At 68.9% G+C, this 224385-nt stretch carries 239 protein-coding genes, 4 tRNA genes and 4 pseudogenes (2 of these 247 running past the window's edge); 151 read left to right on the top strand and 96 right to left on the bottom strand.

Annotated elements, in window-relative coordinates:
* On the bottom strand, positions 1-85 hold the 5' end (the start) of the coding sequence (locus NV348_RS13080; RefSeq protein WP_447147172.1) for an AMIN-like domain-containing (lipo)protein. It extends 446 nt beyond the left edge of the window; the window shows 85 of its 531 coding nt (coding positions 1-85); its start codon is at positions 83-85; the stop codon falls past the left edge of the window.
* A gap of 135 nt (positions 86-220) precedes the next feature.
* On the opposite strand from NV348_RS13080, the gene NV348_RS13075 reads away from it, so the two are divergent.
* Complete coding sequence (locus NV348_RS13075; protein ID WP_447151020.1) at positions 221-1195, top strand: dipeptidase; 975 nt, start codon at positions 221-223, stop codon at positions 1193-1195.
* 2 nt (positions 1196-1197) lie between these two features.
* On the opposite strand, the gene NV348_RS13070 is transcribed toward NV348_RS13075, so the two are convergent.
* Together NV348_RS13070 and NV348_RS13065 are read right to left on the bottom strand one after the other, a co-directional pair.
* On the bottom strand, positions 1198-1326 hold the full coding sequence (locus tag NV348_RS13070) for a hypothetical protein (RefSeq protein ID WP_447147171.1): 129 nt from the start codon (positions 1324-1326) through the stop codon (positions 1198-1200).
* Between the two features lie 26 nt (positions 1327-1352).
* Positions 1353-1682 carry a rhodanese-like domain-containing protein gene (locus tag NV348_RS13065; RefSeq protein WP_447147170.1) on the bottom strand — a complete coding sequence of 110 codons (330 nt, stop codon included), beginning with the start codon at positions 1680-1682 and terminating at the stop codon, positions 1353-1355.
* An 88-nt stretch (positions 1683-1770) separates the two neighbouring features.
* Between NV348_RS13065 and NV348_RS13060 the strand changes: the two genes are divergently transcribed.
* The 4 genes from NV348_RS13060 to NV348_RS13045 all read left to right on the top strand — a co-directional run bounded on the left by NV348_RS13060 (position 1771) and on the right by NV348_RS13045 (position 5328).
* The gene (locus NV348_RS13060) at positions 1771-2244 is read left to right on the top strand and encodes a MarR family winged helix-turn-helix transcriptional regulator (RefSeq protein ID WP_447147169.1); all 474 of its coding nucleotides are present in this window, start codon (positions 1771-1773) and stop codon (positions 2242-2244) included.
* A gap of 92 nt (positions 2245-2336) precedes the next feature.
* The gene (gene lpdA, locus NV348_RS13055) at positions 2337-3740 is read left to right on the top strand and encodes a dihydrolipoyl dehydrogenase (protein WP_447147168.1); all 1404 of its coding nucleotides are present in this window, start codon (positions 2337-2339) and stop codon (positions 3738-3740) included.
* 251 nt (positions 3741-3991) lie between these two features.
* A complete protein-coding gene (locus NV348_RS13050; RefSeq protein WP_447147167.1) occupies positions 3992-4486 on the top strand; it encodes a L,D-transpeptidase in 495 nt (164 codons plus the stop codon).
* A 137-nt stretch (positions 4487-4623) separates the two neighbouring features.
* Positions 4624-5328, top strand: a complete 705-nt coding sequence (locus tag NV348_RS13045) for a polysaccharide deacetylase family protein (protein ID WP_447147166.1) — start codon at positions 4624-4626, stop codon at positions 5326-5328.
* Between the two features lie 70 nt (positions 5329-5398).
* Here the strand turns inward: NV348_RS13045 and NV348_RS13040 are convergent, their stop codons facing one another.
* Entirely contained in the window at positions 5399-5806 is a 408-nt protein-coding gene (locus NV348_RS13040; RefSeq protein ID WP_447147165.1) for a winged helix-turn-helix transcriptional regulator, read from the bottom strand.
* 99 nt (positions 5807-5905) lie between these two features.
* Here NV348_RS13040 and NV348_RS13035 point away from each other — a divergent pair, with 99 nt between their 5' ends.
* Together NV348_RS13035 and NV348_RS13030 are read left to right on the top strand one after the other, a co-directional pair.
* Positions 5906-6754, top strand: coding sequence for an SDR family oxidoreductase (locus tag NV348_RS13035; protein WP_447147164.1), 849 nt, complete (start codon positions 5906-5908; stop codon positions 6752-6754).
* Positions 6755-6800: 46 nt separating this feature from the next.
* Positions 6801-7184: a DoxX family protein gene (locus tag NV348_RS13030; protein ID WP_495885069.1), complete on the top strand. Its 384-nt coding sequence runs from the start codon at positions 6801-6803 to the stop codon at positions 7182-7184.
* Here the strand turns inward: NV348_RS13030 and NV348_RS13025 are convergent, their stop codons facing one another.
* Both NV348_RS13025 and NV348_RS13020 read right to left on the bottom strand, forming a co-directional pair.
* On the bottom strand, positions 7185-7562 hold the full coding sequence (locus NV348_RS13025; RefSeq protein ID WP_447147163.1) for a VOC family protein: 378 nt from the start codon (positions 7560-7562) through the stop codon (positions 7185-7187). It abuts the gene before it with no gap.
* 91 nt (positions 7563-7653) lie between these two features.
* Positions 7654-8199, bottom strand: coding sequence for a carboxymuconolactone decarboxylase family protein (locus tag NV348_RS13020; protein ID WP_447147162.1), 546 nt, complete (start codon positions 8197-8199; stop codon positions 7654-7656).
* A 201-nt stretch (positions 8200-8400) separates the two neighbouring features.
* Between NV348_RS13020 and NV348_RS13015 the strand changes: the two genes are divergently transcribed.
* A complete protein-coding gene (locus tag NV348_RS13015) occupies positions 8401-9297 on the top strand; it encodes a nuclease-related domain-containing protein (RefSeq protein WP_447147161.1) in 897 nt (298 codons plus the stop codon).
* Between the two features lie 4 nt (positions 9298-9301).
* Here NV348_RS13015 and NV348_RS13010 read toward each other — a convergent pair whose 3' ends face one another.
* The 6 genes from NV348_RS13010 to urtA all read right to left on the bottom strand — a co-directional run bounded on the left by NV348_RS13010 (position 9302) and on the right by urtA (position 14920).
* Positions 9302-10015 carry a GntR family transcriptional regulator gene (locus tag NV348_RS13010; RefSeq protein ID WP_447147160.1) on the bottom strand — a complete coding sequence of 238 codons (714 nt, stop codon included), beginning with the start codon at positions 10013-10015 and terminating at the stop codon, positions 9302-9304.
* A 9-nt stretch (positions 10016-10024) separates the two neighbouring features.
* Positions 10025-10717, bottom strand: coding sequence for an urea ABC transporter ATP-binding subunit UrtE (urtE, locus tag NV348_RS13005; protein WP_447147159.1), 693 nt, complete (start codon positions 10715-10717; stop codon positions 10025-10027).
* Positions 10710-11522 (bottom strand): urea ABC transporter ATP-binding protein UrtD, encoded by an 813-nt coding sequence (urtD, locus tag NV348_RS13000; RefSeq protein WP_447147158.1) that lies wholly within the window; start codon positions 11520-11522, stop codon positions 10710-10712. Before urtD ends, urtE begins: the two co-directional genes overlap by 8 nt.
* Positions 11519-12628 (bottom strand): urea ABC transporter permease subunit UrtC, encoded by a 1110-nt coding sequence (urtC, locus tag NV348_RS12995; protein ID WP_447147157.1) that lies wholly within the window; start codon positions 12626-12628, stop codon positions 11519-11521. The genes urtD and urtC overlap by 4 nt, the downstream gene beginning before the upstream one ends.
* The gene (urtB, locus tag NV348_RS12990; RefSeq protein WP_357342424.1) at positions 12625-13509 is read right to left on the bottom strand and encodes an urea ABC transporter permease subunit UrtB; all 885 of its coding nucleotides are present in this window, start codon (positions 13507-13509) and stop codon (positions 12625-12627) included. The genes urtC and urtB overlap by 4 nt, the downstream gene beginning before the upstream one ends.
* Before the next feature lie 160 nt (positions 13510-13669).
* The gene (gene urtA, locus NV348_RS12985) at positions 13670-14920 is read right to left on the bottom strand and encodes an urea ABC transporter substrate-binding protein (RefSeq protein WP_447147156.1); all 1251 of its coding nucleotides are present in this window, start codon (positions 14918-14920) and stop codon (positions 13670-13672) included.
* 341 nt (positions 14921-15261) lie between these two features.
* On the opposite strand from urtA, the gene NV348_RS12980 reads away from it, so the two are divergent.
* Positions 15262-17091 (top strand): acyl-CoA dehydrogenase, encoded by a 1830-nt coding sequence (locus tag NV348_RS12980; protein WP_447147155.1) that lies wholly within the window; start codon positions 15262-15264, stop codon positions 17089-17091.
* Between the two features lie 9 nt (positions 17092-17100).
* On the opposite strand, the pseudogene ramB reads toward NV348_RS12980, so the two are convergent.
* Positions 17101-18505: pseudogene (gene ramB / locus NV348_RS12975) on the bottom strand (acetate metabolism transcriptional regulator RamB).
* Positions 18506-18599: 94 nt separating this feature from the next.
* Here ramB and NV348_RS12970 point away from each other — a divergent pair.
* The 5 genes from NV348_RS12970 to NV348_RS12950 all read left to right on the top strand — a co-directional run bounded on the left by NV348_RS12970 (position 18600) and on the right by NV348_RS12950 (position 22801).
* Positions 18600-20120: an ATP-dependent DNA ligase gene (locus NV348_RS12970; RefSeq protein ID WP_447147154.1), complete on the top strand. Its 1521-nt coding sequence runs from the start codon at positions 18600-18602 to the stop codon at positions 20118-20120.
* Between the two features lie 63 nt (positions 20121-20183).
* Positions 20184-21368, top strand: a complete 1185-nt coding sequence (locus NV348_RS12965; protein WP_447147153.1) for an inorganic phosphate transporter — start codon at positions 20184-20186, stop codon at positions 21366-21368.
* 12 nt (positions 21369-21380) lie between these two features.
* Positions 21381-21662 (top strand): hypothetical protein, encoded by a 282-nt coding sequence (locus NV348_RS12960; protein WP_447147152.1) that lies wholly within the window; start codon positions 21381-21383, stop codon positions 21660-21662.
* An 11-nt stretch (positions 21663-21673) separates the two neighbouring features.
* Positions 21674-22030: a DUF3349 domain-containing protein gene (locus NV348_RS12955; RefSeq protein WP_447147151.1), complete on the top strand. Its 357-nt coding sequence runs from the start codon at positions 21674-21676 to the stop codon at positions 22028-22030.
* Positions 22031-22141: 111 nt separating this feature from the next.
* Complete coding sequence (locus tag NV348_RS12950; RefSeq protein ID WP_447147150.1) at positions 22142-22801, top strand: TetR/AcrR family transcriptional regulator; 660 nt, start codon at positions 22142-22144, stop codon at positions 22799-22801.
* Positions 22802-22872: 71 nt separating this feature from the next.
* On the opposite strand, the gene NV348_RS12945 is transcribed toward NV348_RS12950, so the two are convergent.
* Positions 22873-23886 (bottom strand): alpha/beta hydrolase, encoded by a 1014-nt coding sequence (locus NV348_RS12945; protein ID WP_447147149.1) that lies wholly within the window; start codon positions 23884-23886, stop codon positions 22873-22875.
* Between the two features lie 245 nt (positions 23887-24131).
* Between NV348_RS12945 and NV348_RS12940 the strand changes: the two genes are divergently transcribed.
* The 4 genes from NV348_RS12940 (at position 24132) to NV348_RS12925 (ending at position 27685) form a co-directional block, all read left to right on the top strand.
* On the top strand, positions 24132-24926 hold the full coding sequence (locus tag NV348_RS12940) for an ABC transporter ATP-binding protein (protein ID WP_447147148.1): 795 nt from the start codon (positions 24132-24134) through the stop codon (positions 24924-24926).
* Entirely contained in the window at positions 24923-25753 is an 831-nt protein-coding gene (locus NV348_RS12935) for an ABC transporter permease (RefSeq protein WP_447147147.1), read from the top strand. The genes NV348_RS12940 and NV348_RS12935 overlap by 4 nt, the downstream gene beginning before the upstream one ends.
* Entirely contained in the window at positions 25750-26553 is an 804-nt protein-coding gene (locus NV348_RS12930) for an ABC transporter permease (protein WP_447147146.1), read from the top strand. Before NV348_RS12935 ends, NV348_RS12930 begins: the two co-directional genes overlap by 4 nt.
* 67 nt (positions 26554-26620) lie before the next feature.
* Positions 26621-27685: an ABC transporter substrate-binding protein gene (locus tag NV348_RS12925; RefSeq protein WP_447147145.1), complete on the top strand. Its 1065-nt coding sequence runs from the start codon at positions 26621-26623 to the stop codon at positions 27683-27685.
* Positions 27686-27687: 2 nt separating this feature from the next.
* Here the strand turns inward: NV348_RS12925 and NV348_RS12920 are convergent, their stop codons facing one another.
* Together NV348_RS12920 and NV348_RS12915 are read right to left on the bottom strand one after the other, a co-directional pair.
* On the bottom strand, positions 27688-28704 hold the full coding sequence (locus tag NV348_RS12920) for an XdhC family protein (RefSeq protein ID WP_447147144.1): 1017 nt from the start codon (positions 28702-28704) through the stop codon (positions 27688-27690).
* A 15-nt stretch (positions 28705-28719) separates the two neighbouring features.
* The gene (locus NV348_RS12915) at positions 28720-29316 is read right to left on the bottom strand and encodes a nucleotidyltransferase family protein (RefSeq protein ID WP_447147143.1); all 597 of its coding nucleotides are present in this window, start codon (positions 29314-29316) and stop codon (positions 28720-28722) included.
* A 126-nt stretch (positions 29317-29442) separates the two neighbouring features.
* Between NV348_RS12915 and uraD the strand changes: the two genes are divergently transcribed.
* The 5 genes from uraD to NV348_RS12890 all read left to right on the top strand — a co-directional run bounded on the left by uraD (position 29443) and on the right by NV348_RS12890 (position 33516).
* Positions 29443-29937, top strand: coding sequence for a 2-oxo-4-hydroxy-4-carboxy-5-ureidoimidazoline decarboxylase (uraD, locus tag NV348_RS12910; protein WP_447147142.1), 495 nt, complete (start codon positions 29443-29445; stop codon positions 29935-29937).
* Positions 29934-30251, top strand: coding sequence for a hydroxyisourate hydrolase (uraH, locus tag NV348_RS12905; protein WP_447147141.1), 318 nt, complete (start codon positions 29934-29936; stop codon positions 30249-30251). The genes uraD and uraH overlap by 4 nt, the downstream gene beginning before the upstream one ends.
* A gap of 8 nt (positions 30252-30259) precedes the next feature.
* The gene (gene pucL, locus NV348_RS12900) at positions 30260-31165 is read left to right on the top strand and encodes a factor-independent urate hydroxylase (protein WP_447147140.1); all 906 of its coding nucleotides are present in this window, start codon (positions 30260-30262) and stop codon (positions 31163-31165) included.
* Positions 31153-32523 carry an 8-oxoguanine deaminase gene (locus tag NV348_RS12895; RefSeq protein ID WP_447147139.1) on the top strand — a complete coding sequence of 457 codons (1371 nt, stop codon included), beginning with the start codon at positions 31153-31155 and terminating at the stop codon, positions 32521-32523. Before pucL ends, NV348_RS12895 begins: the two co-directional genes overlap by 13 nt.
* 141 nt (positions 32524-32664) lie before the next feature.
* A complete protein-coding gene (locus tag NV348_RS12890) occupies positions 32665-33516 on the top strand; it encodes an FAD binding domain-containing protein (RefSeq protein WP_447147138.1) in 852 nt (283 codons plus the stop codon).
* Between the two features lie 2 nt (positions 33517-33518).
* On the opposite strand, the gene NV348_RS12885 is transcribed toward NV348_RS12890, so the two are convergent.
* Positions 33519-33917, bottom strand: coding sequence for a winged helix-turn-helix transcriptional regulator (locus NV348_RS12885; RefSeq protein WP_447147137.1), 399 nt, complete (start codon positions 33915-33917; stop codon positions 33519-33521).
* Between the two features lie 103 nt (positions 33918-34020).
* On the opposite strand from NV348_RS12885, the gene NV348_RS12880 reads away from it, so the two are divergent.
* The 5 genes from NV348_RS12880 (at position 34021) to puuE (ending at position 41525) form a co-directional block, all read left to right on the top strand.
* Positions 34021-34968 (top strand): NADP-dependent oxidoreductase, encoded by a 948-nt coding sequence (locus NV348_RS12880; protein WP_447147136.1) that lies wholly within the window; start codon positions 34021-34023, stop codon positions 34966-34968.
* Entirely contained in the window at positions 34965-38195 is a 3231-nt protein-coding gene (locus NV348_RS12875; RefSeq protein WP_447147135.1) for a molybdopterin-dependent oxidoreductase, read from the top strand. Before NV348_RS12880 ends, NV348_RS12875 begins: the two co-directional genes overlap by 4 nt.
* Complete coding sequence (locus NV348_RS12870) at positions 38192-39424, top strand: DUF6986 family protein (RefSeq protein WP_447147134.1); 1233 nt, start codon at positions 38192-38194, stop codon at positions 39422-39424. The genes NV348_RS12875 and NV348_RS12870 overlap by 4 nt, the downstream gene beginning before the upstream one ends.
* 170 nt (positions 39425-39594) lie before the next feature.
* Positions 39595-40569, top strand: coding sequence for an allantoicase (gene alc / locus NV348_RS12865; protein ID WP_447147133.1), 975 nt, complete (start codon positions 39595-39597; stop codon positions 40567-40569).
* On the top strand, positions 40566-41525 hold the full coding sequence (puuE, locus tag NV348_RS12860) for an allantoinase PuuE (protein WP_447147132.1): 960 nt from the start codon (positions 40566-40568) through the stop codon (positions 41523-41525). The genes alc and puuE overlap by 4 nt, the downstream gene beginning before the upstream one ends.
* 118 nt (positions 41526-41643) lie before the next feature.
* Here puuE and NV348_RS12855 read toward each other — a convergent pair whose 3' ends face one another.
* A complete protein-coding gene (locus NV348_RS12855; protein ID WP_447147131.1) occupies positions 41644-42804 on the bottom strand; it encodes an alpha/beta hydrolase in 1161 nt (386 codons plus the stop codon).
* A 516-nt stretch (positions 42805-43320) separates the two neighbouring features.
* Here NV348_RS12855 and aceA point away from each other — a divergent pair.
* The 5 genes from aceA (at position 43321) to NV348_RS12830 (ending at position 49214) form a co-directional block, all read left to right on the top strand.
* Positions 43321-44610: an isocitrate lyase gene (aceA, locus tag NV348_RS12850; protein ID WP_447147130.1), complete on the top strand. Its 1290-nt coding sequence runs from the start codon at positions 43321-43323 to the stop codon at positions 44608-44610.
* 324 nt (positions 44611-44934) lie between these two features.
* Positions 44935-45804, top strand: a complete 870-nt coding sequence (locus NV348_RS12845; protein WP_218722035.1) for a 3-hydroxybutyryl-CoA dehydrogenase — start codon at positions 44935-44937, stop codon at positions 45802-45804.
* Positions 45805-46029: 225 nt separating this feature from the next.
* A complete protein-coding gene (metE, locus tag NV348_RS12840; RefSeq protein ID WP_447147129.1) occupies positions 46030-48360 on the top strand; it encodes a 5-methyltetrahydropteroyltriglutamate--homocysteine S-methyltransferase in 2331 nt (776 codons plus the stop codon).
* 45 nt (positions 48361-48405) lie between these two features.
* Complete coding sequence (locus NV348_RS12835; RefSeq protein WP_447147128.1) at positions 48406-48642, top strand: hypothetical protein; 237 nt, start codon at positions 48406-48408, stop codon at positions 48640-48642.
* Positions 48642-49214 carry a TetR/AcrR family transcriptional regulator gene (locus tag NV348_RS12830; RefSeq protein ID WP_447147127.1) on the top strand — a complete coding sequence of 191 codons (573 nt, stop codon included), beginning with the start codon at positions 48642-48644 and terminating at the stop codon, positions 49212-49214. The genes NV348_RS12835 and NV348_RS12830 overlap by 1 nt, the downstream gene beginning before the upstream one ends.
* 23 nt (positions 49215-49237) lie before the next feature.
* Here the strand turns inward: NV348_RS12830 and NV348_RS12825 are convergent, their stop codons facing one another.
* From NV348_RS12825 to NV348_RS12810, 4 genes are all read right to left on the bottom strand, one after another.
* Positions 49238-50572, bottom strand: a complete 1335-nt coding sequence (locus NV348_RS12825; protein ID WP_447147126.1) for a DUF1254 domain-containing protein — start codon at positions 50570-50572, stop codon at positions 49238-49240.
* Positions 50573-50674: 102 nt separating this feature from the next.
* Positions 50675-51406, bottom strand: a complete 732-nt coding sequence (locus NV348_RS12820) for a ZIP family metal transporter (protein ID WP_447147125.1) — start codon at positions 51404-51406, stop codon at positions 50675-50677.
* A gap of 5 nt (positions 51407-51411) precedes the next feature.
* A complete protein-coding gene (locus NV348_RS12815; protein WP_447147124.1) occupies positions 51412-52617 on the bottom strand; it encodes an AI-2E family transporter in 1206 nt (401 codons plus the stop codon).
* 51 nt (positions 52618-52668) lie between these two features.
* Positions 52669-53721, bottom strand: coding sequence for an NAD(P)-dependent alcohol dehydrogenase (locus NV348_RS12810; RefSeq protein ID WP_447147123.1), 1053 nt, complete (start codon positions 53719-53721; stop codon positions 52669-52671).
* 116 nt (positions 53722-53837) lie between these two features.
* On the opposite strand from NV348_RS12810, the gene NV348_RS12805 reads away from it, so the two are divergent.
* A complete protein-coding gene (locus tag NV348_RS12805) occupies positions 53838-54923 on the top strand; it encodes a S1C family serine protease (protein ID WP_447147122.1) in 1086 nt (361 codons plus the stop codon).
* Here the strand turns inward: NV348_RS12805 and NV348_RS12800 are convergent.
* The 7 genes from NV348_RS12800 to NV348_RS12770 all read right to left on the bottom strand — a co-directional run bounded on the left by NV348_RS12800 (position 54920) and on the right by NV348_RS12770 (position 61895).
* Positions 54920-55486, bottom strand: coding sequence for a vitamin K epoxide reductase family protein (locus tag NV348_RS12800; protein WP_447147121.1), 567 nt, complete (start codon positions 55484-55486; stop codon positions 54920-54922). The two genes, NV348_RS12805 and NV348_RS12800, sit on opposite strands and share 4 nt — an antisense overlap.
* Positions 55483-56241, bottom strand: coding sequence for a DsbA family protein (locus tag NV348_RS12795; protein WP_447147120.1), 759 nt, complete (start codon positions 56239-56241; stop codon positions 55483-55485). The genes NV348_RS12800 and NV348_RS12795 overlap by 4 nt, the downstream gene beginning before the upstream one ends.
* A gap of 73 nt (positions 56242-56314) precedes the next feature.
* Complete coding sequence (locus NV348_RS12790) at positions 56315-57160, bottom strand: polyphosphate kinase 2 family protein (protein ID WP_447147119.1); 846 nt, start codon at positions 57158-57160, stop codon at positions 56315-56317.
* Positions 57161-57175: 15 nt separating this feature from the next.
* Positions 57176-58633: an alanine/glycine:cation symporter family protein gene (locus NV348_RS12785; protein WP_447147118.1), complete on the bottom strand. Its 1458-nt coding sequence runs from the start codon at positions 58631-58633 to the stop codon at positions 57176-57178.
* Between the two features lie 105 nt (positions 58634-58738).
* The gene (locus tag NV348_RS12780) at positions 58739-59371 is read right to left on the bottom strand and encodes a class I SAM-dependent methyltransferase (protein ID WP_447147117.1); all 633 of its coding nucleotides are present in this window, start codon (positions 59369-59371) and stop codon (positions 58739-58741) included.
* Positions 59368-60627: a saccharopine dehydrogenase family protein gene (locus NV348_RS12775; protein WP_447147116.1), complete on the bottom strand. Its 1260-nt coding sequence runs from the start codon at positions 60625-60627 to the stop codon at positions 59368-59370. Before NV348_RS12775 ends, NV348_RS12780 begins: the two co-directional genes overlap by 4 nt.
* Positions 60624-61895: an AarF/UbiB family protein gene (locus NV348_RS12770; RefSeq protein WP_447147115.1), complete on the bottom strand. Its 1272-nt coding sequence runs from the start codon at positions 61893-61895 to the stop codon at positions 60624-60626. The genes NV348_RS12775 and NV348_RS12770 overlap by 4 nt, the downstream gene beginning before the upstream one ends.
* Between NV348_RS12770 and NV348_RS12765 the strand changes: the two genes are divergently transcribed.
* Complete coding sequence (locus tag NV348_RS12765; protein WP_447147114.1) at positions 61867-62115, top strand: hypothetical protein; 249 nt, start codon at positions 61867-61869, stop codon at positions 62113-62115. The genes NV348_RS12770 and NV348_RS12765 overlap by 29 nt on opposite strands.
* A gap of 87 nt (positions 62116-62202) precedes the next feature.
* On the opposite strand, the gene NV348_RS12760 is transcribed toward NV348_RS12765, so the two are convergent.
* Positions 62203-62943 (bottom strand): TetR/AcrR family transcriptional regulator, encoded by a 741-nt coding sequence (locus tag NV348_RS12760; protein ID WP_447151018.1) that lies wholly within the window; start codon positions 62941-62943, stop codon positions 62203-62205.
* Between the two features lie 290 nt (positions 62944-63233).
* Here NV348_RS12760 and NV348_RS12755 point away from each other — a divergent pair, with 290 nt between their 5' ends.
* From NV348_RS12755 to purU, 6 genes are all read left to right on the top strand, one after another.
* On the top strand, positions 63234-64487 hold the full coding sequence (locus tag NV348_RS12755; RefSeq protein ID WP_447151017.1) for a DUF445 domain-containing protein: 1254 nt from the start codon (positions 63234-63236) through the stop codon (positions 64485-64487).
* 94 nt (positions 64488-64581) lie between these two features.
* Positions 64582-65028, top strand: coding sequence for a helix-turn-helix domain-containing protein (locus NV348_RS12750; RefSeq protein WP_071932013.1), 447 nt, complete (start codon positions 64582-64584; stop codon positions 65026-65028).
* Positions 65028-65681: a heparin-binding hemagglutinin gene (locus tag NV348_RS12745; protein WP_447147113.1), complete on the top strand. Its 654-nt coding sequence runs from the start codon at positions 65028-65030 to the stop codon at positions 65679-65681. The genes NV348_RS12750 and NV348_RS12745 overlap by 1 nt, the downstream gene beginning before the upstream one ends.
* A gap of 73 nt (positions 65682-65754) precedes the next feature.
* Complete coding sequence (locus NV348_RS12740) at positions 65755-66048, top strand: DUF2516 family protein (RefSeq protein ID WP_447151016.1); 294 nt, start codon at positions 65755-65757, stop codon at positions 66046-66048.
* Between the two features lie 90 nt (positions 66049-66138).
* A complete protein-coding gene (locus NV348_RS12735) occupies positions 66139-67191 on the top strand; it encodes an alpha/beta fold hydrolase (RefSeq protein WP_447147112.1) in 1053 nt (350 codons plus the stop codon).
* 20 nt (positions 67192-67211) lie between these two features.
* Entirely contained in the window at positions 67212-68102 is an 891-nt protein-coding gene (gene purU / locus NV348_RS12730) for a formyltetrahydrofolate deformylase (protein ID WP_447147111.1), read from the top strand.
* A 3-nt stretch (positions 68103-68105) separates the two neighbouring features.
* Here purU and NV348_RS12725 read toward each other — a convergent pair whose 3' ends face one another.
* Complete coding sequence (locus tag NV348_RS12725; protein ID WP_447147110.1) at positions 68106-68633, bottom strand: GNAT family N-acetyltransferase; 528 nt, start codon at positions 68631-68633, stop codon at positions 68106-68108.
* Positions 68634-68776: 143 nt separating this feature from the next.
* Between NV348_RS12725 and deoC the strand changes: the two genes are divergently transcribed.
* A complete protein-coding gene (gene deoC, locus NV348_RS12720) occupies positions 68777-69448 on the top strand; it encodes a deoxyribose-phosphate aldolase (protein ID WP_447147109.1) in 672 nt (223 codons plus the stop codon).
* A gap of 5 nt (positions 69449-69453) precedes the next feature.
* Here the strand turns inward: deoC and NV348_RS12715 are convergent, their stop codons facing one another.
* Positions 69454-70188 carry an LmeA family phospholipid-binding protein gene (locus NV348_RS12715; RefSeq protein ID WP_447147108.1) on the bottom strand — a complete coding sequence of 245 codons (735 nt, stop codon included), beginning with the start codon at positions 70186-70188 and terminating at the stop codon, positions 69454-69456.
* A gap of 105 nt (positions 70189-70293) precedes the next feature.
* On the opposite strand from NV348_RS12715, the gene NV348_RS12710 reads away from it, so the two are divergent.
* Positions 70294-70902: a type IV toxin-antitoxin system AbiEi family antitoxin gene (locus tag NV348_RS12710; RefSeq protein ID WP_447147107.1), complete on the top strand. Its 609-nt coding sequence runs from the start codon at positions 70294-70296 to the stop codon at positions 70900-70902.
* On the opposite strand, the gene NV348_RS12705 is transcribed toward NV348_RS12710, so the two are convergent.
* The 3 genes from NV348_RS12705 to NV348_RS12695 all read right to left on the bottom strand — a co-directional run bounded on the left by NV348_RS12705 (position 70888) and on the right by NV348_RS12695 (position 72975).
* A complete protein-coding gene (locus tag NV348_RS12705; protein ID WP_447147106.1) occupies positions 70888-71688 on the bottom strand; it encodes a class I SAM-dependent methyltransferase in 801 nt (266 codons plus the stop codon). The two genes, NV348_RS12710 and NV348_RS12705, sit on opposite strands and share 15 nt — an antisense overlap.
* 25 nt (positions 71689-71713) lie before the next feature.
* Positions 71714-72241 carry a DUF2505 domain-containing protein gene (locus NV348_RS12700; protein WP_447147105.1) on the bottom strand — a complete coding sequence of 176 codons (528 nt, stop codon included), beginning with the start codon at positions 72239-72241 and terminating at the stop codon, positions 71714-71716.
* Positions 72242-72489: 248 nt separating this feature from the next.
* Entirely contained in the window at positions 72490-72975 is a 486-nt protein-coding gene (locus tag NV348_RS12695) for a DUF2505 domain-containing protein (protein WP_447147104.1), read from the bottom strand.
* On the opposite strand from NV348_RS12695, the gene NV348_RS12690 reads away from it, so the two are divergent.
* Both NV348_RS12690 and NV348_RS12685 read left to right on the top strand, forming a co-directional pair.
* Positions 72974-74107: a UDP-N-acetylmuramate dehydrogenase gene (locus NV348_RS12690; RefSeq protein ID WP_447147103.1), complete on the top strand. Its 1134-nt coding sequence runs from the start codon at positions 72974-72976 to the stop codon at positions 74105-74107. The genes NV348_RS12695 and NV348_RS12690 overlap by 2 nt on opposite strands.
* Before the next feature lie 160 nt (positions 74108-74267).
* On the top strand, positions 74268-75437 hold the full coding sequence (locus tag NV348_RS12685; protein WP_447147102.1) for a L,D-transpeptidase: 1170 nt from the start codon (positions 74268-74270) through the stop codon (positions 75435-75437).
* A 58-nt stretch (positions 75438-75495) separates the two neighbouring features.
* On the opposite strand, the gene NV348_RS12680 is transcribed toward NV348_RS12685, so the two are convergent.
* The gene (locus NV348_RS12680; protein WP_447147101.1) at positions 75496-76854 is read right to left on the bottom strand and encodes an MFS transporter; all 1359 of its coding nucleotides are present in this window, start codon (positions 76852-76854) and stop codon (positions 75496-75498) included.
* A 179-nt stretch (positions 76855-77033) separates the two neighbouring features.
* Between NV348_RS12680 and NV348_RS12675 the strand changes: the two genes are divergently transcribed.
* The gene (locus tag NV348_RS12675; protein WP_447147100.1) at positions 77034-77636 is read left to right on the top strand and encodes an NADPH-dependent FMN reductase; all 603 of its coding nucleotides are present in this window, start codon (positions 77034-77036) and stop codon (positions 77634-77636) included.
* A gap of 5 nt (positions 77637-77641) precedes the next feature.
* Positions 77642-79090 carry a DHA2 family efflux MFS transporter permease subunit gene (locus tag NV348_RS12670; protein WP_447147099.1) on the top strand — a complete coding sequence of 483 codons (1449 nt, stop codon included), beginning with the start codon at positions 77642-77644 and terminating at the stop codon, positions 79088-79090.
* A gap of 9 nt (positions 79091-79099) precedes the next feature.
* On the opposite strand, the gene NV348_RS12665 is transcribed toward NV348_RS12670, so the two are convergent.
* The 3 genes from NV348_RS12665 to NV348_RS12655 all read right to left on the bottom strand — a co-directional run bounded on the left by NV348_RS12665 (position 79100) and on the right by NV348_RS12655 (position 80677).
* Positions 79100-79282 (bottom strand): DUF1737 domain-containing protein, encoded by a 183-nt coding sequence (locus NV348_RS12665; RefSeq protein ID WP_447147098.1) that lies wholly within the window; start codon positions 79280-79282, stop codon positions 79100-79102.
* Between the two features lie 15 nt (positions 79283-79297).
* Positions 79298-79753: a large conductance mechanosensitive channel protein MscL gene (gene mscL / locus NV348_RS12660; RefSeq protein ID WP_255588734.1), complete on the bottom strand. Its 456-nt coding sequence runs from the start codon at positions 79751-79753 to the stop codon at positions 79298-79300.
* Positions 79754-79942: 189 nt separating this feature from the next.
* Positions 79943-80677, bottom strand: a complete 735-nt coding sequence (locus NV348_RS12655; RefSeq protein WP_447147097.1) for an SDR family NAD(P)-dependent oxidoreductase — start codon at positions 80675-80677, stop codon at positions 79943-79945.
* Between the two features lie 81 nt (positions 80678-80758).
* Between NV348_RS12655 and NV348_RS12650 the strand changes: the two genes are divergently transcribed.
* The 5 genes from NV348_RS12650 to NV348_RS12630 all read left to right on the top strand — a co-directional run bounded on the left by NV348_RS12650 (position 80759) and on the right by NV348_RS12630 (position 86085).
* On the top strand, positions 80759-81583 hold the full coding sequence (locus NV348_RS12650; protein ID WP_447147096.1) for an alpha/beta fold hydrolase: 825 nt from the start codon (positions 80759-80761) through the stop codon (positions 81581-81583).
* 128 nt (positions 81584-81711) lie between these two features.
* A complete protein-coding gene (locus tag NV348_RS12645; RefSeq protein WP_447147095.1) occupies positions 81712-82734 on the top strand; it encodes an alpha/beta hydrolase in 1023 nt (340 codons plus the stop codon).
* Between the two features lie 362 nt (positions 82735-83096).
* Complete coding sequence (locus NV348_RS12640) at positions 83097-84080, top strand: alpha/beta hydrolase (RefSeq protein ID WP_447147094.1); 984 nt, start codon at positions 83097-83099, stop codon at positions 84078-84080.
* Between the two features lie 155 nt (positions 84081-84235).
* On the top strand, positions 84236-85594 hold the full coding sequence (gene mshA, locus NV348_RS12635) for a D-inositol-3-phosphate glycosyltransferase (protein WP_447151015.1): 1359 nt from the start codon (positions 84236-84238) through the stop codon (positions 85592-85594).
* A complete protein-coding gene (locus tag NV348_RS12630) occupies positions 85591-86085 on the top strand; it encodes a type III secretion system chaperone family protein (protein ID WP_447147093.1) in 495 nt (164 codons plus the stop codon). Before mshA ends, NV348_RS12630 begins: the two co-directional genes overlap by 4 nt.
* Before the next feature lie 70 nt (positions 86086-86155).
* Here the strand turns inward: NV348_RS12630 and NV348_RS12625 are convergent, their stop codons facing one another.
* The gene (locus NV348_RS12625; RefSeq protein WP_447147092.1) at positions 86156-87331 is read right to left on the bottom strand and encodes a lipase family protein; all 1176 of its coding nucleotides are present in this window, start codon (positions 87329-87331) and stop codon (positions 86156-86158) included.
* Positions 87332-87532: 201 nt separating this feature from the next.
* Between NV348_RS12625 and NV348_RS12620 the strand changes: the two genes are divergently transcribed.
* The 4 genes from NV348_RS12620 to NV348_RS12605 all read left to right on the top strand — a co-directional run bounded on the left by NV348_RS12620 (position 87533) and on the right by NV348_RS12605 (position 90324).
* Positions 87533-88426 (top strand): ROK family protein, encoded by an 894-nt coding sequence (locus NV348_RS12620; protein ID WP_447147091.1) that lies wholly within the window; start codon positions 87533-87535, stop codon positions 88424-88426.
* An 89-nt stretch (positions 88427-88515) separates the two neighbouring features.
* On the top strand, positions 88516-89253 hold the full coding sequence (locus NV348_RS12615; RefSeq protein ID WP_447147090.1) for a phosphoglyceromutase: 738 nt from the start codon (positions 88516-88518) through the stop codon (positions 89251-89253).
* Between the two features lie 91 nt (positions 89254-89344).
* Entirely contained in the window at positions 89345-89710 is a 366-nt protein-coding gene (locus tag NV348_RS12610; protein WP_447147089.1) for an Rpn family recombination-promoting nuclease/putative transposase, read from the top strand.
* Between the two features lie 50 nt (positions 89711-89760).
* Positions 89761-90324 (top strand): hypothetical protein, encoded by a 564-nt coding sequence (locus tag NV348_RS12605; protein WP_447147088.1) that lies wholly within the window; start codon positions 89761-89763, stop codon positions 90322-90324.
* Positions 90325-90358: 34 nt separating this feature from the next.
* Here the strand turns inward: NV348_RS12605 and NV348_RS12600 are convergent.
* Both NV348_RS12600 and NV348_RS12595 read right to left on the bottom strand, forming a co-directional pair.
* A pseudogene (locus tag NV348_RS12600) lies at positions 90359-90718 on the bottom strand (serine hydrolase); the annotation flags it as partial.
* Positions 90604-91089 (bottom strand): serine hydrolase domain-containing protein, encoded by a 486-nt coding sequence (locus NV348_RS12595; protein ID WP_447151014.1) that lies wholly within the window; start codon positions 91087-91089, stop codon positions 90604-90606. The gene NV348_RS12595 and the pseudogene NV348_RS12600, both read right to left, overlap by 115 nt.
* Before the next feature lie 353 nt (positions 91090-91442).
* On the opposite strand from NV348_RS12595, the gene NV348_RS12590 reads away from it, so the two are divergent.
* Positions 91443-91790, top strand: coding sequence for a DoxX family protein (locus NV348_RS12590; protein ID WP_447147087.1), 348 nt, complete (start codon positions 91443-91445; stop codon positions 91788-91790).
* Positions 91791-91866: 76 nt separating this feature from the next.
* Here the strand turns inward: NV348_RS12590 and NV348_RS12585 are convergent, their stop codons facing one another.
* The 7 genes from NV348_RS12585 to NV348_RS12555 form a co-directional block, all read right to left on the bottom strand.
* Positions 91867-92397, bottom strand: a complete 531-nt coding sequence (locus NV348_RS12585) for an LpqN/LpqT family lipoprotein (protein ID WP_447147086.1) — start codon at positions 92395-92397, stop codon at positions 91867-91869.
* Between the two features lie 18 nt (positions 92398-92415).
* Complete coding sequence (locus NV348_RS12580; RefSeq protein WP_447147085.1) at positions 92416-93240, bottom strand: hypothetical protein; 825 nt, start codon at positions 93238-93240, stop codon at positions 92416-92418.
* On the bottom strand, positions 93237-93758 hold the full coding sequence (locus tag NV348_RS12575) for a hypothetical protein (protein ID WP_447147084.1): 522 nt from the start codon (positions 93756-93758) through the stop codon (positions 93237-93239). Before NV348_RS12575 ends, NV348_RS12580 begins: the two co-directional genes overlap by 4 nt.
* 63 nt (positions 93759-93821) lie before the next feature.
* Positions 93822-94697 (bottom strand): hypothetical protein, encoded by an 876-nt coding sequence (locus tag NV348_RS12570; RefSeq protein ID WP_447147083.1) that lies wholly within the window; start codon positions 94695-94697, stop codon positions 93822-93824.
* A 1-nt stretch (position 94698) separates the two neighbouring features.
* Complete coding sequence (locus NV348_RS12565) at positions 94699-95229, bottom strand: LpqN/LpqT family lipoprotein (protein WP_447147082.1); 531 nt, start codon at positions 95227-95229, stop codon at positions 94699-94701.
* 54 nt (positions 95230-95283) lie between these two features.
* Positions 95284-96339, bottom strand: coding sequence for a hypothetical protein (locus NV348_RS12560; protein WP_447147081.1), 1056 nt, complete (start codon positions 96337-96339; stop codon positions 95284-95286).
* The gene (locus NV348_RS12555; RefSeq protein WP_447147080.1) at positions 96336-96656 is read right to left on the bottom strand and encodes a hypothetical protein; all 321 of its coding nucleotides are present in this window, start codon (positions 96654-96656) and stop codon (positions 96336-96338) included. Before NV348_RS12555 ends, NV348_RS12560 begins: the two co-directional genes overlap by 4 nt.
* Before the next feature lie 232 nt (positions 96657-96888).
* Between NV348_RS12555 and NV348_RS12550 the strand changes: the two genes are divergently transcribed.
* The 4 genes from NV348_RS12550 to NV348_RS12535 are packed head-to-tail and all read left to right on the top strand — an operon-like array spanning position 96889 to position 99926.
* Positions 96889-97251, top strand: a complete 363-nt coding sequence (locus NV348_RS12550) for a hypothetical protein (protein ID WP_447147079.1) — start codon at positions 96889-96891, stop codon at positions 97249-97251.
* 3 nt (positions 97252-97254) lie between these two features.
* The gene (locus NV348_RS12545; protein WP_447147078.1) at positions 97255-97881 is read left to right on the top strand and encodes a DUF3558 domain-containing protein; all 627 of its coding nucleotides are present in this window, start codon (positions 97255-97257) and stop codon (positions 97879-97881) included.
* A 3-nt stretch (positions 97882-97884) separates the two neighbouring features.
* Entirely contained in the window at positions 97885-99225 is a 1341-nt protein-coding gene (locus NV348_RS12540) for a hypothetical protein (RefSeq protein ID WP_447147077.1), read from the top strand.
* On the top strand, positions 99222-99926 hold the full coding sequence (locus NV348_RS12535) for a hypothetical protein (RefSeq protein WP_447147076.1): 705 nt from the start codon (positions 99222-99224) through the stop codon (positions 99924-99926). The genes NV348_RS12540 and NV348_RS12535 overlap by 4 nt, the downstream gene beginning before the upstream one ends.
* Before the next feature lie 124 nt (positions 99927-100050).
* On the opposite strand, the gene NV348_RS12530 is transcribed toward NV348_RS12535, so the two are convergent.
* Positions 100051-100791, bottom strand: a complete 741-nt coding sequence (locus tag NV348_RS12530; protein ID WP_447147075.1) for an NADPH-dependent F420 reductase — start codon at positions 100789-100791, stop codon at positions 100051-100053.
* Between the two features lie 110 nt (positions 100792-100901).
* On the opposite strand from NV348_RS12530, the gene NV348_RS12525 reads away from it, so the two are divergent.
* From NV348_RS12525 to NV348_RS12515, 3 genes are all read left to right on the top strand, one after another.
* Entirely contained in the window at positions 100902-101288 is a 387-nt protein-coding gene (locus NV348_RS12525) for a winged helix-turn-helix transcriptional regulator (protein ID WP_447147074.1), read from the top strand.
* 129 nt (positions 101289-101417) lie between these two features.
* Complete coding sequence (locus tag NV348_RS12520) at positions 101418-102656, top strand: sensor histidine kinase (protein WP_447147073.1); 1239 nt, start codon at positions 101418-101420, stop codon at positions 102654-102656.
* On the top strand, positions 102653-103342 hold the full coding sequence (locus tag NV348_RS12515) for a response regulator (protein ID WP_019049472.1): 690 nt from the start codon (positions 102653-102655) through the stop codon (positions 103340-103342). The genes NV348_RS12520 and NV348_RS12515 overlap by 4 nt, the downstream gene beginning before the upstream one ends.
* A 58-nt stretch (positions 103343-103400) precedes the next feature.
* Here the strand turns inward: NV348_RS12515 and NV348_RS12510 are convergent, their stop codons facing one another.
* Both NV348_RS12510 and NV348_RS12505 read right to left on the bottom strand, forming a co-directional pair.
* Entirely contained in the window at positions 103401-103730 is a 330-nt protein-coding gene (locus NV348_RS12510; protein ID WP_447147072.1) for a hypothetical protein, read from the bottom strand.
* A 70-nt stretch (positions 103731-103800) separates the two neighbouring features.
* Complete coding sequence (locus NV348_RS12505; protein ID WP_447151013.1) at positions 103801-104625, bottom strand: DUF3109 family protein; 825 nt, start codon at positions 104623-104625, stop codon at positions 103801-103803.
* A gap of 119 nt (positions 104626-104744) precedes the next feature.
* Between NV348_RS12505 and NV348_RS12500 the strand changes: the two genes are divergently transcribed.
* The 9 genes from NV348_RS12500 to NV348_RS12460 all read left to right on the top strand — a co-directional run bounded on the left by NV348_RS12500 (position 104745) and on the right by NV348_RS12460 (position 113209).
* The gene (locus tag NV348_RS12500) at positions 104745-105728 is read left to right on the top strand and encodes a Ppx/GppA family phosphatase (RefSeq protein ID WP_447147071.1); all 984 of its coding nucleotides are present in this window, start codon (positions 104745-104747) and stop codon (positions 105726-105728) included.
* On the top strand, positions 105725-107521 hold the full coding sequence (locus NV348_RS12495) for an Rv0497 family membrane protein (protein WP_447147070.1): 1797 nt from the start codon (positions 105725-105727) through the stop codon (positions 107519-107521). Before NV348_RS12500 ends, NV348_RS12495 begins: the two co-directional genes overlap by 4 nt.
* A gap of 15 nt (positions 107522-107536) precedes the next feature.
* Positions 107537-108403, top strand: a complete 867-nt coding sequence (locus tag NV348_RS12490) for a sugar phosphate isomerase/epimerase family protein (protein WP_374104825.1) — start codon at positions 107537-107539, stop codon at positions 108401-108403.
* 90 nt (positions 108404-108493) lie between these two features.
* Positions 108494-109360 carry a thioesterase family protein gene (locus NV348_RS12485; RefSeq protein WP_447147069.1) on the top strand — a complete coding sequence of 289 codons (867 nt, stop codon included), beginning with the start codon at positions 108494-108496 and terminating at the stop codon, positions 109358-109360.
* A gap of 28 nt (positions 109361-109388) precedes the next feature.
* A complete protein-coding gene (gene proC, locus NV348_RS12480) occupies positions 109389-110207 on the top strand; it encodes a pyrroline-5-carboxylate reductase (protein ID WP_447147068.1) in 819 nt (272 codons plus the stop codon).
* Between the two features lie 162 nt (positions 110208-110369).
* The gene (locus NV348_RS12475; protein ID WP_355273993.1) at positions 110370-110639 is read left to right on the top strand and encodes a helix-turn-helix domain-containing protein; all 270 of its coding nucleotides are present in this window, start codon (positions 110370-110372) and stop codon (positions 110637-110639) included.
* 184 nt (positions 110640-110823) lie between these two features.
* Positions 110824-110925 (top strand): 30S ribosomal protein bS22, encoded by a 102-nt coding sequence (locus tag NV348_RS12470; RefSeq protein WP_003402602.1) that lies wholly within the window; start codon positions 110824-110826, stop codon positions 110923-110925.
* Between the two features lie 236 nt (positions 110926-111161).
* Positions 111162-112196, top strand: a complete 1035-nt coding sequence (locus NV348_RS12465; protein ID WP_447147067.1) for an NAD-dependent epimerase/dehydratase family protein — start codon at positions 111162-111164, stop codon at positions 112194-112196.
* The gene (locus NV348_RS12460) at positions 112193-113209 is read left to right on the top strand and encodes a lysophospholipid acyltransferase family protein (protein WP_447147066.1); all 1017 of its coding nucleotides are present in this window, start codon (positions 112193-112195) and stop codon (positions 113207-113209) included. The genes NV348_RS12465 and NV348_RS12460 overlap by 4 nt, the downstream gene beginning before the upstream one ends.
* A 7-nt stretch (positions 113210-113216) precedes the next feature.
* Here the strand turns inward: NV348_RS12460 and NV348_RS12455 are convergent, their stop codons facing one another.
* Entirely contained in the window at positions 113217-114158 is a 942-nt protein-coding gene (locus NV348_RS12455; RefSeq protein WP_447151012.1) for an HAD family hydrolase, read from the bottom strand.
* 172 nt (positions 114159-114330) lie between these two features.
* On the opposite strand from NV348_RS12455, the gene NV348_RS12450 reads away from it, so the two are divergent.
* The 5 genes from NV348_RS12450 (at position 114331) to NV348_RS12430 (ending at position 119890) form a co-directional block, all read left to right on the top strand.
* A complete protein-coding gene (locus NV348_RS12450; RefSeq protein WP_447147065.1) occupies positions 114331-114612 on the top strand; it encodes a glutaredoxin family protein in 282 nt (93 codons plus the stop codon).
* A gap of 206 nt (positions 114613-114818) precedes the next feature.
* A complete protein-coding gene (locus tag NV348_RS12445) occupies positions 114819-115703 on the top strand; it encodes a redox-sensing transcriptional repressor Rex (protein ID WP_447147064.1) in 885 nt (294 codons plus the stop codon).
* Between the two features lie 76 nt (positions 115704-115779).
* On the top strand, positions 115780-117255 hold the full coding sequence (locus NV348_RS12440) for a glutamyl-tRNA reductase (protein WP_447147063.1): 1476 nt from the start codon (positions 115780-115782) through the stop codon (positions 117253-117255).
* Positions 117252-118322, top strand: coding sequence for a hydroxymethylbilane synthase (hemC, locus tag NV348_RS12435; protein ID WP_447147062.1), 1071 nt, complete (start codon positions 117252-117254; stop codon positions 118320-118322). Before NV348_RS12440 ends, hemC begins: the two co-directional genes overlap by 4 nt.
* Positions 118319-119890: a bifunctional uroporphyrinogen-III C-methyltransferase/uroporphyrinogen-III synthase gene (locus NV348_RS12430; RefSeq protein WP_447147061.1), complete on the top strand. Its 1572-nt coding sequence runs from the start codon at positions 118319-118321 to the stop codon at positions 119888-119890. The genes hemC and NV348_RS12430 overlap by 4 nt, the downstream gene beginning before the upstream one ends.
* A gap of 56 nt (positions 119891-119946) precedes the next feature.
* Here the strand turns inward: NV348_RS12430 and NV348_RS12425 are convergent, their stop codons facing one another.
* Positions 119947-120231: a hypothetical protein gene (locus NV348_RS12425; protein ID WP_447147060.1), complete on the bottom strand. Its 285-nt coding sequence runs from the start codon at positions 120229-120231 to the stop codon at positions 119947-119949.
* Positions 120232-120453: 222 nt separating this feature from the next.
* Between NV348_RS12425 and NV348_RS12420 the strand changes: the two genes are divergently transcribed.
* The 6 genes from NV348_RS12420 (at position 120454) to NV348_RS12395 (ending at position 124449) form a co-directional block, all read left to right on the top strand.
* The gene (locus NV348_RS12420; RefSeq protein WP_447147059.1) at positions 120454-121632 is read left to right on the top strand and encodes a serine hydrolase domain-containing protein; all 1179 of its coding nucleotides are present in this window, start codon (positions 120454-120456) and stop codon (positions 121630-121632) included.
* A 42-nt stretch (positions 121633-121674) separates the two neighbouring features.
* Positions 121675-122652 (top strand): porphobilinogen synthase, encoded by a 978-nt coding sequence (gene hemB / locus NV348_RS12415; RefSeq protein WP_447147058.1) that lies wholly within the window; start codon positions 121675-121677, stop codon positions 122650-122652.
* Positions 122649-123161, top strand: a complete 513-nt coding sequence (locus tag NV348_RS12410; RefSeq protein WP_447147057.1) for a hypothetical protein — start codon at positions 122649-122651, stop codon at positions 123159-123161. Before hemB ends, NV348_RS12410 begins: the two co-directional genes overlap by 4 nt.
* 277 nt (positions 123162-123438) lie before the next feature.
* Entirely contained in the window at positions 123439-123879 is a 441-nt protein-coding gene (gene mce1N / locus NV348_RS12405; protein WP_447147056.1) for a transport-regulating membrane protein Mce1N, read from the top strand.
* Positions 123876-124145, top strand: coding sequence for a hypothetical protein (locus NV348_RS12400; RefSeq protein ID WP_447147055.1), 270 nt, complete (start codon positions 123876-123878; stop codon positions 124143-124145). The genes mce1N and NV348_RS12400 overlap by 4 nt, the downstream gene beginning before the upstream one ends.
* 82 nt (positions 124146-124227) lie before the next feature.
* On the top strand, positions 124228-124449 hold the full coding sequence (locus NV348_RS12395; RefSeq protein ID WP_447147054.1) for a hypothetical protein: 222 nt from the start codon (positions 124228-124230) through the stop codon (positions 124447-124449).
* On the opposite strand, the gene NV348_RS12390 is transcribed toward NV348_RS12395, so the two are convergent.
* The gene (locus NV348_RS12390) at positions 124446-124853 is read right to left on the bottom strand and encodes a hypothetical protein (RefSeq protein ID WP_447147053.1); all 408 of its coding nucleotides are present in this window, start codon (positions 124851-124853) and stop codon (positions 124446-124448) included. The genes NV348_RS12395 and NV348_RS12390 overlap by 4 nt on opposite strands.
* 253 nt (positions 124854-125106) lie before the next feature.
* Here NV348_RS12390 and hemL point away from each other — a divergent pair, with 253 nt between their 5' ends.
* From hemL to ccsB, 7 genes are all read left to right on the top strand, one after another.
* On the top strand, positions 125107-126405 hold the full coding sequence (hemL, locus tag NV348_RS12385; protein ID WP_447151011.1) for a glutamate-1-semialdehyde 2,1-aminomutase: 1299 nt from the start codon (positions 125107-125109) through the stop codon (positions 126403-126405).
* 107 nt (positions 126406-126512) lie between these two features.
* Positions 126513-127139: a histidine phosphatase family protein gene (locus tag NV348_RS12380; protein ID WP_447151010.1), complete on the top strand. Its 627-nt coding sequence runs from the start codon at positions 126513-126515 to the stop codon at positions 127137-127139.
* Positions 127136-127777 (top strand): TlpA disulfide reductase family protein, encoded by a 642-nt coding sequence (locus NV348_RS12375; RefSeq protein WP_447147052.1) that lies wholly within the window; start codon positions 127136-127138, stop codon positions 127775-127777. Before NV348_RS12380 ends, NV348_RS12375 begins: the two co-directional genes overlap by 4 nt.
* The gene (locus NV348_RS12370) at positions 127774-128007 is read left to right on the top strand and encodes a hypothetical protein (RefSeq protein ID WP_447147051.1); all 234 of its coding nucleotides are present in this window, start codon (positions 127774-127776) and stop codon (positions 128005-128007) included. The genes NV348_RS12375 and NV348_RS12370 overlap by 4 nt, the downstream gene beginning before the upstream one ends.
* A 2-nt stretch (positions 128008-128009) precedes the next feature.
* Positions 128010-128819: a cytochrome c biogenesis CcdA family protein gene (locus NV348_RS12365; RefSeq protein ID WP_447147050.1), complete on the top strand. Its 810-nt coding sequence runs from the start codon at positions 128010-128012 to the stop codon at positions 128817-128819.
* On the top strand, positions 128819-130453 hold the full coding sequence (gene resB, locus NV348_RS12360) for a cytochrome c biogenesis protein ResB (protein ID WP_447147049.1): 1635 nt from the start codon (positions 128819-128821) through the stop codon (positions 130451-130453). The genes NV348_RS12365 and resB overlap by 1 nt, the downstream gene beginning before the upstream one ends.
* Positions 130453-131418, top strand: a complete 966-nt coding sequence (ccsB, locus tag NV348_RS12355) for a c-type cytochrome biogenesis protein CcsB (protein ID WP_447147048.1) — start codon at positions 130453-130455, stop codon at positions 131416-131418. The genes resB and ccsB overlap by 1 nt, the downstream gene beginning before the upstream one ends.
* 213 nt (positions 131419-131631) lie before the next feature.
* On the opposite strand, the gene NV348_RS12350 is transcribed toward ccsB, so the two are convergent.
* From NV348_RS12350 to NV348_RS12335, 4 genes are all read right to left on the bottom strand, one after another.
* A complete protein-coding gene (locus NV348_RS12350; protein WP_447147047.1) occupies positions 131632-131772 on the bottom strand; it encodes a hypothetical protein in 141 nt (46 codons plus the stop codon).
* A gap of 84 nt (positions 131773-131856) precedes the next feature.
* Positions 131857-132513 (bottom strand): hypothetical protein, encoded by a 657-nt coding sequence (locus NV348_RS12345; RefSeq protein ID WP_447147046.1) that lies wholly within the window; start codon positions 132511-132513, stop codon positions 131857-131859.
* 71 nt (positions 132514-132584) lie between these two features.
* A complete protein-coding gene (locus tag NV348_RS12340; RefSeq protein ID WP_447147045.1) occupies positions 132585-132788 on the bottom strand; it encodes a hypothetical protein in 204 nt (67 codons plus the stop codon).
* Between the two features lie 106 nt (positions 132789-132894).
* Complete coding sequence (locus NV348_RS12335; protein WP_019049435.1) at positions 132895-133104, bottom strand: BldC family transcriptional regulator; 210 nt, start codon at positions 133102-133104, stop codon at positions 132895-132897.
* Positions 133105-133323: 219 nt separating this feature from the next.
* Here NV348_RS12335 and NV348_RS12330 point away from each other — a divergent pair, with 219 nt between their 5' ends.
* The 6 genes from NV348_RS12330 to NV348_RS12305 all read left to right on the top strand — a co-directional run bounded on the left by NV348_RS12330 (position 133324) and on the right by NV348_RS12305 (position 136626).
* Positions 133324-133650: a DUF4229 domain-containing protein gene (locus tag NV348_RS12330; protein WP_447147044.1), complete on the top strand. Its 327-nt coding sequence runs from the start codon at positions 133324-133326 to the stop codon at positions 133648-133650.
* Positions 133647-134732 (top strand): L-cysteine desulfhydrase Cds1, encoded by a 1086-nt coding sequence (gene cds1, locus NV348_RS12325; RefSeq protein ID WP_447147043.1) that lies wholly within the window; start codon positions 133647-133649, stop codon positions 134730-134732. Before NV348_RS12330 ends, cds1 begins: the two co-directional genes overlap by 4 nt.
* A 50-nt stretch (positions 134733-134782) precedes the next feature.
* Complete coding sequence (locus tag NV348_RS12320; RefSeq protein WP_447147042.1) at positions 134783-135325, top strand: dihydrofolate reductase family protein; 543 nt, start codon at positions 134783-134785, stop codon at positions 135323-135325.
* Between the two features lie 55 nt (positions 135326-135380).
* Positions 135381-135602 carry a helix-turn-helix domain-containing protein gene (locus NV348_RS12315; RefSeq protein ID WP_447147041.1) on the top strand — a complete coding sequence of 74 codons (222 nt, stop codon included), beginning with the start codon at positions 135381-135383 and terminating at the stop codon, positions 135600-135602.
* A complete protein-coding gene (locus tag NV348_RS12310) occupies positions 135602-136177 on the top strand; it encodes a Clp protease N-terminal domain-containing protein (protein WP_447147040.1) in 576 nt (191 codons plus the stop codon). Before NV348_RS12315 ends, NV348_RS12310 begins: the two co-directional genes overlap by 1 nt.
* A 62-nt stretch (positions 136178-136239) precedes the next feature.
* Positions 136240-136626: a phage holin family protein gene (locus NV348_RS12305; protein ID WP_447147039.1), complete on the top strand. Its 387-nt coding sequence runs from the start codon at positions 136240-136242 to the stop codon at positions 136624-136626.
* Between the two features lie 43 nt (positions 136627-136669).
* Here the strand turns inward: NV348_RS12305 and NV348_RS12300 are convergent, their stop codons facing one another.
* From NV348_RS12300 to NV348_RS12280, 5 genes are all read right to left on the bottom strand, one after another.
* A complete protein-coding gene (locus NV348_RS12300; protein ID WP_447147038.1) occupies positions 136670-137539 on the bottom strand; it encodes a 1,4-dihydroxy-2-naphthoate polyprenyltransferase in 870 nt (289 codons plus the stop codon).
* Between the two features lie 28 nt (positions 137540-137567).
* Positions 137568-138026 (bottom strand): SRPBCC family protein, encoded by a 459-nt coding sequence (locus NV348_RS12295; protein ID WP_447151009.1) that lies wholly within the window; start codon positions 138024-138026, stop codon positions 137568-137570.
* A gap of 208 nt (positions 138027-138234) precedes the next feature.
* Entirely contained in the window at positions 138235-139368 is a 1134-nt protein-coding gene (gene menE / locus NV348_RS12290) for an o-succinylbenzoate--CoA ligase (RefSeq protein ID WP_447151008.1), read from the bottom strand.
* 333 nt (positions 139369-139701) lie between these two features.
* The gene (locus NV348_RS12285; RefSeq protein WP_447147037.1) at positions 139702-140094 is read right to left on the bottom strand and encodes a VOC family protein; all 393 of its coding nucleotides are present in this window, start codon (positions 140092-140094) and stop codon (positions 139702-139704) included.
* A 14-nt stretch (positions 140095-140108) separates the two neighbouring features.
* Positions 140109-141002 (bottom strand): 1,4-dihydroxy-2-naphthoyl-CoA synthase, encoded by an 894-nt coding sequence (locus tag NV348_RS12280; RefSeq protein ID WP_316576188.1) that lies wholly within the window; start codon positions 141000-141002, stop codon positions 140109-140111.
* 140 nt (positions 141003-141142) lie between these two features.
* On the opposite strand from NV348_RS12280, the gene NV348_RS12275 reads away from it, so the two are divergent.
* From NV348_RS12275 to menD, 3 genes and pseudogenes are all read left to right on the top strand, one after another.
* Complete coding sequence (locus NV348_RS12275; protein WP_218719592.1) at positions 141143-141589, top strand: DUF6918 family protein; 447 nt, start codon at positions 141143-141145, stop codon at positions 141587-141589.
* Between the two features lie 377 nt (positions 141590-141966).
* Positions 141967-142278 (top strand): hypothetical protein, encoded by a 312-nt coding sequence (locus NV348_RS12270; RefSeq protein WP_447147036.1) that lies wholly within the window; start codon positions 141967-141969, stop codon positions 142276-142278.
* Positions 142279-142543: 265 nt separating this feature from the next.
* Positions 142544-144176 (top strand): annotated as a pseudogene (gene menD, locus NV348_RS12265) (2-succinyl-5-enolpyruvyl-6-hydroxy-3-cyclohexene-1-carboxylic-acid synthase).
* A 31-nt stretch (positions 144177-144207) separates the two neighbouring features.
* Here the strand turns inward: menD and NV348_RS12260 are convergent.
* Positions 144208-144444 (bottom strand): Rv3202a family protein, encoded by a 237-nt coding sequence (locus NV348_RS12260; RefSeq protein ID WP_447147035.1) that lies wholly within the window; start codon positions 144442-144444, stop codon positions 144208-144210.
* A 156-nt stretch (positions 144445-144600) separates the two neighbouring features.
* Here NV348_RS12260 and NV348_RS12255 point away from each other — a divergent pair, with 156 nt between their 5' ends.
* The gene (locus NV348_RS12255) at positions 144601-145200 is read left to right on the top strand and encodes a TIGR03086 family metal-binding protein (protein ID WP_447147034.1); all 600 of its coding nucleotides are present in this window, start codon (positions 144601-144603) and stop codon (positions 145198-145200) included.
* 82 nt (positions 145201-145282) lie between these two features.
* On the opposite strand, the gene NV348_RS12250 is transcribed toward NV348_RS12255, so the two are convergent.
* Complete coding sequence (locus NV348_RS12250) at positions 145283-145894, bottom strand: TetR/AcrR family transcriptional regulator (RefSeq protein ID WP_447147033.1); 612 nt, start codon at positions 145892-145894, stop codon at positions 145283-145285.
* 82 nt (positions 145895-145976) lie between these two features.
* On the opposite strand from NV348_RS12250, the gene NV348_RS12245 reads away from it, so the two are divergent.
* A complete protein-coding gene (locus NV348_RS12245; RefSeq protein WP_447147032.1) occupies positions 145977-147020 on the top strand; it encodes an aldo/keto reductase in 1044 nt (347 codons plus the stop codon).
* Here the strand turns inward: NV348_RS12245 and NV348_RS12240 are convergent, their stop codons facing one another.
* The 4 genes from NV348_RS12240 to NV348_RS12225 form a co-directional block, all read right to left on the bottom strand.
* On the bottom strand, positions 147021-151256 hold the full coding sequence (locus NV348_RS12240) for a bifunctional nitrate reductase/sulfite reductase flavoprotein subunit alpha (protein ID WP_447147031.1): 4236 nt from the start codon (positions 151254-151256) through the stop codon (positions 147021-147023).
* A 185-nt stretch (positions 151257-151441) separates the two neighbouring features.
* Entirely contained in the window at positions 151442-152155 is a 714-nt protein-coding gene (locus NV348_RS12235) for a demethylmenaquinone methyltransferase (protein WP_355273866.1), read from the bottom strand.
* 33 nt (positions 152156-152188) lie between these two features.
* The gene (locus tag NV348_RS12230) at positions 152189-153331 is read right to left on the bottom strand and encodes a glycosyltransferase family 4 protein (RefSeq protein WP_447147030.1); all 1143 of its coding nucleotides are present in this window, start codon (positions 153329-153331) and stop codon (positions 152189-152191) included.
* A gap of 72 nt (positions 153332-153403) precedes the next feature.
* Positions 153404-153751: a DUF3592 domain-containing protein gene (locus tag NV348_RS12225; RefSeq protein ID WP_378825598.1), complete on the bottom strand. Its 348-nt coding sequence runs from the start codon at positions 153749-153751 to the stop codon at positions 153404-153406.
* Between the two features lie 117 nt (positions 153752-153868).
* Here NV348_RS12225 and NV348_RS12220 point away from each other — a divergent pair, with 117 nt between their 5' ends.
* The gene (locus NV348_RS12220; RefSeq protein ID WP_447147029.1) at positions 153869-154366 is read left to right on the top strand and encodes a DUF2505 domain-containing protein; all 498 of its coding nucleotides are present in this window, start codon (positions 153869-153871) and stop codon (positions 154364-154366) included.
* A gap of 146 nt (positions 154367-154512) precedes the next feature.
* On the opposite strand, the gene NV348_RS12215 is transcribed toward NV348_RS12220, so the two are convergent.
* The 3 genes from NV348_RS12215 to NV348_RS12205 are packed head-to-tail and all read right to left on the bottom strand — an operon-like array spanning position 154513 to position 156670.
* On the bottom strand, positions 154513-154929 hold the full coding sequence (locus tag NV348_RS12215; RefSeq protein ID WP_447147028.1) for a VOC family protein: 417 nt from the start codon (positions 154927-154929) through the stop codon (positions 154513-154515).
* Positions 154930-154938: 9 nt separating this feature from the next.
* Positions 154939-155400 carry a helix-turn-helix domain-containing protein gene (locus NV348_RS12210; protein ID WP_447147027.1) on the bottom strand — a complete coding sequence of 154 codons (462 nt, stop codon included), beginning with the start codon at positions 155398-155400 and terminating at the stop codon, positions 154939-154941.
* 4 nt (positions 155401-155404) lie between these two features.
* On the bottom strand, positions 155405-156670 hold the full coding sequence (locus NV348_RS12205) for a geranylgeranyl reductase family protein (protein WP_447147026.1): 1266 nt from the start codon (positions 156668-156670) through the stop codon (positions 155405-155407).
* Between the two features lie 145 nt (positions 156671-156815).
* Between NV348_RS12205 and NV348_RS12200 the strand changes: the two genes are divergently transcribed.
* Positions 156816-157838 carry a polyprenyl synthetase family protein gene (locus NV348_RS12200; protein WP_447147025.1) on the top strand — a complete coding sequence of 341 codons (1023 nt, stop codon included), beginning with the start codon at positions 156816-156818 and terminating at the stop codon, positions 157836-157838.
* A gap of 37 nt (positions 157839-157875) precedes the next feature.
* Positions 157876-158739, top strand: a complete 864-nt coding sequence (htpX, locus tag NV348_RS12195; RefSeq protein ID WP_447147024.1) for a zinc metalloprotease HtpX — start codon at positions 157876-157878, stop codon at positions 158737-158739.
* 188 nt (positions 158740-158927) lie between these two features.
* Here the strand turns inward: htpX and NV348_RS12190 are convergent, their stop codons facing one another.
* Complete coding sequence (locus tag NV348_RS12190) at positions 158928-159419, bottom strand: YajQ family cyclic di-GMP-binding protein (RefSeq protein ID WP_316576178.1); 492 nt, start codon at positions 159417-159419, stop codon at positions 158928-158930.
* Between the two features lie 177 nt (positions 159420-159596).
* On the opposite strand from NV348_RS12190, the gene NV348_RS12185 reads away from it, so the two are divergent.
* From NV348_RS12185 to rplA, 10 genes are all read left to right on the top strand, one after another.
* Positions 159597-159679: transfer RNA gene (locus NV348_RS12185), tRNA-Tyr, on the top strand.
* A 312-nt stretch (positions 159680-159991) separates the two neighbouring features.
* Positions 159992-160064: transfer RNA gene (locus NV348_RS12180), tRNA-Thr, on the top strand.
* Positions 160065-160122: 58 nt separating this feature from the next.
* Positions 160123-160198, top strand: a tRNA-Met gene (locus tag NV348_RS12175).
* A 36-nt stretch (positions 160199-160234) separates the two neighbouring features.
* Entirely contained in the window at positions 160235-160405 is a 171-nt protein-coding gene (gene rpmG / locus NV348_RS12170; protein ID WP_019049401.1) for a 50S ribosomal protein L33, read from the top strand.
* Between the two features lie 144 nt (positions 160406-160549).
* Positions 160550-161614: a fused (3R)-hydroxyacyl-ACP dehydratase subunits HadA/HadB gene (locus tag NV348_RS12165; protein ID WP_447147023.1), complete on the top strand. Its 1065-nt coding sequence runs from the start codon at positions 160550-160552 to the stop codon at positions 161612-161614.
* A 196-nt stretch (positions 161615-161810) separates the two neighbouring features.
* Positions 161811-161883: transfer RNA gene (locus NV348_RS12160), tRNA-Trp, on the top strand.
* Positions 161884-161991: 108 nt separating this feature from the next.
* A complete protein-coding gene (gene secE, locus NV348_RS12155) occupies positions 161992-162360 on the top strand; it encodes a preprotein translocase subunit SecE (protein WP_447147022.1) in 369 nt (122 codons plus the stop codon).
* 114 nt (positions 162361-162474) lie between these two features.
* Complete coding sequence (gene nusG / locus NV348_RS12150; protein WP_447151007.1) at positions 162475-163266, top strand: transcription termination/antitermination protein NusG; 792 nt, start codon at positions 162475-162477, stop codon at positions 163264-163266.
* 239 nt (positions 163267-163505) lie between these two features.
* A complete protein-coding gene (rplK, locus tag NV348_RS12145; RefSeq protein ID WP_019049397.1) occupies positions 163506-163940 on the top strand; it encodes a 50S ribosomal protein L11 in 435 nt (144 codons plus the stop codon).
* 78 nt (positions 163941-164018) lie between these two features.
* Positions 164019-164732 carry a 50S ribosomal protein L1 gene (rplA, locus tag NV348_RS12140; protein ID WP_336084266.1) on the top strand — a complete coding sequence of 238 codons (714 nt, stop codon included), beginning with the start codon at positions 164019-164021 and terminating at the stop codon, positions 164730-164732.
* Positions 164733-164810: 78 nt separating this feature from the next.
* Here rplA and NV348_RS12135 read toward each other — a convergent pair whose 3' ends face one another.
* Complete coding sequence (locus tag NV348_RS12135) at positions 164811-166409, bottom strand: MFS transporter (protein WP_447147021.1); 1599 nt, start codon at positions 166407-166409, stop codon at positions 164811-164813.
* Between the two features lie 403 nt (positions 166410-166812).
* On the opposite strand from NV348_RS12135, the gene rplJ reads away from it, so the two are divergent.
* The 5 genes from rplJ (at position 166813) to NV348_RS12110 (ending at position 177193) form a co-directional block, all read left to right on the top strand.
* Entirely contained in the window at positions 166813-167343 is a 531-nt protein-coding gene (gene rplJ, locus NV348_RS12130; protein ID WP_189025604.1) for a 50S ribosomal protein L10, read from the top strand.
* 60 nt (positions 167344-167403) lie between these two features.
* Entirely contained in the window at positions 167404-167790 is a 387-nt protein-coding gene (gene rplL, locus NV348_RS12125; protein WP_447147020.1) for a 50S ribosomal protein L7/L12, read from the top strand.
* A gap of 230 nt (positions 167791-168020) precedes the next feature.
* Positions 168021-169103, top strand: a complete 1083-nt coding sequence (locus tag NV348_RS12120) for an ABC transporter ATP-binding protein (protein ID WP_447147019.1) — start codon at positions 168021-168023, stop codon at positions 169101-169103.
* 532 nt (positions 169104-169635) lie between these two features.
* Positions 169636-173136 (top strand): DNA-directed RNA polymerase subunit beta, encoded by a 3501-nt coding sequence (gene rpoB, locus NV348_RS12115; RefSeq protein ID WP_447147018.1) that lies wholly within the window; start codon positions 169636-169638, stop codon positions 173134-173136.
* A 103-nt stretch (positions 173137-173239) separates the two neighbouring features.
* A complete protein-coding gene (locus tag NV348_RS12110) occupies positions 173240-177193 on the top strand; it encodes a DNA-directed RNA polymerase subunit beta' (RefSeq protein WP_447147017.1) in 3954 nt (1317 codons plus the stop codon).
* 84 nt (positions 177194-177277) lie between these two features.
* Here NV348_RS12110 and NV348_RS12105 read toward each other — a convergent pair whose 3' ends face one another.
* Both NV348_RS12105 and NV348_RS12100 read right to left on the bottom strand, forming a co-directional pair.
* Positions 177278-178474 (bottom strand): Fic family protein, encoded by a 1197-nt coding sequence (locus NV348_RS12105; RefSeq protein ID WP_447147016.1) that lies wholly within the window; start codon positions 178472-178474, stop codon positions 177278-177280.
* A 65-nt stretch (positions 178475-178539) separates the two neighbouring features.
* On the bottom strand, positions 178540-179355 hold the full coding sequence (locus NV348_RS12100) for a formate/nitrite transporter family protein (RefSeq protein WP_447147015.1): 816 nt from the start codon (positions 179353-179355) through the stop codon (positions 178540-178542).
* A gap of 155 nt (positions 179356-179510) precedes the next feature.
* Here NV348_RS12100 and cynS point away from each other — a divergent pair, with 155 nt between their 5' ends.
* On the top strand, positions 179511-179960 hold the full coding sequence (gene cynS / locus NV348_RS12095) for a cyanase (RefSeq protein ID WP_447147014.1): 450 nt from the start codon (positions 179511-179513) through the stop codon (positions 179958-179960).
* A gap of 1 nt (position 179961) precedes the next feature.
* Here cynS and NV348_RS12090 read toward each other — a convergent pair whose 3' ends face one another.
* On the bottom strand, positions 179962-180954 hold the full coding sequence (locus NV348_RS12090; protein WP_447147013.1) for an EamA family transporter: 993 nt from the start codon (positions 180952-180954) through the stop codon (positions 179962-179964).
* A gap of 38 nt (positions 180955-180992) precedes the next feature.
* On the opposite strand from NV348_RS12090, the gene NV348_RS12085 reads away from it, so the two are divergent.
* A complete protein-coding gene (locus NV348_RS12085) occupies positions 180993-181523 on the top strand; it encodes a CGNR zinc finger domain-containing protein (RefSeq protein WP_447147012.1) in 531 nt (176 codons plus the stop codon).
* On the opposite strand, the gene NV348_RS12080 is transcribed toward NV348_RS12085, so the two are convergent.
* Together NV348_RS12080 and NV348_RS12075 are read right to left on the bottom strand one after the other, a co-directional pair.
* Positions 181520-182206 carry a hypothetical protein gene (locus NV348_RS12080; protein ID WP_447147011.1) on the bottom strand — a complete coding sequence of 229 codons (687 nt, stop codon included), beginning with the start codon at positions 182204-182206 and terminating at the stop codon, positions 181520-181522. The genes NV348_RS12085 and NV348_RS12080 overlap by 4 nt on opposite strands.
* A gap of 61 nt (positions 182207-182267) precedes the next feature.
* Positions 182268-183278, bottom strand: a complete 1011-nt coding sequence (locus NV348_RS12075; RefSeq protein WP_447147010.1) for an aldo/keto reductase — start codon at positions 183276-183278, stop codon at positions 182268-182270.
* Here NV348_RS12075 and NV348_RS12070 point away from each other — a divergent pair.
* Positions 183277-184020 (top strand): MmyB family transcriptional regulator, encoded by a 744-nt coding sequence (locus tag NV348_RS12070; protein ID WP_447147009.1) that lies wholly within the window; start codon positions 183277-183279, stop codon positions 184018-184020. The genes NV348_RS12075 and NV348_RS12070 overlap by 2 nt on opposite strands.
* Positions 184021-184023: 3 nt before the next feature.
* Here NV348_RS12070 and NV348_RS12065 read toward each other — a convergent pair whose 3' ends face one another.
* Both NV348_RS12065 and NV348_RS12060 read right to left on the bottom strand, forming a co-directional pair.
* Positions 184024-184713: a DUF8020 domain-containing protein gene (locus tag NV348_RS12065; RefSeq protein WP_447147008.1), complete on the bottom strand. Its 690-nt coding sequence runs from the start codon at positions 184711-184713 to the stop codon at positions 184024-184026.
* A 59-nt stretch (positions 184714-184772) separates the two neighbouring features.
* Entirely contained in the window at positions 184773-186035 is a 1263-nt protein-coding gene (locus tag NV348_RS12060; protein WP_447147007.1) for an FAD-dependent oxidoreductase, read from the bottom strand.
* Between the two features lie 123 nt (positions 186036-186158).
* Between NV348_RS12060 and NV348_RS12055 the strand changes: the two genes are divergently transcribed.
* Together NV348_RS12055 and NV348_RS12050 are read left to right on the top strand one after the other, a co-directional pair.
* Positions 186159-186491 carry an ArsR/SmtB family transcription factor gene (locus NV348_RS12055; RefSeq protein WP_447147006.1) on the top strand — a complete coding sequence of 111 codons (333 nt, stop codon included), beginning with the start codon at positions 186159-186161 and terminating at the stop codon, positions 186489-186491.
* Positions 186488-186967 carry an SRPBCC family protein gene (locus NV348_RS12050; RefSeq protein ID WP_447147005.1) on the top strand — a complete coding sequence of 160 codons (480 nt, stop codon included), beginning with the start codon at positions 186488-186490 and terminating at the stop codon, positions 186965-186967. The genes NV348_RS12055 and NV348_RS12050 overlap by 4 nt, the downstream gene beginning before the upstream one ends.
* 39 nt (positions 186968-187006) lie before the next feature.
* Here NV348_RS12050 and NV348_RS12045 read toward each other — a convergent pair whose 3' ends face one another.
* The 5 genes from NV348_RS12045 to NV348_RS12025 all read right to left on the bottom strand — a co-directional run bounded on the left by NV348_RS12045 (position 187007) and on the right by NV348_RS12025 (position 190799).
* Complete coding sequence (locus tag NV348_RS12045; protein ID WP_447151006.1) at positions 187007-187987, bottom strand: pirin family protein; 981 nt, start codon at positions 187985-187987, stop codon at positions 187007-187009.
* Positions 187988-187992: 5 nt separating this feature from the next.
* Positions 187993-188808 carry an N-acetyltransferase gene (locus NV348_RS12040; protein WP_447147004.1) on the bottom strand — a complete coding sequence of 272 codons (816 nt, stop codon included), beginning with the start codon at positions 188806-188808 and terminating at the stop codon, positions 187993-187995.
* Between the two features lie 55 nt (positions 188809-188863).
* Positions 188864-189880: an aldo/keto reductase gene (locus NV348_RS12035; protein WP_447147003.1), complete on the bottom strand. Its 1017-nt coding sequence runs from the start codon at positions 189878-189880 to the stop codon at positions 188864-188866.
* Positions 189877-190341, bottom strand: coding sequence for a MerR family transcriptional regulator (locus tag NV348_RS12030; RefSeq protein ID WP_447147002.1), 465 nt, complete (start codon positions 190339-190341; stop codon positions 189877-189879). Before NV348_RS12030 ends, NV348_RS12035 begins: the two co-directional genes overlap by 4 nt.
* Positions 190342-190430: 89 nt before the next feature.
* Positions 190431-190799 (bottom strand): VOC family protein, encoded by a 369-nt coding sequence (locus NV348_RS12025; protein WP_447147001.1) that lies wholly within the window; start codon positions 190797-190799, stop codon positions 190431-190433.
* Positions 190800-190847: 48 nt separating this feature from the next.
* Here NV348_RS12025 and NV348_RS12020 point away from each other — a divergent pair, with 48 nt between their 5' ends.
* Complete coding sequence (locus NV348_RS12020; protein ID WP_447147000.1) at positions 190848-191051, top strand: hypothetical protein; 204 nt, start codon at positions 190848-190850, stop codon at positions 191049-191051.
* Between the two features lie 12 nt (positions 191052-191063).
* Here NV348_RS12020 and NV348_RS12015 read toward each other — a convergent pair whose 3' ends face one another.
* A complete protein-coding gene (locus NV348_RS12015; protein ID WP_447146999.1) occupies positions 191064-191555 on the bottom strand; it encodes a SixA phosphatase family protein in 492 nt (163 codons plus the stop codon).
* A 158-nt stretch (positions 191556-191713) separates the two neighbouring features.
* Here NV348_RS12015 and NV348_RS12010 point away from each other — a divergent pair, with 158 nt between their 5' ends.
* Positions 191714-193381, top strand: coding sequence for an FAD-dependent oxidoreductase (locus NV348_RS12010; RefSeq protein ID WP_447146998.1), 1668 nt, complete (start codon positions 191714-191716; stop codon positions 193379-193381).
* A 33-nt stretch (positions 193382-193414) separates the two neighbouring features.
* Here the strand turns inward: NV348_RS12010 and NV348_RS12005 are convergent, their stop codons facing one another.
* On the bottom strand, positions 193415-194188 hold the full coding sequence (locus NV348_RS12005) for an acyl-[acyl-carrier-protein] thioesterase (RefSeq protein WP_447146997.1): 774 nt from the start codon (positions 194186-194188) through the stop codon (positions 193415-193417).
* A 142-nt stretch (positions 194189-194330) separates the two neighbouring features.
* Here NV348_RS12005 and NV348_RS12000 point away from each other — a divergent pair, with 142 nt between their 5' ends.
* The 9 genes from NV348_RS12000 to NV348_RS11960 all read left to right on the top strand — a co-directional run bounded on the left by NV348_RS12000 (position 194331) and on the right by NV348_RS11960 (position 204249).
* On the top strand, positions 194331-195983 hold the full coding sequence (locus NV348_RS12000) for a serine/threonine-protein kinase (protein ID WP_447146996.1): 1653 nt from the start codon (positions 194331-194333) through the stop codon (positions 195981-195983).
* A gap of 55 nt (positions 195984-196038) precedes the next feature.
* Positions 196039-197013: an NADPH:quinone oxidoreductase family protein gene (locus NV348_RS11995; RefSeq protein WP_447146995.1), complete on the top strand. Its 975-nt coding sequence runs from the start codon at positions 196039-196041 to the stop codon at positions 197011-197013.
* A 59-nt stretch (positions 197014-197072) separates the two neighbouring features.
* Positions 197073-198185 (top strand): winged helix DNA-binding domain-containing protein, encoded by a 1113-nt coding sequence (locus NV348_RS11990; RefSeq protein ID WP_447146994.1) that lies wholly within the window; start codon positions 197073-197075, stop codon positions 198183-198185.
* 128 nt (positions 198186-198313) lie between these two features.
* On the top strand, positions 198314-199627 hold the full coding sequence (locus tag NV348_RS11985) for an amidohydrolase family protein (protein ID WP_447146993.1): 1314 nt from the start codon (positions 198314-198316) through the stop codon (positions 199625-199627).
* 112 nt (positions 199628-199739) lie between these two features.
* On the top strand, positions 199740-200525 hold the full coding sequence (locus tag NV348_RS11980) for an ABC transporter ATP-binding protein (RefSeq protein WP_447146992.1): 786 nt from the start codon (positions 199740-199742) through the stop codon (positions 200523-200525).
* Entirely contained in the window at positions 200525-201373 is an 849-nt protein-coding gene (locus tag NV348_RS11975; RefSeq protein ID WP_447146991.1) for an ABC transporter permease, read from the top strand. The genes NV348_RS11980 and NV348_RS11975 overlap by 1 nt, the downstream gene beginning before the upstream one ends.
* Positions 201374-201400: 27 nt before the next feature.
* A complete protein-coding gene (locus NV348_RS11970; protein WP_447146990.1) occupies positions 201401-202570 on the top strand; it encodes a nitrate ABC transporter substrate-binding protein in 1170 nt (389 codons plus the stop codon).
* A gap of 11 nt (positions 202571-202581) precedes the next feature.
* Positions 202582-203574 (top strand): isopenicillin N synthase family dioxygenase, encoded by a 993-nt coding sequence (locus NV348_RS11965; RefSeq protein WP_447146989.1) that lies wholly within the window; start codon positions 202582-202584, stop codon positions 203572-203574.
* Positions 203575-203604: 30 nt separating this feature from the next.
* Positions 203605-204249, top strand: coding sequence for a GntR family transcriptional regulator (locus NV348_RS11960; RefSeq protein WP_447146988.1), 645 nt, complete (start codon positions 203605-203607; stop codon positions 204247-204249).
* A gap of 4 nt (positions 204250-204253) precedes the next feature.
* Here the strand turns inward: NV348_RS11960 and NV348_RS11955 are convergent, their stop codons facing one another.
* Positions 204254-204769, bottom strand: coding sequence for an Lrp/AsnC family transcriptional regulator (locus NV348_RS11955; RefSeq protein ID WP_447146987.1), 516 nt, complete (start codon positions 204767-204769; stop codon positions 204254-204256).
* Between the two features lie 141 nt (positions 204770-204910).
* On the opposite strand from NV348_RS11955, the gene hppD reads away from it, so the two are divergent.
* From hppD to NV348_RS11910, 9 genes are all read left to right on the top strand, one after another.
* Complete coding sequence (hppD, locus tag NV348_RS11950; protein ID WP_447146986.1) at positions 204911-206056, top strand: 4-hydroxyphenylpyruvate dioxygenase; 1146 nt, start codon at positions 204911-204913, stop codon at positions 206054-206056.
* A 31-nt stretch (positions 206057-206087) separates the two neighbouring features.
* Complete coding sequence (locus NV348_RS11945; RefSeq protein WP_447146985.1) at positions 206088-206615, top strand: DUF3558 domain-containing protein; 528 nt, start codon at positions 206088-206090, stop codon at positions 206613-206615.
* Positions 206612-207166 carry a DUF3558 domain-containing protein gene (locus tag NV348_RS11940; RefSeq protein ID WP_447146984.1) on the top strand — a complete coding sequence of 185 codons (555 nt, stop codon included), beginning with the start codon at positions 206612-206614 and terminating at the stop codon, positions 207164-207166. Before NV348_RS11945 ends, NV348_RS11940 begins: the two co-directional genes overlap by 4 nt.
* Positions 207167-207439: 273 nt before the next feature.
* Complete coding sequence (gene rpsL / locus NV348_RS11935) at positions 207440-207814, top strand: 30S ribosomal protein S12 (protein ID WP_019049359.1); 375 nt, start codon at positions 207440-207442, stop codon at positions 207812-207814.
* A 1-nt stretch (position 207815) separates the two neighbouring features.
* Complete coding sequence (rpsG, locus tag NV348_RS11930) at positions 207816-208286, top strand: 30S ribosomal protein S7 (protein WP_019049358.1); 471 nt, start codon at positions 207816-207818, stop codon at positions 208284-208286.
* Positions 208287-208436: 150 nt separating this feature from the next.
* A complete protein-coding gene (gene fusA, locus NV348_RS11925) occupies positions 208437-210539 on the top strand; it encodes an elongation factor G (protein ID WP_447146983.1) in 2103 nt (700 codons plus the stop codon).
* A gap of 114 nt (positions 210540-210653) precedes the next feature.
* Entirely contained in the window at positions 210654-211844 is a 1191-nt protein-coding gene (gene tuf, locus NV348_RS11920) for an elongation factor Tu (RefSeq protein ID WP_447146982.1), read from the top strand.
* A 232-nt stretch (positions 211845-212076) separates the two neighbouring features.
* Positions 212077-212586, top strand: coding sequence for a hypothetical protein (locus tag NV348_RS11915; RefSeq protein ID WP_447146981.1), 510 nt, complete (start codon positions 212077-212079; stop codon positions 212584-212586).
* A gap of 93 nt (positions 212587-212679) precedes the next feature.
* Positions 212680-213495 carry an alpha/beta fold hydrolase gene (locus tag NV348_RS11910; RefSeq protein WP_447146980.1) on the top strand — a complete coding sequence of 272 codons (816 nt, stop codon included), beginning with the start codon at positions 212680-212682 and terminating at the stop codon, positions 213493-213495.
* A 9-nt stretch (positions 213496-213504) separates the two neighbouring features.
* Here the strand turns inward: NV348_RS11910 and NV348_RS11905 are convergent, their stop codons facing one another.
* Complete coding sequence (locus NV348_RS11905; protein WP_447146979.1) at positions 213505-213861, bottom strand: nitroreductase/quinone reductase family protein; 357 nt, start codon at positions 213859-213861, stop codon at positions 213505-213507.
* Positions 213862-213964: 103 nt separating this feature from the next.
* Positions 213965-214393 (bottom strand): PPOX class F420-dependent oxidoreductase, encoded by a 429-nt coding sequence (locus tag NV348_RS11900; RefSeq protein WP_447146978.1) that lies wholly within the window; start codon positions 214391-214393, stop codon positions 213965-213967.
* A 331-nt stretch (positions 214394-214724) separates the two neighbouring features.
* Here NV348_RS11900 and fusA (NV348_RS11895) point away from each other — a divergent pair, with 331 nt between their 5' ends.
* A complete protein-coding gene (gene fusA, locus NV348_RS11895) occupies positions 214725-216809 on the top strand; it encodes an elongation factor G (protein WP_447146977.1) in 2085 nt (694 codons plus the stop codon).
* Between the two features lie 127 nt (positions 216810-216936).
* Here fusA (NV348_RS11895) and NV348_RS11890 read toward each other — a convergent pair whose 3' ends face one another.
* Positions 216937-217872: a helix-turn-helix domain-containing protein gene (locus NV348_RS11890; RefSeq protein ID WP_447146976.1), complete on the bottom strand. Its 936-nt coding sequence runs from the start codon at positions 217870-217872 to the stop codon at positions 216937-216939.
* 102 nt (positions 217873-217974) lie between these two features.
* On the opposite strand from NV348_RS11890, the gene NV348_RS11885 reads away from it, so the two are divergent.
* Entirely contained in the window at positions 217975-219519 is a 1545-nt protein-coding gene (locus tag NV348_RS11885) for an MFS transporter (RefSeq protein ID WP_447146975.1), read from the top strand.
* On the opposite strand, the gene NV348_RS11880 is transcribed toward NV348_RS11885, so the two are convergent.
* Positions 219427-220044 carry a TetR/AcrR family transcriptional regulator gene (locus NV348_RS11880; protein ID WP_447146974.1) on the bottom strand — a complete coding sequence of 206 codons (618 nt, stop codon included), beginning with the start codon at positions 220042-220044 and terminating at the stop codon, positions 219427-219429. The genes NV348_RS11885 and NV348_RS11880 overlap by 93 nt on opposite strands.
* Positions 220044-220400 carry an SPW repeat domain-containing protein gene (locus NV348_RS11875; RefSeq protein ID WP_447146973.1) on the bottom strand — a complete coding sequence of 119 codons (357 nt, stop codon included), beginning with the start codon at positions 220398-220400 and terminating at the stop codon, positions 220044-220046. The genes NV348_RS11880 and NV348_RS11875 overlap by 1 nt, the downstream gene beginning before the upstream one ends.
* 249 nt (positions 220401-220649) lie before the next feature.
* Here NV348_RS11875 and NV348_RS11870 point away from each other — a divergent pair, with 249 nt between their 5' ends.
* The 4 genes from NV348_RS11870 (at position 220650) to NV348_RS11855 (ending at position 223846) form a co-directional block, all read left to right on the top strand.
* Positions 220650-221849: an NAD(P)/FAD-dependent oxidoreductase gene (locus tag NV348_RS11870; RefSeq protein WP_447146972.1), complete on the top strand. Its 1200-nt coding sequence runs from the start codon at positions 220650-220652 to the stop codon at positions 221847-221849.
* A 98-nt stretch (positions 221850-221947) separates the two neighbouring features.
* Entirely contained in the window at positions 221948-222157 is a 210-nt protein-coding gene (locus NV348_RS11865) for a hypothetical protein (RefSeq protein WP_447146971.1), read from the top strand.
* Positions 222158-222214: 57 nt separating this feature from the next.
* Positions 222215-222979, top strand: a complete 765-nt coding sequence (locus tag NV348_RS11860) for a glutamate racemase (RefSeq protein ID WP_447146970.1) — start codon at positions 222215-222217, stop codon at positions 222977-222979.
* Positions 222980-223105: 126 nt separating this feature from the next.
* Positions 223106-223846: a DNA alkylation repair protein gene (locus NV348_RS11855; protein ID WP_447146969.1), complete on the top strand. Its 741-nt coding sequence runs from the start codon at positions 223106-223108 to the stop codon at positions 223844-223846.
* Positions 223847-223862: 16 nt separating this feature from the next.
* Here the strand turns inward: NV348_RS11855 and NV348_RS11850 are convergent.
* Positions 223863-224385, bottom strand: a pseudogene (locus NV348_RS11850) (2Fe-2S iron-sulfur cluster-binding protein) (it continues 534 nt past the right edge of the window).

Raw genomic sequence — 224385 nt, 5'->3', positions numbered from 1 at the left:
AGTAGGACGCAGTGGCGGCAGCGGGCAGGGTCCACAGGCTCGCGCAGGCCGCGAGTGTGGTGAGCAGGACGAGGAAGCGACGCACGTCGCACCGCCTTCAGGGCAGTGGGGGAAGGTACTGATTAATCGGACTAATCAGACAGCACGTTAGCGTCGCTGAGGTTCCGGGCGTGTTGCGAAACGTAGGATCGCAGGTCACGGACAACGACCGGAGGTGACCATGGCGCCCTTCCTGTGGGAGCAGCACTGTTGTCTGCCGTTGCATCACACGGCGCGCATCGGCGAGCTCGCCCGGTATCCGCTGGGGTCGTATCTCTCGGTCAATGTCGGATATTCGGCGCAGACCACCACGGATTCGCTGGCGCTGCTGCACCAGTTCCGCGACCAGGCGTCGGCCGATCCACGCTTCCGGCTGGTCGAGCGCCGGGCCGATATCGGCGCCGACGACGCGATCGCGCTGGCCTTCGACCTGGAGGACGCGGGCCCGCTCGGCGGCGATCTCGACAATGTGGAGATGTTCTACCGGCTCGGCGTGCGCTCGCTGCTGCCGACCTACAACCACGCCAACGCGGCCGGCTGCGGCTGCCTCGACACCGCGGACACCGGCCTCACCGGCTACGGAAAAGACCTGGTGCGCAAGCTGAACGAGGTCGGCATGTTCGCCGACGGGTCGCATTGTTCCCGGCGCACCGGCCTCGATATCGCCACGCACACCGCCGTCCCGATGATCTACAGCCACTCCAATTTCGCTGCCCTGTGGGAGCATCCGCGCAACATCACCGACGATCAGGCCCTGGCCTGCGCCGAGACCGGCGGCGTGATCGGCATCAACGGCGTGGGAATCTTCCTCGGCCACAACGCTCCCGGCGACCACGCCGCACGCCTGGCCGCCATGGCCGACCACATCCGCTATGGCGTCGACCTGGTCGGGCTCGACCACATCGGCGTCGGCTCGGACTACTCCTTCGACGGCCAGGAGTTCAACGACGAGATCCGGGACAACCCCGGCGCGTTCTCCGAGTCGTACACCAAATGGGGCCCACTCCACTGGGTTCCGCCGGAAGACCTGCTCGGCGAATCCGGCGCCCCCGGCCTGGACGAGCTCCTGGCCGACCGGGGGTTCCAGACCGCCGAGCGGGCCGCCATCTTCGGCGGCAACTTCGCCAGGGTCGCGGGCCAGGTCTGGCGCGACTGACCTCAGCCGAGGCGGACCAGCATCTTGCCGGTGTTGGCGCCGGTGAGGACGCCGAGGAAGGCGGGGCCTGGTCGGGGTGAGATCGTGCCGTCGAGGCGGCTGCGGATCCCGTCCGTCGCGGCACCACTCACCTCGCCGACCACGGTGCGTCGTGCGGTCAGGCCGACGTTTCGATCGTCAGGCCCGCGTCGGACCAGTCCTGGATGCCCTCGCGGTACTTGCGGACGTTGGTGTAGCCGAGGGCTTCCAACTTGCTCGCGACCGCTTGGCTGTTGCCGCACGCCGGGTTCGAGCAGTAGGTGACGATCGCCGCGTCGCGGTCGGGGAGGAGCTCGGGGGCGCGGGCGGCGACCTCGTCCTCGACCAGGTTGAGGGCGCCCGGCAGGTGTGCCTTGGCGTAGTAGTCCGCGGGGAGCGCGTCGAGCACGGTCACGGTGTTCGCCGCGATCTCCGCGGCCAGTTCGTCGCGGGTGATGAGTGCGGTCATGGGGTCCACCTCGAATTGTTGGAAAATTTATGTGCGTGCACACGCTACTAGTTGTGTGCGCACGCACGCAAGTGGTTAAGCTGGTCCGGTGCCGAACGATCAGCCATCCCGTCGTCCCGCGGTCGCCGCGTGGGCCGCGTTGCTGCAGGTGCACGCCACCCTCGTCCCCGAACTCGACGCCGAACTCCGCAAAGCCGCCGGACTGCCGCTCACCTGGTACGACGTTCTCCTCGAACTCGACGCCGCCGGACCGATGCGGATGAGCGACCTGGGCGAGCGCGTCGTCCTCAGCCGGACCAGGGTGAGCCGCCTCGTCGCGGAGCTGGAAGCGAACGGGCTGCTGACGCGGGAGTCCAACCCCGACGACGGCAGGTCCGCGCTCGTAGCCATCTCCGACCTGGGCCGGCGACGGTTCCGCGAGGCCGCCCCGCACTATCTCGACGGCATCGAGCGCGCGCTCGGCGCGCACCTCGACCCGGCCGAACTCACGGCCTTGGCGGGTAGTTTGCGCAAGGTGCTCGGCGCCACCCGGCTTCCCCCGCCGCAGCCGCCGCGACGATGATCGACGCCCCCGTCGCCACCGGTCGCGGGCGGTGCTCACCTAAGTGGGGGACGGGTGGGTGAACTCCCCGAAACAGAGTTAGGCTCGGGGTCGTGACTTCCCACTACGATGTCGTCGTTCTCGGCGCTGGTCCCGGCGGATACGTCGCCGCGATCCGTGCCGCTCAACTCGGCCTGCGAACAGCGATTGTCGAGCAGAAATACTGGGGTGGCGTGTGCCTGAACGTGGGCTGCATCCCGTCCAAGGCACTGCTGCGCAACGCCGAACTGGCCCATATCTTCCACAAGGAAGCCAAGACCTTCGGCATCTCCGGTGAGGTCAGCTTCGACTTCGGCGTCGCCTTCGATCGCAGCCGCAAGGTGGCCGACGGGCGCGTCAAGGGCGTGCACTTCCTGATGAAGAAGAACAAGATCGACGAGTTCGACGGTCGCGGTGCTTTCACCGGCCCGAACTCGATCGATGTCGCCCTCACCAAGGGTGGCGTCGAGTCGATCACGTTCGACAACGTCATCATCGCCACCGGCACCACCACCAAGCTGCTGCCGGGCACCCAGCTCTCGGCCAACGTGGTGACCTACGAGGAGCAGATCCTCACCCGCGACCTGCCCGGCTCGATCCTGATCGTCGGCGCTGGCGCGATCGGCATGGAGTTCGGCTACGTCCTCAAGAACTACGGCGTCGACGTGCGGATCGTGGAGTTCCTCGACCGCGCGCTGCCCAACGAGGACATCGACGTCTCCAAGGAGATCACCAAGCAGTACAAGAAGCTCGGCATCACCATCACCACCGGTGCCGCCGTGCAGGCGATCGACGACGACGGCTCCAAGGTCACCGTCCAGATCAAGGACAACAAGTCCGGCGCGGTCGAGACCGTCACCGTCGACAAGGTGCTGCAGGCCGTCGGCTTCGCGCCCCGCATCGATGGCTACGGCCTGGAGACCACCGGTGTCGCCCTCACCGACCGTGGCGCCATCGCGATCGACGACAACATGCGCACCAACGTGCCGCACATCTACGCGGTCGGTGACGTCACCGCCAAGCTGCAGCTCGCGCACGTCGCCGAGGCGCAGGGTGTGGTCGCCGCCGAGACCATCGCCGGTGCCGAGACGCTGACCTTCGGCGACTACCGGATGATGCCGCGCGCCACCTTCTGCCAGCCGCAGGTCGCCAGCTTCGGTCTCACCGAACAGCAGGCCCGCGACGAGGGCTACGACGTCCAGGTCGCCACCTTCCCGTTCACCGCCAACGGCAAGGCGCACGGCCTGGCCGACCCGACCGGTTTCGTGAAGCTGATCGCCGACAAGACCCACGGCGAACTCCTCGGCGGCCACCTCATCGGCCCCGATGTCTCGGAGCTGCTGCCCGAGCTGACCCTGGCCCAGAAGTGGGACCTCACGGTCAACGAACTCGCGCGCAACGTGCACACCCACCCGACGCTCAGCGAAGCGCTGCAGGAAGCGATCCACGGCCTCGCCGGCCACATGATCAACTTCTGATCCCGTCGAAGACACGAGGGGCGGTCGCCGGGCGACCGCCCCTCGGTCGTGTCCGCGACACGTATTGCGTGTATTTCTTTTCGGCCAAAATTACGGGCGTTGATTTGGCGAATCGCGTTCTGTGGCCGATGATGCGATAGCACCTCCGGTGGTAGTTCCTAGCTCGTGTTCGACATGTTTATGTTCCATGAGATGGTCCCCTCGCCCGGCGGCTCGCGGGTGGCGGGCACGGTTGAGAGGCAACTAACTCGATGAGCAAGCGCATTCTCGGTTGGGTAGCTCGTACGGCGGCATTGGTGGCGGTGGCCGGATTCGGAACCATGGCACCCGCGATGGCCGAACCTCTTTTCCCCGGTGGCCCCGATGTTCCCGGCGTTCCCGCCATCGTGCCGACAGCGTCGCCGTGCCCGGTGGTCGAGGCCAGGGCGTGCATGCGGTTGTCGACGAACGAGGCGTGGCTGGTCGACAACGGCCGGGTGATCTTCGGCCCGACGCCGATTTCGCACGGTATGGCCGGATACGAAACTCCGCCCGCGGTGACCCGGATTTCCTTCAAGCGGGAATTCCACTGGAGCACGATGCACAACGCGCCGATGCGCTGGGCCACCTTCTTCAACGGTGACATGGCATTCCATGTCGGCCCGGTCAATTCGAAGTCGCACGGTTGTGTGCGCATGACCGAGGACGGCGCCCACCGCTTCTTCGACTACCTGAACCCGGGCGACATCACCCAGGTCATCGACTAGCCGCCCCGCGATTCAGGCCGGGCTCTTCGCTCGCGGCCGACGGTACTCACCGGGGCGGGTCAGCCCGTGCCCGGTGAGTTACCCCTGTTCTCGTGTTCGCCGGTCGGCTGGTTCCGCTCGTGCGGTATACAGCTCGTGTGCGTAAGTGGTTGATCGGTGGGGCTGCGGCTGTCGCACTGCTGCTCGTCGTTGTGGCCGGGCTGTATGTGCTGATGAATTCGCGGACCTACCAGCTGACGGGTCGATTGGTCGATCGCGTCGACACCGACGAGAAGCTGGTCGCGCTGACATTCGACGACGGGCCGACCGAGCGCACGCCCGAGATCCTGCGCATGCTCGCCGAATCGCGAGTCCCGGCGACCTTCTACCTGGTCGGCGATGATCTGGCCGCGCATCCCGAATATGGTGCGGCGATCGCGGCGGCCGGCCACGAGATCGGCAACCACTCGTATTCGCACCGCCGCATGGTCCTTGTCTCCGGTGACACCGTGCGTGACGAAATCGAGCGCACCGACGCCGAGATCCGCCGCACCGGCTACCAGGGCCCGATCACCTTCCGTCCGCCCTACGGCAAGAAACTCTGGGCGTTGCCGAGTTATCTCGCCGACCACGATCGCACCACCGTGACCTGGGATGTCGAGCCGGACTCCGCGGGAGGCGCGAGCCGCGAGGCCATCGTCGCCGACACCCTGGCGCAGACCGGGCCCGGCTCGATCGTGCTGCTGCACGTCATGCACGGCGGCGAATCCGCCGCAGCGATACCCGAGATCGTCACCGGCCTGCGCTCGCGAGGCTACGAATTCACGACTGTCTCCGACTTGCTTCGGCGCGAACAGAAGTAACTCGCCGAGGGACCCGACCTGGCGCGAACCGCCGGCCGCCGACGCGAAACGCTCCGAGACCGAGGCCGGCCTATATCCGCGGAGTGGCGGAACGGTGGTAGCTCGCCTGGGCTTTCCGGACGGTGTCCATGTTGGTCTCCAAGACCACGATCAGCGACTCCAGCCGGTCCGCCACCTGCGCGCCGAGCTCGGTCAGCGTGTACTCCACGCGCGGGGGAATGGCCTCGAGCACCTCGCGATGCACCATGCCGTCGCGTTCGAGGGTTTGCAGGGTCTGCGACAGCATCCGTTCGCTCACGCCGTCGACGCGCCTGCGCAGCGCGCTGAACCGGTACGGGCCTTCCCGTAGCGCCACCAGGGCCAGCACGCCCCACCGGCTGGCGACATTCTGGAGCACCGGTCGCGACTCGCAATCGCGCGCGAAGACGTCGGCTTCCAGCGCCTGATCGTCGTCGGTCGACGGGGGCTGCGTGCTCATGGTGCCGATCGTACCGCTCTTGACCAGAGCGCCTGCGGAATGCATAGTGCTTACGAATAGTTAGTACTACAAAATCGGTACCAACCCTGGAGGAAGATCATGACTGTTGCGGTGACCGGAGCGAGTGGACAGCTGGGCAGGCTCGTCGTGGCGGCGCTGCTGGCGGCGGGTGAACAGCCGGTGGCGATCGTGCGCGATCCCGCCAAGGTCGCCGACCTGGCCGAACGCGGTGTGCGGGTCCGGCAGGCGAGCTACGACGACCCCACCGCGCTCGATGCCGCACTGGCGGGTGTCGACCGGGTGCTGCTGGTCTCGGGCAACGAATTCGGTGCGAGGGTCGCCCAGCACACCAATGTCATCCGGGCCGCCGAGCGCGCGGGTGTCCGGCTGCTCGCCTACACCAGCATTCCCGTCGCGCCCGACAACCGGATGATCCTCGCGCAGGAGCATCGCGGTACCGAAGAGGTGCTGGCGACCGCGCAGGTGCCGACGGTCCTGCTGCGCAACAGCTGGTACTGGGAGAACTATGCCGCAGGCGCCGCGCACGCCATCCAAACCGGCGTGCTGGCCGGCGCCTCGGGCGAGGGCAAGGTCTCCGGGGCCCCGCGCGCCGACTACGCCCAGGCGGCGGCCGTGGTGCTCACCACCGACGGCCACGAGGGGCGCGTCTACGAACTCGGCGGTGACGACGCCCTGACCGGTGCCGACATCGCCGCCGTGCTCACCGAGGTGACCGGCTCGCCGGTGCGCTACGAGAACCTGGCCGAAGCCGAGTACGCGGCGGTCCTGGGGCAGGCCGGCGTGCCCGAGCCGGTGGCCGCGGCGCTGGCCGACGCCGACGCGGGCATCGCCGATGGCCTGCTCGAGGTCCGCACGGGTGACCTGGCCAAGCTTCTCGGCCGTCCGGTGACCTCGCCCGCCGAGGCTTTCCGCGCCGTCCTCGGCTGATTTTCGGGGGGTGGGCCGACGGGGAGTGGTGTGGCAGAGTTCGGGTGTGGCTACCGAAACTCCCCGTCGACGCGCGCACTCCTACCTGAGTGGGCTGCTGTTCGTGATGGGTGTCCTGCACTTCGTCGCGCCGAAGCCGTTCGACGGCATCGTGCCGCCGAAGCTGCCCGGCAACCCGCGCACCTACACCTACGCGTCGGGGGTCGCCGAGCTCGGCGTGGCGACGGCACTCGCGGTGCCGCGCACCCGCCGCTTCGGTGGTTGGCTCGCCGCGGCGCTGTTCGTCGGTGTCTTCCCGGCGAACATCCAGATGGCTGTCGACGTGGTCGGCAACCCGAAGGCGAACGGCCTGTTCAAGGCCGGTGTGCTGGCGCGGCTGCCGTTGCAGATCCCGATGATCGTGGCCGCGCTGCGCGTCGCGCGCCGCTGATCACACCCACTGCACCAGCTGGATGACGATCCCGTTCGGGTCGGTCATCTGGAAGTAGCGCTCGCCCCACTCCTCGGTCTCGATGGGCGTCTCGATCGGGACGCCCGCGGTGCGCAGGCGCTCGTACTCGGCGTCGATGTCGTCGACGATGAACACCACGAGCGTGCCGTCGCCCGCGCTGCCCGCGATGCGCGCCGGCTTGAAGGTGCTCAGGCCGGTGCGCAGGTAGATGACGTTCATCCCGGCATCGGGCCGCTGCAGGGAGACGAATCCGTCGGCGGCCATCTGCTCGGTGAAGCCGAGGTGGTCGATCAGGAACTGTGCCGAGGCCTGCGGGTCGGCGACATTGAGCGAGATGGCGGAGCCGGTGATCTGCATGCGTTCTCCTCGGTGTTGAACTCCGTACGTTGTACGTCTTTAACGATCGCGAGGAGCCGCCCGGTTCCGCTCTATGACCTGCGTCACACGCCTAGAAATTGTCGCGGTCGATGCGCAGCGTGGTGATGGTGGCGGCCAGGCCCTCGTACTGGTTGATCAGCAGCACGATCTCGATGAGCCGGCGCTCGTCGTAGTGCGTGGCCAGCTCGGCCCACGCGGCATCGTCGACATCGCGGCCGGTCACCAGCTGGTCGACGACGGTGAGCAGCGCCCGCTGCCGCGGCGTCCAGCCCTCGGCCTCGGGCCCGGCGGCGACCCGGTCGATCTCCACGGCGGACAGCCCGGCCTTGCGGCCGAGACGGCGATGATGATCGGTCTCGTAGTCGCAGGCGCGAAGGTGCGCGACCCGCAGGATGACCAGTTCGGCCTCGGCGCGCGGCAGCCGTCCGCCCGGCATGAGCTTGCCGGAGAAATGCAGCCAGCCGCGGAACAGCCCGCCGGTGCGCCCGAGGGTGCTGAACAGATGCGCGTCGTCGGTACCCGACGCGCGGGAAAGCACTTGCCAGACAACCCAGTTGATCGGTCCGAGCTCGGCGAACCGTCCCGGGGAAACCCGTGGTAGGGGCGCTGGATCCATCACATTTCCACCTGTCTGCTCGTGCTCGCCCGGCCGGTTCGCAGCGTACTCGCCGGTATGGGATCGTGAAGGCGACTACCGGAGTCGTGCCGGTTTTCTTTGGTTTCCAGTGGTTTTCGCAACAGTTGCGCGTCATGATCGGTGGGTACCGCAGCGCGCAGCGGCGGTGTGAGGTCGCAGCACTGGTAGGGGAACATCGGAATGCTGGTTCGGATCAGGCCGGATGCGGAGCTCACCGGCGCCGAGCGGGAGTTCGTGGATTGCCTGCGCGCCTCTCCGAGCACGGGACTTGCGCTGGTGGATTGCCGGGTGGGCGATCGCAGGCTGGGCGCGGTGATCGTGACGCCGCGGGGGATCACGGTCATCGAGGTCAAGGGCTTCCGGCGACGGCAGAGCGGCCTGCTCGCCGTCTCGGGCGCGGGTGCGTGGACGATCAGCGACAGCCCGCTCGACCTGGACGCCGACCCGTCGTCCGGGCTCACCGACCGGCTCGAGCACGGGATCCACGCCGTGCGGGTCGCGCTCGAGCAGGCACTACAGGACAGCGGACACGTCAGCGGCGCGGTGGTGATGGTGCCGTACCGGGGCGTGGTGGTGCGGCCCGCGCGCACCGTGCTGCGACCGGGGCTGGATGTGCTGGTCGCCAATACCGTCGACGCGCACGAGCTGCAGGTCTATCTCGAGGGCTTCGCCGCGGGCCCCCGCCGATGGACCATCGACCGGGTGCTCACCACCTGCACCGCGCTGGGCGTCGGCGACCTGACGCCACCGCGCGCCGACCTGGCCGCCGACGGCTTCGACGGCAACCGTCCCGCTCCCACGCCGCTCCCGCCGCAGCCGCGCAGGTTCACCGAACCGATCCAGGCGCCGCCGCCCGCCGAGCCGACCGAGCGCGGGAAGCTGGTCGGGCTGATCCTGTTCGCCGCGGCCGTGCTCGGCGTGTTCGTGGTGTTCCTGGTGGTCGGACAGGCACTGCTGCAGGACTCACCGCACCCGCGCCCCAGCTCGGATACCTCGCAGAGCACGACCAGGGCGCCGTCCCCGACGCCCGCGAGTCAGCGACCCGTCGAGTGCTGGCCGTTCCAGAACGGCTGCTGAGCACTCAATCCCGCACGGCACGACCGAGTTTGGTGAACGCGATCGCCTGCTCGGCGCGCACCCGGACATGCGCGCGGGAGGAATCGATGTGCGCGGTGAGGGTGTGCAGCGCCTGTTCGCCCGCGCCCGCCAGCACCTGCTCGGCGATGGTGATGTGATCGGCCGTCATCGCCGCGACCCGCTCGGCGGTCGGCACGTCCATGGTGCGGACCGGGCGCACCCGCACGTAGACCGCGGTGAGCGCGTCGGCGAGGGCCGAATTGCCCGCTGCCCGGAGCAGTTCGGTGTGGAACCGCTCGTCGGCGGCGACCAGCTCCGGCCCGGGTTCCGGTGGTGTGTCCCGGTATTCGCGCCAGCGTTCCAGTTCCGCGCGCACGGCGGGCAGATCGTGCGCGGCGGGGCTGTGCGGCTGGACCGAGTCCGCGGCGTCGATCCGCTGGAAACCGCGGGCTTCCAGCACTATTCGTAGTTCGTAGAGCTCGTCGAGCTCCGCCAGGCGCGGGCGATAAAGGTAGAGCCCGTCGTGGTGGCGCTGGATCAGTCCGTCGGCCTGGAGCCGGGCCAGCGCCTCGCGCACCGGAGTGCGCGAGACGCCGTACCGCTGGGCCAGCCGTTCGGCGCGCAGTCGTTCGGTCGGCGGGAGGGTCCCGGTGGCCAGGTCGTCCCGCAGCGCCAGATAGACGCGCTCGGCCAGGGACACCCGCCCCCTGCGGTTCATGGCCCGCGGTCAGATCGCCATCGCCGCGCGGACCGCGGATTCCGCCCCGGCACCGCCCTCACCCGACGAGCCGAGATGCCCCGAATGCAGCACGTAGTAGTGCTGCGCGGCTTGCAGCGCGAAGCCGATGTGCTGCTCCACCAGCAGCACACTGAGTCCGCCGCGCTGGGTGAGATCGATGATGGTGCGCTCGATCTCGGCCACCACCGAGGGCTGGATACCCTCGGTCGGCTCGTCGAGGATGAGCAGCTTGGGCTCGGTGATCAGGGCGCGCGCGATGGCCAGCTGCTGACGCTGACCGCCGGAGAGCAGACCGGCCTTGCGGGTCAGCAGCTCACGCAGCGCGGGGAACAGTTCCAGCGATTCCTCGATCAGCGCCTTGCCGCGCTTGCGCCCGTCCGCGACGACCTGCAGGTTCTCGGCTGTGGACAGCTGGGGAAAACTCTGCTGCCCCTGCGGCACGTAGGCGATGCCGCGCTTGACCCGCTGCGACGGGGAGAGCTTGGTGATCTTGTCGCCGTCGAAGGTGATCGTGCCCGACTTGGTCGGCAGCAGGCCGACCGCGGTGCGCAGCAGCGTCGTCTTGCCCGCGCCGTTGTGGCCCATGATGGCGACCACGCTGTCGTCGGGGACGGTCAGGCTGACGCCGTGGATCACCTCGGTGCGTCCGTAACCCGAGTGGATGTCGTGTAGTTCAAGCATCGGCCGACTCCTCTTTCGTCGCGTCCCCGGCCAGTGTCGCGGTGCCGAGGTAGACCTCCTGCACCTTCGGATCGGCCTGCACCTCTTCGACGCTGCCCTCGCTGAGCACCTTGCCGCCCGCGAGGACGGTGACCGAGGTGGCGAAGGAGCGCATGAAGTCCATGTCGTGCTCGACGACGACGACCACGCGGTCGCCGCCGATGCGGCGCAACAGGTTTCCGGTCTCCTCGCGTTCCTCGGCGCTCATGCCCGCGACCGGCTCGTCGAGCAGCAGCACCGAGGCGTTCTGCACCAGCAGCATGCCGATCTCGAGCCACTGCTTCTGCCCGTGCGCCAGCACCCCGGCGGGCTTGTCCCGCAGCGCGGTGAGACCCGTTGTCTCCAAGGCTTCTTCGATGCTCGGCAGCACCGACTTGCGGGCCCGCAGCAGCGACAGCGCCGAACGGCCCGCACCCGCCGCGATGTCCAGGTTCTGCAGCACGCTGAGCTGCTCGAACACGCTCGCGGTCTGGAAGGTGCGGCCGATGCCGAGGCGGGCGATCTGGTGCACCTTCTTGCCGAGCAGTTCGGTGCCCGACTTCTGGGCCGAGCCGGTGGCGGGCACCAGGCCGGTGATGGCGTCGATGAGCGTGGTCTTGCCCGCGCCGTTGGGGCCGATCAGGAACCGCAGATCGCCCTGGAGCACCGTCAGGTCGACCTCGGTGACCGCCTTGAAACCGTCGAAACTCACCGAGAGACCGCGTATTTCGAGGTAGTCGCTGTCCATGCCCGCGTTGCCGCCCGCTTTGGGCTCGTGTGTGGTCATCGCGCTTGCACCTTCTCCTCGGTGACGACGGCGGGTGCGGGTTCGGCGGGCACCGGTGCCGGTTCGGGTGTACGGCTCTGCCACCAGCCCTTGAACAGCGGCCACAGGCCGGCCAGTCCGGCGGGGATGAAGCCGACCACCACGATGAACAGCACGCCCTGCAGGTAGGTCCAGCCCGACGGGAACGACTCCGACAGCGAGGTCTGCGCCCAGGCGACGCCGATCGCGCCGAGAACCGGGCCGAGCAGCGTGGTGCGGCCACCGATCGCGACCCCGATGAGGAACGCGATGGACGGGACGACACCGATGTCGGCGGGGGAGATGATGCCGACGATCGGGGTGAACAGCGCACCGGCGATGCCGGCCAGGAACGCCGCCACCACATAGGCGACGATCTTGATGTTGGCCGGGTCGTAGCCGAGGAAGCGCACCCGCTCCTCCGCGTCGCGCACCGCGACCAGCAGTTCGCCGTAGCGGCTGCGATTGAGCTGGCGGATCAGCGCGACGACCAGCAGCAGCGTGCCAGCGGCGATGAAGAACAGCATCTGGCGGTTGACCGGATCGGAGAGCCGGAACCCGAAGAAGGACCGGAAGTCCGACAGGCCGGTGAAGCCGCCGATGGCCTGCTGACCGGTGAGCAGGATGGCCAGCGCCGCGGCCAGCGCCTGGCTCAGGATGGCGAAGTACGCGCCCCGGACCCGGCGCTTGAACACGCCGTAGCCGAGCACGGCGGCCACCAGGGCGGGCAGTACCAGGATGGCGAGGATGGCCATCGGCGCCGAGGCGAACGGCTGCCAGAATCCGGGCAGTTCGCTGATGCCGGAGATCTCCATGAACTCCGGGACGTCGTTGCCGAGGCGGGCGGCGTCGGCGAGCTGCATGTGCATGGCCATGATGTAGGCGCCGATGCCGAAGAACACGCCCTGGCCCAGGGTGAGCATGCCGCCACGGCCCCATGCCAATCCGATGCCCGCCGCCACGATGGCGAAGCAGAGGAACTTGGCGAGCAGGTTCAGGCGGAAGTCGCTCAATACCGCCGGTGCCACCGCGAACAGGATGAACGCGGCGATGGCGAAGCCCGCCAGGGGAGTCAGCTTCTCTCTCATGCCAGGCTCCTCGTCCGCACGGTGAACAGACCCTGCGGGCGGACCTGCAGGAAGATGACGATCAGCACGAACACGATGACCTTCGCGATGGACGCGGTGGTCGAGTATTCGATGAAGGAGTTGAGCAGGCCGAGCGCGAACGCCGCGATCACCGTGCCCTTGATCTGGCCGAGGCCACCGATCACGACGACCAGGAACGCGTCGATCAGATAGCTCTGGCCGATGGTCGGGCTGGTCGAACCGATCAGAGTCAGCGCGACACCGGCGACGCCGGCCAGGCCGGACCCGATAAAGAACGTGCTGATATCGGTGAATCGCGAAGAGATGCCGGAGGTTTCGGCCAGGCCGCGGTTCTGCACGACGGCGCGGATGCGACGGCCCATCGGAGTGGTCTTGAGGACGGCGGCCAGCGCGGTCACCGCGACGATCGCCAGCACCAGGATGAAGATGCGGGTCTTGGGCACCACCGCGCCCGCGATGGTGATTCCGCCACTGAGCCATTCGGGCACCAGCACGTTCTTGGCCGGCGCGCCGAAGATGTCGCGCGCGGCCTGCTGCAGCACGAGGCCGACACCGAAGGTGACCAGCAGCGTGTCCAGCGGGCGGTCGTACATGTAGCGGATCAGGCCCATCTCCAGGGCGGCGCCGAGCAGGCCGCCGATCAGGAAGCCCATGAACAACGAGACGACCAGCGACACGCCCGCCGACGAGAAGACCTGCTGCACAACGTAGGTGGTGTAGCAGCCGGCCATGATGAATTCGCCGTGCGCCATGTTGATGACGCCCATCTGGCCGAAGGTCAGCGACAGGCCGAGGGCGGCGAGCAGAAGAATTGAACCGAGGCTCAACCCGGTGAAGAGTTGGCCGATGAGTACATCCATGTGAGTTCCCTGCGATCGGTGACCACGAGCGGTGCGACCTCGAGGAGGCCCGTTCGCGGCCGGCTCGCCGCCGACCGGCCGAGACGATGCGCCCTGGCGCGGGTATCGGCCGGTCGGCGGTGAGCTTGGGGGCCGCGAACACGTCGCGGCCACGCGACAGCTACTTCAAGCCCTTGGCCCAGTCGTAGGACTTCAGGTACGGGTCCGGGGTGATCGCCTTGCCGGAGTCCCACACCGTGTAGATCAGGCCGTCCGCGCGGATCTCGCCGATGCGGGCGGTCTTGGTGATGTGGTGGTTGGAGCCGTCGATGGTGACGGTGCCCTCGGGGGCTTCGAAGCTGACGCCGTCAGCGGCGGCCTGCACGTCGGCCACGGCGAAGGACTTGGCCTTCTCGACGGTGTTCTTCCACAGGAAGACCGAGGCGTAGGCGGCTTCCATCGGGTCGGAGGTGGGCTTGTCGGCGCCGAAGGCGGCCTTGTAGTCGGCGACGAACTTCTTGTTCACCGGGGTGTCGACGGTCTGGTAGTAGTTCCAGGCGGTCAGCTGGCCCGCGATGTTCTGCGCGCCGATACCGGCGACCTCCTCCTCGGCGATCGACACCGAAACCACCGGCATCTCGGCGGCTTTCAGGCCGGCGTTGGTGTACTCGCGGAAGAACGCGACGTTGGAGTCGCCGTTGAGGGTGTTGAAGACCGCGCCCGCCCTGGCGTTGCGCACCTTGTTGACGATGGTGGAGAAGTCGGTCGAGCCGAGCGGGGTGTAGTCCTCGCCCTTGATCTCGATGCCGTTGGCCGCGGCGTAGGCCTTGATCTCCCGGTTGGCGGTCTGCGGGAAGACGTAGTCCGAGCCGACCAGGTAGAGGGACGTGATGCCCTTCTGCTTGAGGTAGTCCAGCGCGGGGATGATCTGCTGGTTGGTGGTGGCGCCGGTGTAGAAGATGTTCTTGCTGTCCTCCAGGCCCTCGTATTGCACGGGGTAGTAGAGCAGCGAGTTCAGGCTCTCGAACTTGGGCTTCATGGCCTTGCGGCTCGACGAGGTCCAGCCGCCGAACACCGCGGCGACACAGTCGGAGCTGATCAGCTTCTCCGCCTTCTCGGCGAAGGTCTTCGGGTCCGACGCGCCGTCTTCGAGGACGATCTCGACCTTCTTGCCGAGCACGCCGCCCGCGGCGTTGATCTGGTCGATCGCCAGCTTGGTCGAATTGGCCACGGTGACTTCGGAAATGGCCATGGTGCCCGACAGCGAGTGCAGCGAGCCCACCTTGATGGTGTCTTTGGTGGTGTCGACGCAGGACGCGGCGGTCGTGCCGGGCGACGCGTCGTCGCGCGCACCGCAACCGGTGAGCAACAGGCCTGCGATGGCCACCGCGGCAGGCACCGTGAGTGCCTTGACCAAACGGGATTCAGACATGGGGCGGTTCTCCTCATCAGGTGTTACGGCGGCGCCAAGCGCGCCACAACGAACACCGCCGCGGTCTGCCCCGGTGACTGGATGTACACCGAGTTGTATACAGCGGCTGTATTCGTGAGCGGAACAGTAGAGGGAACTTGTTGCACCGGAATATCTCTCGGTCACGTGTCCGTTTCGTCTGTTTCATCCGTGTGAACAAATGCTCGACGCGAGGTACGGGGGTCTGCGCGCCTACGGTTGCGTAGGGACGCCATGGTGCGGCACGCTTCGAATTCGTACGACGTCGAACAGCCGGAAGACGCGGCGCTCGGGCCGTGTGTGGTCAGTCGAGGAGGAGCCCAATGGGGCACTACAAGGCGAACGTGCGGGACATCGAGTTCAATCTGTTCGAGGTGCTGAACCTCGACAAACTCCTGGATACCGGCGCCTACGGCGACCTGGACTCCGAGACGGTGCGGCAGATCCTCGACGAGGTCAAGCGCCTGGCCGAGGGCCCGATCGCGGACTCGTTCGCCGCGGCCGACCGGCACCCCGTGGTCTTCCGTCCCGACACCTTCGACATCTCCGTGCCCGAACCGCTGCGCAAAACGGTGGCCGCGGTCCAGGAGGCGGGCTGGTTCCGCCTCGGCATGCCGGAGGGTATGGACGGCACCGCCGCCCCGAACGTGCTGATGTGGGCGATCAACGAGCTGGTCATCTGCGCCAACCCGGCGGCCAGCTTCTTCAACATGGGTCCGCTGATGGGCTCGGTGCTCTACGAGGTCGGCACCGACGAGCAGAAGCGCTGGGCACGTGGCGGATTCGAGCGCGGCTGGCAGGGCACCATGGTGCTCACCGAGCCCGACGCCGGCTCCGATGTCGGCGCGGGCCGCACCAAGGCCGTGCCGCAGCCCGACGGGTCGTGGCACATCGAGGGCGTGAAGCGGTTCATCTCCGGTGGTGACGTGGGTGAGGTGGCGGAGAACGTCTTCCACCTGGTGCTGGCCCGGCCGGAGGGCGCCGGTCCCGGCACCAAGGGGCTGTCGCTGTTCTACGTGCCGAAGTTCCTGTTCGATCCCGAGACGCTGGAGCTGGGCGACCGCAACGGTGTGTATGTGACCGGGGTCGAGCACAAGATGGGGATCAAGTCCTCGCCGACCTGCGAGGTCACCTTCGGCGGCACGGCGGTGCCCGCCAAGGGCTGGCTGGTCGGCGACGTGCACAACGGCATCGCGCAGATGTTCAAGGTGATCGAGAACGCGCGGATGACGGTGGGTGTGAAGTCGTCCGGGACGCTGTCGACGGGGTATCTGAACGCGCTGGAGTACGCCAAGACCCGGGTGCAGGGCGCGGATCTGACGCAGATGTCGGACAAGGCGGCGCCGCGCGTCACCATCACCCATCACCCCGATGTGCGCCGGTCGCTGGCCATGCAGAAGGCCTACGCGGAGGGGCTGCGCGCGGTGTATCTGTATACCGCCGCGCATCAGAACGAGGATGTGGCGCAGCTCGTCTCCGGCGCCGACGCGGAGCTGGCGCACCGGGTGGACGACCTGCTGCTGCCGATCGTCAAGGGTGTCGGTTCGGAGCGGGCCTACCAGTTGCTCACCGAGTCGCTGCAGACCTTCGGCGGTTCCGGCTATCTGCAGGACTATCCGATCGAGCAGTACATCCGCGACGCCAAGATCGACTCGCTCTACGAGGGCACCACCGCGATCCAGGCGCAGGACTTCTTCTTCCGCAAGATCATTCGCGATCGCGGCGCCGCGCTGGCGCACGTCAACGCCCAGATCACCGCCTACCTGGACAGCGACACCGGCCGCTTCGCCACCGAACGCGCCCTGCTGCGCACCGCCCAGGCCGACATCGGCGCCATGGCCGCCACCCTCACCGGCTACGCCATGGCTGGCCAGACCGACCCCACCGAGCTCTACAAGGTCGGCCTCGGCTCGGTCCGCTTCCTGATGTCGGTCGGCGACCTCCTCATCGCCTGGCGCCTCATGGTCCAAGCCGACATCGCCGCCGCGGCCCTGGCCACCGACGCCGCCCCCAAGGACCGCCCCTTCTACCAGGGAAAAGTGGCCGTGGCCAGCTTCTTCGCCAAGAACGTCCTGCCCGAACTCACCGCCACCAAGAACATCCTCGCCACCATCGACAACGACATCATGTCCATCCCGGAGGAGGCCTTCTGAAGGCTCGCCCTACTTGATCAGGTAGGGCGAGACCGAGCTGCGGTGTTCGCTGATGTCGAGTGCCTTGCCCAACGGGGGGGAAGGCGCGTTGGGGGCAGTTGGAGCGGACGCAGACCCGGCAGGCGCCGATGGGGGTGGCGGTGGCTTCGCCGAGGTCGATGCCGTCGGCGTAGACGACGCGGCTCGCGTGGCGGAGTTCGCAGCCGAGGCCGATGGCGAAGGTCTTGCTGGGCTGGCCGTAGCGGGTGGCGCGGCGTTCGACGGTGCGGGCGACCCAGAGGTATTTGCGGCCGTCGGGCATCTGGGCGATCTGGGTCATGATCTTGCCGGGGTAGGCGAAGGTCTCGTAGACGTTCCACAGCGGGCAGGTGCCGCCACTGGCGGAGAAGTGGAAACCGGTGGCGGACTGGCGTTTCGACATGTTGCCCGCGCGATCGACGCGGACGAAGGAGAACGGCACGCCACGCAGGCTCGGCCGCTGCAGGGTCGAGAGCCGGTGGCAGATGGTCTCGTAACTCTGCGAGAAGAACGCCGACAGGCGCTCGATGTCGTAGCGGAAGTCCTCGGCCACCTCGTGGAAGTGGGTGTAGGGCAACACCGTCGCCGCGGCGAAGTAGTTGGCCAGGCCGAGCATGGCCAGCTTGTGTGCGGCCTCGGAGGCGAAATTGCCCTCCTCGACCAGCTTGTCGAGCAGCGGCCCGCATTCGAGATAGGCCAGTTCGGCGGCCAGCTTGAAGGTGCGCTGCCCGCCGGACAGGTGCGGGGAGATCTCGAGCTGATTGGTCTCGGGATCGAAGTGGTGCAGCACGCCCTCGCCGAGGTCGATCCGCTCGACGATCCGCACGCCGTGCGCGCGCAGCAGCCGGACGATCTCGGTGCTCACCTCGCCGCCGTGGAACCGGATGCGCGCGGTGAGGTCCTCGGCCGCGGTGTCGAGCTCGTCGATGTAGTTCTGGCGCTGATAGAAGTAGTCGCGCACTTCCTCGTGCGGCTTGCTGATCGCGGCGCTGCCGGAACCGTCGGAGAAGCGGTCCTCGGTGGCGGCGGCCAGCTGGGCGCTGGTGTTGCGGTACCGGTTGTGCATGGCGACCAGGGCCCGCGCCATGCTCGGATGCGCCGAGACCATGTCGGCGATCTCCTGGGTGTCGGCCTCGATGCCGAGCTCGGCGTCCATCACGACTTCCTGCAGCTCGGCGATGAGCCGGGTGTCGTCGTGGGCGGAGAAGAAGGCCGGGTCGACGCCGAAGACCTCGTTGATCCGCTTGAGCACGGGCACCGTCAGCGGCCGCACGTCGTGCTCGATCTGGTTGAGATAGCTGGCCGAGATCTCCAGTTTCTGGGCCAGTGAGACCTGGCTCAGCCCACGCTCGGTGCGCAGCTGGCGCAGCCGCGCACCGACATAGGTCTTGGCCATATGTCCAGTTTATGGCCGGTTTCGCACCCTTGCCAATGGATTCTTAACAGCGTGGTCTGAGCGATGTGTCACACCGCCGCGCTACGGTCGTCGAGTGCTGTTCAGCGATGTCGTCGCGGCCTCGGCGGCCGTGCGAGCGACCCGGTCGCGCAAGGCGAAGATCGCCGCGCTGGCCGGGCTCTTCGCCGCCGCGAGCCCGGCGGAGATCGGGATCGTGGTCGCGTGGCTGTCCGGTGATCTGGTGCAGGGCCGGATCGGCGCGGGGTGGCGCACCGTGGCCGGGCTGGAGACGCCACCGAGCGCGCAGCCGCGCCTGACGGTCGACGAGGTCGACGGTGTCTTCACCGAACTCACCGGGCTCAGCGGCACCGGCTCGACGCTGCGCAGACGCGAACTGCTGACGGCGTTGTTCACCGCCGCGACCGAGGACGAACAGTCCTTCCTGGTCCGGCTGCTCACCGGGGAACTGCGGCAGGGTGCGCTCACCGCGGTCGTCGTCGAGGCGCTGGCGCAGGCCACCGGCGTCCCGGTCGAGGTGGTCCGGCGCGCGCACATGCTGTCCGGGCAGCTGCCCGCGACCGCCGTCGCCGCGGTCACCGGCGGCGCGGCGGCGCTGACCGCGTTCCGGCTCGAGGTCGGCAGGCCGGTCGCGCCGATGCTCGCGTCACCTGGCGGCTCGCTGGACGAGGCGCTGGCCGAACTCGGTCCGCAGGTGAGCGTCGAACACAAACTCGACGGCGCCCGGATCCAGGTGCACCGCGACGGCGAGCGCGTGTGGGTCTTCACGCGCACGCTGCGCGACATCACCGCGAGCGTCCCCGAGCTGGTCGCGCTGGTCGCCGGCCTCGACTGCGTCAGCGTGGTGCTGGACGGGGAGACCCTCGCACTGACCGACGCGGGCAGACCACGCCCGTTCCAGGAGACGATGAGCCGGTTCGCCACCGTCGGCGAGGACGCCAGGGACCTGCTGCTGCACCCCTACTTCTTCGACTGCCTGCACCTCGACGGCGTCGACCTGATCGACGAACCGCTGCGGGCCCGCCGCACCGCGTTGGCCCGGGTGGCGGGCGAGCATGTCATCCCGGCGCTGGTCGCCCCCGTCGCCGCGGCCGCCGCCGAGTACTACGACGACGCGCTGGCCGTCGGCAACGAGGGCGTGATGATCAAGGCCCTGGACGCGCCGTACGCGGCGGGCAGGCGCGGCAAGGCGTGGCAGAAGATCAAACCGGCGCACACCCTCGACCTGCTGGTGATCGGCGCGGAGTGGGGTTACGGCAGGCGCACCGGGTTCCTGTCGAACCTGCACCTGGCCGCGCGCGACTCGGAGACGGGCGAGCCGGTGATGGTCGGCAAGACGTTCAAGGGCCTCACCGACGAGCTGCTGCGCTGGCAGACCGCGGAGTTCCCGCGCCACCAGACCCACACCGACGGGCACGCCGTGTTCCTGCGGCCGCGGCTCGTCGTCGAGATCGCGCTCGACGGTATCCAGGCCAGCACCAGGTATCCCGGCGGCGTCGCCCTGCGCTTCGCCAGGGTCCTGCGCTACCGGCCGGACAAGGAGCCGGCGCAGGCCGACACGATCGACGCGGTGCGCGCGCTGGGGGTCGCGGGCTGACCTGTTCGGGACTTACCTGCAACAGTTTGGCAATCCGGTATCGGCATACGACACACTGTTCGGGTGAGCGCCGAACTAATGGTCCTGTTGATCGTCATCGTCACAGCTCTCGCATTCGACTTCACCAACGGATTCCACGACACGGCCAATGCCATGGCGACCTCGATCGCCACCGGCGCGCTGAAGCCGCGCGTGGCGGTGGCGCTGTCCGGCGTGCTGAATCTGATCGGCGCCTTTCTGTCGGTATCGGTGGCGGCGACTGTGGCCAAGGGCATCGTGCAATTGAACGACGTGAGCGGACAGGACCTCCTCGTCATCGTCTTCGCCGGTCTGGTCGGCGGCATCCTGTGGAACCTGCTGACCTGGCTGCTCGGCCTGCCGTCGAGTTCCTCGCACGCGCTGTTCGGCGGCCTGATCGGCTCGACGATCGCCGCGCTCGGCTGGAACGGCGTGATCTGGGCGTCGGGCTCGGAGGGCGTGCTGATCAAGATCGTCCTGCCCGCGATCCTGGCGCCGGTGATCGCCGCGCTGGTCGCGGCCATCGCCACCGTCCTGGTCTACCGGATCACCCACGGCGTCGACGAGGACAAGGCGAACGAGGGCTTCCGCTGGGGCCAGATCGGGTCGGCGTCGCTGGTCTCGCTGGCCCACGGCACCAACGACGCGCAGAAGACGATGGGCATCATCTTCCTGGCGCTGGTGGCCTACGGCACGCTCGACAAGGACGACCACATGCCGCTGTGGGTGATGGCGGCCTGTGCCGTGGCGATCGCCCTCGGCACCTATCTCGGCGGCTGGCGGATCATCCGGACCCTGGGCAAAGGTCTGGTCGAGATCGAGTCGCCGCAGGGCCTGGCCGCCGAGTCCACCTCGGCGGCGATCATCCTCACCTCCGCGCACTTCGGCCTGCCGCTGTCGACCACGCAGACCGCGACCGGCGCGATTCTGGGCACCGGCATCGGCAAGGGTGTCGAGGTGCGGTGGCGGGTGATGGGCCGGATGGCGGTCGCCTGGCTGCTGACACTGCCGATGGCGGGCATCGTCGGCGCGATCTGCTGGGCCATCGCGCACCTCATCGGTGGCCTGCCCGGCGTCCTGGTGGTGTTCGCGATCTTGATCGCCGGTGCGCTCGGCATCTATCTGCGGTCGCGGCGGGACCCGGTCGGCACCCACAATGTGAACGAGTGGCCCGAGGGTGTGCCGCCCGCGGCGACGCCGTCGTCGGTCGAACAGAACCACGCCGGGTAGAAGGGAGCGATCGTGCATACCGTGATCACGAATCTGAGTTCACTGTGGGAAGTGGTGCTGGCCGCGCTGGTCTTCGGCGCCGGGGTGCCCGCGGTCTTCGCCTTCGCGGTGCGCTGGTGGGCCCAGGCGGAGACGGTCGACGCCGAAGGTCGCGTCCGCCGGAACTACCCGGCGCTGGCCGGGGCGCTGATCTGTGTGGTCCTCATCGTCATGGTGGTGATCACCGGAATCCTGTTCACCGCCAAGGCGTTCCTCGCCCATCAGTTCGGCATCCATCTGTTCGGTCAAGCATGAGCGAGGACGCGATGACAGATCCGACCCCCACTCCCGCCGTCCGCGGCAACCTGCTCTCGCGGGTGCTGGGCTGGCTGCGCGCCGGATATCCGCAGGGCATCCCGCAATCGGACTATGTCGCGCTGTTCGCGGTACTGCACCGGCATCTCACCGACTACGAGGTGGTGGTCATCGGGGAGAAACTGATCGAGGCCAACCCGAACCGGGAATCGATCAGCGAGGCCGAGATCGCGGCGGCCATCGCCGATTTCGCCAAGGAGCAGCCCGCGCCCGACGATGTCTCGCGCGTGGCTTCGCAGCTGGCCGCCGGTGGCTGGCCGTTGGCCGAACCGCTCGACGACGGCGAACCGGCGCCCGACCAGGACTGAAGTTACCGGCGCGATAATTCCGCTGGGCCAGTGGAATTCGTGGCAGAACCAATTTCCGATTCGCCCGGCTGCCCGGCGGGTGCGCGCTAGCATGCCAGGGTGGTTCGGCGTGTGGATGAAACCGATAGTGGTCGTAGTTACGGTGGATTGTCGCGCCAGCAGCGAGTAGCCATGCGGCGCAACCGGTTGACCGATGCCGCACTGGAACTATTCGGTACCCAGGGTTATTCGTCGACGTCGATCGAACGCCTGTGCGCGACGGCGAATGTGTCGACCCGCAGTTTCTACGAGGACATCGGCAGTCGCGAGGCGCTGCTGATCGCCCTCGTCGACCGGCTCAACACGGCCGCGCTGCACCGGGTCGACGAGGCGCTGGCACGCGCCAGCGAGCAGCCGCTGGTGGTGCGCGTGGTGGAGAGCTTCCGTGCCTTTCTCGCCGTGACCTGCCGGGATCGCCGGGCGGCCAGGGTGTTCTACGTCGAGGTGGTCGGTGTGAGCCCGGTGGTGGAGGAGTGGCGCCGCGCGCAACGGCGATCGGTCTCCGGCTTGCTCACCAGGGAGGCCCAGCGCGCCGCCGCGCGTGGTGAAGCGGAATCGCGCAGTGTGCATCTGTTCACGCTCGCGTTGATCGGCGCGGTGAATTCCCTGGCGCAGGAGATGGTGCACGCCACCGTTCCCGGCGACGCGATCTCGGTCGACGAGATCTGCGACGAGATCGCCTATTTCATCCGGTCCGGGCTCTCGGTCCGGCCTTCGGCACTGCCGACCTGAGCGCACGAAACCCGAACACACGAAAAGGGAGGCGTCCGATCGGACGCCTCCCTTTTCAGGTGTGGGGAGAATCAGATACCCATGCCCTGGGCGAGCATCGGCCACGACTCGTGCAGCGCCTGCTCCCAGTACGGCCAGTAGTGGGTGCCGACCGGGTTGAACATGTAGGTCGCCGGGATGCCCAGCGAGTCCAGCTTGGTCTTCAGGTTCTGCGTGCACGCGTTGGTCGCGGCTTCGATCGCGACGCCGAGGCCGAGGTTGACCACGCCCATCGGGCCGTTGCCCTCGGTGTAGTACCGCACGTCCTCCATCACCGGCAGGCCGCTACCGCTGGAGATGTAGAGGTTGGTGCCGCGCAACTTCTCGGCGTTGAGGACCGGGTCGTTGGCGACCCAAGCCGGGTCGTTGTCACCGCCGTACATGTTCTCGGTGTCACCGCCCGCCCAGGTCTCCACGGAGAACTTGACGAACTGCCTGCCCATGGGGTCGGCGATCTGCGCGCAGCCGGAGTAGGCGGCCACGGACTTGAACAGGCCCGGCTTGGCCTCGGCCAGTTGCAGCACCGAGGTGCCGGAGGTGGACAGGCCGGCCAGCGAGTTGAGGCCGGTCGAGTTGAGGGTGCTGTCGAGCAGCGGGGGCAGCTCCTGGGTGAAGAAGGTGTTCCACTTGTTCAGGCCGAGGCGCGCGTCTTCCTTCTGCCAGTCGGCGTAGTAGCTGCCGCGGCCGCCGATCGGCTGGATGACATTGACCTGCTTGTCGGCCAGGAAGCCGAGCGCGTTGGTCTGCGCGGCCCAGCTGGCGGTGCCCTCACCGGCGTCGAGGCCGTTGAGCAGGTAGAGGTTGGGGGCGGGCTTGGACTCGTCGACCGGGCGCTGCACGTCGACGGTGATGTCCTTCTTCATGGCCGCCGAGTACACCTTCAGGTGCCAGGTGCGCCCGTCCTTGACGATCGACGACACGGCCGAGGGCTTCTCGGGTTCGGCCGATGCGGCACCGCCTGCGATCACGGCCACCGACAGCGCGGCGGTCAGAGCCACGGCGGTGGTGCGCAGTGCGGCCACGGTACGTACAGCTGAGAGCTTCATCGAACAGTCGGTTCCAGTCCACGGGCCGTGTCGGCTCCGTCATCGCAGTGCTTCCCCCCTTGGCCGAACGATGCGCGCTCGACGGCTGCGGGGCTGTCAGATCCTCCGACACTCTATGTCCTCCGGCGGGACAGAATCGTTACTGGTTCACAAATAGCAGTGACCTCGAGCACGGTTAACGACCGCGCAATACTGCCCGCGAATCGGAAATACCGCCGCAACCAGCCGCTCTTATGGTGACGGCCATGGGTAAGGAAATCTCCGGTGGCGCGTCGGCCGGGATCGAGATCAGCGGTTTGAGCAAGACGTTCCGGGTGGGTCGCGACACCGTGCGCGCGCTCGACTCGGTCGATCTGCGGACCTCGAACGGCGCATTCCTCTCCTTGCTCGGCCCGTCGGGATGTGGCAAATCGACCGTTTTGCGAATTCTGGCCGGTCTCGACGAACCGACCGCAGGCACCGCCACCATCAACGGGCTGACGCCGGAGCGGCTGCGCGGCGGCCATCAGCTCGGCATCGCCTTCCAGGATTCGGCGCTGCTGCCCTGGCGCAGCGTCGAATCGAACATCCGGCTGCCGTTGCAGGTGGCCGGGCTGCCCGCCGAACCGGAGCGGATCGCCGAACTGATCGCGCTGGTCGGGCTGGAGGGCTTCGAGAAAGCCAAGCCGGCGCAGTTGTCCGGCGGTATGCGCCAACGGGTTTCGATCGCGCGGGCGCTGGTGGTGCAGCCGTCGGTGCTGCTGCTCGACGAACCCTTCGGCGCGCTCGACGACATGACCAGGCAGCGGCTGAATCTGGAACTGCTGCGGATCTGGACCGAGCAGCCCGCGACGACGCTGATGGTCACCCACGGCATCGGCGAGGCGGTGTTCCTCTCCGATGTGGTGGCGGTGATGAGTCCGCGACCGGGCCGGGTCCTGGAGCTGGTCGAGATCGATCTGCCGCGCCCGCGCACGCCCGAGATGATGCGGACCCCGGAATTCCACAAGCTCTGCGATTACCTGTCCGAGCTGCTGTTCGGGCGCGGTGGTGTGGCATGAGTGAGGCACTCGCGGTGTCCGGGCCTGCGGCGGTGACGCCGCCGGGTCGCGTCCGGCTACGGAAGGGAATCGGCGGCCCCCGGGTGGCGGGCGTGCTGGGGGTGGCGGCGCTGATCGCGCTGTGGTGGGTGCTGGCGGCGGCCGGGGTGGCAGGCGGCACGATCCCCACGCCCTGGCGGGTGCTGTCGACCATGTGGTCGGACGGTTGGGGTCTGTACGGGCCGAACTTCCGGGTGACGGCGGCGGGGGCGCTGCAGGGCTTCCTGTGGGGCAACGCGCTCGCGATCGGGATCGCGGCGCTGATCATGCTGATCCCGCGGATCGAGCCGCTGGCCACCCAGCTGGCCATCCTGAGTTACTGCACGCCACTGGTGGCGCTGGGCCCGATCATCCTGGTGGTCTTCGGCGGCCGCACCCCGACGGTGTTCCTGGCCGCCATGTACTGCTTCTTCACCACCATGGTCGGCGCGGTCACCGGCCTGCGCTCGGCCGATCCGGCGAGCCTGGACCTGGTGCGCGCCTACGGCGGCGGCCGCTGGCAGCAGCTGTACCGGGTGCGGGCGATCGCGGCACTGCCGAACACGTTCGCCGCCTTGAAGATCGCCGCGCCGTCGGCGGTGCTCGGCGCGATCATCGGCGAGTACCTGGGTGGTGTCGACAGCGGGATCGGCGTCGCGCTGACGGCCGCGCAGACCGCCTACAACGTGCCGCGCACCTGGGGCATGGCACTGGCCGCTGCGGCGCTGGCCGGGTTGGGCTATCTGCTGGTCGCGGTGGCCGCGCGACTGATCACGCCGTGGACGGCGACCACGGAGGAGGGCCGATGACCACCACCGCGCTGCGCCGGATCGGCCGGTTCCTGCTGCCGCTGGCCACCTCGCTGATCCTGCTGCTGGTCATCTGGTCACTGTTCCTGCGGGCGTTCCCGCAGATCGGGCCGAGGGTCGGCAAGACGCCCTCGGATATCTGGCGCTATCTGGTGACCGCGCCGGGTGCCGCGACCGCCCGGCAGGCGATTGTCGACGACCTCGCGATCACCCTGCGCGACGCCGCGATCGGCTTCACCGTCGGCATGCTCGGCGCGCTGGGGGTGGCCGCGCTGTTCGTGTTGTATTCGGCTGTGCAGCAGACGTTCATGCCGGTGGCGATGCTGCTGCGCTCGGTCCCGCTGGTGGCGTTGAGCCCGATCGTGGTGCTGGTCTTCGGCCGTGGCACGGCAGGGGTGGCCGTGCTGACCGCGATCGTGGTGTTCTTCCCGGCGCTGGTGATGATCATGACCGGTTTGCGCGAAGCGCCTAGGCAGGCCATGGAATTGGTGACGGCCTACGGCGGCTCGCGCTGGACCGGGCTGCGGCTGGTCGCGGTTCCCGCCGCGCTGCCCTCGGTGTTCGCGGCGGCGCGAGTGTCGGTGCCGGGCGCGCTGATCGGCGCGCTGCTCGGTGAATGGCTCGGCAGCGGAACGGGTTTGGGCGCAAGTTTGGTGCGCGCCATTCCGATGTTCCAGTACAACCGGCTGTGGGCGTCGATCGTGGTGGTGACCGTGGTGTCGGTGCTGCTCTACGCGATCGTGGGCGTGATCGAGAATCTGGTGCTCGCGCGGTTCGGGCCGAGCGCGGGTAAGGCCTGATCGGGAGGGAATGGCGGCGGAACGCGGACGCAAAGAGAACGAAACGCGTCGAAACTACATTCGGCGCATGAACAGTATCGACCGTCGTTCCTTTCTCCGCTATTCCGCGCTGACCGGCGCCGCGCTCGGTGGGGCGGGTCTGCTCGCCGCGTGCGGCGGCGGTTCGGGCGGTTCTTCCAACGGTTCGACCGACGACGGTTCGAAATACGGCAAGGTCGCGGTGCAGTTGTCGTGGCTGAAGAACATCGAATTCGCGGGTGAGTATTTCGCCGATTCGAAGGGATATTTCAAGGATGCGGGATTCGGTGCGGTAGACCTCATCGCGGGTGGCGCGGCGAGTACCTCGGTGGAGGCCGGACTCGATACCGGGAAGGTGTGGATCGGGCTGTCCGCGCCGCAGACCACCGCGCCCGCGATCCTGGAAGGGCTGCCCGCGAAAATCGTGGGCGCGACCTATCAGAAGAATCCGTTCGCGATCGTCAGTGCGGCGGGGAAGCCGATCAAGTCACCGGCCGATATGAAGGGCCGCAAGATCGGCGTCCAGGACACCAACCAGCTGATCTTCAGCGCCCTGCTGGCGGCCAACGGGATCGCACCGGGCGAGGTGACCGTGGTGCCCGCGCAGTTCGACCCGACCCCGCTGGCCAACGGCGAGGTCGACGGCTGGGTCAGCTACGTGACCAACGAGCCGATCACCCTGGCCGCCAAGGGCTTCGCCAACGATCACTTCCTGTTCGCCGATTTCGGCCTGCCGCTGGTCGCCGAGACGCTGACGGTCACCCAGGACACGATCGACAACGAGCGCGACAAGCTCGAGGCGTTCCTGATCGCCGAGATCAAGGGCTGGAAGGACGCCGTCGCCGATCCGGCCGAGTCGGCCCGGCTGGCCGTCGAGGTCTACGGCAAGGACCAGAAGCTCGAGCTCGGCGAGCAGACCAAGGAGGCCATCGCGCAGAACGACCTGGTCGTCTCGGCCTCGACCAAGACCGACGGTCTGCTGTCGATGACCGACGCGCTGATCGAGCAGAACATCGCCGCGCTGCGCACCGCGAAGATCGACATCAAGGCCGAGCAGCTGTTCGACCTGTCGATCCTGCGCGAGATCTACGCCGCGAACCCCGGGTTGAAGTAGGCCTAGATCGCCAGGCCGACCGCCGCCGACCCGTAGTCGCGGCGGGCGGTCAGGCGCAGGCCCGCGCGCGAGGCGAGGAAGTCGGCGGTGACGAAGACAGCGGTCTCGGCCGGGGTGCGCGGGCCCGATTCGAGGCCGGCGGGCACATGCAGCCGGGCCAGGGTGGGCTCGTCGAAGCCGCCCGCGCGCAGGTCGTCGAGGCGACGGGCCTGGTCGGCGGGGGAGCCGAGCGCGGCCAGGTAGCCCAGCTCGGGTAGTCGTAGCGCGACGGTGAGCAGCGGGATCTCGAAGCGCGGCTCGTTGGCCAGCACCACGATGCCGGTGCTGCTGTCGATCTCGCCCGCGGCCGAGAGGGTGTTCAGGTAGCGGTGCGGCCAGTCCACGACGACCTCGGCGCCGGGGAACGAAGCCGGGTCGGCGAACTCGGGACGCGAATCGCAGATGCTGACCCGATAGCCGATCATCCGCGCCTGGGCGGCCAGGGTGGCGGCATAGGCGTTGGCGCCGAAGATGATCAGGCGCGGCGGCGGGCAGTAGGAGGCGACGAACAGATCCGACTCGGGCAGCGCGACGAGCTCGGTGGCGTGCTTGCGATCGGTGACCAGATGCTGGCCGATGACATCGGGATCCTGGTTCCACACCACGGTGAACACGGTGACCCGGCGATGGGCCTGGATATCGGCGGCGATAGCGGGGAATTCCGGGAAATCGCGGCAGGAGAACGGCTCGATGAAGATATCGACGAGTTCGCCGTCGTCGGATCCCGATTCCATTCCGGTGATCAGGCTGTAGCGACGGAGTTGCCGGATCCCGGTCTGCGCGGCTTCCAGTGCCGCCGCGTAGACCGTCTCCTCCAGTCGCCCGGAAGCAATGGATCCGAAGACTCCGCCATTGGGGGTGACGAGCATTCCCGACCCGATCGGCAGCGCGTTCGTGCCGATGGTACGGACCACGGTGGCGAGGCCGCCGGTACGGCCCGAATGCCACACTCGCAGAAGGTCATCGACGATATCGCGCATATCTCAAAACTCCGATCACCGTGCGCCGACTACCGGGAAATCGCGATCGTTCCCAGTCGCCAAGTCGTCGCACGTGACGCACACCATATCCTGACTGGCGCCCAAATAGGAACCAGCTCCCACATCGCCTACGGCTACCGCCGAAATGGCGTCCCAGTGCTTGTTCTCGATCACAGCGGGGTGGCCAGGTGTGTCGGAGAACACAGCGCGGGCCAGCCCGCTCTCGCTCGCGCGGGCCGCGGCGAGCACTCGGGCGACCACATCGGCCCCGACATCGGGGGTATCGACGGGCAGGAAGGCCACATATCGGGTGTCCGCTTCGGCGGCCGCGCGCAAGCCCGCGCGAACCGTCGCGGCGAGGCCGGTGGCCCAGTCCGCGACCCACCGCCACTCGGTGCCGGGCGGCAGCTCGAGGGCGGCCGGATCGGGGCCGGTGGCGCCGAGCGCGACGATCACCGGAGCGCAGCCGCCGTCGCGCAGGGCGGTGATCGCCGCGCGCAGCCAGGCGCCGTTCTCGGCGAGTGCCTTGGGTTTGCCGTAACGGGTACCCGCGCCCGCCGCGAGGACGACGCCCGTGCACGCCGACGGCACGGGCGGGTCGATCGGGGGCATGTCGGTGAAGGTAGTTGCGCAATGTTGCCGCCCGATTACGCCAGGGGAGCGCTAGGGCGACGACACGCCGACGTGACCGACCGCACATCGGTGGCCCGCGGCCGGGGATGGGGAGATGCTGGATCGATGACGAGCGAAGCGATCGGCCTCGCGGGATTCAACGAGCTCCCCGCCGGGGCCGCCGAAGCGGCATTGCTTGCCTGTTGCTCCGCCCCGGGCTGGGCGCGGGCGGTCGCCGCCGCGCGGCCCTACGCCAGTACGGACGCCCTGCTCGCGGCGGCCGACGCGGCCTCGGCCGCGCTCGACGACGCCGAGATCGATGCGGCGCTGGCCGGTCACCCGCGGATCGGGGATCGCCCGACCTCGGCGGCCTCGGCACGCGAGCAGTCCGGCGTCGCCGGTGCCGATATCAAGGCCGCGCTGGCCGCGGGCAACCGCGACTACGAGGCCAAGTTCGGCCATATCTATCTGGTCTGCGCGGCGGGACGCGGTGGCGAGGAGTTGCTCGCCGTGCTGCGGGCGCGGCTGGACAACGATCCGTCGACCGAGAGGCAGGTCATGCGCACCGAACTGGGGAAGATCAACCGGCTTCGCCTCGCCCGACTGGTGGCGTCGTCGTGACCGGGCTGAGCACGCACGTGCTCGACGCCGTGCGCGGGGTGCCCGCGGTGGGTGTCGCCGTGTGGCTGACGCGCGGCGACCAGCGTCTCACCGAGGCGCTGACCGATGCCGACGGCCGGGTGAAAGAGCTTGCCGCCGGGTTGAATCCGGGTGACTATCGCCTGTTCTTCGATACCGGTAGCTATTTCGCGGCGCAGGGAGTCGAGACCTTCTATCCCGAGGTCTGCGTCGCGTTCACGGTGGGTGAGCAGCCGCATCTGCATGTGCCGCTGCTGTTGTCGCCGTTCGCCTATTCCACCTACCGAGGGAGCTGAGCAAGCAGATGGCATTGAGTGGTCCGATCGAGCTGACCGACAACCGCTACGGCAAGGCCGAGAACCGGGTCGTGCGCTTCTACAAGCAGAACGCGCGCCACGAGATCCGCGATGTGAACGTCTCGACCACGCTCCGTGGCGATTTCACGGCGGCCTATACCGAGGGTGACCAGCGTCACGTCCTACCCACCGACACCCAGAAGAACATGGCCTTCGTCTACGCGAAGAAGCCGGGGCTCGACACCGTCGAGGCGTACGCGATCGCACTGGCGAAGCACTTCGTCGACCGTGTGGAGCCGGTGTCGAGCGCGCGCATCGATGTGGAGTCCTATGGCTGGCAGCGGGTTTCGATCGACGGCACCGAACACGAGCACACCTGGGTGCGGCAGGGGCCGGAGGTGCGCACCGCCGCGGTGACCGTCGCGGGCACCGGCGCGGACCAGCGCACCTGGGTGATCGGCGGGATCAAGGACCTGGTGGTCCTCAAGTCCACCGGCTCGGAATTCGCCGGCTTCCTCACCGACGAGTACACGACGCTGGCGCCCACCCACGATCGGGTGCTGGCGACCTCGCTGATCGTGCAGTGGCGCTTCGCCGAGACCAGCGGATTCGACTGGGACGAGGTGTACGACGGCATCAGGGCCACCCTGCTCGAGCTGTTCGCGACGACCTACTCCAAGGCGCTCCAGCAGACCCTGCACGCGATGGGCACCGCCGCGCTCGAACGCTTCCCGGTGCTCGCCGAGATCCGATTGTCGGCGCCGAACAAGCACCACTTCGACTATGACCTCGCCCGATTCGGGGTCGAGAACTCCGGCGAGGTCTTCTGGGCCGCCGACCGCCCCTACGGCTCCATCCACGCGACCTTGCAGCGCGCGGACGCACCCGAGGCGGGGATCGCATGGCAGCCGTGACCGCGCCCGACCTGCTGATCGCCGGGTGCGCGGTGGTGACCGTCGACGCGGCCGGCACCGAATACCGCGACGGCTGGGTCACGGTGCGGGGCAACCGGATCGACGCCGTCGGCGCGGGCAGGCCGCCGGAATTCGGGCCGGCGGTGGCGCGGATCGACGGGCGCGGCTGCGTGCTCACGCCGGGGCTGGTCAACACTCACCATCACCTGTACCAGTGGATCACCCGTGGGCTGGCCGCCGACAACACCCTGTTCGAGTGGCTGACCACGCTGTATCCGGTGTGGGCACGGATCGACGAGAAGTCGGTGCGGGTGGCGGCGACCGGCGCGCTGGTCTCGCTGGCGCGCAGCGGCTGCACCACGTCCTCGGACCATCACTATGTCTTCCCGCGCGGTGGCGGCGATCTGCTGGCCGCCGAGATCGGCGCGGCTTCGGCGGTCGGGCTGCGGTTCCATCCGGCGCGCGGGTCGATGGATCTGGGGCAGAGCAAGGGCGGGCTGCCGCCCGACGATGTGGTCGAGTCGATCGACGACATCCTCGCCGCGAGCAGCGCGGCGATCGAGCAGTGGCACGACCCGTCCTTCGACGCGATGGTGCGGGTCGCGCTCGCGCCGTGCTCGCCGTTCTCGGTGACCGCCGACCTGATGCGGGAGTCCGCCACGCTGGCCAGGTCGGCGGGGGTGCGGCTGCACACCCATCTCGCCGAGACCATCGACGAGCAGGACTTCTGCCGGTCGACCTTCGGCTGTACCCCGGCGCAGTACATGGAACAGCTGGGCTGGCTCGGTGACGATATCTGGTTCGCCCACGCCGTGCACCTCGACGACCCGGCGATCGCCGCGATGGCGCGCACCGGGACCGGCGTCGCGCACTGCCCGACCTCCAACGGCAGGCTCGGCGCCGGCATCGCGCGGACGGCGGATCTGGTGGCCGCCGGCGTTCCGGTCGGTCTGGGCGTCGACGGTGCGGCCAGCAACGAGTCCAGCTCGATGATCGAGGAACCGCGCAACGCGTTGCTGTACGCGCGGGCCGTCGGCGGGCCACGGGCGATGACCGTGCGCGCCGCGCTGGAACTGGCGACCATGGGCGGGGCGCGGGTGCTGGGCCGGGCCGCCGAGATCGGGTCGATCGAGCCGGGCAAGCTGGCCGATCTGGCGCTGTGGCGGCTGGACACCCCCGCGCACGCGGGGATCGAGGATCCGGTCGTCGCGCTGGTCCTCGGGTCGGCGCCGCCACTGGCCGCGCTGCTCGTCGACGGGCGCGAAGTGGTGCGCGACGGGGTCGTCACGACCGTGGACGAGGCGGCGGCCGGTGCCGACGTCGCCAAGGCCCAGGCCACCCTGCTGGCCGGGGCGTGAGCGCGTCCAGTGTGCGCTGAGCTGCCCTTTCGGCGCACACTGGAGGGCGTACACCGGGTTAACCGCCGCGCAATCTGCGGCGGTCGTCGCGCAACATCGTGGCAACTCCCGGCCCCTACTGTGGCCGGTGAGGTAAGCGAGGTGAACGTGGATCTGGACACTGTTCGAGAGGTGGTTCTCGCCCGTGATCGCGCCGACCTGGCACAGGTCGGCGCCGGAAGCGCGGTCCTGGCGGGCGGCACGTTCCTGTTCTCCGAACCGCACGATCAGCTCGACCGGCTCGTCGATATCACCACCCTCGGCTGGACGCCGATGCTCGAGCGCTGCGACGGGCTCGAGATCGCCGCGACCTGCACACTGGCCGAATTCGCCGGGGCGCATCCCGGCCGGGAGCTGGGGTCGGCGGTCCTGCGGCCCGAGTGGCCGGGGACGGCGCTGTTCGCGCGGTCCTGCCGGGCGCTGCTCGCCTCACACAAGATCTGGCGCACCGCGACCGTCGGCGGGAACGTCTGCCTCTCGCTGCCCGCCGGCGCGGTTCTCGGCGCGCTGGTGGCGCTGGACGCGACCGCCGTCATCTGGCCGCGCGGCGGTGGCGAACGGCTGATTCCGTTGCGCGACTTCGTCACCGGTCCGGGCGAGAACATCCTGGCCACCGGTGCCGTCGTCCGTTCGTTCCTGGTGCCGACCGCGAGCCTGCTGGCGCGCACCAGCTTTCGCAAGATCGCGCTGGCGCCGCTCGGGCGTTCCGGTGCGGTGGTGATGGGCAGGCGCGAGCCCGACGGGCGATGCGCGATCACCGTGACCGCGTCGACCGTGCGGCCCGTGGTGCTCGACTTCGACACGGTGCCCGCCGAATTCGATCTCGCGGTCGCGCTGGCCGAGCTGGAACCGGAGATGTGGTTCGACGATCCGCACGGTGCGCCGGACTGGCGCGCGCACGTCACCGGACTGCTGGCCGCCGAGGTGGCCGCCGAACTCAGGGGGACGTCGTGACCTCAGGACCGTGCGTCGTAGGCCGCGCGAGCCACCAGCACCTGATCCATGTGCTGCTCGGCCCAGCTCTTGACGGTCCGCAGGACCGGCTGCAGTTCCTCGCCGAGTGGGGTCAGCCGGTACTCCACCCGGACCGGCACCTCGGGCAGCACGGTGCGGGCGAGCAGGCCGTCGCGTTCGAGATTGCGCAGGGTCTGGGTGAGCATCTTCTGGCTCACCCCGGCCAGTCGCTGGTTGATCTCGCTGTAGCGCAGCGGGCCCTCGGCCAGCGCGTTGATCGCCAGGCTGACCCATTTGTCGCCGATCCGGTCCAGCAGCTGCCGGGCCGGGCACGCGGCCACGTAGGCGTTGTAGGCCGCGCTCGCCTCGGCGCGGCGTTCGGCGGCGGTGCGTGTGGTCATCGCTCTCCCTCGCGTGCGGTACGCACTTCGCGGTGCGTACTTCCCGATAGAGAGTAGCTCTCTCTAGGTTCGGTGAGTGCCTACGGAAGAGAGAGAAATCATCATGCGCGCAGTGGTCGTCCACAGCTTCGGCGGACCGGAAGCACTCGAACTCGTCGACGTTCCCGTTCCCGTGCCCGGGCCGGGACAGGTCCGGATCCGGGTGTCGGCGGCGGCGGTGAATCCCGTCGACGCGGTGACCAGGGCGGGCGTCTTGGTCGAGGCCGGGTTGATGGCGCCGCGCGCGGTCACCGGGATCGGCTGGGACGTGGCGGGGGAGATCGACGAGGTCGGCGCCGGGGTGACCGGGTTCGTCGCCGGTCAGCCGGTGATCGGGCTGCGGGATCTGCTCGACCGGTCGCTGGGCAGCTATGCCGACTATCTGGTGCTCGACGCGTCGGCGGTGGCGCCCGCGCCCGCCGGACGGTCCGCGATCGAGGCGGCCACCCTGCCGTTGAACGGGCTCACCGCGGTCCAGGCACTGGATCTGCTCGACCTCGCCGAGGGCGACACCCTGCTGGTGACCGGCGCGGCCGGCGCGGTCGGCGGGTTCGCGGTCGAGATCGCCGCGCGGTGGCGGGGGGTGCGGGTGATCGCGCAGGTGGGCGACGCCGACGCCGATCAGGCGCGGGAACTGGGTGCCGAGTGGGTGGTGTCGCGCGAGGTCACCGATCTGGCCGAAGCCGTGCGCGCGCTGGTGCCCGGCGGGGTCGACGCCGTACTCGACACCGCGGGCCTGAGCACCAGGGCGCTGGCCGCCGTGCGCAACCGTGGCTCCTTCGTCACCGTTGTCGCCGGCGCCGACCCGATCCCATTGCGCGGCATCCGCGTTCACCACGCCTGGATCAGCGCCGACGGAGCCGCCCTGGCCACCCTCGCCGCCTACGACCTCACCCTGCGCGTGGCCGACACGCTGCCGCTGGAGCACGCGGCGCGCGCCCACACCCGGCTCGCCGAGGGTGGCCTGCGCGGCCGGCTCGTGCTGACCACGGCACCAGGAGGTGGTTCATGAGACTGGACATCGACGGACGCGCGGTCGAGGTGACCGCGCGTCCCGGGCAATGCCTGCGCACCGTGCTGCGCGAACAGGGCGAACTCGCGGTGAAGAAGGGCTGCGACTCCGGCGATTGCGGCGCCTGCTCGGTCCTGCTCGATGGCGCACCGGTCCACTCCTGCCTGATCCCCGCCCACCGCGCCGACGGGCACAGCGTCACCACCGCCGCCGGGTTGGCCGACGCCGATGGCCCGAACCCGGTGCAGCGCGGCTTCGTCGAGCACGCGGGATTCCAATGTGGTTTCTGCACTGCGGGAATGGTGGTCACGGCGACCGGTCTGGCCGCCGGTCGGGCGGACTCCACCGCCCCGGCCGCCGTCGTCGCGCAGGCTGACCGGTCCGCGGTCACCGATGCCGAGCGAGCCGAGCTGCTCAAGGGGAACCTGTGCCGCTGCACGGGTTATCGCGCCATCGCCGACGCCCTCTCGGCATCCTGTGCAGCACTGTGCACAACTACGTCCACGTCCGCACCCGGCGCGGGCGATCATGTCGGCGAATCCCGGAACACGGCGGCCCACCACTACGTCGAGGCGGCCGCCGATGATCGCGAGGATCGACCGGGCGGTGCCGTGGCAGTAGCGGGGTCGTCGTCCAGTGCCGGCGTCGAGGAGGTGCGGTCGGCCGATCGCAGGGCGGGATCGCCGGCCGACAAGGCGGATGATTCGCAGGTCGACGCCCGGACCGGCGTCGACCAAGTGGTCGGCTCGGGTGAGGGCCGGGTGGTCGGCTCGGACGAGCCGCTGATCGCGAGGGGCCCGGCCGTGGATTCCTATGTCGCCGGGCAGTCGGGGGCGGGGGAGGACGAGGTCACCATTGTGTCGGCGGTGGCGGGGCCCGAGGCGGGCGGTGCCGCGGTGGGGGCGGTCGAGGCCCGGGTCGATGCGGCGATGCGGCGCAAGCACGGTCCCGGCCAGATGGGAGACGGAGTGCGGGCGCCGGCGAGCACGCGGATCGTGCGCGGCGCGGAACCGTTCACCCTCGATCTGGTGCCCGGGGCGGGCGAGCGGATGCCGCCTGTCGCGCCGTGGCATCTGGCCGTGCTCGCCAGTCCGCATCCGCACGCGCGCATCGTGTCCATCGATACCGCTGCGGCGGAGGCGGTTCCGGGGGTTCGGGTCGTGCTGACCCACGCGGACTCGCCCACTACGGCGTTCTCGACGGCGCGGCACGAACTGCGGGAGGACGATCCCGACGACACCGTCGTCCTCGATCACACGGTGCGGTTCGTGGGCCAGCGGGTGGCCGCGGTGGTGGGAGAGACGCTGGACGCGGCGCGGGCCGGGGTGCGGGCGCTGCGGGTCGAATACGAGCTGCTGCCCGCTGTTTTCGAGCCAGCGGAAGCGCTGGCCGAGGACGCGCCGAAGCTGCACGGCGACAAGCCGGAGTCGGCCCGGATCGCCGACCGCGAGCGCAATCTCGTGGCCGAGATCCACGGCGGAGTCGGCGATTTCGCGGCGGGAATCGAGATCGCCGCGAAAGTGGTGCGCGGGGAGTGGCATTCGCCTCGGGTGCAGCACGTTCATCTGGAGACGCACGGTGGGGTCGGCTGGCTGGACGAGACCGGCAGGCTGGTCGTCCGGTCGAGCACCCAGGTGCCGTTCCTGGTGCGCGACGAGCTGTGCCATGTGTTCGGGCTCGAGCGCGACCGGGTGCGGGTGTTCGCGGCCAGGGTCGGCGGTGGGTTCGGGGCCAAGCAGGAGATGCTCGCCGAGGATCTGATCGCGCTGGCGGTGCTGCGGACCGGGTATCCCGTGCAGTACGAGTTCACCCGGACCGACGAATTCACCTCGGCCACCTGCCGTCACCCGATGCGGGTCGCGGTCACCGCCGCCGCCGACGCGGCGGGCCTGCTGACCGCGCTCTCGGTCGACGTGCGCACCGACGCGGGCGCCTACGGCAATCACAGCGCGGGCGTGATGTTCCACTCCGTCGGCGAATCGGTGGCGGTGTACCGCTGCCCGAACAAGCGGGTCGACGCACAAGCGGTGTACACCAACAACATTCCCTCCGGCGCGTTCCGCGGCTACGGACTCGGCCAGGTGATCTTCGGCGTCGAATCGGCCATCGACGAACTCGCCCGCGAACTCGGTATCGACCCGTTCGAATTCCGCCGCCGCAATGTCGTCGTGCCCGGCGACCGGTTCACCGGCGCCGAAGTCGACGAGGGCGACCTCACTTTCGGCAGCTACGGGCTCGATCAATGCCTCGACACCGCCCAGCGGGCCTTGCGCCGGGGCAACGGCGGCACCGCGCCCGCACCGGACTGGCGGATCGGCGAGGGGATGGCCGTGGCGATGATCGCCACCGTGCCACCGCGCGGTCACCACGCCGACGCCACCGCGCGCCTGCTCGCCGACGGGACCTACGAGATCGGTGTCGGCACCGCCGAATTCGGCAACGGCACCACCACGGTGCACGCGCAGCTGGCCGCGACCGCACTGGCCACCACGGCCGACCGGATCCGGATCCGGCAGTCCGACACCGATGTCGTCGGGCACGACACCGGCGCGTTCGGTTCCACCGGGACCATGGTCGCGGGCAAGGCCGCCTACGCGGCGGCACTGGAACTGCACGCGATGCTGCTGGCCAGGGCCGCGAAGGTCAGCGGGCATCCGGAACGCGACTGCGTGCTCGGGGCCGACGGCGTGCTGTGCGGTGCCGAGCTCATGACCGCCGAGCTGCTGCTCACCGATGGAGAGCTGGTCGCGCACGGCACGCACGCGGGGACCCCGCGCTCGGTGAGTTTCAATGTGCACGCTTTCCGGGTGGCGGTCCGGCCGAGCACCGGGGAGGTGCGCGTCCTGCAATCGATCCAGGTGGCCGACGCGGGCACGGTGGTCAATCCGGTGCAGTTGCGCGGTCAGGTGGAGGGCGGGGTGGCGCAGGCGCTGGGCACCGCGCTCTACGAGGACATGCGCACCGAGCAGGGCGTGGTGACCACCCGGACGCTGCGGCACTATCACCTCCCGCAGTTCGCCGATCTGCCCCGCACAGAGGTGTATTTCGCCGAAACCAGTGACGAGTTGGGCCCGCTGGGTGCCAAATCGATGAGTGAGTCCCCGTACAACCCGGTGGCGCCCGCCCTGGCGAACGCGATCCGCGACGCCGTCGGCGCCCGACCGGACCGATTACCGATGACCGCCGACCGGGTGTGGCGGCTCATCAAGGAAGGAGCCGCCGGGTGAACTCCCAGCTACCCGAGCATATTCGCGCCCGCATCGACGCCACCCTCGACGCCGTCGACGCCGGCCTGCGGACGCGCTACCCGGGCGCGGGTGACCGGATCCAGCCGGTGCACACCGCCTATGTGGGCGCCGACCGCGCCTGCGCCGACACCCCGGCCGACTGGGGCGCGGCCGCGCTGGAGCTGCTGCATCGGCACGCCGACTTCCTCGTCGGCCTCGATGTCACCGACGCGCTGTCGGCCGTGCGGCGCAGGCTGACCGAGCAGCCGGTGCAGGATCTGCGGATCGACTTCGAGGACGGCTACGGCTTCCGCGCCGACGACGAGGAGGACGCGGCCGCGACCGCGGCGGGCAAGGCGCTGGCGAGCTGGGCCGCAATGCCCGGCGCCCCCACCTCGTTCGGCGTCCGCACCAAGGGCCTGGCCGCCGCCGAGCGCAGGCGAGCGCTGCGGACCCTCGAACGCGTGCTCGACGCGGCGGGTGGGGTAGCGCCCGGCTTCGTGTTCACCGTCCCGAAGATCAGGGCGGCCGCGCAGGTCTCGGCGATCGTCGACCTGTGCGCGGGGATCGAGGCGGTGCACGGGCTGCCCGAGCAGACCCTGCGTTTCGAACTGCAGATCGAGAGCCCGCAGGCGATCATCGCCCCCGACGGCACCGCACCGATCGCCAAGATGATCGCTCTCGCCGACGGTCGATGCAGCGCACTGCATTTCGGCACCTACGACTACACCGCCGCCTGCGGCATCGCCGCCACCGATCAGGCCCTCGACCACCCGGCGGCCGACCACGCCAAGGCCGTGATGCAGGTCGCGGCCGCCCAGACCGGGGTATGGATCTGCGACGGCTCCACCCAGATCGTGCCGGACGCCGATCCCGAAGGCGCCTTCCGCAATCACCATCGCCTGGTCGAGCGGGCCCTGCGCCGCGGCTACTACCAGGGCTGGGATATGCATCCCGGGCACCTGATCACCCGCTGGCTGGCCACCTACGATTTCTTCCGCACCGCCACCGACGTGGCGGTTCCGCGCCTGCGGGCCTACCTGGACCGGCGCTCCGGCGGTGTGGTCGACGAGCCGGCCACCGCGGAAGCGCTCGCCACCACCGTGCTGCGCGGCCTGCGCTGCGGTGCCGTCACCGCCGACGAACTCGCGACGCGTGCGACCGAACTCACCGTCCCGGTGCTCGAGGCGCTGGCCGCGCGCACGTACACGCCGCCGGACGCGCGATGACACATCGGGGAGTGCCAGGGCATCGGCAAGCCAATGCCATGCGGCTCGGGCGATGTCGCGATCGGACGACCGCGGCGCGACGCTGATCCGAGCCGGGCGCGCGGCGATACGCAGAGGCATAACCCCATGGCGGGCGAGAGCCCGCAGCACCTGAGGCATAGGAGGTAACGGTGACCACACACCTCGGCGGCGACGATTTCACGCTGCTCCCCGATCTGGCGGTTCGATCGCTCGGTGGTTCGGTGATCTGGGCGAACGACGAGTTCTTCGCGGAGAAGGAGAACCTGGTCAACCCGGATCCGTCGGAGTATCGACCGGCCACCTTCGGGCACAAGGGGCAGGTCTACGACGGCTGGGAGACCCGGCGGCACCGCGGCAAGCCTGGCGACGACAGCGCCGTCGTGCGGCTCGGTGTACCGGGTGTGATCCGCGGCGTCGTGGTGGACACCGCCTGGTTCAAGGGCAATTACCCGCCCGAGGTGTCACTGTCGGCGCTGGTGGTCGAGGGTTATCCGCCGGCCGAGGAGATCGCCGCCCGCACCGACTGGGTGACCCTGCTCGACCGGGTGAAGGTGGATGGCGACAGCCGCAACCCCTTTACCGTCGACAGCGAAAGCCGCTGGACCCATGTGAAACTCACCATGCACCCGGACGGCGGCGTCGCCCGCCTGCGCGTGCACGGCGAGGGCAGGCCTGACCCGGCGCTGCTCGGCCTCGGCCCGCTCGACCTGGCCGCGCTGGAGAACGGCGCGCTGGTCCTCGACTGCTCCAACCGCTTCTACAGCTCGCCCAACCAGCTGCTCTACCCCGGCCTGGCCAGGGTCATGGGCGACGGCTGGGAAACCGCGCGCCGCCGCGACGACGGAAACGACTGGGTGCGGATCAAATTGGCCGGTCCGGGCGCGATCCGGCTCGCCGAGATCGATACCTCCTGCTTCCTCGGCAACAGCCCCGGTTCGGCCTCGCTCACCGGCTTCACCAACGACGGCACCCAGGTCGAACTGCTGCCGCGCACCGAGCTGCTCCCCGATACCAGGCACCGGTTCGCGCTCGCCCCCGCCGCCGCCTCGGTGGAGGAGGTGCGCCTCGACATCTATCCCGACGGCGGCCTCGCGCGGCTCCGGCTCTACGGGGAGCTGGGATGAGCTCGGTATCGCGCAGCGATTCCGGGGGGATCGGCGGTCGGGCGACGGGTGGGCACGACATCCGTGATTTCGTCGGCTACGGGCCGAATCCGCCGGACCCGCAGTGGCCCGACGGCGCGCGGGTCGCCGTGCAGTTCGTGCTGAATTACGAAGAGGGCGGTGAGAACAACGTCCTCGACGGGTCGCCGCACTCGGAGACCTTCCTCTCCGAGATGACCCCGGCCGAGGCGTTCCCGAACCGGCACATGAGCATGGAATCGCTCTACGAGTACGGTTCCCGCGCCGGGCTGTGGCGGGTGCTGCGCGCCTTCGAGCGACGCGAACTGCCGCTGACCATCTTCGCGGTGGCGCGGGCCATGCAGCGCAATCCCGAAGCGGTGGCGGCCTTTCGGGAGCTCGGCCACGAGATCGCCTGTCACGGGCTGCAATGGAAGTCCTACCAGCTCATCGATCGCGACATCGAGCGCGCCGACATGGCCGAGGCGGTACGCATCCTCACCGAGCTGACCGGCGCGGCCCCGCTGGGCTGGTACACCGGCCGCGATTCACCGAACACCAGGGAACTGGTCGTCGAGCACGGCGGATTCGTCTACGACTCCGACTCCTACGCCGACGATCTCCCGTACTGGACCGAGGTGCGGGGCCAACACCACCTGGTCGTCCCCTACACGCTCGACACCAACGACATGCGCTTCGCCTCCCCGGCCGGCTTCGCCAACGGCGACGAGTTCTTCGCGCACCTGCGCGACGCGTTCGACGTGCTGTATCGCGAAGGCGCCGAGGGCAAGCCGAAGATGCTGTCGATCGGATTGCACTGCCGTCTCGCGGGCCGCCCCGCCCGGACCGCCGCGCTGGAACGGTTCCTCGATCACGTGCAGGCCCACGACGGGGTCTGGGTCGCCCGGCGGATCGATATCGCCGAACACTGGCGCAAGGTGCATCCGCCGATGGCGTGACCCCGGCCACGACTTCACCGCAGTCCGGGCCGACCGGACCTCACCCGCCCCGCCGCCGTGCGTGCGGTCCTGGCATAGCTCCGGCCCCACTCGTGAGGAGCGGGGCCGGGTCTCGTGCTCAGGCGAAGAGGCTGCGGACGAACGGCAGGGAGTCGACGAGGGAGGCGTTGACCGTGCCGTCGTGGTCGGTGGGGTAGGTGCGGACGGTGACCGGCTGGCGGTTCGCCGTGAGCACCGCGGCGAAGCGCAGGGTCTCGGGGGTGACGACATCGGTGTCGCGCAGGCCCTGGCCCAGGAACAGGGGGCGGTCGTAGCCGGATTCCGGCAGGCCCATGTAGCGCGCGAGCAGGCCGTGCACGTCGGGGATCGATGACAGCGGGCGGGCGAACATGCTGCCCGGGCTGGGCTTCGCGGCGGCGAGTTCGTCACCGAGCGGGCCGATGCAGCCGGTCTCGGCGCGCGCGACCCAGTCGCGGCCGGACTCGGTGAGCAGGCCGTCGATGTCGAGCTCGGGGAAGGTGGTGCGCAGGCCGTTGAGGATGTAGAGCACGTAGGCCGACAGGTGCGCGCTCAGCGCGATCGGCGGCATGCCCGGGCCGAGCAGCCCGATCACGTCCTCGATGTAGGCGGGCACGCCGGTGCCGACCGCACCGCGATAGTCGAGGGCCGGACCGCCGAACTCGGTGGCGTAGCGGGCGGTGAACACCGCGGCGCCACCACCCTGGGACTGGCCGACCACGGCCCACTTGTTCGACAGGGCCGGATACTGCGTGGTGGCCGCGTGCACCGCGTCGACGACGTTGTGCGCCTCCACCACGCCGTTCAGATACGGATGCTCGCCCGGACCGCCCAGGCCCGCGTAATCGGCCGCCACGACCGCGTACCCCTGGCTCAGCCAGGTGCTCAGGTAAGCCCAGTCGCGCTCGACCGCGGCGGGCCCGGCCACGCTGTACGCGCAGTCGTCGCCGAGGCCGACGGTGCCGTGCGCCCACGCGATCACCGGCCATCCGCCGGCGGGCGCCTCGCCCGCCGGGAAGTACACGGCCGCGCTGGTCGTGGTCGGCTGGTCGCCCGCGGTCGTCGATCGGTAGATCAGCCGCTCGGCCCGTGCCGACCCGGGCAGCGTCGCCGCGGCGGACAGCGCCTCGACGCGGACGACACTCCCGGCCCGTTGTCCCGGCTGCGCGCCCGCCGCCGTCGGCACCAGACTCACCGCGGCCGTCGCCGCGACCACCGCCAGCGCGATCTTCGACGTCGCCGCGATCCTCGTAATCCTCATGGGGCCACCCTCTCGTCTTCGCGGACGAGTGTCCAGGACGGCTGGCGCCGCTCCCACTTCCGGGGTGTGCGGCGATGTCGAGTGGCCGATCGCCGAGTGCAGTGACGACACGCACACCATTCCCGCCCGGCGTGGTGTGTGAAACAGGTCACAGGGTGCGAGAGTGGGGCGTATCGGGCGGCGCCCGGACGGGAAGCGCTAACAGTACGGGCGTTATGCTAAAACTCCTGGTCAGCGCTACCGGTCGGTAGGGTGGGTGCTTGCAATTAGCCCGCAAATTTCGCAAAGTTAGCAAACGCGGCGGCAAACCTAGCTGAGATTCACATAAGCAACAGGTAGACGGCTATTTCCTGGTGTGCCATCGTGTGGAAGTACACCCCTCAGGCCCTAGCTAGTCCTAGCAAGCCTGCAAATTGCTTCAGCAGTACGAGTCGCGCAACCGAAAGCGTTAAGCCGCCGGTTGTTTCACGGCTGGACCGTAGGAGCACCGACCACATCGAGGAAGTGGAGTCAGAGATGTCGACTGTCGGCACCCCGAAGACCGCTGCGGAGATCCAGCAGGATTGGGACACCAACCCGCGCTGGAAGGGCATCACCCGCAACTACACCGCCGAGCAGGTCGTCGCCCTGCAGGGCAACGTTGTCGAGGAGCACACCCTCGCCCGCCGCGGTGCGGAGATCCTGTGGGACCTCGTGAACAACGAGGACTACATCAACTCCCTCGGCGCCCTCACCGGCAACCAGGCCGTGCAGCAGGTTCGCGCCGGCCTGAAGGCCATCTACCTGTCGGGCTGGCAGGTCGCCGGTGACGCGAACCTGTCCGGCCACACCTACCCCGACCAGTCGCTGTACCCGGCGAACTCGGTCCCGTCGGTGGTCCGTCGCATCAACAACGCGCTGCTGCGCGCCGACGAGATCTCCAAGGTCGAGGGTGACACCTCGGTCGCCAACTGGCTGGCCCCGATCGTGGCCGACGCCGAGGCCGGCTTCGGTGGCGCGCTGAACGCCTACGAGCTGCAGAAGGCGATGATCGCCGCCGGTGCCGCCGGTGTCCACTGGGAGGACCAGCTGGCGTCGGAGAAGAAGTGCGGCCACCTCGGTGGCAAGGTGCTGATCCCCACCCAGCAGCACATCCGCACCCTGACCTCCGCGCGTCTGGCCGCTGACGTCGCCGGCGTGCCGTCGGTGATCATCGCCCGCACCGACGCCGAGGCCGCCACCCTGCTCACCACCGATGTGGACGAGCGTGACCGTGAGTTCCTGGACGGCACCCGTACCGCCGAGGGCTTCTTCGGTGTGAAGAACGGCATCGAGCCCTGCATCGCGCGTGCCAAGGCCTACGCCCCGTACTCCGACCTCATCTGGATGGAGACCGGCGTGCCGGACCTCGAGGTCGCGCGCAAGTTCGCCGAGTCCGTCCGCAGCGAGTTCCCGGACCAGCTGCTGGCCTACAACTGCTCGCCTTCGTTCAACTGGAAGGCGCACCTGGACGACGCGACCATCGCGAAGTTCCAGCGTGAGCTCGGCGCGATGGGCTTCAAGTTCCAGTTCATCACCCTGGCCGGCTTCCACTCGCTGAACTACGGCATGTTCGACCTGGCGTACGGCTACGCCCGCGACGGCATGACCTCGTTCGTCGACCTGCAGGAGCGCGAGTTCAAGGCTGCCGCCGAGCGTGGCTTCACCGCCGTGAAGCACCAGCGTGAGGTCGGTGCCGGCTACTTCGACACCATCGCCACCACCGTGGACCCGAACACCTCGACGGCTGCCCTGAAGGGCTCCACCGAAGAGGGCCAGTTCCACTGAGACATGGTCGCGGCGCCGCCGCGACGTGTTCGCCGCCCGGCGGCGAACGGGCTCCTCGAGGTCGCCCTACCGGGCAGCTTTGAGTAGCAACGCATTTCCTCTACTCCGGTAGGGGTGTACGCCCTCTCCTGTCGATCAGCCCCGACAGGGGAGGGCATCCCTATACTTTGGGTACTTCGGGTCGCAGACCCCAATGGTTTTCGGCCCGTCCCCGGCTCTGGACTGACCGGAGGGCGCGACGAAGGAGTGCCCGTAGGGAGGGAAGAGCCGGGGCTTAGGGCCGAAAACCCGCGGCGCCAGCCGCCAAAATTACAGGAGCGGGACGTGAGCAGCGAGAAGATTCAGCGCGTCGGCATCATCGGCGCCGGACAGATGGGCGCGGGCATCGCGGAAGTGTGCGCACGCGCGCACGTCGACGTTCTCGTCTACGAGACCAGTCGCGAACTCGCTGCTGCGGGCCGCGCTCGGATCCTGCGCTCGCTGGACCGTGGCGTGAGCAGCGGCAAGATCACCGAGCGGGAGCGGGAGCAGGCGGCCTGGCGGCTGCGCTTCACCTCCGATCTCGGCGACTTCGCCGACCGTCAGCTGGTCGTGGAGGCCGTTGTCGAGAACGAAGAGGTCAAGACGGCCATCTTCAGCGAGCTGGACAAGGTCGTCACCGACCCCGACGCCGTGCTCGCCTCCAACACCTCCTCCATCCCGATCATGAAGATCGCCGTCGCCACCGCGAACCCCGAGCGCGTGGTCGGCCTGCACTTCTTCAACCCGGTGCCGGTGCTGCCGCTGGTCGAGCTGGTCACCACCCTCAAGACCAGCGAGCCGGTCGCCAAGCGCGCCGAGCAGTTCGCCGCCGACATCCTGGGCAAGCAGGTCGTCCGCTCGGCCGACCGCTCCGGCTTCGTCGTCAACGCGCTGCTGGTGCCGTACCTGCTCTCGGCCATCCGGATGGTCGAGTCGGGCTTCGCCACCAAGGAAGACGTCGACAAGGCGATGGTGCTCGGCTGTGCCCACCCGATGGGCCCGCTGGCGCTGACCGACCTGGTCGGCCTTGACACCGTGAAGTCGATCGCGGACTCGATGTACGCCGAGTTCAAGGAGCCGCTGTACTCGGCTCCGCCGCTGCTGATGCGGATGGTCGAGGCGGGCCTGCTGGGCAAGAAGACCGGCGCCGGCTTCTACCAGTACGGCAAGTAGGGGTTTGCTACCCGGAGGCCACCGTCATCACCGACTACGCGATGACGGTGGCCTTCGGCCATTTCGGGGGTGTTTGCAGGGGGAACAGCGAAGGGCCGCGCGCGCGGCCTAAGCTGCTGTAGCCGGGCGCGCCAGCGCGGCCCGGTGATATGTCGAGCGCAGCAATGCGCGGGTCCGGCGTCGTCCGGGTACCGGCGCAGGTGATCGAAAGGGAGTATCCCGGTCATGGTCAACGTCACCGATGGATTCGGGTCGAGCGTTCTCGGATACCCGAGGATCGGTCCGCACCGCGAGCTCAAGCGTGCGCTCGAAGCGTACTGGCGCGGATCGCTGGAGCGCGAGGAATTGCTCGCGGTAGGCCGGGACATCCAGGAGCGCCAGTTCAACGAGCTGGCCGCGACCGGGCTGACCCAGGTCCCCGGTAACACCTTCTCCTTCTACGACCACATCCTGGACAACGCGCTGCTCTTCGGCGCCGTGCCGTCTCGGTTCAAGGAGCACCAGGAGGGCATGCACCCGCTGGACTTCTACTTCCTGATGGCACGCGGCAACCCCGACCTGCCGCCGCTGGAGCTGGTGCGTTTCTTCGGCACCAACTACCACTACCGCCAGCCCGAACTCGACGCCGACTCCACGTTCTCGCTGCACCCCGAAGCCCTGCTCGACGAGTGGGACCGGGCGATCGCGCGCGGGATCGAACTGCGTCCGGTCGTGCTCGGCCCGGTGTCGCTGCTGCTGCTGTCGAAGGCCGGGCACGTGCCGGGCGAGGCCGAGTTCGACACGCTGAGCCTGCTCGACAAGCTGCTGCCGTTCTACGAGGAGCTGTTCGAGATCCTCGCCAAGCGCGGCTCGACCTGTGTGCAGCTCGACGAGCCCTGCTTCACCGGCGAGCGTTCGGCCGCCGAGCTGGCCGCCTTCGACAAGGCCTACCAGCGGCTGGCCAAGGCGCCGCTGCGCCCGCGCATCCTGGTCACCGGCCAGTACGGCGATTTCGGTGAGGCGCTGCGCATCCTGGCCGCGAGCAATGTCGAGGCGATCGGCCTGGACCTGTCGTCCTACCGGATGACGCCGGAGGAGCTGGCCGCGATCCCGGGGATCAAGCGCAAGCGGCTCTACGCCGGTGTCATCAGTGGCACCAATGTCTGGCGTGCCGATCGTTTCGTCACGTTGAGCTACCTGAACTCGATCGCCGAGGTCTGCCCCGACCTGGTCGTGTCCACCGGCACCACGCTGCTGCACGTGCCCTACGACGTGCTCGCCGAGTACGACATCGACGGCAATGTCGCCGACCGGCTCGCCTTCGCCAAGCAGAAGGTGGGCGAGGTGGTCTCGCTGGCCAAGGCGCTCACCGAAGGCCCGTCGGACCACTGGCGCAAGCGCCCGACCGAGGTGCACTTCAAGCAGAAGCACGCCGTGCGTCAGCGGGTGTACGCGGTGACCCCGGAGATGCGCGAGCGCGAACCGTACATCGAGCGCCGCGCCGCCCAGCAGGAACGGCTGAACCTGCCGGTGGTGCCGGCGACCACGCTCGGCTCGTTCCCGCAGAGCGTCAAGCTGCGCCAGGCCCGCCACGAGGTGGCCCAGGGCAGGCTGTCCGAGCAGGACTACCGCAAGCAGGTCGAGGCCGAGATCGAGGCGACGATCCGGTTGCAGGAGGACATCGGCCTCGATGTGTTCGTGCACGGTGAGCACGAGCGCAACGACATGATCCAGTTCTTCGCCGAGCAGCTCGACGGCATGGCCACCACCCGCTTCGGCTGGGTGCAGGTGTACGGCTCGCGCTGCGTGCGCCCGCCGATCATCTACGGCGACGTCTCGCGGCCCGCGCCGATGTCGGTCGACTGGACCACCTACGCCCAGTCGCTGACCGACAAGCCGGTCAAGGGCATGGTCACCGGCCCGGTGACGATGCTGGCCCGCTCGTTCGTGCGCCAGGACCAGCCGCTCTACGAGACCGCCGACCAGGTGGCCCTGGCCATCCGCGACGAGGTGGTGGACCTGGAGAAGGCGGGCATCGCGATCATCCAGGTCGACGAGCCCGCCATCCGCGAGCTGCTGCCGCCGCGCCCACAGGGCCGCGAGGAGTACCTGCGCTGGGCGGTCGGCGCCTTCAAGCTGGCCACGTCCGGCGTGCGGGCCGACACCCAGATCCACACCCACATCGGTTACTCCGGCCGCACCGAGGTGGTCGACGCGATCGAGCAGCTCGACGCCGACGTCACCGCGATCGTGGCCACCCGCTCGATCGAATGGGTGATGCAGGCCCTGACCGAGGACGTCGCCACCGGCCACGGCCTCAGCCACGGCGTCGGCCCCGGCGTGTACGAGAGCCGCTCGGCCCGCATCCCCGATATCGACGAGCTCGACGAACTGCTCACCCAGGCCGCCGAAGCGGTGACCCCGCAACGACTCTGGGCCAACCCGGACGGCGGCCTCAAGACCCGCCACTACTGGCAGCTCGAGCCCTCGCTGCGCAATATGGTCGCCGCCGCGCGCCGCGTGCGCCGCCGGGCACTGGCCGCCGAGGCGGCCGAAGCCGCAGTCGCCGCCGAATAGCGCGAAGGTCGAACGGGCGCACCGGAATCCGGTGCGCCCGTTGTCATGTCCGGGGGATCCACCCATGTCGACGGCAGCCCCGGCACCGCGCCGAGCGCCGAGAATCTGCTGGTGCTCTACTTCGACGGCGAGGCCGCGATGTTCGACGCGGTGCGGCGGCTCGGTGAGTTCGGCGCGGAGCCGGTTCCCGCCGAGAACCCGTACTGGGCGGCCAACGGCGGCATGGCCTTTCCCGATCCGGACGGGTGGATCGTCATGCTCGTGCCCCGGCCGGTGTTCTGATGCCGGGACGCGCGCGCGAGGACCGGATCGACGCCGCGGTGCTCGCCGCGACCAGAGAGGTGCTCGACGACAACGGTTATGCCGAACTGTCCATCGGCGAGGTGGCGACCAGGTCGGGCATCCATCGGCCCGCGATCTACCGGCGCTGGCCGTCCAAGCGGCACCTGGTCGTCGCGGTGGTCGCCGAGGCGCTGGGCGTGCGGCCGACGCCCGACACCGGCGACCTGCGCGCGGATCTCACCGTGGCACTGCGTGATCTGGTCGCGGCGCTGCGCGACACCTCGCTCGATCGGGTGCTGCCGGCACTGGTCGCCGACCTCGCCAACGATCCCGACCTGCGCGCGCACTTCCTGGCGACGGTCTTCGAACCGCGCCGGGCGAGCACCGCGACCGCGCTGCGCGCGGGGATGGCGCGCGGCGAGGTCGACCCGGGCATCGACCTGGACTTCGTCCTCGACGCCGTGGCCGCGCCGATCTACTTCCGCGCGCTGTTCGGGCACCTGCCGCTCGATACCGCGCTGGTCGAGTCCTCGGTGGAAGCTGTTGTGCGCCTGGTGCGCCCGGCTCGGTGACCGATCGCGGCGACGGCCGCAGGTCAGACCCTGGTGATCGGCGGGACGACGTAGGTCTGGTCGAGTACCGCCGGCGCGGGCTCATACATCCGCAGGGCCGGACGGAAATCGCCCTCCGGCGCGGGGAGCCAGTTCGCGCGGGCGGCCGGATCGACCGGTTCCTTGTGGCTGATCGTGATGGTGACGGCGCCGTCGCTCTCGGTGACGAGGCCGGGAGTGCGGTCGCCGATCGAGTAGCGGTCGACGGGGTTGTCGACCAGGAAGAAGTCCGGCGCCGAGTACATGGTGATCGACCAGAAGGCGCCGACCGGCGGGGTGGGGTCAAGGCGCAGGGTGTAGGTGTTCGCGCCGGTGAGCTGGGTGCCCTGATCGTCGACATAGGTCAGGAAGTAGGCCGCTTCGTAGGCATGGTTGCCCCAGAGGCCGCTCTTCGCCGCGACAGCTCGGGTCATGATCCGCTGCTCCGGGTCGGCGATCTTGAAATGGTCGTCGTCGATCGTCCCGACTTCGAAGAAATCGAGGTTGTAGTCGAAGCTGTGCAGCATCAGCTGCCAGCCGTTGGCCTCCACGCTCGGGCCATGCGTCAGCGCGTCGGCCAGCCGCTGCTCGCCGGTGGTCAACCCGGTGCGCAGGGCGGCCGTGGTCTCGGTGTCGGGTGCGGCGTAGGGGGAATCGCCGGTCCGCGTGAGGCCGATCGGCGCGAAGGATTCCTGCACGGCGCGATCGCGATCGGCCGGGGGATAGGTCTGTGACCAGAGGCGGAGCCGCTCGAGGAACAGCCAGGCGGTGTCGACCGCCGGGTCCGGTGTCGGCAGGCCCATCGGCTGCGCCGCCGGTTCGAGCTGGGTCAGTGTCGTCGCGTCCTGCAGGGCATGGACGGCGGGCAGGTCGGCCGCACCCGCGCAGGCCCAGCGGCCGACGATCGTGGCCACGGTGGTGGGGAAGCGGATGACCGTCACGTCGGCGGGTGCGGTGCCGCGCCATCTTGGCGGTACGAGCAGATAGTCGCCCGCGCGGGTTCCGGTGGCGCGATGCCCGACGTAGGCGAAGTTGTCGGTCCAGGCGTCGACGAACTGCATGACGTAGTACCGGCCGTCGGTGTCGGGGACATGCAGGCGCACCGGGCCGACGGACAGGTCCACCGGGGCGATCGAATACACGGTGTCGTTGTTGACGGTGACGAAGGTCGCGTCCGGCCCGGCCAGGGTGCGGGCATGGGAGAACGAATTGAACGGGGTCGGCGGGTTCCCGCCGATGCCGGCGTGTACGAATCGATCGACCTGTTCGAGATTGAATACGAGGGGAAATCCGTACAGGTAGGCCCGTGCCGTCAGCTCGGACATCGTCTGGTTCGTCATGCGCGCTCCTCGCCCTCGGTTCGCGCCCACCACCGGGACGCGCGACCCCACCTTCGGCGATATCCGATCGGTCGGCATCGCCCGGACAGGATGAAATTCAGATCAGTGGCTCAGCGCGGCGACGCCGAACATCGCGGCCACACCGGTGACGGTGCTCAGCAGGGTCAGCCGGGACGGGTGTTCGGCATGGGCCTCGGGGAGGATGTCGGAGGTGGCCAGGTAGAGCAGGAAACCGGCGAAGTAGCCGAGGTACAGGCCGATCCACTGCTCAGGGACCTTGATCAGGGTGCCGAGAATCGCGCCGACGACGGGGGCGATGGCATCGAGCCCGAGCAGGGTGAGGGCCCGTTTGCGGGCGTTGCCGTAGAGGGTGGGGATGGTGAAAGTGTTGAAGCCGTCGGCGAAGTCGTGACAGATCACCGCGATCGCGACCGACATGCCGACGGTCGCGCCCGCCTGGTAACCGAGGCCGATGCCGAAACCGTCCAGGGTGCTGTGGAAGATCAAGCCCGCGGCGGCGAGCAGCCCGACCGACTCGAATCCGTGGTGGTGCGAACCGAATTCGCCCTCGTGGCCGGTATGGATCGCGACCGCGCGCTCCAGGATGTGGATGCTGAGGAATCCGACCACCGCCGCGATCAGCACCACCGGCACGCCGTACACCTCGCCCGAGGACTGCTCGAGCGCCTCGGGGATCAGATCGAAGGCGACCAGCCCGAGCATGACGCCCGCGGCCAGCCCGAGCACCAGGTGCTTGCGGTCGCCGATCCGCATGGCGACGAAGCCACCGAACAGCGTCGACAGCATCGACACCAGGGACAGCAGGATCGCCATTCGGCCTACTCCTCGGCCTGGTCGGCGGGCTCCGGCTGCTTGGACTTGCGCTTCTTCTTCGGCGGCGGTGGGGTGTCGGCGTGCTCGGTGACCTCGTAGCGCCGGACATAGGCGCCCGCGAAACCCTGCAGCGTCGCGGTCACCGGGATGGCCAGCAGTGCGCCCGTCGGCCCGAGCAGTGCCGCGCCGGCGACCACCGCGCCGAAAGCCACCGCCGGATGCATGTCCAGGGTGGTCGCGGTGATCCGCGGCTGCAGCACGTAGTTCTCGAACTGCTGGTAGGCGACGATGAACAGCAGGATCCACAGCGCGGTGATCGGATCGTGCACCAGCGCGACCAGCACCGGCAACGCGCCGGCCAGGTAGGTACCGACGGTCGGGATGAACTGGGAGACCACGCCGACCCACAGCGCCAGCGCGAACGCCGACGGCACATCGAGCACCCGCAGCGCGACAAAGTGGGCGACCGCCGAGCACAGCGCCAGCAGCGCGCGCGAATAGATGTAGCCGCCGGTCTTCTCGACCGCGATGTCCCACGCCCGCAGCACGTGCTTCTGCTGCTTGGGCGGCAGCAGCGAGCACACCCAGCTGCGGAAGCGCGGACCGTCGGCGGCGAAGTAGAAGGTGAACAGCAACACGCCGAGCAGCTGGAAGATCGCGCCGATCGCGACGGTGCCGATGCCCCAGACGTTTCCGGCCAGATCGACCAGATAGCCCTCGATCGTGGAGCTCCACTCCGAGGCGTACTTGGTCAGGTCGTCGCCGGAAAGATCCTGGTCGAACGTCGAATTGAACCAGTCGACCAGGTCCTGGACATAGCCGGGCGCGTCGCCGGCCAGCATCGTCACCTGACTGATCAGCAGCGCGCCCAGCGTCCACACGAACGCGACGAGCACCAGCAGCAGCACACCGAACACCGCACCGGTGCCCGCGCCGCGCCGAACACCGCGGGCGGCAAGCCAATTCACCGCGGGTTCGATCGCGAACGCCAGGAACAGCGAGACCAGCAGTACGGTCAGCAGGCCCTGCAGTTTGCCGAGGATCCAGAACGCCGCGATCAGCCCGGCGACGGCCAGCACGGCGTACAGCAGTGACCGCGGCAGCCAGCGCGGCGGCGTGCGGACCGTCCAGAACGCGGGCAGCGCGGGGCCGGTCGCCGGTGCCTGCGCCACATCGGCGGGGCCAGAGGTCGATTCGTCGTCGGCAGCCACCTCGTCACGGTACCGAGGCGGCCGGGGTTCGCGCCCGCTGGCGCGCTGAGGTCAGATCGTGGCGGTATCGATCACGAAGCGGTACTGCACGTCGCTGGCCATCACCCGGTCGTAGGCGGAATCGATCTCGTCGGCCGAGATCAGCTCGATCTCGGCGCCGATGCCGTGCGCCGCGCAGAAGTTCAGCATCTCCTGGGTCTGGGCGATGCCGCCGATCATCGAACCGGCCAGCGAGCGCCGGTAGCCGGCGAGGTTGCGCCCGGTGACGCTCATCGGCTGATCGGGCAGGCCGAGGATGACCAGGGTGCCGTCGAGGGCGAGCAGCCGCAGGTAGTTGTCGATCGGCAGGTTCGCCGAGACGGTGTTGATGATCAGGTCGAACTGCCCGCGCAGCTGGCGGAACGTGTCCTTCTCGCTGGTGGCGTAGTAGTGCGTGGCGCCCATTCGCAGACCGTCGTCGCGCTTGCGCAGCGACTGGCTCAGCACGGTGACCTCGGCGCCGAGCGCGGCGGCGATCTTCACCCCGACGTGGCCGAGCCCGCCCATGCCGATGATCGCGACCTTCTTGCCCGGCCCGGCGTTCCAGTGCCGCAGCGGCGAGTACAGCGTGATGCCCGCGCACAGCAGCGGCGCGGCGACATCGAGGCCGATGCCCTCGGGAATGGCGACGACAAAGCTCTCGGTCACCACGATCTGGGTGGAGTAGCCGCCCAGGGTGTAGCCGCCGGGCTGGGCCTGTTCAGGAACCGGTGTGTTGTACGTCCAGGTGGCGCCGTTGGCGCAGTACTGCTCCTCGCCGGCCAGGCACGGTACACATTTGCCGCAGGAGTTCACCAGGCAGCCCACGCCGACCCGGTCGCCCACCTGGTACTTGCGCACCGCGGAGCCGGTGGCCGCGACGATGCCCGCGATTTCGTGGCCGGGCACGCACGGGTACTTGCTGCCGCCCCACTCGTCGCGGGCGGTGTGGATGTCGGAGTGGCAGATACCCGCGTACTTGATGTCGATCAGGACGTCGTCGGGGCCGAGTTCACGGCGCTCGATCGTGACCTTCTCGAAGAACCCGTCGGGGGCGGGGATGGCGTAGGCGGCTGCGGTGCTCATGAAGACATGCCTACCGCCGCATGCGTCGTTTGCCAACCGGCGCGGCCGGATCGATACCGGACAACCGCGCATCCGGGTCACAATGGACGTGTCGGCTCGCGAGAGAGGACAGGCGCGTGCACGCTGTCGGACGAGTGTTGGCGACGCTGGTCGTCGCGCTGATCGGCGTGTGCGCCTTCCTGGGATACCGCGGTGACCTGGTACTTCCCTGGAAACCACACGCGGAGGAATACGTCGCGGTCGTGCAGGCGCCGCAACAGGTGCCGCTCGATCCGGTGCTGGTCGCGGCCCAGGTGCAGCCCGTGCTGGTCAATATCTCCGTCGATGCCGCCCTGTTCGGGACCAGCGCCGCCGGCTCGGGGATCGTGCTCACGCCCGACGGGCAGATCCTGACCAGCCATCACGTGATCAAAGGGGCCGAGGAGGTCTCGGTCACCGATATCGGGAACGGGCTGGTCTACGAGGCCACCGTGCTCGGCTACGACTCGACCGCCGATATCGCGCTGTTGTCGCTGGCCGGGGCGTCCGGGCTGCCGACGGCCCGGCTCGGGTCCTCGGCCGAGCTGCGGGTCCGCCAGGACGTGCTGGCCATCGGTGACGCGGGGGGTGACGGCGGCGAACCGACCTCGGTCGCCGGGCCGATCACCGATCTGGACGCGAGCATCGTCGCGATGAACTCCGCCGACCTGACCCGCAAGTCGCTGCGCGGAATGGTGCAGATCGCCGCGCCCGTCGTGGGCGGGCAGTCCGGTGGCGCGCTGGCCGACAGCTCGGGCGCGGTCGTCGGCGTGATCACCGCGGCCTCCGGTGAGCGCCCGGGCGCCGAGCAGCCGAGGCAGGCCAACGGCTACGCGGTGCCGATCGACACCGCCATGCGGGTCGTCGCCCAGATCCGCTCCGGCACCCCGACCGAGACCGTCCACATCGGCCCGACCGCCACCCTCGGCGTCCAGGTCGTCGACGCGAAACCCGCGGGCGCCCAGGTCAACTGGGCCTTCTACGGCCAGCCCGCCCGCGCCGCGGGCATCACCACCGGCGACATCATCACCGCCGTCGACGGCGACCCGATCACCACCGCCCGAGCCCTCAGCGCGGCAATCAACACCCGCAAACCCACCGACCGAATCCGCCTCGACCTCACCGCCCCCGACGGCACCAACCGCACCATCGACGTAGTCCTCGCCGAAGGCACCCCGAACTAGACCAGGCTCAGCCAGTAGTCCTGGAACTTCAGGAAGACGAGGAGCAGGACTACGGCGTAGAAGACGACGACGAGGGTCCAGCGCCATTCGGCGAGGATGGCCATGATGCCGCGGGAGCGGCCCCAGGTTTCCTGGGTGGTGACCGCGAACAGGAGGGGGGTGACGGCCCAGACGACCATGCAGTACGGGCACAGGGCGTTGATGCGGTAGAGGCTCTGGAAGACGAGCCAGCAGATGGCGGCGACGCCGAGGACGGTGCCGAGCCAGAGGCCGCCCCAGATCCAGCGCGGGAAGCCGATGCCGACGACGGCGAGGACGCCGAGGGTCACCACCACCGAGAAACCGACAATGCCGAAGAGCGGGTTCGGGAAACCGAAGACCGCGGCCTGGTCGGTCTGCATGATCGACCCGCACGAGAGCACCGAGTTGATGCTGCACGAGGTGACGTAATCCGGGTCGACGAACAGCTTGAATCGCTCGACGGTCAGCGTGAACGACGCCAGCCACCCCGCCAGCCCGGCGATCAGCAGCAGCCACGCCGAGCGGGCGGGGGCGGTGATCACTTGGCCGCGTCGGCGATCACGGGCGCCAGGCCGTTCTCGGTGAAGATCGCGTCGGTCTGGTTGAGCTCACCGTTGATGAACACCGACGGCGTCGACTTCACGCCACTGCTCAGGGTCTGCTGGGTGACCTGGGTGATGTAGTCGTTGTACGGCTTGTCGGTGATGCAGGTGGCCACCGCAGGATCGGTGTAGCCCGCCTCGGTCGCGATCTGGATCAGCTGCTCGTTGCTCAGCCCGGCGGTGCCCTCGGCGGGCTGCTCGGCGAACATGGTCTGCAGCCAGCCCTGGTACTTGCTCGGGTCCGCCTTCGCCACACAGAACGAGGCGTTGGCCGCGCGCGAGGAGTATTGGGTCGAGGACGCGCGGTCGAGGAAGGAGATGATCTGGTACTCGATCACGGCGGTGCCGTCGGCCGCGGCCTTGGCCAGCGCCTCACCGTTGGCGGCCTCGAACTGCGCGCACGCCGGGCACTGGAGGTCGGCGACGACGCGGACCTTCGCCTTGGCGTCCGGATTGCCGATGCGTACCGCGCCGGACTCCGTCACCGAACCGCCGGTCGCGGGCAGCTGGGCCGCGGACGTGCCGGTGTTCTCGGTATCGGAGCCGGACTTCTTGACGGCGATACCGATGCCGATCGCCGCCACCAGTGCCACCAGGACGGCGGCGACTCCGACCTGGATCGCGATCTTGCGCTTCCTGTCGGCTGCTTCGGCCGCCGCCAGCGGATTCTGCTTGCCCGTGCTCACCGTTGTCACACGCCTTTCGTTCGTGGTCTCCCCACCAGGGACATCATGCGGGCCGAACCTGAGAGTTTCTTCAACGATCCGATCAGGACTCGTCGAGCCTGCGCAGCTGTTCGGCGACATCGAAATCGGCGGGCGGCCAGTCCAGCTGCAGCCCTGCCAGCGCGTCGATCAGCAATTCGGTCACCGCGAGGCGCGAGTACCACTTGTGGTCGGCAGGCAGCACGTACCACGGCGCGTAGTCGGTGTTGGTGAGTTCCAGAACGGCCTGGTAGGCCTTCTGGTAGTCGGGCCAGTAGCCGCGCTCGGTGATGTCGGCCGGGTTGAACTTCCAGTACTTGTCGGGGCGTTCGAGGCGCTCACGCAGCCTGCGCTTCTGCTCGTCGAGGGAGACGAACATGGCCACCTTGACGATGGTGGTGCCGGTGTCGGCCACTTCCCGTTCGAAGGCGTTGATCAGGCTGTAGCGCTGTTCCCATTCCGACTGCGGCACCAGCTCGTGCACCCGCACGACCAGCACGTCCTCGTAGTGCGAGCGGTCGAACACACCGATCTGGCCGTGCGCGGGCAGGCGCTTGTTGATGCGCCAGAGGAAATCGTGCTGCTTTTCCTCCTCGGTCGGCACCCCGAAGGACGCGTGGTCGACGCCCTGCGGGTCGACCGAGCCGATCACGTGCCGCACGATGCCGCCCTTGCCCGCGGTGTCCATGCCCTGCAACACCAGCAGCACACTGTGCTTGCCGCCGGTGCGGCCGTGCGCGAACAGCTTCTCCTGCAGGTCCGAGAGCACGATGCCGCGCTCGGTCAGCAGCTCTTTGCCGCGCTGCTTGTCACCGGTGAACCCCGGCGTCGCCGAGGTGTCGAGATCGGTGATCCGCTGACTGTCGGCGCGCAGCGCGGTGGTGACGGGTTCGGCCCAGTCTTTCGCCATTTCCCATGCCTACCACTACTGCGAGCGATCGACCGGCAAGCTCGACGCAATCGTTGCCTGCCAGCAGGCGACTCCGGCCGGGTCGGCGATCTCGGGCCGGTGCACATACACCGGATCGGCGCCGGCGGCCTGCTGCGCGCGGTAGTCGGCCAGCAGCCGGAACGCGACGACGCCGAGCGGGAGGATCGCGGCCAGGTTGACCAGTGCCATCACGCCCATGAACACGTCGGCCAGGTTCCAGATCAGGCTCACCGAGCCGAGCGCGCCGGCGAAGACGGCCAGCAGCACCGCCACCCGGAAGGCGGTGAGCACCTCCGGCCGGTCGGTGATGAACTCGATATTGGCCCGGCCGTAGTAGAAATTGCCGATCATCGAACTGAACGCGAGCATGAACACCACCGCGGTCAGTACGTGTCCGGCCCAGGTGCCGAGGCTGTGCTGCAGCGCGCTCTGGGTGAGATCGGCACTGCGCCGCTCCGACAGGTCGGGATCGCTGGTCAAGATGATGAACGCGGTGATCGAGCAGATCAGCAGGGTGTCGAAGTAGACGCCGAGCGACTGCACCAGCCCCTGCTTCACCGGATGCGAGACATCGGCGGCGGCGGCCGCGTTCGGCGAGGAGCCGAGGCCCGCCTCGTTGGAGAACATGCCGCGCCGGATGCCCTGCGCGATGGCGACGCCGACACCGCCGCCGACCACCTCGCGCAGGCCGAACGCGCCGCCGACGATATCGGCGATCACCCGCGGCAGATCGTCGATGTTCAACACCACCACCGCGATGCCGAGCAGCAGGTACACGATCGCCATGACCGGCACGAGCACCTCGGTGATGTGGCTGATCCGGCGCACCCCGCCGAAGATCACCACGCCGAGCAGGACGATCAGCACGAGCCCGACGGCCAGCGGGAACCAGTCGCCGTCCAGGCCCGACAGCGAGGCGCGGGTGGTCGCCACGATGGTGTTGGACTGCACGGCGTTGAACACGAAACCGAAGGTCACCGTGATGATGACCGCGAAGATCATGCCCTGCCAGCGCCGCCGCAGCCCGTACTGCATGTAGTAGGCGGGCCCGCCGCGGAAGGTGCCCGGTTCCTGCTCGGGCCGCTTGTACAGCTGGGCGAGGGTGGATTCGACGAAGGCCGAGGCCGCGCCGAGGGTCGCCATCGCCCACATCCAGAACACCGCGCCCGGCCCGCCGACACTGATCGCGGTGGCGACGCCGGCGATATTGCCGGTGCCGACCCGCGCCGCCGCCGAGATGCTGAACGCGCCGAACGCCGACACCGACTTCTTGCCGTCGGCGGCGGGCCGCCCCTTCTCGGCGACCACGCGCAGCATCTCCGGCAGCATCCGCAACTGCACGACGCCGCTGCGCACGGTGAAGTACACCCCGGCCACGATCACCAGCGGGATGAGCAGCCAGTTCCAGAACACGTCGTTGACATCGACGACGACCGAGTTGAGCGTGTCCATGCGGCGAGGCTACCGCCGGGTTACCTGTCGGACGGTCAGGCTGTGCCTGATGTCGCCTGATCGGGGGCGCTGCAAGGTGATGCTGCGCCTCGGCGCCCTGACCGATCAGGCGGGCCGGGTGGCGTCGACGTATTGCATGAAACGGTGCACGCGCTGGTCGATTTCGATCAATCCGGCCGCGGCGAACAGGTTCGGGAAGGTGTCGCGGTCGAACAGCCGCAGCCCGCTCAGACCCGCGGCCATGGTGCTGGCCCGGCCGAACAGGTTGTCCTCGCGGTAGCTGGTGGTGATCGCGATCCGGCCGCCCGGCGCCAGCACCCGGATCATCTCGCGGGTGGCCGCGATCGGATCGGGGATCAGATACAGCGCGCCGAAACAGCAGACGGCGTCGAAGGTTCCGTCGGCGAAGGGCAGCACCCGCGCGTCACCGCGGACGTAGCCGACCCGGGGCCCGGCGTTGTCGGCGGCGGCCTTGGCCAGCATCGGCTCGGAGTAGTCCAGGCCGGTGACGAAGCCGTCACCGGATAGGAACTCGCTCAGGTACCGGGTGAAATTGCCGGGGCCGCAGGCCAGATCGAGCACCTTCTTGTTGCCGCCGAGCCGCAGCGTGTCGACGGCCTCGCGCCGATCGCTGCCGGTGGTACGGCCGCTGGCGAGATAGAACAGCGTCGGCCGCCACGCGTGCTCGTAGACCGCGGCCAGCGCGGGCGCGTTCATGGTCCGGCGGGCCAGGTTCACTGCCGCGCGACCTCGATCGTCATGCCCGCGGCGCGCAGCCGCTCGGTGAGCGCCTCGCCCATGGCCGAGGCGGGGGTGAGAACGCCTGCGCGCGGCGGGAGTTCGTCGAAGGCCAGGCTCAGGCCGCTCTGGCCGAGCAGCACGGCGGTGGCCTGGTAGCCGGGGTCGCCGGTGCCGGAGAAGGTGGCCTGGTACTTGGCGCCGGAGCTGGTGCGGGCGAAGGTCTTCATGGTGAACCAGCCACTGCGGCGCGCCTTTTCGCTGGGACCGGTGCCCGGCTTGGGCAGGATCCGGTCGAGCAGCTTGCGGCCGAACGAGACACGGGAGAGCACCGCGCCCGAGGCCATGCCCGCCACGATGCCGCCCGCGATACCCGCCGCCACCAGCGGCGCCGCCGCCGAGTTGCCCGCGTTCATCACCTCGCGGTAGCGGAACTGCTTGCCGTAGGCCCAGCCGAGCAGGCCGTTGGTGCGGCGCACGACCTTGGTGTTGTGCGAGGCCATGATGAACGTGGTGACCCAGCCGTGCAGGCTCGGGTCGATGCTGTCGGCGCGGGCCAGCGCCTGATCGGACTGCCGGCCGACATCGGGCTCCATCGAGCGATCGGGGCTCAGCGAGTACGGGTGCGCCAGGATCTTGCCGCGGCCGGAATCGGCGGCGATGTCCTCCATCATGGCGCGGCCGGAATCGATGGTGCCGCCGCTCATGCCACCCTTGAGGTAGGCGACCAGGGTGGTGTCCTCCAGCTCGCCGGTGTCGTCGACGACGGTGGCCCGGTAGAGCTCGTAGACGCTCAGATCCGACGGAATCGAGTCGTAGCCACAGGAATTCACGATCTTGGCGCCGGAATCGACCGCGACCCGCTCGAACTGCTCGATGGCGTCGTGGATGAACAGCGGCTCGCCGGTGAGATCGGCGTAGTGGGTGCCGGCCGCGGCGCACGCGCCGAGCAGCGGCATCCCGTAGCGCAGGTACGGACCGACCGTGGTGACCACGACCTTGGTCCGCTCGGCCATCGCGGCGAGCGAGGCCGGGTCGGTCGAATCGGCGACGACCAGCTCCCACTTCGCCGCGGCGGGGCCGAGTTCGGCGCGCACGGCGGCGAGCTTGTCGGCCGAGCGGCCCGCCAGCGCGATCCGCGCGTCGGCCGGGGCGGCGGTGAGCAGGTATTCGGCGGTGAGCTTGCCGACGAAACCAGTCGCTCCGAACAGGATCAGGTCGAACTCGCGGTGCTGCGGCACGGGGGCGCCTTTCATCGAGTGCTCGCCTTGCGGGCGCGCGGCTTCTTCGTCGGTTTCGGCGGGTGGGTGGCAAGCCAATCACGGTGGGCCAGACCGAGTTCGGTGACCGGGGGCTCGTCGTAGAGCCATTCCCGGGCGATCAGATGCCAGTTGTTGGTGCTGTCGAGCTGGCCGAGCATACCGAAGGTGAGGAAGTCGGCCCGGCGGGAGAACAGGTGCTCCGGCGGCAGGTTCTGCTGCTTCATACCGGTGAACTCGCTGGCCCGCGGGTCGACCGCGAGCAGGAACGCGCCGCTGGCGAGTTCGGGGGTGATGGTCAGTTCCTCGTCGACCAGGCACCATTCGGAGGCGGCGAGTACGTACTCGAGACACTCCTCGGCACCGATCTCCTCCGGTGAATCGATCACGCCGCGCTCGATCATCAACTGCCGCAGGTCTTCGGCGCGGTCCTCGGCGGCCGCGCGCAGGCAGCGGATCTCGAAGTGCACGAGCTTGGGGTCCATGCGGTTGAACAGGCCGAAGTCGAGGAAGGCCACCCGGCCGTCGCGGGCCAGCAGCACGTTGCCCGGATGCGGGTCGCCGCAGAACTCGTTGAAGGTGAACAGTGAGCCGACGTAGAAGCGGTAGATGATCTCGCCGACCCGATCACGCTCGGCGGCGGGCAGATTCCGGATCTCGTCGAAGCCGGTGCCCTCGATGAACTCGCTGACCAGCACTCGGGTGGTCGAGAGCTCCCGGACCGCGTCGGGCACCACGATGAACGGGTGGTCGCGATACAGGTGCGCGATCTCGGACTGGGTGACGGCCTCGGCCACGTAGTCGAGTTCGGCCTCCATGTTCAGCTTCAGCTCGTCGAGCACCGCCGGGGTGATCCACGGCATCGCCGAGGCCAGCACCCGGCGGAACATGGTCAGGTTCTTCAGGTCGGCGCGCACCGCGATGTCGACGCCGGGGTACTGGACCTTCACCGCGACGGCCCGGCCGTCGGGCAGGGTGGCCCGGTACACCTGGCCGATCGAGGCGGCCGCGATCGGCTCGGGATCGAATTCGGCGAACACCTCGGTCAGCGGACGGCCGAAGTCCTCCTCGACGACCGCGCGCATCGCCTCGAACGACACGGTCGGGGCGGCATTGCGCAGCACGGCCAGCCGCTGCTGGAACCGGTCGCGATGGTCCGGCGGCACCAGATCCAGATCGAGCACCGACATCATCTGGCCGAGCTTCATGGCCACGCCCTTCATGGTGCCCAGCACCATGACCACCTGCTCGGTGGTGCGGATCATCGACTCCTCGGCCATCCTGGCGCGCACGGCCTCGGACCGCCCGCGCATGGACAGTCTGGTCTTCTTCGAGCGGATCACCGAGCTCGCCGCTACCGCCCCCAGCTTCGTCCCGCGGGCAAGCCGGGATGTCGGCACGTTTTTCGCCATCGAGGTACCTCCGTTGGTGCCGACGCGCAGGGCGGCCGCCGGCGTCCTGACGCCGCACGACAACCCGCGGTGACGCAAGCCACAGCGCCCCGCTCGGTTCAGCGTAACGAACCGAGCCGCGATGTCGAGCCCGGCTCCGGCGATCGCGAGGATCGCCCGGTCAGGAGGGCTGAACGGGGATCTCGGGCAGCTGGTGGTCCTGCGAGGTGAAGTATTCGGGCGACCCGCCCGCCTTGGCGACACCCTCGATCGCCGACCACGCCATCATCGTCAGGTAGTCGATGACGTCCTGGCGCGGCATCGCCTTCTCGGTGGTCGTCCACCAGTGCGTGGCCAGCTGGATGCCGCCGACCAGCACATACGACCACAGCATCGCGCCGTCGGTACGCACGCCCTTGGCGCCGGCCCGGTCGACGAGCACGGCCGTGACCACCTCGGCGAAGAGCCGTTCGAACTCCGCCAGCGAGGACTTGTCGCCCGCGGAGTTGCTCATGATGAACCGGTAGACCTCGGGGTCGTCGTCGACGGTGCCGACGTATTCGGTCATCGCGGCGCGCACCAGCTGGTACTCGTCGGCGTCGAGGTTGATCGCGCCGTACACGCGGGGCATCAGCGTGGTCTCGATGAACCGCTGCATGGTGGCGTGCACCAGGTCGTTCTTGTCGGCGAAGTAGCGGTACAGCACGGTCTTGGACACGCCGATCTCGGTGGCGATCTCGTCCATGCCTGCCTGGCTGCCGCGCGCGCGGATGGCGTTGAGCGTGCCGTCGACCAGCTCTTCGCGCCGGTCGATCTTGTGCTGTCGCCACCGCCGTTTGCGGCCGTCGACAGGACCGCCGCCGCGCACGGTGGCGGCGCGGCCCGTCTGCTCGCCGATCTCGACAAGGTCTTCGGTGGACAGAACAGCCCCCTTGTGATCGATATGGCGTCTGATGGTTCTACAGCTTAGGCGTGCCGGTGTGGGGTGGCGCTCGTTTGGTCGACGTTGCGGCATTTACCACATCCCGGTGCTTACCCGCGCGTAAGACGAACCGGGCGGTTTTCCGGTGTCGTGCGGGGCGCCACACGGGTTCGCGGCGGCGCGTGCGCGGCGCGCACAGCAGAATGGGGGCTATGGAGAAAGCTCCCGGCAACACGGCGGTTCTCGCGCCGCGCACCGAGCCCGCCGCGCAACCAGCGGGTTTCGCGGTCATGACCGACGAGGCGGGCAAGAAACGTGACCTCTTCAAGATGAAAGCGCTGGCCACCGGGTTCCTGCTGGTGGCCAGCGCGGTGTACCTGTTCTGCCGCTGGCTCGAATCCCGCGGCTCCGGCGGTGAGTGGGTCGGCTACGTGCGGGCCGCCTCCGAAGCCGGCATGGTCGGCGCGCTGGCCGACTGGTTCGCGGTGACCGCGCTGTTCAAGCACCCGTTGGGGCTGCCGATCCCGCACACCGCGATCATCCGCAAGAAGAAGGACCAGCTCGGGTCGAGCCTGGGCGCCTTCGTCGGCACCAACTTCCTCGCACCGGACGTGGTGTCGGCCCGGCTGGACTCGGCGCAGATCTCGCTGCGGGTCGGGCGCTGGATGGCCGATCCGGGCCACGCGGCGCGGGTGGCGCAGGAGAGCGCGACGATCCTGACCGCGGTCGTCGGCGTGCTGCGCGACGAGGACGTCGAGCAGATCATCGACAACACCATCGTCAAGCGGATCGCCGAACCGCTGTGGGGTCCGCCGATCGGCCGGGTGCTCTCGGAGTTGATCGCCGACAATCGTCAGCTGCCGCTGATCGATCTGCTGGCCGAGCGCGCGCATCAGTGGGCGCTGGGTTCGCAGGAGACGATCGACCGCATCGTGCTGCGGGACGCGCCGCAGTGGGCGCCGAAGTTCGTCAACACGTTGCTGTCCGAGCGGATCTACCGGGAACTGGTCGAATTCACCTGGAAGGTGCGCTCGAATCCCGATCACGAACTGCGCAAGGCCGCCGATCGCTTTCTCCAGGATTTCGCCGACGATCTGCAGCATGACGACGCGATGATCGCGAAGGCGGAGAAGGTCAAGGCCGAGATCATGGGCCGCGAGCAGATCACCGGAATGGCCGAGGCGACGTGGCGCGCGGCCAAGCGGCTGATTCTGGAGTCGGCCGAAGACCCCGATTCCACGTTGCGCCGCAAGGTGGCCGAGAATGTGCAGCAGCTCGGAGAACGCTTGCGCGACGACCCGGCCATGCGCGGCAAGGTGGACGGCTGGATCGACCGCGGCGCCCGCTATCTGGTCGGTAACTACTCGGCCGAGATCACGACCCTGGTGACCGACACCGTCGCGCGCTGGGACGCCGACGAGGCGAGCCGCAAGATCGAACTGCAGGTCGGCCGGGATCTGCAGTTCATCAGGATCAACGGCACGGTCGTCGGCGCACTGGCGGGGCTGGCCATCTACACGATCTCGCAGTTGTTGTTCCACTGAGCCGAACCGTTAGCCGAACCCGTGCTAACAGAAGTGCTTGCAATAGCTAGCACTCTGATTTAGTATTGACCGTACAACCGCCAGAAGGTGAGTGATGGCAGACCAGCCCGAGGGACGTGTAGCGCACGCGGCACAAGACATCGGAGGGTTCATCAGGTCCCAGCGCGAAGCCGCGCAGGTGTCCTTACGTCAACTCGCCGCGCTGGCGGGGGTGAGCAATCCGTACCTGAGCCAGATCGAACGCGGATTGCGTAATCCCTCCGCCGAAGTACTCGCGCAGATCGCCAAGGCGCTGCGGGTGTCCTCGGAGGTGTTGTATGTGCGGGCCGGATATCTCGAGCAGCGTCCGCACAGCCCGGTCAGGGACGCCCTGCTCGCGGACACTTCGGTGACCGAGCGGCAGAAACAGGTGTTGCTGGAAATCTATGAGTCGTTTCGCCGGGAAAACGGGGAAGAAACCGGCTCAGGGGGGATCGAACGGGACAGCGACGTTTCGTTCACGACAACTGACACTCCGCCACGCCAGGAGAACGAAGACTGATGACCGAGAAGACCGCTACCGTGACCAAGCCGCTGTTCGCCACCGTCGGTGCCGGTGACGCCCTCTACACCGCCGTGAACGATGTCGTCGCCGACGTCCGCGGTCGGGTCGGTGCCACCGACGTCCAGGCCCGTGTCGACGAGGCCCGTGAGCGCATCGCCAACGTGCCCGCCGACGTGCAGGCCCAGTTCGACACCCTGCGCGAGCGCATCGCCGGCCTGCCGGCGGAGCTGCCCGAGGACCTCGCCGAGCTGCGCGAGAAGTTCACCCCGGAAGAGCTGCGCAAGCTGGCCGAGCAGTACTACCGCCAGGCGCTCGACATCTACGCCGACCTCGCCGTCCGCGGTGAGGAGACCGTCGACCGGCTGCGCGCCAACCAGGCCGTCGACGAGCAGATCGGTCGCGTGGAGAGCCTGTACAAGGATGCCTCCGCCCGCGCCGAGGATGCCCTCGCCAAGGTCACCGACCTGCTGGGCCGCACCAAGGCCGAGGCCGAGACCGTCGCCGCCGAGGCCGCGGCCGTCGTCGACGCCGAGGTTGTCGCCGTGACCACCGAGGAGCCCGCCGAGGCTCCGGTCGCCAAGGCGCCCGCCGCCAAGAAGGCGCCGGCCAAGAAGGCTCCCGCGAAGAAGGCCGCCCCCAAGAAGGCCTGATACCGCACCGCGCGCAGCGGCCCCGCACACCACTGGTGGGCGGGGCCGCTGTTCGTATGATGGGGGTGTGAACATGGTGAACGGTCTGACGTCGCTGATCATGCTGGCCCTGTGGGTGGCGGCCTTCGGCGCGACGGTGTTCGCGCTCATCCACGCCGTGCGGCAGCGCGCGGACGCCTTCACGGCGGTCGACAAGATGACCAAGCCGATCTGGCTGGCGATTCTGGCCGGTGCGCTGGTCTTCCTGCTGCTCGGCATCGCCGGCTTCGGCATGCTGACCTCGTTCATCGCGATCATCGCGACGGGCGTCTACCTCGCGGATGTGCGCCCCAAGGTCGACGAGGTGCAGCGCGGTCCGCGCTGGTAACGACACCCGCCGGATTACCGGCGCGGATCTCTCGCGGTTCAGTGGTACGCGGTGTTACTGTATCTGGCAGTAACACAAAGGAGTGTGCCGATGCGTGCAAAGCTGCCGACGGCTCTGCTGAACCTGGTCGAATCCGCGTCCCTCGTGGTCAAGACCACCCTGGCGGCCCACCGGGCCGATCTGCGGACGCGAACCCACGGGATCGCGGCGTTCGATCCGCCGACCGTGCCCGCCGACGTGATCCCCGTGGTCACCGCCGACGGCGCCCGCCTGCGGGTGCACGCCTACGGGCCCGTCGACGCGCCGGTCATGGTGCTGGTACACGGCTGGACCTGTTCCATCGAATACTGGAACGCCCAGATCAATGCCTTCGCCGGCGAGTACCGCGTGGTCGCCTACGACCAGCGCGGCCACGGTGAGAGCACCAACGGCTACGCCAAGCCGAGCCAGACCCTGCTCGCCGACGACCTGGCCGACGTCCTCGACTCCGTGCTGCTGCCCGGCCAGCGGGCCGTGCTCGTCGGCCACAGCATGGGCGGCATGACGCTCATCTCCTGGGCGGGCCGCTATGCCGGGCGCGTCGCCGACCAGGCCGCCGCGGTGGTCCTCACCAACACCGGCGCGCACTCGCTCGTCGAGGTGTCGACCATGGTCCCCGGCCTGAACCGGCCGCTGCGGATCCTGGGCGGCAGGCACCTGCCGACTCCGGAGTGGCTGGGCAAGGTCATCCTCGGCACCCCCGTGCTGTTCCCGCCGATCAAGCCGGTGCGCTGGATCTTCGCCCGCCAGGTGATGACGCTGGACACCCCGCGCCAGACCCTCGACTACGCGCTCTCGGTCGTCCGTGGTTGTCCGGCGATGACGCGCTCGCGCTGGGGCCTGGTCCTCACCGAACTCCACCTGGGCGACAACGCCGCCAAGCTCGCGGTGCCCACCACCGTGCTGGCCGGTGACCGCGACGACCTCACCCCGCCGCTGCACGCCGAGCGCCTCGCCGAGCTGCTGCGCCGCGCGGGCAACCTCGCCCGGCACAAGGTGCTGCCGACCGGCCATCTGGGCAACGTCGAACGCCACGACCTGTTCAACGCCGAACTGGCCGAGGTCATGGCCGCCGCCCGTGAGCCTGTGTACGCGGTGAGCTGAGGGCCTGCGAGGATGGGGGGATGAGTTCTGCCCCTGTGACCTCGGATGACCGCCGGTTCGTGCTGACCCTGGGCTGCCCGGACCGGCCGGGCATCATCGCCCGGATCTCCTCGTTCATCGCCGATTTCGGCGGCTCGATCGTGGAGGCCGGCTACCACTCCGACGGTGACACCGGCTGGTTCTTCACCCGGCAGGCGGTCAAGGCCGCGACGGTGCCGTTCGGTATCGACGAACTGCGTGCCCGCTTCGCCGAGGTGGCCGCCGAGTTCGGGCCCGAGACCGACTGGCAGCTGCACGACTCCGGGGCGCCGCGGCGGGCGGTGCTGCTGGTCAGCAAGGACGGGCACTGCCTGCACGACCTGCTCGGACGCGCGGCCGCGGGCGAGCTGCCCGCCACCATCGAGGCCGTCATCGGCAACCACCCCGACCTGGCCGGGATGACCGAGGCGCACGGCGTGAAGTTCCACTACGTGCCGTTCCCGAAGGACCCGGCCGAGCGCGGCCCGGCCTTCGAACAGGTCCGCGATCTCGTCGACGCCCACGATCCGCACGCCGTCGTCCTCGCCCGCTTCATGCAGGTGCTGCCCGCTGAACTGTGCGCGCACTGGGCGGGCCGGGCGATCAACATCCACCACAGCTTCCTGCCGTCGTTCGTCGGCGCGCGCCCGTACCACCAGGCCTACGCCCGCGGCGTGAAGCTGATCGGCGCGACCTGCCACTACGTCACCGCCGAGCTGGACGCGGGGCCGATCCTGGAGCAAGACGTCATCCGGGTCGACCACGCCGACGACGTGCGCGACATGGTGCGGCAGGGCCGCGACATCGAGCGGGTCGTGCTGGCCCGTGGCTTGCGCTGGCACCTGGAGGGCCGGGTGCTCGTGCACGGCCGCCGCACGGTCGTCTTCGAGTAACCCTCAGAGGTCGTAGAACGGCGCCGGGTAGCGGAACTCGCCGGTGACGGCCGGGTCGTAGGCCGTCAGCGGGCGGACCTGGAAGAACTCGGCCCAGTCGGCCTCGTCGGGCACGATGCCGAGCCGGGCGCCGGGCACGAACCCGAAGCGGGCGTAGTAGTCGGGATTGCCCACCAGGCCGACGACCGATTCGTCGAGCGCGTCGGCCGCGCCGAGCGCGGCGTGCATCAGCGCCGAACCGACCCCGGTCTTCTGATGGTCGGGATCGACGCCGAGCGGGCCGAGTGCGAGCACCGGGAACGGGCCGATGCCGGCCCTGGTGAGGCAGATGTGCCCGACGACGGTGTCGTATTCGAGGGCGACCAGCGACAGCGTGGGCATCCACGATTCGTCGGTGCGCAGCGCGTCGACGAGCGCCACCTCGGGTGGCTCGGTGATCGACGGGTCGTCGGCGTAGTGGGGGGTGAAGGCGTCGCGGTGGATGGCGGCGATAGCCGCGGCGTCCGCAGGGGTCTCTCGACGGATCAGCACAATCGTCTCCGTATCCTCGGCGGCCGGCGCCGGTCGAAAACCGCCATGGTCAAGTCTCCCGGATTCGGGTAGACCCGCGCAACGCTGTTCGTGTGGCGGCCTGCGCGGCGGCCGTCGTGTCCCGGTGTGTCATGCTCGAGCCCATGACCGTCTCGACACCGCTGACCCGGGCCGACGTGGCCGCGATGATCGATCACACCCTGCTCGCCCCCGAAGCCACCCCCGCCCAGGTCGAGGCGCTGATCGCGGAGGCGCGCTCGCTCGGCGTGTACGCGATCTGCGTGTCGCCCTCGATGCTGCCGGTGCGGGCCCCGGGGCTGGTCGTCGCGACCGTCGCCGGGTTCCCGTCCGGCAAGCACCACTCGCTGGTCAAGGGCGCTGAAGCGCGCTTCGCCGTCGAGCAGGGGGCGGCCGAGGTCGACATGGTCATCGACATCGGTGCCGCGCTGGCCGGTGATTTCAACGCCGTGCTCACCGACGTCATCACGGTGCGCGAGGCGACCACCGATCGTGGCGCCGTGCTCAAGGTGATCATCGAATCGGCCGCGCTCACCGACGAGGCGATCGTCGGCGCGTGCCGGGCCGCCGAGGAGGGCGGCGCTGACTTCGTGAAGACCTCCACCGGATTCCACCCGGCGGGCGGGGCCAGCGTGCACGCGGTACGGCTGATGGCCGAGACCGTCGGCGGCCGCCTCGGCGTCAAGGCCAGTGGCGGTATCCGCACCGCCGAGGACGCGGCCGCGATGATCGCGGCGGGCGCCACCCGGCTCGGGCTGTCCAAGTCCGCCGCGGTCCTCGACGGGTTCCCTGGCTAGCGCCGTCAGCAGGTGAATTCGGCCTGCTGACCACTCGGCGCCGTCTCGAGCGCGGTCTTGCCGCCCGACAGGAGCACGGTGACGCCGTCGTCGGTGACCCGCACCTCCTGCGCGCGCAGGCCGAGCGGGTAGCTCTGCAGGCTCTGGGTGAAGGTCTCGACGATGCCCTGCACCAGGTCGGTGGGCAGGCCGATGCCGAGCAGCTGCGCCGACTTGGTCTCCACCACGACATTGCCGTCGCGCACCATCGGCTGCACCTGCAGCTGGGCCAGGCCGCCGATCACGTCGAGGGTGATCATGCCGCTGGCGCGCGAGGAGCTCACGCCGCTGACCATGCCGCCGAGGGTCTGCTGGATGCCGTCGTTGTTCCAGGTCACCTCGGCCGCGGAGCTGCCGATGGTGCCGCCGCCGCGACCGCGGTCGGTGAGCTCGATGTCGTCGAACTCCGCGTGCACGACCATGCCGACCGCGGGACCGAACTTGTTGTCCTCGCTGTCGATGGTGACCGAGCCGACCTTGCCGTCGAGGTAGGTGAGCAGCATCGGCTTCGGGCCGAAGCCCACATCGATGCTCGACCCCATCTGCTGCTCGAACGAGCTGCTGATGCAGCGCGAGATCTGGTGGCGGGCATAGGCTTCGGTGCTCACGATCGCGGCCACCAGCAGCGCGGCGACCACGACCAAGGCGATCACCAGCGTGCGCCGACCTACCTTGGGGCGTTGAGGTGTCTGCGTGGTCATGGCATCGGATTCTTCCCGATCTTTCTGTGTCTGCTCTGAGGACGGAGTGAAAGCCTTCGCAGCAAAGTGTGACCTGGCCCACTCGGGCGGGCGTAGCCTTGATCCATGACTGGCGAGGGTGTGCGCCGGGTGCAGGGGACGGCGGATCATCGGTGGCGCGTGCTACGGCGGCTCGCCGGTCGGCACGCGGGCTTCTTCACGACCCGTCAGGTATTGCGAACCGGCTGTGAATTGCAGGTGAGAGCGGCGCTCGGGGACGGCTCGGTGACCAGGGCCGGCGTCGGGATGATGCGGCTGGCGCAGTGGCGGGCCGGCCCGCTCGACGAGTACGCGATGTGGGCGGCCTGGTTCGACGGCGCCGCGGCGGTGTCGTATCAGAGCGCGGCCGAGCTGCACGGGATCGGCCGGTTGCAGCCGCGGTTCCTGCACCTGTCGGTGTCGGCGGGGCGCCCCCCGGTGACGCCACGGCTGGTGCTGACCCGGCGCAAGCTGGACGGTCCCGATGTCGAGTCGGCCGGGCCGTTCCTGGTCACCACGCCGGTGCGCACCGTGCTCGATCTGGCCGAGACGGAGATCTCGCAGTCGGCACTGGACGAGGTGGTGGCGGACGCGGTCGCCATCCATCGCTGCGACACCGACGAGATCTGGTGGGGCGGACAGCGACTCGCCCCGCGCGCGGCCACCCGCGTGCGCCGGGCGTTAACCGGCGTCTGACCAGCCGTTCGGCGCGACCACCTGCCACGGCACCGACAGCACGCAGTCGCGCATGCGGCGGCGATACGCGCGCACTGGAAACCCGCTCTCGCGCAACAGCTCCGCGGCCCCGCGCCAGCGGATGCGCGGACCGAACGGGGCCAGCGCCGCCGCGCGGTCCCAGGCACGGTCGGCCGCGGTGAGCAGCGCGTGCACCGGTTCGCCCGGAATATTGCGGTGGATCAGCACTTTCGGGAGCCGCTCGGCGATCTCGGACGGGCGCTCGACGGTGAACGGATCCCAGGCCAGCGTCAGCGAGAGCGGGCGGTGCCGGTCGAGCAGCACCCAGGCGCAGCGGCGGCCGAGCTCGTCGCAGGTGCCGTCGACGAGCAGGCCGCCGGGCGCGAGATTCGACTGGATGCGGGCCCACGCGTCGGGCACGGCGTCCTCCGGGTACTGGCGCAGCACGTTGAACGCGCGGACCAGCACCGGGCGCAGTCCGGCCAGCTCGAAGCCGCCGCGGGCGAAGCGCACGCCGTCGCGGCCCTCGACGACCCTGGCCGGGTCGATCTCGAGCCCGACCACCCGCAGCTCGGGGCGGACGGCGGGCAGCCGGGCGGCCAGTTCGAACGTCGTCCACGGCGCGGCGCCGTAGCCGAGGTCGACGACCAGCGGATCGGCGGTCGCGCGCAGGCGGGCGGTCACCAGTTCGTCGTGCGTCAGCCAGCGGTCGCTGCGGCGCAGGCGGTTGACGCCGGTGGTGCCGCGGGTGATCGTGCCGACCGGTGACGGTCGTTTGCGGTCCACGGCGGTCGTCTTTCGTGCGGGTGCGTCAGACCGACTTCTTCGCGCCGGCCTCTGCCAGCCAGCGCGCGGTCTCCTCCTGCTCGGCCCGGAACAGGTCGACCAGGTTCACCAGCATCAGCTGTTCCAGGCGCGGGCCGACCATCGGGATGAACACCTTGGCGGTGGGGGAGAACCGCATGGTCGTGCCGGTTTCGGTGGGGAACAGCCGGATGTCGCCGTTGAGGCTGCCCGGGCCGGCCGGGATCGAGGCGGAGAAGGTGCCCTCGGTCTCGTCGTGGGCGAACGGGCCCCAGCTCTCCTTGCGGGTGATGACCATGTCCTTGCGCATCACCGTCTGGGCGATCTCGGGGAGCATCTCGCGCGGCAGCGTGTGGGCCAGCACCACGTCGATGCCGGAGTCGCTCACCTCGTGGCTGATCACCTCGTTGTGCGGGGAGTACTTCCGCATCTCGGCGACGCGCGCTTCCCAGTATTCCCTGCTCTGCAGCGCCGCGTAGAGCTCGGTGGTGGTGTGCAGCGGGTAGCGGGCGGAGTAGTCAAGTCGACGTGCCATGAGGAAATAGTGTATTTGGAGCGCTGGCGCGCTCGAGTCGGCGGCCCCTTGTGTCCCGCCGGTCAGGCACCGTGGCTTGCTCCTTCGTCGCCTGCGCCACGGCGCCTGACCGGCGGGACGGCCGCCGACGGCCGACTGCGTCGGCCTGCCCTCCTCGGGGTCGGGCGTGCGGGGCTGGGGTTGCGCCGCGGTGCTCGACCGGCGGGACGGCCGCCGACGCTCGATTGCGGCGGCGTGCCGGAACGGAGTCAGCGGGTGGCGAGCCACTGCTCGGTGAAGCCGGCCTCGTTGGCCAGCAGTTCGAGCAGGTGTTCGGAGATCGCGGCCTCGATCTTGCCGCCGAACAGCGGGATCTTCACCTCGATGCTGCCGCTGATGGTGGCGACCGAGCCGGTGCCCTCGGCGGTCAGGGTGATGGTGGCATTGACCTTGGCGGGCGCGCCGTCGACCTGGGCCGCGATGGTGCCGGTGGTGCCGGTGTAGCTCTCGGTGCGGGGGATCACCAGGTCGCCGGGGCGGACCGCGGTGATCGCGGGCGGCAGCTGATCGGCGGGGATCGACTGGACCATCTGCACGCGCACCTGGTCACCGGTGGTGCCGAAGGAATCCAGCCGGGCGCCGGGCCCGCCGACCTCTTCGATCCGAGCCTTCCAGTACTGCTCGTCGGAGAACGCCGCGCGCACGGCCTCGACCGGCTTGGTGTAGCGAGCCGTGTACGCCAGAGGTGTAGCCATGCGCGACAGGCTACCGTCTTGTGACGTGGGAACAACTCAGGTGGTGTCCGCCGATCAGGTGCGTGATCTCCTCGCCGATACCGGCGCGGTGGTGCGGGAATCGGTGCGTTTGTCCGAACTGACGACCCTGCGGGTCGGCGGGCCCGCGCTGGTCGCCGAATGCGGCACCACCGAGGCGCTGATCGCCACGGTGTCGGCGCTGGACACGGCCGGTATCCGGGTGCTGCTGATCGCGGGTGGATCCAACCTGCTCATCGACGACGCCGGCTTCGACGGGGTCGTCGTCCGGGTGGGCACCACCGGCGTGCGGATCGGTGCCGACAGCGTGTTCGCCGAGGCGGGGGCCAACTGGGACGAGGTCGTGGCGGCGACCGTGGCGGCCGGGCTGGGCGGACTGGAGTGCCTGTCGGGCATTCCCGGCTCGGCCGGGGCGACGCCGGTGCAGAACGTCGGCGCGTACGGCGCCGAGGTGTCCACGCTGCTGCGCCGGGTGCGGCTGCTCGATCGCAGGACCGGCGAGGTCCGCTGGGCCGAGCCCGGCGAACTCGGCTTCGCGTACCGGACCAGCGTGCTCAAGCACAGCGACGATGCGGTGGTGCTCGCGGTGGAGTTCGCGCTCGACCCGTCCGGGCTGAGCGCGCCGCTGCGCTACGGCGAACTGGCCAAGGTGCTCGGCGCGGGCGACGGGGAGTCCCGTCCGGCCGCGGCCGTGCGCGCGGAGGTGCTGCGGCTGCGCGCGGGCAAGGGCATGGTGCTGGATTCCACCGACTACGACACCTGGAGCGCGGGCTCGTTCTTCACCAATCCCGTCGTCACCGAGGACCGGCTGCCGCAGGTCCTCGCGGCTATCACCGCCCACCTGGGCGAGGTCTCGGTGCCGACCTACCCCGCCCCCGACGGCACCAAGCTCTCGGCGGGTTGGCTGATCGAGCGCGCCGGCTTCGGCAAGGGCTTCCCCGGCGAGCAGGCCGCCGCCCGGCTCTCGACCAAACACACCCTCGCGCTGACCAACCGCGGCGCGGCCACCGCCGGCGACATCGTCGAGCTGGCTCGCACGGTCCGCGCCGGCGTCGAGGAACGTTTCGGGGTGACGCTGGAACCGGAGCCGGTGACGGTCGGCCTCACCCTCTGAGCCCAACGGTGGCGCGGCGCGGTCGGTAGCCCGGCGTACATTCGATGCCGTGAGCAAACCTTCGGTAACCGCCTCGTTGCGTGCGCGCGGGACGGCAGTTCGGCATGCCCGGCGCGACCCGATCGGCGTGGGCGTTCGGCGCCGGCGCCCCGTGGTTGCGGTGATCTTGCTGGCGGTGCTCGTCGTGCTGACCGGCTGCACGATCGACCGCCCCGGCGGCGAAACCGCGCCGGCGGGCCCGGTCGCGCAGGTCGCCATGACGCCGTCGGCGGGTGCGACCGATGTCGCGCCCGTCATGCCCGTGTCGGTGACCGTGACCGGCGGCCGGATCGACCAGATCGCGCTCACCAACGCCAACGGCAAGCAGGTCGCGGGCACCTTCGGTCCGGATCGTGCGAGCTACCAGGTCACCGAGCCGCTCGGCTACGACGCGAGCTACACCTGGACCGGCACCGCGATCGGCACCGACGGCAAACCGGTCCCGATCGACGGCACCTTCACCACGCTGAAGCCGAAGTCGACCATCCCGGCCACGATCAATATCGGTGACGGTCAGGAGGTCGGCATCGCCGCCCCGATCATCATCAAGTTCACCGGCCCGGTGGCGAACAAGGCGGCGGTGGAGAAGGCGCTCACCGTCACCACCGACCCCGGCACCGAAGGCTCGTGGGCGTGGCTGCCCGACGACGGCGGTTCGCGGGTGCACTGGCGGCCGAAGAACTACTGGACGCCCGGCACCACCGTGCACGTCGAGGCGAAGCTCTACGGCGTCGACCTCGGCGGCGGCGCATACGGCGACTCCGACCTCACCTCCGACTTCACGATCGGCCGCAGCCAGATCGTGATCGCCAACGCGCCGAGCCATCGCATGCAGGTGGTCCGCGACGGCGTCACCGTCTTCGACTTCGCGGTCTCCTACGGCGAGGGCAACGAGCCGCGCAACGTCACCCGCTCGGGCACCCACGTGGTCACCGAGAAGTACGAGGACTTCATGATGTCGAATCCGCCGTACTACACCAACGTTCGCGAACGCTGGGCCGTCCGCATCTCCAACAACGGCGAATTCATCCACGCCAACCCCGAATCCCTGTCCGCCCAGGGCTCGTCCAACGTCACCAACGGCTGCATCAACCTCTCACCCGCCGACGCCCAGGCCTACTTCCCGACCGCCCGCTACGGCGACCCGGTCGAGGTCACCGGCACCTCCATCCCCCTCTCCCAAGCCGACGGCGACATCTACGACTGGTCCATCGACTGGCCCACCTGGCAATCCATGTCCGCCCTCCCCGCGGGGTCCGCGCAGGGCGGATCGGCGGCCGGTCCGCGCTGAGCTCGAACCCGAGAACCCCGACCGGCGTGCTGCCGATCAGGGTTCTCGCTGTTTTCGGTCAGACCAGGGCGGGGACCCGGGTGGGCCAGCGGGTGTGGTTGGGGTCGATGACGTAGGGGTGGGTGTGCTGGTAGCGGCCGGGGGCGATTTCGGTGGCGTCGGTGAGGATGGCCGGGTCGACGGTGCCGAAGTCGTGAATGTGGGTGATCTCGGCGGGGTCGTGGCGGGGCCACAGGCGGATCGCGGCGGTGACGCCGAGGGCGGCGATGACGGCCAGGGTGATCCAGGTGGTGGTGAAGCCCGCGGTGGTGGCCAGCCAGCCGGTGATCGGGTAGGTGATCAGCCAGGCCAGGTGCGACAGCGAGAACTGGGCGGCGAAGAGGGCGGGGCGGTCCTCGGCGCGGGCCGAGCGGCGCAGCACGCGACCCGTGGGGGTGAGGACCAGGCCGGTGCCCGCGCCGATGACGGCCCAGGTGGCCAGGGCGGCGGCCCAGCTCCAGTCGCCGACGCTCGCGGTCGACAGGGTGATCGCGGCGGCCAGGCCGGTGACCAGGACGGCCGCGCCGGTGAGCATCACCGGACGTTCGCCGCGCCGGTCCAGGATCCTGGGCAGCGTCAGGGCGACGAGCATCGTGCCGAATCCGTTGGCGGCCAGCAGGAGCGCGACGCCGGACTGGTCGCCGCCGAGCACGTCGCGGGCGTAATTGACGGTGTTGACCATGACCACCGAGCCCGCCGCCGCGACCACCAGGTTCAGTCCGAGCAGCCCGCGCAGTCGCGGGGTGGCCGCGAACAGCCGCAGGCCCGCGGCGAGTCGCTGCCCGATCGCGCCGTCGCCCACCACCGCGTTCGGGATGCGCGCCGCCATCACCAGGGCGACCGAGACCGCGAAGCCGACGCCGGTGCCGACGAACAGCCAGTGGAAGCTGATCAGGCTCAAGGCCAGCGCCGCCAGCATCGGGCTGAGCAGGGTTTCCATGGTCGCGGCCAGCTGGGCGGCCGAGAGCGCCTTCGTGTAGTCGCGCTCGTCGGGCAGGATGTCCGGCAGCACGGCCTGGTAGGTGGGGGTGTAGGCGGCCGAGGCGATCTGCAGCAGGGTGATCAGCACGTAGATCTGCCAGATCTGGTCGACGAAGGGCAGCGCCAGCACGATGCCGCCGCGAATGCCGTTGAGCGCCATCAGGAATTGCCTGCGCGGCAGCAGGCCGGCGTAGGCGCCCGCGATCGGGGCGACGATCACGTAGGCGACCATCTTCAGCGTCAGCGCGGTCCCGAGCACGATCGCGGCGTTGCCGCCCGCCAGTTCGTAGGCGAGCAGGCCGAGGGCGACCGTGGTGAGCCCGGTGCCGAACAGGGCGGCGACCTGCGCGGTGAACAGCAGGCGATAGTCCCGGTGGGCGAACAGTGAGGTGGTCATGATGGTCGGCCCTCCTGGGCAATGCATGGTCTCTTATCTGCGTATAGATGCAACTATATACCCGTAGGGGGTATTCCGGTCAAGGGGTGGAAGCTGTCGGCTTGACCTGAAGGGAAGTTGAGGTAGCACCGTTGTGCGCAGCGGCGGCCGAGTGGCCGCCACCGAGTCGGAGGAACCTCATGAACGCCACGGTTGAGCACGCCCGCACCGCTATTCGCCCGCTGCGGGTCGTCGTCGTCATCGGCAGCACCAGGGAGGGACGCTTCGGTCCCACCGTCGCCGACTGGTTCGTTCGGCAGGCGGCGCTGCGCGACACGATCGACGTCGACGTGGTCGACGCCGGGCAGGTCGAACTGCCGCGGGCCTTCGGCGCGGCCGCCGAACACCCGTCCGTGGCCGCAGCCACCGGCAAACTCGCCCGCGCCGACGCCTTCGTCGTGGTGACGCCCGAGTACAACCACAGCTACCCGGGCACCCTCAAGAACCTGATCGACACCCACCACGCCGAATGGCAGGCCAAACCGGTCGGCTTCGTCTCCTACGGCGGCATCTCCGGTGGCCTGCGGGCCGTGGAGCACCTGCGCCCGGTCTTCGCTGAACTGCACGCGGTCACCGTCCGCGATTCGGTCGCGTTGCCCAATCCGTGGGGCAGATTCGACGACGACGGCGCGCTGACCGACCCGGACGCCGCCGAAGCCGCCGCCGCGGTCCTGCTCGACCAGCTCGTCTGGTGGGGCGAAGCCCTGCGCACCGCCAGGGCCGTCCGCCCGTACGGGAAGTGATCGCCGTGCTGACCCGGACCACGACAGCCCCGCCCACCAGCCGCGATCCGATGCGCATCGCGCTGGTGCTGGTGGTCGGCATGATCATGGCGACGCTCGATCAGACGATCGTCAACGTCGCCATCAACAAGCTCTCCGTCGAGTTCGACGCGGGACTGAGCACGATCCAGTGGGTGGCCACCGGCTACTCGCTGGCCCTCGGCGCCGTGGTGCCGACCTCGGCGTGGCTGGTCGGCCGCTTCGGCGCCAAACGGCTGTATCTGACGGCGATCGCCGCGTTCGCGGTCGGCTCGGTGCTGGCGGGCCTGGCCTGGAACATCGAGTCGCTCATCGTGTTCCGGCTGGTGCAGGGCGCGAGCGGCGGTCTGCTGATGCCGGTCGCGATGACCATCCTGCTGCGCGCGGCCGGGCCGGACCGGCTGGGGCGCCTGATGAGCACCCTCGGCCTGGCGATTCTGGTCGGCCCGCTGCTGGGGCCGGTGATCGGCGGCTACCTCATCGACGAGGTGTCCTGGCGCTGGATGTTCTTCCTGAACCTGCCGCTGGGAGCGCTGGTCCTGGTGCTGGCGGCCCGGATCGTGCCCGACGACGCGCCGGAGCCGCCGCGTCCACTCGACGTGGTCGGCCTGCTGCTGATGTCGCCGGGTCTGGCGCTGGTGATCTACGGCGTGACCGCGGCGGGGGAGAGCGCCGGCTTCGCCTCGGCCTCGGTGCTGGTCCCGCTGCTGGCGGGCGCCGGGCTCATCGTCGCCTTCGTGCTGCGCTCGCTGAGCACCTCGGTCCCGCTGCTGGACCTGCGGGTCCTCGGCAATCGCACGACCGGGATCTCCGCGGCGTTGCTCGCGCTGTTCGCGAGCGGCTACTTCGGGTCGATGCTGTTGCTGCCGTTGTACTTCCAGGTGGTTCGCGGTGAATCAGCCCTGGTGGCAGGCGCTCTCGGGATTCCGTTCGCGCTGGCGTCGGGCGCCACCATGCAGGTGGCGGGCCGGTTGATCGACCGGATCCCGCCCGGCCGCTACCTGCCGGTGTCGATCACGGTGGCGCTCACCGGTTTCGTGCTGTTCGTGCTCCAGCTCGACGCGGACGCGCCGTACTGGGCGCTCGGCCTGACCATGCTGCTGATGGGCGCCGGCGGCGGCGGCACCATGATGCCGGTGATCACCACCGCGACCCGGCCGCTGAGCCGGGCGCAGCAACCGGCCGGGTCGACGGTGCTGAACATGATCAGCACCACCGCCATGGCGGTCGGCACCGCGGTGAGCTCGGTGACGCTGGGCGCGCTGCTCCCGGTGACCGGCGGGCTCCAGGCCCTGCACGGCATGGACCAGGACCAGCGCGCCGAGCTGGCCCCGGCGCTGGCCGAGGCATTCCAGCACACCTACTGGATCGCCCCGGTGATGATCGCGCTGGCGATGATCCCGGCGCTGCTGCTGCCGCGCCGCGACCCCGGGTGAGGTCGACCGCTACCCGGCCGGCCACACCACCGCCTGGGCGACGATGACGTTCGTCCCGTTGAAGGTGACGGCGGGGCCCTCGTGGAGTTCGTACCCGAGGGCCAGCGCCGCGCTCACCCGACGGCAGAACGTCTCGTCGTCCGGGCCGGTCAGCACTCGATAGGTCGGTAGCCCGTCCGGTGGTTCGCTCATGCGGGCAATTATCCGCTAGGCGGACTCGGTGGCGCGTTCCTTGCTCAGCGCCTCGGTCTGCTCGGTGCTCAGACCCTGCTGCTTGGCCAGCAGGTCGCGGATCTCGATGAGCAGCTCGGTCTCGGTCGGCTCGGCGGCCTTGGTGGTGCCGAACTTGTTCTTCAGCGACTTCATCGGGAGCATCAGCACGAAGTACAGGACCGCGGCGACCATGAAGAAGTCGATGAACGCGGTGATGATCGGGCCGAGTGCGATGAAGGTGGCCGGCTTGTCGGCGATCAGCTGGACGCCCAGGCCCAGCTCGTTGGTCGAGCCGAACACCGCGAGCAGCGGGTTGACGATCCCCTTGGTGAACGAGGTCACGACGGCGGTGAACGCGGTGCCCATGACCACCGCGACCGCCAGGTCGATGACGTTTCCACGCATCAGGAAATCTTTGAACCCGTCGAACACGGACTTGATACTGCGCATCGGTGGAGCACTCCTAAGGCTGGCTATCGGCAAACGTGGTGATGTTAGCGACCGTTCCAGCGGGCAGCGAATGCGCAGCTATGTCATGACCGGTCCTGGGCAGTATCGGTTCCCCGGGGCCGCGCCGCCACTCGGGGCGGCCGTGCTCCCCGGATTCGGTTGCCTGGTCCGGGGATTGAACGTCGCAGGTCAGGAGCGTCGCGCGAAGCTGCCGGGGCCCGCCTGGTCACGCGGCTTGACGACGATGGTGTCGAGGTTCACGTGCGCCGGCCTGCTCGCGACGAAGCCGACGATCTCGGCGATGTCCTGGGCGTAGAGCGGATCGATGCCCTGGTAGACCTTCGCCGCGCGGTCCTCGTCGCCGTCGAAGCGGACCAGGGAGAATTCCGTCTCGACCGCGCCCGGCGCGATCTCGGTCAGCCGCACCGGCTGACCGAGCAGCTCGTCGCGCAGGGTGCGGTGCAGCACGGCCTGGGCGTGCTTGGCCGAGGTGTAGCCCGAGCCGTTCGGGTAGGCGTGGAAGGCGGCGATGGAGGTGATGGTGACGATCAGGCCGTCGCCGGAGTCGATCAGCTTCGGCAGCAGCGCTTTGGTCAGGCGCAGGGTGCCCAGGACGTTGGTCTCCCACATCCAGCGCCAGTCGTCGAGGTCGGCCTCGGCGACGGTGGCCAGGCCCTTGGCGCCGCCTGCGTTGTTGACCAGCACGTCGACCCGGTCGATCGAGTCGGTGAACGCGCGCACCGACTCCTCGCTGGTGACGTCGAGCTCGACGGCGGTGCCGCCGATCTCCTCGGCGAGGCGCCGCACCCGGTCGAACCGCCGGGCGCCCACGTAGACGTGGTAGCCCTGTTTTGCGAGTTCCCGGGCGGTGGCTTCACCGATTCCCGAGCTGGCTCCGGTGACGACGGCGGTGCGAGTGCTCATGTGGAGTGATCCTATTCGCCGCGGATTCGCCGTCGCCATGGCTGGGATCACGCTGATGTGGACCGGCGTTAGCCTGTCGGCATGGCTATTCGCGATGCTGTCAGTACCGACGGAACCAGGATCGTCTACCGGGTGAGCGGCCCGGAGACCGGCAGGCCGCTGGTGCTGCTGCACGGCTGGGCGGGCAATCTGCGCTGCTGGGGCGCGGCCGCCGACGATCTGGCGCAGCGCTACCGCGTCGTCGCCGTCGACCTGCGCGGGCACGGTTACTCCGACGATCCGGGCGCCGGGTACGACGATCCCAAGGCGTGGGGCGCCGATGTCGCCGCCGTGCTGGCGGCCGAGGGCATCGAGTCGGGCGCGGTGTTGCTGGGCTGGTCCTACGGCGGCATCGTCGCCACCGACTACCTCGCCACGTACGGCAGTGCCGCCGTCGCCGCGGCCGTCTACTGCGGCGCGCCCGCCAATATCGGCCCGAAGGTGCCCGGCGCGGCGCCCGGCCCAGCCATGGAGAAGGCGATTCCGGGTGTCTTCGACGAGGCGGCGGGACGCGCGGTGCGTGGCTTCTCCGTGTTCGGCAATGCCAATACCGGCCCCGGCGCGGACAAGGGTGTCGATGCCCAGCGTCTGTTCGGCACCAGCCTGGCCACCCCGCCTTCGGTGCGCAAGGCCCTGTTCTACCGGACCATCGACAACACCGACACCCTGCGTGGCCTCGACATTCCGGTTCTGGTCCTGCACGGCACCGAGGACCCGGTGGTGCCGGCCGCCAATGGTCAATACATCGCCGACAATGCCCCTAACGCCCGCATCTCGCTGTGGGAGGGCGCCCAGCACGGGCTCTTCATCGAGGACCGTCCGCGCTTCTTCGCCGAGGTCAGCGCGTTCATCGACGCGCTGGACTGAGTTCCGGCGCCCGCCCCGCGCCTCCGATGCTGTGAACTATGAATGTTTCAGAAACGGGGGTGGGGGCAGCCTGTCCTGCCTAACCTCTCTCGCACGGTCTCGTTCTCGGCCGGGCAGGGAGGTGACGCATGAGCGTCCTGGCACGGTGTGGGTTGCTTCTCGTCGCGGGGCTCGTCTGCGCCCAAGCGGTCGCGGGCGCCGCGCCGCCCGATCCGCGCGGCGTCGAGGCCGCCCGGCTGATCTCGGCGACGCCGGGGCAGGGGCGGGTCGTCGACCTGGTCGTGTACTCGGGGGCGATGGGCAAGCCGGTGCCCGTCGCCGTGCTGCCCGCCGCCGATCGCGCGGCCGCGGCGCCGGTGCTGTACCTGCTCAACGGGGTCGACGGCGGCAGCGCCACCGGTGACTGGCGCGACGGCGGAAACTGGCTGACTCGCACCGATTCCGAACAGTTCTTCGCCGACAAGCAGGTCACCGTGGTGATGCCGATCGGCGGCGCGGGCAGCTACTACGCCGACTGGCGCGCCGACGATCCGGTGCTGGGCCGCCAGCGCTGGACGACCTTCCTCACCCGCGAACTCCCCCGGGTGATCGACGCCGAATTCCACGGCACCGGAGCCAATGCCATCGCCGGCGTCTCGATGGCGGGCACCGCGGCCTTCCAGCTGGCCCTGGCCGCACCGCAGCTCTACCGCGCAGTGGGTAGCTACAGCGGCTGCGTCTCCACCAGCGGGCCGCAGGGGCACGCCATCGTCAATACCGTCGTCTCCGGCCAGAACGGCGACCCGGTGAACATGTGGGGACAACCCGGCGACCCGCTCTGGGCCGCCAACGACCCCTTCCTGCACGCCAACCGCCTGCGCGGCCTGGCCATCTACGTGGCCTCCGGCACCGGCCTGCCCGGCGCTCTCGACACCACCGCGGGCCCCGGCATCGGCGGCGACACCATGAAGCTGATCGACCAGCTCCTCGTCGGCGGCGCCCTCGACGCGGTCACCGGCCTGTGCACCCGCCAATTGGCCGTCCGCTTCGGCGAACTCGGTATCCCGGCCACCGTCGACCTGCGCCCCAACGGAACCCACTCCTGGGGCTACTGGACCGACGACCTGCACCGCTCCTGGCCGCTGTTCGCGCGCGCCCTGCGCCTCGGCTGAATCGAATAATTTCCGCCCGATCGCACGCGCGGCCGGTGCCGCAAAAGAATCCGGTGGGTCTTTTCACAGCAAATGCGAGGCGATTCCGGCTGCCCGGAGAGTTCGCAATATTGCGCTCTATGTGCACCGGTGCGCAAGCTGTCATCGCAGGTAGCTGGCATTGTTTCGGCGGGTCGGGTTGGTCTCCGGCGCCAATGTGATACGACTGTGATTGTGCCCTTGGCCTATGGAGTTCGAACGCACAGGGGCGCGATAAATCTTCTGGTAATCGTCACAATGTTTCGGTGAATTCGTGTGTAGCGTTCGGGAATGCCGTGTGATCGCAGAGGAAGTGGGTTCGGCGTCGAGAGCGGAGTTCGATGATGTTCGGTCGGGCAGTGGGCGCTCGGATCGCCGGGGTGATCCTGGCGGTGCTCGTCGGGGCGGTGGCCGCGGTTCCCGCGGCGGCGGAGCCGTCGGCACGGATCGAGGACCGGCGGATCGAGGCCGATCACACCATCGACATCGGGGTCTACTCGCCCGCGATGGACACCGTCGCCCGGGTGCGGGTGCTGCGGGCCGCCGACCCGAATTCGCCTGCGCCGACGCTGTATCTGCTCAACGGGGTCGGCGGCGGCAGTGACGGGAACTGGCTCGATCGCACCGATGTCGTCGAGTTCTTCAAGGACAAACAGGTCAATGTGGTGATCCCGTTCGGCGGTGCGGGCAGCTACTTCGCCGACTGGCACGCCGACGATCCGGTGCTCGGCAAGCAGCGCTGGACCACCTTCCTCACCAAGGAACTACCGCCGGTGATCGACGCCGCGTTCGGCGGCACCGGCGCCAATGCCATTGCGGGACTGTCGATGGCGGGCACCGCGGTGTTCCAGCTCGCACTCGCCGAACCGGGGTTGTTCCGGGCGATCGGGTCCTACAGCGGGTGCGTGCGCACCAGCGACCTGCGGGGACAGGCGATCGTGAGCGCGGTGGTCGGCAGCAGACTCGGCAACGTCCGCAACATGTGGGGGCCGCCGACCGATCCGGCGTGGACGGCGCACGATCCCTACCTGCACGCGGAGACCTTCCGTGGCACCGAGGTCTACCTGTCCTCCGGCAACGGGATTCCCGGACCGTTCGACACCGTCGGCGTCGGGGACGACCCGGTACAGCGGACCATGGAACTGCTCTTCGGCGCGTCGCTGGAGGCGGTCACCGGCGCGTGCACCCTGCAACTGCGCGATCGGCTGCAATCGCTCGGGATCCCCGCGACCGTCGACCTGCGGCCCAACGGCACCCACTCGTGGGGCTACTGGCAGCAGGATCTGCACAAGTCGTGGCCGCTGTTCGAGAAGGCGCTGCACCGCTGATCCGGCCGCGAACGCGATGTCCGAAATTCGCTCGCGCCGCCGCCGCGAATCGGGCAGGCTCGATTCGACGCGCAGGTGAACTCACTCACGAATGCGCTGTGACTACCGTCACCGATCCCGGTAGGGATGTCGGCGGCGGCGTCGCGGCGTGCACACTGGGGAGTGTGAGTCAGCGTTGTCCGGAACTTTTGCCCCACCGCATCGCGGTGCTCTCGGTGCACACGTCACCGCTGGCGCAGCCCGGAACCGGCGATGCGGGCGGCATGAACGTCTACGTGCTGCAGACCGCGCTCGAGCTCGCCAAACGCGGCACCGAGGTGGAGATCTTCACCCGCGCGACCTCGTCGGATCTGCCGCCGGTCGCCGAGGCGGGCCCCGGTGTGCTGGTGCGCCACGTGGTCGCCGGACCGTTCGAGGGCCTGGACAAGAACGACCTGCCCACCCAGCTGTGCCCGTTCACCGCCGAGGTGCTGCGCCAGGAGGCGCGCCACCTGCCCGGCCACTACGACCTCGTGCACTCCCACTACTGGCTCTCCGGCCAGGTCGGCTGGCTGGCCCGCGACCGCTGGCGGGTGCCGCTGGTGCACACCGCGCACACGCTGGCCGCGGTGAAGAACGCCGCGCTCGCCGAGGGCGACGCCCCCGAACCCGAGACCAGGGTGATCGGGGAGAAGCAGGTCATCGCCGAGGCCGACCGGCTCGTCGCCAACACCGGTGACGAAGCCCGCCAGCTCGTCGACCTCTACGGCGCCTCGCCCGATCGCATCGATGTGGTGCCACCCGGCGCCGACCTGACCCGCTACCGGCCCGGCGACAAGCTCGCCGCCCGCGCCGAGCTGGGCCTGCGTCCCGATGAGCAGGTCGTCGCCTTCGTCGGCCGTATCCAGCCGCTCAAGGCCCCCGACGTGCTGGTTCGTGCCGCCGCCGCGCTACTGCGCCGCGATCCCCGCCGCAAGCTGCGGGTGCTGATCGTCGGCGGACCGTCCGGCTCCGGCCTGGCCCGCCCCGACGCGCTGATCGAGCTGGCCGCCGCTCTCGGGATCACCGAGCACGTCACCTTCCTGCCGCCGCAGCCCGCCGATCGGCTGGTGCGGGTGTATCGCGCGGCCGATGTCGTCGCCGTGCCCAGCTACAACGAATCCTTCGGCCTGGTCGCCATCGAGGCGCAGGCCAGCGGCACCCCGGTGCTCGCCGCCGATGTCGGCGGCCTCGGCACCGCGGTGCGGCACCGCGAATCCGGTCTGCTGGTGCCGGGACACCGCACCCCGGACTGGGCCGACGCGCTGGCCGCCCTGCTCGACGACCCGGAGCGCCTGACGCGGATGGGCGCCACCGCCGTCGAGCACGCGAGCGAGTTCTCCTGGGCGCACACCGCCGAGGGGCTGCTCGACAGCTACGCTGCCGCGATGGCCGGGTTCCGCGCCGAACGCGGCCCGATCGCCCTGCACGCGGGCGAGACCAGTCAGGCCAGATCACGGGCGCTGTGGCGGCGCCGGACGGGAGTACGCAGGTGAGCGCCGTATCGCAGGTCATCGACGAGACGCTGCGCGACCGCGAGATCGAATACACCCGCCACACCGACGACACCTTCATCGTCGTGCTGCCCGGTGAGCGCAAGCTCGAGACCGCGGTGATGCTGACCGTCGGCAAGCACGGCGTGCGCATCGAGTCGTTCGTGTGCCGCAAGCCCGACGAGAACTTCGAGGGCGTCTACAAATACCTGCTGCGCCGCAACCGCCGCCTCTACGGCGTGGCCTACACCCTCGACAATGTCGGCGACATCTACCTCGTCGGCCGGATGTCGGCCGAGTCGGTCACCCCCGACGAGCTCGACCGTGTTTTCGGCCAGATCCTCGAGGCGGTCGACACCGACTTCAACGTCCTGCTCGAACTCGGCTTCGCGGAATCCATTCGCAAGGAATGGAAATGGCGCGTCTCCCGTGGCGAGTCACTGAAGAACCTGCGCGCTTTCGAGCACCTGATCGACGAGGCCGACCAGGTCTGACGGATCGTCCCGACGCACTGGGAAGCCCCGCCGGTCGCGACCGGCGGGGCTTCGTCAGCTCAGCGTTCGATCAGCAGTTCGACGGCACCGGCTCGTTCCGGAAGCGGGACTCGACGTAGTTCCAGGCGTCGACGAAACCGGCCGCGGCGGCGGTCATGTGCTCGGAGATCTCGATCGTCGTCAGCTGCACCGGGGCGCCCTTGGAGCAGAAGTGGGCGACCGACTCGGCGACCGGACCGTACGGGGTCAGGGTGTCGTACTTGCCCTGCCAGATGTAGGTCGGTGCGGTGGGCGCGCCGGTGAAGTGCACGAGGCTGTTCTCGCGCAGCACCCCACGCGCCACCTGGCTGCTCATCAGTTCCTTGGACGCCGCCATCTGCTCGGCGTTGCGGAAGATGCCGTGGAACAGCAGGAATCGACGGCAGGCGTCCTTGGTGAACTCGCGGAACCACAGGCCGTTCTCGTTGAGCTGGTCCGAGACCGGCACCTGCTCGGGGTACTCGCGCTCGATGCCCATCGCCGCGGCGAAGGCCAGGCCGAAGCCGGGGTGCGGCGCGAAACCGAGGGCGTCGGCCATCAGTTCCAGGTCGGCGGGGATACCGCCGGCGACCACGGCGGACAGCTTCAGCTCCGGCGCGTAGGTCGGCTGCAGCGCGCCCGCCCAGGCGGTGGCCATGCCGCCACCGGAGTACCCGGCGATCGCGACCGGCGAGTTGCCGACACCCAGCTCGGCGACCTTCTGCACGGCCCGCACGCTGTCGAGGGTGATCATGCCACTGAGCCGGGCCGCGCCGTAGGCGACGGTCGGGCCGAGGTAGTCCGGGACCGAGATGGCCCAGCCGCGCTGCAGCGGCAGCATCGCGCCGGGCGCGTCCTGCAGTTCGCCGTTGAACAGCGACTGCGACGGGTTGCAGCGGGTGCCGATCGAGTTGATCAGCGCCTGGTAGGACACCAGCGGCGGGTTCTGCACGCCGATCGGCATCAGCACGGTGGTGACGCCCATGATCGCGTTGCCCGCCGAGTTGGTGGAGCGGAACGCGACCTGCCAGCCCTCGGTCCCGGGGTAGAGCAGGGTATCGATGCGACGCGTGCGCACCACGTCACCGGGCGCGAGCGCCGCGAGGTCACTCGGTGCCGTGAAGAACGGATCCGGATCGGGGGTCGGATACAACGGGTTCGCGCCCGCCGGTGCGGCGAGGAACCCCACCGACAGCAGGCTCAACACCAGTACAACGAATTTCGACACAGCTATCCTTCATCAGAGTTGTGCTGCCCAGCTGACAAGACCCGACCCGCGTCGAAGTATCTAACGAAAATGGGCCGCGCGTACCAACCAGTAGTCAAAGTGTCGTGTGCCACATGCTGTGATCCCTCACATCGCGATGTCCGCACGACCCTGTTGTGCTGCGGCGACGAGGTGCCGGGCACCGCGCGGACAGGAGGGGTGATGACGGCACTCGCGCTCGATATCGGGGCGACCAAATTCGCTGCGGGACTGGTAGATCCGGATTTCTCGCTGCACGGGGTGCGGCGCGCGGCCACCGCCGCCGACGATCCGTGGGCGGTCTGTCGCGAGCTGCTGCTCGCTGTGGCGGGCGGCACCGTGGTGCGCGCGGTCGGGATCGGCTCGGCCGGGCCGGTCGACGTGCCCGCCGGCGTCGTCCGTCCGCTGAATCTGCCGCCGTGGCGCGGCGGGTTCGCGATCGTCGAGCACGTGCGGGCGCTGTTCCCGGCGGCAGCAGTGCGGCTGGCTATCGACGGCGCGTGCCTGGTGCTGGCCGAACATCGGGTCGGCGGGCTGCGCGGGGTGGACAACGGACTGGCGCTCACGGTGTCGTCCGGGGTCGGCGGCGGGATCATCGCCGACGGTCGAGTCCTGGTGGGGCGCACCGGAAACGGCGGTCACTTCGGGCACATCGTCGTCCCGGGTGATGACACTGCCTGCGGTTGCGGCGGGTTCGGCTGCGTCGAGGCGGTCGCCAGCGGTCTGTCCGCCGTGCGCTGGGCGCGCGAGCAGGGCTGGACCGGCGACACCGGAATCGAGCTCGCCGCGGCCGCGGGCCGGGGCGACCGGGTGGCGACCGCCGCGCTGGCGCGCGCGGGAACCGCACTCGGACAGGCGGTTTCCAGCGCGGCCGCCCTGCTCGATGTGGACCGCGTGGTGATCAGCGGCGGCTTCGCGCATTCGGGCGAGCCGCTGTGGGGGCCGTTGCGCGCCGCGGTCGCCCGGCACGCGCGGCTGGAGTTCAGCCGTGGCCTCACCGTGGAGCTGTCCACGCTGGCCGACGGCGCGACGCTCGTCGGCGCGGGCGTGCTGGCGGTCGAAGCGGCCGCGGCGTGAACCTCGCGCGGCGTTCCTCCTGACCGCTCATTCCGCCCGCATAGCAGGTGGGTGGGCCCGAAGTATCGGCGAAATGCCAGAATGACCCCATGACCTACACCCTCGTGCTGCTGCGCCACGGCGAGAGCGAATGGAATGCCCTCAACTTGTTCACCGGCTGGGTGGATGTGCACCTGACCGACAAGGGCATCGCCGAGGGCAAGCGGGCCGGCGAGCTGCTCGCCGAGCACGATGTTCTGCCCGACATCGTCTACACCTCGCTGCTGCGCCGCGCGATCAGCACCGCCAACAACGCGCTCGACGCCGCCGACCGGCACTGGATCCCGGTCATCCGCGACTGGCGGCTCAACGAGCGCCACTACGGTGACCTGCAGGGCAAGAACAAGGAGCAGGTCCGCGAGCAGTACGGCCAGGACCAGTTCATGCTGTGGCGGCGCAGCTACGACACCCCGCCGCCGCCGATCGCCGACGACAACGAGTACAGCCAGGAAGGCGACCCGCGCTACGCGGGCATCGAGGTCCCCAAGACCGAGTGCCTGAAGGACGTCGTCGCCCGGATGATCCCGTACTGGGAGAACACCATCGCCCCGGAGCTGAAGACCGGCAAGACCGTCCTGGTCGCCGCACACGGCAACTCCCTGCGCGCGCTGGTCAAGCACCTCGACAACATCTCCGACGAGGACATCTCCAGCCTGAACATCCCCACCGGCATCCCGCTGCGCTACGAACTCGACGAGAACCTGCGCCCGGTCAAGCCCGCCGAGTACCTGGACCCGGAGGCCGCCGCCGCAGGCGCCGCCGCGGTCGCCAGCCAGGGCGGCAAGTAGTCGTTTCCCGGTCGGCCCCGCATCGTCTCGACGGTGCGGGGCCGTTCTCGTTCGGTACGAGGTCGGGGGCGATAGGCGTACCTTCGCGCGCATGGTCTCGCCTCCGTCGAATCCGCATGATGCCTACTTCCGGTGCGTCATGGCCAGGCCTGTCGACGCCGCCAGCGAAATTCGCGCGGCGCTCCCCGCCGCCATTACCGCCCGGCTCAATCTGGCGACCCTGCACCTGCAACCAGGCAGTTTCGTTTCCCGGGAGCTGCGCTCGCGCTACAGCGACCTGCTCTACAGCGTGCAGTTCGACGGCCGGGACGCTTACCTGTACATCTTGATCGAGCACCAGTCCGGCAATGACCGCTTCATGGCGCTGCGAATGCTGGAGTACGTGGTCAACATCTGGGCCCAACACCGCCGCGAACACCCCGAGACAGAGGCACTGCCACCGGTGATCCCGCTGTAGTCCACAGTGGGCGCGCCGGCCGCTGGACAGCCCCCACCGAACTGCGCCCATTGTTCGACCTCGACGGACCGACATACGATCTTCTCCACCCCTACCTGCCCCGATTCTCCTTCCTCCTCGATGACGTCGCCGCCCTGGACCTGGCCGCACTCCATACACGCGACCTCACCCCGGCGACTCGCGTGATGCTGATCCTGCACAAGATCGCACCGGGCAGCACTCACCTCGGGGACGATATGCTGGACCTGATCGAGGATCTGCAAGCCATGGAGGCCGATCCCAACATCGACCTCCGACCGACGTTCAGCTACATCCTGATCGTGGGTGATACACCCGAGGAAGACCTGGATCCGGTGATCGAGCAACTCGGTCCGCGCGCGAAGGAGGCGATCGTGACGACAGCGGAACGTCTACGCGCTGAGGGCGAGGCCCGGGGCGAGGCCAGGGGTGAGGCCCGGGGACGAGCGGAGCAACTCGTCGAGCTTCTGGCTGGGAAATTCGGTGCGGTGCAGGCCGAAGTCGTGGCGCGAGTCCGTGCTGCCGATTCGGATCAGTTGCGGGTGTGGGCGCAGCGCTTGCTGTCGGCCGACACTATCGACGAGATCTTCGCCTGACCGTCGGCGGGCCACCCTGGCCAGGGGTCCACGATCAATCACACAGTGCGTGGGTGAGCAACGTGCCGATCTCCGCGGCGGTGGGTGTCCCGGTGAAGGAGAAGGTGACCGCTCGCCCTGCCTCGGTGGCTCCGGAGACGGCGGTGAAACCACGAACACCACCGACGTGGCCGACATAGCGCGAGCCGCACGGGAGCTGGGCGTATCCGACACCCAGGCCGTAGGACATGCCGTCGTCGCCGCCCATGTCGACCCCGTCGAGCATCTGCCGCAATTGCGTCAGCGGCACCACCCGACCGGCGAGCAGCGCGGTGTAGAAGCGGTTGAGGTCGGCCCCGGTGCTGACCAGCGCGCCGGACGCCCACGGCACCGACGGGCAATTTCCTGGGCGGGAGTGAAGGTGCGGCCGAGCTGTGCCGCCGTGTGCTCGTTCACGCCGAGCGCCTCGGTCGGCTCGGGCAGCCCGCTCCGATGACCGAGGATCTGGCGGACGGTGATGACGCGCCCGTCGATACCGTCACCGGTGAGCAGTCCCGGCAGGTACGTGTCGATCGGCCGGTCGAGATCGACCCTGCCCTCGGCCGCAAGTTGTAGGACGACCGCGGCGGTGAAGGTCTTGGTGATACTGCCGACCCGGACGTGCTGCGGCGGATCGGCGGGCATCGGCGTCGCCGCCGCGAGGTCGGCATTGCCCGCGGCCCGGACGGTAGTGGTGCCGTTGTCGGTGAGCGTGGCGAGAGCGCCGACGGCACCGGAGCGGATCATCCCGTCGAGGTCACCTTGCACAGTGTCCGCACGGGCGACCGCACCCGTCGGCGCCGGAACGGGCTCCGCCGCACCGGTCGTGCAGGTAGACAGCAGCATGGCTGCCGTGCAGATTGAAAGAGCGAGAACTCGTGTACCCATGGCCCGACGGTAGAAATCCGCGGTCACCGACCACATCGGTCTGCGGTACTGCCGAGGCATCGGACCGGAGTACGGGCCGACTGCCGATGCGGCGAATCACCAGGTCCCACCCCAGGATTCGACAACTCGTCCCACCGATGTCACACCGACCCCGGCTACCTCGTCACCTCCGTAGACGCCGCGAACGACGCGGCTGCCGAAGGAGGCCCACCATGAACACCGCGTACGTCATCGTCACCGTCATCGCCGCACTCTGGGTCGGCTTCTCGGCCTTCTCGCTCCTGCGCCGAGCCCCCTTCGTCGTCGACCCCCTGATCGAATACGGCGTCTCCCGAACCTGGTGGACCCCACTCGGCCTCGCCAAGGCCGCAGGCTCGATCGGCCTCATCGCCGGCCTGTGGATCCCCGCCCTCGGCATCGCCGCCGCCGTCGGCCTCATCCTCTACTTCCTCGGCGCGGTGGTAACCGTCCTGCGCGCCCGCTCGTACAAAACCGTCGCCTTCCCGGTGCTGTACCTACTCCCGGTCGCGGTAGCGCTCGCCCTAGGCATCGCCGCCTGAACGTCCCCGGTCCGCCTGGCGTACCGCCACCACCGGTTTCTGGGACTCGGCGACCTGGCCGTATATGGAGAGCCGGCTAGAACTGTCCGCTACGCGATGGCCAGGCCACCTGCAGCGGCGGCGGACTGTCGATGAGGTTCCAGGCTGTCGAATCTGCGGCTACCGTGGCGGTGTATTGCACCAGATATTCGTGGTCGAGGGTGTCGATCACGAGATATTGGGTTCTGGTGCGCACGCGCAGATCGCCACCGGAGTACAGGCCCGAAATGACTGCCGAACGATATCCGTCGCAGTCGATGAACTCGGCCGATTGCTCTATCCAGCGAGGCAGTCGCCGTGAGTCGACGAACGCCCGATCGATCAACTCGCTGGAGTCGACCGGCTCGGTGAGCCGGCCCACCATGACCAGCAGATTGTCGGCCCACTCTCCGCCGCCGGCGGGCGGATCGGCCCAGGCCGCGTACGCACCGGGCAACACCTCTTGGCCGATCTCCAGCCAGTTGTCCGGGGCGGGTACCCGAATCTCCGGCGCGCCGACGGTATCGCTGTGAACGGGGATGATTCGGATGTCTCTAGCGTGCAGGTACTCGGCGATACTCTCGTCCATATTTCCTTCCTGATCGCGTCAATCTGCCGACGGCCGATGGTAACGGACTGTGAACCATTCCGGCGCAGCGTCGGACGCGAGTATCGGTCGAGACTCCGGGTTTTCCAGCAGGTGGCCGATCAGTGCCAGCAGAAGATCCGAATTACACCGGAGAATGCAAGCCGGAATGCCGAGTTCGCCGGTTCGATCGAATATCTTGTGATTCGGAGCTCGAGAGCTGTCGACGAGGGTCGCCATGACAACCGGTGCTTCGCTTTGTTGTGCGGAGAGTTTGCACACGTCGCTCCGAATCCCGGATATATCGCCCCAGCCGATCCTGGAAATTCCGCGCATCGGCGTACGAACGATGATCCCGGACGGATACATCTCCACCGAGATCCTGACGAACTTCGCGAAGAGGACCAGGGCCAGCACCGTCAACGCGATGATCGCGAAGATCAGCGCGAAGGTCGCGCCCGCGCTGTCGTCCCTGGAGAACGGGAGCAAGTCGCCACCATAGCCGGATCGCCACGCCAGCCAGGCTGTCAGCCCGTATGTCGCGCAGCCGGCCAGTATCAGCAGCAGCGGCAACGTATTCGATTCCTGGTTCAGCCGTACGTCAGCGCCCCAATCCTTATCGTTCCGCGATGTCACCGACGGGGACAGTATTTCGGCGACGCGCGGAAATGCCGAGATCAACTGGGATCCGAACAGCGCAGCCGCACCGACTGCCAGAGTGATCATTCCGAGTTGCCCGAGTCGAACCACATTGTTGCTGTGGCTGAATTCTTGCAGCGCCATCACCAGCCAGCCCGCTGCTACCAGCGCGAAAACCGTCATGAAAACAGCGGTGAACGCGATCATCCCGCGGCGGTCCCGACACCGGGCACCACCGATCCGGCCAGCGCACCGGTTGTCGCGGCTCCGGCCCAGGTACCCAGGGCCATTCCCGCGGCTGTGCCGGCGGTTTCGGTGACGACAGCTTTGGTCGGATCCATCCCACCGTTGATGTCGTTCGCGATCGCGGGGACAGTGCCGATGACGTTTCCGACGATCCCGAGTCGACTCATTCCGGAGGTGTATTTCCCGGCATCGTCGATTTTCCCCCAGTTCTCGACCCACTTCAGTACACCCTTGTCAGCGGCGTCTTTCGCGGCCGATTCGAGCCCCATTCTGGTGCCTTCGGTCATCGCGCCGGCGATCGCGGCCGCCGTCATCGCCGGTTTGTCCGGCGCCCAGTGCGATGCGGGTGAGGTCGCGATGGCGTCCGGGATCGCAGACGGGTCTTCCTTCTTGATGTCGGTGATGGCCTGTGCGATGGCGGCCAGGGTCGATGACGAGGCCATTCGGTCGAGTTCGCCGAGGTCTTCGCCTGATCTCACCAACTGCATTGCCAGGCGGCGTCTTTCGCTCGGCGGCAGATGCGGGTGAACGTGTTCATGCCGTCAATCACGTGGCTGGTGATATCGCGTTGTGAACCAACGCGGTGCGGCGTCGGTGGTCAGCAGTGGGCGGGTGTCCGGATCCTCGTGGAGGCGGATGATCACGGCCAGCAGGACGTCGGAATCGCACTGGAGCAGGCACGCGGGGATGCCGAGTTCGCCGACGCGATCGAAGACGCCGTGCTGGGGTGGCCGGGTGGCGTCCACCAGTTCGGCCATGACGACCGGGGCCGCACTGCGCTGGGCCGAGAGTCTGCACACGTCCCCCCGCACCGCCACGATCTCGTCCCAGCCGAGGCGAACCTCGTCCCGCAGCGGATTACGGCTGACGATACCCGCGGGATACAACTCCCACCGGATCCGGACCACCCGGACCAACAACATCAGGACCAGCGCACTCACGCAGATGATCGAGAACACCAGCGCCGTGATCGCCCCACCGCTGTTGTCGCTGGCGAAGGGGAGCAACGCCCCCGTCCCCGTCCGCCATCCCCACCAGGCCGTGAACCCGAACACCCCGCACCCGGCAAGGAGCAGCTCCACCGTCAGCAGATCGGATTCGTGCCGCAAACGGATACCCGCACCCCATTCCGCGTCGGTGTGCACCGTCGCCGCGGGCACGATGCGATCGGCGATCCGCGGGAACATCGTCAGCAATCTCGTCCCGAACATCCCGGCCGCCCCGACGAAAAGCATTGCCGCGCCGATGTACCCGAGCCGCGTCACCGGGCTGCTGTCCCGCCACGCCAGCACCCCCATCACCACCCACCCCACCGCGACCGCCAGCAAAGCGACCGCCATAAAGGCGGTGAAAACGAGCACCCCGCGCGTCGGACGCCCACCCCACCGCTGTTCGACTGGCACCACCGGCAGCGTCATGTCAAAACTGCCCGCCACGCACCGGCCACGCCACGTGCAGCGGCGGCGGACTGTCGACCAGATTCCACGCCGTCGAATCCGCGGCGACCGTGGCGGTGTATTGCACCAGGTAATCGTGGTCGAGCTGGTCGATCACCAGATACTGGGTTCGGGTGCGCACACGCAGTTCACCGCCGGTGTACAGACCGGAGATGACCGCCGAACGATAACCGTCGCAGTCGACGAACCCGGCCGATTCCTCGATCCAGGCCGGCAGCCGCCGTGAGTCGACGAACGCGCGATCGATCAGCGCGGCGGCGTCGACGCGTTCGGTGAGACGGCCCACGATCACCAGCAGGTTGTCGGCCCATTCCCGGCCATCGACAGGAGGAACGGCCCATGCCGCGTACGCGCCGGGCAACACCTCCTGGCCGATCTCGAACCAGCCCTCCGGTGCGGTCACCCGGATCTCCGGGGCTCCGATCGTGTCGGTGTGCACCGGGATGATCCGGATCCCCCTGGTGTGTAGATATTCGGCGATACTGTCGTCCATTTACCGTTCCTGATCAGGTACTTCAGCGGGCCCGATGCGGTCGTCCGCCATCGGCTACCAAAACTTCTGAATCGACTTCGACACTCCCCACGCGGTGAGCGCGCCGACGCCGGCGCCGACCACGAAGCCCACCGCGGTACCCGCGCCGGGGACCACCGAGCCGATGGTGGCTCCGGCGAGAGCACCGGTCGCCCACGAGCCGACCGCCGTCCCCGCCGCGGTGCCGACCGCCATCCCCGCAGCCGTCCCCGCGGATTCGCTGACGATGGCCTTGGTCGGATCCATGCCACCGTTGATGTCGTTGGCGATGGCGGGGACGGTGCCGATGACATTACCGACAATGCCGAACTTGCCGATTCCGCTCGTCCATTTTCCGTCCTGACCCCACTTTCCCCAGTTCTCCACCCATTTCAGCACGCCTTTGTCGGCAGCGTCCTTCGCGGCGGACTCGAGGCCCATCCGGGTCCCTTCGGTCATCGCTCCGGCGATCGCCGCGGCGGTCATCGCCGGGACATCCGGTGCCCAATGCGACGCCGGTGAGGTCGCGATGGCGTCCGGGATCGCGTTCGGGTCCTCCTTCTTGATATCGGTGATGGCCTGCGCGATAGCGGCCAGGGTCGACGACGAGGCCATGCGTTCGAGTTCGCCGTTGGCATCGGTGACCTTCTGACCCCAGGTCGCGTCGGCCGCGAACAAGGCGGTGGCCAGGCCGGGGAGCCTGGCCAGCTGGATGCCTGCCTCGGAATTCCAGTCGTCGACGCCGTGCACACTCCAGTCGTCGGAAACCGACACCGACCCGGTCACATAGTTCTGGTAGATCGTCTTGATATCCGCGAGTGGCTGATGCATGGCCTGGTAGGCGCCGTTGCAGGCGGCCTCGAGATCGTCGTAGGCCACGGCGATCGCGCGCATCTGCGTCTGTTCCTCGTCGGCCTTGTCCTCGGCGGCGGTTTTCGCCTCACCCTTCCAGGTCAGACCGCTGTGGATCGTGGTGTGCATCGTGCCTGCCGCGGTCACGATTGTGTCCGCGATCTCGCCGGCGTTGGTGGCGATCGTGGGCAGGTTCGAAACATCCCAGGTGAGCACGTCGACGGGTGGGGCCATGCTCATTTCCCCTCATGGGCGTTGCCGGAATTCAGGTCGGCCACTGCGGCGAGGCGCCGGGCGGCGTCCAGATCCGTGCCCTGGTATTTGTTCGCCGATAGGGCCAGCAGACCGGACAGATGGTTGAACCGCGCCATCAGCACGTCCTTTGCGGTCTTGCTGCGGGGATCGGAACCTTCCAGTGCCGTGCCCACCGCGGAACCCTTCAGCGCGGCCGCGACCGGCGCCGCCGCGAGCTTCTTCGCCTTGTCGATGTCGTTGGGCAGTAGCGCGAGCGCTGCCGCTGCCTGCCGCAAACTGTCAGGACTCACCTCGAGTGACATCGACCGCCGCCCCCTTCGTCTGCCCGTGCCGGTACCTCATACTCGGTTGGACGCACGGCAGCGCAGTTCGGTTCCCGTCCAGTTTGTTTTCGGCGGAGATCGAGTCACGCGAACGCCCTCTCAGACGGCCGAGCTCCAGCGAAACCGCAGCTCAGCTCCTGGACGTCTACGGACTTCCCCGGTGCGGCCGCGCTGCTAGACTGCCTGCTGACGCTGCGAGGGGGAGGAATCAGTGGCTATCGGTGGGGATGCTGCCGCGCAGTTGTGGAATGCGGCGTCGTCGGGGCAGTTGACGATGGAGCCGGATGCGGCTCGGGATGTGGCTCAGGCGTATCTGCGGTTCGCGGCGATATGCGATGAGTGGGTCGTAGAGGCTGAGCGGATGGTGAATGTCAGTGGTTTCGGGTCACTGAACTCTGCCCTGTCGTTGCAGCAGGGGTTCTCGAACAAGGCGATCGGCGCGAAACAGGTGTTGCAGCAGCTGGCGACGGCAGCGAGGGGCATGGCAGATGGATATCTGCAGGCTGCGGGAATTCTGAGCGAGGCGGACCAGCTCAACGCGGATGCGTTGAGCGAGATAGCTAGGCAGGCATAAGACATGAAAACGAGAGTGATCGCGGGCGGCGTCCTCGTTGCTCTGGCGGCCTCGGCATGTAGCTCGTCCACAGGCACCGCCGGCCCCGAACCCTCGGCTCAGGGCGGGTCGACCATGACCCAGGCGGCGCGTCCGACGCTGACCGACCCCAAGCTTCAGCCGCCATCCCAGGACAACAAGTACACGCAGTCGACCGGACGTTCGAAAGTGGTCTTCGACCCGTGCACTTGGATCAGCGACGCTGACATCGCGGCCGTCGGATTCCAGCCGACGTCACGGAAGCGGGGGTCGGACCTGGTTGCCGAGTACACCTTCTTGACCTGCGACTTCCGTAACTCGGGCAATACCGTCTCCCTCGGGCTCGACTCCGGCAACATCACGTGGGATGAGAATCTTCAGAAGAACGGGCCCTGGTTGCAGGAAGTAACTGTCAACGGACGCCAGGCCGGGCTCGTGCGTGGCGACCCGGGGAGTGAAAACGCCTGCAAGGTGCACCTGCGCACGGAGGCCGGTGTCGTTTTCGTCAGGACCCTTGTCCTCAGCCTCGGCCAACGCCAGAACCTCGACCCCTGCGCCAACATCATGGAAATCGCCTCGGCCGTAGAGAAATCCATCGGTAAGGAGAATTGACCCATGGCTGACGGGGGAGGGGCGCAGAATCCGCTGAGTGCGATTCTGCCGGGGCTGGATCAGCAGGTCAGCGGGCGGCAGCAGCAGTCCGGTGCCGAGCAGCAACAGGAATCGCTCAGTCACAGCGGTGTCGATCCGAAGTACATTCCCGAATTCGAGCCGTTCGATCGTATGTCGCACGAGGACATCTACAACGCGGTGCAGCAGATGCAACCCGGGGTGATGCAGCAGTTCGGTGATCAGTGGGTCGCGATGTTCACGGAGATCTCCGGTGCCGTGACCGGGCTGATGATTCAGACCGCGCGGGCCTCGTCGAGCTTGCACGGAGAGTTCGCGTCCGCGGGCGAGGCTGCGGGGCGGAAGTTCATCACCGAGGCGACGGATGTCTACACCGTGCTGTCGGCGGTCGGGCATCGGGTGAAGGCGGCGGCGTATGGCGCGGAGGCGGTCAAAGTGGCTGTGCCCGCGCCGGTCAACGCGACCGAGGGGAGCAACGTCGGAACCTCGGTGCCCGCGACTCTGGCGGAACTCTCGGTTCCCGGGTCGGCGGCTGCGACCGAGCGGGAGAAGAACGACCGGCGCCAGCAGGCGATCGCGGCCATGAAAATGACCTACATGCCGACCTACGGCCCCGCCGGGGAGAACGTGCCGACCTTCGTCGCACCCACCCAGCCGGGCACTGGCGGCGGCGCCAACGACCCCGGCGCCGGTGGCGGCGGGTCGAACAACGGCGGCACCACCGGTGGTGGCGGAAACACCACCGACGACGGGACGACGACCGGCGACGACCCCGGCACCACCGAGGAAACAACGCAACCCGGGACGACGACCGACGACGAGACGACTGCGGGCACGGATACCGACGACAGCGGCGATTCCGACGACTCGCAGGGCGACGACAGCAGCACCACCAACCCGGCGAGTACCACCCCCGCGTCGACGACGCCTGCCTCGACCACACCGGGCACCAGCCCGGGCGGTGGTTCGCCGGGGTCCGGGTCGCCGGGCGGTTCGAGCCCGGGTGGTGCCACGCTGACGCCGGGCGGGTCCGTCGCCGGGCGGGCGCCGGCGGGTGTCGGCCAAAACCTCGCGGCCGCTGGGCTTTCCGGCGCGGCGGGTGCGGCCTCGGCCGGGCGCGGGATGAGTCCGGGCATGATGGGCGCGCCGGGTGCGCGCGGTGGCGGTAAGGACGACGAGGGGGAACACAGCGCTCCCGATTACCTGCGCCGGGTGCAGCCCGAGCTGTTCGGCGACGAAGTGCCCGCGGTGCCCGGAGCCATCGGCGCGGACGCGCCGGCGACCCGGGTCGCGGACCAGGATCAGGGCGGCGCGGGGGCATCGTGAGCTGGACCTTCACCGCCGACGAATTCGCGGTCGTCTGGCAGGGGGAGACCGGTGACGACCGATACCCCTTCCCGCTGACCGTGTACTCGGACGCCCTGACCCAGAGCGGATACGAGGAGCTCGCCCGCGCCGCGGCGCAGCGCTGGCCCACCGGCGGCGATCCTGATCTGACCGCGGTGCTGCGGCACGCGGCGCGACCGGATACCGCGATGGCGGTCTTCGACCAGGCTGGGCCCCGATTGCGTGCCTATGGCGCGCGGTCGGGGGAGCGCGGTGTCGTGATCCGGCAGTACGACGACAACAGTGTCGAGGTGTTCTCCGGCAGTGCCGGAATGGTGTCGCGCGCGTTCGCTTCCTTCCTCGGCGAGCTGCCCGCCGGGCGGGCCGGGCATCTCGTCGAGGATGTCGACCGGCTGGCCGCGCACTTCGAATCCTGGCAACGCGCACCGGATTCCGTCGCCGAGCGGATGCACCGGCTCACGGCTGCCGAACGCGCCGCCTCCGGCCACATCGAGGCCAGGGTGGGGTTGCACGCCGAGCGCGCTGCCCCGGCCCGCTACCTGACCTGGCTCGACGTCGCCGACGACGGCCGCTACCTCAGCTACCGGCGCTACCAGGATCTCCACATCGAACCCGCGAGCAAGCAACGCCTGATCGACGCGATCGAGGCCATCGCGACCGTTCCCGCGCGAGGTGACTGAGACCGACGACCGTGCACTGGAGACCGCCGGGCGCGCGGCAGATAGCGGAGGAAGACCACTGTCTCGAGGTGCGGGCCGGAACACTTGTCCTGCTGGCTGTTTCGGTGCAGGGATGTGGCTGGACCTAGGAGTCGGCCACCGCGAACGCCGCCGACAGCGGGGGCAGCATGGCCCGTGCGTTCGCACCGGCGAACCACAAGCCGACGGTGAATACCGACGTGGCTTCCAGGTACTTCGCCCGATGCAGTCCGCCCGCGGGGAACGGTTGCAGGGCAAGGTCTTCGGCGAGAGACGCAACGGTGTGTACGGCCTCGGCATTGTCGCCGCAGAGCGGGACAGCCAGTCGCTCGCCGTCGAAGACGCGATCCGCGCCGGCCCAGACCTCGGCGGCGAGCAGGTTGAAGGCCTTGACCACGTGGGCCTCCGGGACGCTCGCCGCGATGCGTTCGGCCATCGCGTCCTCGCTCAGGACGAACGCGGTGACGCCCTCGGGTGCGGCCTCGTCGGGCAGGAAAGCGTTGGTGCAGTCGATGAGGACCTTTCCCGCCAAGGCGTCGCGGTGTTCGCCGAGCAAGGGGGTGAGGGCGTCCACCGGTACCGCCAGCAGCACGACGTCGGCGGCCGCGATCGCCGAGCGGATGTCCCCGGCGCGTACCGCGGGCTCCGCCGCCGAGTCGATGAGAGCAGCCTCGGTGGATCCTGTCGCCGACGTTCGCGGATCGCGCGGTGTCGAGCTGATCCGGGCGGCGAGCTCGCGTCCGGGCTCGGCCGACCGCGCGCCGATCCACACCTCGTGGCCCGCCGCTGCCCAGCCACCGCCGAGCGCGGCCGCCATCGCTCCGGCGCCGATGATTCCGATGCGCATGAAAACTCCTGAGATTCGCGATTGCCGAGCCCGTTGGCGTCGACGGCACCGACGTTAGGAATTCCGATAGGCACTCCCGGGTGCCTTTCGGCGGTGGCAGGCTGAATCGCATGACCGCGGTACCAGCCGAACCGGCGCAGTACGCGCCCTACGGCGACTACGAGTCCGACTGCCCCGCCCGGATGGGCGTCGACCTGTTCGGGAATTCCTGGCTGCCCGTGATCGTGTACATGCTGCGGGATGGTCCGCTTCGTCACAGTGACCTTCGCGGCGCCGTCGGCGGGATCAGCCAGAAGATGCTCACCCAGACGTTGCGGCGGATGGAACAGATGACGCTCGTACGCAGGCAGCGCTACGCCGAAGCGCCGCCACGGGTGGAGTACGAACTCACCGAAGCCGGCCGCGATCTGCTCCAGCCGATTTATGCGCTCGGCGCATGGGTCGACCGGCACGGGGCCGCGGTGACCCTCGCGATGTACCGCGAACCGCCGGACTGACACGCCCGCCGACACGCCAGGTGCCCGCCGGGTGAACGGCACGAGAACGCCACGCCAAGGGCCTGTGACCTGCGCGAAACTTCGACGACCCGCCACCGATACGTCAGTCGGCACTCGTACGATCAAAGCGTGAGTGTTCCGCAGGCCGTGCTGTTGGCAGTCCTCGCGGCTGTCGTCGGACTGGCAGTCGGGGGCCTGCTGATCCCGTATGTCAACGCCAGGCAGGCTGCCCGCACGCAGGAAGACACCGGGCTGACCATGTCGCAGGTGCTCGACCTGATCGTGCTGGCCTCCGAGAGCGGCATCGCCGTCGTCGACGAGTACCGCGACGTGGTTCTGGTGAATCCGCGCGCCGAGGAACTCGGTCTGGTCCGCAATCGGTTGCTCGACGAACGCGCGTGGGCCGCCGTGGAGAAGGTGCTGGCGACCGGCGAGTCCGCCGAATACGACCTCACCGCCAAGAACCCGCTGCCCGGCCGTGGCCGGATCGCCGTGCGCGGCGTCGCCCGCAAGCTCTCGCGCGAGGAGACCAGCTTCGTCGTGCTCTTCGCCGACGACGACTCCGAGCAGGCGCGCATGGAGGCGACCAGGCGCGATTTCGTCGCCAATGTCAGCCACGAGCTCAAGACTCCCGTCGGCGCGATGAGCCTGCTGGCCGAGGCCATGCTGGAATCCGCCGACGATCCCGACGCGGTGCGCCACTTCGGTTCGCGCGTGCTGGGCGAATCGCGCCGCCTCGGCAAGATGGTGACCGAGCTGATCGCGCTCTCGCGCTTGCAGGGCGCCGAGAAGCTGCCCGATCTGGCCGTCGTCGACGTCGACACCGTGGTGCAGCAGGCCGTCGACCGGTCGCGCACCGCCGCCGAGGCCGCCGGCATCACCGTCAGCACCGACCGGCCCAGTGGGCTGGAAGTGCTCGGCGACGAGACGCTGCTGGTCACCGCGCTGTCGAACCTGGTCGAGAACGCCATCGCGTACTCGCCGCAGGGATCGCACGTGTCGGTGAGCCGGTCGCTGCGCGGCGATCACGTCGCGATGGCCGTCACCGACCGAGGCATCGGCATCGCCAAGGAAGACCAGGAGCGGGTGTTCGAGCGGTTCTTCCGCTCCGACAAGGCCCGCTCACGGTCGACCGGCGGCACCGGACTCGGCCTGGCCATCGTCAAACACGTGGCGGCCAACCACAACGGTGAGATCACCCTGTGGAGCAAACTGGGCACCGGATCGACGTTCACGCTGCGCATCCCCGCCCATCTGGAGACGGATGGGGACGAGGACGCGGAGCCGACGCCGGAGCTCGCCGCGAGAGAACCCATTGTCCAGCGCACCCCTGCTGGACGAACGAACGGTGTGGAGGCACGCAGATGACGAGTGTGTTGATCGTCGAGGACGAGGAGTCGCTGGCCGATCCGCTGGCGTTCCTGCTGCGCAAGGAGGGCTTCGACGTCACCGTCGTCGGCGACGGTCCGTCCGCGCTGGCCGAGTTCGACCGCTCCGGCGCCGACATCGTGTTGCTCGACCTGATGCTGCCCGGCATGAGCGGCACCGATGTCTGCAAGCAGCTGCGCACCCGCAGCGGCGTGCCGGTGATCATGGTCACCGCGCGCGACAGCGAGATCGACAAGGTCGTCGGCCTGGAACTGGGCGCCGACGACTACGTCACCAAGCCGTACTCGGCGCGCGAGCTGATCGCCCGCATCCGCGCCGTGCTGCGCCGCGGCGCGGGCGACGAGCTGGACTCCGGTAGCGAGAACGGCGTGCTCGAGGCCGGTCCGGTGCGGATGGATGTGGACCGGCACACGGTGCACGTCAACGGCGGGCAGGTCACCCTGCCGCTCAAGGAGTTCGACCTGCTCGAATACCTGCTGCGCAACTCCGGTCGCGTGCTGACCCGCGGGCAGCTGATCGATCGGGTGTGGGGCGCCGACTACGTCGGCGACACCAAGACCCTGGACGTGCACGTCAAGCGGCTGCGCTCGAAGATCGAGGCCGATCCGGCCAAGCCCGAGCACCTGGTCACCGTGCGTGGCCTGGGGTACAAGCTCGAAGCCTGATCCCCGCGAACGAACAGAGCCCCGTCGGTCGGACCGACGGGGCTCTCGTGTTCGGGGGTTAGACCGTGCTCCAGGCGGCGCCGAGCGGGGTGTCGATCTTGCGCAGCGGGACCCAGCCCCACGGGTCTTCCTGCATGCAGTCGTAGATCGCCACGTCGGTGCCGGTGCCACGGCAGGCGATCGTGGTCGAGGTGCCCTGGGGACTGACGATGATGTACTTTCCGTCCTGTGCCGCGGTCAGGGCTTCGGGAGAGTTGTAGTTCACGAAGCTCGAGGTGAAGTCCGCGTACTTTGCCGGGTCACCGTTCGGTTCGGCGTTGGCCAGGCCGGTCATGGAGAGGGTGGCGCCGATCACGAGGGTCGCCAGGGAGAGCGCTTTCTTCGACATGGATAACGATCCAACCCGATCGGAATGACTTCCGCATGACCACGGGGTGAACCAGCGGGTTACGAGGTTTTCACGCGGATTGATTCGAAATGTGAGCTTCGGGGTGGATCCGCTCCGCTTCCACCGTCGCCGGATGCACCGCGATCAGGCCGAGGCCCTCGCGACGGCGGCACAGCTTCGCCAATTCCTCGTACGCGGGCGCGCCGAGCAGTTCCCGCAGCTCGGGGCCGTAGGACTGCCAGACCGGCTTGGCGCCGACGTGTGCGTCGGGCGAGCCGGTGCAGTACCAATCCAGATCGAGGCCGCCCGGGCCCCAGCCGCGGCGGTCGTACTCGGTGACCACGGTGCGCAGGATCTGTTCCCCGTCAGGGCGTTCCACCCAATCCTGGGTGCGGCGGATCGGCAGCTGCCAGCAGACATCCGGCTTCACCTCGAGCGGTTCGATGCCCTTGCGCACCGCCATGATGTGCAGCGCGCAGCCGGGGCCCGCGGCGAAACCGGGGCGGTTGAGGAAGATGCAGGCGCCGTCGAAGCGGCGGGTCCGCAGGGCGGGTTCGTCCTCGAGCTCGTCGAGTTCGAGGTAACCCTTCTTGACCACTTTGCCCTTCTCGGTGGCCTCGCCCATCAGCTGCCAGTCCTCGGGTGTGAGCATCTTCACAGCGCCGGCCAGCCGCTTGCGGTCGTCCTTGTCGGCGAGGAAAGCGCCGTGCGAGCAGCAACCGTCGTCGGGACGGTCGGCGATGATGCCCTGACAGGCGGGTGTGCCGAACACACACGACCAGCGGGAGAGCAGCCAGGTCAGGTCGGCGACGATCTGGTGCTCGTCGTTTGCTGGGTCGGTGAACTCGATCCATTCGCGTGGGAAGTCGAGCTCGACCTCGGGGCTCGGATCGATCTTTCGCCCAGGTCGGAGCCGGGTCTCCGCGGTGCCAGATGCGCCTTCGGTCACAACTTGTGACGCTAACAGTTCAGTCGCCTGACCTGTAGTACCGGATCACCAAGTACCGTATTCCTGTGCGGCTTGGTGTTCTCGATGTCGGAAGCAATACCGTTCACCTGCTCGTGGTGGACGCCCATCGTGGTGGCCACCCGATGCCGATGAGCTCGTCGAAGTCGGCGTTACGGCTCTCGGAGAACATGGACGGCGACGGGCGCATCACCGAGGTGGGCGCGGCGCGGCTGATCGCGACCATCGAGGAATTCGCCGATCTGGCGCGCAATTCCAAGTGCGTCGAGCTGATGCCGTTCGCCACGTCGGCCCTGCGTGAGGCCACCAATTCCGACGAAGTGCTGGCCCGGGTGCGCGGCACGACCGGGGTCGATCTGCAGGTCCTCTCCGGCGACGACGAGGCCAGGCTGACGTTCCTCGCGGTCCGCCGCTGGTTCGGCTGGAGCGCGGGCCGCATCATCAACCTCGACATCGGCGGCGGCTCGCTGGAGATGTCCAACGGCGGCGACGAGGAACCCGATATCGCGCTGTCGCTGCAGCTCGGCGCGGGCAGGCTGACCAGGGAGTGGCTGCGCGACGATCCGCCGGGCAAGCGCAAGATCGCGGTCCTGCGCGATTGGCTCGACGCCGAACTCGTCGTCCCCACCAAGACCATCATCGAGGCGGGCAGGCCCGACCTGGCTGTCGGCACCTCGAAGACGTTCCGCTCGCTGGCCAGACTGACCGGCGCGGCACCCTCGGCCGCCGGTCCGCGCGTGCGCCGTACACTGACCAGCTCCGGTTTGCGCCAGCTGATCGCGTTCATCTCCCGGATGACCGCTTCCGACCGTGCGGAGCTGGAAGGCGTGAGTTCGGACCGGTCCCAGCAGTTGGTGGCCGGCGCACTGGTCGCGGAGGCGAGTATGCGGGCGTTGTCGCTCGACAGCATCGAGATCTGCCCATGGGCGCTGCGTGAAGGCCTGATCCTGCGCAAGCTGGATACCGAGCCGAACGGGGGCCCGGCCGTCGTCCCGCCGGTCGAGGCTGTGGCGAGAGCGGAGTCGGCATGAGTGCTGACGATTCGAAACAGCTATCGGTCGCCGAACTACTCGCGCGCAATGCCGCGCAGGGTGCGGGCTCGCCGCCGAGCGGTGGCGGCGGCAGGCGACGGCGCAGTGGTCGCGGACTCTCGGTCAACGATCTGACCGGGGAGAACGCTGCCATCCGGCCGAATTCGCACGCCGCGCCCGCTCCGGAGCCCGAGCCGCCCGCCCCGGCCTATGAACCGCCCGCCCCGGCCTACGAACCGCCCGCGAGCTATCAGCCCGCGCCGTATCCGCCGCCGGGCCCGGCCGAGCCGGCCTTCTCGCCGATGTCGGGGCCGATCACCCGCTTCGATCCCCACTCGGGGTTCTCCGCTCCCGATCCGAACGATCCGCTCGGCGTGGGCGGTCCGCGCCCGGCGGCCGATCCGTTCGGCCCGTACCGCGCCGAGGCGCGCGACTCCGGGTCGCGCGGTGCCGGACGTGGTCCCGGCCGGCTGGGCGCGCCCGGCTCGGCCCAGCCGGTGGATCCCGGCATCGCCGAGATGTTCGGCTCCGGGGCGCTGCCCGCGGTCGGCGGCGGCCGTCGTCGCCGGGCCGACCCGGACGAGGCGCCCGAACCCGCACCGTTGCCCGAGCCGCCGCAGGCGCCGCCCGCCACCGGTGGCCGGGCCGCCCGCAGGCGCGCGGCCGAGGCCGCCGAGGAAGCCGCCGCGGCACCCGCGGCGTGGTCGCCGGACGCGCCGGGGTACGCCCAACCCGCGTTCGAACCGCCCACACCCGGCCCCGAGCCGGCCCGGGGCTTCAACGGCCGTCAGGACGCCGCACCCGGATTCGGTGGTTTTCCCGGTACCGGCGCAGCGCCGGGGTTCAACGCGTTCCCGGAGTTCGGCCCGCGTCCCGATGTGGACGCCACGCAGACCTACAACGTCGCGCCAGCCCCGGACGCCCCGCAGGCGCGGGGGACCGGCTGGCCGCCCGCCCCGGAGGCCGATCAGCGGCCGTCGCTGGATCGCCGGCGATCGGGGCCCGAGGCGGGCAAGACCGGGGGACTGCCGTCGTGGTCGGCGCGCAGGCACCGGCCCGATCCGGCACCGCCCGCGCCGGAGAGCGGTGGTTTCCCGACGGCCGCCTGGTCGCCGGTCAGCCAGGAACAGCCGCTGGTCTCGGGTCAGTCGGTGGCCGGTGACCTGCTGCGCCAGCGCGCCGATGACGCCGACGCCCGCACCGAGGTCTACCGCGTCGGCGGCAACCGCGCGGCCGAGCCGGACACCGACGACTACGCCGAGTCCGACTACGTCGACCGCGACTACGCCGACAACGACTACTCCGAGACCGACTACGCCGACGGCGGGTACGACGACGCCGGCTACGACGATGACGACTACGACGACTACGACCCCGAACCGAAGCCGACCAGGGCGAGCAGGCGGGCCGCGACCAAGGCCGCCGCGTCCAAGGTGGCGAGCCGGGCCAGATCGCGCGCGGCGAGCCGGGTCTCGGCCAGTCGCGCGGGCGGGCGGGTCTCCCGGCTGGCGCGCGGTGCGACCGCCGACGACCACCGCAGGCAGTGGCTGATCCTGGCGGGCCAGAGCGTCGGCGCCGCGATCGCCGGAATGTTGCTGTTCAAGGGTTTCGAGACGATGTGGGAGACGCTGCCCTGGGTCGCGCTGGCCCTGGCCATGGTCGTCATCCTCGGCCTGGTGGCGCTGGTGCGGATTCTGCGCCGCACCGACGACATCTACAGCACTGTGATCGCCGTCGTCGTAGGCGTCTTCGTGACGCTCGGACCGCTAGCCTTTCTCCTCAGTACCAGCTGAAGCAGGGAGTGGGCTGTGGGGAACGCGCGGGCGGATATCGGAATCGGGCTCTCGACGGCGTCGGTGTATCCGGAGAACACCCAGGCGGCGTTTCGCTACGCGGCCGAATTGGGTTACGACGGTGTGGAATTGATGGTGTGGGCTGAACCGGCCAGCCAGGACATCGCGACCGTGCAGTCCTACGTCAAGCGCTACGGCGTTCCGGTGCTGGCCGTGCACGCGCCGTGTCTGCTGATCTCCCAACGGGTCTGGGGCGCCGACCCGGTGGCCAAGCTGGAGCGCAGCGTGCGCACCGCGCAGGCGCTCGACGCCGATACCGTGGTGGTGCATCCGCCGTTCCGCTGGCAGCGCCGCTACGCCAAGGGTTTCGCCGACCAGGTCGGTGAGCTGGAGGCGAGTTACCCGGTCAAGGTCGCGGTGGAGAACATGTTCCCGATGCGGGCCGACACCTTGTTCCGCGAGGGTGCGGTGCGCAGGCTCGAACGCCGCTCCGGGCCGGGTCCCGCGGTGAGCGCGTTCAGCCCGTCGTTCGATCCGACCGATATCGGCTTCGAGCATTACACCCTCGATCTCTCGCACACCGCGACCGCGGGCGCCGACGCGCTCGAACTGGCCCGGCGGATGGGCGAGGGCCTGGTGCACCTGCATCTGGCCGACGGCCGCGGTGCCGCCCACGACGAGCACCTGGTCCCCGGTGACGGCACCCAGCCGTGCGCGCAGCTGTGTGAGCATCTGGTGCACACCGGTTTCACCGGGCACGCGGTCGCCGAGATCAACACCCAGACCGCGCGCACCACCGCCGAACGCTCGGCCCTGCTCGGCCGCACGCTCGACTTCGCGCGCAGGCATCTCACCGGCGCCACCCACGCCGACCTCACCTGAGCCGGTTATGTCACACCGCCGAAGTATGGTGCCTTGCATAGCATGCTTGTACGCTGTACGAACTGCAGTGAACCGCGACCAGGAGTGACGATGACGCGAGAACTCGCGACCGACGCGCCGTTCGGCCAGGTCGTCGACCTGACCGAGCTCCCCACCACCGACGCCGACACCGGACGCTACGTCGGCATCATCGCGCCCGCCTGGACCATCGGTCCCAAGGTGCACGGCGGCACCATGGTCGCCGCCAGCGCGGCCGCGGCCACCCGCTGGCTCACCGAGACCGACGCCTCGCTCGCGCAGATGGCGCCGATCGCGGCCAGCTCCGACTTCCTCGGCGCCCCCGAGCCCGGCGAGGTCGAATACGCGGTCCGCCTCCGCAAGCAGGGCCGCCAGATCTGCCTCGCCGACGCGGAGCTGATCCAGCACGGCCGCACCCTCGTGCGTACCGCCTTCACCTTCGGCCACCTCGACGTCGATGGCACCCGCTGGAGCGACACCGGCACCGACATGCCCGCCGAGCCCGACGCCACCGCGCTCGAGTACACCCCCGATTCGCCGATGGGCAAGATCGTGCACGTCGGCGAGGTGGCCAGGGTCTACCTCGACGCCACGTGGGCCGACTTCGCCCGCGGCGAGACCGGCGCGCCCCGTGCGCGGCTGTGGATCCGCCCGCTCGACGGCGACGAGACCGACCCGCGCGTGCGCGCCGCCTTCGCCATGATGGCCGCCGACATGAGCCCGCCGGTGCCGATCAACCTGGGGCAGTTCGGCTGGTCGCCGACCGTCCAGATGACCACCTACCTGCGCCGCATCCCCGCCCCCGGCTGGCTGCGCGTCATCGCGACCGCCCGTGAGGTCGGTGAGCGCATGTTCGACGAGGACCAGCTGGTCATCGACTCCACCGGTGCCGTCGTCGCGCAGAGTCGCCAACTGGCCTTGATCCCGGCGGCGCGCTGAGGGGTGCCGCACCACTAACCTTGATTCCATGACGAGAATTGCGGTAGTCGGTGGCGGTCGGATCGGTGAGGCGCTGGTCGCCGGATTGCTGGAGTCCGGCCGGGCGACCAAGGATCTGGTCGTGGTCGAGCCGGTCGCCGCGCGCGCCGCGCAGCTCGCCGAGCGGTTCAAGGTGCGGGTGAGCGGCTCGGTCGTCGAGGCGGTCGTCGGGGCCGACATCGTCGTCGTCGCGGTCAAGCCGGGCGTTGTCGACTCGGTGCTGACCGATCTGTCCAAGGCCGATCTCGACACCGGCAGCGAGCAGGTGCTGGTGTCGCTGGCCGCGGGCGTCACGACCGCGCGGCTCGAGTCCAAACTGCCCGCAGGCTTCCCGGTCGTGCGGGTTATGTCGAACACCCCGATGCTGGTCGGGCAGGGCATGAGCGTGCTCGCGCCGGGCCGCTACGCCGACGCCGAGCAGCTCGAGCTCGTCGGCGAGATGCTCGAGGCCGTGGGTAAGGTGGTGACGGTGGCCGAATCGCAGATGGACGCGGTCACCGCGGTGTCGGGTTCCGGGCCGGCGTATTTCTTCCTCGTCGTCGAGGCGATGATCGATGCCGGCGTGAGCCTGGGGCTGACGCGTGATGTGGCCACCCAGCTGGTCGTGCAGACCATGATCGGCTCGGCGGCGCTGCTGGACGAGACCGGGCAGAACGCGGTCGATCTGCGGGCCGCGGTCACCTCGCCCGGTGGCACGACGGCGGCGGCGCTGCGGGTGCTCGAGCGCGGCGCGTTGCGCTCGGCGTTCATCGAGGCGCTACACGCCTCCAAGCAACGCTCCGCGGAACAGGGCGCGTCGAACGAATGACGATCGGGTACCCGGGATGAAAACCGATTTCTCACACCCGTCGCAGTAATCCCACTGGTCCCGCTAAGCTCGTAGAAGCACGTGCGTGTCTGTTCCGCCGGTGGGGAAGCCGGCGGCGCGGACGTGCCGGAGGTCAATGGTGCCATGATGTCTGCGAACAGAATGTCTGCAAGCAATTCACCGGCGTCGGGCGGCGGATCGGGTTCCCCGAGTCCGCGGGTCGGCTCCACGCAGGGACAACCGGTGATCGGCGGTGGCACACAGTTTCTCACCGTCGCCGAAGTCGCCGATCTCATGCGGGTGTCGAAGATGACGGTGTATCGACTCGTCCACTCGGGTGAACTGCCCGCGGTGCGGGTCGGCCGCTCGTTCCGGGTGCATGCGAAGGCGGTGCACGACTACCTGGAGACGTCGTACTTCGACGCCGGCTGACCCAGGTCGGCCACAAGGGCGGTTTCGTCGCTGCTCGGGTGTCCCGGTAGCATGAACCCTCGGTTCGTGTCCGCCTGCCGGTGGCACCGCTTCGTGGTGTCCGGTGCGCCCCGGCGGCGCGGACACCAGACGACGCACGCGACACCGCGTGTGTATGCCGAGTAGAGAAACGCGAGGAAACCCTATGGGTTCTGTGATCAAGAAGCGCCGCAAGCGTATGTCGAAGAAGAAGCACCGCAAGCTGCTTCGCCGCACGCGTGTGCAGCGGCGCAAACTCGGCAAGTAAGCCTGCGTGCCACGCGAGCCCGTCACCTTCGAGGTGGCGGGCTCGCGTTTTGAAAAGATCAGGTTTGTGAATCTCACCATGCGCTGACGAGTCGACCTCGTTAAAAGCTTGTTGATCGTGTCGGTGGGTGGCACGAATGCGGCTACTCTGGTACGCGGGAAAACATGAGAAGCAGGGGGCTTTGAGTGGGGCCAGGTCCGAGTTCCGATACACGGGAACGACACGTACCGAAGGTAGTGCTGGTGACCGGAGCCAGCCGCTTCTTCGGTGGCAATGTCGCGTCCAGGCTCGCCGCGGAACCGGGTGTCGAGCGCGTGATCGCGGTCGACACGATGACCCCCAGCCGGGAGCTCCGCCGTCGCATGGGCAGCGCCGAGTTCGTGCGCGCCGACATCAGGAATCCACTGATCCGCAAGGTCGTCGAGGGCAACGACGTCGATACCGTCGTGCACGCGGCCGTGCTCACCCGTCCGCCCGCCGGTGGTGGTCGCGCGGTGATGAAGGATCTCAACGTCCTCGGCACGATGCAGTTGCTCGCCGTGTGTCAGAAGGCGCCGTCGGTGCGGCGCGTTGTCGTCAGGTCGTCCTCGGCGGTGTACGGCTGCAGCGCCAAGGACCCGGCGAAATTCACCGAGGAAATGGGCGCGCGTACCCCACCGGCCGGTTGGTTTGCGCGCGACATGATCGATATCGAGGCGCTGGTCCGCGGAATGGCGCGACGCAGGCCCGATATTTCCGCCTCGATTCTGCGTTTCGCGCCGATCGTGGGTCCTCGGCTGGCCGATCGCGGCGTGCAATATCTGCGTTCGCCGATCACCCCCACCGTGCTCGGGCGCGACGCCAGGCTGCAATTGCTGCACGAAGAAGACGCGGTCGCCGTTCTGGTGCATGCGGCCTTTCGGGCACATGGCGGTACAGTGAATATCGCGGGCGATGGCGCACTGGCCATGTCCCAGGCGATCCGCAGGGCCGGGCGCATTGTCGCGCCGGTGCCGTTCTTCGTTTTCCGCACTGTCGGGCGCACGCTGATGGGCCCGGTCATGCGCGGATTCAGTGGTGAACAACCCGACTACTTCTACTTCGGTTGCGGGCTCGATACGACCCGCATGCGGACCGAACTCGGTTTCACCCCCCGCTGGACCACGGTCCAGGCATTCGACGACTTCATCGCGGGCGCAGCGTTGCGGCCCGTCTTCGATCCGGCTTGGATCGACGCCGCGGAAACCAAACTGCTCGGCCTCATCGGGGCCGATTCGGGAGCGCATACATGAACGAGGGAGCGAAAGTCATTCGTCTCGACGTGAATGTCGAGACCCGACAACGACCGCAGGCGCGACGCTGGCCGGACCAGCCGATGCAGGCCACCCCGGTCACCTCGCTGAGTGAACGCAGACCGGGCATGCCGACCCGGCCACCCAAGACCCTGTCCGACATCGTCCGCGACGCCGTCGCGGGCCAGATCGAGAACGCCGCGGAGTTCGCCCGGCGCCGGCTCACCGGCGACTACTCGATCGACGAGTTCGGCCTCGACGAGCACCTGCTCGAGTCGGTCATCCTGCCGGCGCTGCGACCGCTGTCGGACTTCTGGTTCCGGGTCGAGGTCGCCGGCATCGAGAACATCCCGGCCACCGGTGGCGCGCTGATCGTCGCCAATCACGCGGGCACCGTCCCGCTCGACGGGCTGATGCTGCAGCTGGCCATCCACGACAAGCACCCGAGCCACCGAGCGCTGCGGCTGCTGGCCGCCGACCTGGTCTTCGAGCTGCCGCTGGTCGGCGCGCTGGCCCGCAAGGCCGGGCACACCCTGGCCTGCCCCCCCGACGCCGAGCGGCTGCTGCGCTCCGGCCAGATCGCGGGTGTGTTCCCCGAGGGCTTCAAGGGTGTCGGCAAGAACTACGCCGATCGCTACAAGCTGCAGCGCTTCGGTCGCGGCGGGTTCGTCTCGGCCGCCGTGCGCACCGGGGTGCCGATCATCCCGTGCTCGATCGTCGGCTCGGAGGAGATCTACCCGAAGCTGGCCGATATCAAGCCGCTGGCCCGCCTGCTCGGCCTGCCGTACTTCCCGGTGACCCCGCTGTTCCCGCACCTGGGCCCGCTGGGCGCGATCCCGCTGCCCTCGAAGTGGTACATCGAATTCGGCGAGCCGATCGCCACCACGGCCTACGCGCCGGAAGAGGCCGACGACCCGATGACGATGTTCGAGGTCACCGACCAGGTCCGCGAGACCATCCAGCAGACCCTCTACAAACTGCTGGCAAAGCGCCGCAACCCCGTCCTGGGGTAGCGGGCACTCAGTGCTCCCGGTGGCGGGCGACCGCCGCCGCGACGGCACCGCCCGCCGCGCCCAGCGCGAGCGCGGTGGGCACGCCGATCTTGGCGGCCTTGCGGCCGGTGCGGAAGTCACGGATCTCCCAGCCCCGGTTCTTGGCGACCTCACGCAGGTCGGAGTCGGGGTTGATCGCCACCGCGGTGCCGACCAGCGAGAGCATCGGCACGTCGTTGTGGCTGTCGGAGTAGGCCGTGCAGCGCTTGAGGTTGAGGCCCTCGCGGACGGCCAGGGTGCGCACCGCGTGCGCCTTGCCGAGGCCGTGCAGGATGTCGCCGACCAGGCGGCCGGTGAACTTCCCGTCGACACTCTCGGCCACTGTGCCCAGCGCGCCGGTGAGCCCGAGGCGCTTGGCGATGACGTTGGCCAGTTCCACCGGCGTCGCGGTGACCAGCCACACCTGCTGGCCCGCGTCCAGGTGCATCTGGGCGAGCGCGCGGGTGCCGGGCCAGATCTTGTCGGCGATGATCTCGTCGTAGATCTCCTCACCGAGCGCGGCCAGCTCCGCGGTCGGACGGCCCGCGATGAAGCTGAGCGCCTTCTCCCGGCCCGAGGCCATGTCGGAGGAGTTCTCCTTGCCGGTGACCCGGAACTTCACCTGCTTCCAGGCGACGTCGACCAGGTCGGAGGTCTTGAAGTACTTGCGGGCGGCCAGCCCGCGGGCGAAGTGCACGATCGAGGCGCCCTGGACCAGGGTGTTGTCGACGTCGAAGAACGCCGCCGCCGTCAGATCGCGGGGTACCTCCGGTCCCGTCGGCTCGCCCTGTTCGGCGAGTTCGGACTCGTGCAGGGTGAGCGCGGCGTCGGCGCTGGCCTCACCGGCCAGATTGGCGCGCAGCTCCTCCTCGCTCGGCCCGAACGGGCTGCGCGGCAGCCGTGCGAACTGCTCCTGTAGTTCCTGGCCCAGGCGGCTGGGCTGCCACCGCGCAGGGAACTCCCCGAATCGCCCTGCGACGAATCCGGCCCTAGCCACCTTCGAACGTTCCGGCACCAGTACCCTCCGCTAGTCGCGCGAACCATGTCCACAGTAACCGGATTCACCGACAAGCCGTGGCGGGCTCGGGGATTAAATAGGGCTCATGACTAATCCCACACCCACCGTGACCCTGTTGACGCGCGCCGGTTGCTACCTGTGCACCACGGCACTGGCGCAATTGGAGACCATCTGTGGTGATTTCGGTCTCCCGGTGCACACCGTCGACGTCGACGAAGCCGCGGTCAGCGACCCCGGACTCCGCGCAGAATACGGCGATCGCCTGCCCGTGGTCTTGTTGGACGGCCGTGAACACAGCTATTTCGACGTCGACGAGCCACGTTTGCGGGCCGACCTGAGCCGTTTCGCTGGTCGCGGCGGAAAATGAGGCCAATTTCACCGACTTTGTGAACGCCTGCACAAGCGGTTACGGTGGTGGCACGCAATCCGCACCGCCGCGCCCAGCAGCGGCGGTGACCGGGTTTGTACAGCCCCCCATGGCACCGGTCGCGCTCTCGCGACGCAGTGACCCACACCGGTGAACGAACGACAGGAACCGGACCGTGATCAGGCCCGGCACGAGGAGCCGACGACGTGACAGAGCAGCATGAGACGCCAGGCGGCGTCTCCGGCAAGGCTCTTCAGAGGGATATCCCCCAGGCCACGGTGACTCGTCTTGCTACCTATCTCCGGGTTCTCGCCGGGTTGGCCGACGAGGGTGTAGCCATCGTATCGAGTGAGGAACTGGCTGTCGCGGCGGGTGTCAATTCGGCCAAGCTGCGCAAGGATCTTTCCTTCCTCGGACCCAACGGTGTGCGGGGTGTCGGCTATGACGTAGCCAAGTTGCGCACCAGGATCGAAGATGTGCTCGGTCTGTCGCAGGGACATCGGGTGGTGCTGATCGGTGCGGGCAATCTGGGCCGCGCCCTGGTCGGCTACGGCGGTTTCGGGGTACGTGGCTTCACCGTGGTCGGGATCTTCGACAACAGCTCCGCGGTGATCGGCCAGTCGTACGCCGGTCTCGTCGTGCGTGATGTCGACCAGCTCACCGAGCAGATCCCGGCGCTCGCGCCGACCATCGCGGTCCTCGCCGTACCGGACGAGGCCGCCCAGGACGTATGTGACCGGCTCGTCGCCGCCGGGCTCCCGTCGATCTTGAGCTTCGCCCCGTGTGAACTTCGCGCACCCGCCCACGTGGAGGTCCGCCGCGTCGACCTGGCGATGGAGCTGCAGATGCTCTCCTTCGACGCCGCTCGCAACGACGCGCCCGCCCTGCCCGAGGTGGCCCAGGCCGGATCCGGACGGATCGCGCGCCGGGTGCCCGCGCAGAACCATCCCACCCTCACGCACCCCGCGCCGGTCGAACCGGCGCGCGGCAGGCCTACGCGACGCACCGCGCCGCGCTCCGCCACTCCACACACAGCCACCCCGCATTCGGCAACGGAGCCAAGCACCAAGGGATCGGTGATCACGCCATGAGCGAGCGCCAGCGAGCGAATCAGCAGGCCAGCGCGCGGACGCGCATGACGGCGCCGAGCGCAAGCGAGGTGCGGTCATGAGTGTCCTGCTCGTCGGAATTTCTCATCGGAGTGCACCGGTCTCGGTGCTCGAGAAGGTCGCGATCAGCGAAGCCGACCGTCCCAAGCTGGTCGACCGCCTGCTCGCCTCCAGCCACGTGTCCGAGGCGATGATCGTCTCCACCTGCAACCGCGTCGAGGTCTACGCCGTGGTCGACGCCTTCCACGGCGGGCTCGGCGAGGTCAGCGAACTGCTCACCAAGCATTCCGGGCTGCCGCTCGGCGATCTGACCAGGCACGCCTACGTGCGCTACAGCGAAGCCGCCGCCGAGCACCTGTTCGCGGTCGCCAGCGGTCTGGACTCGATGGTCGTCGGCGAGCAGCAGGTGCTCAGCCAGATCCGCAGCGCCTACGCCAGCGCCGACGGGCAGCAGGCGGTCGGGCGCACCCTGCACGAGCTGGCCCAGCACGGGCTGCGGGTCGGCAAGCGGGTGCACTCGGAGACCGGGATCGACCGGGCAGGCGCGTCGGTGGTCTCGGTGGCGCTGGACCGGGCGCGCGGCGTCGTCGGCGATCTGGCCGGTCGCACCGCGGTGGTGCTCGGCGCCGGTGCGATGGGCGGCCTGGCCGTCGCGCACCTGTCGCGGGCCGGGATCGGCCGCATCGTCGTCCTCAACCGCACGCTCGACCGCGCGCAGCGCCTCGCCGAAACCGGGCGCAGCATGCACGGCGTCGACGCCGAGGCGCTGGAGATGGCGCGGCTGACCGAGGCGATGGCGGCCGCGGATGTCGTCATCACCTGTACCGGCGCGGTCGGTGCGGTCGTCACGCTGGCCGACACCCACCGTGCCCTCGCCGGCCGGGCCAGTACCGAAGCCGCCGACCGGCCGTTGGTCTTCTGCGACCTCGGCCTGCCGCGCGACGTGGAGCACGCTGTGGCCGGGCTGCCCGGCGTCGCCGTCATCGACATCGAATCGCTGCAGCGCGATCCGGCCGCGGGTGCCGCGGCCGACGACACCGCCGCCGCACGCCAGATCGTCGCCGACGAACTCGCCAAATACCTTGCCGGGCAACGCATGGCGGAGGTCACCCCCACGGTGGCCGCGCTGCGGCAGCGGGCCGCCGAAGTGGTGGAAGCCGAACTGCTGCGGCTGGATTCGCGGCTGCCCGATCTGGCCGACCCGGCCCGCGACGAGGTGGCGCGCACCGTGCGCCGCGTCGTCGACAAGCTGCTGCACGCGCCGACGGTGCGCGTCAAGCAGCTGGCTTCCACGCCGGGCGGCGACAGCTACGCCGAGGCGCTGCGTGAGCTGTTCGAACTGAAACCCGGTGCGGTGCAAGCGGTTGCCGCTCCCATGGAGGTCGCTGCGGCGGAGTCCGCGCTGGCCGACGACTTCACCGCAGGACACCTCGGCGACGGGCAGTCCCGCATGACCGAGTCAAGGCCCGGAGGAGGCAGCCCGCGTAACCACGCAGAGCCTCTCGGGCATGCGCAGGAGGACACCGCATCATGACCACGACAGTGCAGGAAGAGGACACCGTGACCGCAGGCAGCATTCGTGCGCCGTGGCGGATCGGCACGCGCGGCAGCCTGCTCGCCCTGACGCAGGCGGGCACCATCCGTGATGCGCTGATCGCCGCGGGTCAGCCCGCCGAGCTGGTCGTCATCAAGACTCCGGGCGACCTGTCGTCGGATCCGGTGCAGAAGATCGGCGTCGGCGTGTTCACCTCGGCGCTGCGTGACGAGCTCGCCGCCGGCGGCATCGACATCGCGGTGCACTCCTACAAGGATCTGCCCACCGCGCAGGACCCGCGCTTCACCATCGCCGCCATCCCGCCCCGCGAGGACCCCCGCGACGCGCTGGTCGCCCGCGACGGCCTGGTCCTCGGCGAGCTGCCCGCGGGCGCCAAGGTCGGCACCTCCGCGCCCCGCCGCGCCGCACAGCTGCGCGCGCTCGGCCTCGGCCTTGACATCGTCCCCCTGCGCGGCAACATCGACTCCCGGCTGCGCAAGGTGAGTGAGGGCGAGCTCGACGCCATCGTCATCGCCCGCGCCGGCCTGTCCCGGATCGAGCGGACCGACGCGATCACCGAGTCGCTCGAGCCGGTGCAGATGCTGCCCGCGCCGTCGCAGGGTGCCCTCGCCGTCGAGTGCCGCAGCGACGACCCGGAACTGATCGAGATCCTCACCGGCCTGGACGACGCGTCGACCAGGGCCGCCATCCTGGCCGAGCGTTCGCTGCTCGGTGAGCTCGAGGCGGGCTGCACCGCCCCGATCGGCGCGATCGCCGAGGTCGTCGAGTCGATCGACGAGGACGGTCGCATCTTCGAGGAACTGTCGCTGCGGGCCTGTGCCGCCGCGATCGACGGTTCCGATGTGCTGCGCGCTTCGATCGTCGGCGCGCCCGCCGATGCCGAGGAGCTCGGCCGCACGCTCGCGCGCGAACTGCTGGATCTGGGCGCTCGCGCACTGCTGAGCGTCACGGACGAGCCGGAACCGGAGGTCGGTTCCCCCACACAGGCGGTGAACACTCCCGCCCCAGACTTCACCAATTCCAGCCCGATGGAGAACAACCGATGAGCAGCCGAGGCACCAAGAAGCAACCAGGGCGGATCCTTTTCGTCGGATCCGGCCCCGGCGACCCGGCCCTGCTGACCGTGCGCGCCCGTGAGGTGCTCGAGCGGGCGACACTGGCGTTCACCGACCCCGACGTCGACAAGGGCGTGCTCGCCCTGATCGGCATCGGTGTGGCGGCGGCCGAGGACGGCCAGCGTCCGGTCGACGTGCGGCCCGCGCTCGGCGAGCCCGCCGAGGTGGCCAAGACGCTGATCGCCGAGGCCCGCAACGGCCACGACGTGGTGCGCGTCGTCGCCGGTGATCCGCTGACCACCGATTCGGTGATCACAGAGGTCAATGCCGTCACCCGCTCGCACATGGTGTTCGAGGTGCTGCCGGGCCTGCCCAACGGCTCCGCGGTTCCCAGCTACGCCGGCATCGCCCTCGGTTCCGGGCACACCGAGGCCGATGTGCGCGGCGAGGTCGATTGGGCGGCGCTGGCCGCCGCGCCCGGTCCGCTGGTGCTCAGCGCCACCTCCGGCCACCTGGCCGAGACCGCGAGCGCGCTGGTCGAGCACGGGCTGGCCCCGCAGACCCCGGTCGCGGTGACCGTACGTGGCACCACCCGGCAGCAGCGCACCATCGAGGCCACGCTGGCCACGCTGAACAACGCGGCCTCCGAGCTGGTCGGCCCGCTGGTCGTGACGGTCGGCAAGGAAGTCGACAAGCGCTCGAAGATGTCGTGGTGGGAGTCGCGTGCCCTGTACGGCTGGACCGTGCTGGTGCCGCGCACCAAGGACCAGGCCGGCGAGATGAGCGAGCGGCTGGTGACCCACGGCGCCATCCCGATGGAGGTGCCGACCATCGCGGTCGAGCCGCCGCGCAGCCCCGCGCAGATGGAGCGCGCGGTGAAGGGCCTGGTCGACGGCCGCTACCAGTGGGTGGTGTTCACCTCCACCAACGCGGTGCGCGCGGTGTGGGAGAAGTTCGCCGAGTTCGGCCTGGACGCGCGGGCGTTCTCCGGTGTGAAGATCGCCTGCGTCGGCGAGGCCACCGCGGAGAAGGTGCGCTCCTTCGGCATCAACCCCGAGCTGGTGCCCAGCGGTGAGCAGTCCTCCGAGGGCCTGCTGGCCGACTTCCCGCCCTACGACGACGTGTTCGACCCGGTCAACCGGGTGCTGCTGCCCCGCGCCGACATCGCCACCGAGACCCTCGCCGAGGGCCTGCGGGAGCGCGGCTGGGAGATCGACGACGTCACCGCCTATCGCACCGTGCGCGCGTCGCCGCCGCCGGCGGAGACCCGCGAGATGATCAAGACCGGCGGTTTCGACGCGGTCCTGTTCACCTCGTCCTCCACGGTCCGCAACCTGGTCGGCATCGCGGGCAAGCCGCACGCGCGCACCATTGTCGCCTGCATCGGCCCGAAGACGGCCGAGACCGCGATCGAGTTCGGTCTGCGCGTGGACGTGCAGCCCGAGACCGCGCAGGTGGGCCCGCTGGTGGAGGCGCTGGCCGAGCACGCCTCGCGTCTGCGCGCCGAGGGTCTGCTGCCGCCGCCGCGCAAGAAGAGCCGCCGCAGCAGCAGCCGCTAGCCTGCCGAAATCGCCCGAAGGCCCGCCCACTGTGGCGGGCCTTCGGCGTCTCGGAATCATCGGCTGTAGCGCAGCAGCGTGCGCACCAGCCGGCAGGTGGCATCCGACGGCGGGCGCAACTCGATCTGCTCGGCGGTGCGCCGGATCGTGTCGTTGGTGGCCTGATTCGGCAGGTACACACCGGAATCGAGCAGCGCGATCGTCAACCGCATGGCCTTGAGCCTGCGGTTGTGCGTCACGTACCAGCGGCGCGGCCTGCCTGCGGGCAGGCGCTTCTTCTCCAGTGGCACGTACGGCGCGGTGATGAACGTGGACTTCGGTGCTGCGGCAATGGCGTTCATGGCGTCCTCCCGTCGCGAATGGGTCCCGCCCCCGATCGTCGGGAACCCTCGAACACGCTTTCGATTGTAGCGAGGGGGTCCGACAAGTTTCGCCGATCTCTCGCGGAAGCCATTGAGCTCCAGTGGGATTCGATGTTATCCACAGGTTCGCGGCGGCCCGTCGCCGGGCGGCTGTCGGACCAGTGTGGTCTAGTGGGCACCGATGTCACGGGAGGAGACACGATGACGGCGGAAGAGATCGGCAAGCGCCTCGGTGCCCATGTCGAGGCGGACGAACTGCTCGGCCTGGCCTGGCTCGTCGCGCGCGGCGACCGGGTGGCGACCGGCACGGTCGGTCATCTCGACCCGTCGCGCGCGGCACCCGTGCGCGACGACACGATCTTCCGTATCTCCTCGATGACCAAACCGCTCACCGCGGTCGCGGCCACGATCCTGATCGAGGACGGCGTGCTCGACCCCGCCGAGCCGGTCGACCGGCTGCTGCCCGAACTCGCCGACCGCCGCGTGCTGGCACACCCGGCCGCCGAGGTCACCGACACCGTCGCGGCCCGGCGCCCGATCACCGTCGACGACCTGCTCACCTTCCGGCTCGGCTGGGGGATGGACTTCGCCGACTTCTCGCCCAAGCCGTTCGACGCGGCCTGGAGCGAGCTCGGCCTCGGCTGGGGTCCACCGACTCCCGCGCAGCTGCCGCAACCGGATACCTGGCTCGCCCGGCTGGGCACCATGCCGCTGCAATATCAGCCGGGGGAGCGCTGGCTCTATCACGTCGGCGCGCCGATCCTCGGCTTCCTGATCGGCCGGGCCGCCGGTAAGCCGTTCTCGGAGTTCCTGGCCGAGCGAGTCCTGCGTCCACTCGGCATGGTCGACACGGCCTTCTCCGTACCCGCCGGCAAGCTCGACCGCTTCGGCCCGCACTACGCCGACCGGGACGGCGCGCGGATCGTCTTCGACCCGGTCGACGGCCAGTGGAGCACGCCACCGGCGTTCGAGGGCGGCGGCGACGGGCTCGTCTCCACCCTCGCCGACTATCACCGGTTCGCCCGCATGTTGCGCGACGGCGGCGCGCTCGACGGCACCCGGATCCTGTCCGAAGCGGCCGTGGCCACGATGACGCGCGACCACCTCACCGCCGCACAGCTCGCGGCGGGCGGGCCGAACCCGGACGGCAGCGCGGGCTGGGGCTACGGCGTCGGTGTCCAGCTCAGCGACCTGCCCGACGGTCCGCGTGCCGGCTCCTACGGTTGGTCCGGCGGCCTCGGCTCCACGTGGTCCAACGACGGCGACGTGACCGGCATCCTGCTCACCAACCAGACGTGGAGCTCGGCCGGACCACTCCCGGTGTTTGCCACCTTCGAGTCGATCTTGGGCGAGGTGGCCCGCGCCGGCGACGCCGCGTAGGCGCCGACGCGGGGCTGTGCGCGCAGGCGTATTCTGCGGTCTATGACCGCTTTCGACCGCCCGCGGCGGTTGCGCAGGACACCCGCATTGCGTCGGCTCGTCGCCGAAACCACGCTCGAGCCGCGTCAGCTGGTGCTGCCGATGTTCGTCGCCGACGGCATCGACGAACCGCGCGAGATCAGCTCGATGCCCGGCGTGTATCAGCACTCGCTGGACTCGCTGCGCAAGGCGTCGGTCGAAGCGGTGACCGCCGGTGTCGGCGGCCTGATGCTGTTCGGTGTGCCGCTGCCCGAGGACAAGGACGCCACCGGCAGCCAGGCCAGCGATCCGAACGGCATCCTCAACCGCGGCCTGCGCGCGCTGGCCGAGGAAGTCGGCGACGCGACCGTGGTCATGGCCGACACCTGTCTGGACGAGTTCACCGATCACGGCCACTGCGGCGTCGTCGCCGCCGATGGCGCGGTCGACAACGACGCCACCCTGCACCGCTACGTCGAGATGGCGCTGGCGCAGGCCGAGTCGGGCGCCGATCTGCTCGGTACCAGCGGCATGATGGACGGCCAGGTCGGCGCGATCCGGCGCGGGCTGGACGCCGTCGGACGCACCGACACCGCCATCCTCGCCTACGCGGCCAAGTACGCCTCCGCCTTTTACGGCCCGTTCCGCGAGGCCGTCGGCTCGTCGCTGGAAGGCGATCGCCGCACGTATCAGCAGGACCCGGCCAATCGCCGCGAATCGCTGCGCGAACTCGATCTCGACCTCGCCGAGGGCGCCGACATCGTGATGGTGAAGCCCGCGATGTCCTACCTCGACATCCTGCGCGACGTGGCGGACCGCTCGACGGTCCCGGTCGCCGCGTACCAGATTTCCGGCGAGTACGCGATGATCACCGCCGCCGCCGAGCGCGGCTGGATCGACCGCAGGGCCTCGATCCTGGAGTCGCTGATCGGCATCCGCCGGGCGGGCGCCGACATCGTGCTCACCTATTGGGCGACCGAGGCTGCACACTGGCTGTCGTGATCGTTCCACCGCAGAAACCCGAATCCCTCCCGATGCCCGAGGATGTCGGCACCGCGCGTCAGTTGTGGTGGGCCGTGTCCGGGCTCGGGGTCGTCTACACCGGCGCCGGAATCGTCACCATGACCGGGCAGCGCGATGAGCTGAGCAAGCAGTTCCTCGACGAGATGCACAAGAGCGACCCGGGGTTCCCGGCCTCCACGGTCGACGTGATTGTGCTGCTTGCCTTCGTGCTGACCGCGGTCGTCGGACTCGTGCTCGCCGGGGTGACCGTGCTGATCGCCCAGCAGCTCGGCCGCGGCAAGTCCTGGGCGCGCACGGTGCTCACCGTCGTCGCGGTCTGGCTGGGGATGGGCGCGGTCGCCACCATGTTCGCCTTCTCCGGCGACACCGCGGTGGCCACGATGGTCGCCGGTGGCACCGCGATCGTGCAGGGCGTGCTGGCGGTCGGCGCCGCGTATCTGAGTTACCGGCCGGAATCGACCAAGTACTTCCAGCTGAACCGCCGGTGAACACGAGGTTGAACGCCCACGTCTTTGGTCACTGACACGTCACAGTGTATGGTGAGCATGATCACAGGGATTTGGGGTAATCCCGGTGATGTGACCGGTCGAAGACCGGGGGATTCGGAGGCAATGATGCGTGTGGTGATCGAGCAGCAGCACCGCCTGCGCCGCGACCTGTTGGTCATCGGCTTGATGGTCCTGCTGGCCGTCGTCACCATCGCCCTGATTCTGTTGCCGAGTCTGGTCGGCTGATCCACCGGCGCCGTCGGCGCCGCGGTCCCCCATGGTGTTGTTCTCCGAGCCCGGCGCGCGATGGCGCGCGGTCGCCTACGGCCCGTTGTTGTGCGCGGTGATCCTGCTGGTGGAGTGGCTCGCCGGCAGCACCCTGCACGGGTTCGCCCTCGGTTTCTGCGCCGTCGCCATCGGTGGTTTCACGGTGCTGCAGGTGATCGCCGGACGCACGCACGCCCGGGTCGAACTGACCGGCACCGCCCTGCATCAGGGCGTCGAATCCGTGCCGCTGACCGAGATCGCCGCCGTGCTGCCCACCGATGACGACGATGCCGCCGACGGCCGGGCTCTCGGCGCGCTCAGCGGCGTGCCGCGGCGCCGTCGCGGCATCGGATTGCGCCTGGTCGACGGCCGGATCGTGCAGGCGTGGGCGATCGACCACGCCGGGCTGCGCGCCGCGCTGGGCGCGGCCCTGGCAGGATCGCAAGGATGAAACGCTGGATCGCCACGGCGCTGTTCGAGCTCGGCCTCGCCGTGATCTGCCTGGCCGGTGCGGTCTACAGCTGGAGTCATGCCCGGCGGGTGACCGGCTTCGTCACCTCCGACGAGCATCCAGGGTTCGAGGCCGTCCGGTACGTGCCGCCGCTGCTGCTGCTCGCGACGGCGCTGGTCATCGTCGCGGGGATCCTGGCGATCGACGCCGTCGCCCGGGTCGTGAGCCGTTCTGTAGCACTGCGGTCTGCCGAACCGATGTCCTGAGTGAAGCCGAATCCCGATGCGCGCGTTGGGGTTCGGGACATATCTCGACCGCTCGCTCCGGCGGGCACACGGAGGACCACCGATGACCAAGCTCACCGCAGGATTCTGTACGGCGGCCGCGGCCGCGGCGGCGATCGCCCTGGCAGCGGCACCCGCCCAGGCCGCGGGCCTGCCCCTGACCCCCCTGGTCGCCGAGCCGGCCGCCGGTGGCTTCGCCCCGGAGACCGGCTCGAGCGGTATCTACAACGGCATCATGTGCCAGCTGCACACGATCTCGGCCGAGGTCCCCTGCATGTACACCTAACCGGCCCACTGCTGGTAGACGTCGACGACGCGGCCCCCGCGGGTGCCCGGTGCGTTCAGGAACACGGTGACGGTGCCGTCGGGATGGCTCGCCGCCTCCGTCACCACCTGACGCAGGGTGGCGCGGATGCCGCCGTCGGCGTCGCGGTACAGATTCGTGTCCCCGTGCAGTCCCGCGCCGATCCGGTTGGCGGGGACGAGCATCGCGGTGAGCGCCGGGATCGGGCCCGCGCCGAGCGCGACGGTCTCCTCGTGACTGAGCTGCGCGCCGATCCGGTCCGGCTGGGCCTGCGGTGCGAAGGCGGTGGCCGAGCCGGCGCCGAAGACCAGTCCGGCCGCGACGAAGCCCGTACACAGGGCAGCGCGCGGGAAACACAGTGCAGTGCTGGTGACGCCGAAACGCATGAAACACCCTTCCGCTGATAGCTGATGTCTACCGCTCGGTGCTCGAGCAGCCCGCAGCGTAGCCGCAGGCCAGCGCACCCGGATCGAAATCATCCGCGCGCGGGGGCGGCGTGTCGGGCGTGTCGCCGGTGGGTCGCTGCGGTCTGGGTCACTGTGCTCCACCCTGTCGTCCGGCGCGCCGAGGCGAGCTGAGAGACTGGAATCCGTGAGTTCTTCTCCGCGCGCGGCCGAGGCCAGTCCGTCGCAGGTACCGATGTCCGCTCAGCTCTTCGAGCGGGCCGCTTCGGTGATCCCGGGTGGTGTCAATTCCCCGGTCCGTGCGTTCAATTCGGTCGGCGGAACTCCGCGGTTCATCGCCTCGGCGAACGGCTACACGCTCGTCGACGCCGACGGCAACGAGTACGTCGATCTGGTCTGCTCCTGGGGTCCGATGATCCTGGGCCACGCGCACCCCGCCGTCGTCGAAGCGGTGCAGCGGGCAGCTACCAGCGGACTGTCGTTCGGCGCGCCCACCGAGGCCGAGATCGAGCTGGCCGAGGCCATCGCCGCGCGGGTCGAGCCGGTCGAGCGGGTCCGGCTGGTCAACTCCGGCACCGAGGCCACCATGAGCGCGGTGCGCCTGGCCCGCGGCTTCACCGGCCGGTCCAAGATCATCAAGTTCTCCGGCTGCTACCACGGCCACGTCGACGCGCTGCTGGCCGACGCCGGCTCGGGCGTCGCGACGCTCGGCCTGCCGACCTCGCCCGGTGTCACCGGTGCCCAGGCCGCCGACACCATCGTGCTGCCCTACAACGACCTCGCCGCCGTCGCGGCCGCGTTCGAGGCCAACCCGGGCCAGGTCGCGTGCGTCATCACCGAGGCGGCGGCGGGCAATATGGGCGCGGTCGCGCCGCTGCCCGGTTTCAACGCGGGCTTGCGCACGCTGGCGCACGACAACGGCGCGCTGCTGATCATGGACGAGGTCATGACCGGCTTCCGGGTCAGCGCCTCGGGTTGGTACGGCCGCGAGGGCGTCGCCGGTGACCTCTACACCTTCGGCAAGGTGATGAGCGGTGGCCTGCCCGCCGCCGCGTTCGGCGGTCGCGCCGAGATCATGAACAATCTCGCCCCGCTCGGTCCGGTCTATCAGGCGGGCACGCTCTCCGGGAATCCCGTCGCCGTCGCGGCCGGGCTCGCGACGCTGCGCGCCGCCGATGCCGAGGTGTACGCGGCCCTGGACCGCAATGCCGATCGGCTCGGTGGTCTGTTCGCGAAAGCCCTGACCGAGGCAGGGGTCGAGCATCAAGTGCAGTTCGCAGGCAATATGGTGAGCGTGTTCTTCGCCGACCGCCCGGTGACCGATTACGACGCCGCCAAGGCGAGCCAGACCTGGCGTTACCCAGCCTTCTTCCACGCCCTGCTCGACGCGGGCGTGTACGCGCCGCCGAGCGCGTTCGAGGCCTGGTTCGTCTCCGCGGCGCTCGACGAGGACGCGTTCGACCGTATCGCCGCCGCTCTGCCCGCCGCCGCCCTCGCGGCCGCGGCCGCAACCCCCGAAGGATCCCCAGCGTGAGCTCCGACCAGCCCGACGCAGAATTCGCCACCCAGGTCGACGGTGACGAGGCGCCGCATCCCGCGCCCGCCGCCGCGCCACCCGCCCTCGACGACGACCACGCGACCGTGGAAACCATCGTGCACGTGCTGCGCCACGGCGAGGTGCACAACCCGAACGGCATCCTCTACGGCCGCCTGCCCGGCTTCAGCCTCTCGGTGACCGGCCGATCGCAGGCAGCCGCCGTCGCGCGCTCGCTGGCCGACCACGACGTCTCCCTGGTGATCGCCTCCCCGCTGCAGCGCGCCCAGGAGACCGCGGCCCCGATCGCGGCCGCCCACGACGCCATCGTGCGCACCGACGAGAACCTGATCGAAGCGGGCAATACCTTCGAGGGCCTGCGCGTGTCCGTCGGTGACGGCGCGCTGCGCAAGCCCCGGCACTGGTGGAAGCTGCGCGACCCGTTCACCCCGTCCTGGGGCGAGCCGTACCTGCAGATCGCGCACCGCATGCTGGCCGCGGTCAACAAGGCCCGGGTCGAGGGCGCCGGGCACGAGGTGGTGCTGGTCTCGCATCAGCTGCCCGTGTGGACGCTGCGCCGGTTCCTGCAGGGCCAGCGGCTCTGGCACGACCCGCGCAACCGGCAGTGCTCGCTCGCCTCGCTGACCTCGCTGGTCTACCACGGGGATACCCTGGTGGACATCGTGTACTCCGAACCAGCGGGCGCCTCCGACCCTTCGGTTCACGGCGCATGACACGCTCCACCTCGTCGGTCCCCGCCCGCAGCCATCGGCTGCGGGCGATCACTGCCGTCCTGTCCGCGCTGCTCGTGATCGTCGCGGCCGCGGGCTGCGCGACAGGTACCGATGCGGTGGCTACCGGTGGCGGCACCTTCGAATTCGTCTCGCCCGGTGGTAGAACCGATATCTACTACGATCCGCCCGCCTCTCGCGGAACGATCGGCAAGCTCTCGGGGCCCGATCTGATGAACGAGGGAAAGACCGTCTCGGTCGACGATTTCCCGAACCAGATCGTGGTCGTCAATCTGTGGGGACAGTGGTGTGGCCCGTGCCGCGCCGAGTCGCCCGCACTCGAAAAGGTGTACGCGGCGACCAAAGACAAGGGCGTCGCGTTTCTGGGAATCAACGTCCGCGATCATCAGCGGGACAAAGCCCAGGACTTCGTAGTGGACAACAAGATCGAATACCCGTCCATCTACGACCCGTCGATGCGAACCTTGCTCGCGCTCGGCGGAAACTTTCCCACCAGTGTCATTCCGACCACGTTGATCCTGGATCGTCAGCACCGGGTCGCCGCGGTCTTCCTTCGCTCGCTATTGGCAGAAGATCTGCAGCCCGTGGTCGAGCGCATCGCCGCCGAGGAGAAGCAGTGAGCCGTCGTCGTCCCGGAAATCTGACCGCGTGTCGCCCCCGTCAGGGCGCGCGCCGCATGGGAGCGGGGTGGACCGTCGACGATCGTTGGGCGGGCATCGCGACCGTCCCGCGCAGCGTCGCCGGTGCGGGCCTGTTCGATTTCGGCCCGGCCGAACCGGCCGAGACCGAGCGCACCCTGTCGTTGCCCCGCGACGAGCAGCGTGACGAGGACACAGGCGCCACCGAGTGAGCATGCTCGCCGCAGTCGGGGATTCGTTCCAGCAGACGGCGGCATCGGGTCCGTTGCTGTTGGCGCTGGGTGCCTGTCTGCTCGCGGGCCTGGTGTCGTTCGCTTCACCGTGTGTTGTGCCGTTGGTGCCGGGCTACCTGTCCTATCTGGCCGGGCTGGTCGGCGCCGAGGCGCCACCGGCCAGTGCCACGCAGGTGGGCACGCTCACCGCGCAGCGCCGTAGCGCCAAGATGCGGGTGGCCGGTGCCGCCGGACTGTTCGTCGCCGGGTTCACGGTGGTGTTCGTGCTGGCCACGGCCACCGTGTTCGGTGTGATCCAGACTCTCAACGTCAACCGGGAGTTGCTGCAGCGCATCGGCGGTGTGGTGACCATCCTGATGGGTCTGGTCTTCATCGGCCTGGTGCCGGCGCTGCAGCGCGACACCAGGATGGAACCGCGCAGGTTCACCAGCATCGTCGGCGCGCCCCTGCTCGGCGGGGTGTTCGCGCTGGGCTGGACGCCGTGCCTCGGGCCGACGCTGTCCGGGGTGATGGCGGTCTCCGCGGGTACCGAGGGCACCACCGCGGCCCGCGGTGTGGTGCTGATCGTGGCGTACTGCCTCGGGCTCGGGCTGCCGTTCGTCGTGCTGGCGTTCGGGTCGGCCGGTGCGCTGCGCGGGGTCGGATGGTTGCGGCGCAATTCGCGCACCATCCAGGTAATCGGGGGTGTTCTGCTCGTCGCCGTCGGCGTCGCGCTGGTCACGGGGGCGTGGGATCAGTTCGTCGGCTGGGTGCGTGACGGGTTCGTCTCCGAGGTGACTCTTCCGATCTGATGACTGACACACTGACTCCGCCGACCACCCCCACCCCGCCCGTCCGGCAGTCCCTGCCGGGCCGGGCCTGGGCCCTGGTCCGCAATACCTGGCGCGGCCTCACCAGCATGCGCACCGCCCTGGTGCTGCTGTTCCTGCTGGCGCTGGCCGCCATTCCCGGCGCCCTGCTGCCGCAGCGCAGCCTGAACACGCAGAAGGTCGAGCAGTACATCGCCGACCGCCCGACGCTGGGTCCGTGGATGGACCGGTTCGAGCTGTTCGACGTGTTCGGTAGCTTCTGGTTCACCGCCATCTACGTGCTGCTGTTCATCTCGCTGGTCGGCTGCATCCTGCCGCGCTGCTGGGACCACTACCGGGCCCTGCGCACCCCGCCGGTGCCGACCCCGCGCAACCTGGGCCGGTTGCCGCACCACTTCAGCGAGACCGTCGACCGCGACGCCGACGCCGTCGTCGAGCAGGCGCGTGGTCAGCTGCGCGGCTGGCGCACCGAGGTGCGGCCCGGCAAGCGCGACGGCGAGGTCACGCTGTCGGCCGAGAAGGGCTACCTGCGCGAGTTCGGCAACCTGGTCTTCCACCTGTCGCTGGTGGGGCTGCTCGCCTCGATCGCGCTGGGCAAGCTGTTCGGCTACGAGGGCAATGTCATCGTGATCGCCGACAACGGCGCCGGCTTCTGCACCACCTCGCCCGCGGTGTTCGACTCGTTCCGCGCGGGCAATGTCAACGACGGCACCGGGATGACCCCGCTGTGCGTGCGCGTCAAGGACTTCAAGGCCGACTACCTGCCCACCGGCCAGGCCGAGATGTTCACCTCCAACATCGAGTACCAGGCGGGCGAGGACCTGAACACCGACACCTGGCGCTCCACCGAGCTGCGGGTGAACCATCCGCTGCGCGTCGCCGGTGACCGCGTCTACCTGCAGGGCCACGGCTTCGCGCCGACGTTCACCGTCACCTTCCCGAACGGGCAGACCCGCACCGAGACCATCCAGTGGCGCCCCGACGACGCCAGGACCTTCCTGTCCAGCGGCGTCCTGCGGATCGACCCGCCCGGCGGCATGTACGCCACCGACGAGGAGCGCCGCCAGAACCAGATCGCCATCGAGGGCCTGTTCGCCCCGACGGCGCTGTTCCACGGCAGCCTGCTCACCTCGTCGTACCCGACGATGGACGATCCGGCCGTCGCCGTCGACATCTACCGCGGCAACACCGGCCTGGACACCGGCCGCTCGCAGTCGCTGTTCGCGCTGGACCCGGAGATGATCAAGCAGGGCAGGCTCACCAAGGAAGCGCGGGTCAACCTGCGGCCGGGCGAGTCGACCACGCTGCCCAACGGCGCGAAGGTCACCTTCGACGGTGCCGAGGAATTCGTGAACCTCCAGGTCTCGCACGATCCGGCCCAGCAGTGGGTACTGGTGAGCGCGCTGACCATGATGGCGGGTCTGCTGGTGTCACTGCTGGTCAAGCGGCGCCGAATCTGGATCCGGGCGTACCCCGCCGAGGCCGGGGCAGGTACCGTGGATCAACGACGGACCGTAGTAGAGATGGGCGGTCTGGCCAGAAGCGATCAGGCGGGCTGGGGTAGCGAATTCGACCGGCTGCGCGCGCGGGTACTGAACGCGGAAACGGAGAACTGATGCCGATCGACGAAACGGTGGCGCGCTACAGCGACTTCGCCTTCATGTCGGCCATGGCCATCTACGCCCTGGCCCTGGTGTTGTTGCTGGTGCAGTACGCCTCGGCGCGCGCCAACAAGGTCGCCGAGCGGGAGCTGGTCACCGCGGGCGCGCCCGTCGACCCGTCGCTGCCCGGTCGCATCGAGACGCCGGCCGCCAAGCCGACCTCCGAGCGCCTCGGCAACATGGCGTACGCGGTGCTGCTCGTCGGCGCGGTGCTGCATGTCGGCTCGATCGTGCTGCGCGGCTTCGCCACCCACCGCTTCCCGCTCGGCAACATGTACGAGTTCACCACCATGGCCACCGCGGCCGCCGTGGCGATCGGCCTGTACTTCCTGCGCGACCAGCGCTACCGGTCCATGTGGGTCTTCCTGCTGGTCCCCGTGCTGATCCTGATGTTCCTGGCCGGCACCGTCCTCTACGCCGACGCCGCGCCCGTCGTCCCCGCGCTGCGTTCGTTCTGGCTGCCGATCCACGTCACCATCGTCAGCATCGGCAGCGGCGTCTTCCTGGTCTCCGGCGTCGCCAGCCTGCTCTACCTCTACCGCATGCGTCAGCCCGCGGGCGAGGAGTCGAACTCGATCTTCGGCACCATCGCCCGCCGCCTCCCCGACGCCCGCACCCTCGACCAGCTCGCCTACAAAACCACCATCATCGGCTTCCCCCTCTTCGGCGCCGGCGTCATCCTCGGCGCCATCTGGGCCGAAGCCGCCTGGGGCCGCTTCTGGGGCTGGGACCCCAAGGAAACCTGCTCCTTCATCGCCTGGGTCCTCTACGCCGCCTACCTCCACGCCCGAGCCACCTCCGGCTGGCGCGACACCAAGGCCGCCTGGATCAACATCGCCGGCTTCGTCGCCATGCTCTTCAACCTGTTCATCATCAACATGGTGATCTCGGGGTTGCACAGCTACGCCGGATTGAACTGACTCTTCGCACGCGCGGGCATAGTTGAACGGGTGAGGACCAACAGGCTGAGGAAGCGGTGCCGCTGTTCTGGCAGGGCATAGCCACGGTCTTCGGCATCACCCCGAGCAGCTCGAAGACGACCGCACCGCAATAGATCTCCGAGGGATGGAGTCGACCACCGATCAGGTCCGATTCGTCGTCCACACGGCCGCCGTCGAGACTTGATCCGAGCTCTACCAGTCCACCGTCGAGCCGGGTGTCTCGCCGGAAGGGCCGGTGGCGGCGTGGCCGTCGTGGAGTTGGCCGGTGAGGTGATCGACCGCGGCGCGCAGCCTTCTCCTTCCGCCAGTGCTCGACGTCGTGTAGTGCGTCATCGCACCGGTGTGCAGCGTGACCGCCGGTCGGAACGACGAAGACCCGGTACCAGGGGGAGCACCGGGCCTTCGGGTGATCGGGGATCAGCAGTAGTAGCAGATCTTGTTGGCCGGGAGTTCGACGTGGCAGTTGAGGCAGACGGGCTTGCGGACCGGCTCCGGCTTGGGGACGGTGACGCTGCGGCGGGAGGACGTCGAGGGGCGCTTGGGCTTGGCGGCGGCTTCGGCCGCTTCGGCGGTGGCGAGGTCCTGGGAGGTCTGCTGGCGCAGGGCCGCGACCTTCGGGGGGAGGGTGGGCAGGCCGCCGTCGGCGGGGAGGTCGGTGGCGTAGTGCTGGTAGCACTGCCAGCGGGCGGCGGCGGCGTGCATCTCGAGGTCGTCGGGGATGGGCAGGCCCGCGAGTTCGAGGATGTAGCGGTAGCCGGTGCCGACGGTCTGGTTCTTGCGCACGCACAGGGCGCTCAGCGGCGGCTCGTTGTTCTTGTGGCAGTGCTCGGCGACCTTGTCCAGCACGACGGGCAGCCAGTGCTGCCACTTCACCTGCGTGCGGATCCCGGATTCCTCCTGGACCAGCTCCGCCAACTCGGTGTTGACGATGAAGTTGTTGAACCTGGTCGCGGTGTCGGCGAGCACCTCGTGGGCGGCGCGAGTCCACTCCGACCGTGCCTCGGTGAACGTCACGGCGCTGCCGTCGGCCGCGCGCCAAGTGGTCGGGATAGAACTCTGCTGCACATCGATCACCGGAATACGTTATCTACCCGGGTTTTTCGCGGTGCATCGGGGGTATGTGGGTAAGCTCACGCGCGCGCGAACTACAGGTCGGACTGGCCGGAATCGTCGCGGTGCTGCTTACCGAGTCGCCAGAGGAACTCCGGGTCGTCGTCGGGGCCCAGGATCGGCCTGCGCGCCGGTGGGCCGGAACCAGGGCCCGCCTTCTCGGGGCCGAACGCCTTCCAGCACAACACCGCGACGGCCACGATCGCGATGAGTGCCAACAGGTACGTCACGTCGCTCACCTCCTGCTATCGAGGGTAGCCGTGTCCGCGCCGTGTGCACATCCGTAACGGAAGGGAAATTCCCGGCAAACGCGAGCCCGTGGCGGACTCGCGTCGGCCGGTCGGGTCAGCGGGGTGCTGCCTCGGTGGTGAGCGACTTCAGCAACTGCAGAACCTCGGACTCGCGGAATCGGCGATGTCCGCCCGGCGTGCGCAGCGAACCGAGCCTGCCCGCATGAGCCCACCGGGTGACGGTCTTGGGGTCTACGTGGAACATTGCGGCTACTTGGCCTGGTGTCAGCAGAGTGTCCTGGCCGCCGACGGTGATCGCAGTCATAGCTAACCTCTCCGTTCTCGACAGTTCCCTCATCAGATGGCGTCATCGTCGCACTGCGACCCCCACGTAGTCGAACCACCTACTGTTGGTAAAGGGGAAGTAATAGACAAAAGCCGCGAACGGGGCTGCATCGTGCGCAGGGTGGGCGTACCTCCGCATTGCGCCGGCCGTGCGCGGGTCTGTTGACGGCTGCGCATGCAGCGCGCATAAGCTGGTGGCGTGAGTGAAGCAACTGGTCAGCAAGGTTCTGGCGCGGGGAAGCGGCTGGTCCGCAATCTGGCCCTCTACACGCTGGCCCGGCTCGGGCTCGTCGTGCTGATCGCCGCGGTGATCGTCGGCGTCGCCAAGCTCATCGGCGTCGAGGTGCCGATCATCGTGGCCGCGCTGTTCGCGCTGATCGTCGCGATGCCACTCTCGCTCACCCTGTTCAAGAAGCTGCGTACGAAGGTCAATGAGGACATCGCCGTCGTCGACGCGCGCCGCCGCCAGGACAAGGCGCAGCTGCGGGCCCGGTTGCGAGGTGACGACGACGGGTCGGCCGCGTGAAATACCTCGACCGCAGCGCTCCGCGTGACTGGGTCGACAACGCTGTCCGGCTGATCAACGCCGATTCCCAGCGCTCCGCCGACACCCATCTGCTGCGGTATCCGCTGCCCGCGGGCTGGCCGGTGCAGCTCTACCTCAAGGACGAGTCCACCCACATCACCGGCAGCCTCAAGCACCGGCTGGCGCGCTCGCTGTTCCTGTACTCGATCTGCAACGGCTGGGTCACCGAGGGCACCACGGTCGTGGAGGCGTCGTCGGGGTCGACGGCGGTGAGCGAGGCCTACTTCGCCAACCTGCTCGGCCTGGATTTCGTCGCGGTGATGCCGTCGAGCACGTCGCCGCAGAAGATCGCGCTGATCGAAGCACAGGGTGGCCGTTGTCATTTCGTCGAGCGGGCGCCGGAGATGTACACCGAGGCCAAGCGTCTCGCCGCCGAGACCGGCGGGCATTTCATGGATCAGTTCACCCACGCCGAGCGCGCGACCGATTGGCGCGGCAACAACAACATCGCCGAATCCATCTTCCAGCAGCTGGCTCTGGAGACCAATCCGATCCCGGAGTGGATCGTGGTCGGCGCCGGCACCGGCGGCACCAGCGCCACGATCGGCCGCTACATCCGCTATCACAGGCACGCGACCCGGCTGGCCGTGGTCGATCCCGAGAATTCGGCGTTCTTCGGCGGTTACGAGACCGGTGACGCGGGCTACGAGACCGGCATGCCGTCGCGGATCGAGGGCATCGGCAGGCCGCGCGTCGAGCCGTCCTTCGTCGGGCAGGTCGTCGACCGGATGATCGTGGTCCCGGACGCGGCCTCGATCGCCACCGCCAGGCACGCCAGCACGGTGCTGGGCCGACGGGTCGGCGGTTCGACCGGGACGAACCTGTGGGGTGCCTTCCACCTGGTGTCCGAGCTGCTCGCCGCCGGCCGCAGCGGCAGTGTCGTGACGCTGCTGTGCGACGGCGGTGACCGGTACGCCGGAACGTATTTCGACGACGCCTGGGTCGACGCCCAGCACCTCGACATGGTGGGACCCACCGCCGTCCTCACCGAATTCACCGCCACGGGTCGCTGGCACGGCTGACTGCCGAAACCTGACCGAAGATGTCAGATTTGGGTGTGAGGATCGGTGTCATGACGACCCGCTATTACACCGCGACCAGCCTCGACGGCTATATCGCCGACCCCGACAATTCGCTCGACTGGCTGATGGCTGTGCCCGATGCCGACACCGCGACCGGCGATGTCAGCGAATTTCTACTCGGCGTCGGTGCGCTGTGCCTGGGTTCGACGACCTACGAGTGGATGGTGGCCAACAATCCGCCCGCTGTCTGGCACGAGAACTACGGCGACCGCCCGACCTGGGTGTTCACCCATCGTGAGCTGCCCGAACTCCCTGGCGCGAATGTGCGTTTCGTCGCGGGCGAGGTCGGGTCGGTGCACGCGGAGATGGTCGACGCCGCCGCCGGTCGCGACATCTGGATCATCGGCGGCGGCGACCTCGCCGGGCAGTTCGCCGACGCCGGACTGCTCGACGAGGTGGTCGTCGGCATCGCCCCGGTGACGCTCGGTGGCGGCGCCCCGTTGCTGCCGCGCCGCCTGCTCTCCGATCGGCTGCGGCTGGTCGAGGTCGAACAGCTGGGCCAGTTCGCCAAGCTCGTGTACCGACTGAGTTGATCCGTGTTGTCAATTTTTGTTGACACCGCGCGGATCGTCAATCAAAATTGACGGCATGACCGATGCAACAACGCTCGCCTCGGCGGCGGGCAATCCCGATCCGGCGGTCGGCCTGCGCGCGGTACTCGCCCTGCGCAGGCTGGCCGACCGGCTCGAATCCATCCAGGTGGCCAATGCCAGGGCCAGCGGCTGGTCGTGGCAGGCGATTGCCGAAGCGCTCGAGGTGAGCAAGCAGGCGGTGCATCAGAAACACAATCGGAAGGGCGGTACCCGCTGATGTTCGAGAAGTTCAGCCGACATGCCAGGGTGGCGGTAGTGAGCGCCCAGGACGACGCCAAGGAGCTGGGCGCCGAGCGGATCGGACCCGAGCATGTGCTGCTCGGCGTGATCGCGAACGCCGAACCCGGCCTCCGGGCGGTGCTCGACGCCCGGGGCATCACCGCCGACGGAGTGCGCGCCGCCCTCGCCACCCGCACGAGCGCGCCGCCGCTGGGAGCCGACGACGCCGACGCTCTGCGCTCGATCGGCATCGACCTGGACGCGGTGCGGGCCAGCATCACCGAGAACTTCGGCCCCGAGGCCTGGGACCGGGCCGAACCGGAGGTCCGGCGCGGCGTCTTCGGCCGGATGCTGGGCGCCGGGCACATCCCGTTCGCCGGTCCGGCCAAGAAGTCGCTCGAACTCGCTCTGCGCGAGGCGATCCATCGCAAGGAGCGCGAGATCTCCACGGCCTACCTGCTGCTCGGGATCTTGCGCGGCGCCGACCCGGCCACCACCGACCTGCTCGGCGGCCGCGACGGGGCCGCCGCCTTGCGCGCCGACGTCTACGGAATGCTCGACCGCGCAGCGTGAATTCTGCGTCGGGTGTGTGTCAGACCCGACGCAATGTCCGATTCCACGCATAGCATGGCTCTATGCAGCTAGCTATTCGACTGGTCATCAACGCCATTGCCATCTGGGCCGCGGCGGCGTGGATCGACAAGATCGACATCCTGGTCCCGGCCGATTCGGGCAACTGGGGCAAAGCCCTGGTGATCCTGATCGTCGCGGCGGTGTTCACCGCGGTGAACGCCGTCATCAAGCCGATCGTGCAACTCCTGTCCCTGCCGTTCGTGATCCTCACGCTCGGCCTGTTCCTGCTGCTGGTGAACGCGGGCATGCTCTGGCTCACCGCGAAGATCACCGAACTGTCCGACTACGGTCTGCGGGTCGACGGTTTCTGGGCGGCGTTCTGGGGCGGTGTGATCATCTCGCTGGTCAACTGGGTGCTCGGCATCCTCGTACCGGACGGCGACGACTAGCCGCAGGGTGCTCGGGCTCTGCCGAATTACCGGACGGCGACGACTAGCCGAGTCCGACGGCCAGCGCGCTCAGTGCCGACCAGGCCAGCAGTGCCAGCCCGGAGTCGCGCAGGGCGGGAATCAGTTCCAGCCCGCCCTTGCCCGTGCGCACCGGGGCATTGGCACGGATCGCCAGCGGCAACGCCAGCAGTCCGGCCAGTGCCCACGGGGTGCGGGCCACCAGCGCCAGGCTGATCACGAACGGTGCGACCAGCAGCACCAGGTGTAGCGTGCGGGTGCGCGCGTCGCCGAGTTTCACCGCGAGGGTGACCTTCCCGGCCTCGGTATCGGTGGGGATGTCACGCAGGTTGTTGGCGACCAGCACCGCGCTGGAGAACGCGCCGACGCCGATCGCCAGCAGCAGTCCCACCCAGTCCACGCGCAACGCCTGCACGTACTGGGTGCCCAGCACCGCGATCAGGCCGAAGAACACGAACACCGCGATCTCGCCGAAACCGCTGTAGCCGTAGGGCTTGCTGCCGCCGGTGTAGAACCAGGCGCCCGCCAGGCACACCGCGCCGATCGCGACCAGCCACCACGCGGTCGTCACGGCCAGGACCACGCCCGCGACCGCGCCGATCGCCAGGCTCAGCACCGCGGCATTGCGTACGGCGGTGGGGGAGGCCAGTTTCGAGCCGACCAGCCGCAGCGGGCCGACCCGCACGTCGTCGGTGCCGCGGATACCGTCGGAGTAGTCGTTGGCGTAGTTCACGCCGACGATCAGCGCCAGCGAAACCAGCAGCGCCAGTAGCGCTTTCCACCAGACGGCCCCATTGATCGACGCCGCCGCGCCGGTTCCGGCGAGTACCGGCGCGATCGCGTTCGGCAGCGTCCGCGGCCGGGCGCCTTCGATCCATTCCGCTGCTGTAGCCATGGATCGAAGCCTAGCCCCGGCCGGTGTACTAGGCGGATTCGGCGATGGTCTTGAGCCGGGCCAGGCCCTTGTCGAAGTCCTTGCCGATCATGTTGTCGATCGGGAAGACCTTGCCGAGCACGCCCATCAGGCCGGAGTGGGTGCCGGTCATCCGCCAGGTCACCTCGGTGTTGCCGCCGCCGGGCGTGAGGGTGAAGGTGACGAAGTTGGTGGCCTTGAACGGTTTCTCGAACGCCAGCTCGATGCCGATCTCGTGCGCGGCGTCGGCCTTGATCTCCATCGCGCCGGCGCCGGCCTTGCGATTGCCGCGCCAGGTGTAGCGGGCGCCGACGCCGGACTCGGGGCCGGTGTAGGTGCGCGCGAGCTGTGGATCGGCGTCCTCCCAGGGCGACCACAGGCGCCACTGGCGGAAATCGTCGATGAAGCCGTGGATGCGTGCGGGTTCGGCGGCAATGGTCGTGCGCCGGGTCACCTCGAAGTCGCCCATGCGGGTCAGCCTAGGCCCGGATACCGACAATTTCGCGGCGGGCGGCCGTGGTGTCGCGCCGGGTCGTCCCGCGTGGAACAGGAGCTCGTCGCCGCGCTCGCCGACGATGTCTCGCGGCAGGTCTGCGAGCTCGACGGCCCGACGGCGGGTGCCCGCCCTGCACGGCCCGTGCGTCGCGATGGCGTGGGCCACGCAAGGGCGGTGAGCGTCAGCTCCTGGTGTTGGCCAGCAGGTGTTCGCGCAGGGCGGCGCGGTCGGGCTTGCCGGGGCCGCGCAGCGGGATCTCGGTCAGCACGGCCAGCTCGCGCGGTGCGGCGATGGAATCGAGTTCGGCGACGACGTGGGCGCGGATCTCGTCCAGCGTCGGCGCGGCGCCGGGCACGGGCACGATCGCGACCGCGACGCGCTGACCCAGCCGCTCGTCGGGCAGACCGAGCACGATGCACTCCCTGATCCCGGGGTGATTGGCCAGCACGGCCTCCACCACCTGCGGAATCACCAGCAGACCGCCGGTCATGATGGCCTCGTCGAGGCGGCCGGTGATCGACAGCACGCCGTCGGTGTAGGTGCCCGCGTCCTCGGTGCGGAACCAGCCGGGCTCGGCGAAGGCGGGGTGGTCGGGCAGGTTGCGGTAGCCGCGGGCGATCATCGCGCCGCCGAGCAGCACCCGGCCGTCCTCGATCCGCACCTCGGTGCCGTCGAGCGGCACGCCCTCGTAGACGCAGCCGCCGCAGGTCTCGCTCATGCCGTAGGTCCGCACGACGGTGATGCCCGCCTCGCGCGCGCGTTCGTAGACCGGCAGCGGCGTCGCCGCCCCGCCGACCAGCACGCCGTCGAGTTCGGCCAGCGCCTTGGCGGCCACCGGCGAATCCAGCGACTTGATCAGCTGCGTCGGCACCAGCGCGGTGTAGCGGCGTGGCCCGCGCATCGCGGCGACGGCACCGGCCAGCGCCTCGGGCAGGAATCCGCCCGACACGTCGAGCACGGTCGGCTCGGTGCCGGCCAGGATGCTGCGCAGCAGAACCTGGATACCCGCGATGTGGTGGGTCGGCAGGGCCAGCAGCCAGCTGCCCGGCCCGCCGAGCCGCTCGTGGGTGGCGTTACCGCTGGCCCGCAGGGCTTCGGCGCCCAGCAGGGCGCCCTTGGGGATGCCGGTGGTGCCGGAGGTGGTCACCACCAGGGCGACATCGTCGTCGATCGGATCGCCGGGCTTGAGCGCGTCGGAGAGCCTGCGCGCCTCGCGGCGATCGGTGGTCGGGATCGGCAGCCAGGCCGGGCCGTTGCCGTCGAGCGCTTGACGCAGATGGGGAAGCACCTCGCCGACACCGGAACCGGTCGGCATCTGCAGCGTCCGCAGGGTTCTGCTCACGCCACAGCCTCGCCGGCGCTCGGCTGTGGCATGCGCGGTGCGCGCTCCCTCATGCCCACCACCTCCGGATACAGCTTGCTGCGCTCCCTCACGGCTTCGATCGTGTCATGCGGCGGCCGAGACCCGGCCAACGGGTCGGTTTGCCGGGAAATGGTTCGCCAAAAGGCAGGCATAGCGACTGCGATTCAGTAGATGGACGACAACTCGCACTGCGGTCCGGACGACGGCGGTCGGGCGCTTGCTCGCAGTCATCGTGCGCGGCCGGACCCGGATCGGCAACTCGGGTCCGCCGCGATAACCACTCGTTCACTCCGCCGACCAGCGCGGATCTCGCCGGATCGGATGTTCGGCAGGAACCTGTACCAGAACGATCGCGATGCCGTCCGGGTCACGCACCCACATCTCCCACAGGCCCCACGGCTCGAGCACGGGTGCGCGCTCGATCGCGATTCCCTTCAGCGCCAACTCCGCTGCCGCGTCGGCCACATCGCGCACCTGCAGCCAGATCGCGCCGTCGAAGCGGCCTGGTTCGCCGCTGCCGCCGTGCCCGGCGACCTCGATCAGCCCCTGCCCGGCGTAGAACACGGTGCCGCCCGGGTACTCCCGCGCGATCGCCAGGCCGAGGCCGTCCCGGTAGAACGCCAGCGTGGTGGCATAGTCGCTGGGCCGCAGGATGATCCGGCTGTTGAGAATGTCCATGGGGCCGTCCGTTCTCAGAAGTACCAGGGGTAGGGCGCCCAGTCGGGCTTGCGCTTCTCCAGGAACGCGTCGCGGCCCTCGACCGCTTCGTCGGTCATGTACGCCATTCTGGTCGCCTCGCCCGCGAAGAGCTGCTGGCCGACCAGGCCGTCGTCGAGCAGGTTGAACGCGTACTTCAGCATCCGTTGGGCCTGCGGTGATTTGCCGTTGATGTCGGCGGTCCACTCCAGCGCGACGTTCTCCAGCTCGTCGTGGTCGACGACCTTGTTCACCGCGCCCATCTGGTGCATCTCCTCGGCCGTGTACGGCCTGCCGAGGAAGAAGATCTCGCGGGCGAACTTCTGCCCGACCATCTTCGCCAGATACGCGCTGCCGTAGCCGCCGTCGAACGAGCCGACATCGGCGTCGGTCTGCTTGAACCGCGCGTGCTCGCGCGAGGCCAGGGTCAGGTCGCAGACGACGTGCAGGCTGTGCCCGCCGCCGGCCGCCCAGCCGTTCACCAGCGCGATGACGACCTTGGGCATGAAGCGGATCAGCCGCTGGACCTCGAGGATGTGCAGCCTGCCCGCGCGCGCGGTGTCGACGGTGTCGGCGGTCTCGCCGTCGGCGTACTGGTAGCCGTTGCGTCCGCGGATGCGCTGGTCGCCGCCGGAGCAGAAGGCCCAGCCGCCGTCCTTCGGGCTCGGCCCGTTGCCGGTGAGCAGCACCGCGCCGACATCCGGTGACATCCGCGCGTGATCGAGCGCGCGGTAGAGCTCGTCGACGGTGTGCGGACGGAACGCGTTGCGCACCTCCGGCCGGTCGAACGCCACCCGCACCGTGCCCTGCTCGATATGTCGGTGGTAGGTGATGTCGGTCAGGTCCTCGAACCCGGGGACGGGCCGCCACAGCTTCGGATCGAAAGTCACGACCCTGATTATTGCCCTACCGTCCGGCGGACCGGTACGAGGTCGTAACCCCGCAGCTCGGCGGTCGCCGCATGTTTCCCCGACCCGGTGCGTATAGTTGCGGCTGCTCGTTCAACGAACCGATCCGGAGGAACCTGAAAGTGGTTGCAGCGCTGTCTGAATCCCTGCTCGACGACACCAAGCGTCCGGCTTTCCTTGCCGACGCCGTCGAGGTTCTCGACGCCGAGGTCTCGGACAAAGGTGGTGCGTCCGGCCTGGCCGTGAAGGGTGGCTACGCGGCGGTCAAGAAGATCAGCCCGACCATCGTTCCCGATGCGCTGGCGTCGCTGGCGCCGAAGCTGCTCGACCAGCTCCAGCCGTACTGGGCCGAATTCACCACCTCGGGTGCCGGCACCTTCGCCGACCTGCTGACCTCGAAGTCCGACGAGGTCGCCGAGTCGCTGCTGGCCGTCACCGACGCCCGCGCCGACGCGTCGAGCCGTCCCGCCCTGCAGAAGGTGTACTCCTCCATGCGTGGCTCGGCCAAGAAGCACGTCGTCGAGGCTCTGCCGCGGGTGGCCGACCTGGTGCAGAAGCACGCGGGCTGAGTCCCATGGCGGGGTAGCCCCCGCGGAGATCGATCGTGAGGCCGGTGCGGCCCGGGTGTGAACCCGGTCCGCACCGGCCTTTCGCGTCGTCGGGTGACCACCCTCACGTAACGGGGGGCGGAGCGGGCGGGGTCACACCTATTCCCGGTCGCGGGTAAATTCCGGCCGCGCGATTGTGAGCCCGGTAACGCCGTCGGTGAACGGCGGGGAAATCTCGGGTTGCCGATAAATCCGGATAAGCGACACCGGCTCCGAACGATTTACTGCTTCCGTTCTGAATCGATTACGTTCGATTTCAGGTGATTCGGAAGGTGAATTACCGCGACGCGGAACATAACTTTTCCGCTCGGTCCGGTTCGAGAAGGAAGTTCGGTCCCATGATCTCTCGCAAGACCCTCGCCGCCACCGGTGCCGCCGCTGCCGCCGCCGTGATGTTCCTCGGTCCCGTCGCCGTTGCGGGCGCCGAATCCGGTTCGGCGACCGGATCCTTCAGTGGCTCGGCCGATCTGGCCAGCGGATCCGCCGACCTGTCCTCGGGTTCGGCCGCCCTGACCACCGGTTCGGCCGCAGGCGCCGGCGTGCTCGACTCGGGCAGCTCGGCCCTCGACGGCGGTACTTCCGCACTGGTCAACGTCATCGACCTGATCACCGGCATCAACGGTCTCCTCCCGGCGCCCGCGGCTTCCTGATCTTTGCGCGGCAAGCCTTTCCGGAATTCGGTGGCGGGTGTGAATCCGCCGCCGAATTACCATTTTTCGGCGCAGCCGGGCGAGCAGTCTTCGAATGTCACCCAGGTAATTACGGAAATGCTTCCGCGGGTGCCGATATCGGCCGGTCGAAACAGGTGAACGCATCGCTGAGGTACCGGTCCCGGTGGCGTGTCCACCCAGCCGGTGACGCAGACAACGCGGGCCGGGGGCAGACGGGTGTGGTCCGGTCTGACAGTCTGGGATTGTGAATCCGTCAACTGCGCAGGCACGAGTGGTCGTCGACGAGCTCGTCCGCGGCGGCGTCCGCGAGGTGGTGCTGTGCCCCGGATCGCGCAACGCCCCACTGGCCTTCGCGCTGCAGGCGGCGGACGTGGCCGGGCAGCTGCGGCTGCACATGCGCATCGACGAGCGCACCGCCCGGCTTCCTCGCGGTCGGGCTCGCGGTGTCGTCCGGGCGGCCGGTGCCGGTCGTGATGACCTCGGGCACCGCCGTCGCCAATCTCGGTCCCGCCGTACTGGAGGCCAATTACGCCCGGGTGCCGCTGATCGTGGTCAGCGCGAACCGGCCGTACGAGATGCTCGGCACCGGCGCCAATCAGACGGTCGAGCAGCTCGGCCTGTTCGGCAGTCAGGTCCGGGCCACCATCAGCCTCGGACTCGCCGAAGCCGAGGCGGGCGAGTCGGCCTATCCGCGGCAGAACAGCGTCTGGCGCTCCTCGGTGTGCCGGGTGCTCGCCGCGGCGCGCGGCACCAGGTCCGGCAATGCCGGACCGGTGCAGTTCGACATCCCGCTGCGCGAGCCGCTGGTCCCCGAACTGTCCGACGATCCACTGCCCGCGGGCCGCGACGGTGAACGGCCCTGGACCTCCACCCAGTACGCCACCCTCGACGTGCCGCTCGACATCGATCTGACGTCCGACACCGTCGTCATCTCCGGCCACGGCGCGCGACTGCTGCCCGAACTCGCCGAGCTGCCGACCGTCGCCGAGCCGACGGCGCCGATGCACGGTCCCGCGCTGCATCCGCTCGCGCTGTCGCTGCTGAAGCCGGCGCAGGCGATCATCACCGGCCGCCCGACCCTGCATCGCCAGGTCTCGCGGGTGCTCGCCGACCCGAAGGTCACCGTCTTCGCGCTCACCACCGGCCCGCGCTGGCCCGATGTCTCCGGCAATGTCGTCGGCACCGGTACCCGCGCGGTCACCACCGGTACGCCGCGATCGGAGTGGCTGGCGCGCTGCGCCGACCTGAACCGGCAGGCGGAATCGGTGGTGCGCGCCGAGTTGGCCACCCACCCGAAGGCCACCGGCCTGCACGTGGCGGCCGTCGTCATGGCCGCGCTGCGCGAGGGTGATCAGCTGCTGCTCGGCGCGTCGAACCCGGTCCGCGACGCCGCGCTGGTCTCGCATCCGCGGCCCGGCGTGCGGGTGCTGTCCAACCGCGGCGTCGCCGGTATCGACGGCACCGTCTCCGGTGCGGTCGGCGCCGCGCTGGCCCATCCCGGCCGCACCGTGGCGCTGATGGGCGACCTGACCTTCCTGCACGACGCGTCCGGCCTGCTGATCGGGCGCGGCGAACCGCGGCCCGACAACCTCACCATCGTCGTCGCCAACGATGACGGCGGCGGCATCTTCGAGCTGCTCGAACAGGGGGACCCGCAGTACGCGGGCGTGTTCGAGCGGGTCTTCGGTACCCCGCACGGCATGGACCTGGCCGCCCTGTGCGCGGCCTACCGCATTCCGCACCGCCAGGTCGACCCGGCGGAGCTGGCCGTGGAGCTGGTGGGCGACGCGCACGGTCTGCGTGTGCTCGAGGTCGCGACGGAGCGCTCCAGCCTGCGTGAACTGCACGCCACGGTGCGCTCGAAGATCGCCGGCTAGGCGGACCTCCGGCCGATCCGGGCCGCGCCCGTCAGGGCTCCTCGACGAACTCGTCGTCGTAGGGGACCGGGATGGTCTGCTCGATCACGTCCGCGGCGTTCGCGGTGTCGGCGTCTCGGTCGATATTGGCCGCCATCTCGTCGGAGTAGTCGGCGGCATCGGAGAACGCCGGGTCGTCGGGATCGTCGGCGGCGAAGACCGATTGTTCCTGTTCGATCCGATCGGCCTCGGGGACTTCGTCGAGTGGCTGGGCGGTGTCGTCGATCATCGGTGCTCCTCGGGTGTCGCCTCGCACGGTGTCGCTGATCGTTCCGCCATCCAGCGTCCGCCGATCGGCGGCACTCGGCAACCCGCCCGGCGATGAGATCGCGTGGCCCATCTCGTCTCCATAGGTGAACGAGTCCGTCCTCGCCCAGGAGCGCCCATGGAACCGCAGTTCGACTTCGCCCTCGCCGCCCGCACCCTCGCCGACGTCGTCGCCGGGATCCCCGACGACTTGCTCGACGCTCCGACGCCGTGCGAAGGCACCGCCGTGCGCCAGGTGCTCGCCCATGTCGTCGGGCTGACCGAGGCCTTCCGGCAGGCCGCCACCAAGGAGTCCCTCGGCCATTCGGTGCCGCCGAGCCTGGACAGCCCGCTGACCGCGGACTGGCGCACCCTGATCCCCGCCCAGCTCACCGCCCTCACCGAGGCGTGGCGGGACCCTGCGGCCTGGGACGGCGATGCCGAGGCCGGTGGCCTCGTGTTGCCCGCGGCGGTCATGGCCACCGTCGCGCTCGACGAGGTCACCGTGCACGCGTGGGATCTGGCGGCCGCTACCGGCCAGTCCGTCACGGTCGACCCGGACCACCTGGCGATCCTGCTCGAATTCCTGCGTGACACCGACCCGGACGGCACGCCCGGCCTGTTCGGTCCGGTTGTCGCCGTGCCCGAGGCAGCGCCCGCTTTCGACCGCCTGCTCGGTCTCACCGGACGCGATCCGGGCTGGCGTCCCGCTGTGATCGCAGCGGGACGGCGGGTGTGATCCGGTCGCAGCACGTTCGACCGTAAACCTTGAGGGGTTTCGTTGTGCTGCAACTTGTTCTGATCCTGATGGTAGGCGCGGCTCAGCGGACGAAGGCGCCGCCGATCGTGGCGAGGGTGGCCGCCCGCGCCGACTGGTCGGCGGCGTTGTCGTCGATGGGGTCACCGCTGGCGAGCAGGCGGTAGTACAGCGGCGCGGACACGGCCGACAGGACCGCCCGCGAATCGGTGCCCGCCGGCGCCTCGCCACGCGCCACGGCGGCCTCGACGCAGGGCGCCCATTCGGTGAGCCGGGTGTCGTAGAAGGTGTGCAGCGCCGTGGCGGTGACCTCGTCGCCGGTGGCCGCGGCGATGACGGCGCGGAACAGATTGCCCTGGCGCGGGTCGGCGAGCGTCTTCGCGACCAGCCGGGCATTGGCGGTCAGGTCGTCGAGCAGCGCACCGGTGTCGGCGCGGGGCAGCGACTGCTCGGCCATGTCGACGAGCAGGTCGGCGACCAGGCCCGCCGGTGTGCGCCAGCGCCGGTAGACCGTCGTCTTGCCGACGCCCGCTGTCGCGGCGACCTCCGCCAGATCCAGGCTCACGAACCCCCGGTCGGCGATCAGATCGCCCGCGACCTGCAGAACCGATTCGCGCACCCGCGCGGTGCGCCCACCAGGGCGAACGGACCCCGGCCAGGCGATGTCGTGATTCATAACGGAACTCCAGTTTCATTTAGTGCGCAATGGGTGTACTGTCCGAAGCGTTAACGGAACTATAGACCCTTTAGGAGTTCTCATGGAGTACCGGCGGCTCGGCGCATCGGGTCTGCACGTTCCCGCGCTCGGTTTCGGCGCGGGCACCTTCGGCGGACGGGGCGCGCTGTTCAGCGCCTGGGGCGATACCGACGCGGCGCATGCCAGGCGTCTGGTCGACATCAGCCTGGAGGCCGGTGTCACGCTGTTCGACACGGCCGATGTGTATTCCGACGGCGCCTCGGAGGAGGTGCTCGGCGCGGCGATCAAGGGCAGACGCGAGCAGGTGCTGCTGTCCACCAAATCCGCGCTGCCGACCGGGCCGGGCGCACACGAGGCCGGTGCGGGCCGGGCTCGGCTGATCCGCGCGGTCGACGCCTCGCTGCGCCGGCTCGGCACCGATTACCTCGACCTGTTCCAGTTGCACGCCTTCGACGCGGGCACCCCGCTCGCGGAAACCCTCACGGCCCTCGACGATCTCGTCCGCGCGGGCAAGATCCGCTATGTCGGTGTCTCCAACTTCGCGGGCTGGGAGCTGATGAAGACGCTGTCCACCGCCGAGGCGCTCGGCCTGGAAAAGCCTGTCGCGCACCAGGTGTACTACTCGCTCGTCGGCCGCGACTACGAGTGGGAGCTCATGCCGCTCGCCGCGGACCAGGGCGTCGGCGCGATTGTCTGGAGTCCGCTGGGCTGGGGCAGGCTCACCGGCAAAGTCCGTCGCGGCCAGCCGCTGCCGGCGGGCAGCAGGCTGCACGAGACCGCGCAGGCGGGCCCGCCGGTCGACGACGAACACCTCTACGACATCGTCGACGTCCTCGATCGCATCGCGGCCGACACCGGCCGCAGCGTCCCGCAGATCGCCCTCAACTGGCTGCTCACCCGGCCCACCGTTGCCAGCGTGCTGATCGGCGCCCGCAACGAGGAGCAACTGCGCCAGAACCTCGGCGCGGTCGGCTGGCAGCTGGAGCCGGAACACCGGGCGGCCCTCGACGCCGCGAGCGCGACGACACCGCCGTACCCGTACTACCCCTACCACCGGCTGCCCGACTTCACCCGGCTGAATCCGCCGGCGATTCGGGCGGCGTGATCAGTACACGTCGCGGACGTAGCGCTTCTCGGCCACCAGCTGCTTCTTGAAGGCCAGGGCGCCGGCCTCGTCCAGCTTCCCGTGGATCTGGGCGATTCGCAGCAGGGTGTCGTCGACGTCCTTGGCCATCCGGGCGGCGTCGCCGCAGACGTAGAAGTGGCCGCCGTCGCGCAGCCACGACCACAGCTCGGCGCCGTGCTCGATCATCCGGTGCTGCACGTAGACCCGCTCGCGCTGGTCGCGGGAGAAGGCCAAGTCCAGTCGGGTGAGGAAGCCGGAGCGGAACATGTCCTCCAGCTCGGTCCGGTAGTAGAAGTTCTGGGCCGCGTGCTGGTCGCCGAAGAACAGCCAGTTGCGTCCGGTCGCGCCCATGGCCCGGCGTTCGTGCAGGAATCCACGGAAAGGAGCGATACCGGTGCCGGGGCCCACCATGATCATCGGGGCGTTCGGGTCCAGCGGCGGGCGGAAGTGCGGTGCGCGCTGCAGGAAGATCGGCACCTCGGCGCCCGCCCGGTCGGCGAGGAAGGTCGAGCACACGCCGCCGCGCCGGGCGGAGTTGCCCGCCGGTTCGCCGTAGCGGACGACGCCGACGGTCAGCTGCACTTCGTCGGGGGTGGTCAGTGGGCTGGAGGAGATCGAATACTGGCGCGGCTGCAGCTTTTTCATGGTGCCGAGCCAGTCGACCAGGTCGGTGCGCACCGGGAAGTCGCGCAGCACATCGGCGGCCTGGCGGTCCCACAGGTAGTTGGCGAGTTCGTTGCGGTTGTCGCGCCGCAACAGCTTGGCCAGCTGCGGGTGTGGATTGCGTTCGGCGATGAAGCCGAGCAGGTCCTGGCTCACCTTGGTGATGTCGTAGTGGGTGCGCAGGGCCTCGGTGAGGGTGAGTTCGCGGTCGTCCAGCTCGATCACGCGGCGACCGTCCAGGCCGGTCGCGGTGAGCCACTCCTCGACGAGCTCGGGGCTGTTGGCCGGTAGGACGCCCAGCGAGTCGCCGACCTCGTAGCTGGCGTCGAGGTCGTGCAGGTCGAAACCGAAGCGGCGCACCTCTTTCGCCGAGCCCGGTGCGCTCAGGGTCTCGTTGCGCATCAGCGTCGCGCGGACCGGGGCTTGGCGGGTGAACGGCGCAGGCGCGGTGCGCTGGACGCGAGTGGGGGCTGGTGCGAGAGGGCGGTCGAGCACGATCGCGCCGCCGCCACGACCGGACGGCTGCGGTAGCGAGGAGCCGGAAACCAGGTGCGGCGCAGGGGCATCGGTGCCACCGGTGCTCGGTGCGTCCGGTGGGGTGCTGTCATCCGGCGTCGACCCGCCGAGCACCGCGAGAACGTCGTCGAGCCACTGCTCGGCGGCATCGGCGAAGTCGGGTTCGCTGTCGACGCGGGGCACCAGCGGCTTGGCGCCGCGCGCGGCGAAGAGGCGGTCGAGTTTGCGGCCGTGGCCACAGAAGTCGTCGTAGGAGGAGTCACCGAGGGCGAACACCGCGTAGCGGACGTCGTTGAGCCGGACGATGCTGTCCTCGAGCCTGGTCCAGAAGTCGGCGCCGTTGTCGGGCGGGCCACCGTCGCCGAAGGTACTGGTGACGATGAGGATGTTGCCGGTGAGCGCCGACAGCTCGCAGGAATCCATGTCGAGCAGCGACGGCAGGAATCCGGCGGCGGACAGGCGCGCGGCGGCCGTGGCCGCGAGTTCCTCCGCGTTGCCGGTCTGCGATGCCCATAAGACCGTCACCGGAGGTGCCGCCGGCGCATCGGCGACAGGGTCTTCGGTGGTGGCGCCGGAGGTGCGCGAGTACATGCCGGCCAGCAGCCCGTCGACCCAGAGCCGGGACTGCGCCGACAGTGGCGCGCTCGCGGGCAGCACCGGCTGCCCGGATACCGGCAGCGACTGCAGCGCGGCGAGGTAGCCGCCGAGGTAGATGCGTTCGGTCTCGCTGAGAGTCGGCGAGGTGCCCGCGTCGAGGCCGAGGATCCCGGCCAGCGGGTGCGCGCTCGGCTGGGCGGATAGCTGGGTGGGCTGGGCCGGCGCCCGCTCGGGGGTGGCGGCGGGCCCGACCCGGCGCAGCGCCACCGCGCACGCCTTGAACTCCGGCTGTAGCGAGGCGGGGTCCACCGCGTCGTTGGTGACGGCGTTGATCGTCAGATATTCGCCCTGTTCGTCGTTCCAGTGGAAAGGAGCGAAGCAGTCGCCGGGCCGCACCCGATCGCTGATCTGCACCGGCAGGACGGCACGGCCACGGCGCGAAGCGATTTCGAGCTGGTCGTCGGGCTTCAGGTCCAGGCGCCGCGCGTCCTCGGGATGCACCTCGACGAAGGGCGCGCCGTTGAGCTTGGTCAGCTTGGCGACCTTGCCGGTCTTGGTCATCGTGTGCCACTGATGCTGCAACCGGCCGGTATTGAGCAGGAACGGGTAATCGTCGTCGGGCAGTTCGGCGGCGGGCAGGTGCGGGCGGGGGAAGAACATCGCGCGCCTGCTGGGGGTGGCGAACGCCAGTCGCGGTGTGCTGCCGTCGGATTCGACGTGCAGCGGCTGGTGGATGCCGTCGTTGAGGTAGCGGATCGGGTTGCGCGGGGCGGTGCTGTCGTTGCACGGCCACTGCATCGGACCCTCGCGCAGCAGGTCGTAGCTCATCCCGCTCAGGTCGTAGCCCGTCGCGGGGTTGGTGAACTGCTGGAGCTCGGCGAAAACCTCGGCGCTCGAGGTGAAGTCGAACCCGGGGAAGCCCATGGCCGTGGCGACCTGCGCGATCAGCAGCCAGTCCGGCCGCGCGTCGCCGACCGGATCGACCGATTGCTGCAGCAGGGTGACATTGCGCTCCGAGTTCACCATCACCGCATCGGCTTCGGCCCACAGCGTGGCGGGCAGCAGCAGATCGGCGTAGGCGTTGGTGGCGGTCTCGGTGTAGGCATCCTGCACCACCACCAGCTCGGCCGCCTCCAGCCCCGCGATCACCGTCTTGCGATTGGCGACGGTGGCGACGGGATTGGTGCAGATGACCCACGCGGCCTTGATCTCGCCGTCGGCCAGGCCACGGAACATGTCGATGGTGCCGGGACCCGCCTCGGTGCGCAGGGTGCCTGCGGGCAGGTCCCAGGCGGTCTCGACGAAGGTCCGGTCGGCGGGGGAGAGCAGGCTGCGCTGGCCGGGGAGGCCGGGGCCCATGTAGCCCATCTCGCGGCCACCCATGGCATTGGGCTGGCCGGTGAGCGAGAACGGGCCGCTGCCGGGGCGGCAGATCGCGCCGGTCGCCAGGTGCAGGTTCACCAGGGCATTGGTATTCCAGGTGCCGTGGGTCGACTGGTTGAGTCCCATCGTCCACAGCGACATCCACTCGCCGGCCTCGGCGATCATCGTCGCCGCGGTCCGGATGTCGGCCTCGGCCAATCCGGTGAGTTCGGCGACCCGGGCGGGCGGGTAGTCGGCGAGGAACTCGGGCATCGTGTCCCAGCCCTCGGTGTGCTCGGCGATGAACGCGGTGTCGATCGCGCCGTCGGCGACCAGCAGGTGCAGCAGGCCGTTGAGCAGCGCGAGGTCGGTGCCGGGCGCGATCTGCAGGAACAGGTCGGCGCGGGCCGCGGTGTCGGTGCGGCGCGGGTCGACCACGATCAGCTTGGCGCCCGCCTTGAGCCGGTCGGCCATCCGGAGGTAGAGGATCGGGTGGCAGTCGGCCATGTTCGCGCCGGAGACGAGGAACAGGTCGGCGTGCTCGACGTCGTCGTAGGAGCCGGGCGGGCCGTCGGCGCCGAGCGACTGCTTGTAGCCGGTGCCCGCGCTGGCCATGCACAGCCGGGAGTTGGCTTCGATGTGCTTGGTCCGCAGGTAGCCCTTGGCCAGTTTGGTCGCCAGGTACTGGGCCTCGAGGGACATCTGCCCGGAGACGTAGAGGGCGATCGCGTCGGGCCCGTGCTCGTCGAGGATGGCGCGCAGGCGGGTCGCTGTCCCGTGGACGGCCTCGTCGACCGGCAGCGGGACGGGGACCTGGCCGCGTTCGGGGCGGTGGTAGGCGGTGTCCATCCGGCCGGGTGCGGCCATCATCTCCGCGTGCGTCGCGCCCTTGGTGCACAGCCTGCCCGCGTTCGCCGGATGCAGCTTGTCGCCGCTGACCTTCGCGATCAACCGCGCACCCGACTGATCAGTCTTGGTCTGGACGCTGATGCCGCAGCCGACGCCGCAGTACGAGCACTGTGTACGCACAGTATCCGTCTCGCGGATGTCAGCTTCCCCTGTCATGGCTTCGATCATCCGCACCTGTCGTTGCGCTCGATTTACCGAACGTTATGTCCAGATGACAATCGACCTCACACGCCAAAATTTCCGCAGTGAGGTCCGGCCGCGAATATCGGCCCTGATCAGGGCGCATTCCGGCGCGGTTCCGTGCATCGCGCGCTGCCCCGGGGTGACGGGACTCACCCCGGGATCGGGGCGGTTCAGCCCAGTTTGTAGCCGCGATGCAGCGCCACCACGCCACCGGTGAGGTCGCGCCACTGCACCGAATCCCAGCCGGCGTCGGCGATCCGCCGGGCCAGCCTGCGCTGGTTCGGCCAGGCGCGGATCGACTCGGCCAGGTAGACGTAGGCATCGGGGTTGGAGCTGACGGCGCGCGCCACCCGCGGCAGCGCCTTCATCAGGTACTCCATGTAGACGGTGCGGAACGGCCCGAACACCGGCGTGGAGAACTCGCACACCACCACCCGGCCGCCCGGCTTGGTCACCCGCAGCATCTCGCGCAGCGCGAGGTCGATATCGGCGACATTGCGCAGGCCGAAGGAGATGGTCACCGCGTCGAACGAGTCGTCGGCGAACGGCAGGGCCATCGCGTCGCCGGCGACCATCGGCACCTGGCGGAACCGGCCCGCGGCGAGCATGCCCTGGGAGAAGTCGGTGGCCACACACCAGGCGCCGGACTTGCCGAGCTCGACGGTCGAGACGCCGGTGCCCGCGGCGAGGTCGAGGACCCGCTCACCCGGGCGCAACCCGAGCGCGCGCCGCGTCGCCCACCGCCAGTACCGATCCTGGCCCGCGGAGATGACCGTGTTGGTGAGGTCGTAGCGCTTGGCCACACCGTCGAACATCGACGCGACCTCGTGGGGTTGCTTGTCCAGCGATGCCCGAATCGGTTCCCGCTGCTCTGTTGTCGCCACGATTCGAGCTTATCCGGCGCGCGCTCGAACGCTCTATGCCGAGCGCGGCAATCGGTCCCGCATCCCGGTCACCTCGGCGTAATGGGTCATCAGCTCGGTGCAGATTGCGGGCCAGGTGCGGTGCAGCACCGACTTGCGGGCCGCCGCCGCGAACCGGGCGCGCTGGCCCTGGTCACGCAGGGCCGACACCGCGCTGGGCAGCAGTTCGGCGAACCGGTCGACCGGCAGCAGGTAGCCGTTGCGGCAGTGCGCGATCAGGTCGCGCGGCCCGCCCGCGTCCGGGCCGATCACCGGCACGCCGGAAGACAGCGCCTCCTGCACGCCCTGACAGAACGTCTCGTGCTCGCCCGGATGCACCATCACGTCCAGGCTCGCGTAGTGCGTGGCCAGTTCGGCGCCGCCGAGCTCGCCGGTGAACACCGCGCCGGGCATCAGCCTGCTCAGCCGCGCCCGTTCCGGTCCGTCACCCACCACGACCAGCTGGATCGACGGGTCGCCTGCCAGCGCCGCGAGCCGTTCGACGTGCTTCTCCGGCGCGAGCCTGCCGACGAAGCCGACCACCAGCCGGTCCTCGGCGCCCAGCCAGCTCGCCCGCAGTTCGGCGCTGCGCGCGGCGGGGCCGAACCGGTCGACGTCGACGCCGCGTCCCCAGCGGTGCACCCGCGGGATGCCGTGCTCGGCCAGGTCCTGGGCGGCCGCCGAGGACGGCGCCAGCGTCCGGGTGGCGCCCTCGTGGATCCGCCGCGTCCACGCCCAGGCCGCGCGGGCGGCCAGCCCCAGGCCGTAGCTCTTGGCGAATCCGGCGACATCGGTCTGGTACACCGCGACCGAGGGCAGATCGAGCCGGGTCGCCGCGGCCAGCCCGCCCGCGCCGAGCAGGAACGGCGAGGCCAGATGCACCACATCGGGATCGAAGGCGGCGATCGCGGCGGTGATTCCCGGCTGCGGCAGACCCACCGGCAGCGAGCTGACCTTCGGCACCATCATCGCGGGCACCCGGTGCACCGGGAAGCGGCCGTGGAAGCGGGGTGCGGGCGCAACGCCGCGCAGGGTGTCGGGTGCCACGATCATCGCGTCGTGTCCGTGCTGGTCCAGATGGTCCAGCACCCGCAACACGGAATTGACGACGCCGTTCATGTTCGGCAGGAATGACTCCGCCACGATGGCTACGCGCACCACCCCAGGGTGACCGTCACACCGCGCGACACCCCCACACCGACGTGAAGCCGGGACGAACAGCAGACGAAGTTACGCCTCGCGCTGCTTGCGCCGCAGCAGCCACAGCACGGGCAGCGCCAGCGCCCAGACCACCACGATCACCGAGGCCGCCGGGATGATCGCCACCCTGGCGTCGCGCCCGGCGACCCTGACCAGATCGGGGTCGCGGGTGCTGTATTCGACATTGATGCGCTGACCGGCCGTCAGATTGGTCGGATACAGGATGCCGACCTTCGGGTTGTGGGTGACGCTGTCCGGCGTCACGTACATGACCGCCGACCGCAGCCTGCCCGCCGAGAGCACCTCACCGGAGGTGGTGCCGCGATGGTGCTCGATCTCGAAGTCGTTGCGCCAGGCCGCGAGTACGAGCAGCACCATCAGCACGCTGATCACGGTGGCCACGCCCAGCACACAGGACCGCACCCGTCGCAGGCGCTTGGACCGCCGCTCCGACAGGCTCACTTCCGACACCCGGCACACAGTACCGTTGCCGCCATGTCCCGAAAATTCAGCTTCACCGTGCCCTACGCAGTCCCGGTCGAAGATCTTCACCGGGCACTCGTCGACGATGCGGTCTGGCAGGAACGATTCGCTGCCACCGAGACCGCGACCCTCGAACTCTCCCATCCCGACGGGCCGGGTTCGATTCGCCTCCATATGACTGAAACGCCAGGTCAGGACAAGGTTCCCGGCCTGGTTCGCAAGGTGCTCAAGAGTGATCTGGTGCTCTCGCGCACCGACAACTGGCAGCCGCTGCAGGGCGAGGTCGCCAAGGGCAGCTTCACCGGGCGCACCGGTGGCATCAACACCGAGATGTCGGGCACCTACGAACTGCGGCCGACCGCCGAGGGCAGCGAGATCGAAGTGGTCGGCACCGTCACCGTGAAGGTGCCGCTGGTCGGTGGCGCCATCGAGCCGCTGGCCGAGCAACTGCACCAGCGTGTTCTCAACAGCGAGCGCAAGTTCATCGAGAACCGCTTCGCCGCGAAGTAGCGCTGTCCCGCCTCTCCGCGATTCTGGCCAGGCACGTGTGCGGGGCTGGTCAGAATCGCGGCTGCCGGTATCGGCGCGGCCGGGTCAGCTGTCGTTGGGGAGTTACCCATGTTCTCGCGTTGATCGGGTGTGCGGATCGTCGGCGATCACGCGCTCGGCTCGACCAGGACCAGCCAATTGCCAGAGTTGTCGCGGATGATGGCTTCCGTGCCGTACGGCCGCGCGGCGGGCGGCTGGATGAACTCGACGCCCTTGGCGGTGAGCTCTTCGAAGGTCTTCTGACAGTCGGCGGTGCGCAGCCCGAGGGCGCCGTGGGTGCCATCGGCGAGAGCCCGCCGGATCGCGTCGGCCAGGTCGTCGGTCAGCGGCGGTCCCGGCACCATCAGCGTGACTTCGAGCTCGGTGTGATCCGGGTGGGCGACGGTGACCCACCGGAACCCGTTGTCGCCCATGCTCACATCCGCGGTCTCGACGAATCCGAGCATGTCGATGTACCACTGCTTGGCGGCGTCCTGATCGGTCACATACACGGTGACCAGGGAAACGTTCGTGATCGTTGTCATGACTCGAGGTTAGGACGGGCCGGTGCCACCGGGCTTCTCCGAAATTGCGGTGTCGGACCGAACCCGGTCGGAGAGCCCGTGCATGAACACATAGCAGCCCGGAATGTGTGGCGCGCCGTCGGCGAACCTGGCCTGATACTCGCTCGGCGTCACCCCGACGAGCTGGCGGAACTTGCTGCTGAACGAGCCCAGGCTCGAGTACCCGACCAGCATGCACACCTCGGTGACGGTCAGATTGGTCGCCCGCAGCAGGTCCTGGGCCCGTTCGATCCGTCGTTCGGCCAGATAGGCCCCCGGCGTACGCCCGTACACGGCGGCGAACGCCCGCAGGAAGTGGTACTTGGAGACCCCGGCCGCGCGGGCGAGGTCGTCCAGGTCGAGAGGGTCGGCGTAGTGCCGATCGATCAGGTCGCGTGCCCTGCGCAGGTGCGGCAGCAGGGCCAGGACCGGTCGACGCGCCGTCCCGCTCACGACATCAGCTGAACGGCTGCAGTTCGTCGGCCCGCAGGGAGACGCGGCCCGCGGCTCGCCAGGCGCGGGCGGTGAGGTCGACGTCCTCGTCGGTTACCAGGTTGCCCATCACCCGAACGGCCGTGCGCTGCAGGTACTTCGAGCGCATCACCGGCGGGCCGCCGAGCGGGACCATCTTCGGGTGGGTGGCCAGGCCGGCCAGCCTGCGGGCCACCGAGAAGGTCCGGCCGTAGCGCTCGCGCAGTAGTCGCGGCCACACCCGGCTCAGGTCGGGCTCGTCGAGCAGCCCGGACAGCAGGTGCCCGCCCTCCAGGCCGTAGTCGATGCCCTCGCCGTTGAGCGGATTCACGCAGCCCGCGGCATCGCCGACCAGGACCCAGTTCACCCCGGCCACGTTCGAGACCGCGCCGCCCATCGGCAGCAGCGCCGACGCGACCGCGCGCAGCTCGCCCTCCAGCTGCCATTCCTCCCGCCGCAACCGGGTGTAGTGCTCGATCAGCGGCTTGAGGGCGATGTGCGAGGGCCGCTGCTCGGTGGCCAGCGAGCCGACGCCGATATTCACCTCGCCGTTGCCCAGCGGGAAGATCCAGCCGTAGCCGGGGACCAGCTCGTCGGCGGCATTGCGCAGTTCCAGGTGCGAGGAGATCCACTGATCGTCGCTGCGCCCCGACTTGATGTAGGCGCGGGCCGCGGTGCCGTAGGCGAAGCGCCGATGCCAGGTGCGGCCCAGCTGTTTTCCGATGGGGGAGCGCACGCCGTCGGCCACCACGAGCACCCGGCAGCGCACGGTGTGGGTGGCCTCGCCGATCCGCACCGTCACCCCGGTGACCCGCTCGCCCTCGCGCAGTACCTCGGTGACCTTGGCCCCGTCGACCATCCGCGCACCCGACTTGATCGCGGTCTCGCGCAGTTTGTCGTCGAGTTCGGTTCGGGGAACGGCACTCCCGTAGGTCGGGAACGACCCGCCCGGCCACGGCAGCAGCGCCTCCCGGCCGAAACCGGCCATCCGCAGGCCGTGGTTCACCGTGTGCGCGCGCAGCCACTCGCCCAGGCCCAGGTGTTCCAGCTCGGCGGTCGCCCGCGGCGTCAAGCCGTCGCCACAGGTCTTGTCCCGCGGGAACACCGCGGAATCGAGCAGCAGCACATCGCGTCCGGCCCGTGCGGCCCAGGCCGCCGACGCCGACCCCGCGGGTCCGGCCCCGACCACCAGCACCTCGACGTGGGCAGGCAGCGGCGCGCGGTCGGCGGGGGTGAGATCCGGTGAACCCATGGCTCAATACTGGCACCCCCGGCCGCTGTGCGAGAGTGTCGGGTACACCGGGAATAGTCACTGTGTGACCGTGTTCATCGGCCCTGGCGCCGGAACACGCTAGGTTGCTACCCGTCGGGGTCGGACGCATCGCTGGGAGAAGATAATGAGCACATCGGCTGTGAGCGACGAGAGCACCGTGGTTGCCGGGGTCGATCTCGTCGATCCCGAACTCGCCGCCACCGTGCGCGACGGCCTGGCCGCGGTCGAGAAACTGCTCGTCGACGAACTCTCCGACGGTGAGGAATTCCTGCAGGAAGCGGCGCTGCATCTCGCCCGCGCGGGTGGCAAGCGCTTCCGGCCGCTGTTCACCGTGCTCACCGGTCAGCTCGGCCCCAATCCCACCGACCCGGCCCTGGTCACCGCGGGCACCGTGGTGGAGTTGGTGCACCTGGCCACGCTCTACCACGACGACGTGATGGACGAGGCGCCGCAGCGGCGCGGCGCGGTCAGCGTCAACGCGCGGTGGGGCAACAACATCGCGATCCTGGCGGGCGACTACCTGTTCGCCCACGCCTCCCGCCTCACCTCGACGCTCGGCCCCGACGCGGTCCGCATCATCGCCGAGACCTTCGCCGAACTGGTCACCGGCCAGATGCGGGAAACCATGGGCGCCAAGCAGACCCAGGACCCGGTCGAGCACTACCTGCGCGTGGTCTGGGAGAAGACCGGTTCGCTCATCGCCGCCGCCGGCCGCTTCGGCGGCACCTTCTCCGGCGCGGGCCCCGAGCACGTGGAGCGGCTGGCCCGCCTCGGTGACGCCGTCGGCACCGCCTTCCAGATCTCCGACGACATCATCGACATCTCGTCCTCGGCCGAGCAGTCCGGCAAGACGCCGGGCACCGACCTGCGCGAGGGCGTGCACACCCTGCCCGTCCTCTACGCCCTGCGTGAGTCCGGCGCCGACGGCGACCGCCTGCGCACTCTGCTGGCACATCCCCTGGAAACCGACGTCGAGGTCGAGGAGGCGCTCGAACTGCTGCGCCGCTCGCCCGGCATGGCCCAGGCCAAGGAGAAGCTGCAGGAATACGCCGACCTCGCCGACGCCGAACTGGCCGCCCTGCCCGCGGGCCCGGCCAACGAGGCCCTGACCAGGCTGGTCCGCTACACCATCGAACGCGTCGGCTGACCAGGAACTATCCCGGCATCGAACACGTTTTCCGAGCATGCCCAATGGGATCAGAACATTCGGTTTGATGGTCGGGCTGTCGGCGCTGATCGTCGCCATCGGGGCGATGTTCCGCAGCCCGACGATCCTGATCATCTCGATCGTGCTGGCCGTCGGCATGAACGCCTACGCCTACTTCAACAGCGACAAACTGGCGCTGAAGGCGATGCACGCGCAACCGGTCAGCGAACTGGAAGCGCCGGTCATGTACCGGATCGTGCGTGAGCTCGCGACCACGGCTCGTCAGCCGATGCCGCGCCTCTACATCAGCCCGACCAACGCGCCCAACGCGTTCGCGACCGGGCGCAATCCCCGCCACGCCGCGGTGTGCTGCACCAGCGGCATCCTGCAGCTGCTCGACGAGCGGGAGCTGCGCGCGGTGCTCGGGCACGAGCTGTCGCACGTCTACAACCGTGACATCCTGATCTCGTCGGTGGCGGGCGCGATGGCCTCGATCATCACCGGCCTGGCGAACATGGCGTTCTTCGCGAGCTCGTTCGGCAGCAGAGACGGGGAGGGCCCGAACATCATCGCCGTGCTGCTGGTCTCGCTGCTCGGCCCGATCGCGGCCGGTCTGATCAAGATGGCCGTATCGCGCTCCCGGGAGTTCCAGGCCGATCAGTCCGGCGCCGAGCTCACCGGTGACCCGCTGGCGCTGGCCTCGGCCCTGCGCAAGATCGAACGCGGCGTCCAGGTGGCCCCCCTGCCGCCGGACCCCAAGCTCACCAGCGAATCGCACCTGATGATCGCCAACCCGTTCCGCGCCGGCGACCGCATCGCCCGCTGGTACTCTACGCACCCGCCCATGGAAGAGCGCATCAAGCGCCTCGAGGAGATGGCAGGCGGCACCCACCGCCACTGACTGACCCGACCACGACGTTTTCGGCCGCCTCGCCGCCGAGCAGCGAGACGTAACGCCGCAGGCGCAGTATCGCTGCTCGGCGGCGAGGTCACGAGGCCGAAAACCCGCGGCGCCAGCCGCCAAGAAATCTGTAAACCCGCGGCGCCAGCCGCCAAGAAATCTGTAAACCCGCGGCGCCAGCCGCCAAGTTATCTGTAATTCACGAACTGCAGGGCGATACCGAAGTCCTCGCCCTTGAGCAGCGAGATCACGGCCTGCAGATCGTCGCGCTTCTTGCTGCTGACCCGCAGCTCCTCGCCCTGGATCTGCGCCTTCACGCCCTTGGGACCCTCGTCTCGGATCTTCTTGGAGATCTTCTTCGCCTTCTCGGTGTCGATGCCCTGCACCAGCGTGCCGGTGATCTTGAACACCTTGCCCGAGGCCTGCGGCTCGCCGGCGTCGAACGCCTTGAGCGAGATGTCGCGGCGGATCAGCTTCTCCTTGAACACCTCGAGCGCGGCCTTGACCCGCTCCTCGGCGTTCGCGGTCAGCACGATGGCTTCCTCGCCCGACCACGCGATCGCCGCGTCGGTGCCCTTGAAGTCGTAGCGGGAGTTCAGCTCCTTCTCCGCCTGGTGCAGCGCATTGTCGACCTCCTGACGATCGACCTTGCTCACCACGTCGAATGACGAATCAGCCACACTGCGCTCCTGTCCCTCACGGTCTGCCAACGGGTGGGCCGACAGGTGTACCGGCCACCGAGACAGTTGTACCCGTATGCCCCCGCCGACCGTGCTCGCAGGGTCGTTGTGCAGGCGGTTTGCATTGTGGGTGTGGGTTCGTTGTAAGCTGCTCAGCGCACCGGAAACGGCGCACAAGGCAGATTGCCCGAGCGGCCAATGGGAGCAGACTGTAAATCTGTCGGTGAAAGCCTACGTAGGTTCGAATCCTACATCTGCCACATCGAACCCCGTCGATCATCACGATCGGCGGGGTTCTTTGGTTTGCGGGCTGTCCCGCCTCTCCGCGATTCTGCGGGTCTTCCGGTAGCTCGACTGTTCGTTCTCGGGCTCGCGTCGTTCTCGCTCGGCGTCGAGGTGGTGGGGGAGTTACCCATGTACCTGCGTGATCAGCTGGTTGCGGGTGGGTAAAAATGGGGTCTCACCAGGCGATTTGGTGCTCTTCGGGGGAAGTGTGTAATCTCTTTCAGGACGCCGGAGCACGGGGTCGCTCGGATCGGTTCGCCGACCAAGACCTTGTGCCACGTAGTCATGCCCCCTTAGCTCAGTCGGCAGAGCGTTTCCATGGTAAGGAAAAGGTCAACGGTTCGATTCCGTTAGGGGGCTCGCCGGATTGCCGGTGGTGACCGACTTTCCCGCCGGCCCACCGTAACAGGTCCGCCGTGGCGGTGTAGCTCAGTCGGTAGAGCAAACGACTCATAATCGTTGTGTCGCCGGTTCAAGTCCGGCCATCGCTACCAATAACGACTCAGCCCAGACCGGAAAGAAGGCAAATCGTGGCCGCGAAGTCCACCGATGTCCGGCCAAAGATCACCTTGGCCTGCGAAGAGTGCAAGCACCGCAACTACATCACCAAGAAGAACCGGCGCAACGACCCGGACCGCCTCGAGCTGAAGAAGTTCTGCCCGAACTGCGGAACCCACCGGGCGCACCGCGAGTCGCGCTGATTCACCACGCTTTGACGAAAGGCCGGACGAGAGTCCGGCCTTTTGTGCGTTTCCGGGGTCGATACGATACCCCGCCGAGCCGGTGAATACACCCCGCTCGACGTTGTGACCCGGCTACGTGTGAGTAAGGTCCACGGTGTGACAGTGAACACCGGAACTGACGAAGCGGTCACCGCCGCCTCCGCACCGGTCGATCCCGCCGCGCACGCCGCGTCGATGGTCGGCCACCACTATCGGGTCGACGACTACTACGAGGTCGGCCGCGAGAAGGTGCGCGAATACGCCCGGGCCGTGCAGGACTACCACCCGGTGCACTGGGAGGAAGACGTCGCACGTGAGTACGGCCACGACGGCCTGCTCGCCCCGCTCACCTTCATCTCGCTGGTCGGCATTCTCGCCCAGCGCAGGCTGTTCGAGCAGATCGTCACGGGCTACGACCTGAGCCAGATCATGCAGACCGACCAGATCCTGGAATTCCACCGCCCCATCCGGGTGGGCGACCAGCTGACCTGCGATGTGTACCTGCATTCCTTCCGGCAGGCCTTCGGCGGCGACATCATCGTGACGAAGAACATCGTCACCGCGCAGGACGACGAGCTGGTGCTCACCACCTACACCACGCTCATCGGCCGCAGCGGCGGTGACATCGATCCCACGATGTCGGACGCGGTGCGCAGCATTCTCATGCACGGCCTCGAGGAGCCCGCCCATCACGCGCCGATCGACGCGCACACCGAGATCACCCCCGATCCGGTCACCAAGCAGCCGGAGCCGTTCTTCAGCACGCGCACCCTGTCCTTCGACAGTGTGACGGCCGGCGATGAACTGCCCCCGCGCACCGTCCGGCTCACCCGTGGCGATCTGGTGAACTACGCGGGCGTCTCCGGCGACGCCAACCCGATCCACTGGAGCGACGAGATCGTCAAGCTCGTCGGCCTCGACGACGTGGTCGCGCACGGCATGCTGACGATGGGTCTCGGCGGCGGTTTCGTCACCTCCTGGCTCGGCGATCCCGGCGCGGTCAAGGAGTACAACGTCCGCTTCACCAGCCCGGTCTACGTCGGGTCCGACGCGCCGGCCGAGGTCGAGTTCACCGGAAAAGTGAAGTCGGTCGATCCGGAGACCAGGACCGCGGTCGTCGCCATCACGGCGAAGTCGGCGGGCAAGAAGATCTTCGGGCGGGCCACGGCTACCGTTCAGCTGTCCTGACCTGGTCGGCTGTCCCGGATTGGCAAATACCGCACGCGGTAACGTACACTCGGGACTCTGGGGTCACCGGCTGCTGCGCGCCGATCTTCCCGGGGAGTGATCCCCATGGAAGCGGCGCGCCTGTTGTGTGGCACCAGAGCTCGATAATCGAATATCGACTGTGGTTGGGCACTACAGCTCAGGCTGGCCCAACCGAAGGGGCGTAGCTCAATTGGCAGAGCAGCGGTCTCCAAAACCGCAGGTTGCAGGTTCAAGTCCTGTCGCCCCTGCCCTGAATGCCAGCGACGAGGAAGGATCGACGTGAGCGAGCGGAGCGAGCGAGCCATCAGGCCAGCGCGCTTCGCGCACGGCGGATCCGAGCGAAGCGAGGAGACGACGTGAGCGACGAGCGGGATACTCGCGCCGAAGACGGCGACGACACCGCCGCTGCCACTCGGCCGAGCGGCAAGCGGACAGCTCGCCGTGCGCGCACGTCGGATGCTCCGGTGGACACCGGTTCGGTGGCCACGCTGGATCGGTCCTCCTCGCGCAAGACTGCCGGGAAGGCCACGTCGGGCAACCCGTTCAAGCGGCTGCTCAGGTTCCTGCGAGAAGTTGTCGCGGAACTGCGCAAGGTGATCTGGCCCAACCGGAAGCAGATGGTCACCTACACGACCGTCGTTCTGGTGTTCGTGGTCTTCATGGTCGCGTTCATCAGTGGGTTGGATCTGGCGTTCATCAAGGGTGTCAGCTGGCTGTTCGGCTGATCGCCGACACCGACGCCGGTAGCCGATCCCGGGCCGGAAACGGCGGAGTGTGCGCTCCGCGCCTCCGACCCGGCCCAGAGGATGTACGTGACGACACAGGAAGCGAGTGCCTCAGTGAGCACCCCGGAGAACGAAACAAACGACGAGTTCCCGGTCGACGACGCCGTGGCGGAGACCGCCACCGACGAGGTCGAGGCCACCGCCGAGCTCGCTGACGCCGACGAGACCGTCGTCGAGGACGTCGCCACCGAGGAAGACCCCGAGGCCGACCCGGTCGAGTCGATGAAGGCCAAGCTGCGCCGCGTCCCCGGCGACTGGTACGTCGTGCACTCCTACGCCGGCTACGAGAACAAGGTCAAGACCAACCTCGAGACCCGCGTGCAGAACCTCGGACTCGAGGACTACATCTTCCAGGTCGAGGTCCCGACCGAAGAGGTCACCGAGATCAAGAACGGCCAGCGCAAGCACGTCAACCGCAAGGTGCTGCCGGGCTACATCCTGGTCCGGATGGAACTGAACAACGAGTCGTGGGGCGCGGTCCGCAACACCCCCGGCGTCACCGGTTTCGTCGGTATGACCGGCGGTGGCCCCGGCGCCAAGCCGACCCCGCTGACCATCAACGAGGTCGTGAAGTTCCTGGTCCCGGCCGGTGCGCAGCAGAAGAAGGCGGCCGCGGCGGCGTCCTCGACCGGCGGCGAGTCCACCGGTGAGGTGTCGGCCAAGCCGATCATCGAGGTCGACTTCGAGGTCGGCGAGTCGGTGACCGTGATGGACGGCCCGTTCGCGACGCTGCCGGCCAGCATCAGCGAGGTCAACGCCGAGCAGCAGAAGCTCAAGGTGCTCGTCTCGATCTTCGGTCGCGAGACCCCGGTCGAGCTGAACTTCACCCAGGTCTCCAAGATCTAGCTCGAACCAGCTTCGCGACGGCACCGCTTCGGCGGTGCCGTTGTCGTTGGTCGACCCTCCCCGGCTGCGGCGTCCGCGGCGCGGTTCGGTAGAGTGTGACAGTTCGTGTGTAGACCCGATCCAGGCGTTTTCCGCCCGGTGTGACGGTCGTGCGCGAATGCCGGGCTTGGACCCGGCGTGGGAGCGATCCCGCAACAGGCTTACGGCAACCGTAAGGAACCGAAACCCAAGGAAGAAAGATGCCCCCCAAGAAGAAGAAGCTCGCCGGGATCATCAAGCTGCAGATCCAGGCCGGTGCCGCGAACCCGGCTCCTCCGGTCGGCCCCGCGCTCGGTCAGCACGGCGTCAACATCATGGAGTTCTGCAAGGCGTACAACGCCGCGACCGAGTCGCAGCGTGGCAACGTCATCCCGGTCGAGATCTCGGTGTACGAGGACCGGACGTTCGACTTCAAGCTGAAGACCCCGCCCGCCGCGCGTCTGCTGCTCAAGGCCGCCGGTGTGCAGAAGGGCTCGGCCGAGCCGCACAAGACCAAGGTCGCCAAGGTCACCATGGACCAGGTCCGGGAGATCGCCAAGACCAAGGCCGAGGATCTCAACGCCACCGATCTCGATCAGGCCGCGAAGATCATCGCCGGTACCGCCCGTTCGATGGGTATCACCGTCGAGGGCTGAGCGAATCTCGCTCCATGTGGGAGGGCCGGCCAGGCCCGGAAACCACATCTGACACCAGAACATTAAGGACAGACAATCATGGCAAAGCGAAGCAAGGCGTATCTCGCCGCTGCTGAGAAGGTCGATCGCGACAAGCTGTACTCCCCGCTGGCCGCTGCGCGCCTGGCGAAGGAGACCTCGACCACCAAGACCGACGCGACCGTCGAGGTCGCCGTTCGTCTCGGCGTCGATCCCCGTAAGGCCGACCAGATGGTCCGCGGCACCGTCAACCTGCCGCACGGCACCGGTAAGACCGCCCGCGTCATCGTGTTCGCCGCCGGTGAGAAGGCCGCCGAGGCCGAGGCCGCCGGTGCCGACGCCGTGGGCGCCGAGGACCTGATCGAGCGGATCCAGGGCGGCTGGCTGGACTTCGACGCCGCGATCGCCACCCCGGACCAGATGGCCAAGGTCGGCCGCATCGCGCGCGTCCTCGGCCCGCGTGGTCTGATGCCGAACCCGAAGACGGGCACCGTCACCAACGACGTGACCAAGGCCGTCAACGACATCAAGGGCGGCAAGATCAACTTCCGCGTCGACAAGCAGGCCAACCTGCACTTCGTCATCGGCAAGGCGTCCTTCGACGACGCGAAGCTGGTGGAGAACTACGGCGCCGCGCTGGACGAGATCCTGCGTGTGAAGCCGTCGACCGCCAAGGGTCGCTACGTCAAGAAGATCACGGTTTCGACGAACACCGGACCGGGCATCCCGGTGGACCCGAACCGCACCCGCAACCTCCTCGACGAGGATGCGTGAGCTTCGGCTGACTGCTAGCTCCTGATCGACCACGAGGGTGGGAACGCATTGCGTTCCCACCCTCGCGGTTTTCCCGGGTCAGTCCTTCTTGCGCCAGCCGAGCAGAACCGATTCGCCGTCCTGCGGCTTCCACGGCAGGAAGATCGCGACGATTACCGCGCAGACGACGACCGCGCCCGCCGCGACCAGGGACGCGGTATGCGCACCCTGCAGCGTCGCCGTCTTCATGGCCACGATGAGGTTCTCGCGCTGGCTTTCCAGGAACGGTGTCAGCTCACGTTTGCGCAGCTCCAGCACGCTGAGTGGACTGGCCTTGACCAGGCTCTTCTCATTGGCGTTCATGATCCCGAGCGGGATGGCGTCGACCCGGGCGCCGATGCGGCTGCTGTAGTAGGAGGCCACGATCGAGCCGAGCACGGCGACGCCGAGGGTGCCGCCGATCTCGCGGGTGGTGTCGTTGACCGCGGAGCCGGCCCCCGCCTCGTCGAGCGGCAGCGCCGACATGATCGACTCCGTGGCCGGGCCCTGCACGATGCCCAGCCCCAGCGCCATCGACACCATCGACGGCAGGACACCGATCAGATAGCTGCTGTCGACCGTGACCTGACCGCCCAGATAGAGGCCGACTCCGATGAGCAGCAGCCCGATCACCAGCACCGCGGTGGTGCCGACCCGCTGGGCGAGCAGCGTCGCGACCGGAGCGCCGATGGCGACCGAGAACGCGAACGGCAAGGACGCGATACCGAATTCGAGTGGGGTGTATTCCCGCACGCCCTGGAAATACTGGGTGATCAGGAAGAGGAATCCGAACATCGAGAAGTAGCCGACGGCAATAGCCAAGGCGGGCAACGAGAATCGGCGATTTCGGAACAGCCGCATATTGAGAACAGGTGCGGCGGTTCGCAATTCCCACGTGACGAAAGCGGCGAGCAGGACTACGCCGAGCGTGGCGGTGCCCAGCGTGGTGAGCGAGAGCCACCCGTTGTGCGGCGCCTCGATGATCGCCCACACCACCAGCGTGATGCCGGCGATCGACAGCAGGATGCCGGGCAGATCCAGCCTGCCGACCTGCTCGGCGCGCGATTCCGGCACCCAGATCAGCGTCGCGATCAGCGCGACCAGTGCCACCGGCACATTGATCCAGAACACCGAATGCCAGCTGAAGTGCTCGAGTAACCAGCCGCCCGAGATGGGGCCGATGGCGATGGCGAAGCCCGCCATCGCGGTCCAGGCGGCGATGGCCAGCGCCCGTTCGCGCTTGTCGGTGAAGATGTTGATGATCAGGGCCAGGGTGGCGGGGAAGACGGCGGCGGCGAAGACGCCCATTGCCGCGCGGGCCGCGATGACCTGCGTCATCGACTCGGCGAGCGCGCCGCCGACCGACATCACCGCGATGCCGATCAGGCCGGCGATCATGATCCGCCTGCGGCCGTAGCGGTCACCGAGATTGCCCGCGGCGAGCAGCAATCCGGCGAAGGTCAAGGTGTAGGCGTTGACGACCCATTGCAGGCCGGAGACGCCGGTCTGGAGCTGGACGCCGATGGAGGGGAGGGCGACATTGACGATGGTGTTGTCGAGGACGACCAGCAGTTCGGCCAGGCAGATGACGACGAGTGCGAGGAATCGCTGCGGACGCCGGTCCAACAGCACTGGTGGAGCGACTATGGAGGTTGCCATAGTTGAGAAGTGAAGCAGGTTACTGTCACTGAACGTAACACCTTTCCGGTGAGATTGCTGCCACTTCACCCCATCGGATGTGAGCCACGCCACAATCGAAACCGGCGAATCCGGCGCTGCCGAGGGCGTTTTGGCAGATCGGGGCAGGTGCCGGTACAGTGGACTCCGGTCATCGACATGTTCGATGGCTACCCATTCGTTCTACCGAAGACCGTTGGTCGTCGATGCCGCTTGCGTGGTGTCGATCGAAGGTCCGGCGACATTGCCGGCGGCCCACGCAGGGAGAGCTGAGGCCGATATTTTCGCGCCCCGGTACGCCTTGCGTCCGGGGCGTTAGTTTTGTCGCCAGCCCCTGAATTCGGTAGTGCGCGTTCACGAACCGACATCAGAGAGGAGGCGAAGTATGGCGAAGCCTGAAAAGGTCACCGCTGTCGCGGAGATCGCGGAGCAGTTCAAGAACTCCACGGCCACTGTTGTCACGGAATACCGTGGTCTTTCGGTCGGCAAGCTCACCGAGCTGCGTCGCGCGCTCGGCGCCGAGGCCACGTACTCCGTCGCCAAGAACACCCTGGTCAAGCTCGCGGCCGCGGAAGCGGGCGTCGAGGGCCTGGACGACTTGTTCGTCGGACCGACCGCCATCACCTTCATCCAGGGTGAGCCGGTCAACGCAGCGAAGGCCCTCAAGACCTTCGCGAAGGACAACAAGGCGCTCGTCATCAAGGGCGGCTACATGGACGGCGCTGCGCTGTCCGTGTCCGAGGTCGAGAAGATCGCCGACCTGGAGACCCGCGAGGTCCTGCTGGCCAAGCTGGCCGGTGCGATGAAGGGCAACATGTCCAAGGCTGCCGGGCTGTTCTCGGCTCCTGCCGGTCAGGTGGCCCGTCTGGCCGCCGCGCTGCAGGAGAAGAAGCAGGCCGAAGGCGCTGCCGAGTAATACCCCCGTGTGGGTGTTACCGCCCGCGCAAACAGACATTCACTACCGAAAGGAACAATCATGGCCAAGCTGTCCACTGAAGAGCTGCTCGACGTTTTCTCGGAGATGACCCTCCTGGAGCTGTCCTCCTTCGTGAAGGCGTTCGAGGAGAAGTTCGAGGTCACCGCTGCTGCCCCCGTCGCCGTCGCCGCGGTCGCCGGTGGCGCTGCTCCGGCTGACGCCGCCGAGGAGCAGGACGAGTTCGACGTCATCCTCGAGGGTGCGGGCGACAAGAAGATCCAGGTCATCAAGGTGGTCCGTGAGATCGTCTCCGGCCTGGGCCTGAAGGAAGCCAAGGACCTGGTCGAGGGTGCCCCGAAGCCGATCCTGGAGAAGGTCACCAAGGAGGCCGCCGAGGCTGCCAAGGCGAAGCTCGAAGAGGCCGGCGCCAAGGTTGCCGTCAAGTAATTCGGCACCAGCCGTTACGGACGGGCGGTCCCACTCGGGGCCGCCCGTTTGTTATTTACCCAGACATGCGAAAGTGATTCCCGTCGTGAGTTCCGGTCGGGGTTACTCTTCGGTCATGTAGGGGTGTGCCCCGTCTCACTGATGGGTTACAGTGACCGGACCCACAGTGTCGTGACGCACCGCCGTGATGTGAGCGCGCGGTCAGCGGGGTGGGGTGCTCGCAGGGAACAATGGAGGTAGGCGTGGGCGTCGAGGTCAGGACCGAGGGTGTAACCAAATCCTTCGGTTCGCAGCGAATTTGGCAGGATGTGTCGATCACGCTCCCTTCGGGTGAGGTGAGCGCCCTGCTCGGCCCTTCTGGTACGGGTAAGTCGGTGTTCCTGAAGTCGCTGATCGGCCTGTTGCGGCCCGAGCGCGGCTCCATCTTCATCGATGGCACCGATATCACCACCTGCTCCAACAAGGAGCTCTACGAGATCCGCAAACTGTTCGGCGTCCTTTTCCAGGACGGCGCGCTGTTCGGCTCGATGAATCTGTTCGACAACATCGCTTTCCCGCTGCGTGAGCACACGAAGAAGTCGGAAACCGAGATCCGGCAGATCGTCATGGAGAAGCTCGAGCTGACCGGTCTGCTCGGCGCCGAGGGCAAACTGCCCGGCGAGATCTCCGGCGGTATGCGCAAGCGCGCCGGCCTGGCCCGCGCCCTGGTGCTCGACCCGCAGATCATCCTCGTCGACGAGCCCGACTCCGGCCTGGACCCGGTGCGTACCTCGTACCTGGCGCAGCTGCTGCTCAACATCAACGCGCAGATCGACGCCACGATCCTGATCGTGACGCACAACATCAACCTGGCTCGTACGGTGCCGGACAACATCGGCATGCTGTTCCGCCGCCAGCTGGTCATGTTCGGCCCCCGCGAGGTGCTGCTGACCAGTGACGAGCCGGTGGTCAAGCAGTTCCTCAACGGCCGCATGATCGGCCCGATCGGTATGTCCGAGGAGAAGGACGAGGCGCAGATGGCGCGCGAGCAGGCGCTCGTCGACGCCGGTCACCACCATGGTGGCGCCGAGGAGATCGAGGGCATCATCCCGCAGATGAAGGCGGAGCCGGGCATGCCGGTTCGCCAGGCCGTCTTCCGCCGCCAGGCGCGGGTGCGCGAGATCATGCACACCCTGCCGCACGCGGCGCAGGTGGCGATCCGGGAGTCGCTGGACCAGTCCGACGACACCCAGGTGATGGCCGCCTACGGCAGCGAGCACCCCACCGCGGCCTTCGATACCAAGACGATTCCGCACGGCCAGATCAACGGCTGAGCGCACCCGGCGACACCAGCGAGCCCCGGCCGTCACGGCCGGGGCTCGCTGCGTTCACGGCCGGAAAACAGGCTCTGAACGGGCGTTTCCCGGGTTGGCGTCTTCGGCGTGTCGCGGGTAAAATAGCCGCGGTTCCGGCCGGGGATGTCCAGCGCGCCAGGCGATCTCACTTCTCGGACAGACCACGCCGCGCCACTTGACGAGGCGCGCGTGAACCGTCACCCTATTCACAGCAGTGTCAGCTGCGCAGGGGCTCCAGCGCCCAGAACGACCGACGCGGCCAGCGTCACGGGAGTTCGGCGCGTTTGCCGTGTGAGCGGTCGCACGGATGGTATGTTGACACCCCTCTATAGGTGGGTGTAAGTTTGGACGTTGCGCTGGCTGCCTCCTGTCCACACCTTGATTCGCACTCGTAAGTTCCACCTTCCGGTGTTACTTCCGCTGCTGCCTGTTCGGGTTTCGTTCGGGTTGTAACCAGCGGAATTCGTAGCAGACAAGCGACGGTCGCGGACCACCACGCGACGCGCGTGAGGTGCTGGAAGGACGCATCTTGGCAGTCTCCACCCAGACCAAGGCTGGAATCCCCGGAGCCCCGTTGAGGGTTTCGTTCGCGAAGATCCGAGAGCCCTTGGAGGTGCCCGGACTTCTCGACCTACAAACGGACTCGTTCGCCTGGTTGGTCGGTACCCCCGACTGGCGTGAGAAGGCGGCCGCACGCGGCGACGTCGGTCTCGCAGGCGGCTTGGAGGAGGTGCTCGAGGAGCTCTCGCCGATCGAGGACTTCTCCGGTTCGATGTCCCTGTCGTTCTCCGATCCGCGCTTCGAAGAGGTCAAGGCCTCGATCGAAGAGTGCAAAGAGAAGGACATGACCTACGCGGCGCCCCTGTTCGTCACCGCGGAGTTCATCAACAACAACACCGGCGAGATCAAGAGCCAGACGGTCTTCATGGGTGACTTCCCGATGATGACCGACAAGGGCACCTTCATCATCAACGGCACCGAGCGCGTCGTCGTCTCGCAGCTGGTCCGCTCCCCGGGCGTCTACTTCGATCACAGCATCGACAAGGGCACCGAGAAGGACCTGCACAGCGTGCGCGTCATCCCGTCGCGCGGCGCGTGGCTGGAATTCGACGTCGACAAGCGCGACACCGTCGGTGTCCGCATCGACCGCAAGCGCCGTCAGCCGGTCACCGTGCTGCTCAAGGCGCTGGGCTGGACCACCGAGGAGATCGTCGAGCGTTTCGGCTTCTCCGAGATCATGATGTCCACCCTGGAGAAGGACAGCACGCCCGGCCAGGACGAGGCGCTGCTCGACATCTACCGCAAGCTGCGTCCGGGCGAGCCGCCGACCAAGGAGTCCGCGCAGACCCTGCTGGAGAACCTGTTCTTCAAGGAGAAGCGCTACGACCTGGCGCGCGTCGGTCGCTACAAGATCAACAAGAAGCTCGGCATCCACGTGCACGAGCCGGTGACCTCCTCGGTGCTGACCAAGGAAGACATCGTCACCACCATCGAGTACCTGGTGCGTCTGCACGCCGGTGACCGCTCGATGACCGCCCCCGGTGGCGAAGAGGTCCCCGTCGAGATCGACGACATCGATCACTTCGGTAACCGTCGTCTGCGCACCGTCGGCGAGCTGATCCAGAACCAGATCCGGGTGGGCCTGTCCCGCATGGAGCGCGTGGTCCGCGAGCGGATGACGACTCAGGACGTCGAGGCGATCACGCCGCAGACCCTGATCAACATCCGCCCGGTCGTCGCCGCGATCAAGGAGTTCTTCGGAACCTCCCAGCTGTCGCAGTTCATGGACCAGAACAACCCGCTGTCGGGTCTGACCCACAAGCGCCGCCTGTCGGCGCTGGGCCCGGGTGGTCTGTCCCGTGAGCGCGCCGGCCTGGAAGTCCGTGACGTCCACCCGTCGCACTACGGCCGCATGTGCCCGATCGAGACCCCGGAAGGCCCGAACATCGGCCTGATCGGTTCGCTGTCGGTGTACGCGCGGGTCAACCCGTTCGGCTTCATCGAGACCCCGTACCGCCGGGTCATCGACGGCAAGGTGACCGACGAGGTCAAGTACCTGACCGCCGACGAGGAAGACCGCTACGTTCGCGCGCAGGCCAACTCCCCGGTCGACGCCGATGGCCGCTTCCTCGAGGAGAAGGTCCTCGTCCGCCGTGCGGGCGAAGAGGTCGAGTTCGTGACGCCGGCTCAGGTCGACTACATGGACATCTCGCCGCGCCAGATGGTGTCGGTCGCGACGGCCATGATCCCGTTCCTCGAGCACGACGACGCCAACCGTGCCCTCATGGGTGCGAACATGCAGCGTCAGGCCGTGCCGCTGATCCGTTCCGAGTCCCCGATCGTGGGCACCGGTATGGAGCTGCGCGCCGCGGTCGACGCCGGCGATGTCGTGGTGAACGAGAAGCCGGGTGTGGTCGAGGAGGTCTCGGCCGACTACGTCACCGTGATGGCCGACGACGGCAGCCGCAAGTCCTACCGGATGCGCAAGTTCAACCGCTCGAACCAGGGCACCTGCTCCAACCAGCGTCCGATCGTGGACGAGGGTCAGCGGGTGGAGAAGGGGCAGGTCCTCGCGGACGGCCCCTGCACCGAGAACGGTGAGATGGCGCTCGGCAAGAACCTTCTTGTCGCCGTCATGCCGTGGGAAGGCCACAACTACGAGGACGCGATCATCCTGTCGCAGCGCCTCGTGGAAGAGGACGTTCTCACCTCGATCCACATCGAAGAGCACGAGATCGACGCCCGCGACACCAAGCTGGGCGCCGAGGAGATCACCCGGGACATCCCGAACGTCTCCGACGAGGTGCTGGCCGACCTGGACGAGCGCGGCATCATCCGCATCGGCGCCGAGGTTCGCGACGGCGACATCCTGGTCGGCAAGGTCACCCCGAAGGGCGAGACCGAGCTGACCCCCGAGGAGCGCCTGCTCCGCGCGATCTTCGGTGAGAAGGCGCGCGAGGTGCGCGACACCTCGCTGAAGGTGCCCCACGGTGAGTCCGGCAAGGTCATCGGCATCCGCGTGTTCTCGCGCGAGGACGACGACGATCTGCCGCCCGGTGTCAACGAGCTGGTCCGTGTCTACGTGGCCCAGAAGCGCAAGATCCAGGACGGCGACAAGCTCGCCGGCCGCCACGGCAACAAGGGCGTCATCGGCAAGATCCTCCCCGTCGAGGACATGCCGTTCATGCCCGACGGCACCCCGATCGACATCATCCTGAACACCCACGGTGTTCCGCGTCGTATGAACATCGGCCAGATCCTCGAGACCCATCTGGGCTGGATCGGCAAGGCCGGCTGGAATGTCGACGTGGCCACCGACGGCACCCGTCCGGACTGGGCGGCCTCGCTGCCCGAGGAGATGCTGGGGGCGCCCGCCGACTCCAACATCGCCACCCCGGTGTTCGACGGTGCCAAGGATGACGAGCTGACCGGTCTGCTCGGCTCGACCCTGCCGAACCGTGACGGTGAGCGCATGGTCGACGAGAACGGCAAGGCGACCCTGTTCGACGGCCGCTCCGGCGAGCCGTTCCCGTACCCGGTCGCGGTCGGTTACATGTACATCCTGAAGCTGCACCACCTGGTCGACGACAAGATCCACGCCCGTTCGACCGGTCCTTACTCGATGATCACGCAGCAGCCGCTGGGTGGTAAGGCGCAGTTCGGTGGTCAGCGTTTCGGTGAGATGGAGTGCTGGGCCATGCAGGCCTACGGCGCGGCGTACACGCTGCAGGAGCTCCTGACCATCAAGTCCGACGACGTGGTGGGCCGCGTGAAGGTCTACGAGGCGATCGTCAAGGGCGAGAACATTCCGGAGCCGGGCATTCCGGAGTCGTTCAAGGTGCTCCTCAAGGAACTCCAGTCGCTGTGCCTCAACGTGGAAGTGCTGTCCTCGGACGGCGCCGCGATCGAGATGCGTGATGGTGACGACGAGGATCTGGAGCGCGCCGCGGCGAACCTGGGCATCAACCTGTCCAGGAACGAAGCGGCCACCGTCGACGATTTGGCGAACTAGGTGGTGACGCGGGTGGCTGTTTCGGCAGCCGCCCGCGGACCCGCGATCGGTAACTAGTGAACTTTTTGCTCGAATTCGACCCGAACAGGGGAAAGGAAGTTACGTGCTAGACGTCAACTTCTTCGATGAACTCCGGATCGGCCTGGCCACCGCTGAAGACATCCGCCAGTGGAGCTATGGCGAGGTCAAGAAGCCGGAGACCATCAACTACCGCACGCTCAAGCCGGAGAAGGACGGGCTCTTCTGCGAGAAGATCTTCGGTCCCACCCGGGACTGGGAGTGCTACTGCGGCAAGTACAAGCGTGTCCGCTTCAAGGGCATCATCTGTGAGCGCTGTGGCGTCGAGGTGACTCGCGCCAAGGTGCGCCGTGAGCGGATGGGCCACATCGAGCTGGCCGCACCCGTCACCCACATCTGGTACTTCAAGGGCGTTCCGTCGCGCTTGGGCTACCTGCTGGATCTGGCGCCGAAGGATCTCGAGAAGATCATCTACTTCGCCGCCTACGTCATCGTCGGTGTCGACGAGGAGCTGCGCCACAACGAGCTCAGCACCCTCGAGGCCGAGATGGAGGTCGAGAAGAAGGCGGTCGCCGATCAGCGCGACGCCGATCTCGAGGCCCGCGCGCAGAAGCTCGAGGCCGACCTGGCCGAGCTGGAAGCCGAGGGCGCCAAGTCCGACGTGCGTCGCAAGGTCAAGGACGGCGGCGAGCGCGAGATGCGTCAGCTGCGCGACCGCGCCCAGCGCGAGCTGGACCGCCTCGACGAGATCTGGACGACCTTCACCAAGCTGTCGGTCAAGCAGCTCATCGTCGACGAGGTGCTCTACCGCGAGCTCGTCGACCGCTACGGCGAGTACTTCACCGGCGCCATGGGTGCGGAGTCCATCCAGAAGCTGATGGAGAACTTCGACATCGACGCCGAGGCCGAGAACCTGCGCGAGACCATTCGCTCGGGCAAGGGCCAGAAGAAGCTGCGCGCGCTCAAGCGGCTCAAGGTCGTCGCGGCCTTCCAGGCCAACGGCAACTCGCCCATGGGCATGGTGCTCGACGCCGTTCCGGTGATCCCGCCGGAGCTGCGCCCGATGGTTCAGCTCGACGGTGGCCGTTTCGCCACCTCCGACCTGAACGACCTGTACCGCCGCGTGATCAACCGCAACAACCGCCTCAAGCGACTGATCGATCTGGGTGCGCCCGAGATCATCGTCAACAACGAGAAGCGGATGCTGCAGGAGTCCGTCGACGCGCTGTTCGACAACGGCCGTCGCGGCCGTCCGGTCACCGGACCGGGTAACCGCCCGCTGAAGTCGCTGAGCGATCTGCTCAAGGGCAAGCAGGGTCGTTTCCGTCAGAACCTGCTCGGCAAGCGCGTCGACTACTCGGGCCGTTCGGTCATCGTCGTCGGTCCGCAGCTGAAGCTGCACCAGTGTGGTCTGCCGAAGCTGATGGCGCTCGAGCTGTTCAAGCCGTTCGTCATGAAGCGTCTGGTGGATCTCAACCACGCGCAGAACATCAAGTCCGCCAAGCGGATGGTCGAGCGTCAGCGTCCCCAGGTGTGGGATGTCCTCGAAGAGGTCATCGCCGAGCACCCGGTGCTGCTGAACCGCGCGCCCACCCTGCACCGCCTGGGTATCCAGGCCTTCGAGCCCCAGCTGGTCGAAGGCAAGGCCATCCAGCTGCACCCGCTCGTGTGTGAGGCGTTCAACGCCGACTTCGACGGTGACCAGATGGCCGTGCACCTCCCGCTGTCGGCGGAGGCGCAGGCCGAGGCGCGCATCCTGATGCTGTCGTCGAACAACATCCTGTCCCCGGCGTCGGGTCGCCCGCTGGCGATGCCGCGTCTGGACATGGTGACCGGCCTGTTCTACCTGACTCGTCTCGACGAGAAGGGTGTCGGCACCTACCGGGCCGGCGGCAAGGACGAGCCGGAGTACGGCGTGTACTCCTCGCCGGCCGAGGCCCAGATGGCCGTCGACCGCGGTGAGCTGACCGTGCGCTCGATGATCAAGGTGCGTCTCACCGAGCAGCGCCCGCCGCGCGAGATCGAGGCGGAGCTGTTCCCGGAGGGTTGGCACCGCGGTGACGCGTGGCTGGCCGAGACCACCCTGGGTCGCGTGCTGTTCAACGATCTGCTCCCGGCGGACTACGCGTTCATCAACGAGCCGATGCCGAAGAAGCGGCAGGCCACGATCATCAACGATCTGGCCGAGCGCTACCCGATGATCGTCGTCGCGCAGACCGTCGACAAGCTCAAGGACGCCGGCTTCTACTGGGCCACGCGTTCGGGTGTCACCGTCTCCATGTCGGACGTGCTCGTTCCGCCGGAGAAGGCCGACATCATGGAGCGGTACGAGGCCATGGCGGATCAGATCGAGAAGAAGTACCAGCGTGGTGCGCTCGATCACCAGGAGCGCAACAACGCCCTGGTCAAGATCTGGCAGGAAGCGACCGAAGAGGTCGGTACGGCGCTGCGTTCGCACTACCCGGCCGACAACCCGATCATCACGATCGTCGACTCGGGTGCGACCGGTAACTTCACCCAGACTCGTACCCTCGCCGGTATGAAGGGTCTGGTGACGAACCCCAAGGGTGAGTTCATCCCGCGCCCGATCAAGTCCTCGTTCCGTGAGGGCCTGACCGTGCTCGAGTACTTCATCAACACCCACGGTGCTCGTAAGGGTCTGGCCGACACCGCGCTGCGTACCGCCGACTCGGGTTACCTGACCCGTCGTCTGGTGGACGTCTCGCAGGACGTCATCGTGCGCGAGCACGACTGTGGCACCGAGCGCGGCATCGTCGTGCCGATCGCGGAGAAGCAGGCCGACGGCTCGCTCATCCGGGACGCGCACGTCGAGACCTCGACCTACGCTCGCACCCTGGCGACCGACGCGGTCGACGCCAAGGGCAACGTCGTCGTGGCCAAGGGCGCCGATCTCGGCGACCCGGCCCTGGAGGCGCTGCTCGAGGCCGGTATCACCGAGGTGAAGGTCCGCTCCGTGCTGACCTGCACCACCGGCACCGGCGTCTGCGCCACCTGCTACGGCCGCTCGATGGCCACCGGCAAGCTGGTCGACATCGGCGAGGCCGTCGGCATCGTCGCCGCCCAGTCCATCGGTGAGCCGGGTACCCAGCTGACCATGCGTACCTTCCACCAGGGTGGTGTCGCGGGTGACGACATCACCGGTGGTCTGCCCCGCGTGCAGGAGCTCTTCGAAGCTCGTGTGCCCAAGGGCAAGGCGCCCATCGCCGAGGTCTCGGGTCGCGTGCGGCTCGAGGACGACGACCGCTTCTACAAGATCACGATCATCCCTGATGACGGGTCGGAGGAAGTCGTCTACGACAAGCTCTCGAAGCGTCAGCGTCTGCGTGTGTTCAAGCACGACGACGGCACCGAGCGCCTGCTGGCCGACGGTGACCACGTGGAGGTGGGTCAGCAGCTGCTCGAGGGCGCTGCCGATCCGCACGAGGTGCTGCGCGTGATGGGTCCCCGTCAGGTGCAGGTCCACCTGGTCCACGAGGTCCAGGAGGTCTACCGCTCGCAGGGTGTGTCGATCCACGACAAGCACATCGAGGTCATCGTGCGCCAGATGCTGCGTCGCGTGACGATCATCGATTCGGGTGCGACCGAGTTCCTGCCCGGTTCGCTCACCGAGCGTGCCGAGTTCGAGGCCTCGAACCGTCGTGTGGTGGCCGAGGGTGGCGAGCCCGCCTCCGGCCGTCCGGTGCTGATGGGTATCACCAAGGCGTCGCTGGCCACCGATTCGTGGCTGTCGGCGGCTTCCTTCCAGGAGACCACCCGAGTGCTGACGGACGCGGCGATCAACTGCCGCTCCGACAAGCTGATCGGCCTGAAGGAGAACGTGATCATCGGTAAGCTCATCCCGGCCGGTACCGGTATCAACCGTTACCGCAACATCCAGGTGCAGCCGACCGAAGAAGCCCGTGCCGCTGCGTACGCGGTGCCGTCCTACGACGACACCTACTACTCGCCGGACAGCTTCGGCTCCTCCACCGGCGCCGCGGTGCCGCTGGACGACTACGGCTTCAGCGACTACCGCTAAGTCCTAGCCAGGCACAACGATTCGGCCCCCGCTCCCCGGAGCGGGGGCCGACTTCGTTCTCGGGCTCCATGATCAGCCCCGCTGTCAGTTTCCGTTCACGCGTTTACCTGCACGGAGGGCGAAGTCGTCGAGCGCGTCCAGCACCTCTCGCGCCTGCCACAGGCGGTTGCGCCGCATACCGGTGAATTCCGTGAGCACTCCGACCTCGACCAGAGCATTGATGGCGCGCACTGCGTTGGAGTCGGCGATGCCGAGCGCATCAGCCGCGGTCGTGGCATCGAAAACCGGTTGCCGGAGTGCGATGTCGATCAATCGCCACGGCGTGGACCCGCGCCTGGCGAGAATCACCGACTCCCATCGCGCACGGATTCCGTGGATGTCCTCGACCAGCAGCCGCGCGTTGGCGAGAGCGGTGAAGGTGGCTTCGGCAACCTGGTGGACGATCGGCGCCGGGTCGCCGGCACGGTAGGCGGTCAGGGCGGCGAAATAGTCGTCGACACGGGTCAGCAGCCCCGCGGCGATCGGGACTGTCACCTGTTCGGTGACGTCCTTCGCCCGCAGCATCGCGTGCATCAGCGCTCGACCGGTGCGGCCGTTGCCGTCGATGAAGGGGTGAATGGTTTCGAACTGCGCGTGCGCGAGGGCGGTATGGGCCAGTACGGGGATGTTGTCGCGCCGGATGAACCGGAGCAGATCGTCGATCGAATCCGGTACGCGGGCATGGTGCGGTGCGACGAACGCTGCCCCGTGTGGCCCGACGTTGTCACCGCCGATCCATACCTGCTGCGATCGCCACCGGCCCGCCGTCGTGGGTTCGTGGACCATCAGCGCGGCATGCATCTCCAATAGCAGTTGGTCATCGATGTCGCCCGTCAGATTCATCGCGGTCCGCATCGCCCGCACGTTGCCGACGATCTCGACCGCATTGCGCTGGTCGCTCCCACCGATCTCGGCCAGCGCGATCGCTTTCGCCCCCGAGGTCAGGTGTTCGATCTGGGACGAGGACGCGGACTCCGTTCGCAGCAGGATGGCGCCGAACGGGGTGAGGTCGGCCCCGACCATGGTGTCGAATCGCGCGATCTCGAAGGTGGCCGCGTCCGCTACGGCCAGGACATCGGTGGGCAGCCGGACAGCCTGTTCGGCGATCGACGGCGCGATCGCCGACTGGTACGGCCCACGATGCCGCTCCCGGACCCGTAGCGAGAGCAGCTCCGCTGGGATTGTCGGGACCCAGTCGTGGGATTCCCACGTGACAGGGGGCCACGCGGTATCTGACGTCATCTTCGCATTTTATCATCAGATATCTGATAACTGAGGGTAAGCGTTGTCCACGTGCTCGCGTAGGTCTAATCGGCGGGTTGGCGGGAGGGAGCGGTGCGGGCGTGGGTGGCGTAGAGGGTGAGGCCGACGAAGGTGAGGCCGCCGACGAGGTTGCCTACCACGGTGGGGATTTCGTTCCAGATCATGTAGTCGCCGAGGGAGAAGTCGCCGCCCAGGAGGAGGCCGGAGGGGAACAGGAACATGTTGACGATGGAGTGTTCGAAGCCCATGTAGAAGAAGAGCATGATGGGCATCCACATAGCGATCACCTTGCCGGAGACCGAGGTGGACATCATGGCGGCGACCACGCCGGTGGAGACCATCCAGTTGCACAGGACGGCGCGGATGAAGAGGGTGAGCATGCCCGCGGCGCCGTATTCGGCGTAGCCGAGGGTGCGGGCCTCGCCGATCTCGCCGAGTTTCTGCCCGACGGCGCTGGGGTCCATGGCGAAGCCCATGGTCAGGATGATCGCCATCATCACGGCGACAGTGAACGCGCCGGCGAAGTTGCCGACGAAGACCAGGCCCCAGTTGCGCAGCATCGAGCGCACGGTGACGCCGCGGCGCTTGTCGAGCAGAGCCAGCGGCACCAGCGTGAAAACGCCGGTGAGCAGATCGAATCCGAGCAGGTACAGCATGCAGAAGCCGACCGGGAAGAGCACGGCGCCCAGTAATGGCTGGCCGGTGTTGACGGTGACGGTGACCGCGAACGCCGCGGCGAGGGCGAGGATCGCGCCCGCCATATAGGCGCGGATCACGGTGTCCCGGGTGGACATGAAAGCCTTGGCTTCGCCCGCGTCGATCATCTTCTCGACGAAGTCCGCTGGTTTGAGATAGGACATGCGACCCCTTCGTAGTGCTTCCAGCACAGTAGTTTTCGCCGCCGAGGTTGCCTCGCGATCACCGGAAGTTGCCACCCGGTAAATAGTGGTATTCCACTATGGCGGGGAGTGTGGGCGGATGGCAGGCTGGCGAGGTCCCCGAATGAGGAGCCCGTATGCAACCGATCATGAGCAAGTCCGCCGCCGCCGACCTCGTCGTCGCCGCCCGCATTCGCAAAGGCCTGACCTGGGCCGCCATCGCGGAATCGCTGGGCGCGCCGCTGGTCTGGACGACGGCGGCCCTGCTCGGTCAGCACCCGATGACCGAGGAGCAGGCGGCCGCGGTCTGCGCGCTCCTCGACTTGGACGAGACTGTCGCCGAGAGCCTGCGTCTGCAGCCCTCGCGCGGCGCCGACCCGGCGCAACTGGCCGATCCCACCATCTACCGCCTCGTCGAGGCGGTCTCGGTCTACGGCCCGGCGCTCAAGGCGCTGATCCACGAGGAATTCGGCGACGGCATCATGAGTGCCATCAACTTCAACATCGACATCGCCCGCCGCCCGCACCCCGACGGCGACCGCGTCGTCATCACCCTCGACGGCAAGTTCCTCGACTACCGCTGGTAGGTCAGGCCTCGGGTCGCGCCGGGACCTCGGTGACGGCTCGTGCCTCGGGATCGCCGACCGGCAGGGGTTCGGGTTCGCCGCGGCGGACGATGATCACGCCGAGGAGGATCAGTGCGCCGCCGAGCAATTGGATCGGGCGGGGGGCCTCGCCGAGCAGGGCCCAGGCGAACAGCAGTGCGGCCAGCACCTCGGTGAGGGCGACGAACGAGGCCAGTCGGGAGCCCAGGCGGCGGGTGGCGGCGATGCCGGTGACGTAGGCGATCGCGGCGGTGACGATGCCGATCAGCAGGATCGGGACCCACCACGGCGTGCTGAAATCGTCGAACACGACTGTCTCGGTGGTGGCGTGCAGCGGCACGATGCCGACCAGGCCGGCCAGCACCAGGGTGACCCCGCCGATCAGCAGACCTCCTGCGGCCAGGACCGTGCCGGGCAGCTCACCGCCCTGGGCGGAGAGCACGAAATACGCGGCGGCGCCGATCATCGCGGCCAGTGCCCAGGTGATGCCGATCGGATCGGTCGACACTCCGGCGAGGATGTCGAGCACGAGCAGCAGTCCGGTGATGCCGAGTGCGGCGCCGGCGAGGGTGGCCGCGCCGGGGCGCTGGCGGTGCCGCGCCCACATCCAGCCGACGACGGCGATCGGCGCGGTGTATTCGATCAGCAGGGCGGCGCCGACTTCCATGTGCGCGACGGCGTTGAAGTAGGCCAGCTGGGTGCCCGCGACGGCGAGCAGTCCGTACAGCCCGATCAGGGTGGCGTTGGCGCGCACCAGGTTCCAGTTGCCGCGGAGCTGGGGGAGGGCGATGGGGAGCAGGACGACTCCGGCGAGCAGCACGCGCGCGGCGACCACGGCGGCCGCGCTCCAGCCCGCGTTCATCAGGCCGCGCGCGAGCGGGCCGGACAGGCCGAACGAGGTGGCGGAGGCCAGCGCGAACAGCAGGCCGGTGCGGATCCGGCTACTCGCCAGTCCGTCATGAGTCAAAGTCGCCATGACTAATGACGGTAAGCAGGCTGCGGTAATATGTCAACGTGGTTTTCGCTCATGACACCGAGGCGGCGCTGCTGGCGGCGGTCGAACTGGTCAATTCCGCGGAGGACCCCGACACCCTCACCGGCACCGACCAGCTCGACGAGTTCTTCGTGCGGCACGTCTACACGGGTGTGCACGCCGGCGACGCCGCCGAACTGGCCGCGGTGCGGGCCCTACGCGCGCCGCTGCGCCGGATGCTCACCAGCGACCGGGACAGCGCGGTGGTCCTGGTGAACGAGACCCTGGCCGAGCACCGCGCGGTGCCGCAGCTGGTGCGGCACGGTGATGTCGACTACCACGTGCACGCCGTCCCACCGGAGGCTCCGCTGCCGGTCCGCATCGCCGTCGAGACCGCGATGGCCATGATCGATCTGATCCGCGCCGACGACCTGAGCCGGCTGTCGATCTGCGCCGACGACACCTGCGACGGGCTGGTCCTGGACCTGTCCCGCAACCGTTCCCGCCGCTACTGCAGCACCGCCTGCGGCAATCGCAATGCCGTCGCGGCCTACCGGGCCAGACAGCGTTAGAGCGAGCGCACCTTCGGGCACTTCTTGCCCGCCAGATGGCACTTGTCCTCGAACCCGGCGGGCAGCCACGTCCCGTTGCGCAGCAGCGGATGGTGCGGGAAATACTGCAACGCCGCGGTGACGAAGATCAGTGGCGCCCAAGCACTCCGGACCTGTAGCTGCTGCATGGTCCCGCTGCGATCGGGGAACCGGCAGCCGACCAGATCGGGCGCGGTCAGGTCGACACTCTCCAGCGCCGACCAGTGCAGTGAGAACGACCGCTCCGGATTGGCCAGGTGGATCCGGCGATTGGACACCATCGCCGATCCCGGGCGCTCGGCCACCCAGCGCGGTTGCGTCGCGGCCTCGGCCCGGAGTCGTCGTGACTCGTTGCGCACCGCGTTGCCCAGGTGCGCGACGGCGCCGAGCGGGGTCCGCCCGTCGGCGCGCACCTGGCCGCGCACCCACGTGCCGTTCCCCGATCCACGCCAGGTGAACCACTGGACGCCGCCGTCGGCGAAGCAGGTCTCGCCGGAGTCGAGCCGGACCCTGGTCGCGGTGGACGGTATCCGGTCGCCGTGGCCCGCCGCGAGCAGTTCGGCCACACCGCAGGTGTAGAGCAGGTAGTCGTCGAACCAGGTCCAGCCAGCCTGCTCGGCCAGGGCCCGATCGATGTCGGCCAGCGGGTCGAACACGTCTCTCACCACCCACTCACAACGTGCGAAGTCTCCTTCCGTCAACGGTAGCGGAGAGTCCGCACGGTGCTCAGCGCTCGCTGTCGAGCGCGGCCATCTGCGCGGGCGCGTAGCGCTCGCCCGCCACCGCCGCGTCCGGGGTGGCCGCCTCGATCGCGGCCAGTTCCCGCTCGGTCAGCGCTACCCGCAGCGCGTCCAGGGTTTCGGTCAGCCGGGCGCGGCTGCGCGCGCCGATCACCGGGACGATGTCCTCGCCGCGGTGCAGGGCCCACGCGACCGCGAGCTGGGCGACCGAAATGCCCTTGGCGGCAGCGATATCCGCGAGCGCCTCGACCAGGCGCAGATTCCGGGTGAGGTTCTCGCCCTGGAAGCGCGGGCTGTGGGTGCGGAAGTCGGTGACGTCGGTGGGCGCGCCCGCGCGGAAGGTGTCGCTGAGCAGGCCGCGCGAGAGCACGCCGTAGGCGGTGATCCCGACGCCGAGTTCCCGTGCCACCGGCAGGATCTCGTCCTCGATGCCACGCGAGATCAGCGAATACTCGATCTGCAGATCCACGATCGGGTGCACGGCGGCGGCCCGGCGCAGCGTGTCGGCGCCGACTTCGGACAGGCCGATATGGCGGACATAGCCCGCTTCGACCAGCTCGGCGATGGCGCCGACGGTGTCCTCGATCGGCACCTCGGGGTCGAGGCGGGCCGGGCGGTAGATGTCGATGTGGTCGACGCCGAGCCGGGTGAGGCTGTAGGTGAGGGAATTGCGGACGGCGGCGGGGCGGCCGTCGAAGCCGGCGAACGAGCTGTCGGGGCCGCGCAGCGCGCCGAACTTCACGCTCAGCACCACGTCCTCGCGGGCCCGTTCGGCGATGGCCTTGCCGATCAGCAGTTCGTTGTGGCCCGCGCCGTAGAAGTCGCCGGTGTCGACGAGGTTGATGCCCGCGTCGATCGCGGCGTGCAGGGTGGCGGTGGATTCGCGGTCGTCGGCGGCACCGTACATGCCGGACATGCCCATCGCGCCGAGGCCGATGCGGCTGACGCGGGGACCGGTGGTGCCGAGGGCGGCCGAGGAGTGCGGGGAGTTCGTCATGACCTCAGCCTGCGTGGGGTGCGCCGGGCTCGGCAGAGAGCGTTCATCGGGGGATCGCCGATCCCTGGCTGGGCCGCGCGCATCGTCCACCCAGGTGCTGGCCGCACTGGCCCGGGCCCTGCGGCTGAGCGCCGACGAACGTGACCACCTGTTCCACCTGTGCGGCCACCAGTCCCCGGATCGGGAGCTGCGGGACAAGCATGTCGGGCCCGGTCTGCTGCACATGCTGTCCAAACTCGACGACACCCCTGCCGCCGTGGTCACCGAGCTCGGTGAAGTGCTCGTCCAGAACCGCATGCACACCCTCCTGGCGGGCGATCACGGCGACCGCAGCGGGCGCGACCGCTACTACGCGTGGCGGTGGTTCACCGATCCCGCCGCCAGGGCCGTGTTCCCGGAAGAGGATTGGGATCGGCTCGGCCGCAGCCATGTCGCCGACCTGCGCGCCACCGCGGCGCGCCGGGCCGACGATGCCGAGGTCACCGACTTCATCGCCGAATTGCGGAGCAACAGCCCGGAATTCGAGGCGCTGTGGAACGAACACGAGGTGGCGGTGCGGGTCAGCGACGTCAAGCGGTTCGTGCATCCCGAGGTCGGGCTGATCGACACCATCTGCGAGGTGCTGGTCACCAGGAACTCGGCGCAGCGATTGCTCGTCTACCTGCCCAGACCGGGGACCGACGCCGCCGAGAAGATGGCCTTGCTGCGGGTGATCGGCACCCAGCGGCTCAGCCCGGCGTGACCGTCAGGGCGCCCCGGTGACGTAGGCGAGCGCGGTGTCGATCGCGGGCTGGCCACCGGCCAGCGCGTACCCCGCCAGCGCGCCGATCGCGGCGCCTGCCACGGTCGCCACCGGCACGGTGATGAAATCGAGGACGAACAGCCCGAGCGGGAACCCGAGGACGAAACCGATCGCGGCCCCGATCACGGCGCCCTGGATGATCTCCGGCTGCAGCCGCTGGGTCTCGGCGAAGAAGCGTTCCTGCGCGCTGATGTCGCGCACCGGGGCGTCCGACTCGCCGATCGGGGTGAGGGTGAGGCTGGTGCCCGCCGCGTCGATGGCCGGCGTCAACGGCACCTCGTGGTCGCCGAGTCGCACGACCATCGGCAGCGCGGCGATCACCGTGCCGGCGGCATCGGTGACGGTGACGACCTTCGCGTCGTGCACCAGCTGGAACCGGCCCGCGTCCAGCGTGGTCACCACGGCACGCCGGTCCTCGGACACGCCGACCTGGTAGTTCACGTCCTTGTCGATACCGCGCAGCTGGATGCCGGGCTGGGTACCCGCCGGGGCGGGTGCGGTGGACTGCGTGGGCAGTGGCGTGATGCCGGGCTGGGTGCCCGCGGGGCCGGGCTCGGCGGCGCCGGCTCCCGTGCTCGCCAGGGTGACGCCCGCCGCCAGCAGCGCCGCGCCGATCACAGTGCCGATCCTCATCCCGCCAAGCCTCCCGCAGATCCACCCGGGACCGAATCGTCCCGTTCGTCGCGGCAAACCTAACCGCTGACGCGCTTTTCGGAAAGTTGCCGGACCACGGCCGGACGACGAGCGAAGTCCGGCGCGCGCTCCGGGCGCAGGCCGATTCCGCCCAGATACGCGGTGAGCCCGGCGAGCACCGGCACCGCGTCGACGACCCGCAGCGGCAGCGGGGCGGTGCGCAGTTCGCCGCGCAGGGCAGGCGCGATGAGCATGTCGTGTTCGCCGCGCTGGGAGCGCTGGGTGAAACTCGCGGGCAGCATCCGTCTGCGCTGTACTTTCTCCAGGTCGGCGGTCCGCACCGTCCCGTCGAGCAGCGGCTGGGCGAGTAGCCGCGCGGCGGCGACGGCATCCTGCACTGCCAGGTTCACGCCGACGCCGCCGACCGGTGACATCGTGTGCGCGGCGTCGCCGATGCACAGCAGACCGGGCACGTACCAGCGGTCGAGCATCCCGACGGTCACCTCGAGTAGTTTGACGTCCGCCCAGGACCCGATCGCGGCGGTCGCCTCGGCGGGCCAGCCGAACAGTTCGGCGACGCGCTCGCGCAGCCACTCCACGTCGTGGGTGGCCCGCAGCGTCGCATCGCCTCCCTTCTCGATGATGTAACCGGTCTGGTAGTAGTCGCCGCGGTCGATCGCCACCGCCGAGTTCCCGCTGGTGAACCTGGCCTGTACCGCGCCGCCGCCGGTGTCGTCGGCGGCCTTCGGGATGCGGAAGAACCACATGTCCATCGGTACGTCCTCGCTCCGCTGGCGGAGTCCGGCGGCCTCGCGGGCGACGGAATCGCGCCCGTCGCAGGCGATCACGAGGTCGGCGCGCAGGGTGTGCTCGGTGCCGTCGGCGTCGCGGTATCGCACCCCGGTGACGGTGTCGGCCTCGTGGATCAGCCCGGTGACGGTCGAGCGCATCCGCAGCGTGAAGGTCGGTTCGGTGGTGGCGGCGCGGACCAGCAGGTCGAGGAAGTCCCACTGCGGGACCATCGCGATGTGGCGGTACCGGCCGGGAATCCGGGTGAGATCGGCGGCGACGACCATCCGGTCGCCCGCATACATGCACATCCTGGTCAGCGTGGACTGCGGCAGCCGGGCGAAGTCCGGGCCGAGGCCGAGTTCGTCGAGCAGGCGCACGGTCGACGGGTGCACGGTGTCGCCGCGGAAATCGCGCAGGAAATCGGGATGCTTCTCCAGCACCGTCACCTCGACGCCCGCCCTGGCCAGCAGCAGCCCGGCCATCGTGCCCGCCGGTCCGCCGCCGACGATGCAGCATGTCGTCTTGTCCATGAACCCCCCTCGACGCCAATGTCTACGACAAAGCGTAGTAGTCAATCGGCCGGCAGGTCCAGAGTTTTCGGAAATCTTCGACGGCTCTTGACGGCGGGGTGCGGCCGCGCAATACTGAACTAGATGGTTCAGTATGACTTCCTGGATGCCTCGTTCGGGGCGCTCGCGGACCCCACTCGGCGGGGCATCCTCGAGCAACTCGGGCGTGGGCCCGCCAGCATCAGCGAGTTGGCCGAGCGTTTCGACATGACCTTGACCGGCATCAAGAAGCACATCGGCTTGCTCGAGAACGCGGGCATGGTGGTCACCGAGAAGCGTGGCCGGGTCCGGTACTGCCGGATCGGCGAGCACGTCTTCGATCGAGAGGTGGCCTGGATGCAGGGCTATCGGCAGATGCTCGAAGCCCGAATGGACCGTCTCGGTGAATTCCTCGAACGAACGGAGCCAGAGCAATGAGCACAACGACCAACGACGCGGTCATCACCTCGACCTCGGACCGCGAAGTCCACATCGAACGCGATTTCGACGCACCGCTGGACCGGGTGTGGAACGCCTACAGCCGGATCGAGCAGCTCTCGCGCTGGTGGGGGCGCGGCCACGTCGTCGACGTCGAACGCTGGGAGTTCCGCAAGGGCGGGCACTGGCGCTTCGTCGAGCACGACGGCGACCAGTCGCACGGATTCGAGGGCCGCTTCCGCGAGATCACCCCGAAGGAGCGCATCGTGCAGTCCTTCGAATGGGACGGCATGCCCGCGCACATCTCGATCGACTCCACCACCTTCGTCGACCTCGGCAACGGCCGCACCCGGGTCGTCACCGACAGCGTCTTCCACACCGCCGAGGAATGCGCGGGCATGCTCGCCTCCGGTATGGAAGGTGGTCTCAACGACAGCTACCGCGCCCTGGACGCCCTGCTGGCCGACGGCCGCTAGCGATCGCCGATCCGGTGCCGCGGGGAAGGCGGTGCCGGATCAGCGGTGGGCGCAGCCGGTGGCCCGCTTGCGTGGCTTCAGCCGCAGCGGCGGCAGCGGCGGGGCGGGGATCCGCTCGTCGGGCGCGTGGCCGATCACCTCGGCGAAACGGCTGGTGTCGTGGGCTTCCCAGGCATTGCGGGCCGCGACGATCTCGTCGTGACTGCGGCCGACGAAGTTCCACCACATCACCAGTTCCTCGGCGAACGGTTCGCCGCCGATCAGCGCGAAGTGCGCGCCGTCGGTGCTCGTCAGCTGGAGCTCGGCCCGGTCGGTGCCCAGATACAGCAGTGGTCCGGCGGTCAGTTCCGTACCGTCCACCACCACGGTGCCCTCGATGACCAGCACCGCGTGCTCGAAGGCGCGCTCCAGCGGCAGCCGCACCTCGGCGCCGGGGTCGAGCACGATGTCGGCCCCGACGATCGGGGTGTAGGCCCGCGCCGGTGAGGTGACACCGCCCAGCGAGCCGATCAGCACGGTGGCCCGCAGCCCCGGTTCCTCGTACACGGGCAGCTCGCGGTGCTGCTCGAAATGCGGTTCGACGCCGGTCGCGGTACCGGGCAGCGCGATCCAGAGCTGCAAACCGTTGCCCGCGCTGGCGCCGGGGACACCGAACTCGGAATGGGCGATGCCGCGACCCGAGGTCATCAGGTTCAGCTGGCCCGGCTCGATCTCGACGTCGGAGCCCACCGAATCCCGGTGCCGGATCCGGCCGTCGAACGGCCAGGTCACCGTCTGCAAGCCGATGTGCGGGTGCGGCAGGATATCGGGCGACGCGCCGGTCCGCGTGACGGTCGGCGAACCGAACCGGTCCAGGAAACACCACGCGCCGACGGTCGGCAGATCACGTTGCGGCAGGGTGCGTTCCACGTACACGCCGCGCACGCCACCGAGCGGTACCTCCCTGGCGGGGTACAGCTCGGTGATCGGTCCCGGACCCGGCGACGGCTCACACAGCGCCTCGGCGGGATCGACCTCCATATCGCTCACTTGGCGATGCCCTTGCCGACGACGTGCGCGTCGTACTCGGGGTGCTTGTCGAGCCAGCCGCGGATGAACGGGCAGTGCGCGGTGATGGTGCGGCCGCGCGCGATCACGTCCTCGACGGCCTGGTGGGCGAGCACGCCGCCCAGGCCCTTGCCCGCGAAGGCGCCGTCGATCTCGGTGTGGATGAAATCGGTGTCGTTGTCGCGCTCGATGTACTCGGCGAAGCCGGCCAGTTCGCCGTCGAAGAACACGTCGTAGCGGTTCTTCTCCACGTTGCGCACGACGCGGCGCTGGAGCTCGGTCGAGGCGGGCTGCGCGGCGGGGGTGGTCTCGGACATCTTCTTGCGCTCCTTCCGCACCGGAACAGGGTGCGCGCTCAGGATCGACACGCGGTTGAACGCGCCGATCGCGACGGCGATCCAGACGATCACCGAGATCTGTTCCTCGGACCAATGCTCGCGCGCGATCTCGTATTCCCGATCGGTGCGCTCCTCGTCGGGCAGGGTGGTGACGGCCTCGGCCAGCCCGAGCGCGGCCCGGTCGGCGGCCGAGTAGGTGCCGCCGCGCCGCCACGCGGGCAAGACCACGATCTCCTGTGCCGACAGACCCGCGCCGAGGCCGGCGTGCTCGTGCACGTCGAGGCAGTACGGGCAGCCGTTGATCTGGGAGACCCGCAGATTGATCAGCTCGATCAGCCGCCGCTCGATCCCCGCGGCCGCGGCGGCGGCGCGGATCTCGGCGGCGGTCGCGCTGAGCGCCTTGAAGATCGCCGGGTGCTGCTTGTCGATCCACACGCGTTCGTTGCGTTCGGTCACCCTGGCGATGCTAGCGCCGGGCGCCGCGGCCCGTCGGACTGCGGCGCGCCGACGGCTACTCCCGGCCCGCGGAGGTGAAGGACATGTCCGCGTAGCGGGGACCCGCCACCTGCCCCGCGATGGGCTCCAGGGTCGCGAGTTCCTCGGCGGTGAGCCGCACCGTGGCCGCCGCGACGTTCTCGGCGAGCCGGACGCGCTTGCGGGTGCCGGGGATCGGCACCACCGGCAGGCCGTGCGCTTCGGCGCGCGCGTGCACCCACGCCAGCGCCGCCTGGGCCAGGGTGATCCCGTTGGCCGTGGCGATAGAGGCCAGCGGGGCGAGCAACTCGGCGTTGTGCTCGGCGTTGTCGCCGGTGAAGCGCGGCTGGAACCTGCGGAAATCCTTGTCGCCGAGGTCTTTCGCGGTGCGGAACGCGCCGGTGAGGAAGCCGCGGCCCAGCGGCGAGTACGGCACGAAGGCCACGCCGAGCTCGGCGGCGGCGGGCACCGCGGTGCGCTCCACGTCGCGGGAGAACAGCGACCACTCCGACTGCACGGCCGCGATCGGGTGCACCGCGTGCGCGGCGCGCAGTTCGTCACCGGTCACCTCGGACAGCCCGAGCGCGCGCACCTTGCCCGCCGCGACGAGTTCGGACAGCGTGCCGACGGTCTCCTCGATCGGCACCTGTGGATCGCGCCGGTGCATGTAGTACAGGTCGATGGTCTCGATGCCGAGTCGGCGCAGGCTCGCGTCGACCGCGGCGCGGATGTAGCCGGGGGAGTTGTCGAAGCCCCGGTAGGCGGGGTCGTCGGCCTTGCGCACGATGCCGAACTTGGTCGCGATCACCAGCTCGTCGCGGTGGGCGCGGACGAACTCGGACAGGAACTCCTCGTTGTGGCCCGAGCCGTAGACGTCGGCGGTGTCGAACAGGGTGACGCCGAGTTCGAGCGCGTGCTCGAGGGTGGCGCGCGATTCGGCCAGATCGGTCTCGCCGTAGAACTCGCTGATACCCATGCAGCCCAGGCCCTGCACGCCGACCAGTGGGCCGCCGGTGCCGAGGGTGGTGGTCGGCAGCGTCGCGGTGGTGCTCATGTATCGGTTCCTTCGCTCGTGTACGCGGTGCGCGTGGCCGGCCGGTCGGCCTCGGATCTGCCCTCGTAGATGCCGATCTTGTAGTCGAGGACGGCCACGGTCTGCTGGAGTTCCGCGATCTTGTCGAGCACGTCGGACCTGGTCTGGCGGAACATCTCGAGCCGCTCCGGGTAGGTCTGCTCACCCGCCCTGACCAGTTCGGCGTAACGGATCATGTCGGCCACCGGCATGCCGGTCAGCCGCAACCGGCTGATCAGCGTCAGCCATTCCAGATCGCGGTCGCTGAAGCGCCGGTTGCCGGTGTGGTCGCGGCCGACGTACCCCATCAGCCCGATCCGCTCGTACCAGCGCAGGGTGTCGCGACTGAGTCCCGATCGCTCGGCGACCTGGCCGATCGAATACCGCGGGCGTTCGCGATCGTCGTCCCCGTCCTTGATGCGGGGGGCCGCGTCCTGATCCATCGTGCTCGTCCCTTTCTCGTGGAACCCCACCGACGCTATCCACCTGGAGTGCGCTCCAAGCAAGACTCATTCTCGCGGGACGAGCGAATTCAGTTGTACTTCGGCAGCTCCTGCACGGCCCACCGGTTGCCGTCGGGGTCGGCGAAGAAGGTGAACAGGCCCCAGCCCATGTCCTGCACCGGGCTGGCCGCCACCCCGGCGGCCACGAGCTGCTCGTAGGCCTGCTGGGCGCTGGGGACGACCATCTGCATGCCCTCGACGCTGCCGGGGGCGGCGCTGGTCAGGCCGCGGCCGATACAGATCGAGCAGCCGGAGCCCGGTGGGGTGAGCTGGACGAAACGGATGTCCGGGCTCGGGCTGTGGTCGTGGTCGGCGTTGAAGCCGATGCTGGTGTAGAAGTCCTTGGCCCGATCGACATCGGTGACCGGGATGGCAACGAGTTCGATTTTCCAATCCATGCCGTTCAGCATGGCACCGGAGGCCGACAGAAACGTAGTGTGGATCACATGGCAGGTAAGAACATCGACCGCGTCCGGGCCAGATCGGCCTGGGCGACGGTCAAGGAGAGCCCGGTGATCACCGCGATCGCGGTGGCGCCGGTCGTACTGGTACTCGGCGTGGTGTGGTGGCTGACGAACGGTTTCGTCGCCTTCGTGCTACTCGTCCTGCTGGGGGTCGGCATCGTCGTCGGCGGCAAGCTACTCGAGTAGCCGCGTCCGCCCTCAGCGCGGCACGTGGAAGTGCGTGAGTTCTCCCGAGCCCGGGTCCAGCTGTGCCCACGGCCGGTCGAACTCGAGCACGGCCAGCGCCGAGGTGGGGAATTTGCGGCTGAGTTCGGTCGCCTGATCGGAGTCGCGATTGGCCGCGAGTTCCCAAGCGGTCCACGGGATTCCGGGCACGTGCCCGACGACGAGCAGCGTGTCGACGGCATCGTCGGTGAGCTGGATCAGCTCGATCAGGGTGTGCGGGTTCGCCTCGTAGATGTCGTCGGTGTACTCCACCGGCGCGGCGATCCCGGTGGCTGCGAGGGTCTGCCTGGTCCGGGTGGCAGTCGAGCAGCGCACGGCGTCGATCGTCGGCTGGGTGGCGCGCAGCCAGGCACCGGCCAGGGTCGCTTCCCGCTGCCCCCGCGGCGCCAGCGGGCGGGCGTGATCGCCGACACCGTCGGGGTACGCCGATTTTCCGTGCCGCATGAGGATCAGGGTCGCCACCATGGGAACCACCGTAATCCCGACCGCCGGTGAGGTAGCGGTCACACTCGAGGCACACTGAAAGCTGCGTCACCGTCGACGTGTTCGTGGCACACCCGCCGCGGGCCCGCCACGGACGACGTCTCGAGCCACCGACCACACATTTCGAGGATCTGCACACTATGGCCTACGTCATCACGCAGCGTTGTTGCAACGACGCCAGCTGCGTCACCGAGTGCCCGGTCGACTGCATTCGCCCGACTCCGGATCAGCCGGAGTTCGCCACGGCGGAGATGCTGTACATCGACCCCGATACCTGCATCGACTGCGGAGCCTGTGTCGACGCGTGCCCGGTGGACGCCATCTTCTCCGAGGACGACCTGCTCGCCTCGCTGGACAGGTACCGCGAGATCAACGCCGCCTACTTCCAGCGCCACCCGCTGGAGTCGAACTTCGATCCGCTGGCCACCCCGGTCCGTCCGCCCAAGGAACTGGGCACGCTGCGCGTCGCGATCGTCGGCGCCGGTCCGGCCGCCTGCTACGCCGCCGACGAACTGCTGCGCCGCAGCGACGTCGAGGTCGAGATGTTCGACCGGCTGCCGACCCCGTGGGGCCTGGTGCGGGCGGGCGTCGCGCCCGACCACGCGGGCACCAAGAACGTGGCGAACATGTTCGACGCGGCCTTCCGCCGCGAGACGCTGCAGTACTACCTCAACGTCGAGGTGGGCGAGCACATCGACCACCAGGAACTGCTCGATCACCACCACGCGGTGATCTACGCGGTCGGCGCGTCCAGCGATCGCAAGCTCGGCGTGCCCGGCGAGGACCTGCCCGGCAGCCACTCGGCCACCGAGTTCGTCGCCTGGTACAACGGCCACCCCGACTTCGCCGATCGCGAGTTCGACCTGTCGGGCGAGCGCGCGGTGATCGTCGGCAACGGCAATGTCGCGCTCGACGTCGCCCGCGTGCTCACCGTCGACCCGGACGAGCTCGCCAAGACCGACATCGCCGACCACGCCCTGGACGCGCTGCGCAACAGCAACATCCGCGAGGTGGTGATCCTCGGCAGGCGCGGCCCGCTGCAGGCCGCCTACAGCACCCCGGAGTTCCTGGCGCTGACGTATCTGAAGGGCGTCGACGTCATTGTCGATCCGGCCGACATGGAGCTGGATCCGCACAGCCAGGCCCTGCTGGACGACCCGAACATCGAGCCGTCGCTGCGGCTGAAGTACACCCTCGCGCAGGAGTACTCCACCGCGCAGCACGATCCGGCGCACAAGCGGATCGTCTTCCGCTACCTGACCACGCCGACCGCCGTGCACGGCGAGGGCAAAGCCACCTCGATCGAGTTCGCGCACAACGAATTGACCGAGGAGAACGGCCAATTGGTGGCCACCGCCACCGACCGCACCGAGTCGCTGGACACCGGCCTGGTGCTGCGCTCGATCGGTTACCGCGGCGTGCCGATCGCGGGCCTGCCGTTCGACGAGCGGCGCGGCACCGTGCCCAGCGAGCACGGCCGGGTCATCGAGGCGACCGAGCCGGTGCCGGGCGTGTACGTCTCCGGCTGGATCAAGCGCGGACCGCGCGGCGTGATCGGCTCCAACCGGGTCGACGCCGAGGAGACGGTGGAGGCGCTGCTCGCCGACTTCATCGCGGGCAAGCTCACCGCGCCGACCGGTGACCGGGCGGCGCTGCAGGCGCTGCTCGCGCAGCGGCAGCCGGAGCTGGTCGACCGTAAGGGCTGGAAGACCATCGACCAGGCCGAGAAGGCCGCGGGCAAGGCGGCGGGCAGGCCGCGGGTCAAGTTCACCACCCGCGCCGACCTGCTCAAAGCGGCCAAGGGCTAGCCGACGGGCCCCGGTCCGCGCGGCGGGCCGGGGTCAGTCCGGCAGGGGCATGATCCGGACGACGGTCGTGGTGATCCCGCCGACCACGAACCACAGCCGCAGCACCGGGCGGCCGGTCCGGTCGCCCGGTTCGTAGCGCCCGCGCACCGTGATGTGCTCGCGGGCCAGCACCGGGGCCACGTATTCGATGACCGCGCGGTGCGGGCCGGCGACCAGCTTGGGGTAATCGACCAGGAACTGCTCGACGGCCTGCCAGTAGCAGGTGTGGTTGACGTGGTTGTACTGGTCGATATCGGTCGCGCGCACCGGGAACGGCAGATCGGTGTCGGATTCGCGCGGCGCCGGATCGGTGAGATAGGGCCGCCAGCGTAGCCGGTGCTCGTCGGTGGATCGGGCCAGGTAGGCCAGGCCCTCGTCGCTGATCCGGGCGGGCAGGTTGCTGGACTCGCTGAGGTTGATCCAGAAGCCCTCGGTCTCGATGAGGCCGCCGCCGTCGCTGGTGATCCGGGTGCGCATGTTCGTCCACCGGGTCGACATGCTCGAACACCAGCGGGTCAGGTGCACCTGATCGGGCCAGGTGACCGGCCGGATGACATCGATGACGGTGCGGCGCACGATCCAGGTGGGGTCGGTGCGGTGCAGTGCCGTCTGATGCAGTTCGTCCCAGGAGATGTCCTGCAGATAGCGCGCCACGGCATCGAAGCGCAGCCGGTGATAGGGATCCACGTCGCCAGACCGGACGGGCCACGCCGCGGCGAAACCCATGCCCTCCTGGGGAAGCGGGGCCAGTGGCTGATCGAGTGACACGTGTGCTCCTTGCACGGCGCACCAGGTGCACCGCGACTTCTTGCGTAGTTCTGCTGACGACTTTACGGGGCGCAGATCACACCCTCGCGCGGAGCCGGGGCAAGCGGTGTCGGATTCCACCGGCTCCCGGTAGCCTGCAGGAATGGCCGGAGGGGCGATGGCGGGCGCGATGTTCGGGCGCTATGAATTGCGCAGACTCCTCGGAGTCGGCGGTATGGGGGAGGTCTACGAGGCCTACGACACCTCCAAGAATCGCACCGTCGCCGTCAAGGTACTCAACCGCGATCTGGCCAGGGACCCCGTCTACGTGCAGCGATTCCGCCGGGAGTCGCACGCGATGGCGAGCGTGCAGGAACCGCACGTCATCCCGGTGCACGACTGGGGCGACGTCGACGGCATCCTCTACATCGACATGCGGCTGGTCAAGGGAACCGATCTCAAGGACCGCCTGCAGCGGCACGGCAGGCTGACGCCCGGTGAGGCGGTGCAGGTGGTGGAGCAGATCGCCGCCGCGCTCGACGCCGCGCACGAGATCGGCCTGATCCACCGCGACGTGAAGCCCGCCAACATCCTGCTCACCAGCAGCATGTTCGCCTACCTGGTCGACTTCGGCATCGCGCACACCGACTCCGATCCGCAGCTCACCAGCACCGGCAGCGCCGTCGGCTCGATGGCGTACATGGCGCCGGAACGCTTCGAGGACGCGCCGCTGACAACCGCCGTCGACACCTACGCGCTGACCTGTGTGCTCTACGAAGCCCTGGTCGGGCGGGTCCCGTACCCGGTGAACAGCCTCGCGGGCGCGATCGGCTCGCATCAGATGGCGCCCCCGCCGCGCCCGAGCGCCGTCGACCCGGCCCTGGAATTCTTCGACCCGGTGATCGACCGCGGCATGGCCAAGCGGCCGGGGCAGCGCTACGCCACCCCCGGTGACCTGGCCCGTGCCGCCCGCGCGGCGCTGGTACAGGGCGAGCGGGCGGCGCCGCGCACCGCGCCGGGTCCGCAGGTGGCGGCGGCGACGGTAGCCGGCCCGGTGACCGGGCCCCGGTCCCCCGACACCGGCGAGCCGCCACCGCCGACGGTGTCGGGTCCCCAGGTGAAGGTTCCGCAGGTCTCTGGTCCGCAGCCGCAGTGGACGCCGCCGCCGGGCTACCAGGTGAACGGCCCACAGCCCACCCGGGTCGGCGGGTACACCCATCCCTCCGCGCCGTTGCCGCTGCCGCCGCAACGCACGTCGTCGACGCCGATTCTGGCCGGTGCGCTGGGCGCGCTGATCGTGGTGGCCGCGGTCGGCGTGGCGGTGTGGGTCATGCTCAGCGTCCGCGACGACAAGCAGACCATCGCCGATCCGCCGATCGTGACCACCGGTGAAGTCGTCCCGCCGCCGGTGATCGAGACGGTCAGCCAGACCGTCACGACCACCCGGGTCCTGCCGCCCCCGACCAGGACGACGGTGCCGCCGCTGCAATCGAGCGTCTCCGGCGCCGACGGCCAGGGCTTCCTGAGCGGACCGCGCTGCAACGACAACGACGCCGCGATGACGATCGCGCGCACCACCGGTTCCCGCGTCGTCATCTGCCACACCGGCGACAACCGCTACTACTACAAGGGGGCCAGGGCCAGCGACGGGCTCGGCCTCGAACTCGACGACCCGGTGCCGACCGGCGGCGGCGGTTTCACCGCGACCAACCCGACCGACGGCACGCAATATCAGCTCAGCCCCGCCGGGCTCACGATCGTCAAGGGTGGGTCGGTGCTGGCCGGCGAGACGGTGACGGAATTCGCCCATCGCTGATCGGTCCGGCGGGATATGTTCGCGGGAGAGGTGTCACCGAGAGAGGTTTTGGAAAATGCGCGCAGCCCAGGTCGGCAAGCTGGATGGTCCGTCGGCGATCGAGATCGTCGAGCTGCCCGAACCGGTGGCCTATCCCGGCGGGGTCCTGATCGACGTGCACGCCGCGGGTATCGCCTTCCCGGACGTGCTGATGACGCGCGGCCTGTACCAGATGAAGCCGGGCCTGCCGTTCGTCGTCGGCGGCGAGGTGGCGGGTGTGGTGCGCGAGGCGCCGGAGGGCTCGGCGCTGCGCCCCGGTGATCGCGTCGCCGCGCTGACCATGCTCGGCAACGGTGTCGCCGAGGTGGCCGTCTCGCCCGAGCACGCCGTGTTCAAGCTGCCCGACAATGTCTCGCTCGCGGCGGGCGCGGGCATCCTGTTCAACGACCTCACCGTCCACTTCTGCCTGACCAAGCGCGGCCGGATCGCTCAGGGCGAGACGGTGCTGGTGCACGGCGCGGCCGGCGGCATCGGCACCTCCACCCTGCGCATGGCCAGGGCGCTGGGTGCGGGCCGGGTGATCGCGGTGGTGAGTACCGAGTCGAAGGCGCAGGTGGCCAAGGCCAACGGCGCGACCGATGTGGTGCTGGCCGAGGGCTGGCTGGCCGCGGTGAAGGAGCTCACCGAGGGTCGCGGCGTCGACATCGTGCTCGATCCGGTGGGTGGCGACCGCTTCACCGACAGCGTCCGCTCGCTGGCCGGTGGCGGCAGGCTGCTGGTCGTCGGTTTCACCGCGGGCGAGATCCCGACCGTGAAGGTGAACCGGCTGCTGCTCAAGAACGTCGAGGTGGTCGGGGCCGCCTGGGGCGAATGGGTGATGAGCCACCCGACCTACCTGGCCGAACAGTGGGCCGAGGTCGAGCCGCTGCTGGCCTCCGGCGCCGTGCCCGCCCCGGAGCCGGTGCTGTACCCGCTGGAGAAGACCGCCGAAGCCGTTGCGGCGCTGGACAACCGGACCGCCACCGGCAAGGTCGTCGTCCAGCTGCGCTGAGCGCCTGCTGGGGTGGGCCAGTATCGTCCACCTCGTCACCGGGTCGTCGAAGGAGTCGCATGCAGCTGTCGAATCGGGTGCTGAATCGGACGCTGCTCGCGCGCCAGCACCTGCTCGCGCGTTCGACGCTGAGTACACCGCAGATGTGCGACCACCTCGTCGGCCTGCAGGCCCAGGACGTACCGCCGCCGTTCGTCGGATTGTGGAGCCGGATCACCGATTTCGATCCGGCGACGGTGTCGGCCGGTCTGGAGGATCGGTCGCTGGTGCGGATCACGTTGATGCGCGGCACCATTCACCTGGTCACCCCGCCGGACGCGGTGCGGATCGCGCCGCACATCCAGCCGGAGCTGGAGAAGGCGCCGTTCCGCCAGGGTTTCAATTACGGGGCGATGGTCGGCCTCGACCCCGACGAGGTGCGCGCGCACGGTGAATCCGTGCTCGGCGACGCGCCGATGGCCGCCGCCGACCTGCGTGCCGAAGCGGCCAGGATCTACCCCGATCGCGATCCGGGCGCGGTCCTGCAGACCTGGCTCTACCAGCTCCCGGTCCTGCAGACCCCGCCGCGCGGCCGCTGGCGCGACAACAGCAGGCCGGTGTGGTCGCGGGTCGAGCCCTGGCTCGGCACACCGCTCGACCCGGAGTACCCGGTGTCCGAGCTCATCCTGCGCTACCTGCGCGCGTTCGGGCCCGCCAGCACGATGGACATGCAGACCTGGTCGCGGCTGCCCGCCATGAAGCAGGCCGTCGCCGCGCTGGGCGACCGGGTCCGCACCTACACCGACGAGCGTGGCCGCACCCTCTACGACGCCGCCGATCTCCCGCTCGCCGATCCCGATCAGCCCGCCCCGGTGCGGCTGCTCGGCTGGTACGACAACGCGCTGCTGTCGCACCAGGACCGCGCCCGCATCATCGGTGACGGCTCGGCGCCCCCACCGCGCACCTTCGCCGCCGCGGTCTCGCCGGTGCTCGTCGACGGCTTCCTGGCCGGGCTGTACAAGATCTTCGTCAAGGCCGGCACCGCGCGCCTGCGGATCAGCCCGATCCGGCCCTGGACGAAAGCCGAAGCCGCGCAGGTGGAATCGGAGGCGGCCGCGCTGCTCGCCTTCCTCGAACCGGAATCCACCCCGGCCGTGGAGATCCTGGCGCCCGGCGCGGACGTCCGGCCGTGACGCGGGTTTAACGCCGTGGCAACACCGGCTTCCTAGGGTCGGTGCCACGACGTTCATGGCTGCAACGGACGACGTGCTCCGCTGAACCGGGCGGGCGAACCAGCCGCATCCGCAGAAGAGGTGCGCGCATGGGTTCCCCCGCGTCTGTCGTCATCACCGATGTCACCGTCTACACCGAACAGGGCTGGTCGCCCGGCGAGGTCGTCGTCCGCGACGGTGTCGTCGCCGCCCTGCACGCGGGCCCGGAGCATGCCGGGCTGCCGCGCTTCGACGGCGGTTCCGGCTATCTGCTGCCCGGCTTCGTCAACACCCACACCCACCTGCAGCAAGCCGTGCTGCGCGGCGTCGGCGAGGGCCTGCCGCTGCTCGAATGGTTGCGCTGCGTCGGCGAGTTCACGGTCGCGGCCACGCCCGAGCAGACCTATCTGTCGGCGCTGGCCGGTGGCCTGGAACTGCTGCGCAGCGGGGTCACCACGGTGGTCGAGCACCTGTGGCCCAGCCCGTCGGACGCGATCCACCAGGCGATGATCCGGGCGCTCGACGAGCTCGGCATCCGGGTCGTGCTCGGTCGTGGCATCGCCGATCGCGCCGACAGCACCCGCAAGTGGGGCCTGGATCCGCGCCTGATGCAGCCGCTGGACGAAGCGCTGGCGCACGTCGACGCCCTCGACAGGCAACTGACCGGCACCCGCATCACCACCGCGCTGGCCGTGCCCAACCCGCGCTGCCTCACCCCGGAGGGGATGGCGGCCACCCGCGAGTACGCCCAGGCGACGGGCAAGACGGTGTCGATACATGTTCTGGAGACCACCACCGACGACGACATGTGCCGATTGCATGCAGGCGCCGGCGCCGTCGACTATCTCGACGCGAGCGGTTTCCTCTGGGACCGCACGCTGGCGGTGCACTGCGTCAACCTCGACGCGCACGGCCGCGCGCTCTTCGCCGAGCGCGGTGTGGCCGTGTCCTACAACCCGATCTCCAATATGCGTCTCGGCAGCGGCGTGGCCCCGGTGCCGGAGCTGCTGGCCGCGGGCATCGATGTGACGCTCGGCGTCGACGGCGCCGCCAGCAACGACACCCAGGACATGCTGCTGGCGCTGCGTTTCGGCGCGTTCTTGCAGCGTGCGGCCAACAAACAGGCCGACCTGCTCGGCGTCGCCGACATGCTGCACATGGCCACCGGCGCGGCGGGCCGCGTCCTCGGGCGACCCGCCCGCACGGGCGTCGCCATCGGCGACCGCGCCGATCTCACCCTGGTCCGCTTCGACCGCGACTTCGCCTGCCTGCCGGTGCTGGACCCCGGCGCCACGCTGCTCACCGCCGCTTCGCCCCGGGTGATCGACACCGTCTGGGTCGACGGCGAGGCCGTGATCCGCGACGGCATCAGCACCCGGGTCGACGCCCAGGACCTGACCGCCCGCCTGCTTCGCATGCGCTGATTGTTAATACGCCGGAAACGAACAATGCATTGCATGTAATTCATTCAATTCACACTGATTTCAATCAGAAGTTGCACGCAATATCGACAACCCGCAGGAGAAGGTGATCACGGTGACGCTCTACGACACGGTGAACGACGCCGACGCGAGGACGCTGCTGTCCGGCCTGGAGGTCTCCTTCGCCGGCGTCGGCAAGCGATTCGGCGGCGACGAGGGCACGCTCGCCCTGACCGAGATCGACCTCGACATCCGCGAGGGCGAATTCGTGGCGGTGGTCGGCCCGTCCGGCTGCGGCAAGTCGACGCTGCTGCGCCTGGCCGCCGGACTCGAACCGGTCAGCGAGGGCGCCGTCGCGGTCCGCACGGACTCGATCGGCTTCATCTTCCAGGAGGCCACCCTGTTGCCGTGGCGCAAGGTCCGCCGCAATGTCGAGCTCTCGGCCGAGCTGGCCGGGGTCGACCGAGCGGTGCGCCGCGAGCGGGTCGAACGCGCGATCGCGGCGGTCGGCCTGGCCGACTTCGCGAACAAGCCGCCGCACCAGCTCTCGGGCGGGATGCGGATGCGTGTATCGCTGGCCAGGGCGCTGTCGCTGGAACCACGGCTGATGCTGCTCGACGAGCCGTTCGGCGCGCTCGACGAGATGACCAGGCTGAACATGCAGGAGGAACTGCTGCGGCTCTACCGCGACAACGCCTTCACCGCGCTGTTCATCACCCACTCGGTCTCCGAGGCGGTGTTCCTCGCCTCCCGGGTGGTGGTGATGTCGGCCCGGCCCGGCCGCATCCACGAGGTGATCGACGTCGACCTGCCCTACCCACGGGACCGGGAGCTGCGCTTCGATCCCGCCTTCACCGATCTCGTCTCGCGCGTCTCGCGCTCGCTGAAAGAGGCTGCCTGATGGTCAGTGTCGCGGCCCGCGCCGTCGCCCCCGCCCGTCCGCGCCCGACACTGCCGGTGCCGCGGGTCCGTAAGTTCGCGAGAGCTCTCGTCGCGCCGATGGTGTCGATCGCCCTGGCGCTGGCCGCCTGGTACGCGGTGTCGATGCTGGTGCTCAGCGAGAGCCGTCGCTTCCTGTTGCCGCCGCCGCACGTGGTCTTCGGCGAATCCCTCGCCGACCCGGCCGAGCTGGCGGTGATGTTCGAGGCGCTGGCGGTCACCGCCCGGGTCGCGCTCACCGGCCTGCTGATCTCGGCGGTGCTCGGTGTCGCCATCGCGGTGCTGATGAGCCAGGCCAAGCCGATCGAGCAGGTCGTCTACCCATATGCCGTGGTCCTGCAGGCCATTCCGGTGCTCGCGGTGGTGCCGTTGATCGGGCTGTGGCTCGGGTACGGCTTCGCGGCCCGCACCACCGTCTGTGTGCTCATCGCCATCCACCCGATCATCGCGATGACCCTGTTCGGCATCAAGTCCGTCGACGCCAACCTGCAGGAGCTGTTCACCCTCGGCCGGGCGGGCAGGCTGCGCAGGCTCTGGTCGCTGCAACTGCCCGCCGCGCTGCCCTCGACGCTGACCGGATTGCGCACCGCCGCCGGGCTTTCGGTCACCGGCGCGATCATCGGCGACATGTTCTTCGCGCAGGGCAAACCCGGCATCGGCACCCTGCTCGACACCTATCGTGCCCGCCTGCAATCGGAGGACCTGATCGGCGCGCTGCTGCTGGCCGCGCTGTTCGGCGTGCTCGTGTTCACCGTTTTCACCGTGGTGCAGAAGGTCAGCGTCGGCCGCTGGCACAACTCCGCGCACTAGCTCGTCCCCCCGCACAGAGGATCAACCATGAAGACACTTCCCTTGCGGCGCATCGGTGTCGCCGCGCTCGCCGTCCTGCTGGCCGGTGCCGCGACCGCCTGTTCCGGCGACACCACCGACGGTCCCGCCGTCGCGCTGGAACCGGCGCCCGTCGAACAGCAGCTCGCCGGCGCCTGCCCGAGCACCGTCGTCGTGCAGTTGCAGTGGGCGCCCGAGACCGACTCCGGGCCGATCTTCGGACTGCTCGGCCCCGGCTACCGGGTCGACGCCGACAACAACAAGATCACCGGGCCGCTCGTCGCCGACGGCAAGGACACCGGGGTGAAGCTGGAGATCCGGGCCGGTGGCCCGGCGATCGGCTTCCAGACGGTCCCGTCGCAGATGTATGTCGACCAGAGCATCACGCTGGGGCTGGCCCATTCCGAGCACGCCATCGCCGCCGCCGGTCAGCAGCCGATCGTCGCGGTCACCACGCTGCTGCGCAACAGTCCGCAGATGCTGATGTGGGATCCCGGGACCCATCCAGAGTGGCAGGGCATCGCCGACATCGGCAGGTCGGCCAAGCCGATCGTGGTGTCGAAGGGACAGCTCTATCCGGACTGGCTGGTCGCCCGCGGGCTGGTGCAGCAGGGCCAGGTCGACGCCTCCTACGACAATTCCCCGTCGCGCTTCGTCACCGATCCGTCCTTCGCCCAGCAGGGTTTCGCCAATGCCGAGCCCTTCACCTACGAGCACGAGGTGCGGGCCTGGCACAAGCCCGTCGCGTATCAGCTGCTCAAGGACGTCGGCTACGAGGGTTACGCCCGCACCGTGAACGTACGCGCCGACAAGCTCGCCGAACTGCGGCCCTGCCTGCGCAAGCTCGTGCCGATGATCCAGCAGGCCACAGCGCGGTTCAAAGCCGATCCGGCGCCGGTGAACGACGTCGTCGTCGACGTGGTGTCGAAGAACCCCAAGCTCACCCCGTACAGCGCCGAACTGGCCGCCTTCGGCTCCCGGGCCCTCATCGACGGCGGCTTGATCGGCAACGACACCGACGGTGTCCTCGGCAGTTTCGACGAGGCCCGCATGCAGCGCATCATCGACGAATTCGGACCCATCCTGCGCAAGGGCGGCGCGAACGTGCCGACCGGGCTGACCGCGAAGGACCTGGTCACCAAGGAATTCCTCGATCCCGCCATCTCCGTCACCGGATAAGGAGTCACCCCATGACCACCAGTTACGACCTGTCCGAAGTCTCGCGCGAGAAGCAGATGGGCGGCCTCGGTAAGGAAACCGATGCCCGCGAGATCCGCGTCGTCGACCTCACCGACTTCGAGCACCGCCGCGCCGAGATCACCGAGGAGCTGTGGGCCGCCGCCACCGAGATCGGTTTCTTCCAGCTCTCCGGCCACGGCATCCCGCAGGAGCTGATCGACGAGATGTTCGGCGCGACAGCCGATTTCTTCGCCCTGCCCGAGGCAGCCAAGGGACAGTACCCGCTGGTCAAGAAGAACAACGCGGGCTGGGAGAGCCTGAGTCAGGTGCGACCGTCCATCGGCGTGCCCGACCAGAAGGAGTCCTACCAGATCACCCGGCCGCACATGGACCAGCTCTGGCCGAGCGAGACCGAACTGGCCGGATTCCGCGCCCGCGTCCTCGATTTCGAGGAACGCGCCTGGGCCGTGGCGATGCGGGTACTGTCCTGCTTCGCCGACCGGCTCGGCCTGCCGCGCGAACACTTCACCGCCGCCCACGATCCCGCCTCGCCGAACTACCAGAGCGCGCTGCGGCTGCTGCACTACTTCGCGGTCCCCGAGGAGCTGCGCGGTGTCCCCGGCCGCTGGCGGGCCGGCGCGCACACCGACTTCGACTGCCTGACCCTGCTGTTCCAGCGCGACGGTCAGGGCGGCCTGCAGGTGTGCCCCGGCAAGGAGATGCAGGAGCAGGAGTGGACCTCCATCACCCCGTCGTCGAGCCTGATCACCTGCAATATCGGTGACATGCTGACCCGCTGGAGCGACGACCTGCTGCCGTCGAACTTCCACCGCGTCCGCAGCCCGGGCGAGGGCGAATACCAGGGCGAGCGCTACAGCATCGCCTACTTCGCCCAGGCCGACCGCGACGCGATCATCCAGGGCCCGGCGGGCAAATACCCGCCCGTCACCGCCGCCGACTTCCTGACGCAGCGGGTGCAGGCGAACTACCGGCCCCAGGGATAATCGAGCACCGACACGGAAAGGACCACGGCGATGACCGACGAGAGCTCCGCGCTGCTCGGCCAGTCAGTGCACCGGCAGATCAGGCAGCTGGTCCTCTCCGGCGAGCTGGCCCCGGGCCGATCGCTCAGCGTGCCTGCGCTGGCGACCCAGCTCGGAGTCAGCCGCAGCCCCGTCCGCGAGGCGGTGCAGCAGCTGATCTACGAGGGGCTGGCCGTCAGCGCGCCGCACGCGGGCGCCAAGGTGGCCGCCGTCGACGCGGCGCAGATCCGCGATGTCCTCGCGGTCCGCGCCGCCCTCGACGGGCTCGCCGCCGCGGCCGCCGCCACCCGGCTCACCGAGGCCGACCTGGACAAGCTCGCGAGCATCATCGCCGCCCAGGAAGCCAACCTCGACGACGCCACCGACGCGGCCCGCGACGCCCAGCTCGACCTGGAATTCCACACCTTCATCCGCGACGCCTCCGGCAACAGCTGCGTCGTCGACGAGCTGGCCCGGCTGGAGGCCAAGGCCCACCTCTACCGCGGCGACCTGTGGTGCTCGGCCCGCAACCGCCGCGTCGCCCTGCGTGAACACCGGCGCATCGTCGAGGCGCTCGAATCCGGGCATCCCGAGTCGGCGCGCGCGGCCGCCGAGGCGCACGTGCACGGCCTGCTGACCCGCCTGGGCAGGCAGTGACCGGTCAGCGCGGCTCGCGGTAGGCGGGCGCCTTCGCGGTGCCCGCCGGGGTCAGCGTGCGCAGCAGCGGCATGGCGCGGCGCGCGATCACCGTCGACAGCACGATCACGCTGTGCGAACGCACCACCGAACCGGTCCGGTCGATGCTGAGCAGCACGGCTTGCAGGCCGGCGTGCGAGTCGGCGCCGATCCGGCACAGCACGTCACCGGACCCGGTGGTCGCGTAGGCCTCGAGCACGCCGGGGATGGCCGCGAGCTCGGCGCTGACGGTGTCGAGCGCGCCCTGCGCGATCTCCAGCGTGACGAAGGCCTGCACATCGAATCCGGCCGCGGTGACGTCGATCTGCGGGTCGTAGGAGGCGATCACCCCCGACTCCTCCATGCGGTTGATCCGCGCCTGCACGGTGGCCCGCGCGACCTTCGTGCGGCGGGACAGCTCGAGGATCCCGGCCTTCTGATACGTGTGCATCGCGGTCAGGATCGCGAGATCGAGTTCGTCCAGTTTCGCTGGCGTCCGCATCGAGAGACCTCCGTGCCGTGCGCGGTCGAGTGCTATTCAAATTGTCCACCATCAGGGGTGGATCGGTAGCTTCTCGTGTCAGCCTGTTCAGGGTTCTCCGGTGTAGTTGCCTAGGTCGGCCGGGGCGAGATTTCCTAGGTCATGACCATTGAGCAGCAGCTCGTCGGGCTGATCGAGCACGACGACAGTGTCGATCCGTTTCCGGTGATCGGGTGGGACGCGCTGGTGTGGGTCGTGGGCAACGCGACCCAGAGCGCGCACTTCCTGCAGTCGGCGTTCGGGATGCGGCTGGAGGCCTACTCCGGACCCGAGACCGGCAATCGCGACCACAAGGCGTTCGTGTTGCGCAGCGGGGGAGCGCGCTTCGTGGTGCAGGGCGCGGTCGACCCGGACAGCTCGCTCGTCGCCCACCACGACCGGCACGGCGACGGCATCGTCGACATCGCGCTCGAGGTGCCCGACGTGGACCGCTGCATCGCCTGGGCCCGTGACCACGGCGCGCGCGTCCTGGTCGAACCGCACGACGTGACCGACGAATTCGGCACCGTCCGCTCCGCGGCGCTGGCGACCTACGGCGAGACCAGGCACACGCTGGTCGACCGGTCGCGCTACTACGGGCCGTATCTGCCCGGCTATGTCGTGCGCACCTCCACCCATCGGCGGCGCACCGCCCGGCTGTTCCAGGCGATCGACCACGTGGTCGGCAATGTGGAGCTCGGCATGATGGACCGCTGGGTCGACTTCTACCGCAGCGTCATGGGATTCACGAACATGGCCGAGTTCGTCGGCGACGACATCGCCACCGAGTACTCCGCGCTGATGAGCAAGGTCGTCGCCAACGGCAACCACCGGGTGAAGTTCCCGCTCAACGAACCCGCCGTGGGCCGCAAGCGATCTCAGATCGACGAGTACCTCGAGTTCTATCGCGGCCCCGGTGTCCAGCACATCGCCCTGGCCACCGGCGACATCCTCGCCACCGTCGACGCGCTGCGCGCCGAGGGCGTCGAATTCCTGCCCACCCCCGACACCTACTACGAGGACCCCGAACTGCGGGCCCGGATCGGGCACGTGCGCGTCCCGGTGGACGAGCTGCAGCGCCGCGGCATCCTCGTCGACCGCGACGAGGACGGCTACCTCCTGCAGATCTTCACCCGTCCCGTCGCCGACCGCCCCACCGTCTTCTTCGAACTCATCGAGCGACACGGCTCACTCGGCTTCGGAAAGGGCAATTTCAAAGCCCTTTTCCAGGCCATCGAACGCGAGCAGGAGGCCCGCGGCAACCTGTGAGTGCCACCGCGTTGCCACTACAGTTCATGGCATGCGGATCCCCTCGGCGATCATCACCGGCATGGCCTTGGTTGTCGTGCTGACGTCGTGCGGATCGGGGGGCGACTCCGATACGCCGACCGGCCCGATGCGACCACCACCGAAGGTGGCCTCGCTCGGCCCGTTCGTCGGTGAGTGCGGGCACGTCACCGACGACGAGGTGCGCACCCTGGCCGGCCTCGGCCAGCTCTCGCGGGTCTACAAGAACGCCACCGGCTGCAACTGGCAGGCGGCCGGATTGTCTTCGCCCAGTGTGACCTTCGCCTCCTATCGGGGCAGCCCGATCGAGCGGGAGAAGGCTTGGGTGTCCAACGTGGGCCGCAATCCGCAGACCATCGACGTCGGCGGTCGGACCGGCTTCCAGGCGCTCGATGCCGACGCCGGCATCTGCGATCTCGCGGTGCAGCTCGAGGACGACTTCTTCGAATGGTCGACCTCCTCGGGCGCCTTCGCCACCGCGGGCAACCCGTGCGACAAGGCCAGGAAACTGGCTGAGCTGACCGTGGGACGGCTGCAGTGAGCGCGCGCCGGATCGCCGTCGCCGCCTCGGCCGCGCTCCTGCTCACCGCCACGCTGGCCGGCTGCGGCGAGAAGGTTTCCGGCAACGCCCAGCCGCTGGGCAGTGGTGGCGGCGACGAGTCGATCAACACCAACTTCGACAAGCTGCTGCGCGAGTGCGATGTGGTCGCCACGGACAAGATCGGCGAGATCGTCGGCAACGCGAAGTTCGTGCAGACCTCGTTCAGCGGCGCCGTCTGCATGTGGGACATCCAGGACGCACCCGGCGGCGGGGCCATGGCCACGCTGAACTGGTACGAGATGGGTACGCTGAACAACGAGAAGACCACCAACGACAAGTTGGGCTACCTCACCGGCGACATCACCGTGCAGGGCCGCAGGGCGCTGCAGGTGCGCAGGCCGAACGACAACGACTCCTGCGGCGTCACCGCCCCGGCCGCCGATGTCGGGGTCGTCGGCTGGTGGATCAACTACAAGCCGGGTTCGGCCCATCCGGATCCGTGCGCCGCCGCACAGAAATTGGTGGAGCTGACCTTGGATCTGGCCCGGTAGCAGCCTTGACGGGCCACCCCGCTTTGACCCGGATTCGGGCACGCGGGTATCGTGGATCCCTGTGCCCGGATTGCTACGGGCAAGTTCGTGCGTGAACGTAGGCCAGCGAGAGCGGCCGGTACGTTCCAGCGTGCCCAGAAAAAGGGCCCTGAACTGCGCGCGACACGCCCGACCGCGGGTAAACGGAAACACGGTCGGACGTGCGAGTGAAAGCTCGGTGAACTGAAGACATGTGTTCCGACAGCCGCAATTACCAATAAGGAAAGCCGGTCTATGCCAACCATCAACCAGCTGGTCCGCAAGGGTCGCCGCGACAAGGTCTCCAAGACCAAGACTGCGGCCCTGAAGGGGAGCCCGCAGCGTCGTGGCGTGTGCACTCGCGTGTACACCACCACCCCCAAGAAGCCGAACTCCGCGCTGCGTAAGGTCGCGCGTGTTCGCCTGACCAGCGCAGTCGAGGTCACGGCGTACATCCCCGGCGAGGGCCACAACCTGCAGGAGCACTCGATGGTGCTCGTCCGTGGCGGTCGTGTGAAGGACCTCCCCGGTGTCCGCTACAAGATCATCCGTGGCTCGCTGGACACCCAGGGTGTGAAGAACCGCAAGCAGGCCCGCAGCCGCTACGGCGCCAAGAAGGAGAAGAGCTGATATGCCACGCAAGGGCCCCGCACCCAAGCGTCCGCTGATCAACGACCCGGTCTACGGGTCGCCGCTGGTCACTCAGCTGGTCAACAAGATCCTGCTGGACGGTAAGAAGTCCACCGCCGAGCGCATCGTCTACGGTGCTCTCGAGCAGGCGCGTGAGAAGACCGGCACCGATCCGGTCGTCACCCTCAAGCGTGCGCTGGACAACGTCAAGCCCGCCCTCGAGGTGAAGCCCCGCCGTGTCGGTGGCGCCACCTACCAGGTGCCGGTCGAGGTCCGTCCGGGCCGCGCCAACACCCTCGCGCTGCGCTGGCTGGTCAGCTACTCCCGCGCTCGTCGCGAGAAGACCATGGTCGAGCGTCTCGCCAACGAACTCCTCGATGCCAGCAACGGCCTCGGCGCTTCGGTAAAGCGTCGCGAGGACACCCACAAGATGGCCGAGTCGAACCGGGCCTTCGCGCACTACCGCTGGTGATTGCCGCCCGGCCCGTCGCTAGTGTCGGCGCCGGAAGGCTTTCAGTCGGGACGCGGCACTTCGGTGCCGCCCCCGGCGTTGACATTGTGACGACCCGAACCAGGGTCGTTCCCGAGAATCCCAACTAGCTAACGAGCGGGGAAGATTTCCGTGGCACAGGACGTGCTCACCGACCTGAACAAGGTCCGCAACATCGGCATCATGGCCCACATCGATGCGGGCAAGACCACCACTACCGAACGCATCCTCTTCTACACCGGTATCACGTACAAGATCGGTGAGGTCCACGACGGCGCGGCCACGATGGACTGGATGGAGCAGGAGCAGGAGCGTGGTATCACCATCACCTCCGCCGCTACCACCTGCTTCTGGAAAGACAACCAGATCAACATCATCGACACCCCCGGGCACGTCGACTTCACCGTCGAGGTGGAGCGGTCGCTGCGCGTGCTCGATGGTGCGGTCGCCGTGTTCGACGGCAAAGAGGGTGTCGAGCCGCAGTCCGAGCAGGTGTGGCGTCAGGCCGACAAGTACGACGTGCCGCGTATCTGCTTCGTGAACAAGATGGACAAGCTCGGCGCCGACTTCTACTTCACGGTGCAGACCATCAAGGACCGTCTCGGTGCCAAGCCGCTGGTCATCCAGCTGCCGATCGGCGCGGAGAACGACTTCGAGGGCATCGTCGACCTGGTCGAGAACAACGCCAAGGTCTGGAAGGGCGAGACCAAGCTCGGCGAAGAGTACGAAGTCGTCGAGATCCCGGCCGACCTCAAGGACAAGGCCGAGCAGTACCGCCAGGAGCTGCTGGAGACGGTCGCCGAGTCCGACGAGTCCCTGCTGGAGAAGTTCTTCGGCGGCGAGGAGCTCTCGGTCGAGGAGATCAAGGGCGCCATCCGCAAGATGACGGTCAACTCCGAGCTGTACCCGGTGCTGTGTGGTTCCGCGTTCAAGAACAAGGGCGTGCAGCCCATGCTCGACGCGGTCATCGACTACCTGCCCTCCCCGCTGGACGTCGAGGCCACCACCGGCCACGTGCCCGGCAAGGAAGAGGAGCTGGTCACCCGCAAGCCGAACGTCGACGAGCCGTTCGCGGCCCTGGCGTTCAAGATCGCGGTGCACCCGTTCTTCGGTGAGCTCACCTACGTCCGCGTGTACTCGGGCAAGGTCGACTCCGGCTCGCAGGTCGTCAACTCGACCAAGGGCAAGAAGGAGCGCCTGGGCAAGCTGTTCCAGATGCACTCCAACAAGGAGAACCCGGTCACCACCGCGTCGGCCGGCCACATCTACGCCGTGATCGGTCTGAAGGACACCACCACCGGTGACACCCTCTCGGACCCGCAGAACCAGGTCGTCCTCGAGTCGATGACGTTCCCGGACCCGGTCATCGAGGTCTCGATCGAGCCCAAGACCAAGTCCGACCAGGAGAAGCTCGGCACCGCGATCCAGAAGCTGGCGCGCGAGGATCCGACGTTCTCGGTCAAGCTGGATGCCGAGACCGGCCAGACCGTCATCGGCGGCATGGGCGAGCTCCACCTCGACATCCTCGTCGACCGCATGAAGCGCGAGTTCAAGGTCGAGGCGAACGTCGGTAAGCCGCAGGTGGCCTACCGCGAGACGATCACCAAGGCGGTCGAGAAGCTCGAGTTCACGCACAAGAAGCAGACGGGTGGCTCCGGCCAGTTCGCGAAGGTCATCATCGCGGTCGAGCCCTTCGTCGGCGAAGACGGTGCGCACTACGAGTTCGAGAACAAGGTCTCCGGCGGTCGCGTGCCCCGTGAGTACATCCCGTCGGTCGACGCGGGTGCCCAGGACGCCATGCAGTACGGCGTGCTCGCCGGCTACCCGCTGGTGAACCTGAAGGTCACCCTGCTCGACGGCGCGTACCACGACGTCGACTCCTCGGAAATGGCGTTCAAGATCGCGGGCTCGCAGGCCCTCAAGGAAGCGGCCCGTAAGGCCGGTCCGGTGATCCTCGAGCCGCTCATGGCGGTCGAGGTCATCACGCCCGAGGACTACATGGGCGACGTGATCGGCGACCTCAACTCCCGCCGTGGCCAGATTCAGGCCATGGAGGAACGCAGTGGTGCCCGTGTCGTCAAGGCGCTGGTTCCGCTCTCGGAGATGTTCGGTTACATCGGTGACCTGCGGTCGAAGACCCAGGGTCGCGCGAACTACTCCATGGTGTTCGCCCAGTACGCGGAGGTTCCGGCCAACGTGTCCAAGGAGATCATCGCCAAGGCGACCGGCGAGTAATTCGCTTGCCGGGGCCAAGTACGCTTGGCCCCGGCAACCGGGCGTCAGCACGACCCCCCTTAATAACCGCACTGCTGCAAAAAAGCACGCACTAACTAGTCCAGGAGGACAACAGTGGCGAAGGCGAAGTTCGAGCGGACGAAGCCCCACGTCAACATCGGCACCATCGGTCACGTCGACCACGGCAAGACCACGCTGACTGCGGCGATCACCAAGGTGCTGGCTGACAAGTACCCGGATCTGAACGACGCGTTCGCGTTCGATCAGATCGACAAGGCGCCGGAGGAGAAGGCTCGTGGTATCACGATCAACATCTCCCACGTCGAGTACCAGACCGAGAAGCGCCACTACGCGCACGTCGACGCCCCGGGCCACGCCGACTACATCAAGAACATGATCACCGGTGCCGCCCAGATGGACGGCGCGATCCTGGTCGTGGCCGCCACCGACGGCCCGATGCCGCAGACCCGCGAGCACGTGCTGCTCGCCCGTCAGGTCGGCGTGCCCTACATCCTGGTCGCGCTGAACAAGTCGGACATGGTCGACGACGAGGAAATCCTCGAGCTCGTCGAGATGGAGGTCCGCGAGCTGCTGGCTTCGCAGGAGTTCGACGAGGACGCGCCGGTCGTGCGTGTCTCCGGTCTGAAGGCCCTCGAGGGCGACGCGAAGTGGGCCGAGGCCATCGTCGAGCTCATGAACGCCGTCGACGAGTCGATCCCGGACCCGGTCCGTGAGACCGAGCTCCCGTTCCTGATGCCGGTCGAGGACGTCTTCACGATCACCGGTCGTGGCACCGTCGTCACCGGTCGCGTCGAGCGCGGCATCGTGAACGTGAACGAGGAAGTCGAGATCGTCGGCATCCGCGAGAAGAGCACCAAGACCACCGTCACCGGTATCGAGATGTTCCGCAAGCTGCTCGACCAGGGCCAGGCGGGCGACAACGTCGGTCTGCTGGTTCGTGGCATCAAGCGCGAAGATGTCGAGCGCGGCCAGGTTGTCGTGAAGCCGGGCACCACCACTCCGCACACGGAGTTCGAGGGCCAGGCGTACATCCTGTCGAAGGACGAGGGCGGCCGCCACACCCCGTTCTTCAACAACTACCGTCCGCAGTTCTACTTCCGTACGACTGACGTGACGGGCGTTGTGACCCTCCCCGAGGGCACCGAGATGGTCATGCCCGGTGACAACACCGAGATGTCCGTCAAGCTGATCCAGCCGGTCGCCATGGACGAGGGCCTGCGCTTCGCGATCCGCGAGGGTGGCCGCACCGTCGGCGCCGGTCGCGTCACGAAGATCATCAAGTGAGTCTCTGACTTACTGACACCGCAACGGCGTCGCTCCTCCGGGAGCGGCGCCGTTCGGCGTTTCCCGGAGCTGTCGCGTCGCAAGGATTCGCCAAGCACAGCCCGTGAAAATCGATCGAGCCCGCCAGCCGACCGTGGCACCCTGGTGGGGGATCGACACAATGGGGGTGGCATCCATGGTGCCTGGGGAAGAACCGAATACCGGAAACGAGCCGGTTCGTACGCCCTATCGCGTGCCGGAACCGGCGCGGTGGCCCGCCCGTCCGGCGCCGGAACCCCTGGTGTTCTCCTGGCAGACCCGCCAAGCCGATCTCGAGCTCGAGCGGCGGCAGCGTCGGCTCCGTGAAGCGGCCTCGCGTTCGGACTCCTCGGCGAGATCGGCCACGATGATGGGCGCCTTCGCGATCGCCGGCATCGCCACGCTCATCGGCGGCGCCTACCTGATCGACCAGGACAAGGAGCCCGACCCGGTGGTGGCCTCCTGTGTGCGCACGGATCCGCGCGGGGCGCAGACCGTCGTCGCCGACAGCGAGTGCGATTCGGTGGGTTCCGGTGGCCGGAGTTGGACACGAGCCGGCGACGGTTCGCAATACCACTACTACTACGGTGGCAACACCACCATCGGGCAGCCGCCGAGCGGCGGCACCACGCTGCGCCCACGCGACGCGGAGATCAGAACCAAGAGCGGCACAGTGATCCAGCGTGGCGGTCTCGGTAGCCGGTCGGGGGGCGGCGGCGGCTAGCGACGAGATCGCCATGACCTCCGAGGTCATCGCGGGGCGGCGCCGCGCTGGGTAGCGTTCGGGGAGGGAGATATCCGGCGGATCGGAGGCGGCGTGGCTGTGGTGCAGGGGTTCGAGGTCACCGAGGGTGTGCTCGAGCACGGGATGCCCTATCTGGCGTTCGGGGAGGGGCCGCCGCTGGTGTTTCTGCGGTGGTTCACGCCCGATCACGCGAATCCGCGGGGGTGGATGCGGAGCTCGGAGATCAAGACGATGGCGCCGCTGGCCAGGAACTTTCGGGTGTACGCGGTGAATCGGGCGCCGGGGATGGCGGTGGGGACGACGATGGCCGATATCGCGCGGGAGCACGCGGAGGCGCTGCTGGGCGAGTTCGGTGCTCCGGTGGACGTGCTCGGGATTTCGTCGGGTGGGTCGCTGGCCTTGCAGCTCGCCGCGGATCATCCGTCGGCGGTGCGGAAGCTGGTGGTCGCGTCGTCGGGGTATCGGCTCGAGGACGCCGCCCGGGAATCGCAGATGAAGTACGCGACGGCCGCCGTGGCGGGCAAGCGGGCGCTGCACCACCTGGCCACCCAGGGAATCGAGTCGCCGGTCAAGGCGCGGCTGGTCGGCGCCCTCGCCTGGCTCGCGGATCCGCTGGTGCGGCCGAAGAACCCGGCCGACACGCTCGCGTTCGTGCGAGCCGAGGACGCCTTCGATCTCGACGGCCGGCTCGCCGATATCACGGCCCCGACGCTGGTGGTCGGCGGTGACCGGGACGAGTACTACTCCGTCGACACCTTCCGGCACACCGCCGACGGCATCCCCGATGCTCGGCTGGTGGTCTACCCGGATACCACCCACCTCGGCGCGATCAAGCACGAGCGCTTCGCTCCCGACGTCACCGCCTTCCTGACGACGCCGGGAACCTGAGCGCCGGGATCAGGCCGGGGCGAGCAGGCGCACGCGGACGGTGACCCGGCCACGGTCGTCGCGGTGGGCCACTGCGTGGCCGGTCTTGTCGACACCGTCGATGCGCAAGGTGATCGGGGCGCCCGCACCGAGGAAGTTGCGCCACCACTGTTTCTTGTCGGGCATCGCGACGCCGATGATGTACTCGTCCCCGGAGCGGCGGTAGTTGACCGGGGTGCTGAAGGTGCGTCCCGAGCGCCGGCCGACGTAGCTGACCTGCGCGAACGCCTTACCGAGGACCTTGCCGATGACCGGGGCTTCGGTCAGCGCGACCACGCCGACGTTCATCGCGTGCACGACCCGGCGCGACACTGATTCCTGACTCAACGGCTTCTCCTGCCTGACGGTAAAGAACGGGCTGGTTGCGCCCACGGTACCGAGCCGCTGTGGCAGTGCCCTGAGAGTTCTCGGCGCCGAGGCGGTTCGGTGGTCAGCGGAGCTCGGCGCCGTAGACGTGTTCGACGGTCAGCGCCATGAGGACGCGGCGGTCGGCGACCATGACCTCGCGGTATTCGTTCCAGTCGGGGTGTTCGCCCGCGGCGGCGCGGTAGTAGTCGACGAGCGCGGCGACCTCGGGCCCGTCGGGATCGGTGCCGGGGCCGATGAGGGTGACGCTGCCTTCGGCGGTGGCCCAGGACCAGCCGTCGGGCGCGGTCACCTCGACAGCGGCCCTGGGGTCGCGGCGCAGGTTGGCGGTCTTGGCGCGGCCCTCGGTCATCGAGACGTAGATGACACCGGCCTCGCGGTCGTAGTACGGGGTGACGGGGGACAGCTGCGGCCGCCCGTCCGCCTTGATGGTGGCGAGCACGCCGAGCTTCGCTGCCGCGAGCAGATCGTGCGGGTCGAATGCCGCTGTCATCGGTGGGTCTCCTCTGGGTGGGCTGACTCGCTGACCGGGGCCACCGTTCGAACGGCGAGGCCCCCTCGTCGAGACGAACTGCCGTAGCGGCGGATTTATGCCCACCACGGGGTTCTGGCTGCCGTGGAAAACCCATCGACAGCGGGGCGGCCGGGCGCGTAGAACTGGGTGCATGGTTACGGTACGTCCGCATTCGCGGCGCTAGTTCGCATCGGGTCTTCGGGCGCCGGTGGGGCGCCGCGTGATTCGATGCCCGTGCCGTCCGGTGGAACGCACAACTGGCGAGCGTCGACTTCTTCGACCGAACTAGTTGACGTACTGGGGGATTCCCATGACCACGAGACGGCCCGACCTCGCCCGCATGCGCAATATCGGCATCGCGGCCCACATCGACGCGGGCAAGACGACGACCACCGAACGCATCCTGTTCTACACCGGCGTCACCCGCACCCTGGGTGAGGTGCACGACGGCACCGCCGCCATGGACCGGATGATCCAGGAGCGCGAGCACGGCATCACCATCGCCGCCGCGGCCACCACCTGCCGGTGGAACGAGCACGAGATCACCATCCTCGACACCCCCGGCCACGTCGACTTCACCGTCGAGGTGGAGCGGTCGCTGCGGGTTCTCGACGGCGCGGTCGCGGTGTTCGACGCCAAGGAGGGCGTCGAGCCGCAGTCCGAGCAGGTGTGGCGGCAGGCCGATCGCTACGGCGTGCCCCGGATCTGTTTCGTGAACAAGATGGACAAGCTCGGCGCGGACTTCGCGTTCACCGTGCGGACCATCGCGGAGCGACTCGGCGCGCGGCCGTTGGTGATCCAGCTGCCGATCGGCGCCGAGAGCGAGTTCGAGGGCATCGTCGACCTGGTCGAGATGACGGCGAAGGTGTGGCGTGGGGACACCGATCGTGGCGCGCGGTTCGAGATCGTCGAGATCCCGGACGACCTGCGCGTCAAGGCCGAACAGCACCGCGAGGCGCTGGTGGCCGCGGTCGCCGAGGCCGACGAAGCGGTGCTGGCGCGCTATCTCTCCGGTGCGCCGATCCCGGTCGACGTGCTGAAGACCGCCATCCGCACGATGACGGTCGACGCGCGCGCCTACCCGGTCCTGTGCGGTTCGGCGCTGGGCAATATCGGCGTGCAGCCGCTGCTGGACGCGGTCGTCGACTACCTGCCCTCGCCGCTGGATGTCGTGGCCGTGCACGGTTTCTCACCGGCGGGTGAGTACATCGAGCGCGCACCCGATGTCGCCGAGCCGTTCGCGGCGCTGGCGTTCAAGGTCGCGCTGCATCCGTTCTTCGGCAAGCTCGTGTACCTGCGGGTCTACTCGGGCCGCGCCGAACCCGGTGTGACCGTGCTGAATTCGACCAATGGCCGAAAGGAGCGCCTGGGCAAGCTGTTCCAGATGCATTCGAGCACCGAGATCGCCGTCGATCGGGTGCAGGCCGGGCAGATCTGTGCGGTCATCGGCCTGAAGGAGACGGGCACCGGCGACACCCTGTGCGATCGCAACCAGCCGGTCGTACTGGAGTCGATGGCCTTCCCCGAACCCGTCCTCGCGGTCTCGATCGAACCGCGGACCCGCGCGGATCAGGACAAGCTGGGCACCGCCCTGGCCCGCCTGGCCGAGGAGGATCCGACGTTCTCCGTGCACGTCGACGCCGAGACCGGTCAGACGGTCATCGGCGGCATGGGTGAGCTGCATCTGGAGATCCTGGTCGACCGGATGCGCCGGGAGTTCCGGGTCGAGGCCGAGATCGGCGCACCACGGGTGGCCTATCGCGAGACCATCACCGCCGCGGTCGAGCAGTTCGAGTACACCCATCGCAAGCAGGTGGGTGGGCGCGGGCAGTTCGCCAAGGTGGTGATCGCGGTGCGGCCGCACGTGGCCGAGGACGGCGCGGTCTACGAATTCGAGAGCCGGGTGGCCGGTGGGCGCGTGCCGCGGGAGTACATCCCCGCGGTCGACGCCGGCGCGCAGGACGCGCTGCGGGTCGGCGCGCTCGCCGGGTTCCCCCTGGTGAACGTGCGGGTGACGTTGCTCGACGGCGCCGCCCACGTGCAGGATTCGTCGGATCTGGCGTTCCGGCTGGCCGGTGCGGCGGCGGTGCGAGCCGCGCTGGTGCGGGCGAAGCCGGTGCTGCTCGAACCGGTGATGGCCGTCGAGGTCGTCACGCCGGAGGAGTACCTCGGCGAGGTGATCGGTGACCTGAACGCCCGGCGCGGCCGGGTCACCGAGCTCACCGAGCGGGCGGGCGCGCACGTCGTGCGGGCCCTGACCCCACTCCAGGAGATGTTCGGCTACATCGGTGATCTTCGCTCGAAGACCCGCGGCCGGGCGACCTACTCCATGGTGTTCGACTCCTACGCCCCGGTTCCCCCGGCGGTCGCGGAGTCGATCATCGCCCGCGGCTGACGAGACACCGGTGGCGCCGTATCCACGGATACGGCGTCACCGGCTCGGACTGCTCGCGGTCGAGCTTCGTCGCCGGGCCCGCGACGAGGCGCCGTTGCCGTTCGCTCGCGGAAGCCGGGGTAGCTGCTCATTCGGTGACGATGACCCGATCCCGATGGTTCGACATGGCACCGGGGGAGTGGAGGGGCAGTGCCGAACCCGTGCCACTCCGGGCACTCTCCGCTGCCGCCCGGCCGAGCAGCCGCAGCGCGTCGGCGGTGCTCGCGTCGCGCGGGGTGTAGACCTCGAGCCGGTGGTCGGGGCTGTCCGGTTGCAGCCACACCTGGTAGTCGACATCGACATTGCCGACGGTGGGATGGTGCAGGTGCATCGCGCCGACGGTGCAGTCGGCGACTTCACCTTCGGCCCACAGGGTCGCGAATTCGCTACTGCGCATGGCGAGTTCACCGATCAGTTCGGCCAGGTGCGCGTCGGTGGGGTAGCGGCCCGCGGTGAGGCGCAGATACGCGACATGGACGCGGGCCAGCTCGGACCAGTTGCGGTGCAGGTCCCGGCTGAGTGGATCGAGGAAGAACATGCGCGGGATCGACGGACGCACGGCCGGATCGGCGGGTGCGGCGAAGTCGAGGTGTTCGGCGAACAGGGCGTGCCCGGTGCGGTTCCAGGCGAGGACGTCACCGCGGCGGCCGAGGACGACGGCGGGCATGCTGTCGCCGAGCGCGTCGAGCAGGGCGAGGACCCTGGGGTGCGCGTGTTCGGGCTCGGCCCGCGTCAGCCGCGGCACGGCGGGCAGCCCGGCCAGATTGTGCAGATGGGTGGTCTCGGCGGCATCGAGCCGCAGCACCCGCGCGATGGCATCGATGACCTGTGACGACGCCGTTCCCGCCTGATCCTGTTCGAGGCGCGTGTAGTACCCGGCGCTGACACCGGCCAGCTGGGCAAGCTCCTCACGCCGCAGACCGGGCACCCGGCGGGTCACGCCGTAGGTCCGCAGTCCGATGTCCTCGGGCGTGACCCGGTCGCGGCGGGTCTTGAGAAAGGCGCCGAGGCTTTCCAGTTCCATGCCTTCCGATCGTAGGCAGGGCGGCGCGGCGGCGGGTATCCCTGTGCGGTGTACCCATCACCGGGTCTGGCTGCCGGGCGCGGGTCGCCGCAGATTCAGAGCATGACTCGACACGACACCCCACCCACGCCGGGGCGGGCCTGGCTCGGCCTGCTGGTGATCCTGGGCCCGGTGCTGCTGGTCGCCATGGACGGCTCGGTGCTGTTCCTGGCCATGCCCGCGATCACCGACGCGCTCACCCCGACCGCCGACGAATCCCTGTGGATCCTGGACAGTTACGGCTTCGCGGTCGGCTCGCTGCTGATCGCGTTCGGTGCCATCGGCGACCGGTACGGCCGGTTGCGGCTGTTGATGATCGGGGCGGCGGTGTTCGGCATCGCCTCGGCGGCAGCGGCTTTCGCACCGAGCGCCGAGGTCCTGATCGGCCTGCGCGTGCTGATGGGCGTGGCCGGGGCGACGCTGTTGCCGTCGGCACTGGCGATCCTGAGCACGCTGTTCGCCGATCCGCGCACGCGGGCCCAGGCCATCGGGATCTTCGCGGCGACCTTCGCCGCGGGCTTCGCGATCGGGCCGATCGTGGCCGGGCAGCTGCTCACCAGGTTCTGGTGGGGTTCGGTGCTGTTGGTCAATCTGCCGGTGCTGCTGGTGTTCCTGCTGCTGGCACCGGTCCTGTTGCGCGAGGTACGCGAGCCGGGACCCGGCCGGGTCGACGTGGCGAGTGTGCTCGCGTCGGCGGCTGGATTGCTGCTCACCATGTACACGGTCAAGCACGCGGCGGCCGCCGGTCCGTCGGCGACCGGAGCGGTGGCCGGGGTGGCGGGCGTGGTGTCGCTGAGCTGGTTCGTGCGCAGGCAATTCCGGATCGCGCACCCGCTCGTCGATTTCGGGCTGTTCCGCAATCCGGTGTTCGCGATCGCGATCGTCACCGGATTCCTGCCGCTGGCGGCGTGGTCGGCGACCGCCTACCTCGCGAGTACCTACCTGCAATCCGTGCTCGGGCTGACGGTCGCCAGGGCCGCGCTGCTGGCGGTGCCCGGCGCTGTCGTCCTCACCGTGGCGGCGGTCGTGACACCGGCCGTGGTCGCCCGGATCGGCAGGCCGAACGCGCTGATCGGCGCGCATTTCCTCATCGCGGCAGGGCTGTTGCTGTTGCTGTTGCTGCCCGCCGACGACGCGGGCGGCAGCGGCTGGTACCTCGCCTCGACCGCCGTCGCGGGCATCGGCTACGGGATCTCGTTCAGCGTGGTTGCCGATATCGCCGTCGCCGCGGTGCCGCCCGAGCGGGCCGGGTCGGCTGCGGCGCTCGCCGAGACCGGCAACGAGCTGGGCAACGCGGTCGGGATCGCGGTCTTCGGCTCGCTGGCCGCGCTGGTCTTCCGGCTGACCGGGCCCGACCTCGCGCCCACGCTCGGCGAGACGCTGCACCTGAGGTCGGCACCGGCCGTCCTGGCGGACGCGCGCGCCGCGTTCGTCGACGGAGTGCACGCGGTGGCCCTCACCGCGGGCGTCTTGCACGCGGTGCTGGGGCTGCTGGCCGTGCGCGTGCTGCGCCGGTCAGCCCAGCTGGGTCATGCCGGCGGCGACCACCTGGGCGACGGAGAGCAGGTCGTCGGCGGTGGGGACCGGCAGGTCGTCGAGGGCGTGTAGCCGGTCGGCGCCCGCGATGGCGAACATGGCCGATACCCAGGCGGCGGCACACGCGCGCAGGGTGCTGGGACGGATCGGCGTGGGGACGCTCTCCTGGAGCACCCGCGCTGTCACGTCGAGGAGCTGATCGCGCAGCAGGCGCAGGCGGTTGCGGACGTCGGGGTGGGTGTCGGCCTCGCGCCACATGATCACCCGCAGGACCGAGGAATGGTGGTCGCGCAGGTTGATGGCGGTATCGAGGTTGATCAGGCTGGCGGCCGGGTCACCGGGGGCGACGACGGCTCGCACATCGTCGATCGGGTGCTCCGGGACGCGCTCGCGCATCAGCGCGGACAGGATCGCGTTCTTGGTGGGGAAGTAGTAGAAGACCAGGCCCTTGGGCACCCCGGCGGCGGCGGCCAGTGCCGCGGTCGGGGTGGCGTCGAATCCCTGTGCGGCGAACAGGTTCTCGGCGGCATCCAGTATGAGTTGCCGGGCGTCGCCATCGCGTTTCGCGTTGCGGCGCCCGACGCGTCGGCCCGGCATCAGTGATGTGGAGCCATCTTGTGCAGGCGCTCGTTCATCGCGGGCAGCGCGGCGACCGCCACCACTGCCGTCACTACCCCGACCACCCATGCGGTCCAGGATGCGCCGCTGAACGCGGTGAAGTCCATCGCCCACGGCGAGATGAACAGCAGGACGCCGAACAGGCCCATCGCGTAGTCGGCGCTGGACATGCTCGCCCGGGCCATCTGGATCAGCCCGGTCGCGGCGATGAGTACGCCGAGCACGATGAGCGTCCAGCGGGCGTTGTCGTTGGTGTCGACCCACAGGGGCGACAGCGCGGTGAATGCGCCGAGCACGACGGCGAGAAAATCCTGTGCACGGCTGTCGGTGAACATGGGGAATGCCTCCTCGATGAGACGAAAAATCCTTCTGACCTCGGTCTACTCCTGATTGACCGCCCGGTCGATACCGGAACCGGCACGGTTGCGTTGCGACGTGGGTGTCACCGGTGGCGGGCGCACTGGTACAAACATCTGGGGGCCGTAGTGGCCCGCGACACAAGGACATGGCATGGGCGGTCAGCTCCCGGCGGCGGTGGCTCGCGCGAGCAGGCAGGGCGCCGCACAAGCCGAGAGGACACAGGTATGAGCGCGCCCATCGTGATCGTCGGAGCGGGTCTGGCAGGCCTGCGCACGGCGGAGGAACTGCGCCGGGCCGGGTACGAGGGCGGTGTGCTGCTGCTCGGCGACGAGTCTCGCCCGCCGTACGACCGCCCGCCGCTGTCGAAGCAGTTCGTGCGCGGCGAGACCGACGACACCACCCTGCGCCCGCCGGAGTTCTTCGCGGAGAAGAACATCGAGCTGCGCCTCGGCACGGCGGTCACCGGGGTCGACACCGCCGCGCGCACGGTCACCCTCGCCGACGGCAGCGCCCTCGACTACGACCAGCTGATCATCGCGACCGGTCTGCGCCCGCGCAGGCTGCCCGGGCTGCCCGAGGTGGCGGGCGTGCACGTGCTGCGCGCGCACGAGGACGCGCAGACCCTGCGCGCCGAACTGAACGGCGCGAACCGGGCGCTGATCATCGGCGCCGGCTTCATCGGCTGCGAACTGGCCGCCAGCTTCCGCGCGGCGGGCGTCGCGGTGACCCTCGTCGAGCCGCAGCCGACCCCGCTGGCCTCGGTGCTGGGCGAGCAGATCGGCGGCCTGGTGGCCCGCATGCACCGCGACGAGGGCGTCGACCTGCGCTGCGGCGTCGGCGTCGACACCCTGCGTTCCGACGAGTCCGGCCGGGTGCGCGGCGCGCTGCTCACCGACGGCACCGAGATCGATGCCGACCTGGTGGTGGTCGGGGTCGGCTCGGTCCCGGTGACCGACTGGCTGGCCGGTTCCGGCATCGAACTGGCCGAGCCGTCCGTCGGTGGCGGCGTGCTCGCCGACGAGGCAGGCCGCACCTCCGCCGAGGCCGTCTGGGCCGTCGGCGACGTCGCCGCCTGGCAGCACGACACCGGTGTCCGCAAGCGCGTCGAGCACTGGACCAGCGCGGGCGAGCAGGCGAAGCTGCTGGTCACCGCGCTGCTCGGCGGTGCGGCCCCGACCGCGGCGCGGGTGCCGTACTTCTGGAGCGACCAGTACGACGTCAAGATCCAGGCGCTGGGCACCCCGGCGCCGACCGACGACGTCACCGTGGTCAGCGATGACGGCCGCAAGTTCCTCGTCTACTACTCCCGCGACGGCATCCTCACCGCCGTCCTCGGCGCCGGCCTCACCGGTCAGGTGATGAAGCTGCGCGCCAAGCTGGCCACCGACACCCCGGTGGCCGACCTGCTCGCCGCCGCGGGCTGATCCGGCAGATTCACAGCCGCCGCGCCGATCGATCGGGACGGCGGCTGAGAACCGGCCGACACCGGGTTCTTGTCACCGGTCTGGATTACTGTGGCGCCGTGGGGTTTACCGAGTACTCGGCCGGCGATGTCGTCTATTTCCCGGAGGGCCCGTTCAGCGGTGTCTGCGGTGTGGTCAGGGAGGTCGACGCGCGCCGTGCCACGGTGCGGCTGGAATTCGCGGAAGGCAGTGTGCACCGCGAGGGCGGCGTCCTGCGGGAACGGCGGCACACCCTGACGGTGGGCTTCGACGAGATCGAACTGGTGTAGCCGGGCGGGATACGGTCGCGGCAGGTCGATTCCCCGGCCTGTAATACGGTGGACCCCGTGATCGTCGCGCTTATCGATTCCGGCCTCGGCCTGCTGCCGACGGCGGCGTGGTTGCGCAAATCGCGTCCCGACGTGGATCTGCTGCTCCTGCTCGACCCCGAGGGCGCGCCCTGGGGGCCCAAGCCGGAGGACTGGGTGGTCGAGCGGGTGCTCGGCGCGGCCCGGCAGGCGCTCGAGCTCGGCGCCGAAGTGATCGTGCTGCCGTGCAATACCGCGAGCGTGACGGCGCTGGCGCACGTGCGGGCCGAGGTGGGGGAGTCGGTGCCGGTGATCGGGACCGTGCCCGCGATCAAGCCCGCGGCGGCCCAGTGCCGGTCGGTGGCCGTGTGGGCGACGGCGGCGACCACCGCCAGCAGCTACCAGGCCGACCTGATCGCCCGGTTCGCCGGCGACGCGAAGGTGGTCGGGGTGGCCTGCCACGGCCTGGCCGACGCGATCGACCGCGGTGACCTGCCCGCCATCCGCGATTCCATCGCCGACGCCGCGGCCCGCACCCCCGCCGACGTCGAGGGCGTCGTCCTGGGGTGCACGCACTATCCGCTGGTCATCGATGCCATCATCGGCGCGCTGCCGGACGGTGTGCGCCTGTTCGACAGCGCCCAGGCCGTCGCCGCGCAGACGATCCGCAAGATGGACGAACTGGGCCGCCCGAGCACCGGCACCGGCAGCGTCACGGTACGCAACAGCGGCAGGCCGGGGGAATTGCCCAGCAGCGCGGCCACTTTCGAGTCCGGCCGCGTCGTCGGCGCGCTTTCTGCCTGAGGTCTCCGGGCGTCGGCCTGCTTGATCGGTTCGCTGGAAGCCGCCGACGCCCGCCGGATCGGGGCGAATCTGTCGGTCCGCCGGTGTTGAATGCGAGGGAATTCCCCCCGACGCCGGAGGTGCCCTGTGTCCGAGCTCCCCACTGCCGCGCAGGTGCGTGCGGCGCTCGCCGACCAAGCCGATCCCGCCGATGCCATCCACCTGCAACGGTTCTTCAAGACGGGCGCGGGCGAATACGGCGAGGGCGACGTCTTCCTCGGCGTCCGCGTCCCCGCCACGCGCAAGGTCGCCAAGCGGTTCGCCACGCTCCCGCTGAAGCAGATCCGCGACCTGCTCGACAGCCCGGTCCACGAGGAACGCCTGGCCGCGCTGTTCATCCTGAATGCCCGCTTCGCGGCGGCGTCCAGACCGCGCACCCGCGACGACGCGGCACGGGCGGAGATGGTGGAGTTCTATCTGGACGCCGTGCGCCGGGGCCGGGTGAACAACTGGGATCTGGTCGACGCCTCCGCCGAGCACATCGTCGGTCCGTGGCTGCTCGACAGGGACCGCGGCCTGCTGTTCGAACTGGCGCGGCGGGATTCGCTGTGGGAGCGGCGGGTGGCGCTGCTGTCCACCTTCGCCTTCATCAAGGCGGGCGATCCGAGCACCACGCTGGAACTGGCGAGCGAGCTGCTCGACGACCGCCGCGACCTCATCCAGAAGGCGCTCGGCTGGATGCTGCGCGAGATCGGCAAACGGGTCGACCCGGCGGTGCTCACCGGCTTCCTCGACGGCAACGCGGCCGGAATGGGCCGGACCGCGTTGAGTTACGCCGTCGAGCACCTGAACCCGGAGCAGCGCGCCGCCTACCGCGCGATGCGGTGAGGCGGCGCGGACCGGCTCAGAACTGGATCTTCAGGTGGTCGGTGACCGGCCGGGCCTGGCAGCCCAGGATGTAGCCGTTCTCGATGTCCTCGGGGTCGAGGATCTCGGCGTTCTCCATCTCGACCTTGCCCTCGAGCACGGTGCAGGCGCAGGAGCCGCATTCGCCCTCCTGGCAGGAGTACGGCACGTCCAGGCCCTTGTCGAGCATGATGTCGACGAGGGTCCGCTTGCGCGGCCAGGACAGCTCGTGCACCTGCCCGTCGAGTTCCACCTCGACGGTCGCGGCGTCGGCCGCCTCTTCCTCGCTGACCTCGAGGGGGGGCGTGGTCGGCGAACGGATCGCCGGCCAGCGAGTTGAAGATCTCGGCGTGGGTGCGGGCGCGCGGCACCTCGAGGGTCGCCAGCGCGTCGTGGACCAGGTCCATGAACGGCTTGGGCCCGCACATGAACGCCTCGTAGGCGGTGTAGGGCGCGACCAGGGTGGCCAGCATGTCCGCGGTCGGCAGGCCGAGCAGCGGTTCGAGCCAGTGGATGACGGA

It is taken from the genome of Nocardia fodinahabitans (assembly GCF_052983615.1).
Note: the sequence above shows the minus strand (reverse complement) of the source record. Positions and strands in the feature narration are given on the sequence as shown.

Coding starts and splice junctions, on each gene's coding strand:
- NV348_RS13075 (WP_447151020.1), top strand. CDS start 221: ATGGCGCCCTTCCTGTGGGAGCAGCACTGTTGTCTGCCGTTGCATCAC.
- NV348_RS13065 (WP_447147170.1), bottom strand. CDS start 1,682: ATGACCGCACTCATCACCCGCGACGAACTGGCCGCGGAGATCGCGGCG.
- NV348_RS13050 (WP_447147167.1), top strand. CDS start 3,992: ATGAGCAAGCGCATTCTCGGTTGGGTAGCTCGTACGGCGGCATTGGTG.
- NV348_RS13040 (WP_447147165.1), bottom strand. CDS start 5,806: ATGAGCACGCAGCCCCCGTCGACCGACGACGATCAGGCGCTGGAAGCC.
- NV348_RS13035 (WP_447147164.1), top strand. CDS start 5,906: ATGACTGTTGCGGTGACCGGAGCGAGTGGACAGCTGGGCAGGCTCGTC.
- NV348_RS13025 (WP_447147163.1), bottom strand. CDS start 7,562: ATGCAGATCACCGGCTCCGCCATCTCGCTCAATGTCGCCGACCCGCAG.
- NV348_RS13020 (WP_447147162.1), bottom strand. CDS start 8,199: ATGGATCCAGCGCCCCTACCACGGGTTTCCCCGGGACGGTTCGCCGAG.
- NV348_RS13015 (WP_447147161.1), top strand. CDS start 8,401: ATGCTGGTTCGGATCAGGCCGGATGCGGAGCTCACCGGCGCCGAGCGG.
- NV348_RS13010 (WP_447147160.1), bottom strand. CDS start 10,015: ATGAACCGCAGGGGGCGGGTGTCCCTGGCCGAGCGCGTCTATCTGGCG.
- urtE (WP_447147159.1), bottom strand. CDS start 10,717: ATGCTTGAACTACACGACATCCACTCGGGTTACGGACGCACCGAGGTG.
- urtD (WP_447147158.1), bottom strand. CDS start 11,522: ATGACCACACACGAGCCCAAAGCGGGCGGCAACGCGGGCATGGACAGC.
- urtC (WP_447147157.1), bottom strand. CDS start 12,628: ATGAGAGAGAAGCTGACTCCCCTGGCGGGCTTCGCCATCGCCGCGTTC.
- urtB (WP_357342424.1), bottom strand. CDS start 13,509: ATGGATGTACTCATCGGCCAACTCTTCACCGGGTTGAGCCTCGGTTCA.
- urtA (WP_447147156.1), bottom strand. CDS start 14,920: ATGTCTGAATCCCGTTTGGTCAAGGCACTCACGGTGCCTGCCGCGGTG.
- NV348_RS12980 (WP_447147155.1), top strand. CDS start 15,262: ATGGGGCACTACAAGGCGAACGTGCGGGACATCGAGTTCAATCTGTTC.
- NV348_RS12955 (WP_447147151.1), top strand. CDS start 21,674: ATGACAGATCCGACCCCCACTCCCGCCGTCCGCGGCAACCTGCTCTCG.
- NV348_RS12945 (WP_447147149.1), bottom strand. CDS start 23,886: ATGAAGCTCTCAGCTGTACGTACCGTGGCCGCACTGCGCACCACCGCC.
- NV348_RS12940 (WP_447147148.1), top strand. CDS start 24,132: ATGGGTAAGGAAATCTCCGGTGGCGCGTCGGCCGGGATCGAGATCAGC.
- NV348_RS12935 (WP_447147147.1), top strand. CDS start 24,923: ATGAGTGAGGCACTCGCGGTGTCCGGGCCTGCGGCGGTGACGCCGCCG.
- NV348_RS12930 (WP_447147146.1), top strand. CDS start 25,750: ATGACCACCACCGCGCTGCGCCGGATCGGCCGGTTCCTGCTGCCGCTG.
- NV348_RS12925 (WP_447147145.1), top strand. CDS start 26,621: ATGAACAGTATCGACCGTCGTTCCTTTCTCCGCTATTCCGCGCTGACC.
- NV348_RS12920 (WP_447147144.1), bottom strand. CDS start 28,704: ATGCGCGATATCGTCGATGACCTTCTGCGAGTGTGGCATTCGGGCCGT.
- NV348_RS12915 (WP_447147143.1), bottom strand. CDS start 29,316: ATGCCCCCGATCGACCCGCCCGTGCCGTCGGCGTGCACGGGCGTCGTC.
- uraD (WP_447147142.1), top strand. CDS start 29,443: ATGACGAGCGAAGCGATCGGCCTCGCGGGATTCAACGAGCTCCCCGCC.
- pucL (WP_447147140.1), top strand. CDS start 30,260: ATGGCATTGAGTGGTCCGATCGAGCTGACCGACAACCGCTACGGCAAG.
- NV348_RS12895 (WP_447147139.1), top strand. CDS start 31,153: ATGGCAGCCGTGACCGCGCCCGACCTGCTGATCGCCGGGTGCGCGGTG.
- NV348_RS12885 (WP_447147137.1), bottom strand. CDS start 33,917: ATGACCACACGCACCGCCGCCGAACGCCGCGCCGAGGCGAGCGCGGCC.
- NV348_RS12880 (WP_447147136.1), top strand. CDS start 34,021: ATGCGCGCAGTGGTCGTCCACAGCTTCGGCGGACCGGAAGCACTCGAA.
- NV348_RS12875 (WP_447147135.1), top strand. CDS start 34,965: ATGAGACTGGACATCGACGGACGCGCGGTCGAGGTGACCGCGCGTCCC.
- puuE (WP_447147132.1), top strand. CDS start 40,566: ATGAGCTCGGTATCGCGCAGCGATTCCGGGGGGATCGGCGGTCGGGCG.
- NV348_RS12855 (WP_447147131.1), bottom strand. CDS start 42,804: ATGAGGATTACGAGGATCGCGGCGACGTCGAAGATCGCGCTGGCGGTG.
- aceA (WP_447147130.1), top strand. CDS start 43,321: ATGTCGACTGTCGGCACCCCGAAGACCGCTGCGGAGATCCAGCAGGAT.
- metE (WP_447147129.1), top strand. CDS start 46,030: ATGGTCAACGTCACCGATGGATTCGGGTCGAGCGTTCTCGGATACCCG.
- NV348_RS12835 (WP_447147128.1), top strand. CDS start 48,406: ATGTCCGGGGGATCCACCCATGTCGACGGCAGCCCCGGCACCGCGCCG.
- NV348_RS12830 (WP_447147127.1), top strand. CDS start 48,642: ATGCCGGGACGCGCGCGCGAGGACCGGATCGACGCCGCGGTGCTCGCC.
- NV348_RS12825 (WP_447147126.1), bottom strand. CDS start 50,572: ATGACGAACCAGACGATGTCCGAGCTGACGGCACGGGCCTACCTGTAC.
- NV348_RS12820 (WP_447147125.1), bottom strand. CDS start 51,406: ATGGCGATCCTGCTGTCCCTGGTGTCGATGCTGTCGACGCTGTTCGGT.
- NV348_RS12810 (WP_447147123.1), bottom strand. CDS start 53,721: ATGAGCACCGCAGCCGCCTACGCCATCCCCGCCCCCGACGGGTTCTTC.
- NV348_RS12790 (WP_447147119.1), bottom strand. CDS start 57,160: ATGGCGAAAGACTGGGCCGAACCCGTCACCACCGCGCTGCGCGCCGAC.
- NV348_RS12785 (WP_447147118.1), bottom strand. CDS start 58,633: ATGGACACGCTCAACTCGGTCGTCGTCGATGTCAACGACGTGTTCTGG.
- NV348_RS12775 (WP_447147116.1), bottom strand. CDS start 60,627: ATGAAAGGCGCCCCCGTGCCGCAGCACCGCGAGTTCGACCTGATCCTG.
- NV348_RS12765 (WP_447147114.1), top strand. CDS start 61,867: ATGACCACCTGCTCGGTGGTGCGGATCATCGACTCCTCGGCCATCCTG.
- NV348_RS12770 (WP_447147115.1), bottom strand. CDS start 61,895: ATGATCCGCACCACCGAGCAGGTGGTCATGGTGCTGGGCACCATGAAG.
- NV348_RS12755 (WP_447151017.1), top strand. CDS start 63,234: ATGACCGACGAGGCGGGCAAGAAACGTGACCTCTTCAAGATGAAAGCG.
- NV348_RS12750 (WP_071932013.1), top strand. CDS start 64,582: ATGGCAGACCAGCCCGAGGGACGTGTAGCGCACGCGGCACAAGACATC.
- NV348_RS12745 (WP_447147113.1), top strand. CDS start 65,028: ATGACCGAGAAGACCGCTACCGTGACCAAGCCGCTGTTCGCCACCGTC.
- NV348_RS12740 (WP_447151016.1), top strand. CDS start 65,755: ATGGTGAACGGTCTGACGTCGCTGATCATGCTGGCCCTGTGGGTGGCG.
- NV348_RS12735 (WP_447147112.1), top strand. CDS start 66,139: ATGCGTGCAAAGCTGCCGACGGCTCTGCTGAACCTGGTCGAATCCGCG.
- purU (WP_447147111.1), top strand. CDS start 67,212: ATGAGTTCTGCCCCTGTGACCTCGGATGACCGCCGGTTCGTGCTGACC.
- deoC (WP_447147109.1), top strand. CDS start 68,777: ATGACCGTCTCGACACCGCTGACCCGGGCCGACGTGGCCGCGATGATC.
- NV348_RS12715 (WP_447147108.1), bottom strand. CDS start 70,188: ATGACCACGCAGACACCTCAACGCCCCAAGGTAGGTCGGCGCACGCTG.
- NV348_RS12710 (WP_447147107.1), top strand. CDS start 70,294: ATGACTGGCGAGGGTGTGCGCCGGGTGCAGGGGACGGCGGATCATCGG.
- NV348_RS12700 (WP_447147105.1), bottom strand. CDS start 72,241: ATGGCACGTCGACTTGACTACTCCGCCCGCTACCCGCTGCACACCACC.
- NV348_RS12690 (WP_447147103.1), top strand. CDS start 72,974: ATGCGCGACAGGCTACCGTCTTGTGACGTGGGAACAACTCAGGTGGTG.
- NV348_RS12695 (WP_447147104.1), bottom strand. CDS start 72,975: ATGGCTACACCTCTGGCGTACACGGCTCGCTACACCAAGCCGGTCGAG.
- NV348_RS12680 (WP_447147101.1), bottom strand. CDS start 76,854: ATGACCACCTCACTGTTCGCCCACCGGGACTATCGCCTGCTGTTCACC.
- NV348_RS12675 (WP_447147100.1), top strand. CDS start 77,034: ATGAACGCCACGGTTGAGCACGCCCGCACCGCTATTCGCCCGCTGCGG.
- NV348_RS12665 (WP_447147098.1), bottom strand. CDS start 79,282: ATGAGCGAACCACCGGACGGGCTACCGACCTATCGAGTGCTGACCGGC.
- mscL (WP_255588734.1), bottom strand. CDS start 79,753: ATGCGCAGTATCAAGTCCGTGTTCGACGGGTTCAAAGATTTCCTGATG.
- NV348_RS12655 (WP_447147097.1), bottom strand. CDS start 80,677: ATGAGCACTCGCACCGCCGTCGTCACCGGAGCCAGCTCGGGAATCGGT.
- NV348_RS12650 (WP_447147096.1), top strand. CDS start 80,759: ATGGCTATTCGCGATGCTGTCAGTACCGACGGAACCAGGATCGTCTAC.
- NV348_RS12645 (WP_447147095.1), top strand. CDS start 81,712: ATGAGCGTCCTGGCACGGTGTGGGTTGCTTCTCGTCGCGGGGCTCGTC.
- NV348_RS12640 (WP_447147094.1), top strand. CDS start 83,097: ATGTTCGGTCGGGCAGTGGGCGCTCGGATCGCCGGGGTGATCCTGGCG.
- NV348_RS12620 (WP_447147091.1), top strand. CDS start 87,533: ATGACGGCACTCGCGCTCGATATCGGGGCGACCAAATTCGCTGCGGGA.
- NV348_RS12615 (WP_447147090.1), top strand. CDS start 88,516: ATGACCTACACCCTCGTGCTGCTGCGCCACGGCGAGAGCGAATGGAAT.
- NV348_RS12610 (WP_447147089.1), top strand. CDS start 89,345: ATGGTCTCGCCTCCGTCGAATCCGCATGATGCCTACTTCCGGTGCGTC.
- NV348_RS12595 (WP_447151014.1), bottom strand. CDS start 91,089: ATGATCCGCTCCGGTGCCGTCGGCGCTCTCGCCACGCTCACCGACAAC.
- NV348_RS12590 (WP_447147087.1), top strand. CDS start 91,443: ATGAACACCGCGTACGTCATCGTCACCGTCATCGCCGCACTCTGGGTC.
- NV348_RS12585 (WP_447147086.1), bottom strand. CDS start 92,397: ATGGACGAGAGTATCGCCGAGTACCTGCACGCTAGAGACATCCGAATC.
- NV348_RS12580 (WP_447147085.1), bottom strand. CDS start 93,240: ATGATCGCGTTCACCGCTGTTTTCATGACGGTTTTCGCGCTGGTAGCA.
- NV348_RS12570 (WP_447147083.1), bottom strand. CDS start 94,697: ATGACGCTGCCGGTGGTGCCAGTCGAACAGCGGTGGGGTGGGCGTCCG.
- NV348_RS12565 (WP_447147082.1), bottom strand. CDS start 95,229: ATGGACGACAGTATCGCCGAATATCTACACACCAGGGGGATCCGGATC.
- NV348_RS12560 (WP_447147081.1), bottom strand. CDS start 96,339: ATGAGCATGGCCCCACCCGTCGACGTGCTCACCTGGGATGTTTCGAAC.
- NV348_RS12555 (WP_447147080.1), bottom strand. CDS start 96,656: ATGTCACTCGAGGTGAGTCCTGACAGTTTGCGGCAGGCAGCGGCAGCG.
- NV348_RS12545 (WP_447147078.1), top strand. CDS start 97,255: ATGAAAACGAGAGTGATCGCGGGCGGCGTCCTCGTTGCTCTGGCGGCC.
- NV348_RS12540 (WP_447147077.1), top strand. CDS start 97,885: ATGGCTGACGGGGGAGGGGCGCAGAATCCGCTGAGTGCGATTCTGCCG.
- NV348_RS12530 (WP_447147075.1), bottom strand. CDS start 100,791: ATGCGCATCGGAATCATCGGCGCCGGAGCGATGGCGGCCGCGCTCGGC.
- NV348_RS12525 (WP_447147074.1), top strand. CDS start 100,902: ATGACCGCGGTACCAGCCGAACCGGCGCAGTACGCGCCCTACGGCGAC.
- NV348_RS12515 (WP_019049472.1), top strand. CDS start 102,653: ATGACGAGTGTGTTGATCGTCGAGGACGAGGAGTCGCTGGCCGATCCG.
- NV348_RS12510 (WP_447147072.1), bottom strand. CDS start 103,730: ATGTCGAAGAAAGCGCTCTCCCTGGCGACCCTCGTGATCGGCGCCACC.
- NV348_RS12495 (WP_447147070.1), top strand. CDS start 105,725: ATGAGTGCTGACGATTCGAAACAGCTATCGGTCGCCGAACTACTCGCG.
- NV348_RS12485 (WP_447147069.1), top strand. CDS start 108,494: ATGACGCGAGAACTCGCGACCGACGCGCCGTTCGGCCAGGTCGTCGAC.
- proC (WP_447147068.1), top strand. CDS start 109,389: ATGACGAGAATTGCGGTAGTCGGTGGCGGTCGGATCGGTGAGGCGCTG.
- NV348_RS12475 (WP_355273993.1), top strand. CDS start 110,370: ATGTCTGCAAGCAATTCACCGGCGTCGGGCGGCGGATCGGGTTCCCCG.
- NV348_RS12470 (WP_003402602.1), top strand. CDS start 110,824: ATGGGTTCTGTGATCAAGAAGCGCCGCAAGCGTATGTCGAAGAAGAAG.
- NV348_RS12460 (WP_447147066.1), top strand. CDS start 112,193: ATGAACGAGGGAGCGAAAGTCATTCGTCTCGACGTGAATGTCGAGACC.
- NV348_RS12450 (WP_447147065.1), top strand. CDS start 114,331: ATGACTAATCCCACACCCACCGTGACCCTGTTGACGCGCGCCGGTTGC.
- NV348_RS12440 (WP_447147063.1), top strand. CDS start 115,780: ATGAGTGTCCTGCTCGTCGGAATTTCTCATCGGAGTGCACCGGTCTCG.
- hemC (WP_447147062.1), top strand. CDS start 117,252: ATGACCACGACAGTGCAGGAAGAGGACACCGTGACCGCAGGCAGCATT.
- NV348_RS12430 (WP_447147061.1), top strand. CDS start 118,319: ATGAGCAGCCGAGGCACCAAGAAGCAACCAGGGCGGATCCTTTTCGTC.
- NV348_RS12425 (WP_447147060.1), bottom strand. CDS start 120,231: ATGAACGCCATTGCCGCAGCACCGAAGTCCACGTTCATCACCGCGCCG.
- NV348_RS12420 (WP_447147059.1), top strand. CDS start 120,454: ATGACGGCGGAAGAGATCGGCAAGCGCCTCGGTGCCCATGTCGAGGCG.
- hemB (WP_447147058.1), top strand. CDS start 121,675: ATGACCGCTTTCGACCGCCCGCGGCGGTTGCGCAGGACACCCGCATTG.
- mce1N (WP_447147056.1), top strand. CDS start 123,439: ATGGTGTTGTTCTCCGAGCCCGGCGCGCGATGGCGCGCGGTCGCCTAC.
- NV348_RS12400 (WP_447147055.1), top strand. CDS start 123,876: ATGAAACGCTGGATCGCCACGGCGCTGTTCGAGCTCGGCCTCGCCGTG.
- NV348_RS12395 (WP_447147054.1), top strand. CDS start 124,228: ATGACCAAGCTCACCGCAGGATTCTGTACGGCGGCCGCGGCCGCGGCG.
- NV348_RS12390 (WP_447147053.1), bottom strand. CDS start 124,853: ATGCGTTTCGGCGTCACCAGCACTGCACTGTGTTTCCCGCGCGCTGCC.
- hemL (WP_447151011.1), top strand. CDS start 125,107: ATGTCCGCTCAGCTCTTCGAGCGGGCCGCTTCGGTGATCCCGGGTGGT.
- NV348_RS12375 (WP_447147052.1), top strand. CDS start 127,136: ATGACACGCTCCACCTCGTCGGTCCCCGCCCGCAGCCATCGGCTGCGG.
- NV348_RS12365 (WP_447147050.1), top strand. CDS start 128,010: ATGCTCGCCGCAGTCGGGGATTCGTTCCAGCAGACGGCGGCATCGGGT.
- resB (WP_447147049.1), top strand. CDS start 128,819: ATGACTGACACACTGACTCCGCCGACCACCCCCACCCCGCCCGTCCGG.
- ccsB (WP_447147048.1), top strand. CDS start 130,453: ATGCCGATCGACGAAACGGTGGCGCGCTACAGCGACTTCGCCTTCATG.
- NV348_RS12350 (WP_447147047.1), bottom strand. CDS start 131,772: ATGACGCACTACACGACGTCGAGCACTGGCGGAAGGAGAAGGCTGCGC.
- NV348_RS12335 (WP_019049435.1), bottom strand. CDS start 133,104: ATGACTGCGATCACCGTCGGCGGCCAGGACACTCTGCTGACACCAGGC.
- NV348_RS12320 (WP_447147042.1), top strand. CDS start 134,783: ATGACGACCCGCTATTACACCGCGACCAGCCTCGACGGCTATATCGCC.
- NV348_RS12315 (WP_447147041.1), top strand. CDS start 135,381: ATGACCGATGCAACAACGCTCGCCTCGGCGGCGGGCAATCCCGATCCG.
- NV348_RS12310 (WP_447147040.1), top strand. CDS start 135,602: ATGTTCGAGAAGTTCAGCCGACATGCCAGGGTGGCGGTAGTGAGCGCC.
- NV348_RS12305 (WP_447147039.1), top strand. CDS start 136,240: ATGCAGCTAGCTATTCGACTGGTCATCAACGCCATTGCCATCTGGGCC.
- NV348_RS12300 (WP_447147038.1), bottom strand. CDS start 137,539: ATGGCTACAGCAGCGGAATGGATCGAAGGCGCCCGGCCGCGGACGCTG.
- NV348_RS12295 (WP_447151009.1), bottom strand. CDS start 138,026: ATGGGCGACTTCGAGGTGACCCGGCGCACGACCATTGCCGCCGAACCC.
- menE (WP_447151008.1), bottom strand. CDS start 139,368: ATGCCGACCGGTTCCGGTGTCGGCGAGGTGCTTCCCCATCTGCGTCAA.
- NV348_RS12285 (WP_447147037.1), bottom strand. CDS start 140,094: ATGGACATTCTCAACAGCCGGATCATCCTGCGGCCCAGCGACTATGCC.
- NV348_RS12270 (WP_447147036.1), top strand. CDS start 141,967: ATGATCTCTCGCAAGACCCTCGCCGCCACCGGTGCCGCCGCTGCCGCC.
- NV348_RS12260 (WP_447147035.1), bottom strand. CDS start 144,444: ATGATCGACGACACCGCCCAGCCACTCGACGAAGTCCCCGAGGCCGAT.
- NV348_RS12255 (WP_447147034.1), top strand. CDS start 144,601: ATGGAACCGCAGTTCGACTTCGCCCTCGCCGCCCGCACCCTCGCCGAC.
- NV348_RS12250 (WP_447147033.1), bottom strand. CDS start 145,894: ATGAATCACGACATCGCCTGGCCGGGGTCCGTTCGCCCTGGTGGGCGC.
- NV348_RS12245 (WP_447147032.1), top strand. CDS start 145,977: ATGGAGTACCGGCGGCTCGGCGCATCGGGTCTGCACGTTCCCGCGCTC.
- NV348_RS12240 (WP_447147031.1), bottom strand. CDS start 151,256: ATGATCGAAGCCATGACAGGGGAAGCTGACATCCGCGAGACGGATACT.
- NV348_RS12225 (WP_378825598.1), bottom strand. CDS start 153,751: ATGGTGCTGCTCGTACTCGCGGCCTGGCGCAACGACTTCGAGATCGAG.
- NV348_RS12220 (WP_447147029.1), top strand. CDS start 153,869: ATGTCCCGAAAATTCAGCTTCACCGTGCCCTACGCAGTCCCGGTCGAA.
- NV348_RS12215 (WP_447147028.1), bottom strand. CDS start 154,929: ATGACAACGATCACGAACGTTTCCCTGGTCACCGTGTATGTGACCGAT.
- NV348_RS12205 (WP_447147026.1), bottom strand. CDS start 156,670: ATGGGTTCACCGGATCTCACCCCCGCCGACCGCGCGCCGCTGCCTGCC.
- NV348_RS12200 (WP_447147025.1), top strand. CDS start 156,816: ATGAGCACATCGGCTGTGAGCGACGAGAGCACCGTGGTTGCCGGGGTC.
- htpX (WP_447147024.1), top strand. CDS start 157,876: ATGCCCAATGGGATCAGAACATTCGGTTTGATGGTCGGGCTGTCGGCG.
- rplK (WP_019049397.1), top strand. CDS start 163,506: ATGCCCCCCAAGAAGAAGAAGCTCGCCGGGATCATCAAGCTGCAGATC.
- rplA (WP_336084266.1), top strand. CDS start 164,019: ATGGCAAAGCGAAGCAAGGCGTATCTCGCCGCTGCTGAGAAGGTCGAT.
- NV348_RS12135 (WP_447147021.1), bottom strand. CDS start 166,409: ATGGCAACCTCCATAGTCGCTCCACCAGTGCTGTTGGACCGGCGTCCG.
- rplJ (WP_189025604.1), top strand. CDS start 166,813: ATGGCGAAGCCTGAAAAGGTCACCGCTGTCGCGGAGATCGCGGAGCAG.
- rplL (WP_447147020.1), top strand. CDS start 167,404: ATGGCCAAGCTGTCCACTGAAGAGCTGCTCGACGTTTTCTCGGAGATG.
- NV348_RS12120 (WP_447147019.1), top strand. CDS start 168,021: ATGGAGGTAGGCGTGGGCGTCGAGGTCAGGACCGAGGGTGTAACCAAA.
- NV348_RS12105 (WP_447147016.1), bottom strand. CDS start 178,474: ATGACGTCAGATACCGCGTGGCCCCCTGTCACGTGGGAATCCCACGAC.
- NV348_RS12100 (WP_447147015.1), bottom strand. CDS start 179,355: ATGTCCTATCTCAAACCAGCGGACTTCGTCGAGAAGATGATCGACGCG.
- cynS (WP_447147014.1), top strand. CDS start 179,511: ATGCAACCGATCATGAGCAAGTCCGCCGCCGCCGACCTCGTCGTCGCC.
- NV348_RS12090 (WP_447147013.1), bottom strand. CDS start 180,954: ATGGCGACTTTGACTCATGACGGACTGGCGAGTAGCCGGATCCGCACC.
- NV348_RS12070 (WP_447147009.1), top strand. CDS start 183,277: ATGACCTCAGCCTGCGTGGGGTGCGCCGGGCTCGGCAGAGAGCGTTCA.
- NV348_RS12075 (WP_447147010.1), bottom strand. CDS start 183,278: ATGACGAACTCCCCGCACTCCTCGGCCGCCCTCGGCACCACCGGTCCC.
- NV348_RS12065 (WP_447147008.1), bottom strand. CDS start 184,713: ATGAGGATCGGCACTGTGATCGGCGCGGCGCTGCTGGCGGCGGGCGTC.
- NV348_RS12060 (WP_447147007.1), bottom strand. CDS start 186,035: ATGGACAAGACGACATGCTGCATCGTCGGCGGCGGACCGGCGGGCACG.
- NV348_RS12055 (WP_447147006.1), top strand. CDS start 186,159: ATGGTTCAGTATGACTTCCTGGATGCCTCGTTCGGGGCGCTCGCGGAC.
- NV348_RS12050 (WP_447147005.1), top strand. CDS start 186,488: ATGAGCACAACGACCAACGACGCGGTCATCACCTCGACCTCGGACCGC.
- NV348_RS12045 (WP_447151006.1), bottom strand. CDS start 187,987: ATGGAGGTCGATCCCGCCGAGGCGCTGTGTGAGCCGTCGCCGGGTCCG.
- NV348_RS12035 (WP_447147003.1), bottom strand. CDS start 189,880: ATGAGCACCACCGCGACGCTGCCGACCACCACCCTCGGCACCGGCGGC.
- NV348_RS12030 (WP_447147002.1), bottom strand. CDS start 190,341: ATGGATCAGGACGCGGCCCCCCGCATCAAGGACGGGGACGACGATCGC.
- NV348_RS12025 (WP_447147001.1), bottom strand. CDS start 190,799: ATGGATTGGAAAATCGAACTCGTTGCCATCCCGGTCACCGATGTCGAT.
- NV348_RS12020 (WP_447147000.1), top strand. CDS start 190,848: ATGGCAGGTAAGAACATCGACCGCGTCCGGGCCAGATCGGCCTGGGCG.
- NV348_RS12015 (WP_447146999.1), bottom strand. CDS start 191,555: ATGGTGGCGACCCTGATCCTCATGCGGCACGGAAAATCGGCGTACCCC.
- NV348_RS12010 (WP_447146998.1), top strand. CDS start 191,714: ATGGCCTACGTCATCACGCAGCGTTGTTGCAACGACGCCAGCTGCGTC.
- NV348_RS12000 (WP_447146996.1), top strand. CDS start 194,331: ATGGCCGGAGGGGCGATGGCGGGCGCGATGTTCGGGCGCTATGAATTG.
- NV348_RS11995 (WP_447146995.1), top strand. CDS start 196,039: ATGCGCGCAGCCCAGGTCGGCAAGCTGGATGGTCCGTCGGCGATCGAG.
- NV348_RS11990 (WP_447146994.1), top strand. CDS start 197,073: ATGCAGCTGTCGAATCGGGTGCTGAATCGGACGCTGCTCGCGCGCCAG.
- NV348_RS11985 (WP_447146993.1), top strand. CDS start 198,314: ATGGGTTCCCCCGCGTCTGTCGTCATCACCGATGTCACCGTCTACACC.
- NV348_RS11975 (WP_447146991.1), top strand. CDS start 200,525: ATGGTCAGTGTCGCGGCCCGCGCCGTCGCCCCCGCCCGTCCGCGCCCG.
- NV348_RS11970 (WP_447146990.1), top strand. CDS start 201,401: ATGAAGACACTTCCCTTGCGGCGCATCGGTGTCGCCGCGCTCGCCGTC.
- NV348_RS11965 (WP_447146989.1), top strand. CDS start 202,582: ATGACCACCAGTTACGACCTGTCCGAAGTCTCGCGCGAGAAGCAGATG.
- NV348_RS11960 (WP_447146988.1), top strand. CDS start 203,605: ATGACCGACGAGAGCTCCGCGCTGCTCGGCCAGTCAGTGCACCGGCAG.
- NV348_RS11955 (WP_447146987.1), bottom strand. CDS start 204,769: ATGCGGACGCCAGCGAAACTGGACGAACTCGATCTCGCGATCCTGACC.
- hppD (WP_447146986.1), top strand. CDS start 204,911: ATGACCATTGAGCAGCAGCTCGTCGGGCTGATCGAGCACGACGACAGT.
- NV348_RS11945 (WP_447146985.1), top strand. CDS start 206,088: ATGCGGATCCCCTCGGCGATCATCACCGGCATGGCCTTGGTTGTCGTG.
- rpsL (WP_019049359.1), top strand. CDS start 207,440: ATGCCAACCATCAACCAGCTGGTCCGCAAGGGTCGCCGCGACAAGGTC.
- rpsG (WP_019049358.1), top strand. CDS start 207,816: ATGCCACGCAAGGGCCCCGCACCCAAGCGTCCGCTGATCAACGACCCG.
- NV348_RS11900 (WP_447146978.1), bottom strand. CDS start 214,393: ATGACAGCGGCATTCGACCCGCACGATCTGCTCGCGGCAGCGAAGCTC.
- fusA (WP_447146977.1), top strand. CDS start 214,725: ATGACCACGAGACGGCCCGACCTCGCCCGCATGCGCAATATCGGCATC.
- NV348_RS11890 (WP_447146976.1), bottom strand. CDS start 217,872: ATGGAACTGGAAAGCCTCGGCGCCTTTCTCAAGACCCGCCGCGACCGG.
- NV348_RS11885 (WP_447146975.1), top strand. CDS start 217,975: ATGACTCGACACGACACCCCACCCACGCCGGGGCGGGCCTGGCTCGGC.
- NV348_RS11880 (WP_447146974.1), bottom strand. CDS start 220,044: ATGCCGGGCCGACGCGTCGGGCGCCGCAACGCGAAACGCGATGGCGAC.
- NV348_RS11875 (WP_447146973.1), bottom strand. CDS start 220,400: ATGTTCACCGACAGCCGTGCACAGGATTTTCTCGCCGTCGTGCTCGGC.
- NV348_RS11870 (WP_447146972.1), top strand. CDS start 220,650: ATGAGCGCGCCCATCGTGATCGTCGGAGCGGGTCTGGCAGGCCTGCGC.